Below are 227,185 nucleotides of genomic sequence, written 5' to 3'. Positions count from 1 at the left end.
AGGGGTGTCGGTCGCATCGACCGTCCCGGAGCGGTTGCCGCTCCGGAGGGGATAGGGCAGGCGGGCCCGGACGAGCCAGCCCCCGCGTGACTTCGGGCCGGCCTCGAGGGTGCCGCCGAGGGCGCTCATGCGTTCTCGCATCCCGATGATGCCGAGCCCTGTGCCGACCGAGGCGGCAGAGCCCGTCTCCTGGCCGGGAGCGTGGTGGGAGACGGTGGCGTCGGCATCGGTCTCCGGGAGGTGGCCGGTGGACGCGGTGCGCCGACGTGCATCGCTGACCTCGACCTCGAGTTCCGCATCGCAGTAGCGCAGGCGCACCTCCACTTCGGCGTCGGCCCCCGCGTAGCGATGACAGTTCGTCAGGGACTCCTGGATCACGCGATAGACGGAGAGCTCCATGATCGGGGTGAGTGGACGGGGCTCGCCGAGGGTCCGGAACTCGAGGCGCTGCCCGTTCCGACGCGCGTTGTCGAAGAGCTCAGGAAGGTCGCCGAGACCGGGATTGCCTGCGCCGTCGGTTGTCGGGGCTGTCGGGCTGCCGGAGTCGCGGAGGGTGTGGACGAGGGTGCGCAGCTCCTCGACGGTCTCCCGTGTCGAGGATTCGATGATCCCCAGCGACTCGCGTGCCCGGTCGGGGTTGCGCTCCATGCTGCGCCGCGCTGCGGCCGCGTGGATGCTCACCCCGGCGATGTGGTGGGCGACGCCGTCGTGGAGTTCGCGGGCGATGCGGACGCGCTCGAGGTCGAGCGCCTGATCGGCGAGCTGTCGGCCCTGGCGGCGGACCTCGTTGTTGGCGCGTCTGAGCTCGGCGAGGAGGAGACGCTGATTCCACGCCCGGTCGCCGAACAGCCAGGCGCCGCCGAAGAAGATGATGTTGATGAGGACGGTGATGCCGGAGTTCGCGGCATACTGGAGGACGGTGAGGCTGCCGAGGTTCGAGAGCTCGATGACCGCACCGACGATGAGGGAGGCGAAGATCGCCACGCAGAGCAGGAGGCGGGAGAGGAACGCCGAGCGGCGGTCGCTCTGCCACGCTCCGATCGCATACGTGCCCATGAAGAGGGCGATCTGGGAGACACCGGGCTCCATCGCCCCGAGGAATTGGGCGGTGACGTAGATCGCCGAGATCAGCCACGCGGTGACACTCGGGTGGAGTCGGCGCCACGGCAGGGGCAGGGCGACGGCGACCGATGCCGTGCAGGCCATCCAGAGTGGGACCTCGAAGGGCCAGAAGCCGCCGGCATCGTAGAGTGCGGCGAAGACCGCTGAGCCGATGGCGAGCGCCGCGACGAGGTACCAGTCCCCGACGCGCGGTCGCCGCTCCTCGATGGTGATCGGATCTGCCATGCCTCCAGCTTAGGCAGTGCCGACCCCGGAGACATCCGCCTCTGTGCGGAAACGCCTCCGCCGAGAGGTGGACGCGAGCGGCGCTGCCGGCTGACTACAGCTCGACGGCGACGATGGGATCGCTCGTCGGCTGCGGCGACCCGCCGGAGGGCTCGACGGTGATGCCGAACTGGCTGCCGGCGGTGAACGTGCGATCGTCGATCTGCGCGCCGGCACCGGACATCAGGCCCGCGCTCTCTGGGCCGTCGGCGTCGATGACCCACATCTGCAGGTCCGAACCGCTCGGGACGTCGACATTGCTCGCGGACACGCGGATGACCTGCTCGGCCTCCGAGGAGACCACGGTGACCGAGCCGCCGTCGGGCAGCTCGGCCGTCGACGTCTTGAGGTCGGGTGCCGTCATCAGCCGCGTCGTCTCATCGAGCTGCTTCTGCGTGTGCTCGAGGCGCTCCTGGAGCGCGTACTGACGCTGCTGGGTCTGCCACGAGTTGATGCCGAAGCCCGCGATGACAAGGGCCACCGCGGCCGCTGCCGCCGCCCACGGCAGCCATGCCCGTCGGCGGCGTCGCTCGGCGAGGTCGACGGGCTGGTCGTCTCGGGGCGAGGCGGGTGACCCCGCGGATGCAGCGTCGGTGGACGCAGCGCCTGTGGATCCGGTTCGGGCCGAGGGCGGGGCCGCGGTCCCGTTGCCCGCCGCGACGGGCCCGGTCGGTGCGGATTCCATCTGACCCGTCTCGTTTGGTCGGGTGACCTCGCGCAACGGTGCCGGCGAACGGTCGGCCGCCTCGGCGGGACCGGCATCGGCGGCATCGGCAGCACTGTCCTCCTGTGCCACCGTCTCGGGCAGAGCGAGGATCGCGGTTCGGGTCTCTTCGCTCACGCTCTGGGGCTCGTCGGACATCGCCATGAGGGCGGCGGTGTCGGCGTAGGCATCGACTTCGGCGCGGAAGTCGGCGTCGGTGTCGGCCAGGGCGCGCGCCTCGGCGAGTTCGCTCTCGCTCAGCCCACCCAGGGCCAATCCGGCGGCCAGATAGTCACGATCTGCGTTCATCGGCTCGCCTCCAAGTCTCTTCGCAGCTTCTTCATTCCGTCTCTGATCCTCGATTTGATCGTGCCCAGGGGGACTCCGAGCTCCTCTGAGATCTGAGCGTGGGTCTTCCCCTGATAGAACGCCATGACGATCGGCGTCGATTGGTCGTCGGGCAGAAGCTTGAGGGCTGAGACTGTGCGATCCGACTCTGCTTTGCTGATGACTGTCTGTTCTACCTCCTCATCGACGGTGGCGGCCTGGCGCAGGCCGTCGGCGACGTCCCGGTCACGGGAGGCCTGCACGCTGCGCACGCAGTCGATCGCGCGGCGGCGGCACATCGTCACGAGCCACGCCCGGCCGGTGCCGCGGCCGGGATCGAAGCTGCGGGCCCTTGCCCACACCTCGGCGAAGCACTCCTGGAGGACCTCCTCGGCGAGCGAGCGGCTCATCACGATCCTCACGATCACGGCCATGAGGACGGGGGACTGGGAGACGAAGAGCTCCTCGAAGGCTCCGCGGTCGCCCGCGGCCACCTCGACGAGGAGCCGACCGCAGGGATCGGCCGCCGGCGGCGAGCCGATGCTCTGACCGGGCGGTGCCTCTCCCTGCGCGCCAGGATCGTGGGAAGTCATGTTCCCATCATGTCATCTCCGCCTGAGGTGATGGGGCGACATTCCGGGAGCGCGGGGTGCGAGGGACCGGTGAATGTCGCCGGAGACCGGACCACTGGGGTCGCGGCCCCCGGCGACTCCTCCCATCCCTCAATTGGGAGGCCTGTGCGCGCCTTGCGGGGAAGGCGCAGGCGTGTCTCACTTCGGAGGCATGAGCACGCTGTCGACCATGTAGACGGTCGCGTTCGCCGTCTTCACACCGCCGCAGACGAGCTTGGCGTCATCGAACGTGAGGTCGTCGCCGCTGCCGCCGATCTTGACCTTCGAACCCTCGACGGTCTCCTGCTCACCGACGACCTCGTCCGGCGAGAGCTGGCCGGGGATGACGTGGTAGGTGAGCACCTTCGTCAGTTCGTCGGCGTTGCCGGCGAGCGCATCGAGGTCGTCCTTGGGGATCTTCTCGAAGGCGTCGTTGACCGGGGCGATGACGGTGAATTCGTCGCCGTTGAGCGTGTCGACGAGGTTGACGTCCGGGTTGAGCTTGCCCGAGACGGCGTCGGTGAGCGTCGAGAGCATCGGGTTGTTCGACGCGGCGGTGGCCACCGGGTCCTGAGCCATGCCCTCGACGGAGCCGGCCCCATCGGGGTTCTGCTCGGCGTAGGCGGCGCAGCCGGATCCGACGAGCTCGGAGTCGGCCATCGCCTCCTCCGAGGCCGGCGCGGAGGTCTCCGCGGACTCGCTCGACTCGGTCTCCGAGCCGCCGCCCTCCGAGCCGCTGCCGGTGCCCGAGCAGCCCGAAAGTGCGAGGATACCGATCGCGCCGGCCGAGAGGAGTGTGGCAGTGCGGGTGCGAAGTGTCTTCATCGTTCTTCTCCTTGTTTCACTGTGGTGCGGTTCTCTGGTCGACACAGCGCCTGTGTGTCCTGCTGTGTACCCGGGGTTCGCAGCCGGGCGGGTTCTGGATGGGTGGTTGAGGAAGAAATCTCTTTCGCTGATCTCAGTTCTCATTCGACGGTGAACTGGATGCCGGTGATGACCGGTCGCGGAGTTCGGGATCGACTCCCGCCGCTCGGCCGTCTGCACCGTGCCCTCACCGTCGACGGCGCGGACCGTGATCGCGTGCGTGCCCGCACCGACGTCGGGGAACTCCGCCCGCCACTGCCGCCACGTGTCGTCGCTGACGTCGGCGCCGAGTTCGGCCCGCGTCCAGTCGCCGTCGTCGAGGCGGACCTCGACCCGCTCGATCCCGCGCGTCTGCGCCCAAGCCGAACCGCCGGCGACGACGGTGCCTGCGGCGACCCGGGCGAGGGGGCGGGGGACGTCGATGCGCGAGGCGACGAGGATCGGTGCCTTCGCGTCCCACCCTCTCTGCGTCCAGTACGCCTCCGCCCGATCGAAGCGGGTGACCTCGAGTTCGGTCACCCACTTCGTCGCTGAGACGAAGCCGTAGAGTCCGGCGACGACGAGCCGGGCGGGGAAGCCGTGCACGGGTGTGAGTGGCTGCCCGTTCATTCCGACTGCGAGGAGGGCGTCGCGATCATCGAGCATCGCCTCGAGCGGGGTCGAGGCCGAGAAGCCGTCGTCGGACTTCGAGAGGACCATGTCCGCTCCCGGCTGCGGCCGTGCCCGGCGGAGGAGTTCGCGAACGGGGTAGCCGAGCCACGTCGCCGTCCCGACGAGATCCCCTCCCACCGGGTTAGAGACGCAGGTGAGCGTCGTGTGCTGCTCTTCGAGCGGAAGCGCGAGGAGCTCGTCCATCGTGAGCGTCACCTCGTTCTCGACCATTCCGTGGATCCGCAGGGACCAGGTGCGAGGATCGATCGTCGGCGGGGCGAGCACGGTGTCGATGCGGTAGAAGTCCTTCTGGTCGGTGATGAATGGTTCGATCCCCTCGACGCCGAGGCTGGCCTCGGGTGGGATCGGCCGTGCCCTCCGCGCGGCGCGGGGGAGGACGAAGTTCGCCGCGGCGGCACCGGCCTCCCGCGTCAGGGTGACAAGCGACTGCCCTGCGGCGACGCCGATCGCGCCGATCACCGCCGCCGTGCCGGTGAGGGCGAGGAAGCGGCGGCGGGAGGTCGGCCGCTGCCGTGATGGGCTGCGGGTGAGGAGCCGGGTGACGGGTGGGGGAGCGCTCGGGGCGGTGTCGTCGGTGACCCGGGGCGGGGCGACCGCCTCGGCGGGGGTCGGGGCAGCGTCACCGGCGGCGGGGGACCGATCCTCCATCCGCAGTCCGAGTCCGAGGACGACGAGCCCGACCACGAGCCCGAGGAGAGTGGGCACGAGGTCGAGGAGGCGCGCACCGGGTGCGGAGAGCACGACGACCGCGGGGACGAGCCCGGCGAGGGTGAAGGCGGCGAGGGCCGCCCGCGGTCGCACTGACCCGAACCAGCCGATGAGGCCGCCGAGCACGAGTGCGCCGAGGCCGACCGTGGCGACGAGGACGAGTTTGTCGTTGTCGCCGAAGATCGCGATGACCGGTTTGATGATGCTCGTCGGGGTGAGCGGGATGATCGCCTGACCGAGAGCGAGCAGCGGCGCGGAGTTCGGGCCGATGAGCCGGGCGATGAGGTCGGCGAGGCCGAAGAGGACGAGGGTCGCGGCGGCGCCGAGGAGGATGGGCAGCCAGCGGACCGAGCGCAGAAGTGGTCTCATGCGAGGAGTTCGGAGCCGGGCGGGCTGCGGATGAGCCGGGCGGGCTGCGGATGAGCCGGACGGGCGTCGGATCAGCCGAGCGGGCGTCGGATCAGCCGGGCGGGCTGCGGATGAGCCGGACGGGCGTCTCCATTTCACGAAACGTTCAGCCGCGTGTCTCTTCGCCGTCGTAACATGGATCAATGACTGAGAACCCCGGATACGCCGAGCCGCAGGCACGCCGCGAAGACTCGGACGATGCACCCAAAGGCGCCAACGCTCCCATCTACACCGCGAAGGTGGAGAACCTCGGCGGCACCTCGGGAGAGGTGAGGGTCGAGGACGGCCCGACCCTGGCCACAGCGCCCACCTCCCACACGGAGCTCGGCAGCAATCCGGAGCAGTTCCTCGCGATGGCGTGGAGCACCTGCCTCGGCGAGACCCTCAAAGTGGTCCTCGCCGTCAACGACCTCGAGGCCCTCTCCCGGGTCCGCTGCGAGGTCGACCTCCACCGGGACAAGTCCGGTGGCTACTACTTCGTCCCCCGCGCGTACGTCTCGATCGATGGGGTCTCGGATGCGGACGCGGAGAAGTACGCGGCCCGCGCCCACGCCCGCTGCCCGATCTCGAAGCTGCTCAAGGGGATGGGCTCCCCGAGCGTCGAGATCGAGGCCTACAAGAACCCCGACAACTTCCTGCTCAGCTGAGCACTCTCGCCGCCTCGGCTCGGGTCGGCTGCGCTGAGCGCGCTCACCCGGCCGGTGTCGACGTGATCACCCGGTCCGCACCTCGGCGACGATGTCCGCGATCTGCGCTGCCGCTTCGGCGGGGTCGATGAGCCATCCCAGATGCGAGGTCGGCAGCGTCCGCACCCGGTAGGGGTTGTCGGGGGTGAGCGCGTCGCCCTCGGCGATGAGGCGGTCCTGCATCGCCGGAGGGATCGACCGATCCTCGTCGAGGCGGACGTACGTCCGTGGGATCGTCCCCCACGTGCCCGCGTGCGCCCGATCGTCGGCACCGCCCGCGTCGAGTCCCTCATCGGTCTGGAAGGTGCTGAGGAAGGTGAGGAACTCGTCGTCGCTGCGGTCGGCGGCGAAGAGGTTCTTGAGCGCGGCCAGTTGCTCGCCGGCGGCGGCGCGGAAGTTGCAGCGCAGCGCCCCGAGCTCGGCCGGATTCCCGACGAGCAGGGATGCGAGGACCGTGGAGTCGACCCCCGCCATCTCCGGCTCCCCGTTGTACGCGGCGGCCTCGAGGTCGACGGGAGCCCACGCCGAGACATAGACGAGATGGTCGACAAGCTCCGGGTGGGCGTTGGCGAGCGCGGTGAGGGCGACACCGCCGCGGCTGTGGGCGAGGACGATGACGGGTCCGAACCTCCGGAAGCTCACCAGCGCCTCGGCGAGGCTGTCGACGGCATCGTCCAGACTCACTCCGGCCATCGCACTCGGTGAGGTGGCGAGGGTGGAGAGATCCTGCGGTGAATGGTAGCCGGCGGGAACGGACGCGGCGAAGCCGTGACCCGGCAGGTCGAGCGCCGCCGAGCGGACGCCGTGGCCGGCCAGCGCCGCCTGGAGCGGGGCGAAGGTCAGCGAGTTCGCGAACGCTCCGTGGATGAGGACGACGGTGGGCTCACCGGACGGCGTTGTGTGCTCGGTCATGGGGCCAGCCTAGCGGCGCCGCCGAGGATGTGAGGGTCACCGTGGGCATGTGGGTCACGCCGCCGGGTTCTCATCAGCCGCACTACAGTGGTGGCGGGAGCGCCGCGAGTGGCTGCGGCCCGGATCAAGGAGTCGGTGTGTCATTCGTCGCGATCGTCCTGCTCGTGCTCGACCTCATGGGCACGTTCGTGTTCGCGATCTCCGGTGTGCTGCTTGCCGCCCGGCGCGGATTCGACATCACCGGCGGGCTCGTCCTCGGGATGCTCGCCGGCATCGGCGGCGGCATCATCCGCGACATCCTCCTCGACCGTGTGCCCAACGCGATCGCCCACCCCGTCTACTTCGCGCCGCCGCTGCTCGCGACGCTCATCGTCTACCTGCTCGGGCGGCACACCCTGCGGGCGCGGATCTGGATCATCGTCTTCGATGCCATGGGGATGGGCCTCTTCAGCCTCACCGGCACCGCGATCGCGCTCGACGCTGGGTCAGCGGCACCGGTGGCTCTGCTCATGGGGGCGCTCACCGCGTGCGGCGGCGGACTGCTGCGTGACGTCGTCGCGAACGAGGACCCGGCGATCTTCAGCGGCACCGACCTCTACCTCATCCCCGCTCTCTTCGGGTCGGGTCTGACGATCATCGCCGACCGCACGGGCGTCCTCGGCGGCGTCACCGCGGTGCTCATCGCCGCGCTCGCCTTCGGGTTCCGGATGCTCGCGTGGAAGCTGCAGTGGCGGGTGCCGCAGCCGATGCGGCAGTGGTCGTTCCGCGCGAAGGAGGGGCGGTCCCGACGGAAACGGCTGCCCTCGGTGTTCCGTCGCCCGGACTGAGGGGGTACCTCAGTCAGAGGATCGGCGCCGAGGTGGCCGAGGAGGTCAGGGCGCGCACGGCCTTCGCGAGCTCCTCGGTGATCTCCCTCGACTCCTGTGTCGTGCCGGGGGCGGTGACCTCTCCCGTTTCGATCGCACGCAGACGCTTCGCCACCCCCGCAGTCCACGGCATCCGCGGCTGCAGCTGGACGTAGACCTGGGAGGCGGAGACGAGCGCGATGATCCCCGCCGTTCGCGCGTCGGGGTCGGCATCACCGTCGAGGACGGCGGTGACGCGATCGCGCAGCGGCGCCTCGGCGCGGGAGTCGGCGGCAGGCCATCGGGTCACCGGCAGCACGCCGAGGATCTTCCTCGTCTCCCGGATGATGAGTCCGCGGCGGGCGAGGCGGTCGAGGACGGGCTGTCGGACGTCGATCCCGAGGGCGGAGACGAGCCCGTACGCCGAATGCTCCCGCGTGCCCATCGCCCGCAGCGCCTCGGCGAGCAGCGGATCGATCGCCGGATCCGGGCTTGTGCGCCGGGCATGGATGAGGGTGCCGGCGGAACGGCGGTGGGAGTGGACGTCGAGGCGCGCGGTGAGGGCGAGTTCGACGAAGATCGCAGCAGGCAGAAGGCAGTGGAGGACATTGGCTCCGGCGATCGCGGTGCCGTCGTCGGCGAGCAGGAGGAGCATGAGCTCTTCGACGATGAGCAGATCGTCGTCCATGGGCACACTCCTCCCGCCGCTGTGAAGGTTGGTTCAAGGGTAGGGCATGGGAAGGCGCCTTGCCCAGAGTCGCGGCGGGCAGGGCGGTCACTGCGGGGTGCTCGATGTCGGTGTGGACGCTGGGTCACCCACCTGCGAAGATGTTCGCATGAGCAGCCATTGGACGCAGGACCCCGGCCCACTGTTGCACGTCGGAGAGGGATTCCGCCTCGGCGATGTCGATCCGGAGTCGACACCCGGCTACGAGGGTGAGAAGAAGAGCGGTCAGCGGGATCTCGCCGCGGCCGCCCCGAACCTCGACGATCTGCAGGAGCGTCTCTTCGCGGCGCACCATGACAAGGACTCAGGGCCTGCCGTCCTCCTCGTCCTTCAGGCGATGGACACGGCGGGCAAGGGCGGGATCGTCCGCCACGTCGTCGGATCCGTCGACCCGCAGGGTGTCGAACTCGCCGCGTTCAAGAAGCCCACCGAGGAGGAGCTCGCCCACGACTTCCTCTGGCGGATCCGCAAGCGGGTGCCCCGTCCGGGGATGATCGGCGTCTTCGACCGCTCCCACTACGAGGACGTGCTCATCGGCAAGGTTCGCAGCCTCGCCGATCCGGCGGAGATCGAACGCCGCTACGACGCGATCAACGCCTTCGAGGCCGAACTCGCCGAGGCGGGCGTCGTCATCATCAAGGTCATGCTCCACATCTCGCCCGAGGAGCAGCGCGACCGCCTCCTCGAACGCCTCGACCGGCCGGACAAGCACTGGAAGTACAACCCCGGCGATGTCGACGAGCGCCTGCTCTGGCCTGCGTACATGGAGGCCTACCAGGACGTCTTCGAACGGACCTCGACGGCCATCGCTCCCTGGTATGTCGTACCTGCGAACCGGAAGTGGTACGCGCGCCTCGCCGTCCAGCGCCTCCTCATCGATGCCCTCTCAGCGATCGATCCGCAGTGGCCGCCGGCCGACTATGACATCGAGGTGGAGAAGAAGCGGCTGCTCGCGAGCTGAGCCTGCCCGTCCGGGCGGCGAACCAGTGCGGAACCTCAGCGGAAGCGGCGGGCCTCGCGTGTGAGCAACCCCGCGGGGCCGATCGGCCATCGGCGGTGTCAGTCGCGGTGGATCCTCACATCGACGGGCGTCGGATGCTCGATGGTGCGCGAGACCGTGCAGTACTTGTCGTGGGAGAGGGCGACGAGCTTCTCGATCTGGGTATCGGCCCTGCGGCCGGCCTCGTCGTCGGGGAACGCGAGGTCGAAGTCGAGGTGGACGTTCTCGAGCCGGTTCGCGCCGTCCTCGACGACCTTGTCCGCGCTCGCTCGCACGTCGAAGCGCGTCGGCTCCGTCCGCCGGCTCGTCACTGTGTCGACGTCGATCGACGAACACCCGGCGACGGCGGCGAGCAGGAGTTCGACGGGCGTCATCAGACCCTCGCCACGGCCGAATTCGATGCTCGCGCCGTTCGGAGCGGTCGCACGGTAGTGGTTCTCTGCGATGCGGGTCAGTTCGATGCTGCGCGGGTCTTCGCTCATGGATCCATGATCGCAGAAGGGCCGACTGCGCTACCGTTCTGTGACTGACGCGGTGCTGGCGGAGCCAGGCCCGTGCCTGGACGCTGCAACGGCGCTGAGGCGCACGCGCCGATGGACCGGTTCAGTCAGATCCAGCTCAGTCTGATCCGGTTCAGTCACCGAACCCCGAAGTCGACCTCCGCGGACTCCTGCACCCGCGCCTGTCGTCCGGGACCGGATTCGAAGGTCCAGAAGAGGTTGGTGTGAGAGACGACGTCCTGGGGCGGCGGTGCGCCCCACTCGGTGAGATCCTCGGTCGTGTGGGCGTCGGAGACGAGGGTGACGTCATAGCCGCGGGCGAATCCGCCGTGGATCGTCGAGCGCACGCAGCAGTCCGATTGGGCCCCGGTGACGACGAGGTGGCCGATGCCCCGGCCTGCGAGCACCTCGTCGAAGTCGGTGTCCTCGAAGCTGCTTGCATGGGTCTTCTCGACGATCGCCTCTCCCTCTGCCGGGATGAGCTCCTCGACGATCTGCCATTGGTCGGAGCCCGGCGGAAGCCCGGCGGAGCTGTGGCGGACCCACACGACCTCGGTCCCGGACTGTCGGGCACGCTCGACGAGGTCGGCGATCGTCGCGACCACCTCGGCGGCGTTCCAGGCTGCGGCCAACGCAGCATACTGGGCGTCGAAGACGACGAGCGCGGAATTCGGTCTCTCGGCGGGCAGAGCGGCGGACGGGGCAGCGGTGTTCGGTGCGGCGGCGGGGGTGTTGTTCGACATGCGATCCTCCTTGATCGTCGTGCACATGCACGGTCACTGACAGGCTAGCGTCCGCCCGTGACACGACGATAGGCCGTGCCGGGGCACGACGGACGGGCGGATCGCACCGGAACGCAGACGACCGCCTCGGCGCGGGGATGCGGCGAGGCGGTCGGGATGCAAAGATGCCGGACGACCTGCTGGCGTCCGGTTGACCGGACGGTCGGGACTCAGGCGGCGGTCGGGTTCCTGCGAGCGGCGATGAACGAGCGGATGCCGAGGATGATGTAGATGATGAGCAGGACGAACGTCACCGTACTGATGATGACGGCGGCCGGACGCTCGGCGGTGCCGGCGAAGAGATCGCCGAGCTTGAGGACGTTCATGAACGTGCCGAAGACGCCGAGGAGGGCGACGACGAGGGCGATGTGGATGCCGATCTTCGGGCGGCGGATCCCGATCCACCCGCAGATCGCGATGATGAGACCGAGGATCGCGGGGATGAGCGCGGTCCAGCTCGCCATACCGGTGGCGAGCCATCCGATGACGCCCAAAAGGATGAGGATGATTCCGAGGCCGATGGTGATCTTCGGCATGTGCAAGCTCCTTGGTGGTCGGTGCACGGCTGCTCATCAGCCTAGTGGCGGCGAGGTGCGGGCGCGGATCATCACCTAGTGTGGGACGCAGATGTTCGAAGGGTGGAATGGGAGGGGGGCGCCGAGGTGGACGACGACGTTCTCGACGTTCGTGCCGTCGGCTTCTCGCCGATCAAGGGCACGCGGCACCTCGTGCAGCCGCAGGCCCGGTTCGATGCGGCGGGTCCGCTCGGTGATCGGCGCTTCTGCCTCGTCGACATGCGCACCCGGCGCGTGCTGCGGACCGTGCAGAATCCTTCCCTGCTCGTCGTCGTCGCGCGGATGCAGGGTGAGGCGCTGGAGACGGTGCTCCCCGACGGAACCGCGGTCACGGCGGTTCCTGAGCCCACCGGTGAGACGCTCACCTGCGACTACTGGGGTCGGGCGGTCGACCTGACGTTCACCGACGGCGACCACGATGAACTGTTCTCGACGCATCTGGGGCGGCCGGTGCGCCTGGCCGAGGCCCCGCGCGGCGGCGTCGTCTTCGGCCAGCCGCTGACGATCGTCGCCACCGCCTCCCTCGCCGAGGTGGCAGGGGGTGCGGCGGTGACCGATCTCTTCCACCGCTTCCGGGCGACACTGCTCGTCGACACGAACGAGCCGTTCGCCGAGGAGACGTGGCTGGGACGGGTGATGACCGTGCGCGGGACCGGAGCGGTGGGCGGGCTGCGGGTGCGCATCGGGGGACCGGTGCCGCGCTGCGCGGTCATCGACCTCAATCCGACCACCGGCGAGCGCACCGGCAGTCTGCTCACGACGCTCGCCGCGACAAGGGCGACGAACCGGGCGGGTGAGCCCTTCTTCGGCGTCTACGCCGAGGTGGTCTGAATCTCAGCGCCCTTCGGCGTTCGGCACCCCGGCGCCAGATTGCTCAGTGCCCGGGGGTGCTGAGATTCGACGCTCGCGCCCCCGAGGGTTGCTCAGCGTCCGGAGGTTTGCCGAGACTCGACGCTCGCGCCCCCGAGGGTTGCTCGCGGCCTACGTGACGGCGCCGCGGACCTTGAACTCGGGGGTGTCCCAGAGGCGATTGTCGAGGATGTCGCGCAACGCCTCGACGGTGTCCCATACGTCGGCGAACCCGAGGTAGAGCGGCGTGAGGCCGAAGCGCAGGATCGAGGGCTCCCGGTAGTCGCCGATGATGCCGCGGGCGATGAGGGCGCTCATGATCGCGAACCCCTCCTCGTGGGCGATCGAGACCTGTGAGCCGCGGTGCTCATGCTCGCGCGGGGTGACGATCTCGACCGGGTGGTGGGACAGGCGCGTCTCGACGAGTTCGATGAAGAGGTCGCTGAGTTCGAGCGACTTCGCCCGCACCGCACCCATGTCCGCGCGCGCGGCGACGTCGAGCCCCACCTCGGCGACGGACATCGAGACGATGCCCTGCGTGCCGGTGAGGAAGCGGCGGATGCCCTCGGCGGGAGCGTATCCGGGGCTCATCTCGAACGGCTTCGCATGGGACCACCATCCCGACAGAGGCTGGGCGAAGCGGTTGCGATGCTCCTCGGCCACCCAGATGAACGCCGGGGATCCCGGCCCGCCGTTGAGGAACTTGTACGTGCAGCCGACCGCCATGTCCGCACCGCCCCCGGCGAGGTCGATGGGCAGGGCGCCCGCGGAATGGCAGAGGTCCCAGATCGCCAGCGCCCCGCCGGCGTGGATCGCCTCGGTCGTCGAGCGCATGTCGAAGAGGCGGCCGGTGCGGTAGTTGACATGGGTGAGGACGACGAGGGCGACCTCGTCGGTCATCGTCGTCGGGAAGCCAGCGGTCACCTCGGCGTCGTCGACGAGGCGGACCTCGTACCCGTCGTCGAGCTGCTCGGCCAGGCCCTGGAGCATGTAGATGTCGGAGGGGAAGTTCTCCCGCTGGGTGAGGATGACGCGGCGCTCGGGCCTGTCCTCGGCCTGGATCCGCAGCGCCGCCGAAGCGGCCTTGAAGAGGTTGATCGACGTCGTGTCCGTGACGACGGTGCTTCCGTCGCCGCCGCCGACGAGGCCGGAGACCTTCTCACCGAGCGCGGCGGGAAGCTCGAACCACCCGGCGGTGTTCCACGAGCGGATGAGGCCCTCGCCCCACTCGTCCTCGATGACCGCGGCGGCGCGTTCGGCCGCACCCTTGGGGCGGGCGCCGAGCGAGTTCCCGTCGAGGTAGATCGTGTCCGTGGGGATGATGAAGTCGTCGCGGAATCCGCGCAGAGGATCGTCGGCATCGCGGCGCTGACAGGCGGCCCGGTCGAGAACGGTGAGTTCGGTCATGTTCCCATCGTGCCGGAAGTGCGGGATGATCGGAGTGAAAGTGAACGATCCACGGAAATGGAGTGAGAGAATGGGTAATCGTTCGGGTCTGATCGTCGATCATCGCACACCGGAGTCCGATTCCCTCGCCGAGGTGGACCTCGCGATCCTCCGTGAGCTCAGTGCCGATGCCCGGATCTCGAACCGGGAGCTCGCCGAGCGTGTCGGCATCGCCCCGTCGACATGCTCGGGGCGGGTGAGTGCGCTGCGTCGGCGCGGGGTGATCAGGGGCTTCCATGCCGATATCGACCTCGAGGCGCTCGGACTCCACGTCTTCGGCATGATCTCGGTGCGGATGACGCCCGTGGGGCGCGCTTCGATGGCCGCGGTCATCGATCGGCTCCTCGCGGTGCCCGAGACGCTCGAGGTCTTCCAGGTCTCGGGCGAGCGTGACCTCCTCGTCCACATCGCCACGACCCACCCCCTCGGCCTCCATGCCTTCATCGATGAGCACCTCGCCGATCAGGCGATCGCCCACACGCAGACGAGCCTCGTCTTCGGCCACCACCGCGGGTGAGTGCGCTTCCGCGGGGAAGTGCGGTTTCGACGGCAGGCGCCGATGGTGAGGGCGGGTTTGACGGCAGGCGCCGAGGCATTGACGGTCTGACCAGGGCAGGCGAGGATGAGCAGGGGAATCCTCGGAGGACCCAGACTCAATGAAGACCCGCGCCCCAGCGAAGACCCAGCCCACCGCGGGTGACCCGCACCCTCTGCGAAGGAGCAGACATGACCGAGATCTTCGTCAACCTCCCCACTCTCGACCTCGAACGCTCGAAGGCGTTCTACTCAGCGCTCGGCGCGACGATCGTCCCCGAATTCACCGACGCGAACGCCGCGTGCGTGAAGTGGGAGGACTCGATCTTCTTCATGATCCTCACGAAGGACTATCTGCAGTCCTTCACCGACAAGCCGATCATCGACCCGCATGCGAGCGCGCAGGCGATGACGGCGCTCAGCCGCCCCTCCCGCGAGGACGTCGACGCGATGCGCACAGCGGTCCTCGAATCCGGGGGAGGCGAGAACCGCCCACCGCAGGACCACGGGTTCATGTACGCGATCAGCATGACCGATCCCGACGGGAACATCATCGAGTTCATGTGGATGGACCCAGCCGCCGCCGAGGCGGGACCCGAGGCCTTCACCGAGACCGAAGGATAGGCGGCAGGCCAGTCCGACGGCGGGCGCTCGCCCGGGCGGAGGCGCTCGGGCGACGCGTCAGCCGAGGTGGGCGGCGATGACCTCGAGCACGGCCGGACCGTAGCGGTCGAGCTTCTTCAGCCCGACGCCGCTGACCTGGCCGAGCTCGGCGACGGTCCGTGGCTTCGCCTCGACGATGCCGTAGATCGTCGCGTCGGGGAAGACGACGTACGCGGGCACCGACTGCTCCTTGGCCTGCTCGGCCCGCCATGCGCGCAGGGCTTCGAACAGTGCGGAGTCGGCGGTATCGAGCGTGATGTCCCCGCCTCGGCGCTTCGCCCCTGCGCGCGAACCGCCGGATCGCTTGACGGGGTCGATGCGCATCGACACCTCGGCCTCCCCACGCAGCGCAGGGTCGGCGGCGGGACCGAGGACGAGCACGCCGTAGTCGCCGTGGGATTCGAGGAGTCCACGGGCGAGACTCTGACGGACGACGGCCTTCCACTCGGTCTCCGAGAGGTCGGCGCCGACGCCCCACACGCTGAGCTGGTCATGGTTCGACGCGCGGGAGCGGTCGTTGTCGTTGCCGCGCAGGACGTCGATGACCTGGCCGGAGCCGAAGCGCTGTCCGCGTTCGCGGTCGAGGCGGATGACGGTCGAGAGCAGCTTCTGCACGGCCACCGTCGCATCCCAGGTCGCCGGCGGGGTGAGGCAAGTGTCGCAGTTGCCGCACGGGGCGGAGTCCTCGTCGAAGTAGCGCAGAAGCTGGACTCGACGGCAGTCGACGGTTTCGCACAGGGCGAGCATCGAGTCGAGGTGGGACATCACCCGGCGTTTGTGCGCCTGGTCGCCTTCGCCGGATTCGATGAGGCGGCGTTGGGAGACGACGTCGCCGAGGCCGTAGACCATCCACGCGTCCGCGGGCAGTCCGTCGCGGCCGGCGCGACCGGTCTCCTGATAGTAGCCTTCGACGCTGCGGGGCAGGTCGAGGTGGGCGACGAAGCGGACGTCGGGTTTGTCGATGCCCATGCCGAACGCGATCGTCGCGACCATGACGATGCCGTCCTCGCGGAGGAAGCGGGCCTGGTACTCGGCGCGCACCTCGGCGGGGAGGCCGGCGTGGTACGGCAGGGCGGGGATGCCGCGGGCCACGAGCGCCTCGGCGAGCTGTTCGACGCTGCGCCGGGAGAGGCAGTAGACGATTCCGGAGTCACCGGGGTGTTCGGTGGTGATGAAGTTCAGCAGTTGCGACCGGGCGGAGGCCTTCGGTTCGATCCGGTACGTGATGTTGGGGCGGTCGAAGCTTGCGACGAAGTGCTCGGCGCTCTGGAGGTGGAGGCGCTCGGTGAGCTCGGCATGCGTGGCGGGGGTCGCGGTCGCGGTCAGGGCGATGCGGGGGACCGTGGGGAACCGTTCGGCGAGCACCCCGAGGCCGAGGTAGTCGCTGCGGAAGTCATGACCCCACTGGGAGACGCAGTGGGCTTCGTCGATCGCGAAGAGCGAGATGTCGGCGCGCTCGAGCAGCTGCATGGTCCGGGGGAGGACGAGCCGTTCGGGGGCGAGGTAGAGGAGGTCGAGTTCGCCGTCGAGGAGCCGACGTTCGACCTCCTGGGCTTCGTCGAGGTCGAGGGTCGAGTTGAGGTAGGCGGCCGACACGCCGAGGTTGTCCAACGCGGCCACCTGATCGGCCATGAGCGCGATGAGCGGGGAGATGACGACGCCGGTGCCGTTCCGGACGAGACTGGGGATCTGGTAGCACAGCGATTTGCCGCCGCCGGTGGGCATGAGGACGACGGCGTCCCCACCGGAGATCAGCCGGTCGACGATCGCTGCCTGCTGGCCGCGGAACTCCTCGTATCCGAAGACATCGTGGAGGACGTCGAGGGCGGAGGTCGTGGCTGCGGCGGTCATGCCGACCAGCCTAGTGGAGGGGACTGACACGATCGCACAGGTGCTGGTGAGGTGCCGCTACTGGCGGGGCTTCGTGTTGTGAACTTGAGACCCTAGGGAGGGCAGATATCCTCCACCTATGACTTCATTTTCGGAACGAATGGGTCATCGCGCGAGACGGACTATTGTTCAAACCGATGGCCTCGACACTGAAACTCGAACAGCATTTTGGAATGTAATCGTTATATTTCGCGAAATTGTTGGAGGCAAGCAAAGGCACCCGCGCTACGCAAGGTCAACAATTGAAGAACTCCTTTTGCGATTATGGGCTCGATACTTCAAGAGTCCAATTGATGACAAGCCGAGCAGCTTTGACGTCTGGCAAGATATTAAGGAGGTGATTCTACGTTCGAGCTGGGTTGATGCGTTTGATCTCGTCGAATTATTGGCGAAAATACTCGCAGAACTTGACCGGAAGCGAGGAGAAGAATATAGCGCACTATTTGCCGACACGCTCAACGATCGTTTCGAGCAATACTTGGTGGGTTATCGATTTATTAACAACGAAATAGTTCCGATTGATTCCAATATTGACATTGACTCGATAGATGGCGCGTTGTCGGCTTCGGGTGTAATTCCCGGGGCTCATCGTGCGCTCGAGCGAGCAGTGGAACTCCTGGCCGATAGGGAGAGCCCGGATTACGCCAACTCTGTCAAAGAGGCGATTTCGGCGGTCGAGGCAGTCATCAATAAAATCACCGGGCAAAGCACGTTGGGAGGTGGTTTGAAACAGCTCTCCGCGTCGGGCGTCGTATTGCATCCAGCGTTGGTAACTGGTTGGTCGAATATCTATGGATGGGCGTCGGATGAGAACGGCGTGCGGCATGGTGGTGTGGACGCTGCGTCCATAGATCAGGCAATGGCCAAGTATATGCTCGTCACATGTTCTGCGTTCGTCGCTTATCTCATTGAAGAGGGTCGGAAAGCCGGACGGATCTCGGAGATTTCTGTTCCGTAGCCTCAAATGCCGCAGCTGAACTTGCGCTGGAGCGCTGGTGGGGTTGCCAAAATGAGGCGGTAGGGTGCATTAATTCTCTCTATTTGCGGTCATCGACAAAGTTGGACTCGCCCGTTGACAGCCGGGACGCGTGGAACCCGCGCCATCGTGTCTCGTGAAGGTGCCCAGGTGCCGCGCTAAGCTGGACGCGCATCCGGGAACCGAGACGAGGAGAGCACAGTGGAAGCGAGCAGGCGCACGATCATCACCTCGGCGGGAGCCGTCGGCACCGTCGGACTCATCTCAGCGTGCGGCACCGACGATGCGGGCTCCAGATCATCGGAGTCGGGTAACGGCTCCTCCGAATCCACCGCTGGCGGGGCGACGATCCCGGCGAGTGACGTTCCCGTCGGATCGGGCACGGTCATCGACGAGACCTATGTCGTCACCCAGCCGAAAGAGGGCGAGTTCTACGCCTTCTCCTCGGTGTGCACGCATCAGGGCTGCCAGGTGCGCACGGTGACCGAGGACAAGATCACGTGTCCATGCCACTCGTCCCAGTTCTCGACGACGACCGGCGAGGTCCTCGGCGGTCCCGCCACCGAGCCGCTGCCGAAGTACGAAGTCTCCGAGTCCGGCGGCGATCTCACGATCTCCGGGAAGTAGACCTCACGATCTCAGGAAGGTGAGAGCCTCACCCTCGGGGTGGTGAGGGATCTCTCCGAGGTGGGGGCTCGAGCGGTCAGCTTGGGTGGTCAGCTTGGGCCGTCGCCGGGCTTCGTCGGCCCGCCGTCCGACCCGCCATTCGACCCCGGGTGCCCGCCACCTGACCCGGTCGAGCGGGGCAGCATCCAGGCGATCGCCAGCCCGAGGGCGAAGCCGATCATCGCGAAGGGGATCATCTGGAGCGGGCCCCAGATGAGCAGGCCCACGACACCCCCGATGACCATGCCGATGACGGCGATGGTCCAGACCCGGGCGTCCAGGCGGAACTGTTCTCTGTCTGACATCATCTCTCCTCAACTCGGTCCGCTGGGCGGTCGCCCCGCGGATTCCGTCTCCATTGACTGGGTGAGCATGGTGGGTGAGCGGCCGCGTGTACGGCTGCGTGTGCGGATCGTTACCCGAGGAGGATCCCCGGGACGACGAGGGCGCCGGTGACGGCGAGGAGGATCGCCGCGGCGACCCCGAGGCGGACACCGCCACCGCGCGGCACTCCGGGTCCAGAGGCACGCCACGGCAGTCCCGGCCACGCCGCTGCGGCACGGTATCCGGTCCAGGCGTAGACGGCCACGGCTGCGAACCACACCCAGACGAACCAGTCTCCCCAGCCGCCGAAGGGGCCGATGAGGCGGACGAGGAGGAGGATCGCGAGCGCCCCGGCGAGCCCTGCGAGGAGCAGCACGCGCGACTGGGGGCGACGGGTCGCGCTCACCGCGGTCCACGCTCCGAAGGCGAGGGCGAACGTCGCGGTCAGCGCGGCGACGAGGGTCGGTGTCATCGGCTCTGTCCCTTCTCTGCAGCGCTCCGGCTCCCCGGCATCGCCTGGCCGGCCGCCCGCTCAGCGGCCCGTCCGGCAGCCTTCTCCGAGATGAGGTCGATCGCCTTGTCGACGGAGTTCGCGGAGTCGCTGAGCACGATGATCCCGGTCCCCGACCCGCGGTCGAAGCCGAGGAACGACCGATATCCGCCGGTCCCGCCGTTGTGCCACGTGATGTTCGGGGTGCGGTTCGTCGTCGTCATCCACGCCCAGCCGATCCGATCGGTCTCGTCGAAGTCCTCCCGGGGTTCGCTCGCGGCGGCCCCCGGCGCGGTGCCGGCCATCGTCGCCTGCAGCCAGATCGCCATGTCCCGGGGCGTCGACCGGATCGCTCCCGCCGGAGCCGATGCCCCGAGCGTCCATGGTGCCGCAGGCAGTCCCGACGACGTCAGACCGTGGGAGAGCCCCTTCGCCGAGGAGGGCACGAACGTGTCGTCCATCCCCAGTGGCTGCGTGATCCGCTCCCGGATGAGGTCGGCGTAGCTTCGTCCCGCCACCTCGGCGAGCGCCTGCCCGAGGACGGCGAACCCGAAGTTCGAGTACTCAGGCTCCGTGTCGCTGACGTCGACCTTGTCGAGCGCGCGGACGAGGTCGGTGACGTCGCCGCGGTAGGGATCGGTGTGGAGATAGCCTGCGAGGACCGTTGCGAGACCATCACCGACACTCGGCGCCGGCTCCTGCCGGGGCAGTCCCGACCGCTGCGTCGCGATCGCTCCGAGCGTCACCTCGGCGACGTCGCCGTCGAGTTCGGGCCAGACCTCGCCGAGGCGGGTCGACTCCTCCACCTCGCCCCGCTCAATGGCATCGGCGAAGAGCGCTGCCGTGAACGTCTTCGTGATCGACCCGATCTCGAACTGCGTCCTGCCGTCCGCGCCGGTCCCGGCCTCGGTGACGGTGTCGCCGTTGACCCTGACGACGGCGAGGTGGTTCCAATGCCCGCTCCCGAGCGCCTCGGCGGCGGCATCCATGAGGGCCGGATCCCCGGTCACCTCACCCTGGAATCCGCGTGGGAACGGGGTGATGAGGAGGAGTGCGAGGGCGACGGAGGCGGCGATGACGACGGGAAGGATCCTCCGCCGAGGCGGGTGCCCGGTCTGTGTGTGCGGTCCGGTATCGGTGGGTGCGGTCATGTCGGGTCTCCTCGGGTGGGTGCTCCTCGGATGGGGTGAGCGTCGTCCTCGGGTCAGCTCGTGCCGATGAGGATGAGGGTGAGCAAGGGGATGACCTTCTGCGCGGGAACCCGCCAGTGTCCACGCGGGATGTTCTCGAGCCAACCCGCCGAGGCGAGCGCCTTGAGATGGTGATAGATCTGCCCGGTGGTGCCGAAGCGGTCGTCGGCGCTGAGTTCGGCGACGGTCGTCGTCCCCTCGTAGACGGCCTGGAGGAGGGCGAGGCGCACGGGGTGGCTGAACGCGGTGAGCGCCGGGGCCGCCTCGGCGAAGTCGATGTCGGCGAACGCCTCAGCGGTCAGGCCCATCTGCCACGACACGGGGGACTCGGTGCCGGGCGGCGTGACATGGCCGGTGTAGACGACCCCGCCTGCGGCGCCGAGACGCTCGACGAGGCCGTTGAGCGCCCAGAACGTTTCCGCGTCGGGGACACTGGCCGAGGAGCGGCCCGGGGCGGTGCCCGCTGTCGACTCCCGTCCAACCGAGGGCGGGGTCGCCGCGGATCCGGCACCCGCCTCGGCGGGAGTGCTTGCGGTCACCGAGCCGGCGGCGTCCTCGAGCTCGGCGACCCGATCCTCGAGCCGGGCAAGGCGCTCCTCGAGCGGGTCCTCCGGTCCCGCGTCACGCGCGACAGCGGTGCCGTCTGCTCTCACATCCATGCTTCGACCATACACGTATTACGTAATTACGTAAAGAGAAGAATGATGGAGGACTGGGACTCGGCCGGAGGTCGGTCCTAGACTGGTGCAGTGATGAGTACTGAAGAATCGCGCACCGAACCCACGCTGTCGGCGGACGAGAACCTCACCGACGCGGGAGTCATGGGCGCGCCGATGATCGTCCGGGGAATCCTCGGCGTCCTCTTCGGCTTCGCCACGGTGTTCTGGCCGCGCGATGCCGAGAATCCGATGCAGCTGTCCCTCGGCGTCGGCATCGTCGACCTGCTCTGCATGGTCGACCTCGGACTTCTCGCCCTCGTGCTCGTCTACCAGGCGCTGCGCTCGCCCCTGTCGGTGCGCACCGCCGTCTTCGGCCAGGCCATCGTCACGGTGCCGGCCATCGTCTTCCTCGCCATCGCCGACACCCCCGCCGAGCTGCGCGCGGCCCTGAGCATCTGGGCGATCCTCCACGGACTCATCGAGCTGTGGAACTACCGCAAGCTCGTCCACCACCCGATGGCCACCGACTTCCTCATCTCCGCCGCCGTCCACATCCTCCTCGGCATCATCCTCCTCGCCGGGGACACGCTTGCCGCGCTCGACATCGTCGGCTTCACCGGTGCCGCGGCGCTCATCGCCGGCGTGATCTTCATCATCGGCGGGTACTCGCGCATGAGCAGAGTCAGACAGGTCCGCCGGGCTGAGAGCTCCGGCGAGACGCCCGAGACGCCCGGCGAGACCGCAGCCGACGACGTGTGAGGCTCACGCACCGACACTCCGGCACCACCGACCGCCACCCGACCTCCGACCGATACCCGAGGTGAGATGAGCACCGTCGAACACGATTACAACGATGTGTCCCCGCTGACTCCGATCTCCGCGTCCGTCTCCTCGTCGGGCCTCCTCGGCGATCTCGCGGAAGCCAGCCGCGCACTGCCCGACGCCCTCTTCCGGCGCCTCTTCGAGGTCTCGCGTTCGCCGTCGCTGCTCATCGCCACCGACTACGACGGGACGATCGCCCCGATCGTCGACAACCCCGCCGAGGCGTATCCGCTCGAGAGCTCGGTCGACTCCCTGCGCGCGCTCGCCCTGCTGCCGTCCACCTCGGCGGGGGTGATCTCCGGGCGCAGCCTGCGCGACCTCGCGGCGATGTCGCGGCTGCCGCGGGAGGTCCACCTCTTCGGCTCCCATGGCGGGGAGACCGACACCGACGTCCACCGTGCGCTCGACCCGAGCCAGCGGACGACGCTCGAGGCGTTCCGCCGTGACCTCGTCGACGCTCTGCCCCCCGAGGTGATCGAGCACAAGACCGCGGGAGCGGCCGTCCACCTGCGCGGGCTCGACGAGGTCACCCGGCGGCGGGTCGAGGACGGGATCGCCGCCCTCGTCGAGGACCACGCGATCTTCCCGACCCGCGGCAAGCAGGTCGTCGACCTCTCCGTGGTGCCCTCCTCGAAGGCCGAGGCACTCGCGAACCTGCGGGCGCGCACCGGCGCCGACGTCGTCGTCTTCATCGGCGACGACCGCTCCGACGAGGGTGCGATGGAGACGCTCGGCGACCTCGATCTCGGGATCAAGGTCGGTGACGACGAGACGCATGCGGACTTCCGCCTCCCCGACCCGAATGCGGTCTCGGTCGTCCTCGCTGCGATCTACGAACTGCGCAAGTCCTGGCTCTTCGGCCGTGAGGCCACCCCCATCGACCGCCACAGCCTGCTCGGCAACGGACAGTCGACGGCGCTCGTCGACCCGCACGGAAGCATCTGCTGGATGCCGCACCCGCTGCCGCATTCGGCCTCGATGTTCTCCGAGATCCTCGGCACCGCTGCTGCCGGCTACTTCGCCGTCGACGCCGCCTCCGGCGTCGCCCCGCTCACCCAGCGCTACCTCACGCATTCGACCCTGCTCGAGACCCGGTGGCCGGGCCTGAGCTGCATCGACTACCTCGCTCCCGTCGACGGGGCCAGCGACGACACCATCGTCGTCCGCGTCCTCACCGGCGACGCCCCCGCCCGCATCCGCTTCGCCCCGCGCCTCGACTATGCGACCGTGCCCACTCGACTCGCCCCGGTTCGTGACGGCGTCCGGGTGCTCGGCACCGCCGAGCCGATCATGCTCATCGCCCCCGGTGTCGACTTCGACATCGTCGAGTCCGGACAGTCCCAGACTGCCGAGGCGACGGTGGTGCCCTCGGAGTTCCCCGGCGGAACCGTCGTCCTCGTCCTCGCATGCGGCAGCGGCACCGGCGATGCCCGCTACATCGCCGAGGGCGGTGAGGAGCGGGTGCGCGATCAGGCGCTGCGGTTCTGGACGAACTGGACGTCGACGCTGTCGATCCCGAGCCACCACCGGGAAGAGGTCATCCGTTCGGCGATCACCCTGCGCGCGCTCTGCCACGAACCCACCGGCGGCATCCTCGCCGCCCCGACGACCTCCCTGCCCGAAGGCATCGGCGGTGTGAGGAACTGGGACTACCGCTACACGTGGCTGCGCGACGGGTCGATGACGGCCCGTGCCCTGCTCGCGCTCGGCTCCCCCGCCGAGGCGGAGGGCTTCCTCTCCTGGCTGACCGGGATCCTCGACCACACCGTCGCCCCGGAACAGCTCCACCCGCTCTACGCCGTCGACGGATCCGCGCTGACCACCGAGGCGGTGCTCGCGCACCTGCCCGGGTACGCCGGCTCCCGGCCGGTACGGGTGGGCAACGCCGCCGAGCATCAGGTCCAGCTCGACGTCTTCGGACCGATCACCGAGCTCCTCGACGAACTCACCGAGCACCTCGGCGAGCTGCCGGAGGCGTACTGGAAGCTGACGACCCAGATGGTCGAAGCAGTGAGCAAGCGGTGGTTCGAAGCCGACCACGGCATCTGGGAGGCCAGGCGGCCGCCGAAGCACAACGTCTACACGCGGGTGATGTGCTGGGTCACCGTCGATCGGGCGCTGCGGATCGCCGAGCGCTTCGACAGGCAGCCCCCCGGCGCGTGGCGCCAGCTGCGGGAGGAGATCAAGAGCGACATCCTCACGCACGGCTACAACGAGGAGATCGGTGCGTTCACCGTCGCCTACGGTGAGACCGATCTCGACTCCGCGTGCCTGTTCGTCGGGCTCAGCGGTCTGCTCGAACCCGACGACCCGCGGTTCATCGCGACCGTCGACGCCATCGAACGGGAGCTGCGGGTGGGCCCGACGGTCTTCCGCTACCGCTACGAGGACGGTCTGCCGGGACTCGAGGGCGGGTTCCACATCTGCACGACGTGGCTCATCGAGGCGTTCATCAAGGTCGGGCGCATCGACGACGCGTGGGATCTGTTCCGCCAGCTCGACAATCTCCTCGGACCCACGGGGCTGCTGCCCGAGGAGTACGACCCCGTCGCGGAGATGCATCTGGGCAACCACCCGCAGGCGTACTCCCACCTCGGCTACATCCGGGTCGCGCAGATGCTCGACGCCCACCGCCAGAGCTGAGGGGGTCGTCGCTCAGACGAGGTCGGCGAGCGCCGCGGCGTCCGGGGTGCCCGCCTCGGCGGACCAGAGGATGAGCTGCTGCCCGGTCGACCCGGCGTAGGTGAACGAGTCCCACTGGAGGCGGATCCGCCCTGCGCGGGGGTGGTTGAGCACCTTGTCCCCGAAATCCTGCTCGGCCACGCGATGCTCGGCCCACCAGCGGCGGAAGTCCGCATCGGCGATCGAGAGCCGACCGACGAGCGAGGCGAGTTCGGGGTCGTCGGGGTTGTCCGCGGCCTCACGGCGGAGGATGCCCACGCACGTGCGCGCCACCGTGTCCCAGTCCTCGTAGAGGTCTCGGATCTGCGGGACCGTGAACGTCATCGAGACGTAGTTGCGCTCGTGCGGCGGCAGTTGGGAGAAGTCCATGAGCAGAGCCGCTGCCGCCGGGTTCCAGGCGAGGATGTCCATCCGTGCGCCGAGGACGATCGCGGGCAGGTCTCTCAGCTGGTCGAGGAGCAGCTGGAGGCGGCCGTTCGCGGCTTCGCGACCCGGTGCGGGGGAGTGGTGCCCGCGAGCATGAGCGAGGAGGTCCTCGGCGTAGGCGGTCTGCTCGGACGTCAGGGACAGCACTCGGCAGAGGGCGGCGAAGACCTGGTCGGACGGGGCGAGTCGGCCCTGTTCGACCCGGGTGTAGTAGTCGGGGCTGACCGCGACGAGCTGGGCGACCTCCTCGCGGCGCAGACCGGGCACCCGCCTGATGCCCGTCGATCCGACGACGTGGCTGGGCACCGACCCTGGCGAGACTTCGCCTCGGCGGACGCGGAAGAACTCGCCGAGCGCGGCGAGCTGGGGTGAGGAGGCCATGCCCTCACGATAGCCCGGTGCGCGGGCGGTGTTCCTGGGAGGGATCCTTCCCAGGAACAGTCCTGTTCTGGTTGGGGCGCGGGAACCCGCGAAGGATGGAAGCACGAGGACGACGCACAGGATCGTCCCACCGACCACGAGGAGGACCCGTGTCCACAGGCACCATCAAGCGCACCGAACTCACGAACGTCGAGCACGTGACGTTCCGCAATCCCGACATGTACTGGGACATCGCCGCCGACATCCACTTCCCGACCGACTTCGACGAGACGCGCACCTATCCGACGATCGTCGCCGCTCACCCCATCGGCAGCTGCAAGGAGCAGACGTCGGGCAACGTCTATGCTCCGGCCCTCGCCGATGCCGGATACGTCGTCATCGCCTTCGACGCGAGCTTTCAAGGGGCCAGCGGCGGGCTGCCGCGCTTCCTCGAGGATCCCGCTCAGCGCGTCGAGGACTTCAGCCGCGTCGTCGACTACGCCGTCACCCTTCCCTACGTCGACGCCGAACGGATCGGCGTCCTCGGGATCTGCGGCGGAGGCGGCTACACATGGGCGGCGGCGAAGACCGAGAAGCGGTTCAAGGCCGCCGTGTCGATCACCGGAGCGAACTTCGGCCGTCTCCAGCGGGAGATGTCCGAACTCAGCGGTGGCCCGCTCGCGGCACTGCGCGGCATCGGAGATCAGCGCACCGCGGAGGCCCGAGGCGCCGAGAGCCTCGTCAACGGGTTCCTCCCCGAGACCGCCGAGGCGGCACAGGAGACCGGAGACATCGACATCATCGAAGCCTTCGACTACTACCGCACCAACCGGGGCCGGGCCGAGGGCGGTGCCGTGAGCTTCGAAGGCGCGCACGGATCGTCGGCGCTCGGCTGGGATGCCTTCGACCTCGCCGAAGTGCTCCTCGACCAGCCGCTCCTCGTCGTCATCGGCGACGAGGGCAAGCAGGGGGCCTTCGGCGCGTGGCGCGACGGCCACACGATCATCGAGAAGGCCGCATCGGAGGACAAGGAACTCGTCGAAATCCCCGGTGCCTCCCACTACGACCTCTACGACCAGGGCGACGGGGCCGGGAAGGCGCTCGAGTCGGTCATCCCGTTCTTCGCTCGGACGCTCTGAGGCCTCACTCGACGAGGAGGCTGACCATCTCGGCGATGCACGCCGGGCGGTCCTCTCCCTCGATCTCGATGACGTGACTGATGATCACCTGCGTGCCCTTGGGCCCGCGGGTGACATCGGTGAGCGTGGCGGTGTCGCGCAGGCGCGAGCCGACGCGGACCGGCTGCGGGAAGCGGACCCTGTTGAGCCCGTAGTTGATCTTCATCGACACCCCGTCGATGGCGAAGATCTCCGAGGAGAACTTCGGCAGCAGCGAGAGCGTGTAGAACCCGTGGGCGATCGTCGCCCCGAACGGACCCGCCGCGGCCCGCTCCTCATCGAGGTGGATCCACTGATGGTCGTCGGTGGCGTCGGCGAACGCGGTGATCGCCGCCTGGTCGACGGTCAGCCACTGCGAGGAGCCGAGCTCCGTGCCGACGGCTGATTCGATCTCGTCGATGCCGGTGAGGGTGCGCATGGGTTCTCCTTCGATCCTGTGGGTGCGCGGGCTGTTCTCTGCGGGGCGTGTCATCGTGCGCGGGCTGTCGGAGTGTCTGGGCAGCCGCGTGATGTCCTTATCGGACATTCGATCGTCGAATGCCGTCACTGTGCACTCTACTGCCGAATCGGAGGCGTTGGCTACGGTGTTCCTATGACCCCGGTTCCTCTGACCTGTCCGCAGAATCCGCTCCTCACCCGTCCCCATTCGCCGAGGTGGCTCGACCGTCCCGACGGCTACCGCTGCTTCGAGGCCGCGTACTTCGTCGGGCGGGGTCGGACGACGTTCGAGGCCTGCGCCGAGGACCTCCTCCAGTGGAAGGTGAAGACCCGCAGCGGCTTCGACATCGAGCCGGCCGGGCGCCGGGTCGAGGCCGGCCAGGAGCCGACGATCCGCGTGCGGCTCGGCCCGTTCCGACTGCCCGAACCCTCCCGGGTGCTCGAGGTCGTCGAGACCGAGGATCTCCGCGGGTTCACCTACGGCACGAAGCCGGGGCATCCGATCACCGGGGAGGAGTCGTTCCTCCTCGTCCACCGTCCCGACGACCGCGTGTTCCTCGTCCTCCGCTCCGTGTCGCGGGCGGGGCTGGGCATCTGGCGCCTCGGCGAGCCGGTCGTCCGCCTCGCGCAGAGGGTCTACCGGCGACGGTACTCGCGCGCCCTGCGGGGTAACGCGAACGGGCTCGCGAGGCGACCACTCCCCCGAGGAGGATCCGAGTCGAAAGTGAGCCGGATTTCGCACCGGATCCGCCTCCTGGGCACCGACGGCAGGGTGCCGCGCGGAGGCTCATCTCAGACCGGGGTCACTTGCCCTTGATCTGGTCCCGGGCGGGGACGTACTCCCAGTGCCAGGGCTCGTACTTCGACGACTTCGCCCAGTCCGGGTTCTCCCAGCCGAACTTCCCGGCGTTCTTCACCAGCCAGTCCCATGGGCCGGTCTTCGATTCGGTGCCGCCGCCGAGGTCGAGGGCGATCCCCCAGCCGTGCATCGACGTGCCGGGACGGGCGGAGAGGCCGGGCTTGCGGCCGGCGACCGAGACCTGGCCTTCGAGGCTGCGGTAGGAGTCCGTGATCGGAATCTCCTTGCCCGTCTCCTTCTTGTACGCGGCATTCATCTCCGCGAACGACACCGCGGCGTCGGCGCGGAGCTTGTGACCGCCCTTGCCGAGGTCGCACAGCCACTCATCGGGCAGCTGACCGTTGCTCGCACCCGAACCGAACTCGGTCTCTGCATCGCAGCCGGGCAGGGCGCTCTTCGCGATCGAGCGGCTGGCGGCCTTGGCCCCCTGCTGCTTCGCACTCGGGGCACCGACTTCGATCGACGAGTTCTCGTCGGCGGCGGGGATGTCGGCGTTGACGGATTCGGCGTTGATCTGACGAGGTTCGGATCCGGCGCTGGTGTCGACTGTGACTTCGCTGCCGTTTCCGGCGGTCGCGAACATCACCGTGGCGACGGCGGCGCCGGCGACCGAGAGGCCGGAGAGGGTGGTGACCGTCGTCGCGCGCTTGCGGCGCACCGAGCGGAGCAGAGCGCCGTCGGATCCGCGACGGCCGGACTGTGCCGTGAACGCCGAGCCGGACTCGCGGGCCTCCTTGGCCATCGCTGCGCGCCGCGGTGATCCGGCGGCTGCGCGGGCCTCTGCCGCCATGGCGGCGCGGCGGGGGGAGAGCGGTGCGGTCGACGCGGATGCGGCGGTCACTGCCGAGGTGGAGATCGGTGCGGTGTCGAGGTCACTGGGGTGGGGTGCGACTGTCGGGGTGTGTGCCTGCTGCCTGCGAAGATCTCGCCGCCGCACCTGTCCCGCGGTCGTTGCCTCACCCGTCATACTGCTCCACGTTGCTCTCACGATTCGACCGCCGGATCTCCCCGACGGCCGCGACACTCAATATCACAAGAGTGTAACGGTCGAGTAACGCTCTGTCACATCGGTGAAGGGACCTACTCCACTCCGAGCTGCTGGCGCAGGGCGATGTCCTGGGCCTCCTCGTCGGGGAAGATCACCTCGGTGCGCGCACCCCCGGCTGGCGCGTTGCTGAAGATCAGACGGATGCCGAGGAGGCGTGCCTGACCTTGGGCGATGACGAGACCGAGCCCCATCCCGCCGCCGCCGGCGGAGACGAAACGGGTCGGGCCGGTCTCGACGATGTCGGCGGGGTATCCGCTGCCGGAGTCGGTGACGACGATCGAGGTGGGGCTCGTCGTCAGGTGGATGGGGTCGGCGCCGTGCTTGATCGCGTTGACGAGGAGATTGGAGATGATGCGCTCGAAGCGGCGGACGTCGGTGACGAGTTTGGCGCCCTGCGCACCAAAGTCGGTGCCGACCTCATGTCCGGCGAGCGCTCCCGACGCGGTCATCGTCCCGAGCAGGGACCGGATCGCCTGGTCGATGTCGACGCGGGTGAACTCCGGGTTCGCCCGGCCGGCGTCGAGGCGGGAGACCTCGAGGAGGTCCTCGACGAGGACCTGCATCCGCTGCACCCGGTCCTTGACGAGTTCGGCGGGACGCGAATCCTCAGTGAGCAGGCTCGCCGCGTTGACGAGGCCGGTGAGCGGGGTGCGCATCTCGTGGGCGAGGTCGGCGGTGAACCGCTGCTCGGAGTCGATGCGCTCGCTCAGCCTCGTCACCGCAGTGTCGACCGCCGAGGCGAATGCCCACACCTCCTGATCCGATTCGTCGACGACGTCGGCGATGCGGATCGACGTGTCCCCGGCGGCGATCTTCCGCGCCGCCTGTGCGCCCAGGGTGAGTCGGCGAGAGATCCGTCCGGCGACGATCGACCCGACGCCGCCGACGACGAGGGCCGATCCGATCATCCCGACGAGCAGGGCCTGGTCGATGCGGCCGATGAGCTCACGGCTGTCGGCGGTCGAGGCGCGCACGGAGATCACCTCGGTGTACGTGCCGACCTCGATCGGTGCGGCCGCCCAGACGATCTCCTCCCCGTCGACCTCGGAGCGGATCGTCACGCTCTGGCCCTTGAGCGCCTGCGCGCGGGCCTCGTCGGGCAGCTGCGGGTCGTCGATGCGCGCATTGAGGGTGAGCACCCCGGTCTCGGAGAAGATGTTGACAGCGTTGGCGAGCTGGTCGGTCACCGTCGAGCGCATCCGGTCGTCCTCGGCCCGGGCTGCGGACTGCCGGAGGATGATGCTGCACGAGAGCACCGCGATGATCACGGACGCGACGATGAGAAGGGAGATCTTCCAGCGCAGGGACATGGCTCAGCCGGCGAAGCGGTACCCGAAGCCGCGAACGGTCTCGATCATGTTCGCCCCGATCTTCTTCCGCAGGCGCTGGATGTGGACGTCGACGACGCGCGAGTCGCCGGCCCATTCGTAGCCCCACACGGTGAACGCGATCTTCTCCCGCGAGTAGACGTGTTCGGGCTGCTCGGTGAGCAGGAGGAGGACGCGCAGCTCGGTCGGGGTGAGGTGGACCTCCTCACCGTCGACCTCGACAGTCAGTCGTCCGGTGTCGAGGACGAGGGACCCCAGCCGCGTGCGGAAGGGTCCGAGCTCATTGGTCGACTGCCCCGCCTCGGCGGCCGAGGGCGGAGACGATGCGGGCCGCGGAGGGACGGTGACATCCGTGCCCGCCGCCGACGTGAACTTCCCGCCGGCACCGAGGTAGGTGTCGTCGTCGGCTAGGGCGCTGCGGGTGCGGTCACGGGAGTCCATGCCGGGGCTGGGACCGAGCACTTCGGGGATCCCGTCGCCGGTGATGACTCCGCCGGGGCCGATGACGGTCTCGTGTTCGTCGACGATGTCGGTGGTCGGCGAGTAGCCGAGGCGGTCGGTGCCGGTGGTGATGAAGCGGCGGACGACGGCGCGGATGCGGGCGTTGAGGACCTGCATGTCGAAGGGCTTGGTGAGGTAGTCGTCGGCGCCGGCCTCGAGGGCCTGGACGATGTCGATGGCCTCCGAGCGGGCGGAGATGATGATGATCGGGATCGACGAGCGCTCCCGGATGGCCCGGCAGATCGAGGCCCCGTTCATCGTCGGGAGCATGAGGTCGAGGAGGAGCACGTCGGCGCCGTGCGCGGCGACGAACTCGTAGCCTTCGCGGCCGTCGGCGAAGGCGGAGACGGTGTAGTCGAACTGCTCGAGTCCGATCTGCGTCGTCTCCCGGATGACCTCGTCATCCTCGACCAGCACGATATGCATTACGACTCTCCATTCAGTCGCGTGAAGCGTTGACCCGGTTCAAACCTACCGTCATGGAGACGGAATACCTGCACCGACCAGCCAGAAGGGCAGCAGTCTTCGTCGCCGTCGGCATACATCGCCTCCTGGACGACGAGGGTCCCGTTCTTCCCGGGGCTGAGCGTGAGCTGGTTGCCGGTGGCGATGAGCTCGAGGCGGGGGGCACCGTCCTTCTCGCTGACGACGACACCGGCGATGTCCTCACTGCGCTGCTGCGGGTTGGCGACGGTGACGACCTGGAACTTCTCCTCGCCACGGGTGAATGGGGCACCGAACTTCAGGCAGTCCTTGCATTCGCCGACGACCTCGGCGGTCTCCGCCGCGCGACCGGTCACGGCGACACCGGAAGCGTCCTCGATCGCTGTGCGGATCGTCTCGAGCGAGAAGGGCTTGTCCGGAGGGCCGGCGTCCTCGTTGGACTGGTTGAGCAGTGTCGGGGAGGCTGTGCTCGCGGGCTCGATCCGCAGTCCCCGGTCCGGGCCGCAACCGGCGACCGTGAGGAGGACGAGGGCGCACACGCACGCAAGCAGCGTCCTCGGACCGACTCTGGTCAGGACGCCTGCTGCCGACGTGGCAGCCCGCGAGCGCACAGGTGTGGGGATGGGCACGATGACATTTTCGCGTGTTCGGGCGTGCGCGTCCACCTGGGGTGATTCGCCGGGGTCAAGGAGTCTTGGCCGATCGGGCGGATGCCGGGAGAGGCGGGGGAGAGGTGCGGATGCGACGACTCCCAGCTCGAGTCGGTACCCTGGGGGTATGGCAGCGTCGAAATCCGCGAAGAAGTCCTCCAGCACCGTGTCCTACAAGGACGCGCTCAAAGTCGGGCTGGTCTGCGGCGTCGCCGTCCTCATCCTCTCGATGATCGTCACCCGCGCGTGGCAGGACTCCGGTGCCTTCGGCTTCTCGTTCATCTACGCTGGTGTCGCGTTCGTCCTCGTCACTGCCCTCGCGTCGGTGCTCAACTGGGTGATGCGCAACGACACTCAGAACGACGACCAGTCCTACCCTGTCCTCAAGTAGGCACCCTGGCCTCAGGTAGGCGGGCGCTGCCTCGAGCAGGGCCCTGCGTATCACGTCGAGGTGCCCTGCCTGGTCCGGGCGAGAACGGCCCATGAGCCGAGGCCCGCGGCCACGACGAGCACGGCGACGACTCCGAGGGTCCGGAGGTCCGTCTCGAGGATCGACTGACCGCTGATCGCCTGGGCCGCGGTGACGGCGACGATGCCGAAGTAGAAGAGTGCGAAGATCCTCACGAGCCCCACCCGGGTGCTCTCGGGGTGCAGCCTGGGCCACTTCCGCCCGAGGAGCACGAGGCCGAGGGCGAAGGCGGGGATGATCTGCAGGGCGTGGAGACCGACGAAGTGGGGGACGCGGATGTCGCCGGCTTGAGTGTTCCAGCCGGTGATCGGCATCGTCGGACCCCCGTCGACGGCGCCGACGCTGTGCGCACCGGCGAGCCCCTGCGCCTCGGCGGCGTCCATGTCGACGATCTCGAACTCGCCGATGGTCATGAGGAAGGCGATGGCCATTCCGATGAGCCCGATGGCCGTCCCCCAGCGGATCCCGGCGGCGATGCCGCGGTCGGGGAGGCGGCGGACGGCGAGCACGATGCCGAGGATGAGGTTCGCGATCCACACTGCGACGATGAAACCGCCCATGCCGTAGTAGACGGCGGCGTCGAAGACGGTGCCGACATTGAAGTGGCTCATCTGACCACGGATGATCTGGAGGACGATGAGGACGAGTTCGACGGTGATGCCGAACGCGATGATCGTGCCGATCACGCGAGCGAAGCGGCTGCGCGAGGGCAGGAAGGTGAGCATCCACGCGATCGTCAGGGTGTAGATGGTGATCGAGACGCCGAACTTCGCCGCTTTGTGCCAGATCGGAACGCCGACAAGCGTGCGGTCATCGACGAAATAGCCGATCGTCGCGACGACCGCGACGACCGCGGAGAACGCCGCCGCGACGAGCAGGGGCCGGTGGAGGCGCAGAAGTGCGGTGACGAGGGTTCCTCGCCGTGGTTCGCCGAGGTGGTCCCCGCGCCGGTGCTCCGGCGACGTCCCGGTCGACGTCCGCTCCGGTGACCTCTTGCCGCCATTGGCAGATAGTCCGCTATCCATACATGGATAGTAGGCTATCTGCGAGGCCTGCGCAAGAGGTCAGTGACCAGGGGCCTGCGACGAGGGCGGCAAAGGCCGCGACGAGGTGAAGGCCGCGACGACGGTGACAGGTGCTGCGCCTTCGACGACGGCTGCGGCACCGGCGACGACGAGGAGGCGATGGACGGCGATGCGGATCTCCGAGCTCAGTGCTCGCAGCGGCGTGCCCATTCCGCGGATCAAGTACTACATCCGCGAAGGGCTCGTGCCGCGCGCGCAGCCGACCGCTGATGACCCGGGCGGCTACGGGGACGACCACCTCCATCGCGTGCGCCTCATCCGAGCCATGGTGACCATAGGCGGGATGTCGATCGCCACGGCGCGCACGGTTCTCACGGAACTCGACTCCCCGACCCCGGAGGTGCCCGTCGTGCTCGGCCAGGCGATGCTCGGGATCAACGCCCGATCCGACGATGCGCCGAGCGAGAACCGCGCGCGGGCCGCGAGGGTCGTCGACGACCTCGTCGCCGCGCGCGGCTGGAACCTCGCCGAGGACGAACCGGCCAGGGACGCCCTCATCACGGCCGTGGAGACCATGCTCGACACCGGTCACGCCGACCTCCTCGGTCATCTCGACGTCTACGCCGAGGCGGCCGACCGGATCGCCGATGCCGATATGGCCAGCGTGGCAACCACCGATTCCGCAGCGGCGATCGTCGAGAAGGCGGTTCTCGGCACCGTGCTCGGCGAGATCTTCATCGGCAGCCTCCGCAGGCTCGCCCACTCCGACCGGGCGCGGCGGAGGTTCTGGCCCGGCGAGGGCGACGACGCTGAGCAGTGAGGGCGGGGGTGCGCGCTCAGACTGAGCACGGGCTCCGCCGGCGGCGCGGTCGCACCGCCGGCAGCGCTCACGAACCGCCTGCGCCCGCGGACACAGACGCGAGCGGCGCCCACGGACCGTGCCGTGAGCGCCGTTCGCGCAGTCGCCGTGGCCGGGGAGCGCCGGTCACAGCGACTGCGGCCGTGCTGCCTGAACCGGAGGCGCCGCCGTGCGGCCTGAACCGCAGCAGCCGCCGGGCTACCTGAACCGCAACAGCCGGAGGCTGTTGAGGACGACGAAGACCGAGGAGAACGCCATCGCAGCACCCGCGATCATCGGGCTGAGCAGCCCTGCCGCGGCCACCGGGATCGCCGCGGTGTTGTAGGCGAAGGCCCAGAACAGGTTGCCCTTGATGAGCCCGAGCGTCTTCCGCGAGAGGCGGATCGCCTGCGGGATCTGCCGCGGGTCCGAGCGCACCATCGTGATGTCCGAGGCCGCCATCGCCGCATCCGTGCCCGAGCCCATCGCGATGCCGAGGTCGGCCCCGGCCAGCGCCGCGGCATCGTTGATGCCGTCGCCGACCATCGCGACCGACCGGCCCTTCTCCTGGAGCTCGTTGACGACGGCGATCTTGCCCTCGGGACGGACGTCGGCGCGGACCTCGGTGATCCCCACGGCCTGCGCGACCGCCTCGGCGGCCGAGGCGTTGTCCCCGGTGAGCAGCACCGTGGAGAGTCCGAGGTCATGGAGTTCGGCGATCGCCGAGGCGGCCCCGTCCCTGATCTCGTCCGCGACGAAGGTGAGCCCGCGGAACTGCCCGTCGACGGCCAGGGCGACGACCGTCGCTCCGGCCGGCACCTCGGCGGGGTCGATGTCGACGGTGATCCCGCGGTCGCGGAGCAGATCGGGTCGACCCGCGAGGACCGCGGAGCCGTCGATGCGAGCTTCGAGCCCACCGCCGGGGATGGCGGCGAAGTCCTCGACCCCTTCCCTCGACCGTTCCACCCCCGCCGAGGCGGTCCCCGCGTCCGTGGTCCGCAGTGCGGTGCGTTCACCCGCGCCGTTGGTATCGGGCGAGCCGCCGGCGGTGCCGCCGGTGACAGAGCCTCCGACCGTGCTCCCCGCATTGCGCGCGGCTTCGGCGTCGACGATCGCCCGGGCCACGGGGTGCTCGCTGCCGTGCTCGAGGCGCGCAAGGAGCGCGAAGTCGTCCGGGCTCAGCTGCGTTCCGGTCAGCGACATCACGCCCGTGGTCAGGGTGCCCGTCTTGTCGAGGACGACCGTGTCGATCGACCTCGTCGACTCGAGCGCCTCGGGCCCCGAAACGAGGATGCCCAGCTGGGAGCCGCGACCTGAGGACACGGCGAGAGCCGTCGGAGTCGCGAGTCCGAGCGCACACGGGCACGCGATGATGAGCACAGTGAGCGCGGCGTGCAGGCCCATCGCCCAGTCACCGGTGACCACACCCCACGTGAGCAGGGTGAGGGCGCTGATGACGAAGACGATCGGAACGAACACCGCGGAGATCCGGTCGGCCAGGCGCTGCACGGCGGGTTTGCCCAGCTGCGCGCGGCTGACGAGATCGGCCATCGCTGCCAAGGTCGTGTCGGCCCCGACGCGTTCGGCGCGGACCTCGAGGACGCCCGCGGTGTTGATCGTCGCCCCGGTGACGGTGTCGCCGACGCCGACCTCGACGGGCGCGGATTCGCCCGTGAGCATCGCCTCGTCGACGGCCGAATGACCGGCGACGATGACTCCGTCGGTGGCGATCTTCTCACCCGGCCGGACGAGGAAGACGTCGCCGACCGCCAGCTCGTCGATCGGCACCTCGACCTCGACCCGCGAGCCGGAGAGCGCACCGGTCCCGACCGGCGACCCGGACACCGAACCGCCGGCCCCAGCCCCAGTCTCCCAGAGCACGGTCGCCGACTTCGCCCCGAGGTCGAGCAGCTCGCGCAGAGCCGCCGTCGCCCGGTTCTTCGCCCGGTCCTCGGTGAGCTTGCCGATGAGGAGGAAGACGGTGATCGCCGCAGCCGCCTCGAACCACACGTGGTAGTCGCCGGGGATCTGCCAGCCGTAGCCGTCGACGACGGCGCGGATGAGTGTGGCGTAGGAGTAGCCGCTGGCGACGATGATGCCGACGCTCACCAGCGTGTCCATCGTCGTCGAGCGTCCCCTGGCGGCTTTGAACGCCGCCGAGTGGAAGGGCCAGGCGCCCCACGTGACGACGGGCAGGGCGAGAGCGCCCACGACCCACTGCCAGCCGGGGAAGTGCCAGCTCATCACCATCGAGATGGCGATGATCGGCACGGACAGGACGAGCGAACCGATGAAGCGCGGGCGCAGGTGCCGGGGATCGTAGTCGACGATCTCCGGCCCCGCCGAGGCGGCCTGCCGCACCGTCGCCCCGTACCCGGCCTTCGCGACGGCCGCGGTGATGTCATCATCACTGAGACCTGAGTCGATGACGACATGGGCCGTATTCAGCGGCAGGTTCACCTCGGCGCTCACCCCGTCGAGACGCGAGAGCTTCTTCTCGATCCGAGCCGAGCACGATGCGCAGGTCATTCCCGTGATGTCGAGATCAACCTCGCGCGACATCACTTGACCTCGTAGCCCGCTTCGTCGACGGCGGCGCGCAGGTCCGCATCGTCGAGGTCGTTCGCCGAGGTGATCGTCACCGGGGAGTCCCCGCCGGCGTTGAGATCGACCGCGACGTCGGAGACTCCGGGCAGCGCCCCGATCTCCTCCTTGACGGACGCGACGCAGTGGCCGCACGTCATGCCTGACACGGTGATGGTGGTGGTGGTCATGTCTCCTGCTTTCCTCGCACGTGCTCGCCGACCGGTCGGTCGGCGAGGTCGCGATGACTCGTCAGAGATGCGCGATCGTCGGGGGCATCGGTCCGGGAAGGGGGCCGGCGCCCTGGAGATCAGGTCAGCTCTTGATGAGCCTGGCGATGGCGGCTGAAGCCTCCTCGATCTTCTTGCGCGCTTCGTCCTCGCCGGCGGCGGAGGCGTCGACGACGCAGTGAGCGATGTGCTCCTCGAGGAGATTGATGGAGACCGCATGCAGCGCAGCCGTGGCGGCCGAGACCTGGGTGAGGATGTCGATGCAGTACTTGTCGTCATCGATCATCTTCGCGATCCCGCGGACCTGTCCTTCGATCCGCTTCATCCGGCGAGCCAGAGCGTCTTTCTGCGGGGTGTATCCATGTTGCTCAGTCATGACAGGACTATATACCCCCATAGGGTATCTGGCAACCCCGGTGGCCCGTGTGCCGTTGGTCTCATTCTCGCATCCCCGCGGCGGCGGTGCTCGTAGAATCGGGGCATGCGTGCATCCAGACTGTTCCGCTTCCCCGTCAAGGGGTTCCCTGCAGAGGAGATCGCCGAGGCGGTCGTCGACTCAGGTCGCGGCATCCGCGGTGACCGCGTCGCCGCCTTCACGAACGGAAGCCTCAACGTCCCCGCCGACCAGTGGCAGCGCTATTCCGCTTTCACCGTCCTCAAGAACTACCCTGACCTGCAGAAATGGCAAGTGAGCACGGCTCCCGATTCTGCGATCACGCTGACCGCGCCGGCGGGAGGGTCGACGACCTTCTGCGCGGACGATGACGAGTCACGGGCCGCCTCGGCGGAGTTCCTCTCCTCGCATATACCCCCGCAGGGTTCTCATCCGCGCGGGATCGTCGTCGCCGGGCAGGGGATGTTCGACTCCCGCGAATCGGGGATCTCCCTCATCAACCCCGCCACCGTTGAGGCCCTCGGCGCCACCGAGGAAGGACGGGCCGCGCTCGGCACTGGCGACCTCGACCCGCTGCGGTTCCGCGGCAACATCTTCGTCGAGGGGCTTGATCCCTTCGCCGAGTTCGGGCTCATCGGTCGGATCGTGCGCATCGGCGGCGTCCGGCTGGCGATCAGCCAGGCGATCGAGCGCTGCCCGGCGACGACCGTCAACCCCGTGACCACCGAGGTCGACGTCAACGTCCCCCGCATCCTCGCCTCGGCGTGCGGGCACCTCCACTGCGGGGTCTACGGACGGATCCTCGAGTCAGGGACGATCACTGCCGGCGATGAGATCGTCGTCGAAGGCGAGGCCCCGCGCGATCTCGTCCCCACCGCGCGGACCCCGCGCTTCCTCACGGTCGTCAGTTCCCGGCAGATCTGCAACGACACGGTGGAGATCTCCCTGCGCGACGAACTCGGGTGGATCCGCGACTTCGACGAACCGGGGACGAACCTGCGCGTCCACCTCGAGCTCGGGGCGCCGTTCTGGCGGACGTACACGATCACCGACGTGACCGACGACGTCGTCTCCATCGCCGTGCGCACCCAGGGGAAGGGATCGCGTGCGGTCGCGAGCCTGCCGCCCGGCGAGCGCGTGCTCGCGTCAGGACCGCATGGGACGATGACAGCGGATCGGGTCTTCGGCGGCACGACCGCGCTCGTCACCGCGGGCATCGGGATCACCCCGAGCCTCGGGCTGCTCCGCGAGGTCGCCCGTGAACCCATGACCGTCGGCGCTGCGCTCGGTGTCGGCGGCGACTCCGCGGCCGGGGTCGGGCCGGGGTCTGCGGACGGGGCTGCCGCACAGGAGACGCTCGGCAGAGCCGTGCCGGCAGCCGAGCGGCTCAGGCTGCTCCACATCGACCGGGATCAGCGCACGGCGTGCCTGTGGAACCGGCTCGTCGACCGAGCCGAGGGCACGGGCCTGCCCGTCGAGGCCGAGCACCGCGACACCGCCGTCGACGGCAGGCCGGGCCACGACGATCTCGTCGCGACCCTGAGCGGCTGCGACAACGTCATGGTGTGCGGGCCCGCCGACTTCACCCGGGCCGTGCTCGCCGCGGCCGAGGAAGCCGGGGTTCCCGGCGTCCACCAGGAGACCTTCGCCTCCCCGCACACGGGGATGAGCGAGGCGATCGCCGACTGCGAACCCGCCGAGGTCACGCTCGCCGAATCCGGCACGAGCTTCCTCTGGGAGCCCGCGCAGGGCACCCTCCTCGACGCGCTCGAGTCGCGCGGGGTCCACGCGGAGAGCTCGTGCCGCGGCGGATCGTGCGGAACGTGTTCGATCGCGCTCGCCTCCGGCACCGTCCTCTACCCCGTCGAACCGGCAGCGCGCGTTCCTGCCGATCACGTCCTCGCATGCTCGGCGGTGCCCGCCGGACCGATCAGCCTCGCCCTCTGAGGCTTAGCCTCGGGCCGGCCCGCAGTCGCGCCCGCTGAGTCGCGGTCTCGTCCCGCGCCCGCCGCGCCCCTGCCTGATCGGCTGAGGCGGGACGACGACGGCCCGCGCCCGACCGCCTCGGCGGGTCCGGGTGACACAATGGGGCCATGACCGAGGCTGCGACGACCCCCCGCCCGGCGCTCTCCCGCGCGCTCGTCGGGCCCGTCGTCCGGCTGAGCCGCCGGGTCCGCTACGGCGTGGCCGGGCGGATCATGTTCGCGAACTCGGTCATGCTCATCGGCATCATGGTGCTCACGACGAGCCTGCTCTACCTCCAGCTCTCGCAGCTCAACACCAAGCGCGAACAGGACCTGCTGCGGTCCGCCGCGGACACCATCTCGCTGTCCCTCGGCGTCGTCGAGGCCGACGAGACGAACGCGCGCGACGAATTCCTCGCCCCCTCCTCGCACGAGAAGCTGCAGACGATGCTGCGCACTGTCGTCAGCGAATACGACTTCGACATCGCCGCCGTCGTGCCCATCGACTATCTGCGCACTCCGCCCTCGCTCGGGTCCGCGAACCGGCGGGCGGGCCTTGCGGAGAACCTCGTCACCGCCTCCTCCGGCGACATCCCCGTCGACTCGCTCGACCAGCTCGCCGCCTCGGTGAATACGACCCGGGTGCTCAGCGGCCGGTCGGATGTCCGCTTCGTCGACGACGGGGGTGAGGGCGGAGGCACGATGTACGTCGTCACCCCGGTCTTCGCCCAGCAGCTCGGCCTCGACGAGGTCGGCCCGGGCACAGTCGTCGGGGCGGTCGTCGTCGGCAACTCCGCTGACTCCGTGCGTGCGGGCTTCCTCGCGCAGAGCAAATGGCTCATCGGCATCGCCATCGCCACGCTTCTCCTCGGCATCGGCGCCTCATGGGTGACGTCCCGCGGTCTGCGCAGGGTCACCGGGGACTACGGTGCGAACGAGCTGCGGAGCATGATCGAGTTCTACTCCTCCGTGCTCAAAGCCGTCTCCGAAGGACTCATCCTCATCGACCGGTCGATGGGCATCGTCCTCATCAACGCCCAGGCCAGGGAGCTGCTCGGTCTCCCGAGCACGGGGTCGAAGCGGGAGCCGGCGCCGGCGGCGGTCGGTGCCGGAGGCGACGAGCAGATCCGTGGTGGGGACGAGCAGAGCGTCGGCAGTGCCGAGCAGCGCCTCGGCGAGGACGCGCACGTCGGCGCCGGGGACGGAGAGAAGTCCCCGCACCTCGGCGGCGATTCCGCCCCGCCCGATGCGGTGGCGGCGACGACCCCGGAGGGCGGGATCCCGCTCGCCGAGCTCGCCCTGCCCGAAGCCCTCTCCGAACTCCTCTCCTCGGGCCGGTGGGCGCGCGACGAGATCCACTACACCGACGAGCGTGTCCTCGTCGTCAACCAGCAGCCCACCGAGGAGGGTGCGGACACGTGGGTCGTGACGATGCGCGACCACACCGAGCTTGCGGAGCTCACCGGCGAACTCGTCTCCGTCCGCTCGTTCTCCGATTCGCTGCGCGCTCAGACCCATGAGTACGCCAACCGCCTCCACATGGTCATCTCCCTCCTCGAGACCGGTCACGTCGACGAGGCCATCGACTTCGCGGCCAAGGACCTCGACGACCTCAGCTGGGTCACCGGCGATGGTCACATGAGCTTCGACCATCCCGTGCTCTCGGCCCTGCTCCTGTCCAAGGTCGCCCAGGCCGCCGAGGCGGGCATCGAGATGACGGTCGACACCGCGGGACTCACGAGCCGCCTCGGCGGGGACGACCGGGATCTCGCGACGATCCTCGGCAACCTCGTCGACAACGCCTTCGACGCGCTGAGCAGGCAGGACGTCCTCCCGGAGAACAAGCGGGTCCACGTCCACCTCAGCGGCGCGGGGGGAGCGGCAGGATTCACGATCGAGGTCAGCGACGACGGTCCCGGCATCGCCGAGGAGGACCTCGACGCGATCTTCGAACGCGGCTGGTCGACGAAGCACGACGGGGTGACCACCGACAGCGGGCACGGACGCAGGCAGACGGGCACCCGAGGGGTCGGACTCTCGCTCGTCATCCAGGCCATCCGCCGCCTCGGCGGGGCCATCGACGTCCAGGGCCGCGGTGAGGACGGCGACGACTTCACCGGTGCCGTCCTCACCGTGTGGCTGCCCGACCGCGGCTGAGGCAGGACCCGGCGGCTCACGGCATGTGTCGAGCCTGGAACACGTGCCCAGCCCGCAGGCGCGGTGCGGAGATTAGACTGACGGCATGCCCGAGACCACCCAGCCTGATGCGAGCATCGGTGTGCTCGTCGTCGAGGACGAGGCCGTCGCCGCCCGTGCTCACGCAAAGTACATCGAGCGCCTCGAGGGCTACCACGTCGCCGGGGTCGCGAAGAACGCCACCCAGGCGATGGCGGCGCTCACGGGCAAGATCCTCGGCCTCGACCCCGACGGGATCGACCTCGTCCTCCTCGACATGAACCTCCCCGACGGCCACGGACTCCAGGTCTGCCGTGCCATCCGCGGTCAGCGGGTCGATGTCGACATCATCGCCGTGACCGCGGCCCGGGACATGCAGATCGTCCAGGAGGCCCTCTCCTACGGCGTCGCGCAGTACATCATCAAGCCCTTCACGTTCCCCGTCTTCAAGTCGAAGCTCGAAGCGTACTCGTCGTACCGGTTCCGCCTCGGGGCCGACTGCCCGGAGGGCGAGGTGACCCAGAACGAGGTCGACACCGCGATCGCCGCCCTGCGCACGCACACCGTCACCGCGACTCCGAAGGGAGTCCCTGACGGTGTCCAGGACGAGGTGAGAGGGGTGCTCACGCAGACCCCCGGTCAGTCCGCCGCCGAGGTGGCCGAGAGTCTCGGTGTCTCGCGGGTGACCGCCCGCCGCTACCTCGAGGCCATGGCCGACGCCGGCCTCCTCGATCGCCGTCCCCGCTATGGGTCCGCGGGGCGTCCCGTCCTCGAATACACCGTCGTCGACGAGGAGTGAGGGGCCCTGGCTCCCGGGCTCCGGAGATTAGTTTCGCTCACCGGAGCGAGCGCAGGTGCTCGATCGCGAGCCGGGCGCAGTAGCCGATCGAGGCGTCGAGTTCGGGCTGGGAGAACGTCGCGATCGTCGAGCGGGTGAAGATCGCGATCGAATACGCCGTGCCGTCGCTGTCGACGATGACCCCTGCCTCGTGCCGGAAGTTGAGGAACGTCCCGGTCTTCCCGTAGTAGCTGACCGCATCCATGGGGAAGCCCGCGGCAATCCGGTGCCGGAAGATCTGCCTGCGCAGGAGGTCGCGCAGCACCGCGGAGTCCTCGGCCCCGAGCAGACGGCCTGTGTGGATGAGCTCGAAGAGGCGCGCGGTGGCACGCACGGTGCCGGTGTTGAACGCCGAATCCGGCAGCTGGGGCACGCGACCCGAGCGGGCATCGGCGACGGCGACGGCCAGGGCACGGGCCTCGTCGCCGCCGGCCACCTCGGCGAGGACATCGTAGAGGTGGGACATCGGGGCGACGACGTCGAACGAGCGGATACCGAAGCGGTGGAGCAGAGCGGTGATCCTCTCGGGCCCGACGAGGGCGAAGAGCGTGTCCGCGGCGGCATTGTCGCTGACCGACAATGCCATCGCGGCGAGGTCGCGCAGGCTCATCTCGACGGGATCGTGCAGTCCGGAGATCCCCGTCCCGCCCGGAGTCGCGGTCGTCGGGTCGACGACGACGCGCCGCGTGAGGTCGAGGACGCCGTCGGCGGCGGCATCGAGGAGGCCTGCGACGATCGCGACCTTGCCGACCGAGGCGAGCGGGATGCGCGCGGACTCCCGGATGCCGACCGAACGGTGGGTCTCGAGGTCCTCGGCGAAGAGGAACCCCTGCGCGCCGAGGCTCGTCCACACCCCGTTGATCTCGTCGATGACGGTTTCGCTCATGACGGTCCGAACAGCCTTTCATCCGCATAGCGGCCCTGGTGAGCGACGCTGCGGGTCTCATGGGAGCGGGCCCCGAGGATCCGGGCGATCGCCGTGAGGATGAGCGGCGACTCCATCGCGTCGAGGAGATCGAGGCTGCCGGAGCCGACGACCTCGACCCGGCGGGCGAGGTCGACGTCGCGCAGACCGCGGTAGGGCAGGGAGTGGGTGCGCGCGGTCATCGCCGGGCACAGGAGCACCGAGCCGTGGGCGAAGACATGGGTGACGGCGTCGAATTCGGTGTCGGCGACGACGAACTGGCCGAGGTGGATGCCGCGAGCGACGAGCGGGGTGAGCAGACCCGAATCGTGGAGGAGGCCGGCATCCTCGGGGAGGATCATGATCGTCTCCCGCTCCGAGGCCCGTCCGAAACCCATGCCAGGCGGCATCCCGCGCAGGTCGGCGGCGCTCATCGCTCCCTCGGACCCTGTGAATCGGGTCGAGGCGGCGACGAGGTCGACGACGAGGTCACTGGACTGCCGTCGACGCTGCGTCGGCAGGGGAGAGCCGAGCCCGCGGACGTCGAGTCCCGCGTCGATCTCCCCGGACTCGATGAGATCGTCGAGGGCCGCCGATTCGGCGGGGACGAACCGCGGCACGGCCCCGCCGAGGCGCAGCTCCTTCGTCGCCGAGACGAGGACCGCGGGGTCGAGGCGCCCGTGGACGCCGATGAGGGTGCCCTCCTCGCGACGACCCGCCACCTCGGCGAGGCCGTCGATGCGGCGCAGTATCTCGAGGATGTCGGGCAGCACCGCCCTGCCGGCGGCGGTGAGTCGGATGCGGCGACGGCTGCGGTCGAAGAGGCGCACCCCGAGGTGCCTCTCGAGGTCGGCGACCCCACGGGAGATCGGCGGCTGTGCGAGCGAGAGTTCGTCGGCAGCCCGCGTGAAGCTCTCGTGCTCGGCGACGGCACGGAACATCTCGAGGCTCTTGAGGAGGTTCACCGACCGGTCTCCACCTGGGTGTATATCAGAATCAGCATGATGCGAACTCCATGTGATATTGGACATGCTCAGGATGGGTGCCAACGATAGCACCATGAAGCCCCTGACACGAAGGATCATCGGTGTCGTCGTCGTGCTCGTGCTCGTCGGAGTCGGCGTTCTCGCGCTGCGCACCCTCCCCGTCCTCCCCTCGATCGCCGCGAGGCAGATCGCCGCCGACCTCACCTCCGGTCAGCTGCGCTCACAGGCATGGACGAACCCGGACGACGGGGACGACCTCGCCGGGATCGTCACGGACCTCGCCGAGGCGGGACAGGGCACACGCCGTGTCACCGTCGACGGCGTCGACTCGGCCGGCGGCACCGCGACGGCGACGCTGCGCTGGGACTGGGAGTTCGCCTCGGCGGCGGGTGACTGGTCCTACTCCGTCGACGTCTCCCTCCGGCGGTCCGGGGCACTGTGGACGGCCGAGTTCGAGCCCCGCCTCGTCCACCCCGACCTCGGTGACGGTGAGATCCTCACGGCCGAACGCACGGCCGGTGAGCGCGGGCGGATCCTCGGTGCTGACGACGCCGTCCTCGTGGCCGAGGGCGAGGTCATCGACGTCGGCCTCCAGCCGAGCAGGCTCACGGATGAGAAGGCGACACTCGCGCAGCTGGAGAAGTCGCTCGACATCGATCCGAAGGAGCTCGCCGAACGCGTCGAGAAGGCCGACCCGGACGCGTTCGTCCCCGTCATCACCCTGCGCAAGGACGACTACGAGCTCGTCAAGGGCGCGATCCTTAAGCTGCCGGGCACCGTCTTCCGCTCCCGCACGCAGCCGCTCGCGCGGACGAAGGGATTCGCCGCGGCGACGCTCGGCTCGGCCGGACGCGCCGAACCCGACGAGATCGCCGCCGAACCCGAGAGCCTCACCTCTGACTCCTACGTCGGGCGCAGCGGAATCCAGATGCTCTACGACGGCACGCTGCGGCCGGGCCCCGGGCTGCGGATCCTTGCCGAGGATGCTGCTTCGGGTGCTGCGGGCGGCGGATCCGGTGAGGGTCCGGGATCCGGTGAGGGTCCGGCGACGCTGTACACGGTCGACGGGACTTCCGGGGAGGACGTGACGACGACGCTCGACGTCGCCGTCCAGACCGCCGCCGAGGAAGCGGCGGCCACGGCGACGAAGCCGAGCGCGATCGTCGCGATCCGCCCGAGCGACGGCCATGTCCTCGCCGTGGCGAACTTCGACCCCACCGGGGCCGCGTGGGACCGGGCCCTGACCGGCCAGTACCCGCCCGGGTCCGTGTTCAAGATCGTCTCCGGGGCGGCGATGGTCGACTCCGGGATCACCCCCGGCACCGCCCTCGACTGCCCGAAGACGACGAGCGTCAACGGCAAGCGGTTCAAGAACGCCGAGGACCACGTGCTCGGCGAAGTCGACTTCTCAGAGAGCTTCGCCCAATCGTGCAACACGGCCTTCGTCAACTCGGCCCCCGACGTCACCGCGGCAGCCCTGAGTGAGACCGCGTTGAGCATGGGCATGGGCCAGATCGACATCGGCACAGACTCCTACATGGCCTCGGTGCCCGAGGCCGACGACCCCGTCGAGCACGCGGCGGCGATGATCGGCCAGGGCAAGGTGCTCGCCACACCATTGGCCGTCGCGACGATGACCGCGACCGTGGCCAAGGGGTCCACGGTCCGACCCCTCCTCGTCCTCCCCGACCGCCGGGACCGCACCGGCGAGGTGCCCGCCCCCGATCCGAAGGGGCTGGCCGAGGTCAAGGAGATGATGCGGGCGACGGTGACCGACGGCACCGCCTCGGCGCTCGCCGACGTCCCCGGTGACCCGGTCTACGGGAAGACGGGGACCGCCGAATACGGCACCGCGGTGCCCCCGCGCACCCATTCGTGGTTCGCCGGGTTCCAGGGGGACCTCGCCGTCGCCGTCCTCGTCGAGGACGGGGGATTCGGCGCCGAGGCGGCCGTGCCCGTCGCCGACCGATTCTTCACGGAGCTGAACTCATGAGACATCTGCTGAGATTCCTCGCCCTGTCCGTGTGCGCCGGGATCGTCGCCGCCGGACTCGCCAGCCCCGTCGCCGGATCCTCCGCCGCCGCCCTCGGTGCGGGAATGGACCTCTTCGACTCCCTGCCCGCCGAGCTCGACGACCGCCCACTCGCCCAACCGTCGACGCTGCTGACGAAGAATGGGACGACGATCGCGACCTTCTCGTGGCAGAACCGGGACGAGGTGCCGCTCGAGAGGATCTCGCAGCCGATGCGGGATGCGACGCTCGCGATCGAGGACCGCCGCTTCTACGAGCACGGTCCTGTCGACGTCGAAGGTGTGGCCCGGGCCGTCGCGAAGAACCTCCTCACCGGGTCCCTCCACGGCGGATCGACGCTCACCCAGCAGTACGTGAAGAACGTCCTCATCAATGCCAGCCAGGCCGATGGGGACGAGCAGGGCATCGACCGGGCCAGGGACCGCTCCGGGGTGAGCGGCATGGCGCGCAAGCTGCGGGAGATGCGGCTCGCGATCACAGTGGAGAAGACGTTCACGAAGGACGAGATCCTGAACCGCTACCTCAACATCGCCAGCTACTCGGGATCGCCCAACGTCTACGGCGTCCAGGCCGCCGCCCGGCAGTACTGGGGCGTCGACGCCGCCGAGCTGTCGATCGCGCAGGCGGCGACGCTCGCCGGGATCGTGCGCAACCCGTATGAGTACAACCCGCAGAAGAACCCCGAGGCGGTCATCGAACGCCGCAACCTCGTGCTTGAGAAGATGGCCGAATACGGGTACATCACCGCCGACGAGCAGAAGGAGGCGGCGGAGTCCGGACTCGACCTCAAGCCGAACGTCACTCCCAACGGCTGCGCCTCCGCCGGTGACCTCGCCTACTTCTGCACCTACGTCGAGAGCGGCGTCCTCACCGACGAACGCTTCGGTGCCACCCCCGAAGAGCGGAAGGAGACCCTGCGCCGAGGCGGTCTGACGATCCGCACCTCCATCGACTCGGCCCTGCAGAAGAAGGCCGTGGAAGCGGTGCGGGACCGGCTTCCCGTCGGGGACTCCTCCGGGGCGGTGCAGGCTCTCGTCAGCGTCGATGTCGCCACCGGAGAGATCCGGGCGATGACCCAGAACACGGAGTACAGCCTCGGCGAGGAGGAGAAGCGGGGACGCACCTCGGTCAACTACGCCGTCGACAGTCCCTTCGGCGGGGGCACGGGCTTCCAGCCGGGTTCGACGTGGAAGCCGTTCGTGCTCGCAGCCTGGCTGGCCGACGGCCGCAGCCTCGGCGACACCGTCAACGGGTCGGGGACCGACTACACGGGGTTCTCGACGCAGGGATGCGACGGTCGCAACTATGCCGCCGGCGGCTACAACCCGCGCAACGCCGGGGACTCCGGCGGCGCGGACGGCAGGATGACCGTGCTCGAGGCGACGAAGAAGTCGGTGAACAAGGCGTACGCGGACATGGCCTCGCAGCTGAACATGTGTGAGATCCGGGATACGGCGACGAGCCTCGGCGTGCGTCTGGGAACCGGGGAGAAGCTCTCTGCGGCGACATTGGAGAACGGGACCGAACAGGTCCTCTACCCGTCGTCGATCCTCGGGACGGTCTCCGTCTCACCGCTGACGATGGCCTCGGCGTACACGGCGTTCGCCAACCACGGGACGCGGTGCGCACCGCAGGCGATCGTCACCGTCACCGACTCCGAGGGCGAGGAGATCCGCGGTGCCGGTGGTGATGGGAACGCGGGGTGCGCCGAGGTGATCGACCCGACGATCGCCGACACCGTCGCGTACGCGCTCAGTCAGACCTTCGAGGGCGGGACGACGACGAGGCTGCGCATCGGCACACCGGCTGCGGCGAAGACGGGGACGACGAACTTCGAGGTCGGAGCGAGCTGGCTCGTCGGGTTCACCCGCGGCCTGTCGACGGCTGTGTGGACGGGCGACCCCGAGGGCATGCGCGACTGGCGGCGGAACTCACGCGGGTCGATGCCGCGCATCGTCTATGGTCAGACTGTATCGGGGCCGACATGGCAGGAGTTCATGCGCTACGCGGGTCCGCGCGCGGAGACCGGCGGCTTCCCGCGGCCCGACGGCGGAGGCGAGAGCGCGGGTCGGAATGCTCGGGGACCCGACGGCGGTAGCGAGGTCTCCCGCGGTGCCGACGGCGGGAGCGAGCCCGGCCGGTCGGGCGACGGACCGTCGGAGGCGGACGATGCTGGGAAGCCGGATGATCCGGCGAAACGCGACGGTGCCGAGGCGGGGCTGGGAGGGAGATGACTGTCGATGCCAAGGGTCGTCCGCGCTCGGTCGGTGGGGCTGTCGGGTTCGGGATCGCTGCCCTCGCCGTGTTCGCGTTCCCCATCGCGATGCTCGCCTTCCTCGGTCTCATCGCCTACTCGGGCTGCATCGTCCACTGCTCGGGGGAGCCGCAGACGGACTGGGTGACCACGCTGTCCTACCTCGGCGTCGCAGGCCTCCTCATCGTCGACATCGGACTGTGGGCGTGGGCAGGGTATCGATGGGGCCGGCCCGTGCCGCTCATCATCGCGGCGGTCCCCGTCGTTCTCACCTACATCGTTGTCGGCATCGGCGTCCTCGCCGGCGCGTTCTGAGAACCGGGGGAGAAGTCGACAGGGGTGGCCCAATCACGTGCCTGCCCCGAGTGCTCGGCCGAGGCGCGCACAGGCTCGGGAAGCGTACGCAGAGGGGACTTACTCGGATAGGAGAGAGATGACGAAATCACTGACACCGCGAACCCGGATGCTGCGGGCTGCGGCCGCGCTGGCCTGCACGAGCGGCCTCATCCTCGTCGCCGGCTGCCAGGAGGGCGGGGCGGCCACCTCGGCGGACGGGGCCGATCCGACTGCATCCTCCACATCGGTGACGCCCACGGATACAGGGGATCCGACTGCGGCGGACCCAGCCGAAGCCGACTCCGCCTTCACCCAGCTCGAAGACGACTTCGATGCCAGGGTCGGCGTCTACGCCGTCGACCTCGACACGGGTCGAGAGCTCGCCTGGCGCGGCGATGAGAGGTTCGCGTACGCGTCGACGATCAAGGCCATGGCCTCGGCGGCGCTGCTCGATGAGGTGGGGACTGACGGACTGTCGAAGAGGGTGTCGATCTCCGAGGACGACATCGTCAGCCACTCGCCGGTGACCGAGACGAAGGTCGGAGGCACGATGACGCTCGCCGAGCTCTGCGAGGCCGCGATGACCCAGAGCGACAACGGTGCTGCGAACCTCATCTTCGCCGAACTCGGCGGGCCCGCAGCCCTCGACGAACGCCTGAACGATCTCGGCGACACCGGAACCACGGTCTCGCGCACCGAACCGGGACTCAACGAGGCGAAGCCCGGGGATCCCCGCGACACCACCACACCGCGCGCCTCGGCGGGCAACCTCCGCGAATACGTCTTCGGCGGAGCGCTCGAGGACGACGAGGCGACGACCCTGACCGACTGGATGAAGGCCACGCAGACCGGGGACACGCTGATCCGAGCGGAGCTGCCCGAGGAATGGACGGTCGGGGACAAATCGGGCACCGGATACTACGGTTCGCGCGCCGACCTCGGGATCGTCTGGCCCGGCGACGGCGGTCCCATCATCATCTCCGTCCTCTCATCGAAGGACGAGAAGGACGCCGAGGCCGACGACCGTCTGATCTCCGGCGCAGCGGCCATCGCGGTCGAGCAGATCCGCTGAGTCGGCGGGCAGTGCGGCGCCGGCCTCCGCCGCGGGCTGCGGATCTCGTTCCCCATCGAGGTGAGAGCCGCGGCCGCCGACGATGAGCCGCTGTCGACGGCGGACGCCCTCGTCTCAGGTGCGGGGTCGCAGGGATTCGTCCGCCGTCGGCTCCCTTCCCGGGGCGATGGGAGGCGAGTCAAGGCGGCCGGACAGGGAGACTTGATAGCGTGCGTCTGTCTGTACTCGTGTGACCAGGGAGGACACGATGAATTTCGGCTGAAGCCTCCCGTGTGTCCGGGTCAGCTGATAGTCTCAAGCGCGGATCACCTGAGAGGCCCCTGACGGCCCCCTTCACTGCGAGCGAACGGAACCGACGATGTCCGAGTTCGAACCCGAATCACGCCCCCGCACCCAGGCAGGGGCAGGCTCTGCCGAGAAGGAGAGGGGACGCCGCCGCTCGATGCTCGTCGCCGCCTTCGGCACCGTCGTCGAATGGTATGACTTCTCGATCTTCTTCTACGTCGCGACGACGCTGACGAAGGAGTTCTTCGGCGGGCAGGCCGATTCGCTGCTGCTCACCCTCGGCGTCGGCGCCGCCGGATTCCTCTTCCGGCCGCTCGGGGCCATGGTCTTCGGCCACCTCGGCGATCGGGTCGGACGCAAGCACGCACTCGTCGTCTCCGCGGTGCTCATGGCCGTGTCCATGCTCGGCATCGCGATCATGCCCGACTACAACACGATCGGGATCTGGGCCGGGGTCGGCCTCGTCTTCTTCCGCTGCCTCTCCGGGTTCTCCGTCGGTGCCGAGTACACGGGGATCATGGTCTTCCTCATGGAGTCGGCGAAGCCGGGCAAGCGCGGACTCGCTGCGAGCTGGGCTGCGGCGAACAGCGAGGTCGGCGCCCTGCTCGCCGTCGGTTCGGGCGCCCTGCTGGCCAATACGCTCTCGACCGAGGCGATGGAGTCGTGGGGGTGGAGGGTGCTCTTCGTCCTCGGTGCCGTCCTCGCCGCGCTCATGGTTCCGCTGCGTCGGATGATGGTCGAGACCGACACGTTCAAGCGCCTGCAGAAGGCGGAGAAGACCGATGTCGTCCTCAAGCGCTCGCCGCTCATCACCGCGATCCTCGAACAGCCCCGGGCGATCATCGTCGCCTTCCTCATCTCCTCGATCGGGTCGGTGAGCTACTTCCTCAACATCACCTATGTGCCCACCTACGTCGAAGAGGTCGCCCAGGTCCCGAACTCGGGTTCGCTGGCGCTGGGCACCGTGGCCGCAGTCGTCGCCATCGTCGTCACGCCGTTCTTCGGGCTCGCCTCTGACCGGTTCGGGCGGAAGGCCTCCCTCGCCGGCCTCATGGTCGTCTTCATCTTCACGACGATCCCCGCCTATGTGCTCCTGAGCAACGACTCGGCGTCGATCGCGATCGGCGGCGCCGCATTCCTCGCGATCCCCGCCGCCGGGTGGAGCGCTGTGGCCGCGGCGATGATCCCCGAGCAGTTCACCGGCACGAGCCGCTTCTCGGGCATGGCCATCGGCTACAACGTCGCCACCGTCCTCTTCGGCGGACTCTCACCGCTTGTCGCCACGTGGCTGATGTCCTCGACCGGTCTCACCCTGGCACCGGCGATCTATGCGACGGTCATCGTCGTCGTCGCCGGCGTCCCTGTGCTCTTCCTCGCTCGCAGCATGGCGAAGAAGTCGCTCGCAGAGATCGATGAGGACCGCCACCTCGTGCCCGCGTAGAGGCCTCTGGGGCGGCCTCCGGCAGGAGGATCCGGTTCGACATCGAGCCCCATGTCGAACCGGATCCTCCTCGCGAAGGCGGTCCGCGCGAGGTGTGGTGCGTACTCTCAGGGCGCGACCGGTTCCGTGGCGGCCTGTTCGCCGTCGACGGCCCGCCGCCGGCGGCGACTGAGAACCGTGAGGGTGGCGAGGACAAGGGCCGAGGCCAGTGCCGCCCCTCCGAAGAGGAGGAAGCTCATCGACGGGTCGACCCCGTTGATTCCGAGGAGGATGCCCGAGACCTGCGGAGCGAGCACCGCACCGATGCGCCCGACGCCGAGTGCCCAGCCCAGGGCTGTGCCGCGCAGGTGTGCCGGGTAGTGCGAGGCGATGGCGCCGACGATGAGCGACTGCGTGCCGTGGGTGCCGATGCCCGCGAGGACGAGGGCGACGTAGATCGCGAGCGTCGCGGTCGTCCCGCTCATGAGCGCGACGAGGGCGATGCCGGCGACCGCCGCGGCGACCGTCGCCGTCGGCAGGATTCCGAACCGGTCGCCCGCCCATGCCGTGAGCACCGAGCCGACGACCGCGCCGAGGTTGAGGGCGATCGTGAAGGCCAGGGCGGGTCCGAGATCGGCGCCGGAGTCGCGCATGATCTTCGGCAGCTGCGTGCCGAGGCCGTACCACGCGAAGAGGGTGAAGAGGGTCGTGAGTGCGAAGAGGATCGAGAAGCTCAGCCACGGCGTGGACAGGATCGTGGAGAAGCCGGTCCGCGGCGCTGCGCGGTCTCCGGCCTCAACGTCCGCCTGCCCCGGGTCGCTGCCGGACGCGGCACGGGGCGCACCCGTCTCCGGCAGCACCTTCCAGGCGACGGCGAGAAGGATGAAGGAGACCGCGGTGATCCAGAACATCGCCGGCCACCCGAAGGCGGGGATGAGCCAGAGTCCGGTGAGCGCGGCGATCGTTCCGCCGATCGGCACCCCGGACATCATCAGGGTCGCCATCGAGCCGCGCCAGCGTGGGGGAACGAGCTCGGCGGTGAGCGCGTTCGCCGAGGGCACGAGTCCGCCGAGGCCGAGGCCGGCGATGAGGCGCAGCGCCCCGAAGACGCCGGGGTTCGGTGCCAGGGCGCAGGCGACCGTGGCCACGCCGAAGACGATGACGCAGAGCAGGATGGTCCGGCGGCGCCCGATCGCATCGGCGAGACGGCCGGCGACGACGGCGCCGATCATCATCCCGAGGAACGCGAGCGAGCCGAGGGTGCCCGCCGAGGCGGGGGTGAGTCCCCAGTCGGTGGTCTCGATGAGGGAGTTCTGGACGGCACCGTAGACGATGAGGTCGTAGCCGTCCATGACGATGAGCAGCCAGCAGATGACGACTGCCGCCCAGCGGCGCGCTTCGCTGCGCGCCGGGGCCTGTGAGGAGGTGGTCTCGGTCATGGGGGACACCGTAGGGAGGGTGTGAAGCCGATCACGAGTATATTCTGCTCTGCGGAATCCGGAGGACAGGCTACCGTGGGGGTCATGCCGCAGCATTTCAGCATCGTCAAACGTCCTGACCATGCCATCGAGTCCGTCGACAATGCCCTGCTGCTCATCGACCTCCTCCGCCGCCACCCGCAGGAGGGCGTGCGCGTCCAGGACGTCGCCGCGTACCTCGGGGTGGCGCCTTCGAGTGCGCACCGCCTGCTCTCAACGCTGCTCTACCGGGGATTCGTCACCCGCGGGCCCGCCAGGCAGTACCGGCCCGGACCCGCCCTCGGCGTCGCGGAGACCCAGGGCACACAGTCGGTGCCCGGCCCGGTCCTCGAGATCCTCGCCCAGCTCAGCGCCGACACCGGAGAGACCGTCTCCCTCCTGCGCCGTCGCGGAGTGAGCGTCGTCTTCCTCACGACCGTCGAATCCCGCCAGCGTCTGCGGGTGGGGGAGCGCACCGGCACCGTCCTCCCGGCGCGGCTGACCTCAGGGGGCAAAGCTCTGCTCGCCGCTCTCGACGACGTGTCGATCCGCGCCCTCTATGCCGGCGGGCGCTCGCCCGGTGAGCGCCTCGCCGGCAGCGACCTCGAGCGCCTCCTGGCCGAGATGGACGAGGTGCGAGCTCAGGGCTTCGCGCTCAATCTGCGGCAGACGGAGTCCGACATCAGCGCTGTCGGCATCGCGGTTCCGCACAGCAGCGGACTGCCTCCGCGCGACGCTGTGGCTCTGAGCGCGCCGGCGGTGCGCACGACGGCGCTGACCTCGGAGCGCTCGATCGACCTCGTGCGGCGCGCCTGCGCGGACCTCGCCGGACTCGAGCTCGTGCCGGAGAGCCCACCCCCGGCCGACTGAGCCGCCCGCGCCGTGCCCGCCCCCACCTCGGCGGAGCGATCGTTCCTGGTCACCATGGACAGCTTCCGACGCCGTCAACCTGTCCGGAACGACCAGCAGTCGGCGAGGGCACGTGCCTGCGCCATCGACCGATTCCGTCCAGCGGAATTCATGCTGTGACCTCGCCCACCGAGGAGTAGCCTCGGCGCAGATTCAACGCACTGGTCCGAGGAGGCCCCGATGACGCGCCCTGCACCGACGATGGTCAACCCCGACCCGACTCCCGAGGAGGAGCGAGAGCTCGAGGCGATGTATACGACCATGGCGGAGGAGAACATGATCCCGCTGTGGACCCAGCTCGACGAGCTCATGCCACAGGTCCCCGCCTCGGCGGCGGTCGCCCACCAGTGGCAGTGGTCGACCCTGCTCCCCCTGGCCGAACGTGCCGGCGACCTCGTGCCCGTCGGTCGCGGCGGGGAACGGCGGGCGATCGCCCTGGCCAACCCCGGCCTCGGCGGGGCACCGTTCGCGACCCCGACGCTGTGGGCGGCGATCCAATACCTCGGCGGCCATGAGGTCGCTCCCGAGCACCGGCACTCGCAGAACGCCTTCCGCTTCGTCGTCGAAGGCGAGGGCGTGTGGACGGTCGTCAACGGCGATCCGGTGCGGATGTCGCGCGGGGACTTCCTGCTCACCCCGGGCTGGAACTTCCACGGTCACCACAACGAGACCGACCAGCCGATGGCGTGGATCGACGGCCTCGACATCCCCTTCGTCCACTACGCCGACACCTCGTTCTTCGAGTTCGGCATCGACCGCGTCACCGACGAGTCGACCCCGGACATCTCCCGCTCGGAGAGGCTCTGGGGGCACCCCGGGCTCCGTCCGCTCTCGGGCCTGTCGAACACCGTGAGCTCCCCGATCGGGGCCTACCGCTGGGAGCACACGGACCGCGCCCTCACCGAGCAGCTGCGCCTCGAGGACGAAGGCTTCCCCGCCACCGTCGGTCAGGGGCATGCGGCGATCCGCTACGTCAACCCGACCACCGGTGGAGACGTCATGCCGACGATCCGCGCCGAATTCCATCGTCTTCGCGCAGGCACGACGACACCGGTGACCAGGCGCGTCGGCTCCGAGGTCATGCAGGTCTTCGAAGGCTCCGGGCGCATCCTCGTCGACGACCGCGTCTTCGACGTCGTCACAGGCGATCTCGTCGTCATGCCCTCGTGGTCGGCGGTGAGCATCGAGACCGAGACCGGCCTCGACCTCTTCGCATTCAACGACCGCCCGATCATCGAAACCCTGAATTTCGCCCGCACCCACGTCGAAGGAGAACAGCAGTGAGACTTGCCACCATCGCCACCCCGTCCGGATCCCGAGCCGCAGTGGAGGACGGCGACGACTATGTCATCGTCGAGGACTTCTCCGACGTCGGAGCCCTGCTCGCCGACGAGTACTGGCAGCGCACCGTCGCCGAGGCGATCGTCTCCCCGTCGGCGACCGTGCCCGTGAGCGAGGCCGAGGAGCTTCAGCTCATCACCCGCCCCGGCAAGATCGTGTGCGTGGGGCTCAACTACCGCAGCCACATCCTCGAGATGGGCCGTGACCTGCCCGCGTACCCGACCCTCTTCGCGAAGTTCGCCGAGACGCTGACCGGCCCGCACGACGACGTGCCGTTCGCGCCCGAGGATCCGGAGCTCGACTGGGAGGGTGAACTCGTCGTCGTCATCGGCAGGCAGGTCCGCCGGGCCGATGAGGCCGAAGCCGCCGAGGCGATCGCCGGGTACACGATCGCCAACGACATCTCGATGCGCGGCTGGCAGTTCCGGACGAAGGAATGGCTTCAGGGCAAGATGTGGGAGGACTCGACCCCGCTCGGACCCGTACTCGCGACCGGTGATGACTTCGACCCCGCCGAGGCGGTGCTCACCACCACGGTCAACGGCGAGGTGATGCAGCAGCATGCCATCGTCGACCTCCTCTTCACCCCGGCCCACCTCGTCTCCTACATCTCGACGATGATCACCCTCGACCCCGGAGACATCATCCTCACCGGCACCCCCGGCGGCGTCGGCCGTGCCCGCGACCCGCAGGTCTACCTGCAGCCGGGCGACGAGGTGAGCGTGTCGATCGACGGGATCGGGACGATCTCCAACCGCATCGTCGACGCCGGGTGAGCCATGGTCGCCCGGCACGATCTCACCACCGACCCCGCACTCCTGGCCGAACTGCTCACGGTGCGGCGGGGGACGGCGTTCTTCGCCCGCAAGCTCGGTGAGCTCTCCGACGCCGAGTTCGACGAACCGAGTCTTCTGCCCGGCTGGTCCAGGCGCCACCTCATCGCCCACGTCGGGTACAACGCTCGGGCGCTCACCCGCCTCGTGCAGTGGGCGAACACCGGCGTCGAGACGCCGATGTACGAGTCGCCTACGGCCCGTGACGCCGAGATCGACTTCGGGTCGACCCTGCCGGTGCGCGCCCTGCGCCACCTCATCGAGCACGCGGCGATCAGCCTCGACGTCGAATGGCGCGACAGCCCCGACGAGGCGTGGGAGGCGATCGTGCGCACCGCGCAGGGCCGGGAGGTGCCCGCACGGGAGACCGTGTGGATGCGCACCCGCGAGGTGTGGCTCCACGCGATCGATCTGGACAACGGGGCACGGATGAGCGACATCCCCGCACCCGTCCTCACCCGGTTGCTCTCCGACATCACCGGGGCGTGGCGGGCGCGGGGAACCGATGCGGGGATCGTCGTCGCCGTCGAGGGGACGGACGACCGCCTCGGCGGGGCCGGCGTTGCGGACGGGGACCCGGCGGACGCGGGTGACCGGGCCGGAACGGTCGTCAGCGGATCGCTGCCCGACCTGGTCCGCTGGGCCTCGGGCCGGGGCGATGCAGGCGTGCGGACCTCGACGGGTGAGCCGGTGACCGCGCCGAGGTGGATCTAGCCGACCCGGGGCACTCCCGGAGCCGAGCGGTCCCGGGACTGCTCGGCTCCGGGACCGCTCATGGTCGAAGGGCTCAGCCCTTCGCGGCTGCGTTCCAGGCGGCGACCTCGTCGCGGGCGAGCTGCTCGGCCAGCCCGATGTAGCTCGCCGGGGTGAGGGCCCTCAGGCGCCGGGTCTCCTCCTCGGGCAGGCCGAGGCCTGCGACGAACTCCTGGAGGTCGGCCTGGTGGATGCGCTTGCCGCGGGTGAGCTCCTTGAGCTTCTCGTACGGATTCTCCATCCCGGCCACGCCCTGCAGACCGGCCGCGCGCATGACCGACTGGATCGCCTCGCCGAGGACCTCCCAGTTCCCATCGAGGTCGGCGGCCAGCGCGTCCTCGTTGATCGCGAGCTGCCCGAGTCCCTTGACGAGGTTGCCCAGCGCGAGCACCGAATGCCCGTAGGCGACGCCGATGTTGCGCTGGGACGTCGAATCGGTGAGGTCCCGCTGCATCCGGGAGGTCACCAGCGTCGAGGCGAGCGAATCGAGGAGGGCGGAGGAGAGCTCGAGGTTCGCCTCGGCGTTCTCGAAGCGGATCGGGTTGACCTTGTGGGGCATCGTCGATGATCCCGTGGCGCCCGCGACGGGGATCTGCTTGAAGTAGTTCATCGAGATGTAGGTCCACATGTCGGTCGCGAGGTTGTGGGCGATCCGATTGAACCGGGAGATGTCGGCGAAGAGCTCGGCATCCCAGTCGTGCGACTCGATCTGCGTGGTCAGCGGGTTGAACGTCAGGCCCAGGCTGCCCTCGACGAAGGTGCGGGCGATCTGCGGCCAGTCCGCGCCGGGCACCGCGGCCATGTGCGCGGAGTACGTGCCGGTCGCACCGTTGATCTTGCCGAGGAATTCGGTCGCGGCGATCCGCTCGTACTGGCGGCGCAGGCGGTGGACGAAGACCGCGAGCTCCTTGCCCATCGTCGTCGGCGTCGCCGGCTGCCCGTGGGTGTGGGCGAGCATGGGGACGTCGGCGAGGTCGGCGGCGGTGTCGGCGAGGGCGTCGATGAGGGCCTTCGCGCGCGGCAGCCACACCTGTTCGGTGGCCTCCTTGATGCCGAGCGCCCACGAGAGGTTGTTGATGTCCTCGGACGTGCAGCAGAAGTGGACGAGCTCGCTGAGGTCGTCGGCGCCGATCTCGACTAGTGCGTCCTTGATTGTGTATTCGACGGCCTTGACGTCGTGGACCGTGACCGCTTCGTGAGCGGCGAGCGTCGCAATCGTCTCAGCGTCGAAGCCCGCGGCGAACTCCCGCAGCGCCGTGACCTCTGAATCGGTGAGAGTGCGGACGCCCGGGATCACCGAGTTCTGCGCGAGGTGGATGAACCATTCGACCTCGACGCGGATGCGGTTGCGGTTGAGCGCGGCCTCCGAGAGGTGATCGACGAGGTCAGCGGTGTCCTTGCGGTAGCGACCGTCGAGCGGTCCGAGGGCGATGGCGGGTGAGACTTCAGCAAGCGAAACGGTCGGCATGCCCTCATTTTCTCACGACCCGCCGCCGCAGGCGGACTCGCGCTCACCCGCCTGTGGACGGGCAGGGGACTCGCGTGCCAGGCGGCTGTGGACGCTCAGGCCGTGTCCACAGGCCGATTCGCCCCCCTTGGTCTCGGACGGCCGGATTCCTAGCCTGGGGGCGATGACGAGAGGAGACCGGGATGATCACCGACGAACTCGCCGCCAGCCGCGACGGCTGGCGGCAGCGGGCGAACGAGCTGCGGGCGCTCGCGAACGCGGCCCGGCGGATCGACGGGTGGGACTCACCGGCCGGCCGTCTCCTCGTCGAGCGTCTCGGTTCGTGTGCGGAGGCGATCGGTCTCCTCGCCGATCGGGCCGACGACCTCTCCGAAGCCTACGATCTCCACCTCCAGGTCGTCTCCGTGGGCGGGAGGATCCAGCTGTGAACGGCCACGGCGTGCTCGACTCCCGGTGGATCACCGTCGACCTCGGACGCATCCTCCGCCTGCCTGACCGGCTGCGCCGCCTGTGGCCGAGCGATCTCCTGCCCCAGACCGACAATGACGGTTCCGTCGGGCCGACCCCTTCGGGACGGTGTGCGACCCGGCCGCCGGGGTCTGCCGTCCCGGACGGGGATGGCCACCCGCCGGAGCTCGGCGGGCACCCGCCGTCACGGGCCGCCGTCGCCCGGGCGGCCGCCTCGGCGGGGATCACCCTGACCGCACCGTCGGCCGCTGTCCGCGAGGAACTCCCCGCCGAGGTCGTGCGCCCGCGCGACCTCGACGTCCTCTCGGCGTGGCTGGCAGGGTTCGCCGCCGAACTCGACCTCGCCCGCACCCGGATGGCGCTCGTCGTCGGTGCCGAGAACAGCGCCGTCCACCTCGAGATCGCCATCGCCGCCGACTCCTGCCTCGCGATGCTCGCCCTGCGCGGAGCAGACAACGCCGACTTCGCCGGGTACGAGTTCCTCCGCCGCCTCGTACCGGGTGAGGTGGCGTCCGTGTGCGAGGACCTCTCCGACCTCGTGGCCGGCGACTGCGTCCTCACCCTCACCTGCCTCGGCAGCAGTGCCGACGGGCAGCCTGCCCGCGCAGGGATGGAGTTCCTCCACCGACAGGCGGGGAGATGGTCGCGACCGCTCCTCGAGCGAGGGGAGAACGGGATGACGGTCGCGCGCACGGAGGAGATGCCCGATGGTGCGGTGCGGATGGTCGTCGCCTCGATGCTCACGCGTCTGCGCTTCGCCGAGGTGGGCTCCCCATGATCGGAACGACGACCCGTGGCGGAGGCGGGATCACGGTCGGCGATCGGATCGAGATCAGCGGCACCGACCTCGACCGCCTCGGCGCGCGGGTCGGGGAGCTCTCGGCCGATGGCACGGTCGGCGACTTCGACCTCGGCACCCTGCTCACGCAGGTGCCGGCGCCGCTCACCGCCCTCAACCTCGACGCCGCCCGGGTCCGCTATCACCAGCAGCTCGCGCTCGTGCTCGCCGAACTCGAAGCGACGGTGCTCGCGATCCGCACCGCAGCGCTCGCCTACCGCGAGGCAGAGAAAGGAGTGAGCGAGGTCTTCGGGGGACTCCTCGACGGCCTCGGATATGCCACCGGCAGGCTCATCGCCATCAGCCTGCCCGTCATCATCCCCGCCGCCATCGCCGTCGGCGTCCCCGCCGTCGCAGGATGGCAGATCATCGACGCCACGGGACTCGACGACGTGGTCGAGCGGCACTTCGGCATCGACCTCGGCCAGGCCAAAGCCGACATCACCGAGGACTTCGTCGCCCTCGTGTTCGAGAACTCCGACGCCACCGGTGCCGTCATCGAGCACGTGCTGCCGGGGATGGTCGTAGGCTTCCTCGGGCTGCCGCCGGGACTGCTCGCCGTCGACTCGGACACGACGCTGTGGCCCCACGACTCGGGGTCGATGACCGCGTGGGTGCTTGCGGCCGCGAACCTCGTCGGTCTGCTCACCCCGTCCGAGGTCGAGGTGTGGAAGGCGCAGGGACTGACGCAACCCCACACCAGACCCCCGGCCGACGTCGCCGAGCTCTACGACCGCGAAGCCGCCCAGCATCGCGGAGTCGACTCGGGCCAGGTGCGCATCGAAGAGGTGCGCTCTCCCGACGGAACCACGCGCTACATCGTCTACGTTCCGGCGACCACGGACTGGTCACCGGTCCCGGGGGAGAACACGACCGACCTGACGACGAACGTCGAGGGCATGGCCGGCAACGACACGGTGATGCGCGAGATGGTCCGGCGGGCGATCGCCGACGCCGGGATCCCAGACGACGCCGAGGTGATGCTCGTCGGGTACTCCCAGGGCGGCATCACGGCCGGGTCGCTGGCCGCCGATCCCGCGTTCCTCGCCGACGTCAACGTCACCGCGCTCGTCACCGTCGGGGCGCCCGTGTCCGACTTCCCCATCGATGAGGGCATCGACGTCCTCTCGATCGAACACGAACAGGACCTCGTTCCCGATCTCGACGGCAACGAGAACCCGGTCCGGGACCGCTGGTCGACCATCACCGTCGACTACGATCCCGACGCGCTGCGGCAGGCACCGAACCTCGCCGACCGCAGCGACAAGGAGCTCGACGACATGTTCGACTCCGCGGGCGCCGCACACTCCTCGGCCGCCTACTCCGCCTCGATCGGTCTCATGGTCGCCGCCGGTCACCCGGCACTCAGGGGATTCACGGCGAGGAACGCGCAGTTCTTCTCCGGCCGCATCACCGAGACCCGGGACTACCAGGGACGACGCAGGCGCAGCTGAACGGATCGGGGTGCTCGGACATACGGTGGTCGGACTCCCAACCACCTCGGCGAGGATCGACAAACGGCACCGCGAACCTTTGGCGAGTGACGCACAGCACGAGGTCACACCCCTAGGCTGACCACGACCGATGATCTTCGGAGTCGGTGCGGACGCCGCTTCCGCACAGCGCGCTCGACACACCGGTCCAGTGGCACCGGCTGAGGCGATTCGGTATCGTTGACATACCTGTGAATCGCATCACTCGAGGGTGAGTCCTCCCACCAGAGGCCCCGCCCGCAGCACCCGGTCCGCCACTGGTCACCTCCGGTGGGTCGGACCACGAACAAAGGAGTACTGGAATGACCTCGAACATTTCAGTGGGATCCGGGACTGCCCACAGTCAGCCCACGGAGCCTCGCATGATTCAGATGCTCACGGAGGACGGCAACCGCGTCCAGTCCGGAGAGTACGACGCGTTCGCCGCAGAGCTCACCGATGAGGATCTGCGCGGGTTCTATCGGGACATGGTCCTCGTCCGCCGCGTCGATGCGGAGGGAGCCGCACTGCAGCGGCAGGGACAGCTCGGCCTCTGGGCGCCGATGTTCGGCCAGGAGGCCGCTCAGATCGGCATGGGGCGCGCAGCGCGTCCGCAGGACTTCGTCTTCCCCACCTACCGCGAACACGGCCTCGCCTACACCCGCGGCGTCGAACCGGAGACCCTCCTCGGCATCTTCCGAGGTCAGAACCACGGCGGTTGGGATCCGCAGGAGCACCGCTTCCACACGTACACGATCATCATCGGCTCCCAGACTCTTCATGCCGCCGGGTATGCGATGGGTGTGAACATGGACGGCGACGTCGGCACCGGCGACCTCGAGCGCGACACCGTCGCCATCGCCTGCTTCGGTGACGGCGCGACCTCCGAGGGCGACGTGTCCGAGGCGCTCAACTTCGCCGGGGCCTTCCACGCCCCTGTGCTCTTCTTCTGCCAGAACAACCAGTGGGCGATCTCCGAGCCCACCCGTGTCCAGAGCGCGGCCCCGCTGTACAAGCGCGGCGAGGGCTTCGGGGTGCCCGGCATCCGCGTCGACGGCAACGACATCATCGCGATGTACTCCGTGGCCCGTGCGAGCCTCGACTCCGTGCGCGCCGGCAACGGTCCGATGCTCATCGAGGCCTTCACCTACCGTCGTGGTGCCCACACCACGGCTGACGATCCGACGAAGTACCGTGACCGCGCCGAAGAGGAGATCTGGGAGGACCGCGACCCGATCACGCGTCTGCGCGCCTACCTCGAGAACCACACGGACACGGGTGAGGACTTCTTCGCCGAGGTCGACGCCGAAGCCGACACCCTGGCCGCGCGCATCCGCCACAACTGCGTGACCATGGAGGACCCGGATCCGGTCGAGATGTTCGCCAATGTCACCTCCGAGCCTCACTCGCTGGTCGATGAGGAGCGTGCGGAATTCCTCGCATACCAGTCCTCATTCGCCGATGCAGGTGAGGCCTGATGGAGAAACTTCCCCTTTCCAAGGCGATCACAGCCGGTCTGCGGAAGGCCATGGAGGACGACCCGAAGGTCGTCCTCATTGGTGAGGACATCGGAAAGCTCGGCGGCGTCTTCCGCGTCACCGAGGGCCTGCAGAAGGATTTCGGTCCGCAGCGGGTCATCGATGCGCCGCTGGCCGAATCCGGGATCGTCGGCACGTCGATCGGCATGGCGATCCGCGGCTACCGGCCCGTCGTCGAGATCCAGTTCGACGCGTTCATCTTCCCCGCCTACGACCAGATCGTCACGCAGGTCGCCAAGCTCTACAACCGCACGCTCGGCAACGAGCGCATCCCGATGGTCATCCGCGTGCCCTACGGCGGTGGGATCGGCTCTCCCGAGCACCACTCGGAGAGCCCGGAGGCCGTCTTCGCCCACCACGCCGGCCTCAAGCTCATCAGCCCGTCGACGGCCAATGACGCGTACTGGATGATCCAGGAGGCGATCAAGAGCGACGATCCGGTGATGTTCTTCGAGCCCAAGCGCCGCTACTGGCAGCGCGGGGACGTCGACACCACTCGTCATGATCTCGGGATGCTCGAGGCGCGGGTGCTCAGCGAGGGCACCGACGTCACGCTGGTGACCTACGGCCCGCTCGTGCCCACGGCCCTCGACGTCGTCGCGGCGGCCGCGGAAGAGGGCAAGAGCGTCGAACTCATCGACCTGCGCAGCCTCAACCCGCTCGACCTCTCGACGATCGAGCGCTCCGTGGTCAAGACCGGTCGCCTCGTCGTCACCCATGAGGCGCCGACGTTCCTCGGTCTGGGATCGGAGATCGCCGCCCGCATCTCGGAACGCTGCTTCTTCAACCTCGAGGCCCCGGTCATCCGGGTCGGCGGGTACCACACCCCCTATCCGGGCTCGCGGATGGAAGAGCACTACCTGCCCGACCTCGATCGCATCTTCGACGGTGTCGACCGGGCCCTGGCCTACTGACGAGAAGGAGAGCAAGAATGGCATTCGAATTCCCCCTTCCCGACGTCGGCGAAGGCCTCACCGAGGCGGACATCGTCTCCTGGAAGGTGTCCCCGGGCGATGAGGTGACGGTCAATCAGATCCTCGTCGAGATCGAGACCGCGAAGTCACTCGTCGAGCTGCCCAGCCCTCAGGCCGGGACCGTCGGCGCCCTCCTCGTCGAGGAGGGTCAGACCGTCGAGGTCGGCACCCCGATCATCCGCTTCGGAGGTGCCGATGACTCCGGCGCCGAGGCGGCCGAGACGATGTCCGCGCCCCACGCCGAGACGCAGGCGCCTGCCTCCGAAGGCGCGGTGACGACCGACGACGAAGGCGGTGCCACGCTCGTCGGCTACGGCGCGAAGGCTGCCTCGTCGAAGCGTCGCCCCCGCAAGGGTGCGCCGGCGACCGGCGGCTCCGGTGCGTCGGCGACCGGCGGCACTGCCGCCGGTTCGGCTGCGGAGGCTCCGGCAGCGCAGTCGGGTGCGGGAGCGCAGTCGGGTGCGGAAGCGCAGCCGGCCGCGGAGGCGCCGACCGCCTCGGCGGGTGTGGCCCCCACGGGAGCAAAGCCCCTGGCCAAGCCGCCGGTGCGCAAACTCGCGAAGGACTTGGGCATCGATCTCGCCACGGTCACTGCGACCGGCTCCCGCGGCGAGGTCACTCGCGCCGACGTCCAGGCGGCCGCCGACGGCTCGGCCGCACCTGCAGTCTCAGGGGCGACCGCCTCGGCGAGTGTCGATACCGGCGAACTCGAGGAGCGGATCCCGTTCAAGGGCGTGACGAAGATGATGGCCAAGGCCATGGTCGACTCCGCGTTCACGATGCCCCATGTCACGGAGTTCCTCGACGTCGACGTCACCGAGACGATGGCGTTCGTCCGTCGGCTCAAGGCGTCGAAGGTGCTCGGCGAGGATGTGCGTGTTTCTCCGCTGCTCATCGTCGCGAAGGCCGTCGCGTGGGCGGTGGGACGCAACCCGCGGATCAACTCGGCCCTCGAGGGCGATGACATCGTCGTCAAGAAGTACGTCAACCTCGGGATCGCCGCTGCGACTCCGCGCGGACTCATCGTGCCGAACATCAAGAATGCGCACGCGATGGGTCTGACGCAGCTCGCACAGGGCATCCAGGACCTCACGGCCCTGGCCCGGTCGGGCAAGACGCCTCCGGCGGACCAGACGGGTGGGACGATCACCATCACCAACGTCGGCGTGTTCGGCGTCGACGCCGGCACCCCGATCATCAACCCTGGTGAGGCCGCGATCCTCGCCTTCGGGCAGGTGCGGAAGAAGCCGTGGGTGGTCGACGACGAGATCGTTCCGCGCGAGATCACGACCCTGTCGGTGAGCGCCGACCATCGCGTCGTCGACGGCGAGATCATCTCGAAGTTCCTCGCCGACGTCGGCCGCGGCCTCGAGGATCCGAGCGTCCTCCTCGCGTGAGGTCGCGCGCCTCGTTCGGTAGGTGTGTCCCGCTCGGTAGGGGTGTCCCGCTCGGGTGAGAAGTCGTCGGGTGACCGGTACGCAAGCTCCGACGCCACAACGCCCCAGCAGCGATAACGCCCCCGCAGCCTCTTGTCCTACCCTTGCACGCGTAGGACAAGAGGCTGCGAGGGCGTTGCGCGAAGCTGCCGGGAGGACGTATCGCTCAAGGGGAGATGCGGCGCCCCGGGTGGGAATTGCTTCGAGAGCCGTCTCGGGACACAACAGGACTCACGCTCTGCTGGTCTGTGGAACAAGCTGGCAGCACTGTTCACCCGGCGGCGCGCTCAAACTCAGACTGTCGTGGCCACGCCACAGCGGATGCGGCCGCCACCTGCACACCGGCTGCCAGCGTCACGCCCAGAATCCACCAGAGTCCTGCGTCGAGCAGCACTGACCATGCGGTGACGACGAGGCCGGCGCAGAATGCCATGAGGACGAGACGCGGTTTCGGAACGAGTCGTCGTGCCCGAAGAAGCGGGACGAGCAGGCACAGCCAACCGACGAGCAGGACGATGACCCCGATCGAGTCCGACGCTGATGGCCCGTGGTCGTTGCTCAGCGACAGCACTCGCGCACCTTGGTCAGGCAGTATCACCACGACAGTGCCGATCAGCGACAGGGCGAACCAACCGCAGAGGCCGAATCTCATGTGCCTCCGCGCCGGGGCGGAGCTCCGTGTACGCCGCATTCTCAACTCCACGTCCGCGTGATCGAGATGCCCCCAGCATAGACGCAGCCGGGGCATAGCGCGTGTCGACGAGTTCCGTCGAAAAGTATGACGCCCCCGCAGCCTCTTGTCCTACCCTTGCACGCGTAGGACAAGAGGCTGCGGCGGCGTTGCGCGAAGCTGCCGGGAGGACGTATCGCTCAAGGGGCGATTCGGCGCCTCGGGTGCTGTGGGCACCCTACTTGTCGAGGTAGGCGCTGTTCTTCTCGGAGTACTTGCCGTCCTTGACGAGCCGCTTGGCGAGGCAGTGGTCGCGGTCGAGACCCCATGAGCGGCACTGCTCGAGCGCCGGGCCGGAGTCCTTGTACGGCGTATCGATGACGGTGACCCAGTAGCCGCCGGTCTTGTACGCCTTCCACTCACTGCTGTCGAGGAGGATCGCGCCCGGGTACTTGACCTGGTTCGCCTTGAATTCGTCGAGGATGTCCTGCGCCGACCACGTCTTCCCGTCGGCTTCGGTGCCGACCTGCTTCGCGCTCACCTGCGTCACCCACTGACCTTCGAGTGCGGCGGCCTTCTCGGCACCCGACTCGACGAAGCCGTCGAGCTCCTCCTCGGGCGAAGCAGAGGGCTGGACGAGTTCGTCGCTCGGCGACGGTGCCTGCGAGGTCGGCTCGCCGCTGACATCGGCGGGCACGGTCCCGGTCTCCGGAGCGAGCCACCGGATGCCGAAGAAGCCGACGAGCGCGAGGACCATGACGATGGCGAGGATGACGACGACGACCTTGAGGCCGGTGCTTCTGCGCGGGCGCACGGACTGCGTCTGACCGGAGTCGGGACCGCCGTAGCCGGGCACCGCTGCGAAGCCGCCCGAATCCGTGCCGCGCCAGGAGGAGCCGCCGGCATGACCGGGCTGGGCGGGGAACCCGCCGCTGTTCGGGTTGCGGGCCTCACCGGTGCGGCGAGGTCCTCCGCGACCGCCTCCGCGGGCGGGTTCGGGCGCGCGCGCGTTGATATGGTCCTGGAACGGTGAGCTGCCGGCCGGAGCGAAGACGTTGCTGCGGCGGGTCTGCGAGACGGGGAAGTCGCCGGTGTGGCGTTCGATGTACTCGTAGTACGTCGAACGGTCGAACTCGGCCTCGGCCGGGTTCGGGTCCTGATCCTGTCCCTGCGGCCGGGCCTGGGCGCCCCGGCCGGATCGATCGGTCGGAACCCAGTCATCGCTGGTCGCGGGACGGATGCGCGGCCTCGGTGGAACGTCGCTCATCTGTCCTCCAGAGTGCCAGATGTGGTGGCAATCATCTTCTTACCTTGACACGAGTTCCATGGGTCTTCAACACGGCCCCGAAGTCCCCGTACCCCTTACATCTGCAGTGATCGCCGAGGCGGCCCGACCCTGAGCGCGGCCGTGCAGAGGGGCGTCTGGCAAGGGGAGTGGGTGTCCGACCCGCCGAGATCCGCGAAGATCTGGGCCACACCCCTACCGGAAGGTAGTTGAAATGCAGACTTTTCGGGCGAGCGGCGGCTCGCGCGGTGGCCCGGGTGACTTCGGAGGGTGTGAATTTGCCCAGAAGGCTTGGGTCTCTCTAAACTGGTTGTCTGTTGTGTCGTGACGGCCCGGTCCCCGACTGATCCGCCGCGACCGACATGGTGCTCACCCACCGCTGCACTCCAGCTTCGGCCATCTCTCACAGGCTACGGCTTCAGCGCTGGTGAGACATCTCGCCCGAACGGGCATGCCTGTTTCGGCGTACACAATTTCCATTGCGAACGCCGCGTGCACGGGTGCACATCCGCCTTTCGACCGGACGCAGGTCCGCGCCTGGGTCGGATCGTGCCCGCCGCAGCAGCATCGCGTGAATTTGTTGATGTCTTCCGACATCGGCGCAAGCGAATGAGCTTGTCTCGAGAGTCGGTAACTTGTGAACTGGAGGAGAGTCATGGCAGCAACCTGCCAAGTCACCGGGGCCGTTCCCGGTTTCGGACACAATGTGTCCCACTCGAAGCGCCGCACGAAGCGCCGCTTCAACCCGAACATTCAGACGAAGCGCTACTACGTCCCGTCGCTGCGCCGCAACGTCACCCTCAATGTGTCCGCCAAGGGCATCAAGGTCATCGACGTCCGCGGGATCGACGCCGTCGTCGCCGAACTCATTGCCAAGGGAGTGAAGCTCTGATGGCGAAGACCCAAGACGTTCGTCCGATCATCAAGCTCAAGTCGACTGCCGGCACCGGGTACACCTACGTGACCCGCAAGAACCGCCGCAACAACCCGGATCGCATCGTGCTCAAGAAGTACGATCCCGTCATCCGCAAGCACGTCGATTTCCGAGAGGAGCGCTGAGCGCACATGGCCAAGAAGTCCAAGATCGCCCGCGACAAGCAGCGTCGCGTCATCGTTGAACGCTATGCGGAGCGCCGCGCCGCCCTCAAGCGTCAGCTCACCCACCCCGACAGCACGGACGAGCAGCGTGAGGAAGCACGCCTCGGCCTGCAGAAGCTTCCTCGCGATGCCTCGCCGGTGCGTGTGCGCAATCGCGACCAGGTCGACGGCCGCCCCCGCGGCTACCTGCGCAAGTTCGGACTCTCGCGCGTCCGCTTCCGCGAAATGGCGCACGACGGCGAGTTGCCCGGCATCACGAAGTCGAGCTGGTAATCTCGAGGGAGTTCGTTATCGGAAAACGGACCGGTAACTGACCGACTTGTCCTAAGGAGGACACTTTTATGGCTAAGAACCGCAGTGAGCTCGTTGCAGAAGTTGCCGAGAAGTCCGGCCTGACCCAGAAGCAGGTCTCGGATGTTCTCGATGGTGTCTTCGATGTCTTCTCCGACGTCGTCGGCAAGGGCGAGAAGCTCACCATCCCCGGCTGGCTCTCCGTCGAGCGCACCGAGCGTGCCGCTCGCAAGGGTCGCAACCCGCAGACCGGTGAAGAGATCGAGATCAAGGCCGGCTACTCCGTGAAGCTGTCCGCTGGTTCGAAGCTCAAGGCTGCCGCTGGCACCCCGAAGTGACCTTCGCGCTCAAGCGCAGGATGGCCCGGACCGATCGGTCCGGGCCATCTGCTTTCCCCGGGCGATTCCCACGCCGAGGCGGCTGACCGGAATCGTGTCCGCCCCGCACAGCGGGGTGATCCTCAGGAGATCTGCACCACCTCGGCGGTCGTGAGTTCGCCGCCGCAGACCCCGGGACGATATCCTTGTTCCATGCACGAATCGGCAGGCGGACCTCTGTGACCTCTCACGACAACGAGCCGATCATCCGATTCACCGCTCGCGCAGCGATCCCGCTCGTCGCACTCCTCGGCGCAGCCGTCGGACTCGTCGCGATGCTCTACACGGGAGCCGCCGAGCCGACCGTCATCAACGACCCGGGAGCCGTCGTCCGCTTCGGACTGCCGGCCGCGAAGTTCGTCTTCAACCTCGCGATGAGCCTCACCGTCGGCGCACTCCTCTTCGCGCTCCTCATCCTGCCCCGCACGCAGGGGCGGATCCGGGGCAGGAAGGCGCAGCAGGACGAGCAGCCGCCGCTCGACGCGCTCTGGGAGAAGTCTCTCAAAGTCGCCGAGGTCGCCTCTGTGGCGTGGACGATCTCCGCTGTCGCCGTCCTCCTCTTCACCTTCGTCTCCACCGTCGGTGCGCAGGCCTACCTCAACTTCTCGAACCAGCTCGGCGTCTTCCTCACCCAGATCGCCTTCGGCCAGTACTGGGCCCTCATCGTCGTCCTCATCGCCGTCGCCTCGACGCTGTGCTTCGGCTCCCGGTCCTACCTCGGCCTCGCCTTCGCCGGCGTCCTCTCGCTCGGCGTGATGATCCCCCTCGCCCTCATGGGCCACTCCGCCCAGGCGTCGGGCCACACGCAGGCCGTCAACAGCATCGGACTCCACCTCTTCGGCGTCGCCCTGTGGCTCGGCGGTCTCTTCGTCATCGCCCTGCTCGGCTCCCGCCTCGCCAAGTCGCCCGAGCTGGGGACGTTCATCGCCCGCTACTCGTCGATCGCGCTCTTCGCGTTCGTCGTCGTCGCCTTCTCCGGCGTCGTCAACTCGATGCTGCGCGTCGAGGACCTCGCGGATCTCATGACCCCATACGGCCAGGTCATCATCGCGAAGACCTTCGCGACGATCCTCCTCGGGCTCGTCGGCTTCTGGCACCGCCGGTTCGTCATCGCCCGGCTCGGCAAGGTCGCCTCCGTGACGGGCGAGTTCTGGCGCCTCATCCTCGTCGAGTTCGTCATCTTCGGAGCGACGATGGGCCTGGCCGTCGCCCTCTCCCGCTCCCAACCGCCCGTCCCGCAGGAGCCGGTGGGCAACCCGACGCCCTCGGAGATCCTCACCGGAGAGCCTCTGCCCCCCGCACCGAACTTCGCCCGCTTCTTCTCCGAGTGGTCGGTCGACCCGCTGTGGGTCGTCGTCGCCGTGGGGCTGACGATCGCCTACGTCGCCGGGTACCTCCAGCTCCGTCGCCGAGGCGACACCTGGTCGGTCTTCCGCCTCGTCAGCTGGGTGCTCGGAATGATCGGCCTCGTCTACGTCACTTCGGGCGGCGTCCAGGTCTACGGCGAGGTGTCGTTCTCGGCGCACATGATCCAGCACATGCTCCTCGTCATGGTCGTGCCCATCCCGATGGTCCTCGGCGCCCCGATCACCCTGCTCATGCGGGCGACGACCGCGCGCACCGATGGCTCCCGCGGCATCCGCGAATGGGTGCTCTGGCTCGTCCACACCCCCTACATGCGCTTCTTCGCCAATCCGGTCGTCGCCTCGGTCAACTTCGCCGGTTCCCTCGTCGTCTTCTACTACGCGGGGCTGATGAAGTACGCCCTCGAGTGGCATCTCGGCCACGAGCTCATGATCGTCCACTTCCTCGCCGCCGGCTACCTCTTCACCCAGGCCCTCATCGGCATCGACCCCGGCGTCAAGCGGTTCCCCTACCCGCTGCGCCTGCTCATGCTCCTCATCACGATGGCCTTCCACGCCTTCTTCGGCATCTCCCTGCTCAGCTCCGAGGTGCTCATCGAAGGCGACTGGTTCGGCAACATGGGCACCGACTGGGGATACTCCGCGATCGAGGACCAGCAGCGGGGCGGCGCGATCGCCTGGGGCATCGGCGAGATCCCGACGCTGTTCCTTGCGATCATGGTCGCCTTCCAGTGGTCGAAGTCGTCCGACCGGGAGGCCAAGCGGGTCGACCGCCGGGAGGCCCGCACCGGCGACGCCGAGCTGCGCGCCTACAACGACATGCTCACGCAGATCGCCGAACGCGACGCGAACGCCGGTCCCCGCCGAGGCTGACTCCGGTCCCCGCCGAGGCTGACCCCGGTCCCCGCCGAGGCTGACCCACCCGACCGCCTCGGCGAACCCGTCTCACGCACACCTGATGTGCGGGAATGTGCACGTCGAATTCCCGAATTCCCGCCCTCACGTATCCCATTCGCCGATGTGATGGCGCACACTGTTTCTTGAGCACCATTCACCAATCGGGTGGATGTGGGCGCGTTCAGCCGCGGGAGGGGCCTCATCGCCGAGTCCCCTGACATCGCGGGATCGCCGCCTACGCTGCCCCAGCGGAACGATCCGACCTGTCAACGATGAAGCGGATCGTGGAAATCAAGGAGAGTCATGAGTGCACAGAGCAATGCCGAGAGGAAGACGATCCGAACGCAGCTGCGCAAGGTCGTCGCCGCCTCGATGGCGGGCACCGTCGTCGAATGGTACGAGTTCTTCCTCTACGGGTCAGCGGCGACGCTGGTGTTCAACCACATCCTGTTCCCGCCGTCGGACAACCCGCTGACGCCGATCCTCCTCGGTTTCGCGACCTACGCTGTCGGCTTCATCGCCCGCCCCATCGGCGGCATCGTCTTCGGCCACTACGGTGACAAGTTCGGACGCAAGAAGCTCCTCCAGCTCTCCATCATCCTCGTCGGGGCGGCGACGTTCCTCATGGGCTGCCTGCCGACGTTCGGTCAGATCGGCTACCTCGCTCCGATCCTCCTCGTCCTCCTCCGCATCGTCCAGGGCTTCGCCGTCGGCGGCGAATGGGGCGGCGCGGTGCTCCTCGTCGCCGAGCACTCCCCGGACAAGGAACGCGGTTTCTGGTCCTCGTGGCCGCAGTCGGGCGTGCCGCTGGGCAACCTGCTCGCCACCGGCGTCCTCTTCGTCCTCACTGCCACCCTGTCCGAGGAGGCGTTCCTCTCGTGGGGCTGGAGGATCGCGTTCTGGCTCTCGGCGGTCATCGTCCTCATCGGCTACTACATCCGCACCCGAGTCTCCGACGCCCCGATCTTCGAGAAGATCCAGGCCGAGGAGATCGAGGAGGGCGTCGACTACGGCGTCAAGGCCGTCTTCAAGCGCTACCCGCGTGAGGTCTTCACCGCCATGGGTCTGCGGCTGGTCGAGAACATCCACTACTACCTCGTCGTCACCTTCTCGATCACCTACCTCGCGGTCGCCGTCGGCATCGAGGCGAGCGAGATCCTCGGCCTCCTGCTCGGCGCGCACGCCATCCATGCGCTGCTCGTGCCGATGATCGGTGCCCTCGGGGACCGGATCGGACGCAAGCCGCCCTACGCGATCGGCATCATCCTCACCGCCTCGTGGGGCTTCTTCGCCTTCCCGATGTACGACACGGGCAACCCCGGACTGATCTTCCTCGCCCTCCTCCTCGGACTCGTCTTCCACGGCTTCATGTACGCGGGGCAGCCGGCGATCATGGCGGAGATGTTCCCGACCCGGATGCGCAACTCGGGTGTGTCCACGGGATACCAGGTCACGGCGATCGTCGCCGGATCGTTCGCGCCGATCATCGCGACCGCGCTGCTCGACGAGTTCGGCTCCTCGGTGCCGATCGCGATCTACCTCGCCGTGGCCGCTCTCATCTCGCTCGTCGCGCTCATCTTCACCCGCGAGACGAAGGGCATCGACCTCCACTCCCTCGACCACGCCGACAAGGTGCGCCGCGGGGTCGTCACGCACTGATCGGGTCGTCGCCGCATCGCCGTGGCTCATCCGCCGCGGTGGTGCGGCGTCCGTGGACAGGCACAGCAGAGAAGGGACGGGAAATGGCAGTTGATCTCACCGGCAGGAGGGCCCTCGTCACCGGCGGGGCCTCGGGCCTGGGCAAGGCGATGTGCGAGTCCTTCGCCGAGGCGGGTGCGACCGTCGTCGTCGCCGACGTCGACGCGGAGGCGGCGGGGGCAGTCGCCGAGGCGATCGGCGGGGAGGCGTGGGCCGTCAACCTCGCCGACACCTCGGCGCTCGACGGCATCGACCTCGAGGTCGACATCCTCGTCAACAATGCCGGGATCCAACGGATCCACCCGATCCCGGAGTTCCCGCTGGAGGAATGGCGGCTGATCATGACGATCATGCTCGAGGCGCCGTTCGTGCTCACGAAGGCTGCGCTGCCGGGGATGTACGAGAGGGGCTGGGGGAGGGTCATCAACGTCTCCTCGGTCCACGGGCTGCGCGCCTCGGCGAACAAGTCCGCGTACGTCGCGGCCAAGCACGGACTCATGGGTCTGACGAAGACGACGGCGCTCGAGGCCGGTCCGCGCGGGGTGACGTGCAATGCGATCAACCCGGGCTATGTGCTCACGCCCCTGGTCAAGGGGCAGATCGCGGATCAGGCGGTGACGAACGGGATCAGTGAGGACGAGGTGCTCGAGAAGGTCTTCCTCGGCCACTCGGCCGTGCCCCGCCTCGCGGAGCCCGAGGACATCGCCGCGCTCGCGCTCTTCCTCGCCTCCGACGCCGCCGCGGTCGTCACGGGCACCGCGCACAGCATCGACGGAGGCTGGACCGCCGCCTGAGCAGGGATAGCGGGGAGAGCGCCGCGCGGGTCAGAGCACCTCGAGGATGCTGCGGACGGCGGCATTGCGCAGGGACTCGTGCCGAACCGAGGCCCAATAGGACACGCGCTTGGAGAAGAGCTCGGGCAGCACCTGGACCAGGCGGCTGCTGTCCCGGGCGAGGAAGTCGGGCAGGATGCCGATGCCCACCCCGTTCGCTGTGGCGAGGACGTGGGCGTGGACCGAGGTCGAGCGGAAGAAGCCCCTGCCGGCCGGGATCTCGCTCGAGGCGTCGTCGAGGTCGTCGACCTGGAGTGCGTTCTCGATGTAGTAGACGATCCTGTGCTCGGCGAGGTCGTCGAGCGTGACCGGAACCGGGTGCGTGCGCAGGTACTCCTGCGACGCATAGAGCTGGAGCCGGTAGTCGCGGATGCGCTTGGCGACGCTGCGCGGGGCGTCGGGTCGACCGACGACGACCTCGATGTCGACGCCGGAGCGGTATTGGCGGGCCCGCTGGGTCGCGGTGATGAGCTCGATCTGCAGGCCCGGATGGCCGATCTGCAGCTCCGTCAGCGCCGGCACCGCGTACTCGAGAGCGAAGGCCTGCGGGCAGGCGATGCGGATCGTGCCCGAGAGCGCCGAGGACTCGCGTGCGTCGATCCTCCCGAGCGCCGCCTCGATGTCCTCGGCGATCGGCAGCAGCTGCCGACCCGCGGTGCTCAGCTCCCATCCGTCCGGGGAGGCGACGAGAACGCGCTGACCGTAGGCCTTCTCCAAGGCAGCGATGCGCCGCGACACGGTCGTGTGATTGAGTCCGAGACTGTGCGCGGCGGCCGTGAACTTCCCCAGACGCGCCACGGCGAGGAGGGTGAGGAGATCCTCCGGCGAGATCTGCTGGGGTGCATGAGCGGCCATAGTCCGCCCAGTCTATCTGCGTGCACGCACACAACCGGTGCGGAAGAGGTGATCGTCGCCGGCGGCCGGCACGGGCAGGGCTGGCGTAATGTGAAGGGGAACACACGAGATTTCGATGCGAGGAGGCATGCGATGGCGACGATTGGATGGATCGGCCTGGGGAACATGGGCCGACCGATGACGGCGAACCTGGTCAAGGCCGGCCGCACGGTCAAGGGCTTCGACGTGGTCCCGGAGGCCGTGACCGCGGCGGCGGAGGATGGTGTCACCCCGGTGGGTTCGATCGCCGAGGCGGTCGCCGGTGCCGATATCGTCTTCACGATGCTGCCCAAGGGCGAGCATGCCCGCGCCGTCTACCTCACCCCCGACGGTGTCCTCGCCACCGCCGACCCCGCGACCCTCCTCGTCGACTCCTCGACGATCGACTTCGACTCCGCCCGGGCCCTGCACGCCGAGGCGAAGGCCGCCGGCTTCCGCTTCGTCGACGGTCCCGTCTCCGGCGGTGTCACCGGTGCACAGGCCGGCACGCTCACCTTCATGCTCGGCGGGTCCGATGCGGACGTCGCCGAGGCGAAGCCCTTCATCGAGCCGATGGCCGGCAACATCTTCCACGCCGGCGGCGACGCCGCGGGTCAGGCCGCGAAGATCGTCAACAACATGATGCTCGCGATCAGCCTCGAAGGCGTCGTCGAAGGCGCGGTGCTCGCGCAGCGCTTCGGTCTCGACCCTAAGGCGTTCTACGACATCGCGAAGGTCTCCTCCGGCGACTCGTGGCCCCTGCGCACCTGGTATCCGGTGCCCGGGGTGACCGAGACCTCGGCGTCGAACAACGACTTCAAGCCCGGCTTCGCCACGGCTCTCATGCACAAGGACGTCGGGCTCGCGCTCGCCGGTGCCGAGACCCAGGGCGTCGACCTGCCCGCGGCCACCCTCGTCTACGCGCAGCTGCAGAAGCTCGTCGACGACGGCCTCGAGGGACTCGACACGACGGCGATCATCAAGAACATCGACCCCGAGGCGCAGGGCCTGCCGACAAAGCCCTGAGCGACCGGCGCCGTGATCCGACGATTCTGCGCCCACTGACCGGGGCCATGCTGCGCCCGCTCTCCGGTGAGCGGGCGCAGATGCCTCTCCCGAGGAGCGCAGAGATCCGGTCCGGCAGCGGCGCATGCGAGACTGGGAGCATGAGTTCGACCGAGCCCCTCACCGCAGAAGAGTCCGCCGCGATCCGCACCCGCCTCGACGAGGTGGCCGAACGCACGGCAGCCGCCGCCGAGGCGAGCGGACGGTCCGCGGACGCGGTGCGGATCCTGCTTGCGACGAAGACGCAGCCGGCCGAGCGGATCCGGGTGGCGATCGAGCACGGCTTCTCACTCATCGGCGAGAACAAGGTGCAGGAGCTCGTCGGGAAGGCCGACGACCTCGCCGACCTTCCGCACGAATCGCACCTCATCGGGCCCCTGCAGAAGAACAAGGTCAACCACTCGCTGCGCCACGCCCAGTGCATCGAGTCCGTCGACAGCCTCGCGCTCGCGGAGAAGATCGACAACCGCCTCGGCGTCCTCGACTCCACCGTCGACGTCTTCGTCCAGGTCAACACGTCCCGCGAGGACTCGAAGTCCGGGGTCGCACCCGAGGACGCCGAGGCGCTCGTGGCAGCAGTGCGCGACCTCGATCGCCTGCGCCTGCGTGGCCTGATGACCATCGGCCTGCCCGGCCAGACGCCCGAGGAGATCCGCCCGAGCTACTCAGACCTCCGCGAGCTCCGCGACCGGCTCATCGCGACGGGCGCCCTTCCCGCCGAAGCCTCCGAGCTGTCGATGGGGATGAGCAACGACTTCGAGCTCGCGATCGCCGAGGGGGCGACGATGGTGCGCATCGGTTCGAGCGTCTTCGGCGCCCGCCCCGCCCCGTGAGCATGTGTCCCCCGATGACAGCCGCCCTGCCGCCACGCCTGCGGATCTGGGACGATGGAGAGATGAACGCCAGTCCGCAGAGTTCCGCGGCCGCCGCCGCAGACGACACCACCGCCGAGGCGACCGCCCCGACCCGCACGCGCGAACCCAAGGTCCGCGCCCCCGAGCTCATCGGCCGCCGGTGGATGAACTCCGGCGGCACGGAGCTCACCCTCGCCGACCTCCGCGGCAAGGTCGTCCTCCTCGACTTCTGGACGTTCTGCTGCATCAACTGCCTCCACGTCCTCGACGAGCTGCGGCCGCTCGAGGAGAAGTACGCAGGCGAACTCGTCATCATCGGCGTCCACTCGCCGAAGTTCGAGTTCGAACGCACCGTCGAGGCCGTCGACCAGGCCGTTGAGCGCTACCAGGTCGAACACCTCGTCCTCGACGACCCCGACCTCGTCACGTGGCAGGCGTACACGGCCCGGGCATGGCCGACGCTCGCCGTCATCGACCCCGAGGGCTACCTCGTCGCGACCCTGTCCGGGGAAGGCCACGGCGCCGGCCTCGGGGAGATCATCGAAGGCCTCATCGCTGAACACTCGGCGAAGGGCACCCTCCATTCCGGAGACGGCCCCTACGTTCCCCCGCCGGCACCGGAGACCGAACTCTTCTACCCCGGCAAGGTGACGGTCCTGCCCTCGGGCAGCCTCCTCGTCGCCGACTCCGGCCACCACAGCCTCGTCGAGTACTCTGCCGACGGACAGACCGTGCTCCGACGCATCGGCACGGGGGAGCGGGGACTCACCGACGGCGACTTCGCCACCGCACAGTTCAGCGAACCCGGCGGCATCACCGTCCTCCCCGAGGACATCGCCGCCCGTGCCGGCTACCAGCTCATCGTCGCCGACACCGTCAACCACGTCCTGCGCGGCATCGACCTCGAGACGGAGACCGTGAGAACGATCGCCGGCACCGGCGAGCAGCACATGGTCGGGGCCATCGACAACGTCCGCGGCACCCACGGCGCGCTCGGCCGCTATGCGGGCCCCGCCCTCGACGTCAAGCTCTCCTCCCCGTGGGACGTCCTCTTCGTCCCCGCCACCGGCGAGGTGGTCGTGGCGATGGCCGGCAACCACACGATCTGGTCGTTCGACCCCGTCACCGGCGACATCCGCCTGCTGTCCGGCACGATGAACGAAGGGCTCGTCAACGGCGACGCGGAGTCCGCGTGGTTCGCACAGTCCTCTGGCCTCGACCTCCACCCCGACGGCAGCGTCATCGTCGCCGACTCCGAGACCTCGGCGATCCGCCGCCTCGACCCGGCTTCGGGCGAGACGACGACCCTCGTGGGCACGGGCCTGTTCGACTTCGGCTTCCGCGACGGGCCCGCCGCCGATGCGAGGCTCCAGCACCCGCTCGGAGTGCGCACCCTGCCCGACGGGTCGCTCGCGATCGCCGACACGTACAACGGTGCGATCCGCCGGTACGACTTCACGACGAACGAGGTCTCGACGCTCGCCCGCGGACTGCGCGAACCCTCGGACATCCTCGTCGTCGAAGCGGGTGCTGCGGGCGGAGACACGGCCGGCGGGACGGGAGCGGGCAGCGGCATCGCCGAACTCCTCGTCGTCGAATCGGCGAACCATTCGCTCACCCGGGTGACCCTGCCGAAGGACGCCCAACGCGTCGACGAGGGTGCGCAGACGAGCCACCGCCCGTCGACGGAGCTCGCCGCCGGACCTGTGTCCATCAGCGTGAGCTTCACCGTTCCCGCAGGTCAGAAGCTCGACGATCGGTGGGGTGACCCGACCTACCTGCAGGTGTCCTCGACTCCGCCCGAACTCATCGTCTCCGGTGGCGGCGGGGCCGAGGGGCTGAGCCGCGACATCGTCATCGACCCCGAGGCGACCTCGGGAGTCCTCCACGTCACCGCGCGCGCCGCCGCGTGCGACGGCGAACCGGGAGGAGAGATCCCGCTCCACGCCGCCTGTCACCTCTACCAGCAGGACTGGGGCATTCCGATCGAACTCACCGAGGCGGGTCCCTCAGCGCTCGACCTCGATCTCCGCGGCGCCTGAGACCCGGCCAGTGCTCCCGCGGCCCTGAGCCGGCGGTTCGGTGCTCGCACTGCGCCGGAGACCGCCGTCCTGGCACCGCCACCGCTAGTTGCGGTCGAAAACCGGTGGAAAATGGGCCCGATCGCTCGATTTTCCTCGGGTTCTCGACCACAAACGGGTGGGAAGCGTCGCAAGGTCGCGCACTGTCGCGGCGCTTGAGACCCGGCGTCCGGCGCCCTTCCTCGCTCCGCCACCGCCGGTTGCGGTCGAAAACCGGTGGAAAATGGGCCCGATCGCTCGATTTCCCTCGGTTTGTCGACCACAAACGGGTGGGCACACCCACAAACGGCTGGGCAGGGCCACTCGGCCCGCACCGGGCTGCTCACATGATCGAGACTTCGCCGAGGCGACGCGGTTCGACGCGCACCTGCGAGGAGCGGACGACGACGGATCCGCCGAGGACGAACGAGAGCGTCTCGTCGAGGTCCCGTTCGTCGGCGGTGACGATGTCACGATAGCGGCCCTTGATCCGCACCTCGGCGGTGGCAGGGGTGAGCTCGAGGTCGCCGCCCGAGGAAGTGAGACTGACCTTGGGCTCACGCACGATCGACCATTCGACATCCCCGAGGATCTCGTTGTCGGTCTCGTAGCCGAATACGCACCCCGAGGGCATGAGGGTCTTCGCCTTGACACAGTTGCGCAGGTGCTCGTCGACCTGCTCGGCGACGGCCTGCTCGAGCTTGGCGGTCGGCTGCGGTGCCAGGGAGATCTTCGGCGAGTCCCCGGGGGCGGTGACCTCGGCGCGCTCGGACTTCGACTTGAGGAAGGTCGCGTCGAAGCCGACGAGGTAGGTCGCCGGGAACAGCACCGGAACCTCCCCGGCGGAGACGCTGAATCCATTGACCGTCGCCGTCGAGGACCCGGAGACGTCGAGGTCGAGGGTCGGCCAGGCCTTCTGCTCGATCGCCCAGCGGTCGAAGAGCCCCGCGGCGGCCGGCAGCCGGACGAGGTCGAGGTCGACACTGTGGGTCTGTGAGGAGAGGACGTAGGAGAGGCGGACCTTCGCCCGGTCGCCGTCGGTCGAGACGGTCTCAGCGGAGGCTTCCCGGGGCAGGTCGGGGGCCGCGGAGAGCACGTCCTGGCTCAGCGCCAGCGTCGAGCCGGGAGTGGGGGAGGAGAGGTAGGAGAAGGCGCGCTCGGCGTTGCCCTGCTCGATCGCTGACATGTACGCCTCGACGGTGCGCGCCGGGGTGTAGACGGTGACGTTGAGCAGAGGCACCGAGGCGACGGTGAGCACGATGACGACGAGGGCGGAGATGAGAAGGGTGCGCGACGTTCGCATGGCCTCTCCTCATCGGCTCGGGGGATGTCCCGGTCGGCGGGCGGCTCCGCTGTCTCCGGGTGGGGATGTCGAATCCAGTTTAGTGGACAGCGAGCCTGCCGCCGTCACGTACCGGGCCCGGCCCCCTTCATCGCGCAGGAGCGGGTCTGCTCATCTCGCGGATGCGGGTCCGGTCCGCCTCATTCGACGGAGTAGGCCCGCAGCTGTGAGGTGTCGACGTCGACGAAGACGTGGGTGCCCACCCTGACGTTGGCGCGCAGTTCGGTGAGGGACTCGCCGAGGCCGGGGTGGAGGACCCCGTAGGCCGTGTCATCCGTGCCCTCGAGATCGGTGAGATCGGCGAGGTCGACATCGAGGGCGAGCCCCATCTCCGTATCGACGGGAGAGAGCTTCGCCTGGATCGCCGACCCGCGGTCCCGAAGTCCGACGACGATCGCTTCGAAGACCGCCGCCGAGGTGAAGGCAGGGTCGTGTTCGTCGAGTGAGACGAGGGCTGCCCGCCACGGCAGGGTGACGAAGACCTTGCCGTCGAGCTCGGTCCGGGCGCGGACGGCCGAGTGGCCGATCGACAGCCACCCCTTGCGGGCGAGGCCCGACCAGATGTTCACTCCGGTGAGTTCGGCGGGCAGGGAGCCGCGCGGTTCGGAGACGACGGTCGCGAGCGGACCGAGGGCGACGAGTTCGCCCTTCTCGATGTTCGCGACGCCCGCCTCGGCGATGATGAAGTCCGTCAGCGTCGTCGAGGAGAGCACGATTCCGCGTCCCTGCGCGGCGGCGAGGTCGGCGAGGCGGGCGCGCAGACCGGTGCGGATGTGGCCGGGCACCTCGGCGAAGGGGTCGATGAAGGTCAGCCATTCGCGGTCGGTCGACCAGGCGAGGGCGAGGACGAGCTTGGCGCGGGTCGCGGCATCGAGGTCGCCGATGCGGGTCCGCAGCACCGAGGTCTCGAGTCCGAATTCGCTCAGCGCCGCCGCTGATGCCGCCTCCCCGGGATCGGCATCGGCGGCGCGCAGATACGACGTCACCCACCTGCGCACACGCAGACGTCCCGACCGGAATCCGGTCGGGAGCTGTGGGGGTGGTGCGACACCGGGCTGGGCGGCCGCGGACAGCACCACCTCAGTGGTGCTGTCCGGGCTGCCCATGAGTCCGAGAACCGTCCCCGCTCGGAGACGACCGAGGTCGATCGGGCGCCCTCCGAGGTGCAGCCCCGCCAGGGACAGTTCGCGGCTCAACGGATCGTCAGAACTCCGCAGGATCGTCGGCGGCCGCGTCGGCGCGTCGACGGGTGATGACGACGGCTGCCGCGCCGACGACGAGGAGTCCCGCGCCGAGCGCGAGTCCGGTCATCTCGGCACCGGTGCGGGGCAGGTCGTTCGAGGCGCCGCTGCCGGAACCGCTGCCAGAGCCGTTTCCGCTGCCGCTGCCGGAGCCGCTGCCGTTCTCGGACACATCGGTGCCGTTGGTGACGACGGTGAAGCTTCCGCCCTGCGGCTTGTCGAAGCTCTCGGCCTGGACGCGGACGTTGTACGTGCCGAGCACGGCCTTGACCTTGGCCTGGACGCCGAAGGTCGCCTTGCCCTCGGAGTCGGCCTCCTTCGACATCGTGTAGCGGTCGACCTTGCCCTGGGCATGCTCGACGACGATCGTGATCTTCTCACCGGGCTGAGCGCCGGTGACGCCGAGCGTGACGCCCTTGTTGAGGAAGTCCTCGGAGGTGATCTCCGTGGGGTCGATGATGAGGGCCTGCGGTGCCGCGGCCGGCTGCTTGTCGTCCTTCGCCCCCTCGTCGGTCGAGTCCGTCGACTTCTCCGAGGGCGTGCCGGTCTCCGACGGCTCAGCCGTCTTGGACGGCTCTCCGGTCTCGGACGGCGTGTCGGTGGGAGCGGGGCCCGTCTGCGTCGGCGAGGGCTGACCGGTCTCTGACGGCGTCGGATCCGCAGTCTTGCTCGGCGTCTGCGTCGGGGTCTCCGTCTTCGTCTCAGACGGGGTGGGCTTCGGCGAGGGCTTCGCGGTCTCCGTCGGCTTCGCCGTCTCGGTCGGAGCCGGCGCGGTCGTCGACGGGGACTCCGTCTTCGTCTCCGACGGGGTGGGCTTCGCCGTCTCGGTCGGCTTCGCGGTCTCCGTCGGAGTTCCGGTCTCGGACGGGTCCGGCGAGGCGGTGTCCGTGGGAGCCGGGGCGGTCGGACGCTCGCAGGTGTTGCCGGCGCCCGAATCGTCCTTGTCCGAGTCCTTCGCGACGACCTCGAAGGTCACCTTCGAGGAGTCCTTCTCGGACTTGAGGTCGGTGAGGTAGAGCGTGTACGTCCCGAGCGGCACCTGAGCGCCTTCGGTGGTCGAGAAGAAGTAGGTCCCGTTGACCTTCCCGTTCTCGTCGACGGTGAGCTTCGTCTCCGGGGTGTACTTCGTGCCGTCGGTGCCGACGACCGTCACGGTCGCCTTCTCATCGGCGGTGAATCCGGTGCCGGAGAACCCGATGCCCTCCTTCTTGTCCACGATCTCTTCCCGACTGACCTGCGCCGCGGACACAGTGGCCTGCGGGGTGTCGCTGTCGGGGACGGTGGAGTCGCTCTGGGACCCGGCGCCGTCATAGGCGCAGAGCGGGCCCTGGGGCACCGTAGGAGACGCGGTCGACGCGAACGCGGGAGCGCCGGCGAGACCGGTCAGTGCAACGGCTACTGCGGGGGCAAGCACAAGACGCGAGGTCTTCACAGTAATGCCTTTCGGTTGATGTCAACCCACAAAAGGCGATGGAACTCCCGGCATTCCCTGGCTGAGAAGAGGAAGGCACCATCGTGCGCGGGTTCGTACAGCACCCCACTCTAAAGCATTCACTCAGGCGCATGGCGAGACACACGGAGGCAATTCAAGGATTTATCGCAGGATCGTTATCAATTCGTGACAAAGTAACGGCGTGTCGCACCCGACTCCTGCATCGCCGAGGTGGTTCCCCGCCTCGCTGCCCCCGTCGTGACTGCGCGCCGGGGTCCGATCCGACTACCATCAGGGGTGTGACTCTCCTTTCCGACCGCGACATCCGCGCCGAACTCGAATCCGGTCGCATCGCGCTGGACCCCTGTGACCTCTCGCTCATCCAGCCTGCGAGCGTCGACGTCTGCCTCGACCGCTACTTCCGGCTCTTCGACAACCACAAGTACGCGGTCATCGATCCCTCGCTCGAACAGCCCGAGCTCACCCGCTTCGTCGAGGTCGACCCGGAAGAGCCCTTCGTCCTCCACCCCGGGGAGTTCGTCCTCGCCTCGACCCATGAGCTCGTCATCCTGCCCGACGACGTCGCGGCCAGGCTCGAGGGGAAGTCCTCGCTCGGCCGCCTCGGTCTGCTCACGCATTCGACGGCAGGGTTCATCGACCCGGGATTCACCGGTCATGTCACCCTCGAGCTCTCGAACGTCGCCACGCTGCCGATCACGCTGTGGCCGGGGATGAAGATCGGCCAGCTCTGCTTCTTCCGGCTCAGCTCCGCCGCCGAGGTTCCCTACGGCTCCGAGGCCACAGGCAGCCGGTATCAGGGTCAGCGCGGCCCCACGGCCTCACGGTCGCATGCGAACTTCTTCCGGAGGGTCATGTGATCACCCGGCGGGAGCTGAGGAGGCAGCGGGAGCAGTCCGGCGGCGGTGCCCCCGCCGTCGAGGGACTCGCCGCGGACCTGCGCGGACGCCACCTCCTCCTCCTCGACGCCGAGATCGAGGTCTCCGACGTCCTCGCCCTCGTCCACAACAGGCTCCCCGACGTGACGCCGCGCCTGAACGAGAACGATCAGGTCCGCCTCTCCCGCCATTCGCGGCTCAGTGCCGGGGTCGACCTCGACGAGGCGACGGTCGCCGCGCTCGAGATCCCCGAGTGGTCCCGTCGCGCCGTCGTCCTCGACACTCCGCGCGACCGGGAGCCCGCGCCGCCGCCGGAATGGTTCGAGGACGCGGACGGACTCCATGAGGCGTTTCCCGCGGGCCTTCCCGACCGTGAGGAGGAGCGCGCGCTCAGCCTCCTCATCTCCATCGCCTCGCGCCTGCATCTGGCCATCCGCCTCGCCGACGAGGACGGGATGGGCACCCGCGTGCTCGTGCCCGACCCCGAGGCGAAGGTCGATCTCTACCTCTACTCCCCGTACTGGCTCGACCCCGATGTCGCCCTCTCGCTCGTGCGCACCCATGCCCCGCATGCCTTCCAGCAGGAGCTGCCGACCCCCGATGCCGCGGTCCTCGCGCAGACCTCGCTCGACGATCCTCTCTTCGACTCCTCCGCACCCGTCGTCCTCGACGGCTACTCCCTCCTCATCCCGCTCGGCGAGATCGACGAGGCGGCCGGGGCGATCGAGATCCGCGTGACCGAGGCCGAATGGGTGCCCCCGATTGTGCGGGCGAGCACCGAGCTGCCGCAGATCGAGTACCACGTCCACTGGATGGACGCGGAAGAGGTCCGCTACCGCCCCGGCCATGATCGCCGCTTCCGGCAGATGCGCGCCGAGGTGGCCGCCCTCGTCGATCGGATCGGCGCCGAGCTGCTCTCCCGGAGCGACGGCATCGGCCTCGATGAGAACGGGTTCCTTGTCACATCGGCGCAGCTGCGGGCCTGATCGGGCACGGCAGGCGGCATCGTCGTGTGACGGTCCGTCGCGGGTGCTCCGCGCTGGTCCGTTGATTGGGAGAACGACCACTTTCCATGCGAAAATACTGTTGAGCAGGTCTCGATCGCCACACAACGGAAAATGACGGAGGTGTCCGCCGGTGATAGCCATGACAGGAGCCTTTTTCGGGGCTGCTGTCATTGCCTACCCGCTCGTCCGACTGCTCGGCCGCAACGCCTTCCTGCTGCTGGCCCTCGTCCCGCTCGCCGGCCTCGTCTACACCCTGACGACCGCCTCGGCGATCTTCGGGCCCGGGGGAGCCCCGCTCACCGAGACGCTCGACTGGTTGCCCGCGCTCGACCTCGAGGGCGTCTTCCGCCTCGACGTCCTCTCGTGGATCATGAGCCTCATCGTCACCGGGGTCGGCACGCTCGTCCTCGTCTACTGCTCGCGCTACTTCCCCGCCGACGAACCCGGCCTCGCCCGCTTCGCCGCCGTCTTCATGGCGTTCGCGGGGATGATGTACGGACTCGTCGTCGCCGACGAGCTCCTCATGCTCTTCGTCTTCTGGGAGGGCACGACGATCTTCTCGTACCTCCTCATCGGCCACAGCCAGTCCCGCCGCCGCTCCCGGCAGGCGGCGCTGCAGGCGCTCATCGTCACCACCGCCGGCGGTCTGGCGATGTTCGTCGGGATGGTCCTCCTCATCGTCACCACCGGCACCGGACGCATCTCCGTCCTCGTCGAGCGCGCCGAACTCGGCCTCGACACCGGACCCCTCGTCGTCACCGCCGTCGTCCTCCTCCTCGTCGGAGCGATCTCGAAGTCGGCCCTGCTGCCGTTCCACTTCTGGCTGCCCGGTGCCATGGCCGCTCCGACCCCGGTGAGCGCCTACCTCCATGCCGCGGCGATGGTCAAAGCCGGCATCTACCTCGTCCTCCGGCTCGCACCCGGCTTCCACACGCTTCCCGGCTGGACGGAGATCCTCCTCACCGCGGGCCTGCTGACGATGTTCATCGGCGCGTGGCAGGCCCTGCGCCAGACCGACCTCAAGCTCCTCCTCGCCTTCGGCACCGTCTCCCAGCTCGGCTTCCTCACGGTGGTCTCCTCGTTCGGCACGCCGGACATCACCAAGGCCGCGCTCGCCCTCCTCGTCTCCCACGCGCTCTTCAAGGCCTGCCTCTTCCTCTGTGTGGGCATCATCGACCACCGAGCCGGCACCCGTGACCTCACGAAGCTCTCCGGCGGCTGGCGCGCCTTCCCCGTCGTCGCCGTGTGTGCGACGATCTCGGCGGCATCGATGGCGGGTCTGCCCCCGACCTTCGGCTTCGTCGCGAAGGAGGCGGTGTACTCGACCCTGCTCGACGCCGGCACGAAGACCTCGATCATCGCCCTCGTCGGGATCATGATCGGCTCAGTGCTCACCGTCGCCTACTCGGCCCGGTTCGTCTGGGGCGCGTTCGGGACGAAGCCCGGCGTCGACGACATCGCCCGCCGGGAGGAGAACGTCACGCTCGTCGTGTCTCCGATCATCCTCACGATCCTCACGCTCGCCCTCGGCCCCTTCGCGATGATCGTCGACACCTACGTCGAAGCCTGGAGTGCCTCCCTGCCGGCGACCGACCCGGCCGACGGCGAGTACTACCTGGCGATGTGGCACGGCTTCGAACCCGCGCTCGGGCTCTCCGCGGTCACCATCGCCGCAGGTCTCCTCCTCTTCGTGTTCCGCGACCGCTTCGCCCGGGTCCAGGCGACCCTGCCGGCCGGCTTCGACTTCCACGACCTCTACCGGCGCCTCATCAGCGGCATGGAGATCCTCGCCCTCTGGGTGACCTCCCGCACCCAGCGCGGATCGCTGCCCTTCTATCAGAGCGTCATCTACCTCGTCCTCGTCGCCGGGGTCGGCCTCGCCGTCATCTCCAACGACACATGGCAGATCCGGTTCACGCTCTTCGACACTCCGCTCGACTTCATCGTCGCCGGCGTCCTCATCGTCGTCGCGATCGCCGCCACCCGAGCGAAGAAGCGCTTCACCGCCGTCGTCGTCACCGGCATCTCCGGCTACGCGATGGTCGCGTTCTTCGCGTTCATGGGCGCCCCCGACCTCGCGCTCACCCAGGTGCTCGTCGAGACTATCACGATCGTCGTCTTCGTCCTCGTCCTCCGCCGCCTGCCCGCCCGGATCGGTCAGAGCACCGGCCGGTTCACCCCCGCATGGCGCGCGATCATCGGCGCAGCCGTGGGCGTGACGATGATGATCGTCGTCCTCATCGCCGCAGGGGTGCGGATGACCGAACCGGCCTCCGTCGACTTCGCACAGCTCGCCTACGAGATCGGGCACGGCCAGAACGTCGTCAACGTCACCCTCGTCGACATCCGCGTCTGGGACACCTTCGGTGAGATCTCCGTCCTCGTCGCCGCCGGCACCGGAGTCGCCGGACTCATCTTCGTCCGCGGCCGCGAGGGCCACCTCGGCCGCTTCTCCGCGGGTCGCGAGGGCATGGACCGGCGCGGCCGGCTCCGCTTCCAGCCCGTGCCCGACGAGGTGGCGCCGCGCCCCGGCAGCGTCATCGACGGCACCGAGCACGAGGACCTCGAGACGCGGCGCGCCTCGTGGCTCATCGCCGGACGCACGCTGGCCCCGCGCAACCGCTCGATCATCCTCGAGGTCACCGCCCGCCTCATCTTCCATGCCGTCCTCGTCTTCTCCGTCTACCTCCTCTTCACCGGGCACAACACCCCCGGCGGCGGTTTCGCCGGCGGTCTCGTCGCCGGTCTCGCCCTCGTCGTCCGCTACCTCGCGGGAGGCAAGTTCGAACTCGCCGAGGCGGCGCGGTTCACGCCCTCGGGTCTGCTCGGCACCGGACTCATCCTCTCCGTGCTCACCGCGGTCGGCGGATGGTTCTGGGGCGACACCGTCTTCAAGTCCGTCTTCGTCGAAGCGAACCTGCCGCTCCTCGGGGAGCTCAAGTTCGGCACCCCGACGTTCTTCGACATCGGCGTCTACCTCATCGTCGTCGGCCTCATGCTCGACATCCTCCGCTCACTCGGCGCCGAGGTGGACCTCCACCAGGAGCGCGACGAACTGCTCCTCACCGACCGGCTCAACACCTCGCTCGGGCTGGCGGAGAACTTCGGTGCGGAGGCCGAACACAAGGCCGTGTCGAAGATCCTCAACCGCGTCAACCACCTCGAGGTCGACAACGGAGCGGAAGGGGGACGGCTGTGAGTCTGCCCTTCATCATGGTGCTCGCGATGGGCGTCCTCTTCGCATGCGGCGTCTACCTCATGCTCGAGCGCTCGCTCACCCGCGTCCTCCTCGGCTTCATCCTGCTCGGCAACGCCGTCAACCTCCTCATCGTCCTCACCGCTGGTCGCGGCCGCCCGCCGCTGACCGACGGGAAGAACCTCTCGACGGAGGGCATGTCGGACCCGCTGCCGCAGGCGCTCGTCCTCACGGCCATCGTCATCACCTTCGCCGTCACCGCGTTCCTGCTCGCGATGATCTACCGGTCGTGGCGTCTCGTGCGCGCCGACTCCCTCCAGGACGACGCCGCCGACCTCCAGGTCGCGATCACGAAGATGATCGACTCGGAAGCCGAGGCGAGCACCGACTACGACGACACGGAGTTCGGCGACGAGGCCGAGAGCCCGATCCGCGGGGCCGTCGACCTCGACGACGATGGGACTCCCGCCCAACGCGAAGCCGAGGCCGAAGCCGCGGACGCCGAGGCCGCGGAGACCGACCGGCCCGCTGCGGAGACCGACGGGCACGGCACCGATGACGAGGACAGCGACGACGACGGGAAGGGGGAGCGACGATGACCGAACTCCTCGCCGTCCTCATCCCGATGCCGGTGCTGCTGCCGCTCATCGGCGCCGGCCTCGCCCTGGTGCTGTCGAAGCATTCGCGTTCGCAGAACCTCGTCTCCCTGCTCACGCTCTCAGCGGTCATGGTCATCGCCGTCGTCCTCCTCGTCGGCGTCGACCAGGAGGGTCCGCAGGTCGTCGCGATCGCCGGATGGGAGGCGCCGGCGGGCATCGTCCTCGTCGCCGACCGGCTCTCGACGCTCATGCTCGTCGTGTCCTGTCTCGTCACCCTGGCCGTGCTCATCTACGCGCTCAGCCAGGACGCCTCCGACTATTCGGACGAGACCCCGATCTCCGTGTTCAACCCGAGCTACCTCATCCTCTGCGCAGGTGTCGCGAACGCGTTCCTCGCCGGCGACCTCTTCAACCTCTACGTCGGCTTCGAGATGCTCCTCCTCGCCTCGTACGTCCTCCTCACCCTGGGAGCGACGGCCGAGCGGATCCGCGCGGGAGTCACCTACGTCGTCGTCTCACTCGTGTCCTCGGTCATCTTCCTCACCGCGATCGGCGTCATCTACGCCGCGACGGGCACGGTGAACATGGCCCAGCTGGCCGAGCGACTCGACCAGCTGCCGCCCGATGTGCAGATGATCCTCCACGTCCTCCTCCTCATCGGCTTCGGCATCAAGGCCGCGATCTTCCCGCTCTCGTTCTGGCTGCCCGACTCCTATCCGACGGCCCCCGCCCCGGTCACCGCTGTGTTCGCGGGCCTGCTGACGAAGGTCGGCATCTACGCGATCATCCGCACCGAGACCCTGCTCTTCTCGGATTCGTCCCTGCGGGTGCCCCTGCTCGTCGCGGCGGGCCTGACGATGATCGTCGGCATCCTCGGCGCGATCGCACAGTCGGAGATCAAGCGCATCGTCTCCTTCACGCTCGTCTCCCACATCGGCTACATGCTCTTCGGCGTCGCCCTCGGCACGGCGTTCGGGCTCGCGGCCGGCATCTACTACACGGTCCACCACATCATCGTCCAGACCGCGCTGTTCCTCGCCATCGGCCTCGTCGAGATGCGCGGCGGATCGACGTCGACACGGTCGCTGGGCGGACTCATGGTGCTCTCGCCGGCGCTGACGATCGTCTTCTTCATCCCGGCTCTCAACCTCTCCGGGATCCCGCCGTTCTCCGGCTTCATCGGCAAGGTCGCGCTCTTCGAGGCCGGGTTCGAGGATCACAGCTGGCTTGCCACCGTCCTCATCATCGCCGGCACCCTCACGAGCCTGCTCACCCTCTACGTCATCGGCCGCACCTTCAACCTGGCGTTCTGGCGCGACCCCGCGGACGCGGAGGACCCCAACGAGGAGCTCGTCGAGGAGTTCGCCGAACGCAAGCGCACCCTGCTGGAGGGACGGACCTGGCGCTCGCGCATCGGCGTGCCGGGACCGATGTTCGCCGCCACCTCGGCGATCGTCGTCGTCTCCCTCATCCTCACGATCGCCGCCGGACCCCTGTGGGACCTCTCGGAGCGGGCGGCGGAGAACCTGCAGAACCCGATCAACTACGTCAACGAGGTCCTCGGAGGTGAGGGCTGATGAGTCCGCGCACGTCCCCACCCAAGGGCCGCCGGGTCATCCAGCAGCTCGTCCTCGTCTTCTTCCTCGTTCTCCTCTGGGTGATGCTGTGGGACTCGCTCACCGTCCTCAGCGTGGTCACCGGCATCATCCTCGCCTTCCTCGTCACGCGGGTGTTCTACCTGCCCCCGGTCGTCCTCTCGGGTCGCTTCAACGTCGTCCATGCCCTCGTCTTCGCCGGCTGGTTCGTCGTCTCGATGGTCATCGCCTCGATCGAAGTCGCGTGGTTCTCCTTCCGGCCCAAGGCCGTCGGCGCGGGCTCGGTCATCGCGTGCGATCTGCGGACCCGGTCGGACCTGATGATGACGCTCGTCGCCGACACCGCGAGCCTCATCCCCGGTTCGATCATCGTCGACAGCGACCGGGCCCGCGGTCGCCTCTACCTCCACGTCCTCGACGCCGACACCGAGGAGAAGATCCGCGCCGCGAAGCGCCAGGTCTACCACATCGAGGAGCTGCTCATCCGGGCGCTGGGCTCGACCCGTGACCTCGCAGCCCTCAAGGTCGATCCGGATCCGCTCGACCACCCGACGCCCACCGACGACCGGGGAGGCCGGCGATGACCGAGACGATCCTCCACATCATCGTCGTCGCCGCCGCGGTCCTCTTCGCCGCCTCGGTGTTCCTCGCCCTCTACCGCGTCATCCGGGGACCGTCGATCCTCGACCGCATGATCGCCACCGACGTCATCCTCGCCTCGCTCATGTGCGGCCTCGGCGGCTTCATGGCCCTGACCGGTCGCACCGACCTCCTGCCCGTGCTCATCGTCTTGGCGATGCTCGGCTTCGTCGGCTCCGTGAGCGTGTCCCGATACGTCTCGAAGTCCGATTCGATGACCCCCGGCGCCGAGGTGGGGGCCCTGAGCGACTTCTCCGCCTCCGACTGGCACGTCGGTCGCGAGGAGGCCCCGCAGGCCGACTCGTCGACCTGGCCCGACGATGTCGCCCGCGGCATCTCAAACGTCCCCGACGGCCCCGTCGAGGTCACCGTGCGCGACGAACCCGTCGTCCCGCTCGCCGAGAACGAGATGGGCGCCGACGCGGCCGCGAACTCTCCCGGTTCGGCCGAGGAGGGACTGGGGTCCGGGCCCGATCCCGGCCCCGACGACGCCGATGACGGACCGAAGGGGGGCCACGATGGTCCTTGACATCATCTCCGCGGTCCTCGTCCTCGCCAGCGGCGTGCTCTCCCTGGCCGCTGCCGTCGGTCTGCTCCGGTTCGGCGATCTGCTCTCGCGCATGCACGCGAGCGCGAAGCCCCAGGTGCTCGGCCTCATCCTCGTGGCGATCGCCATCGCCATCCACTTCCCGACGTGGGCGACGGTGACGACACTGGCGATCATCGTCTCCTTCCAGCTCGTGACGATTCCCGTTGCCACGCACATGGTCGGCCGTGCGGGATATCGCACCAAGCACCTGCGTCGATCTATGCTGTATCGAGACGAGCTGGCCGAGGCAGTGGATCGGGCAGAAGCGCGGGAGGTCGCCAGAGAACGGCGACGCGAGTTCGGAACGGACGAGAATGACGGCTGACAGTCAGCGTGAACACCAACCACTGGTCCTCGTGGCCGATGACGAACCCGATGTCCTCGGTGCAGTGGTCCCGTTCCTCCAGCGCTCGGGGTTCCGGGTGCTCGCAGCCGGTGACGGTCTCCTCGCCCTCGATGAGATCCGCCGGCACAGTCCCGATGTCTGCGTCCTCGACGTGCTCATGCCCGGTGCCGACGGGCGACAGGTGCTGCGGCAGCTGCGCCAGGACGAGAACTGGGTGCCCGTGCTCCTGCTCACCCAGGTCGGTGAGGCGGTGGAGCGGGCGATGGCGCTCGAGGAGGGCGCCGACGACTACCTCAACAAGCCCTTCGATCCGCATGAGCTCGTCGCCCGGATCCGGGCGGTGCTGCGGCGCACCCGCACCGAGGGTCCGCCGCTCGCGACGGCGCCCGTGCTCGTCTCGAGCTTCGGTCTGCGCGTCGACCGCGTGGGCAGGCGCGCGTGGCTGGGCCAGCGCGAACTCGTCATCACCCCGAAGGGCTTCACCCTGCTCGAATACCTCATGGTCCACCAGGACGAGCTCATCGATCGGGCGCGCCTGCTCGAGGTCCTCTGGGGATTCGAGGAGGCCGTGGGCACCCGTGCCGTCGACTCGCGGGTGGCCGAACTGCGCCGGGTGCTCGGCGAGGATGCCGCGGAGCCGCGGTGGATCGCGACGGTGCAGGGACGCGGCTATCGGTTCGTCGGAGAGGTCCACGGTGAAGAGGGGATGCGACGGGTATGACGAACTTCCTGGTCATCGAGGTCCAGATCTGGCTGTTCCTCCTCCTGCTCCTCCTCGTCCTCACAGGCATCGCCGCGCTCGTCTTCTTCGGGTGGCGGCGACTGCGCAAGCGTGAGGCGCAGCTGCGCGAATCGATCGAGACGGCCGCGGCCGAGGATTCGATGGCCAAGCGCAACCGCATGCTCATCCGCCTCGACCACGAGCTGAAGAACCCGCTCACGGCCCTGCGGACCTCGGCAGCGACGATCCGCGAGGTCGCCAGGCAGGGCGGGTCGATCGCCGAGGTCGAACCCGCGGCCAAGCAGGTCGACCTCTCCTCCCGCCGAGTCGCCCGACTCCTCGCCGATCTGCGCAAGCTCGCCGACGTCGAGACCCGGATCATCGAGTACTCCCGTGTCGACCTCGACCGGCTCATCCACCAGGCTGTCGAGGATGCCTCGACCGCGCCCGGGGCCGAGGACCGGATGATCGTCGCGACCGTCGCCCGGGCCCCGTGGCGACTGCCCGACGTCGCCGGTGAGGAGGACCTCCTCCTTACGGCGATCCTCAACCTTCTCGGCAACGCTCTCAAGTACTCCTCGCAGGCCGAGGTCGTCGAACTCCGGGCGAACGAGCAGATCATCGACAACCACCGCTGGGTCGTCGTCGAGGTCGCCGACACCGGCAGCGGCATCCCGATCTCCGAGCAGGACCAGGTGTGGGACGAGCTCTCCCGCGGCTCCCGGGTGCGTGCGGTCGCCGGATCCGGCATGGGTCTCTCGCTCGTCCGCTCGATCGTCGCCCGGCACGGCGGTTCCGTGCAGCTCTTCAGCCAGGAGGGCGTGGGCACGTCCGTGCGCATGGTCCTGCCCGTCCTTGCCGACGCCGCGCCCGTCGGTGCGCCGCCGATGGCCGAGGGCGGAGAGCGCGCAGCCGCGGGATCGCATCCCGTGCAGCCCGTGCAGAATCCGGATATGCGCCATGCCCCCGGGTTCCTTCCACCGCGACAGCCGAGCGAGGACGAACTCAAGGGCCGGATCCTCGGCACGCCGAGGCGGACGTCGAAACGCCGCCTCGAACGCGTCGACGGGACGCTCATCGACCGGTCGACCGGCGAGTCCGTCGGTGCCGGCTTCCCGACCGATTCGGGTCAGCATTCGCAGTTCAAACCGGTGCGCGGCCCGCGGCCCGACCAGCAGGGCGGGTCGCAGCAGCCGAACTCGGGCTCCCAGCACATCGGCCAGCCGAACTCGGGCCCGCAGCACATCGGTCAGCCGAACTCTGGACCCCAGCCTGTCGGGCACCCCGGATCGGGGCCTCAGCCTGTCGGCTATGCGAACCCCGGCCCCGATAATCGCGGTGTCGGCCAGGCCGGGCCTCAGCAGTCGTTCGGCAGTCAGCCCGGTGGCCGACCCTACCCGGGCAGCGCTCCGCAGCAGTTCCCCGGTCCCCAGCAGAGTGCGGGCGCGCGGCCTGCCGGTCCGGTTTACGGCGCCCCGCAGGGGCAGGCGCCCGTCGGCAGTCAGCCGGGCCGGCAGCCGGGTGACCCGGGAGACCGTCACGGCTCTCCCGCGCACCAGGGCCAGCCAGGTCAGTTCGGCCAGCCCAACCGACCCGCCCAGTACCGTCAGTCCGGTGCGCCGCAGGGGCAGGCGGGCAACCCCGACCCGGTGGGAAGCAGGCCGACTCCACAGGGCGGCACCGGGCATCCGCCCCGGACCGCAGACGAATCCGGCGCGCAGGGCGAGGACGGCCGGCGCACCGGTGAGGAGCGGGAGTTCCCGACCCGGCGTGAGCTGAGGGCGCGAGGCGATTCGCAGTGACTCGGGTGTCGTGGCCACGGGCGGTCGTCGCCGGCAGCACGGCCGCGACCCTGCTGCTCAGCGGCTGCTCGGTTCTCCAGATCCGCACGGCAGAGCGCGAATCGGGTCCGATCCGCGTCGCCGTCGAACGGGAGGCCGGCGAGGATCCGACGACAGTGCCGACGGGGCCGACGATTCCCGAGGGGATGGAGACCAAGCGGCTCAACCTCGGCGCGGACTGTCCCGTCGATGTCAGCTTCGCCCTCGGTTCCGACTGGTACGAAGGCAGCAGCACTCCGGCCTTCGTCGTCTTCAGCCGGGGCACCTCGCTCACCGACAGCGACACGATCATCGTCTCGTGCAACGAGGCCTTCGACGATTCGCCCAAGGCCGTCATCGACGCGAAGAAGCAGTACTCGTTCTCCGAGCAGGGCTCGACGGTGACCGCCGAGCGCACCGGCAGCATCGCCTCCGGTTACTACTGGACGTTCCAGGGCGTGCTCGGAGAGAGCGAGATCTTCGCGATCAACCAGCAGCCCACCGCCATGTACGGGGCGCGGATCGGCTACCAGACCAACGGCCGCCTCGTCGACGTCGCCGTCGAGATGCGCGCCCTCCAGAGCAACGAGGCCGCGGCCGAGGACTTCAAGCAGATGATGCCGACGATCCAGATCGACGGAGTTCCGGTGCCCTCCCCGACTTTCAAGTGACCCGCCAGTGAGTCGCCTCGCGGGCGGGAGCCTCGCTGCGGTCCGCACGCCGGCTCTGGCCACCATACCCACGCGCGCTGGCCACTTCACCCACCCCGGTTGTAGTCGATGAACCGAGGCATTTGGGCCGAATTCGGCCGTTTCGCCTCAATCTGCGACCGCAACCCGGGTGAGCAGCGACTGCGACCGCAACCCGGGTGAGCAGCGACTGCGACCGCAACCAGGTGGCTCGGCACCGAGCTGAGTCCGTGACGGCAGCCTGGGTGGCTGAGCCCTACTTCGTCGCGGTCCGCATCTCCGTCGGCCACTTCGCGCCGTTGGCCCAGTAGGCAGAGATCTCCGAGAGGTCGCGGCCCTTGGTCTCGGGAGCGAAGCGGAGGACGAAGAGGAACGCGAGCACCGCGAGACCGCCGAAGACGAGGAAGACGCCCGCGCCGCCGATGAGCTCGAGGAGGCCGGGGAAGAACTGGGCGACGATCGCATTGGCCACGAGGTCAGCGGTGAGCATGAGCGAGGCGCCGAGCGCCCGGTACTTCGCCGGGAACGTCTCACCTGCGTAGACCCAGACGAGGGAACCGAAGCCGAAGGTGTAGCCCATTGTGAAGGCGATGATGCCGATGACGCCGAAGACCGTGCCCCCGGTCGTGCTGCCGGCCTCGCCGCCGAGGCTGAAGACGAGGACGAGGACGAGGGTCGAGACGATCATGATCCCGATGCCCGTGAGGAGGACGGGACGCCGCCCGAGGCGGTCGACGATGAACATCGAGACGATGACGGCGATGAGCGCGAAGGTCTGGACGACGGCCGGCAGGCCGAGGAGCGCACCGTAGCCGCTGAAACCCATCGACTCGAAGATCGAGGGGGCGTAGTAGATCGTCGCGTTGATGCCGGTGATCTGGATGAAGAAGCCGAGCCCGATGACGAAGAGCGTCGCCCTGAGCAGGTGGCCGCGGAACATGTCGACGAGCCGACCGCTCTCCTGGTTGAGCTCGTCGCGGATGAGGCCGAGGTCCCGGTCGACATCGCGATCGGGGTCGAATTCGCGGAGGGCGGCGGCCGCCTCGGCGTCGCGTCCCTTGAGCATGAGCCAGTGCGGCGTCTCACGGACGCGGAAGAGGAGGATGAGGACGATTGCGGCGGGCACGGCCGCGAGGCCGAGCATGAGCCGCCACGACTCGATGAGCGCGAGGCCCCAGCACACGAGGTAGCCGGCGATGATGCCGATGACCGTCGTCACCTGGTAGGCGACGAGGAGGCCGCCGCGGACCTTCGTCGGGGAGGACTCGGCGATGAAGACGGGGACGACGGCCAGGGCGATGCCGATGGCCACGCCGAGGAAGAGCCGGGCGATGAGCAGCGAGAGGTAGCCGGGGGCGATGCCGGAGATGATCGAGAAGACGATGTAGCCGCCGGCGATGAGGAACATCGACTTCTTGCGCCCGATCGCGTTCGACAGCGGACCGCCGATGATCGCGCCGACGATCTGCCCGATGACGACCGCGGTGGCGAGACCGCCGAGCTCGGCCGTATTCAGCCCGAGGTCGCCTTCGATGAAGAGGAGGGCGCCGGCGATGTTCGAAATGTCGTACCCGTACGTGATGCCGAGGGCGACGGCGGCGAATGCGACGATGGTGACGAGCCGCGGTGCCTGCCGCAGGTCGGTGAGAAATGCCACGTGACTGCTCCTTTGCGAGTTTTCCTTCTCTGACGGTACACGAAAACTACCCCGATGTCGCGTAATGTGTCATGATAGTGATTGATTGAATCAGAAAACGATCAATGGAGTGCGCAATGTCGATTGCCGGAGAATTCATGGCGGAGGAGCTCCGCAGTCAGCCGGAGACGTGGGAGCGCACGCTCTCCCTCTCCGTCCCCGAGGCCGCGGTGCCGGCGGACGGTGAGCGGGTCGCTGTCATCGGATGCGGATCGTCGTGGTTCGCCTCGCAGATCTACGCGAACCTCCGCGAGACCGCGGGGCAGGGTGAGACCGACGCCTTCACCGCGAGCGAGTACCCGTTCGATCGCAGCTACGACCGCGTCGTCGCGATCTCCCGCTCGGGGACGACGACCGAGGTCGTCGATGCGCTCGAGCGCCTCCGCGGATCGGTTCCCGTCACCGCGATCGTCGGCGGCGCAGACTCCCCGATCGGTGAGCGCTCGAACGACGTCATCGCCCTCGACTTCGCCGATGAGCGCTCCGTCGTCCAGACCCGGTTCTGCACGTCGACGATCGCCCTCCTGCGCTCGTGGGCGGGCGGCGCCGAGGCGCTCGGCACCGCGGTCTCCGATGCGCGGGCCGTGCTCGAGGGGATCTCGGAGGACTTCACGGAGTTCGATCCCGCGATCCTCGACGACGCGCTCATCGATGCCGAGCAGTACAGCTTCCTCGGCATGGGCTGGACCTGGGGCCTGGCCAATGAGGCCGCGCTCAAGCTGCGCGAGTCCGCGCAGACCTGGACCGAGTCGTACTCGTCGATGGAGTACCGCCACGGACCCATCGCGATCGCCGCACCGGGCCGCGTGACCTGGCAGTACGGCGAGGCACCGGACGGTCTCAAGGACCAGGTCGAGGCGACGGGCGCCCGCTTCGTCTCCTCCGACCGCGACCCGCTGGCCGAGCTCGTCCGCCTCCACGCGCTCGCCCTGACCAAGGCCAGGCGCCTCGGCGTCGACCCCGACCACCCGCGCTCGCTCACCCGCTCGGTCATCCTCGACTCATGACCACGCGGGCCGAGATCCTCCGCGTCGCCGACGGCCGCAGCCTCGGACCCGGTCCGATCGCGCTCGCCGTCGACGTCGGCGGGACGGGGATGAAGGCGGCGCTCTTCGATGCCGACGGCCGCCTCGTCGAGGCGATGACCGCCCCGACCCCGGAGTGCACGGATTCCGCCGCCCGCGAGATCGTCGACCTCGTCGCCGACCTCCACGCCGAGTTCGCACGCACGCAGCCGGAGCATCGGGTCGCCGAGGCGGCGGTGGTCCTGCCCGGCATCGTCGACGAGGCGACGGGGACCGGGGTGTTCTCGGCGAACCTCGGATGGCGCAACGTCGCGTTCTCTCAGGTCCTCACCGACCGCCTCGGCGTGCCGGTCGCGGTCTCCCACGACGTCCGCTCGGCCGGGCGGGCCGAGTTCGCGCTCGCCGAGGGGATGCCCGAGAACGCCGCGATGGTGACGATCGGGACCGGCATCGCCGCCGCGGTCATGGTCGAGGGCCGCCTCATCTCCGCCGGCGGCTATGCGGGAGAGGTCGGCTTCTCCGAGGTGAGCGTGGATACGGCCGAGGGTCCGTTCCGCGGGCCCATCGAGCACATCGCCTCGGCCGCCGCGATCGCCCGCCGGTACTCGACCCGCAGCGGAACCGCCGTGTCCGGCTCGCTCGATGTGCTCGCCGCCATGCATGAGGGCGACCGGATCGCCGCCGCCGTGTTCGCCGAGGCGGTCGACGCCCTCGGAGCGATGTGCGCCCAGCTCGTCGCCGTCGTCGCCCCCGAGGCGATCGTCTTCGGGGGAGGGCTGAGCAGCGCCGACGAACTCCTCGACGGGGTCGACTCCGCCCTGCGCTCCCGACTCGACTTCGACCGGGCCCCGCGCATCCGCCGCGCGAGCCTCGGTCCCGTCGCCGGGCTCATCGGCGCCGGACTGCTCACGAGGCACCGATGACGGTCGGCACCGCCCGTGCGGACACCGACGCGCCCGTCGTCGCCGCCCTCACCCTCAGCCCCGCCCTCGACCTCACCGTCGACGTCGGCGAACTCACGCTGGGGCGGTCCCACCGGGTCGCTCCCGCCGCCGAGGTGCTCGGAGGCAAGGGCGTCAACGTCGCCCGGGTGCTCGCCGCCCTCGGCGTCCCCGTCGTCGCCCTCGGTCCGGTCGCGGGCGAGCACTGGCCGGAGGAGGCGACCGGCGAGGCGGGTCACTCGAGCGTTCTCACCTGGGACCTCACCCCCACCTCGGCGCCCCTGCGGCGCAGCATCGCCGTCGTCGAGGATTCGGGTCGGGCGACCCTGGTCAACGAGTCGGGGCACCCGCACACCGGTGAGGTGTGGGAGGCGGTGCGGGCTGGCGTCCGCGCGCGCCTCGCCGATCCTGCACTCCGCGTCCTCGTCATCTCCGGGTCGACGCCGCCGGACTGCCCGGACGATCTCGTGCCCGGGCTCATCGCCTCAGCCCATGCCGCCGGCGTCGAGGTCGTCGTCGACACCTCGGGTCCCGCACTGCTCGCCGCCGTGCGGGCCGGGGCCGACTGGGTCAAACCGAACGACGACGAGATCGCGGCGCTGTTCGCCCGCGACGGCAGGCCCGACGGTGCATGTGCGCCCGGGGACCTCCTCGCGGATGCCGGACGCCTCGTCGACGCCGGGGCAGGACACGTCCTCCTCTCGCTCGGCGAAGCGGGCATCGTCCTCATCGACGACCAGGGTCCGCGGCTGCGCGCCCGCCTCGATGAGACCCTCCACGGCAATCCGACCGGTGCCGGCGACGCCGCAGTCGCCGCCCTCGCGTGGGCCCGCAGTGAGCGTCCGCCGACCGAGCCGGTCGAGGGTCCGACCGGGCAGGCGCCCGAGGCGATCCCGGCAGACCCGGCCGCCGGGTCCGCCCCGCGCTCGCGCACCGGAACGGCCGGCCGCCTCGGCGAGGGTGAGGTCAGGGACATCCTCACCCGCGCGGTCGCGGTCTCAGCGGCAGCCGTGCTCATGCCCCAAGCCGGGCAGATCCCCGAGAACTGGCGCGACCTGCGCGCCCGCGTCCTCACCGAGGACGCCACGACGAAGCGAAGCGGAGACAGACCATGACGACGGCATCGATGAACGCCCTGCTCGCCGAGGCGGCCGAGGCGGGCACCGCGGTGGGGGCATTCAACGTCATCCACCTCGAGTCCGCGGAGGCGATCGCGACCGGCGCCGAGGCGGCCGGGCGTCCCGTGATCATGCAGATCTCCGAGAACTGCGTGCGCTACCACGGTGGACTCGCCCCGATCGCGCGGGCCACGCAGGCGATCGCCGCGTCCGCGACCGTGCCCGTCGCCGTCCACCTCGATCATGCGACGGACGTCGGACTCGTCACGGAGGCGATCGAGCTCGGCTTCGACTCCGTGATGTACGACGGCGCCCACCTCGCCTACGACGTCAACTGCCAGACGACCGCCGAGGTGGTCCGCAGCGCCCACGACCGCGGCATCGCTGTCGAAGCCGAGCTCGGGGAGATCGGCGGCAAGGACGGGGCGCACGCTCCCGGCGTCCGCACCGACCCCGCCGAAGCCGTCGAGTTCGCGGCTCTCACCGGCGTCGATGCACTCGCCGTCGCCGTCGGCAGCTCGCACGCGATGCGCGAGCGCACGAGCCGTCTCGACCTCGACCTCATCGTCCGCCTCGCCGGCGTCGTGCCCGTCCCGCTCGTCCTTCACGGCTCCTCGGGCGTCGCCGACGCCGAGATCCGCCGCGGCATCGCCGCCGGGATGCGCAAGATCAACGTCTCCACCCACCTCAACGCCGTCTTCACCGCCGCGGTGCGCGAGACCCTCGTTGAGCACCCCGACCTCGTCGATTCGCGGAAGTACCTCGCCCCGGCCCGGGAAGCGTTCGCCGCCGAGGTGGCCCGTCTCCTCGCCCTCTTCGCCGAGGAGACCGACGCGCCCGCCGCGCGGGAGTCTGACGCGCCTGCCGCCGGGGAGACTGACGCGCCCGCCGCGCGGGAGTCTGCCTCGCCCGCAGACGGCGCACGCACCGCCGCTCGCACGCAGGAGTCCGAGGCGTGAGCACCGAGGTTTGCCAAACCCGTGCACGAGGCCCGAGAGTGGCACTATGAGCCCGCGTGAAGACCGCCTCGACCGCATCCTCGCGCGCCTCGACCGGGACAGCACCGTCGGAGTCGAAGCGCTGAGCGAGGAGCTCGGGGTGTCACTGGCCACCGTGCGCCGCGACCTCGACCTCCTCGAGCAGCGGCGCCTCCTTGAGCGCACCCACGGCGGTGCGAGCAGGCGGAACGTCGACTACGACCTCTCCCTGCGCTACAAGGAGGCCGCTGCGACCGAGGCGAAGGCCGCGATCGCCCGGGCCGCGGTCTCCCGGATCACTCCCGGATCGGTCATCGGACTCTCCGGCGGGACGACGACGTTCATGGTCGCCGACGCCCTCAGCCAGCGCGACGACCTCCTCCACGACCTCACGATCGTCACCAACGCCGTCGACATCGCCCACAAGCTCGCCGTCCATCCGGGGATCAAGGTCATCGTCTGCGGTGGGGTCATCAACGCCTCGAGCTTCGAACTCGTCGGCTCATTCGTCGACGCGGTGCTCCGCGGCATCTGGATCGACCTCGCGTTCATCGGCGTCCACGCGTTCTCGGCGACCGCCGGGGGGACGACGGCGAACGAGGACGAAGCGTACGTCAACCGGCTCATGGCGCAGCGCGCGGAGCGGGCCATCGTCGTCGCGGACTCCTCGAAGTGCGGCCGCCGGTCCTTCGCCTCGGTGGGCGGGACCGAGGTGTTCGAGGAGATCATCACCGACGACAGCCTCGGCGAGGATGAGCTGCGGGAGCTCACGGCTGCCGGCTACGCCGTCGATCTCGCCCCCACCCGGCCGGACGGAGAGCGGCGATGAGCGCGGTCCCCGAGACCATGCCGACCCCGGCCGAGGCGATCGTCCACGACGCCGTCATCCTCGACAGCGACCCGGCGACGTATTCGACGGACTTCGCCGACACGTGGCTCGCGGTCGCCGGCGGCACCGTCCTCGCCCGCGGGCGGGGAGCACACTGGCAGAGTCTCGCAGGCCCGGACACGGACGTCGTCGACGCCGCCGGCGCCCACCTCGCACCCGCGTTCGTCGACATGCACGTCCACGGCGCGGGGGGACACAACGTCGAGGACGGGCCGGACCACCTCGGCGAGATCCTCGCCGTCCACCGCGCCCACGGCACCCGGGCGCTCACCCTCTCCTTCGTCTCCGACAGGATCGACCCGCTGGCTGCGGCGCTCGCCGCCGGAGCCCGGGCCGCACGCGGCCGGCCCGACATCCTCGGCCTCCACGCAGAGGGTCCGTTCCTCTCCCCGGATTTCAAGGGCGCCCACGCACCCGAGGTGCTCACCCCTCCCACCGCCGAGGCGGTCGACCGGATCCTCGAGGCCGCCGACGGTGAGCTCCTCCAGGTCACCCTCGCCCCCGAACTGCCCGGCGCGCTCGACGCGATCGGTCGGTTCGCCTCGGCGGGGGTGAAGGTCGCCGTCGGACACACGGCCGCCGGATACGACGAGACGGCACGCGCCTTCGACGCCGGGGCGAGCATCCTCACGCACGTCTTCAACGGGATGCCCGGCATCCACCACCGGGCGCCGGGCCCGATCCTCGCCGCCCTCGACGCCCCGCACGTCACGCTCGAACTCATCAACGACGGCACCCATGTCCAGGCACCGGCGGCGCGGATGATCACCGAGCTTCGCCCCCGGCCGGGTCGCGCTCATCACCGATGCGATGGCGGCGACCGGCATGGGCGACGGCGACTACCTCCTCGGGTCGCTGCCGGTGCGGGTGAGGGACTCGGTCGCGCGGGTTCGGCACGCCGACGGGTCGGTCGGGTCGATCGCCGGGTCGACGCTGACCATGGACGATGCACTGCGCCGGGCCGTCGCCGAGGTGGAGATGAGTCCCATCGCCGCCGTCCAGGCCGCGAGCCTCGTGCCGCTGCGGGCGCTCGGCCTCGTCGATCCCGAGGTCCACAGCCTGCTCCGGGTCGGCCAGCCTGCCGACTGCGTCCTCCTCGACGCCGACATGCGACTGCAGAGGGTGTGGCTCGGGGACTGAGCGAGGCGGCCCCGATGCTCCCGCGTGGGCATCTCGTGGGAGGATGGTGCGCATGGATGCTCTGCTCCTCATCGACACGGACGACACCGGCTTCACCTCGGACCAGGCGATCGAGACCCTCGGCGGCATCGTCGGGCGCACGCGCGCGGTCGGCGGGGTGCTCATCTTCGCCTCGACGAAGGACGAGCTCACCGACCGCGAGGATGCGGAGATCAGCGTCTTCGGGCCCGACGAGGAGGACCTCGTGCTCCGCTCGGACAACCCCGACATCTTCGAAGGCGTCGACGACCTCGCCGCCGGCCTCCACGACATGGCCGTCGACCGCATCGTCATCGCCGGCGTCGACGACTCGCCCGGCGCGGTGTGGGCCTCGGCGATGGCGGCCCTGGTCTGCAACTTCGACGTCATCGTCCTCTCCGACTCCGTCGTCGACGCCGACGGCAACCCCGTGACCTGGGCGGCGGACGCCGAGGCGGCGGGCGCGATGGTCAAGCGCACCGAGGACACCTGGCTGCGCATGTGATCGCGCGACGGCTGGGATTCCCTGGTCGCTTCTTCCGAAAGTGGTCGAAGAACCGAGGGAAATCGGCCGAAATGCGCGATTCTCCACGGTTCTTCGACCGCAGCTGCGCCCTCAGCTCAGAGCACGCCCCTTGCGGCGAGATGTTCGCGGATGCTGCGCTCGAGGCGGGCACGATTCGTCCGCGAATTCACCCTGATGATCAACCAACCCTCCGCGGCCAGAGCGTTGACCCGTTGGATGTCGTCGTCCCACTGGTGCTTATCGGTGCGATGGTGGTCTCCCTCGTACTCGAGGCCGAGGCGCGCCCGTTCGTACCCGAGGTCGGGATGGATATCCCTCCCCAGCTCGCGGCACCACACAGCAGGGTGTATCTCCGGCTCGGGCAGCCCGACCGAGATCGCCCACAGGCGCAGGTCGGTCTCCTGCGGAGAGTCCACGCCCGGCCGGATGAGCTCGAGCGCGGCAGAGGCGGTCCTCCCCGCGCGGACCACGCTGCGGGACGCGAAGTGCGCGGCGATGTCGTCTGCCGTGCACAGCGGCGGGCCGTGCCATGAGCCGATCATCGCGTCTCCGGCTTGGACGAGCTCATCCCGCGTGAGGATCGTCGCCAGCTGAAGGAACAGGACCGGTGGAGTGATGATCCGGTGTCCGAGGAGGGTCGCTGCGGCGAAGTCGTTCGTCCGGTGGAGGACGACGCCGGGGCGGCGGATCCGCTGGTCCCTGTCCGCGGTGGCGACGTGAAGCAACTGGTCTCCGAGTCGGCGGGGCAGCGGCAGACCGAAGAGGCGGGCAGCGGATGCGTGGCTGGCAGCGATCTCCGGGTGGATGAGCTGGAGGGCCCTGAGTGATTCGCTGGTGGTCTCCCATTCTGTATCAGCCCATTGAGGAACCCGGCGGACATCGAACTCGCCCGGGGCGACTCGGATCCCGTGGATGATCCGCGGCGCGATCTCGGTGTTCCGCAGGCCCCATTCCGTCACGCCGTTGTCCGCTGCGTCGCGACTGCGGTAGAGCCTCTGTGTCCTGCGTCTCTCGAAGTGTCCCTGCATGCCGCCGATGGTGACCGTCCGAGGCGAGGACGGAAAGGTCCGGAGACGCACCTGTGGACAGGAACCGTCGTCCACAGCGCCGGTGCGCCCGAGTCGAGCATCTGCGCAGACGAGTCGGCCGCCGACACAGGCCGACCACCGCAGCAGACCTCAGCAATGCCGGTTCACCTGCGTCGATGCCCGCCTCAGTTGTGGTCGAAGAACCGTGGATAATCGGGCATTTCGGCCGATTTCCCTCGGTTCTTCGACCACAAGCAGAAGACAGCCTGTGGAGGGGGTGCACACGAGTGGAGGCTGCCGTCCTGCCCGCCACCCGGTCGCGACCACCCCGCCACCTGCCCGCGCATTGTCCGCTGCGCGGTTCCCGGCGTTCACCTCCGGTCGGTACACTTCTTCGGGGCCGACGGTGCGCTGCCGCCGACTGGCACGCCGCACGCCCCGGTTCTACACTGAGTAGAAGGTCCGGAAAGCCTGAGCGAGTCCTGAAGTGAGGAGGTGGCATGACCGGCTGGCACAAGTCCGTTCGTGCTCTCTTCGCCGCACTCATCACCACGCTCCTCGCCCAGCTCATGCACGTCGGCGCGGGCGGAGACTTCTCCGTCCTCGGCACCGGCTTCGTCTTCGTCTTCGTCCTCTGGGCAGCGATGATCCTCGCCGGACGCCGTCTCGGCCACCTCTCGCTCATGGCGATCATCGGCCTCGGACAGATCCTCATGCACGTCTCGATGGGGTGGTTCGGGTCGATGAGCCACGCCGCTGGCCAGTCCGCGGGCTCGCCGCAGATGGCCGGGATGTCGGCGAGCGAGCACGCGATGATGAGCCAGCCGGCTGGGTCGCTCGACCTCAGCCAGGCCGCTGCGATGAGCCAGACGATGGATCACTCCAACGGCGCGGGCGTGCCCATGGTCATCGCCCACCTCGTCGCCATCGTCATCACCGCCTTCATCCTCAAGCGCGGCGAGGACCTCGTCTTCAGCATCCTCCAGCTCGCGGTCGGCCCCGTCCTACTCGCGATGCGCGCCCTCGTGCTCGCCCGCCGCACGCTCGCGGCCGCGGACACCCGCGTCGTCCTCGAGGTCTGCGCGCTTCCCGCCACGATCGCGACCGCGGTCATCGGCCCGAACTATCGCCGCGGACCTCCCGCACTCGTCTGACACCTCACCCACCGGCAGTCCGTCGCGGCCCCATGCCGTCGACGTCGTGCTGCCCGGCACCATCGGCATTCGCCGCCTGGTCCCTGCGGTCATCCACCCGTGCAGCCGTCCTCTGCCTCGCCGAGGCGGACGGCACCTGACCACGGACGGATGTGCCCGCGTCGGCCGCGCCGTTCCCGGCCCCGCCGTCGTCGGCCATGACCCTCCGGTGTGCGCACGAGCGCATCGGACGACCGCAGCAGACCGCGTCGAGTGCCACCGAAAGACAGACTCAGAAAGTGCAGACTCATGCGTAAGAACATCATCACCTCCGTCCTCCCCGCCGCGGCCATCTCCGCCGCCCTCGTCCTCGGTCTCAGCGCGTGCGGACAGAACGACACGAGCGAGCCGGAGGCCGCGAGCACCTCGCAGGCCGCCTCGGCGTCCCTGACCCTCGGCGATGCCTGGGTCAAGACCGCTGAGGAGGGCATGACCGGTGTCTTCGGAACCCTGGAGAACACCACCGACAAGGACATCAACCTCGTCGCCGCGAAGTACGACGGCGCCGGCATGGTCCAGCTCCACGAGACCGTCGACGACGGCACCGGCACGATGACCATGCGCGAGAAGAAGGGCGGATTCGTCATCCCCGCAGGCGGCTCCTTCGTCCTCGAGCCCGGCGGCAACCACATCATGGTCATGGATCTCAAGCAGCCGATCAAGGCCGGCGAGGAGATCGACGTCCAGCTCGTCACCGCCGATGACGAGACCATCCCCGTCAAGGCGATCGCCAAGGACTACTCGGGCGCGCAGGAGACCTATGCCCCCGGCGAGGCCGAGGCCGGCAAGGACGGCGAGAAGTCCGAGAAGGACGGCATGGGCGACATGAGCGGTATGGACATGTCCGGTGACAAGTGACCCCCGCTCGCCGGACCATGAACCAGAGGTGACTCCCAGCTCCGACCCGGCCTCCGAGCCGCGGTCGGGTGGGGACGCCGACGCCCAGGCGCCCACCGCCCGCTCCGGCTTCAGCCGCCGACGCCTCATCGCGTCGGCGGCCGTCGCCGGCGGCGCCGGGGCCGTCGGATCCCTCGCCGGCTTCGCGATCGGCCGTCAGGCCGATGCGAAGGAGGACGCTCAGCCGCAGCGCGACACCCAGGGTGCCAACGGGATCGTCACCGTGCCCTACTTCGGTGAGCACCAGGCCGGGGTCGAGACGATGCCGCAGGCCCACGGGGAGTTCCTCTCCTTCCAGCTCAAACCGGGGTCGACCGCCGCCGAGGTGGTCCGCTGGCTGCGTCTGCTCACCGCGGACGCCGCGGCGCTCACCCAGGGAACGGCGCCGTTGGCGGATTCGGAACCCGAACTCGCGAACGACCCTGCGGGCCTGACGGTGACCTTCGGCTTCGGTCGGGGAGTCGTCGCGACGAAGGGTGCCGGGGCCGTTCCCGAGTGGCTGGCTCCGCTCGAGAAGTTCTCGATCGACCGTCTCGACCCGCAGCGGTCGAAGGGCGATCTGCTCGTGCAGATCTGCGGTGACGACCCGATCACGGTCGCGCACGCCCGCCGCATGATCTGGAAGGACTCGCGTTCGTTCGCCGAGGTGGCGTGGCAGCGCACGGGATTCCGTCGGTCGTACGGGACCAAGGGCGAGGGGAAGACGCAGCGCAACCTCTTCGGCCAGCTCGACGGCACGGCGAGTCCGACCCCCGGCACCGAGGACTTCACCCGCCTCGTGTGGGGGAAGGCGAGCGGTCGGGAGAACCCGGTGTTCTCCTCCCGCGGTGAGCCGCCGAGCGATCTCGGCGCGCATCTGCCCGACTGGCTGCAGGGCGGCACGACCCTGGTGCTGCGGGACATCGCGATGAACCTCGAGACCTGGGACGAGGCCGACCGCCCGGGACGGGAGTTCGCGATCGGGCGCACGGTCGGCTCGGGGGCTCCGCTCTCGGGCGGGACCGAGTTCACCGATCCGGATTTCAAGGCCGTCGACAAGCGGGGTCTGACGAAGATCTCCTCGGCCTCGCACATCGCTCGCTCACGCGACGGGCTCGGTCCCGAGGTGCAGATCCACCGCCGCCCGTACAACTACGAGACCGGTGCCGGCGGGGAGACCGGCCTGATGTTCGCGTCCTTCCAGGCCGACATCGAGCGGCAGTTCCTGCCGATCCAGCGCCGCCTCGCCGAGGTGGACCTGCTCAACATCTGGACCGTGCCCATCGCGTCGACGGTGTGGGCGATCCCGCGCGGCGTCCGGGAAGGCGAGTACGTCGGCCAGGCGCTGTTCGAGGGGTGAGCGCGCCGCCGGCCCGCTCAGAAGAGCGGGTTCGGCAGCGCTCCCTCCATCTCGAGCAGCCGTCGCTTGGTCTCGAGGCCCTCGCCGCGGCGTCCGCCCGAATAGCCGCCGAGACCGTCGCCCGCGACGACCCGATGGCAGGGGATGAGCAGCGGCAGCGGGTTGAGGCCCATGATGGTGCCGATCGCCCGGGCCGGGATCGCGGTTCCGGTCCGGGCGGCGAGCTCACCGTAGGTGATCGTGTCCCCGAACGGCACCGTGTCCGTGAGGACGGTGAGGACCGTCGTCGCTGAGGCGGAGAGGCCGTCGAGTCCCAGCGGCAGATCGAACTCGCCGAGGCGGCCGTCGAAGTAGGCCCCCACCTGGCCGAGGGCTTCGGCAAGGAGCGGATCGCGGTCCGCTCCCGAGCCGCCGGACGTGTCGCCTGCTGCGGTCTGCGCGGCACCGAGGTCGCTGTCGTCGACCCATTCGACCCGGACGATCGCCGTGCCCGTGCTCGAGAGCAGCAGCGTGCCGACCGGGGAGGCGAGGGACGCGCGGTGGAGTCCGGTCTCCGGTCTGCTCTGTGTCATCGGTCCGCCTGAGTCTGAGTGAGGAGACGACTGGGCCCGTCGCCTCGCGGTGCGAGCCGACGGGCCCAGTCTATGACCGGTGGCTGACAGGTCAGCCGAGGATGGTCTCAGCGGTCATTCGCTGATCTCCGTGGAGTAGGCGTCCGGGTTGTCCTTGATCCACTGGGCCACGGCCTCGGCCTCCTTGCCCTCGCCGTACTTGTTGACGACCATGTCCTCGAGCGAACCGTACTGCTTGTCATCGAGCTTGATGCCCTTGATGTACTCGGCGGCCTCCGGGTTCTTCTCGGAGAAGCCCTTGGTGCCGAGGAAGTGGAGCGCTTCGGGCTCTCCCATCGCGCCCTTCGGGTCCTCGAGGTCCTTGACGTCGTAGGCGCTGTTCGCCCAGAACGGACGCCACAGGGTGACGACGACCTCTTCCTTCTTGTCGATCTTGTTCTTCAGCTCGGTGAGCATCGTCGCCGTCGACGAGGTGACGAGTTCGTACTCGCCGTCGAGACCGTACTCGGGCATCATCTTGTCCTTCGTCTGCGCGGTGAGACCCGCGCCGGGCTCGATGCCGATGATCTTGCCGTCGAATTCGCTCGCCTTGCCCTTGAGGTCCTCGATCGAGTTGATGTTCGAGTACGAGGGCACCGCAATGGTCAGCTTCGCGTTGTCGTAGTAGGCGCCGAGGTCCTCGAGCTTGTCGCCGTACTCGTCCATGTACTGCTTGTGGGTGACCTCCGGCCACGCCGAGGGGTAGATGTCGACGTCGCCGTTGGCGAGACCCGAGTAGAGGATCGCGGCCTCGGTGATCGTCTCCATCTTGACGTCGTAGCCGAGCTTGGTCAGCTGGTTCTCCAGCAGGTAGGCGGTGCTCAGGCCATCCGTCCAGGATGGGATGAATCCGAGGGTGATGGTGCCCTTGTCGCCTCCGCCGGAGGCGTTGTCCTTGCTGGCCTCCTGGGAGCAGCCGGACAGAGCCAGCGCCAGGGCAGCACCGACGGCGGCGATCTTCGTGACGAAACGCTTCTTCATCGTGGTTTCCTTACTTCTCAGGGTGATGGTCGGATGGTCTTCAGCTCTGGACTCGGTCGATCTCGACGACGTCGACCTCCCGCGGTTGTGCGATCTGCCGGTTCTCCGCCGAGGTGTTCCGGCGACGCTTGAGCATGCCGAGGAGGGAGTTCGGGTAGTCCTTCGCCGAGCCCAGCGCCGCCGTGACGCGGTCGAGGTAGATGGCGAGGATGACGACGCCGAGCCCGGCCTCGATGCCCAGCCGCAGGTTCTGTGTGGCGACGGCTTCGACGACGTTCTTGCCGAGCCCGTCGGCGCCGACGATGCCGGCGATGACGGCCATCGCCAGGGCGAGCATGATCACCTGGTTGATGCCGGCCATGATCGTCGGGGTGGCCAGGGGCAGCTGGACGCCGCGGAGGATCTGGCGAGGCGTGGCACCGAACGCGTATCCGGCTTCGACGGTCTCGGAGTCCACACCGCGGATGCCGAGCTCGGTGAAGCGGACGCCCGGGGGCAGGGCGAAGATCACCGTGGAGACGAGACCCGGGACGACTCCGATGCTGAAGAAGGTCACGGCCGGGATGAGGTAGACGAAGGCCGGCATCGTCTGCATGAAGTCGAGGATCGGTTTGACGATCGCAGAGACCGTGTCGTTGCGTGCGGCGAGGATGCCGACGGGGATCGCGATGATGATCGCGACGAGCGCGGCGAGGACGACGAGGGCGAGCGTCTGCATCGCGGAGACCCACTGGTCCATCGTCATGATGAAGAACAGCGTGATGAGGGTGCCGACGGCGAACTGCCACGACCTCACGAGCAGTCCGAAGAACGCGAGGATGAGGATGATGACGAGCGGATGGAGATCGACGAGCACCTCGGTGAGGGTGTCGACGAGGAAGCGGACGACAAGGGTGATGAAGTCGAAGAGCCAGGCGAGATTGTCCTTGAGCCAGTCGAAGGCGACATCTGCCCACGCACCGACCGGAATTCTGATGTCCTCCATCACAGGGCCTCTCTCTTCACGGCGTCCTCGGTGCCCACGGGGGCGGGTTCGTCGGCGAGCACCTCGTCGATCTCGCTCGCGGCCAGCGGTGGTGCCGGTGCTCGCACCTCTCCGTCCCCGGACTGGTGGCCGAGCGCGGCGAGGAGCGTGGCACGGGGGATCACGCCGACGAGGAGCCCCTGGTCGTCGACGACCGGCAGCGGCAGCGGCGACTCCGCCGACGGGATGAAGAGGTCGATGAGCACATCGTCCGGGGAAGCGACCTGCGCCGGAGGCGCGATGATGCCCTCGAGTGTCCTTGCCCCGGCGCGGATCCGGTCGACGGCGTCGCGGTCGGTGACGACGCCGAGGAAGCGGCGGTCGCGATCGGTGACGTAGACGGCCGAGGAGTACCCGTCGCGCATCGTCCGCAGCGCGACCCTCGGGCCGCTCTGATCGGAGATGACCTGACGCGGCTTCTCCATGACATTGCTCGCGGTGAGCACGCGGGCCCGGTCGACGTCCTGGACGAACTGGGCGACGTAGTCATTCGCCGGGTCGGTGAGGATGTCCTCGGGGGTGCCGATCTGCACGATCCGACCGTTGCGCATGACAGCGATGCGGTCGCCCATGAACATCGCCTCGTTGAGGTCGTGGGTGATGAAGATGATCGTCTTCTTGAACTTGGACTGGAGTTCGACGAGGAGCTCCTGCATCTCACGGCGGATGAGGGGATCGAGGGCGGAGAACGCCTCATCCATGAGGAGGATGTCCGTCTCCGCCGTGAACGCCCGGGCCAGACCGACGCGCTGCTGCATGCCGCCGGAGAGCTGACCGGGGAACTTGTCGCCCCAGCCCTTGAGGCCGACGGCGTTGAGCCAGTAGTCGGCCTTCTCCAGGCGTTGGGCCTTCGGCACCCCGCGGAGTTCGAGCGCATAGGCCGCGTTCTCGCGGACGGTGCGGTGGGGGAGGAGCGCGAAGTGCTGGAACACCATCGAGATGTGCTCGCTGCGGACTCTGCGCAGGGTTCCGGCGTCGGCCTTGGCGATGTCGGTGCCGAGGACCTCGACCGAACCCGACGTCGTCGACCAGAGACCGTTGAGAGTGCGGATGAGCGTCGACTTCCCTGACCCCGAGAGTCCCATGACGACGAAGATCTCACCCGGTTCGACTTCGAAGCTCGCGTCGATGACCGCGGCAGTGCCGAGCTTGGTCAGCTCATCCCGATCGGCGCCCTGTTCGAGGCGCTTGACGACTTCGTTCTGCCGTTTGCCGAAGACCTTGTAGACATGTGACGCTCTGACGACGCTCACGCGCTTCCTCCTTGCAGTCCAGATGCTCCGCAGCCACGAGAGGCGCCACCCTGTCGCGCGGTGAGGCGATGACCAGGTCGATCACGTGGGCCTCACCGCTCACGGAATTCTCTCGATCATTATAGAATTCTCCATGCATTTCAGCGGAAACTTTATTCCTGATATCCGGAGTGTTGTGTTTGACAGGCTATCTCACCAGGGACGATGCAAGTCGGTGTGTTATTTGATCGTTACATTCACAGCGTCGGTCGAGGTTTCCTGACACCTGTTCCGCGCATTTCCCCGCATTCACTGACTTGTGAGTTCGGTTATCGCGGACGTTGTGCGGAATGCTCAGCGGGCGAGCTCGTCGACCCTCTATGGTGGAGGCGTGAAGCCGCTGCCGTTCCTCTCCGCCGCCTCCTCCGGGCGCTTGCCGACCCCGGCACAGCGCGATCCGGGACGACCGGCGATCATCGTTCCCATCCAGCAGACTGATCCCAGTTCCCTGTCCGCCGCCTGTGCCGACATCGCCGCGAGCGGCATCGTCGACGTCATCGAATGGCGCATCGATCCGCTCGTCGTCGCGCTCGGGCAGGCCGCGGAGGCGACGGATGCGGGTCCTGCCCGGGTCGATGCGGATGCCGTCGCCGAGGCGGTCCGCGCCCTCGCCCCGCACGTCACCTCGGCGGGGCCGCCCGTGCTCGTCACCCTGCGCTCCGGTTTCGAGGGAGGGGAGGCCGACATCAGCGAAGCGGACTACGCCGAGGTGGTGCGCCGCCTCGGGGCTCTCGGGACGGCGGCGGTCGACGTCGAGATCGCCCGGTCGGGTGCGCCGGACCTCATCGACGCCGTCCATGCGCAGGGGGCCGCGGTCGTCGCCTCGCAGCACAACTTCACCGCCACGGACAGCGTCCCCGAGATGCGGACGACACTGGCGGCGATGCGCGAGGCCGGTGCCGACGTCGCGAAGATCGCGATGATGCCGCAGTCTCCGGCCGATGTCGCCGACCTCCTGCGGGCCACGGCCGAATCCGAGGCCCGGCTCGACTGCCCCGTCATCGGAATCTCCATGGGACGGCTGGGCCGGACCAGCCGCATCCTCGGTGGGGACTTCGGCAGCTGCGCGACCTTCGCCCAGATGGGGCAGGCCTCGGCACCCGGGCAGATCGATGCGGCGGAACTCGCAGCGATGCTCGACGCTCTCTGCGCCTGAAACCTCGTCAGAGCGGAGCAGGTCCGGTCGACATGCCTGCCGGCGATCGGGACGCCGATGCGAACGGCCCCGGATGCCGACTCACTGGTCGGCATCCGGGGCCGTTCGCACATCCGGTGTCGGTGAGGGTCAGTCGACGCCTTCGGCGATCTGCTTGCGGAACTTCTTCGGCAGCGCCTCGTCGCCGAAGTTGTTGCGCACGGTGTTCGCCGCCAGGCGCTGGACGATGAGCTGGGCGACGGCCACGCCGACACCGGAGACGACCGTCCAGGCGAGAGCCTCGGACATCGTGATCTCCTCATCGACCGGATTCGACGGTGCGGGGCGGTGCGTCGACTTCTCCCAGGCGAACGTGAGCACCTTGCGGGCTGCGAATGCCGCCGCGATGGGGGCTCCGACGCCGATGATCTGCCAAGCGAGCTTTCCCATGCCCGTGTCCTTTCGTCCGAAGTTCGGGGGTCGAGAGACCCTGCGCGGTGGCGAGGGATCCTCGGTGACCACACTATCGCAGGCGGGTCGATTTCATACTTTCGTGGGATGTGCCGGGCGTGCTCGCCCCCGTAGCGTGGAGGCACGGCAGTCGAGAGGTGGACACAGTGCTGAGCAGACGGAAGAACGTCGTCGTCACGAGCCTCTTCGTGCTCGGCGGAGCCGGATTCGTCCTCGGTCTCGTCCCCGACCTCGCTCCCGCCTTCTGGGTGCTCTGGCTCACCGGCTGCGGTGCCTCGATCCTCGGGCTCATCCTCGCCGCCACGGTCCCTCGCGTCGACGACGATCGTGAGCGTCCGCCCGGGACCCGCGGGTCGGTCCAGTCCGGGGGTCTCACCCGGCGGCGATGATCCTCTGGAACTCCCTGGTCAGAGCCTCGTCCCGGTTGAGCTCCCTGCCGTCGAGCTCACGCAGCGTCACCGCCGTGCGGACCGAGGACACGAGCCACGCGCCGTCGGCGGCGTGGACGTCGTCGAGGCTGAGATCGGCGAAGTCCGCCCGCAGCTCGAGCCGGCCGGCATGGTCGAAGAGCAGCCGCTGCGTCGTGCCGGCGAGCAGACCGGCGGTCGGGTCCGGGGTGAGGAGGTGGTCGCCTCGGCGGATGACGATGTTCGACGTCGGTCCCTCGAGGACGATGCCGTCGTGGGAGACGAAGACGACCTCGTCGACGCCCTGGGCCCGCGCATAGCGCAGCGCCGCCTGGTTGACGGCGTAGGACAGGGTCTTCGCGCCGAGGAGCAGCCACGGGGAGGTCCGCCCGAGATAGGCGGGGAAGCCTCGGTCGATGCTCACTGCGCGCACGCCCTCGGCGCGGGCGGTGACGATGCTGTCCTCGATGGGCAGGGAGAACGCCCAGCCGCGCGGGGTGTCGGTGCCCCGTGAGAGGGAGTAGCGCACGGCGAACTCGGTGACCCCGGGGTTCGCCTTGATCGTCTCGGCGACGACGGTGTCGACGGCCTGGCGCCACAGCCGGCGATCGGGTTCGGGAAGGTCGAGCGCCGAGGCGGAGGAGTGGAAGCGGGCGAAGTGCCGTTCGCGGGAGACGACGGTGGGCTCGCGCGTGGCCGGGTCGACGCGGACGAGGACGGTCTCGAAGATCCCATCCCCTCGGTGGGCCGCGAGATCCGTCACCGGCAGCTGGGGCGAGTTCAGCGGAGCCGACCTGATCGTCGACGCGCCGGGATCGATGAGGACGAGGACTTCGGTCATGCCCACAGTCTACGGTCGCCGCCCCGCCTGCGGGAGACCTTCCCGGCAGGTGAGGATGTTCTCAGGCAGTGCTGATGCCGAAGAGGAGACCGAGACCGTACGTGACGGCGGCCGCACCGAAGCCGATCGCCATCTGCCGCAGCGCGCGCGGACCGGGCGCTTTGCCGGAGAGCAGGCCGACTGTGCCGCCGGTGAAGAGGAGGGCGATGCCGACGAGGCCGGCGGAGAGGAATACGGCCGGCAGTCCGGACATGCCGAAGATGTAGGGAAGGATGGGGATGAGCGCGCCGGAGGAGAAGAAGCAGAAGCTCGAGATCGCCGCGCCGATGCCCGTGCCGAGCTCGTCGCGGTCGACTCCCGCGTCGAGGCTCGGCAGCTGCGGAGCCTGCGTCGACTTCGCCTCGGCGATCGTCCGGTGCGCCTGGGCCTCGGCCTCGGCGGGATCCATCCCGCGGGCACGGAAGACGAGAGCGAGTTCGTTCGCGTCGATGTTGAGGTCGGCCAGCGCATGCCGCGACTCGGGGTCCGGGGTCGAGGCGTCGAGGAGCTCGCGCTGGGAGCGGACGGAGATGTACTCGCCGGCCCCCATCGACAGGGCGCCGGCGAGGAGCCCGGAGATTCCGGTGAGGAGGATGACGGTGTTCGACACCCCTGCTGCTCCGACGCCGAGGACGAGGGCGAGGTTGGAGACGAGTCCGTCGTTGGCGCCGAACACGGCGGCGCGGAAGTTGCCGGACAGTCGGGCGCGGGATCGGGCGGCCAGGGCTCGGACCACCTCGGCGTGGATCCGCTCGTCGGCGGCCATCTCCGGGGAGGCGGCGACCTCGTTCTGATACGGCGAGCTCGTCTCCGACTGCTGGGCGAGGGCGAGGATGAAGACGGATCCGAAGAGGCGGCCGAAGAACGCGAGGCTGAGCGTGACGAGGTCGGGGGTGCGCTTCTTCTCGGCGTGCTCGCCGAGGAGGCTGATCCAATGCTGCTGATGCCGGGACTCGGCGGTGGCGAGGGCGAGGAGGATCTCGCGGTCCTCGCCGGTGCGTCGGGCAGCGAGGTCACGGTAGACGCGCTCTTCGAGGCGCTCGTTCGCGAGGTAGCGCTGCCACCGGCGGATGGTTCGGCGATCGGGTGACTCCGAGGGCGCTGGGGCCGAGGACTGCTGGTTACTCACTGGTCGGATTCTACGGGGGATGCGGTTATGATTTCAATACTTGCGCAATTGCTTAACTATTGTTTGTTACCTATTCGTGACCTCAGCGCGTCCCTGATCGGCTAAGTTGATGAACTATGTGAATTGTGTCACCGTTTCGTTATAGAAGTTTGTGATTCGTTACCAAGCGGCGGATCGCTCGGCGGAACGCAAGAGTCAGATCCTCCCAGCACCAAGCGCGCCGCGCCGCTGCGGACTCCGCAGTCGGGCGCAGGCCTGCGCACGGACCGGAGTGCAGGGTCGTGCACGATCGACGGCCCAATCGAGGGGACGGATTCGCGTGGCACCTGAGCAGCGAAAGGAACTCCATGAAGTTACGCATCAGAGCCTCTCTGGCCGTCACCGCAGCCGCGGGACTGGTCCTGGGAGGCATGGCGCCGGCGACGGCCGCCGGCACCGCGGGACCGACAGAGCACACCGACATGGGCGTCACCGGCGACGCCGTGATGGATCACCTCCAGAACATCTCTGACATCTCCGTGGCGAACAAGGACTCGGGCTTCGGCGCCCTGGGCACGCCCGGCTACGAGGAGGCGGTGGAGTACGTCGAGCAGACGCTCGGGGCCACCGGCGCCTACGACGTCACGCGCCAGGCCTTCGACATCGAGGATCAGACCTACGGTGAGGTCGCGGTCAGCGTCGACGGTGAGGACATCGCCGTCAACCCTGCCAGCTACACCGAGGGCACCGTGGCACCGCTGACCGACGTGCCGCTCGTGCTGCCCACCGACGACGACTACTCCGACCTGGCCGGGGGCCAGCTCGGCTGCGCGGCCACCGACTACGACGACACCGCCGAGGGTGCCGTCGTCCTCGTCGCCCGCGGTTCCTGCACCTTCGGGGAAAAGGCGCAGGCCGCGACCGACGCGGGGGCAGCCGCCGTCATCATCTACAACAACACCAAGGACGCACCCGACGAGGAGCTCAACGCCACCCTCGGCGCGCGCATCGAGAACGGTGCACCGACCGTGGGCACGACCTACAACCTCGGCAACGGACTGCTCGAGGCGATCCAGGCCGCCGGTGACGGGGAGGCCCCGTCGACGGACTTCACGCTCGAGACCGAGTACAAGACGGTGACGACGTGGAACGTCATCGCCGAGACGAAGGCGGGCGACAAGGACAACGTCCAGATGTTCGGCGCCCACCTCGACGGTGTGCCGGAGGGCCCCGCCGCGAACGACAACGGCTCGGGTTCCGCGGCCCTGCTCGCCAGCGCCGAAGCGCTCGCGAAGCAGCCGACCGAGGTCGACAACGCGGTGCGCTTCGCATGGTGGGGCGCTGAGGAGGTCGGTCTCGTCGGATCCGAGAGGTACGTCGAGAGCCTGAGCGCGAGCGAACTCGCCAAGGTCAAGGCGTACATGAACTTCGACATGATCGGCTCGGACAACTACATCGTCGGCACCCTCGACTCCGACGGGTCGGATGTTCCGATCCCCGACGACGTCAACGTGCCCGCAGGGTCCGCTGAGCTCGAGAAGGTCTTCACCGACTACTTCGAGACCGTCGACCAGCCCAACGTCGGCACGGACTTCTCCGGTCGCTCGGACTACCAGGCGTTCATCGACGCGGGGATTCCCGCCTCGGGTCTGTTCTCCGGAGCGGACGGAACGAAGACGGCCGAAGAGGCTGAGATGTTCGGCGGCACCGTCGGTGCCAAGCACGACACGAACTACCACCAGCCCAGTGACACGATCGAGAACATGAGCAAGGAGTCCATCGACATCTTCGCTCCTGCGATCGCGTACTCGGTGCACGCGCTCGCCTACGATCTCACCGACGCGCCCTCGCCGACGCCGACGGAGACCCCGACCGAGACGCCCACCGAGACCCCGACGCAGACGCCGACCGAGTCGCCCACGGACGATCCGGTCGAGCGGAAGCTGACGATCGACCCGACGACGATCGACGAGAACGACTTCGTCTCCGACAAGGGAGTCGCCGTCACCGCGGCCGGGTGCACGCCCGAGACCACGGCGACCATGACCGTGACCCCGAAGAACGGGAAGATCGAGAAGTTCGAGCAGACGGCGACCGTCAGTGCCGAGAGCATCGCGAACTTCGGCGTCCGCGGTCTCGACGCGTCGCAGTCGGCCCAGTACGTCGGCAGCTACGACGTCTCGGTCGAGTGTGAGGGCGGAGACGCGCTCACCGGCTCGTTCGAGGTCGTCGCCGCCGGAGCGGACGATCCGGGTGCCGGAGGCGGGGGAGACCTGCCGCGGACCGGTTCCGAAGCCCTCCCGCTCGTCGCCTCTGCCGCAGCGCTCATCGTGCTCGGTGTGGTCATGACCATGGGAGCCCGCCGCCGCAGGGCCGGCAGCCTGCAGTAACAACCCCGAAGCCACGCGGGCCGGTGACTGGACAAGTTCGCCGGCCCGCGTGTTCGTGTCTGCGGCGCTGACCGAGGTGTTCATGCCCACAGAATCGCCTCTCCTGCAGGACGCATTCAGCTTCGCCCGGCACAATGGGTTCCCGTGACTCCCAAGAAGCTCTTCAATTTCTTCGCCGTGGCCGAAGCCATCACGTGGGCACTCCTCCTCTTCGGCATGTTCCTCAAATACGTCACGAAGACCACCGAGGTCGGTGTGCGCATCGGAGGCGGGATCCACGGGTTCGTCTTCCTCTGCTTCGTCGTCGTCGTCATCCTCGTCGGCGTCTCGCAGAAGTGGGGCATCGGCCGTCTCCTCATGGGGCTCGTCTCGGCCGTCATCCCGTTCGCGACGATCCCGTTCGAGATCGCCTCGAACCGGGCGGGCGCGCTCGACGGCGGGTGGGGTCTCGGACGTGAGGGGCGCGCCCCCCGCGGACCACTGGAGAAGCTGTGCGCGTGGGCGATCCGCTCCCCGGGGCTGGCAGCGGGCATCGGCCTCGTCGTCGTCATCGTCGTCTTCGCCGGTCTCCTCGTCGTCGGACCTCCCGGGAAGTGAGCCGGACCGAGCCCCGCGCTCACTGAGCATCGCGGACACTCAGCCCCGCCTCGGCGAGGCTCTCACCTGGGATCATCGGAAGGATGACCCTGGGCAACACTGAGCCCCTCCGATAGGGTGGTGAGCATGGGGCGGCCGACCGGGCCGCCCTCATCGCATCCCTTACGAGGAACGGAAGGCCCGCTCATGGACCTCATGCTCGGCGTCGTCGGCATCGGCGCCATCATCGTCATCGTGCTCATCGCACTCGTCGTCATCCTCCGGTCGTACAAGATCGCCTCCCCGTCCGAGGCGCTCATCATCACCGGTCGCAACGCCTCGGGAGCGTCGGGGTCGGGGCGGATCATCATCGGCGGGCGCGCTGTCGTCTATCCGATCGTGCAGAAGGCGTTCATCCTCTCCCTGTCCTCGCGGCAGATCTCCGTCGAGATCGACGGCATCTCGAAGAACGGCATCGCCCTCAAGCTGCGCGGTGTCGCTCAGGTCAAGGTCGGGGGCACCGACGATGACGTGCGCAAGGCCGCGCAGCGCTTCCTCGACCAGCAGGATCAGATCGACCACTACTCGAAGGAGATCCTCTCGGGTACCCTGCGCGCGGTCGTCGGCACGCTCACCGTCGAGCAGATCATCCAGGACCGCGCCTCCTTCGCCGCGCAGGTGCAGGAGGAGTCCGCGCACTCGATGAACAACCAGGGTCTCGTCATCGACACCTTCCAGATCTCCGCGGTCGAGGACGAGGGCAGCTACCTGCGCGACTGGGGTCGTCCGCAGGCCGCCGAGGTCGCGAAGAACGCCGCCATCGCCGAGGCGAACGCCTCCCGTGCCGCCGCCGTCGAGGAGGCGCAGCAGAACGAGGAGACGCAGAAGCAGCAGGCGCTGACCGACCAGGCGATCGCCGAACAGCAGCAGCAGCTCGCGCTGCGCCGTGCCGCCCTGAAGGAAGAGGCCGATCAGCGGCAGGCGACGGCCGACAACGCCGGCCCGCTCGCGGCCGCGGCCGAGAAGCAGAAGCTGCTCGAACGCGACCGCGTCGTCGCGAAGGAAGCCGCGGAGCTGCGTGCCGAGCAGCTCGACGCCGAGGTCCGCAGGCCCGCCGACGCCGAACGCTACCGGCAGCAGGCCGCGGCCGACGCCCGGGCCTACGAGATCGAAGCCCAGGGCCGCGCCGAGGCGGCGGCCGAACTCCACCGCCGGTCGAAGGAGGCTGAGGCGATCCGCCTCGAAGGCCAGGCCGAGGCCGATGCGATCAAGGCGCGCGGTGAGGCCGAGGCGCGGGCACTCGAAGCCCAGGCCGAGGCGTACAAGAAGTTCAACGACGCGGCCGTGCTCTCGAAGGTCCTCGAGGTGCTTCCCGACATCGCCGGCGAGCTCGTCGCTCCGTACTCGAACATCAAGGACCTCTCGATCGTCTCGACGGACGGCGAGTCGAAGCTCGCGAACTCCGTGTCGAACAACCTCGCGCAGGTCCTCGAGGTCGTGCGCGGCACGACCGGCATCGACCTCACCGACCTCGTCGATCGGGCGCAGAACCCCGACGGGGGCGACGGGGATGACGGAGCCGGTTCGGGCCCAGGTGCGGGGTCCGACGGCGGGTCCGGTTCGGGGCCCGGCGGAGGATCCGGTTCGGGTTCAGGGTCCGGCGGTCAGGTGATCGAGGGTCGGCTGGCTGACGTCGATGGTGCAGCCGGCCCCCGCCGAGGTGGGGGTGCCGATCGCAGCGGTCGCCGCGGAGGTGCGCCCGGTGGCCGTCGTCCGCGCGGCGGCCGGCGCGACGCTGGTCAGCGCGACGGCGGTCAGTGGGCGGGCTTCGACCCGGCTGACTTCCTCGACGCGGACGGCGGAATCGACATCCAGCACATCGGCGACGAGGTCAAGCGTGCCACCGGCATCGACGTCCAGGCCTACATCGACGAGGCGCTGCGCCGCCGCGACGGCAGAGGTGCCGGAGGAGCCGGAGGGGCGGGCGCCGGAGGCCCTGGCACTGGCACGAGCGGCCCGGGCACCGGCACGGGCAGCGCGGATTCGACCGGCGGGACCGGTGCTGGCGGCACCGACCGTTCGGAGTCCGGCCCTTCGGGGACGGACGATGACTCCGACGACGAGCCCGGCGGCGAGTAGCTGGCGGCCTGCCGCAGTCCGGCCGATTCGGCCCCAGCCATGCGCCCCCGAGGAGCATCCGGTTCGACGATCACGCGATTATCGAACCGGATCCGCCTCGGGGGCGCTCTGTGCTTCGGGCATGGCGTGGGGCAGGAGGCGAACTGGCCTCCCGGACGCGGTCGGGGCCGTGAGCCCAGGGTGATGAGCGGCACACAGCGGACAGCGCTTCGCAATTTATAAATACATACGCATATGTTAATGTGACTTCGAAAGGAGTCCTCATGTCACACGACCACTCACACGAGACCGGGTCGCGCAAGCGCCTGGCCGTCGTGTTCTGCATCGTCCTGGTGATCTTCGCCTTCCAGGTCTTCGGCTCGATCTGGACGGGGTCGCTCGCGCTCCTCGTCGACACCGGGCACAACTCCGTCGACCTCATCGGGCTCGGCATCGCGCTCTTCGCGGCGACGCTGGTGGCCCGGCCGCCGAAGGGGCAGAAGACCTGGGGCTTCAAGCGCGCCGAGGTGCTCGCCGCCGGAGCGCAGGCGACGCTGCTCCTCGGCCTCGGCATCTACAGCCTCATCGAGGGTGTGCGCCGGTTCTTCGCGCCGCCGGAGGTGCCGGGACCCGAACTGCTCATCTTCGGTGTCGTCGGTCTGGCCGGCAACGTCGTCTCGATCCTCATCCTCACCTCCTCGAAGAACTCCTCGCTCAACCTCAGGGCGGCGTTCCTCGAGGTCATCGCCGATGCGCTCGGCTCGGTCGGCGTCATCGTCGCCGCGGTCTCGATCTGGCTCTTCGACTGGACGCGGGCCGATGCCGTCGCGGCCCTCTTCATCGCCGCGATCATCGTTCCGCGCGCCTTCGCGATCCTCCGTGAGACCGGGTCGATCCTGCTCGAGTCCGCCCCCAAGCAGCTCGATCTCGACGATGTCAGGAAGCACATCGAGGACGTCGACCACGTCGAAGAGGTCCACGACCTCCACGTCACGCGGATCGACTCGAACCTTCCGGTGCTCACTGCGCACGTCGTGCTCGCCGACGAGTGCTTCTACGACGGGCACGCTCCGAAGATCCTCGCCGACCTCCAGGACTGCGTGGCGAAGCACTTCAACATCTCCATCGAGCACTCGACGTTCCAGTTCGATCGCGCGAAGGACGCCGCCGTGGAGAAGCAGACCCACAGCTGAGGGGTGCCGCCGGGGTCCGAAGACGACGCCCGCCGCCGCGAAATGTAACGCGACGGCGGGCGTCATCTCTCCCTCACCCCTCCGGGCGGACTCTCAGTGTGAGGGTTCGGGCACGGCCGCCTCGGCGTGGAGGGCTTCGAGCTGGGCGACGATCGCCTCCGTCATCTCGATCGTGTTCGACTCGCCCCCGAGGTCGCGGGGAAGGATGCCCGCGCCAGTGACGTTCTCGATGGCGCACCGGACCTCGTCGGCCTCCTGATGCAGGCCGAAGTCGTCGAGCATGAGCGCTGCCGACGAGATCGCGCCGATCGGATTGGACACCCCCAGGCCGGCGATGTCGGGGGCCGACCCGTGCACGGGTTCGAACATCGATGGGAAGCGCTTCTCGGGGTTGAGGTTCGCGCTCGCGGCCAGGCCGAGGCTGCCGGCGAGGGCGGAGCCGAGATCGGAGAGGATGTCGGCATGGAGGTTGGAGGCGACGACGACGGAGAGCTGCTCGGGGTGGAGGACGAACTTCGCGCTCATCGCGTCGACGAGGACGCTCTCGGTCTCGACATCGGGATAGTCGGCGGCGACGCGCGCGAAGACCTCGTCCCAGAGGACCATGCCGTACTGCTGGGCGTTCGACTTCGTCACCGACGAGACCTTCTTCACTGCTCGCGTGCGGGCGAGGTCGAAGGCGAAGCGGATGATCCGCTCGGTGCCCTTCTCGGTATGGAGGCTCGTCTGCAGCGCGACCTCGTTGCCGGGGCCGCGGCCGCTGAGGTTGCGTCCGCCCATGCCCGCGTATTCGCCTTCGCTGTTCTCGCGCACGACGATCCAGTCGAGGTCGGCGTCGTCGGCCTTGCGCAACGGCGACTCGACGCCCGGGAGGAAGGTGACCGGGCGGATGTTCGCCCACTGGTCGAAGGGCTGCGTGATGGCCAGGCGCAGTCCCCACAGGCTCGTGTGGTCGGGGACATCAGCCGAGCCGACCGCCCCGAAGTAGATCGCATCGTGCTTCCGCAGATCCTCGAGCCCGCCCTCGGGGATGTAGGTGCCGTGCTCGAGGTAGTAGGCCGAACTCCACGGGTACTCGGTGACATCGAAGGCGATGTCCCCATCGGAGAGCTTCGCGACGGTGTCGAGGACGCGCAGTCCCGCGGCGACGACCTCGCCGCCGATGCCGTCACCGGGGATGGAGGCGATGGAGAATGTCTGGGTGTCGGTCATGGCTGTCCTCGTTCGGGTGCGGTCGGGCTCCTTCCATTGAGCGCGGAGACGGCGCATAAGTCCAAGACCCGTTCGCGATCGTATCCATTGGCTCTGCCTATGAGTCGACCGTCTGCCTTCGACCCCGCCGAGGCGGTCCGACGTCAGCGCCGACCGTCAGGGGCGGGTCCGGGCCCGCGGGGCGCGGACCGGGCCAACGGTGTGCGCACCGTCCGGCCGCGATTCACGTCGGCTGCGTCGTCCCGGCGGAGGCGGCGACCTTCGCGGTCGCTGTGAGGAACGCGGCCGCGGCCGGGGTGAGGCCCTCGGGGCGGGAGATCGCGGAGACGTGCAGCGACGGTGCGCCGAGGAGGGGGACGAGTTCGACGTCGGCCCCGGCGAACGCCTGCCAGGCGGAGGGGAGGACGGCTGTGCCGATGCAGGCTCGGACGAGCGGGATGATCGAGGTGCGGTGGGCCACCTCGGCGGTGATCTCGATGCCGACGCCGTCGGCGATGAGTTCATCGACGTAGGCGCGCATGAGCGACCCGGAGTGGGAGACGACGAAGCGGGTCCCTGTCAGGGTCCGCGGATCGACCGGGGTGTCCCGGGGTGCGCCGGGCTCACGTCTGCGGGCGAGCCTGAGGGGTTGGGCGGAGACCGGGAGGACGTCGAGGTCGGTGAGACGCAGCGGACCGCGACTGCCGGGGAAGCCGATCTCCACGCGGCCGTGGCGGACGGCATCGATCGTCTCATCGACGGTGAAGGTGCCGTCGACTGCGAAGGCGATCTGCGGGTGAGAGGTGGCGAATGACGCCATGAGCGCGGTGAGCGGTTCGATGCTCGGCGACGGCATCGCCGCGATCTCGATCCGGCCGGACTGGAGCCCGCGGAGACGGTCGATGTGTGCCTTCGCGGCGTCGAGGTCGCGGACGGCGAGCCGGGCGGGACCTTCGAACTCGCGTCCGGCTTCACTCAGACTCACCGTGCGTCCGATGCGGTTGAAGAGCGAGACGCCGAGCTCGCGTTCGAGCCCCCTGATCGTCTGGGACAGGGAGGGCTGGGCGACGAGCATCGCTTCCGCGGCCTTCGTGAAGCTTCCGGTGTCGACGACGGCGAGGAACTGGCGCAGCTGGCGGATATCCATAGGCATATGCTATTGGTCTCATCGCAAACAGGCCTTGGACTAATCCGCGGGGCTCGGTCACGCTGGTTCGAAAGCGATGAAAGGACCGATGACGGTGGATATCTCGCAGGCACGGGGCGATGGCGGCCCGTCGACTCCCATGACCGATGTGCGCGACGCGCTGCTGGGCGGCAAGACCTTCCGCAGCCTCAGTGAGCAGAAGCTCTCTCCCCGGGAGGAGAGGTTCGAGCGGGCCCGGATGACGTCAGGTTTCATCCTCGCTCCGGCGATCGCCATCGTCTTCGCGCTCCTTCCCCTCGACCTCACGTATCAGCAGCACATGCTCGCCGCCGTCCTTCTCGGCGTCATCGTCCTCTGGATCACCGAACCGGTGCCGATTCCCATCGGTGGTCTGCTCGGCGTCGGGGTCGTCGTCGTGCTCGGGATCGTTCCCGCCGCCGATGCGGTCGGTCCCTTCGGCTCGTCGACGATCTTCACGTTCATCGGCGCCTTCATCCTCGCCCAGGCGATGCTCCAACACGGCATCGCGCAGCGTCTCGCGCTCAGTGTCCTCTCGCTGCCGGGCGTCGGGAAGTCCGTGTACCGGGTGATCATCGCCTTCGGCCTCATCACCTGTGTGCTCTCCGCGTTCGTGTCGAACACGGCGACGGTCGCGATGCTCATGCCCACAGCACTCGGCATCCTCGCTGTCATCGCCGAACTCCTCCAGTCCCGCGGCATCGTCAAGCCCGACTTCGATCCGCTGCGGCTGCGCGTGGGGGCCGCCCTGCTGCTCATGCTCGCCTACGGCGCGAGCGTCGGCGGTCTGCTCACCCCAGTCGGGTCGCCTCCGAACCTCATCGGCCGCGGCCTCATCGAGGAGGCCACGGGGGAGAAGATCTCCTTCGGGCAGTGGATGGCGGTCGCCCTGCCGATCTGCGTGGCGATGTTCATCGTCCTCGCCATCGTCCTCCTCCTTCTCAACAAGCCGGAGATCCGGAAGATCGAAGGCGTCGAGGAGTACGTGAAGAAGGAGCTGGCCGAGCTCGGTCCGGTCTCCCGGGCGGAGAAGAACACCCTCTTCGCCTTCGGCCTCACGGTCCTGCTCTGGCTGCTGCCCGCGTTCGCCGCACTCTTCGCCGGCACCGACTCAGCGGTCTACGAATTCCTCGACTCCCGCCTCGACGAGGGCATCGTCGCGGTCATCGGAGCCTCCCTGCTCTTCATCCTCCCCGTCGACTGGAAGCGGCGCGAACCGACCCTGAAGTGGAGTCAGGCGGCGAAGATCGACTGGGGCACGATCATCCTCTTCGGCTGCGGCATCATCTTCGGTTCGCTCCTCGCCGACACGGGACTGGCCGAGACCATCGGCACCGGCTTCGCGGACACTCTGGGGGTGACGAGCATGCTCACCATCACCATCGTCTCCGTCATCCTCGCGATCCTCATCTCGGAGACGACCTCGAACACCGCAGCCGCCGCCGTCATCGTGCCGATCGTCATCCCGCTGTGCCAGGCCGCGGGCATCGACCCGTTCGTGCCGGCGATGGCCGCGACCTTCGCCGCCTCGTTCGGGTTCATGCTTCCGGTCTCGACACCGCAGAACGCGATCGTCTACGGCACCGGGGCCGTGCCGATCACGACGATGATCAGGACCGGCTTCACCTTCGACATCGCCGGTGCGATCCTCATCATCGTCCTTGCCCCGATCATGATCAGCGTCGTCGGGCTCGGACAGTAGGCGCCCCAGCGGCGGGCGTGCCCGTCCCTCACCCCTCCGGGCGGATGTCGATCGATTCGGTGCGGAACTTCTCGAGCTTCGCCGGGTCGATCGTCACACCGAAGCCGACCGTGTCGGGGACGTCGACGCGACCGTCGTGCATGACGATCTCCTCGGTGATGTCCTCGTGGAAGAAGCGGTTCGACCCGGAGATGTCGCCAGGGAGGGTGAAGCCGGGGAGGGAGGCCAGGGCGGCGTTGGCCGCGCGGCCGAGACCGGTCTCGACCATTCCACCGTGCCAGACGGCCACGCCGTTGGCCGCGGAGAGGTCGTGGATCCGCTTCGCCTCGATGTAGCCGCCCACCCGGCCGGGCTTGATGTTGATGACGGCCGCGGCGCCGAGGGCGATCGCGTCGGCGGCCGCCTCGGCGGAGACGATCGACTCATCCAAGCACATCGGGGTCTCCATGAGCTTCGCGAGCTCCGCGTGCTGACGGATGTCGGCTTCACCGAGGGGCTGTTCGATGAGGAGGAGACCGTAGTCGTCGAGCCGGCGCAGGTGGGAGGCGTCGACGAGGGTGTAGGCGGCGTTCGCGTCGACCTGGAAGCCGAAGTCGTCCCCGAAGGCCTCACGCACGGCGGCGACCGGGGCGATGTCCTTGCCCGGCTTGATCTTCAGCTTGATCCGGGCATACCCCTCTTCGAGGTAGTCCCCGATGACCCTGACGGTCTCCTCGACGGTGTCCTGGATGCCCACGGACACACCCGAGGGCACGGAATCGACGACCCCGCCGAGATAGGACTTGAATGACTGGCCGTTGAGCTGGAGCTGCGCGTCGATGACGGCCATCTCGAGCGCGGACTTCGCCATCGGGTGGCCGACGACATGGCGCAGATGCCAGCCGACGGTCTCGGCGGTGAGATCGTCGACGCCGAAGAGGATCGGAGCGAGCCAGCGGCGGGTGACGTCGATGCCGGCGGCCACATACTCGGAGGAGTAGAGCGGGGAGATCATCGCCACCGATTCGCCCCACCCGGTGACCTCTCCTCGATCCGTGTCGAACGTCGCCTCGACGAGGTAGCAGTCCTTCTCGGTCTCCCGCATGAACGAGGTCTCGAACGGGGTGACGAGGGGAATGGACACCTGGTGGAGGGTGATCGAGACGAGCTTCATCGGCCGAGCTCCTGTTTCGCAGTGGGGACGGTTGAACCTGATCACCAGCTTAGGGCCCCGCACGTGATCGGTAGTCAGCGGTCCCGGTCATTGGTACGGTGGGCCGAAGAGGCCACGCGACCGAAGGGGCCCACGATGAACGACTACCTGCGAAGCCTCACCGCCCGCAAGCAGAAGTGGTTCGGGCTCAAACTCCCCATCAAGGCCGCGCTCGCGCAGCCCTTCCTCCACCCGCTCATGCGCGCCGTCGCGCCCCGCGTCCGGGGCATCAAGGTCGGTCGTCTGCCCGCCCCGATCGGCCTCACCGAGGTGGCCGGTCGTGCCGGGGGAGGCGACTTCGTCCTCGTCGATCCCTTCCGCTGCGAGATCGCCAAGGAGTTCTACTGGGGCAAGGGTCGGCGCACCGAACCTGAGGACGCGTTCGCCCTCGACCTCATGGTTGAGCTGAGCAGGGACGCCGAGGTGTTCGTCGACATCGGCGCCTACACCGGGGTGTTCACGATGGCGGTCCTCGCCGCCAACCCGACCACGGTCGCGCACTCCTTCGAGATCATTCCCGCTGTCGTCGCAGGCCTCGAGAAGAACGTCGCGCGCAACCGCCTGCGGAACCGGGTGACGGTCCACCCCACCGGCGTCGGCCGGCCGGGGACGACGATGCAGGTGCCCACGGGCGACGGCGGTTCGGCGCTGCCGTCGTTCTACGCCGCGAGCATGGACTTCGCCGACGGCGTCGACGTGCGCTTCACCTCTCTCGACGAACTCCTGCCGCAGCTGCCCGAGGGGACGACCCGGGTGACGATGAAGATCGACGTCGAAGGCGCGGAGAACGACGTCCTCAGATACGGCCGTGACTTCCTCGCGGTGCTGCACCCGGACATCCTCTGCGAGGTCCTCGAGGACCGGGCGAAGCCGGCCGAACTCATGGCCGTCCTCGACGAGTTCGGCTACCGCTTCTATCTCGTCGGCAGCGACCGTCTCATCCACCGGCGACGCATCGTGCCCGATTCCCTCCTCCGCGACTGGCTGCTGACGACGAAGTCGCCCGCCGACCTGCGGGCCGAGGGATTCCCGGTGGAGTGAGATCCCGCCGGCGCACACGAGCGACCAGCGGCGCTCATGAGGCGCGCGGGTCGCCTACTTCGCCAGCTGATCGGCGATGAGTGCTGCGAGCAGAGCGGTGCGCGGAGCGATCTCGGCGATGACCGCGTGCTCGTGTTCGGCGTGCGCACCGTCACCGACCGCGCCGAGGCCGTCGAGTGTGGGGATCCCGTCGCCGGCAGTGAAGTTCCCGTCCGAGGCGCCGCCCACCGCGACCCCGAGCGGGGCGGCGATTCCGAGCTCGGAGGCGAGCACGGTTGCTCGGTCGAAGAGTGCCGCCGACGCCTCGGGTTCGAACGGCGGGCGGTTGATGCCGCCGATGACCTCGGTCGTCGACCCCTCGAGCGTCGGTTCGGCGGCGAGGGCGCGGATCGCCGAGTCGACGCGCTCGAGTTCGGCCGCGGTCCGGGCACGGACATCGACACTTACGCGCGCCTCGGCGGGGACGGTGTTCGAGGTCGTGCCGGCGGTGATCGTCGTCGGCACGACCGTCGTTCCGGCTTCGGCGTCGGAGAGGCCGGCAACGAGCGGCAGGGTGAGCGCGAGCGCCATGCCCGCGTTGACGCCCTTCTCGGGTTCGAGCCCGGCATGGGATGCCCGGCCCCGGAAGACGAGGGTGTAGATCCCGGTTCCCTTGCGTTCGAGTTTGAGCGCACCGTCGGCGCTCGCCTCCATGACGAAGACGGCATTCGCCTCGGCCGCCTCGGCGCGGATGAGATCGGAGGAGCTCACGGACCCGACCTCCTCATCACCGGTGATGAGGATCGACAGTCCTTCCAGCCCGCCCTCGCCGAGGCGGTCGGCGAGGATTGCGACCGCGTGGACGCTCATGATCGCCCCGGTGAGCATGTCGAAGCTGCCGGGACCGCGGACCACCCCGTTCTCGGTCGAGAAGGGGAGGCGTTCGATCGTCCCGTGGGGCCACACCGTGTCCTGATGATTGAGGAGGACGACGCGCGGCGGCCCGTCTCCGAAGCGCAGGCGCACATGGGTGACGCCGTCGACGGTGAGCAGCTCCGCCTCGGCGCCGAGGCGCTCACGGAGGAGGTCGGCGAAGTCGCTCGCCCCGCGGGCGACGGCGGCCTTGTCCGAGGACGGCGTCTCGACGCCGATGACGCGAGCGAGGTCGGCGAGCATCGCCGGGAGGCGCTCCTCGGAGTCGCGGACGAGGTCAGAGGGCTGAGTGGGCGAATTCACAGAGGTCGACATGTCGCCGATTCTACGGCTCGCGCGTGCGGGGCACCGCTTGCGTCCGCATCGCCATGGACGCGTGGGGGAAAGGTCGGCTGTGAGAAAGTCGGGACCTGGCCCCTCATAACTCCCGTCGTGTGTGGTTTGCTTGAGGCATGGGTGAGGCAGTGAGTTCGAAACGGTACACACCGGAAGAGCGGACCTTGTACCGCGAGAAGCTCGCGGAGAATCTCGAGCTCTTCGACACCTACCTCCGGCATGCCGAGTTCAAGTCGGCCGGCACGATCGGGCTCGAGCTCGAACTCAACCTCATCGACGAGGACAACCAGCCGAGCCTGCGCAACAAGGACGTCCTCGGCGACCTCGACGACGAGTACCAGTCCGAGATCGGCGGGTTCAATCTCGAACTCAACCATCCCGTCCTCCAGGTCGCCGGCCGCGGACTCAAGACCCTCGAAGCCGGGGTCGCCGATCGGCTCGCGAAGGCTCAGAGGGCCGCTGCCGACAAGGGGCTCAGAGTCGCCTCGATCGGCACTCTTCCGACGCTGACGACGCAGTTCCTCAAAGAGGACCCGTGGATGACGGAGGAGAACCGCTACGAGGCTCTGTCCAATTCGGTCATCGACGCCCGCGGTGAGTTCGTCAAGATCGAACTCGACGGTCGCGAGACCTACCGGCAGGAATTCGCCGACATCGCCCCCGAGTCCTCGTGCACGTCGATGCAGCTTCACCTCCAGGTCGCGCCGAACAAGTTCGCCGAGGCGTGGAACGCCTCCCAGGCGATCGCCGCCGCCCAGGTCGCGGTGAGCGCGAACTCGCCGCTCTTCGTCGGCCACAAGCTCTGGCACGAGTCGCGGATCCCGGTCTTCACCCAGTCGATCGACACCCGCACACCCGAACTCGTCACGCAGGGCGTGCGCCCGCGCGTGTGGTTCGGGGAGCGGTGGATCACGAGCGTCTTCGACCTCTTCGAGGAGAACGTCCGCTACTTCCCGCCCCTGCTGCCCGAGATCAAGGACTTCGTCGAGTTCAGCGACGCCGACGCCCCGAAGCTCTTCGAGCTCAATCTCCACAACGGCACCGTGTGGCGCTGGAACCGGCCGATCTACGATGCCGGTGACAACGGCGCGCACATCCGGGTCGAGAACCGGCTGCTGCCGGCGGGCCCAACGCCCGTCGACATGGTCGCCGACGCCGCCTTCTACTACGGGCTCGCCGAGTTCCTCGTCGGCGAGAACCGTCCCGTGTGGTCCCGGATGTCCTTCGCCGAGGCGGAGGAGAACTTCTTCGCGTGTGCGAAGGACGGGATCAGGGCCCGGGTGACGTGGCCGAAGATCGGGCACATCGCCGTCTCCGACCTCGTCATCGACGTCCTCATCCCGCAGGCCCGGCGCGGACTGCGACGGCTCAACATCGACAAGGACGTCATCGAGGAGTACATGTCGATCATCGAGGGCCGGGCCTCGGGCAGGGCGAACGGTGCGACGTGGCAGCTGCGCATGCTCGACCACCTCGCCCCGGGAAGCCGACCGGACTCGCCGGAGCGCCGTGAGGGGCTCAAAGCAATGATGGATGCCTACCTCGAGAACCAGGCGAGCGGCCGCCCTGTCCACACGTGGGACGTCCCTGCCTGAGTGGGCGGATGGCGTGCGCGGGCTGGCACGCGCCGCCGGTGCCCAACCGACTTGAGGACGCGCAGTGTCGATTTCCGCGTGCCGAATCGACACTGCGCGTCCTCGACACGCGCGTCAGCGCCGGTCGATGACCGCACACCCCTGCGCCGTAAGCCCCTACAGCCGCTCGACCTCGACGAAGATGACGGCATCCTCGCCGTCGGGGTTCGAGACCTCGTGCTCCGACCCGGCGGGACGGGTGTAGGAGACCCCTGCCTGGAGTTCGGCGGTGAGTTCTGTGCCGTCGGAGTTCCGCACGTGCATGGTGTCGGTGACCATAGGGACGACGACGTACTCGTGCTTGTGCCGGTGCATGGGGATGACACCGCCGGGTTCGATCGTCCACCGCGTCACTCGGAAGATCCCGTTGTCGAGCTGCACCTCGCCGGTCGCCCCGGTGTCGCCGGCACCACTACCAGCCCCGGTGTCGCCCGCGCCACTGCCAGCCCCGGTGTCGCCGGCGCCAACACCCGCATCACCGCCCGCGCCGCCGACGCCCCCGACCGCACGGCTCGTCTCCGCTCCTGTGCTCTCCGTGCTCATCGTCCCTGCTCCTTCGCCGTCGAAGTCGTGTCGTCGTGTGCGGAGGGTCGTGCCCATCCGCCCTCACCCTAAGCCCCTCCGGCACACGACAGCTAGCATGTGCACTATGCGAAACCCGCTGACTACGACTGCGGGCACGCCGAGAGCTCAACCGCCACTCGAGGAAGGGAGCCGACGATGACCGTCGACGACACCCGCAGCCTGCACGTCTCCGACCGGGCGGGTCTCGTCCGCCCGTTCGCGGCGATGAACATCGTCGGCAAGGTCCAGGCGATGCAGCGGGCCGGTCGGGACGCGATCGCGATGTGCCTGGGCGAACCGACCCAGGGTGCGCCGTCTCCGGTCAAGCGTCGCGCCGCCGAGATCCTCACCGACGGGACCAATCTCGGCTACTCCGCGGTCTTCGGCATCCCCGAACTCCGTGAGGCGATCGCCTCCCACTACCGCGACTGGTACGGCGTCGACATCCCCATCGACCGCATCCAGGTCACCACCGGTTCCTCGGGTGCCTTCCAGACGGTGTTCCTCACCTGCTTCGACGTCGGCGACCGAGTGGCCGTCGCCCGACCCGGGTACGGCGCGTACAAGAACATCCTCGCCGCCCTCGGCGCCGACATCGTCGAACTCGACTGCGGGGCCGAGCACGGCTTCCAACCGACGATCGACCTCCTCGAGCAGGCGCACGCCGAGGCCCCGCTCAAGGGCCTCATGCTCGCATCCCCGGCGAATCCGACGGGGACGATGATCGGGGCCGACCACCTCGGCGAGCTCATCTCCTGGTGCCGCGACCACGGGGTGCAGGTCATCTCGGACGAGATCTACCACGGCATCAGCTACATCGGCACCCGCGGGGAGACAGCGCTCGCCCACGACGACGAAGCCATCGTCATCTCGTCGTTCTCGAAGTACTGGGCGATGACGGGGTGGCGGCTGGGGTGGGCGATCCTGCCCGAGCGGCTGACGACGGCCGCCCGCAACGTCACCGGCAACCTCGCCCTCTGCGCGCCCGTGCCCGCCCAGTACGCCGCGGTCGCCGCGTTCGACCCGGAGTCCTACGCCGAATGCGAGGCGAACGTCGCGTCCTTCGCCCACGCCCGTGACCACGTCCTCGACGCGACCGCGGAGCTCGGGTTCACCGACATGGCCCCGCCCGACGGTGCGTTCTACATGTATGCGCGCATCGATGACATCCTCGAGCGCTCGGGCGGCCGGTTCGCCACGGCCACGCAGTGGTGCGAGGACCTCCTCGAGGCGACCGGAGTCGCCTTCGCCCCCGGTGACGACTTCGATTCCGTGGACGGCTGGCGCTCGGTGCGACTGTCCCTGGCCGTGGGAGCGGATCGCACCGCCGAGGCGCTCGACCGGGTGCTCGAGTACATGAAGTGACGTCTCCGCCGCCGCGGGAAATTCGGGAAGGCGGGCGTGCGCGCGGCGCTCGCCCCAGGTGGGATCACTGGTTCGCCGGGTCAGCGCCCCGGGTGGGATCACTGGTGCGCCGGGTCAGCGCGTCAGTGCTCGTGTCCCTCGACGGTGTGCGCGAGCGCGTCGAGGATGATGTGGGCGACGTGGTCGTCCTTGAGCGAGTAGTACGCTTCCCGGCCGATCCGGTTGACCCCGACGAGGTGGAGACCGCGGAGGAACTTCAGATGCTGGGACACGAGCGGCTGGGACAGCCCGGTCGAATCGACGATGTGCGTGACCGTCGCCTCGCCGTGGGCGAGGACGAGGAGCATCTTCAGCCGCGACGGGGTCGCGAGGGCCTTGAAGAGGTCGGCTGTCTCGGAGATGGCGTCGAGATTGTCCTCGGGATTGCGCAGCAGCTGTTCGACGGCGGCGTTGACCGGGACGGATTCTGGAGAGTCAGCCATGGATAGAGATTACCGGAACAGGCTTCGCGCTCGGCAAATCGTCCGGACCGACACGTCGGGCTCAGGCCTCGCCCTGCTCGGCCTTGCCGATGGCGTCGGGGAGCTCGTCGAGCAGCCACGGATAGCTCAGCGGTGAGAGGTTCGTCAGGGCCGCGAACTCGTCGTCGCTGAGGACGGCGTAGTGCTTGCCGCGGATGACCTTGACCTCGCGGTAGAACGGGTCGGCGAGGTCGGACTCGTCGAGCAGCCCCTTGCCCGTGTCCGGGAAGTGGATGAGGAGGACATCGGCGTCGAGGTCGTCGACCTTCGCCTTCTTCACCGAGTGCTCCTCCGCCGAGTACGACGATGCCGCCGAGGCGGGCAGGAGACCGAGTCCGCTGAAGAAGCTGTCGTCGCTGCCGTCATAGGAGAGGTAGTCGATCGACGATTTCTGCACATCGGCGACCGTGTACGTCGTGTCCTCGAACTCGAGATGCCGACCGGCGATGTCCTCGGCCTCGGTGGTGATGTCGCCGACGACCTGCTTGGCCTTGTCGGCTGTGTCGAGGGCGGTGGCCACCGCTGCCGTCCGGTCCGTCCAGGTCGCGTCGGGTGCCGCGGCGACGACGGGCGCGATCTCGGAGAGGTCGTCGAAGTGGTCGCCCGCGTCCTCGAGGCCGGTGGCGAGGATGACATCGGGCTCGGCCTGCGTGATCGCGGCGATGTCAGGGCCGTCGGTGCCGTCGTAGGTCTGCGGCGCCTCGGCGCCTGAGTCCTCGAGCGCGGACTGCACCCACGGGCTGAACTCGTCATCGCCGCCGGTTGCCGGGGCGATGACCGGTTCGGCACCGAGCGCGAGCGCGATGTCGAGGTCGGTCGGACTGGCCACCGCGATCTTCGTCGGTGCGTCCTCGATCGTCGTCGTCCCGTAGGGCGAGTCGATCGTCTGCGGGAAGGGACCGTCGGGCGCTCCGGCGGAGGACGGGAGCACGGAGCAGCCGCCGAGTCCGATGATCGCGGCGGCTGAAAGGGCAGTGATGGGGAGGGGGCTGGTGAACTTCACCAGGGAAGTGTAGCGCCTGTCAGTGGAGCGCTTCCACGTCGTCCTGACTGCCGATGAGATCGTCGGCGAGCGACTCCCACTGCCCGTACGCGTTCGGATACGCCGAACGCTGCACGGCCTGAGCGGCTTCCGTCGGAGTCATCGAATCCCAGTTCTCGATCTGGTTGAGCCCGGGATTCTCGATCTCGGGATTGATGCCGTAGAAGGACTTCGTCGCGAACACCGGGTCGGTGAGTTCGGACGGATCGCCCCATCCCTGCGAGGGGCGCTGCTGGAACAGGCCGACGGAATCCCGGTCGCCGTGGGAGATGTTGCGCAGCGAGGACTCCTGGAGCGCGGTCATGAGCGCGATCCGGATCGCTTCGTCGTCGAATCCGCCGCCGCGTCCGACGGCGATGATGAGGCGGGCGTTGTCGATCTGCTGCTGGTTGAGCTGGTTCACCGAGGCCATCTGCATCTGCCTGATCGTCGTCGAGCCGAAGGACACGGGCGAATTGAGGATGACGACCGCACCGATCGCCAGTGCTGCGACCGCTGCCCCGAGACCGATCAGGGCACCGACGAGCACGGACCGGGGTCCCCTGCGGTGTCGTGTCTGTCGAGGCATGAATATAACGATAATGCAACAAACTTAAGGGTCAATGTGACCACGCCATGCTTTTTGTCACAGAACGATCACGGCGCGGTGGGAGCCGGGCTGACCGGGCACCCGGTGTTGCCGAACTGCCACGCGGCAGCGGCGCCGGAGTCGGAGTTCTCGCCGTAGGCTCTGGACATGCCCTACGGTCGTCGTCTCACTCCGCTTGCCCGCCTCCTCGTCGCTGGGGTCGCGTTCCTCGTCATGCTCATCGTCGTCGCCGTCGTGTTCTTTGTCGTCGTCGTGTCCACGGGGGTGAACTCCGGCGCCGAGGTGAGCAACCCTCCGGCATCGGTGCAGACGGTGCAGCCTTCGCCGAGCGCGGTGACCGGAGGATGGACGTACGGAGACTGAGCCCGCGCCTCACCGAGGCTGTACCGGCTCCACCGGCTGCCGGAGGATCGTCCGCATCCTCTCCGGTGCCGTCCGGCGGGAGTCGCTGAGGTAGATCTCGTGGTGGCGCCCCGTCCAGACGTATCCCGATTCGGGGATGACGGACTCGTGCATGTGCGCGAGCACCTCGGCCTCGGCGTCGAAGGGTCCGATGTGGAGGGTCTGGATGACGGTTCCCTCGACCAGGGTCTCGAACCGGACGTCACCGAGACGCGGGGGATCGGCTTTGGCGGCGACCGCCTCGGCGGCCCGGGTGACGTGGGTTCCGTCGAGCCACTCGGGGACGGCGAGCATGAGGGTGAAGTCCCAGTCGGCCTTGTTCCGGGCCGTCGTGAAGGAGCTCATGTCCTCGGCCCACCACAGGCCTTCGAGGGGCGGGACGACGTAGTCGCGCTCGATTTCCCGTTTGCTGAGGAACTTCAGCGTGAAGGCGAGCGGATAGAGCGATGCGACCGCCGAGGTGAACTCCGGCGAGGTGTTGGGATCGCCATGGCCGTCGATCATGAGGTAGTTCATCGGTGGAACGTCGACCGTCGCGAACGTCCCCCGTTTCGCTCGGTAGCCGGGCAGGGTCTTCTTGAGATCGATCTTGTCCACGGGTTCTCTCCTCAGCCGTGTCCTGCTCGATTCGGGGGAGCGGGTCGCCTGTTCTGTGTCCCCGCGGGTTCACGGTGTCCGCGGGGGTCCACGGTGTCCGCTCGGGCGACGGGGTGCCGCTGAGTCCGAGTGTAGACCGACTCGGAGCCGAGTTCCCCCGCCGTCCTTGACCTTGACACGCTGTCAAGGTCTTCACTGGGAGGTGAAGGAGGCGGACACCATGACAGAGAACCATCCGCAGGACGGACGTGCAGGAGCATCCCTTGAGACAGGAGTGCAGGATGTGGCCCGCGCTCTGCGGCTGGGCAGTGCGCAGCAGCGACTGCAGGCCGCGATGACGATCGGAACGCACGCCGACCCCGACCACCTCGACGTCCTCATCGAACGCAGCCGGACGGAACCGGACTTCTTCGTCCGCGACATGCTCACCTGGGCGCTCACCCGATTGCCTGCCGACCTCGTCGTGCCCCGCCTCCTCGCCGAGCTCGAGTCCGATTCCGTTCAGGCCCAGAGCCAGGCCCTGCATTCGCTGTCGAAGATCGGGGATCCGCGTGGCTGGGTCGCCCTCGACCCGTCCGTGTCGGGTCTGCGGTTCATCGCCCATGCCGACGCCGAGGCGGCCCGCAGTGCGTGGAGGGCCGCGGTTCGTCTGGTGCCGGGAGACCGACACCGAGATCTTGCATCGTCCCTGGTCACGCAGCTGGGGCGAGGTGACGTCGAGATGCAGAAGAGCCTCAGCCGGGCACTCGTCGCCCTCGGCGACGAAGTCGTGTCAGTGGTCGATGGCAGGGTGGGGGCAGAGGAAGAAACAGTGCGGACACACGCTCTGGCGACAGTGGCGATGTTCCATGACCCCGACGCCGGCTTCGCCCACGCCATGGACGAGGCCAAGCGGGTGGTCGCACTGGGGTCCGAGGCATCGGCCTGAACCGGTTTTGGGAAGGGTCGGTCGGATGCGTGTGGTGGTCGAGAGGGGCAAGCTCGACCACCGTGGCGCATGGCCGATGCCTCGGACTCCTTCCTCCGAACCGTCGGGCACAGGACTCTGACCGTCGTGGCCCAGCGAGTAGAGTGCTGTGTGCTCTCGCGAGACCATAGCGCGACGACCGAGAGAGTGGCGACGTCCGCGTGAGCCGGGGCGGACACCGGAGCCGCGGACCGGGATTCTGCGCGGAGAGCGAGGTGGCGATGCGCATCGGAGAGGTCTCCCGCAGATCGGGTGTGAGCGCGCGCATGCTGCGCCACTATGAGACTCTGGGCCTCGTCACCCCGAGTGCCCGGGGGTCGAACGGGTACCGCGAGTACTCGCCGAGCGACATCGGCCGGATCTTCCACATCGAGGGTCTGCGCAGGTTGGGCCTGTCTCTGCCCGAGGTCGGCCGCCTCCTCGCCGAACCGGGATTCGACGCCTCGGCGCTCGTCACCGACCTCATCGCGGCCGCACACGAGAGGATCGAGACCGAGCGGAGACTGCTCGAACGCCTCGAGGAGATCCGGGGGCTGGGCCGCTCCGACGGCGAGAGCCTGCTCGGAACCATCGATCTCATGCGCTCCCTCGAGTCGCGTGACGTCATCCAGCGCCACAAGGCCGCTCTCGGCAGCGGCGTCGACCTCGGCGTGCCCGTCGAGTCGCTCTCCCGCGCCGTGCTCGACGAAGCCGTGCCGAATGCGGCCGGCGCGATGCGGTGGGCGCTCGCCCAGGTCGGCACCGACGCCGTCGAGCCGCTCTCCACGGGACTCCGCTCCGCCGAACCCGCTGTCAGGCGCAACGCGATCCGCGCGCTCGACGAGATCCGCAGGACCGCCTCGGCGGATGACGTCGCGGTCGCGACTGCGGTGGCGGTTCCCATGCGGGAGGCGCTGGACGACGATGACCTAGAGGTGATGACGGTCGCCGCACTCGCCCTCGGGGACATGCGCGATCCCGTCGCCGTGCCGATCCTCCTCGAGGTCGCGATGAGCGATGAGAAGGACATCGACGCAGCCGAGGCGCTCGCCGGCTACTTCGCAGAGGTGCCCCCGGCAGGAGGTGCGAATGCGCCGTCCCGCGACGAGGTGGAGGTTCCGGTCGACGGCGTGGAGGTTCCGGTCGTCGACGGGGCAGGGGCGGCGACCGGCGAGGACACTGGCGAACCGACCGGCGATTCCGTCGGCGCCTCGATCATGGCTGCGCTGCGGGAGCGCCTGCGTTCGTCCGATGCCCATGTGCGCTTCCGGGTCCTCCAGGTGCTCATCGAGATCCCGGACCCTCAGGCCGAGGCCCTGCTCACCGGACTCACCCATGATGCGGAGCAGGAGACCGCGGAGACCGCGAAGGCGGCCCTGCTGCGACGCAGAAGCACCAGTACCCGGACCGGCCGACATCGCTAGACTTGACCCATGAATCCCCAGGCCCACTCCGCGGATCCCCCTCCCGAGCAGGCCCCCGAGCGCGGACCCAACCGCCGCCGGCAGTCCTTCGTGTTCCGCCGACACCACTTCACCGTCACCGGCATCCTCGACTACTTCTTCTTCCTCTTCGGCGGCGTCGCCTCCCTCTTCCTCGCCCTCCTCATCCTCCTCAAGGGCTTCTCGCTGGGATGGTGGCAGGTCCTCACCCTGCTCGTGCTCTGGGCGGTCGTCTCCTACCTCGCGCTGCCGCGCCTGCACCGCATCCTCTCCCAGATCTACGTCCCCAACTACTTCATCGGCCGGACCCGGACCTCAGACGGACTCCTCGGCGATCCGGTCAACCTCGCGTGGCGGGGCGAGGAGGCGCAGATCCATCACGCGATGAAGGCGGCAGGGTGGACGCTCGCCGACGACATCACGGCGGCATCGACGTGGGGGATCATCCGGTCGACCGTGGCGAGGTCGAGCTACCCCGAGGCGCCGGTCTCCCCGCTCATGCTCTTCGGTCGGCGGCAGGACTTCGCCTACCAGCAGGAAGTCGACGGCGATCCGGGGCAGCGCCATCACGTCCGCTTCTGGAAGTGCCCGTCGGGTTGGCTGCTGCCGGGCGGACTGCAGGCCGACTGGCTCGCCGCAGGAACCTACGACAAGAGCGTCGGACTCTCCCTCTTCACCCTCCAGGTCACCCACAAGATCGAGGAGAACACCGACATCGAACGCGACTACATCGTCAGGACCGTCACCGAGGCGGACCCTGAGATCAGCGTCGACGTCGTCAGGGACTTCTCGACCGGCTACCACTCGCGCAACGGCGGCGGCGACGCGATCATCACCGACGGTGACCTGCCGATCGTCGACGTCGGCAGGGTGACCACCGATGCCGAGGACTACCCCGAACGGCTCGACCTCGCCCTCGACGCCACGCAGATCGACCAGGACGCCCACTCGGTCTCGGCCCTTGCCCGCACCCTGTGGAGCAGGCGACCCCTGCAGACGCTCATCGGCGCGGGCCTAGTGCTCGTCCTCCTCATCTTCCAGGCCACCGACGTGCTCAGCATCCTCCTCGACTGGGATCGCCTGCGGGCGGATGTCGCCGGAGTCGGCGTCGAGGTGACAGCGTCCGAGACCGAGGTCGTCACCCGGATCGTCGCCGGCGTCCTCGTCGGACTGAGCCTCATCATCGGCGTCATCCAGGTGATCGCCTCCATCTCGGTCTTCCGCGGCAGCAACCGGGCCAGACTGTGGATCCTCACCCTCTCGACGATCTCCGTCGTCATCTCGTTCACGAACTACCTCACAGGCGATCGGAGCATCGCGACGAACATGTACTCGCTCATCACCGTCGCCCTTCAGGTCGGCGTGCTCCTCTCGCTCTCGAGCGACTCCTCGAGGCTCTTCACCCGATTCAGCACCGCGGCCGCCCGCGCCGATCGCCAGGACCGAGCCATCGAGGACTGAGCGCTCTGGAGTCGACGCTCGGACCGCCTCGGCCGGGGTCGGGGTAGTCTGACGGCAGGGCGCAGATTCCGCGCCGCCGGCCGAAAGGAACCGAGATGACCGACCCCAACCGATCCGACGATGCAGCGGTCTTCGATGCGATCGACCCCGCACTCAAGGTCGTCAGCGCCGAGATCACCGTCGACGCCCCTGCTGCCGAGGTCTTCGAACTCATCGCCGACCCGGCCAGGCAGCCGGAGTGGGACGGAAACGACAACCTCGGATCGGCTGCCTCGGGCCAACGGGTCACCGAAACGGGCGGATCGTTCGTGACGACGCTGACGAAGGGCGTCGAGCGCGAGAACCACGTCGTCGACTTCGTCGAGGGCCGCCGCATCGCGTGGATGCCCTCGGAGGTCGGTGAGCCTCCGCTCGGGCACACGTGGATCTGGGAGATCGAGGCCGCCGGGGACGAGTCTGTGCTCGTGCGCCAGACCTACGATTGGACGCGGCTGCGCGATCCCAAACGCCTTCCGCGGGCCCAGTCGACGACCGTGGAGACGCTGCTCGCATCGATGGAGCGTCTCAAGGCTCTCGCCGAAGGCTGAACCCGAGCGCTCAACGCCCCGTCGGGGTCTCTCACCTCGGCCAGGCGTCGGCGAGGCGGGTGAGGAGGTCGGCGAGCATCTCGCGCTCCTTGTCGGTGAACGAGTCGAGCGCGACATCGACGCTCTCCCTCTGCGCGCCGAGGAAGCGGTCGGCGATCGCCCGCCCCTTCTCGGTGAGGGCGATGAGCGTGCGCCGCGCATCATCGGGATCGGCTTCGCGCCGCACGAGGTCGAGCTCCACGCCCTGGGAGACGAGACGCGACGCGCGCGGCTGATCGACGCCGATCGCCTCCCCGAGGGCGCTCACCCCGATCGCGTGCCCGACCTGGGCGAGGGCGATGAGGAGGCGCAGCTGTGCGCGTCCCCCGAGGCGACCGCCGAGGCGGCGCGACCATTCCCGCCACTCGTCGCGGCCTGGGTGGCCGTGGTCTCCGTCGCGGCCGGAGGCGCGGTCCCCGCCGAAGGGGCCGTCCTTGCCGAACGGGCCTCCTTCGCCGAAGAGACCTCCGAAGGGGCCGTCCCCGCCGAAGGGATTGGGGCCGCCGAACGGATTCGGGCCCCCGCCGTGGTCGCCGTGTCGTCCGTGGCCGGAGAGACCGCGGAAGCCCCGTCGCCATTGGAGGCGGGTGAGCGCCTCGGCGATCTTCTCCGTGGAGCTGTCTGTCGTCATGCCTCGATTTTACATGTCTGTTGACATGTTTCACGGTGCATGTCATTATGCATATACATGTCAGATGACAACTAAAGGAGATGACATGACCACCCACGACCACAACGAGAATGACCATGACGACCGCCGCGACGACCTCCATGACGACACGAGTGACAGCTCGTCGTCCGCGACACCCGAGGGCTCGTCATCGGCGACCGCCGGTGACGGCGGACGCGAGGGGGCCGACGACGGAGCAGAGGCGACCGATGGATCCGTCCGATTCGGCCGCTCGTCCGCGCCGGAGGACGGTGCGGATCCGATTCCCTCCGACGGGGAGGCGACGTCAGAGGACCGGCCGCTCGACCACGAGGACCGGCCGCTCGACCATGAAGTCAGCGACGATGCCCCGCACCTCGCCCACCTGCTCAGGCAGGCCGGTCGGTCGCTGCGCAGGGAGTTCTTCGGAGCTCTCGACGACGCGGGCATCGACCCGCGTGATCTGCGCGGGTACGGCCGTCGCAATGATGACGAGGTCGTCGACGACGGCGCGTGGACCGATGAGGACCCCACCGACCGGGCGTCCGACGAGGAGCTGCGCAACCGCATGCGGGAGCTGCGGGAGCGAGTGAGCGCGAAGATCGACGACATCCTCACCGAGGAGGAGATCGAATCCGTCAACGCCACGCTGACGAAGCTCATCGACGCCCTCGGAGGCGACGAGGAGAGCCGCCGCGCGTTCAAGGAGCGGATGCGCCGATTCGGGCGTGACCGCGGCTTCGGTCCTGGCCGCTTCGGTCCCCACGGGTCCGAACCGCGCGCATACCCGGGAGACCGTGACGGCGAGCACCGCGATCACGTCTCAGCCGACGATGACGACTTCGATCCGCGCACCGCGTTCGGGCACGGGCGCGGCTGGTCCCGCCGAGGCGGGGAGCGCGACACGGACGGCCGTTTCGGCCGCCGCGGTGACCGGGAGTCGCGCGAAGGCTACGGGTCGCGCGACGGCTTCGGGCCTCGGGGCCGCGGCCGGCGCGGCCGGTGGGGATTCGATCCGCGCAGCGGTTTCGACCCCGACCCGCGTGAGTTCTTCGCCCAATGGATGCGCGGCTCCGACTCCGGCGCTCGGGGACGCGAGGAGGCCTACGAGCGCGGTTTCGCCGCCGGGTTCGAGCAGGGCAGGAAGTCCCGGGACTGACGGCGATCACGCGGCGGTGGGAGATCGACGGAGGCCTGCCGCCGCGCCCGGCCCGACGAGCGTCCGCCCAGGAGCTCGCTGGGAGTCACCCGCGCCGGAGCACGTCCTTAAGGGCGTCGAGCACAGACCGGTCCTCGATCGTCGAGGGCACGGCCGGGTTCTCGGCGCCGTCGGCGATCTCGCGCATCGTCTTGCGCAGGATCTTCCCCGAACGCGTCTTCGGCAGCGCCGAGACGATGTCGACCTGTCTGAACGCGGCGACCGGACCGATCTCCTTCCGCACCATCGCCACGAGCTCTGCGGCGATCTCGTCGGGATCGACCGCCTCGGCGGAGTCGCCGAGCACGACGAGGGCACGCGGGCTCTGACCCTTCGTCTCGTCGTGGACGCCGATGACGGCCGCCTCGGTGACGGCCGGATGGGAGGCGATGACGGCCTCCATCACCCCGGTTGAGAGCCGGTGGCCGGCGACATTGATGACGTCGTCGGTGCGTCCCATGACGTAGACGTAGCCGTCCTCGTCGAGGTAGCCGGAGTCGCCGGTGAGGTAGTAGCCGTCGAAGGCCGAGAGATACGAGGAGACGAAGCGGGAGTCATCGCCCCACACGGTCGCCATCGTCCCCGGCGGCAGCGGCAGCTTCATGACGATGAGACCCTCCTGGCCGGCGGGAACCGGGGCGCCGCCGGGGTCGACGATTTCGATGTCGTAGCCGGGCACCGGCTTCGTCGGGGATCCCGCCTTGAGGGGGAAGCGCGTGAGGCCGAGCGGGTTGGCCGCGATCGGCCAGCCGGTCTCGGTCTGCCACCAGTTGTCGACGACGGGGATGTCGCGGCCGGTCGCCTCGGCGAGTATCCGGGTCGTCCACTCGTACGTATCGGGGTCGAGGCGCTCCCCGGCGAGGAACGAGGCCCGCAGCGAGGACAGGTCGTACTGGCCGATGAGCCTGCCGTCGGGATCCTCCTTGCGGATGACGCGCATCGCGGTCGGCGCGGTGAAGTGGACGTTGACCCCGTGGTCGGCGATGATCCGGAAGAACGTGCCCGCATCCGGGGTGCCGATCGGCTTGCCCTCGAAGAACACCGAGGTGACGCCGGCGAGCAGCGGCCCGTAGACGATGTAGGAGTGCCCGACGACCCAGCCGACGTCGGAGGCCGTGAACATCGTGTCCCCGGGTTCGAGGCCGAAGATGTGCGGCATCGAGTAGGCCAGGGCCACGGCGTATCCGCCGGAGTCGCGGACGATGCCCTTCGGCTTTCCCGTCGTGCCCGAGGTGTAGAGGACGTAGAGTTCGTCGGTCGACTTCACCGTCACCGGGTCGATGCCCTCGGAGGTGGCGGCGAGGAGCTCGGCGTAGTCGAGGTCGGTTTCGCCGAGCTCGCACCTATGCTCGTCGCGTTGGACGATGACGGTGAACTCGGGCTTCGACTCCGCCAGGTCGATCGCCTCGTCGAGCATCGGCTTGTACTCGAGGATCCGTCCGCGTTCGACCCCCGCCGAGGTGGAGATCACGGCCTTCGGGGCGGTGTCGTCGATGCGCACGGCGAGTTCGGCTGGGGCGAAGCCGCCGAAGACGACGGAGTGGATCGCCCCGATCCGCGCGCACGCGAGCATCGCGACGGCAGCCTCGGGGATCATCGGCAGGTAGATGACGACGCGGTCGCCCTTGCCCACGCCGCGGTCGGACAGGGCGCGGGCGAAGCGCGAGACCTCGTCGAGGAGTTCCGCATAGGTGATCGTGCGGACGGTGTCCGTGACGGGGGAGTCGTAGATGAGGGCGGCCTGGTCGCCGCGGCCGGCCGCGACGTGACGGTCGAGGGCGTTGAAGCAGACGTTGAGTTCGCCGTCGGGGAACCACCGGTAGATCGGTGCGGCGGAGTCGTCGACGGCCTTCGTCGGCTCCTTCACCCAGTCGATGAGCGTCCTGGCCTGCTCGAGCCAGTACTCGCCGGGGTCGGCGGAGATCTCTGCGATGACATCGTCGTAGGTGGGGCGGGAGATCGCATTCATTGTCCCATTGTGACCCATGGCACAGTCCCTCGCCGAGGTGGGGGTGCCCAACCGTTACCTCCGGCTCCCGGTATTCGCTCCCATCGACGGGCACAATGGGAGGATGCGCTATCTGATCGCTCTCATCGTCGGTATCGTCGCCCTGTTCGTCGTCAACGCCTTCACCGGCATCTTCTCACTGCCGAGACCGTGGAACTCGCTGTCCATGGGTGGCATCGTCGGCATCACGATGGTCATCATCCTCCTCATCTGGGAGACCGTGCGTCCCAGCCAGCGCGAAGGCATCCCGGGAGCACCGAGGATGAGCGACGAGGAACGCGCACAGGCCCGTGCGGATCGACGCGCCCGCCTCGCCGCCGAGGCGGGAGTCAGGGACGACAGCTCGTCCGAGTCCGCGGGGGCCCCGTCCTCGAGCGGGGCCTCCGATACCTCTGCCGCCGGGGCTTCGGACGCCGCGGAGACCTCTTCCGCTGCCGGGGCTTCGGACGCACCGCCCGCCGGGGCCGAGGAGTCGAACGCGGAGAGCGTGACCTCCGGTGACGACGAGAAGCCGAGCGCCGGGCCTGATCGATCAAGCACAGCATCGGATCCGAGCAGAACGGCTTCCGAGACCCCGGGCACCGCAGCGCCACCGGTGCCGGAAGCACGGCTCGGTGAGGTCGGCGATGACGCTGGTCCCGCTGATTTGTCCGGCACCGAGCAGGCCCCGGACACCGCGGTGAAGCGGGCGGCCGAGGCGAAAGAGGCGGAGCGCGCCGAGGCCGACGCCGAGACGGTCGACGACATCGAACCCGATCACGCGCGGGAGGCCGCCGAGCGCGAACGCGAGCGGGAGGACAGCGCCGTCACCGACGACAACAGGGACGATTCGGCGCAGGGCTCCTCCCTCGAGTCTCCGCCGGTCGGTCAGCCCGGCATGTCTGTCGACGTGCTCGACGATGAGAGGAATGCTTCGTCCGCCTCGGAGGCAGCCTCCGACGGAGGCACCGATGGAGATACGCGCTCGTCACGGTGAGGTGCGCTCGCTGCGGTGAGGACCGTGGTCGTCCCAGCCTGATTCCCTGGTCACCGCACCGGGTCTCCTACTGATTGACTGGTCACTCCGCCGAGGCGGCTGAGCCGATTCGGGCACCCGCACCACGGTGGAGCGACCAGAGAATCGCGGGGCTCAGTGCGGGGCGTGGTCGATGAGGGCGAGCACATCGTCGACGGCCCGGTCGCGGGTGGTGAGGACGATCCGGGCCCACCTCTCGCCCGGTCCCGGCTGCTCACCGGCGACCATCCGTGAGCGCAGCTGAGTCCACCGCCGCCAGTGCCGGTCGAAGGCCGGTCCGCGCACGATCCGCCCGCGACGCTCCTGACCGGCCAGAGCGTCATCGCGGTCGACGTCGATGAAGACCGCCTCGGCGGGGTGCCCGCGCAGATGCGCGAGCCACAGCAGCAGCCGCCGACTCCACCGGCGGGTCCCCGGGTCGTGGACGATGAGGGGGCGGTCACCTCGGCGGAGGAGACGGAACAGGGCCGCGAAGTGAGCGATGGTGTGGACGAAGGGCCGCGCCACCGGGTACGGCAGCCACGGCAGCACCCGGCGCAGGACATCACGGACCGACTCCGGGTCCGAGATCCGCAGCCACGGGGCGTGACTCCGGATCTCCTTGAGGGTTTCGGTCTTGCCGGCCCCGGGGACGCCTGCGAGCAGGACGACCGGAGACGACCGTGTCGCGGTCATGGGCCCATTGTGCGGCAACAACCTGAGCAACTGCCGCACTGTGCGGGAGGGCTCGGCCGCCGCGCCGGACCGCAGCGTGCGCGAGAGCGGAGCTCAGCCCGCGTAGTGCTCCGCGAGGATGGTCAGCCCCTCTTCGATGCTGATGCGCGGGCGCCATGAGAGCACCTCCTGCGTCCTGCGCTGGTCGAACCAGTGCGCGGTCGAGAGCTGCTCGGCGAGGAAGCGCGTCAGCGGCGGCTCGTCGTCGTGCTCCCCGAGGGCCCACACCCGCTCGACGACGGACCCTGCGGCCAGGGCCGGTCCGACCGGGATCCGCAGCCTCGGCTCCGCGGCCCCACCGGCCATCGCGATCCGCGACATGAGCTCGCCGATCGGACGCGGCTGGCCGTTCGTGACGACGAGTGCCTCCCCGTGGTGCTCATCGACGGCGGCGACGGCCGCGACGATCGCCTCGACGGCGTTGTCGACGAAGAGTGTGTCGATGAGTGCTGCCCCCGACCCGAGAACAGGCATCCGGCCCGCTCTCGCGCGGTCGATGACCCGCTCCGTCAGCTGTGTGTCGCCCGGTCCCCACATGAGGTGGGGGCGGAGGACGAGGACGCGGAAAGCGGGGGAGTCGGCGGACAGCGCGATGAGTTCGCCTGCGGCCTTCGTCCGCGCGTACTCACCGCGAGCGTGCTCCGGCGATGCCGGACCCGCACCGTCGCCGACGATCGAGTCACCCGTGTGGGCGACCGACGGTGAGGAGATGTGGACGAGCCGAGGGACCCCGGCGGCGCGGGCGGCTTCGACGAGTGTGGCCGTGCCCCCGATGTTGACGGCCTCGAACTCGGAGGCATCGCCCATCATCGACACCTTCGCCGCGAGGTGGACGATCGCCTCGGCGCCCGCGACCGCCTCGGCGACGGCCGCCGGATCGGTCACCGACCCGAGGACGTCCCGGGCGTCGTCGACTCCGGACGGACGCCGCTGCAGGGTGGTCACGGCATGACCGTCGGCGACGAGCGCGCGGGCGACGGAGGACCCGAGGAGGCCCGAGGCGCCGGTGACGGTGATCTGCATGGTGGTCTCCTCAGTCGGTTCGGGAGGACGGTTCGGGATCGGGTGTCGGGCGACGGCCGGCGGCTGAGCCTCAGACGCGCCGGGGCACGCCCTCACCTGCGAGCACCCGCTCCGCCCACTGCGCGAGCCGGGTCCGGTCGATCTTCGAGTTGTGGCGGATGTCGGTCGGGAAGCTCGGAGCGACGAGCACGGCGGCGAGATCGGCCCCCGTCCCAGCGACGAGCTCGCGCAGCCGTGCGGTGAGCTCGAGCGGAGCGAGCCCGGGACGCAGGTCCGTGCCCTCGGCGTCGAGGACGGCGACGAGCGCCTCAGTCCCGATCGGACCGACACCGACGACGGCACTGCGGGTGACCTGACCGTCCGTGTCGATGAGGGCCTCGAGTCCGCCAGGACCGACCGGTCCCTGCGGTGTCGTGATGACGTGCTGGAGGCGGCCCTCGAGCCAGATCCGGCCCGCATCGTCGATGTGCCCGATGTCGTTCGTCCGGTGCCAGTCCTTCCCGCCGAGGCGGTCCCGCCCCGCGTGCGCGGTCGTGCGCCAGAGATTGTCGTACCCCGAGCGCAGATGCGCGGCACTGACGACGAACTCGCCGAGGCGACCCTGCGCCTGTGCGCCCGTGAGCAGATCGTCGGAGGCGAACCCCGACTCGTCGATCGGCGCGAGCGCCAGCGTCACTCCGTCGATCGGGGTGCCGACACAGACGCCGAGGTCGGATCCGGCCTCGGCCGCAGCCACCCCGGCCGCGTCGATGTCGGTGAGGAGCAGACCCTCAGTCATCCCGTACGGCGAGTGGATCGACGCATTCGGGAACACCTCGGCGATCGACTCCATGAGCTCAAGCGGCACCGGCGCCCCGGCGGAGAGGACGAGGTCGACGCCCGCGCACGCCGCCCGCTGGGCATCGTCGAGCTCACCGGCGGTTCGGGCGACATTCCGGTACGCGGCGGGTGAGGCGAAGACCATCGTCGCGTTCCCGGCGATGATCGCGTCGGCGATGGCCGTGGCCGTGAGCGTCTTCGGCTTCGTCACGGACATGTCCGGGGTCACCGAGGTGGCCCCGATGGCGGGTCCGAGCAGGGCGAAGGGCGGGAAGCCGGCGACGAGCCCGGTGCCCTCGCGGACGTCGAAGACCCGGGTGAGCACCTCGGCGAGGGCTGCGATGTCCCCGTGCGTGTACCGCACGCCCTTCGCCGGACCCGTCGACCCGGAGGTGAAGAGGACCGCGGCATCGGCGTCGGGCCCGGGGGTGGGCAGGTCCCCGAAGATCGGGGTGCGGGAGAGTTCGGTGAGGCTCGTCTCGGTGCCGAAGACCCTCCGCTGGACCTTCCCGAGCGGGGAGACCGAGATCCGGCGTCCCGGCCAGCCGAACGCGCGGGCGAGCCCGAGACCGGGCAGCTCGCCGATGATCCACTGCGGGTCCGCCGAGGTGACCGCCCGGGTCATCCCCGCCGGACCGAGGCCGGCATCGGCGACGACGGCGACCGCGCCGATCTTCAGGCACGCGTAGAGGGCGGCGGTGAGGTTGTTGCCGGGCGGGACGAGCATCGAGACCCGGTCGCCGGGCTGCACGCCGAGGTCGCGCAGGCCGTGGGCGATCGCGGTGGTGACGTGCCAGAGGTGGCGCCAGGAGATCTGCTGGGCAGGGTCCTTCGAGAAGTCGACCGAGGCGATCGCCTCGTCGTCGCGGCGGGCGTCGAGGATCGCGGTGACCGGGCGGGTTGTGGCTGAGGATGTGCCGACCGGCGCCGAGGCGGTCGACCCGGGGGCGGCGCTCGCCCCATTGTCCGCGACGCTCGACCCATTGTCCGCGGCGCTCGCCTCATTGTCCGCGACGGCAGTGGTCGTCGGGAACTCCGCGTCGAGCCATTCGAGGACGGTGCCCGGCACGTCCCAGTCCTCGCCGACGAGATGGGAGCCGAGTTCGAAGCGGTGGATATCAGCGTGCGGCAGGCGCCCGCGCAGATCCCGCAGATAGCGTTCGAGGAAGACCGGGTCCTTCGGCCCCCAGACGAGCAGCGCCGGACGGTCGAAGGCGGCGATGTCGGCACCGATGCGCTGGAGCTCATCGTAGGAGGGGTGCCGTTCGTCGACGGGGATGTCGGCGACGAAGCCGCCGATCCCATGCCGCTGGGCCGCGGACTCGTACGGGGCGCGGAAGCCGGCGCGGACCTCGGGGGAGAGGTCGCCGAGGCGCAGCGTCACCCGGAGGAACCCATCGGTGAGCACGGTCGCCGTCGGCAGCATCGGACCTGCCAAGGTCGCACGCAGGGGTGCGGGGATCGGTGCGTCCTCCGGCTGGTGGACGGCGGTGTTGAGGCTGATCGCGGCGTCGACCCGGTCGCGGTTCCGCGCCGCCCAGCCGAGCGAGAGGACCCCGCCCCAGTCATGGCCGAGGGTGACGACGGGATGGCCTGTCCCCGCCTCGGCGAGGAGAGGAGTGACGACGGCGTCGAAGTCGGCGATGCGCTGGGAGATCCGACGCACCTCGGCGCCGTGAGGGGTCGGCAGACCATCGTGCGGCAGCCGTTCGGAGAAGCCCATGTCGAGCTGGTCGGGGGCGATGATCCGCCACGCACGTCCCCCGTCGGCGGCGGAGGCGAGGCTGACCGCGGCGAGCCGACGCCACAGGTATGACCATGTCGGATTGCCGTGGAGGGCGAGGATCGTGCCCTCGGGTTCGATGCCCTCGGCCTGCAGGGACGCAAGCGTGTCGAGGACGTGGAAGTCGTGGGGGCCGTCAGCGGTCTGCGCCGTGACGATCCGGGACCACGCGGGATCCCACTCGGGCAGCGTCGGGGGAGTCGTTGCCGGCCGTGCAGGGTGCCTCATGGATTCCTCTACCACTCGATCTCGGTCATGGCGGTGTTGAGCCCCGATCCCACGCCCATGCAGAGGATCCGGTCTCCGCGCTGGAGCGTCTCGACCTCCCGGCTGAGCGTGATCGGCAGGGACGCAGGGCCGACATTGCCGAGCTCCGGGTAGGTCACGGGGATCCGTTCCGGGTCGAGGCCGGCGGCTCGGGTGATCGAGTTCGTGTGGACGTCGGAGACCTGGTGCATGACGTAGCGGTCCATGTTCCGCCAGTCCCAGCCGTTCTCGTGCGCCTCCTCCCATGCGGCGACGACGAGCTCCATCCCTCCGGCCAGCAGGCCCTTCGTGTCGGTGAACATCCCGTTGTGGTCACCGACGCACAGCTCATGGTGCTGCGTGGCCGCCCGGGTGATCCCGCCGAGGATGCGGTGGCCCTCCGGGTGCCTGTCCGCGGGTCCGAGGACGGCGGCGGAGGCTCCGGAGCCGAGGGTGAGGGAGGCGAACTCGTTGAGGTACTCCTCCCGGGTGATGCCCGAGCGGGTGAGGCGGCGCAGGGTCGCCTCCTGCACGCGGGAGGCGTCCTCGCCGGCGACGACGAGAGCGTAGTCGATCTGGCCGGCGTCGATCATGTTCGCGGCCAGGGTCATGCCGTTGACGAACCCGAGGCACGCGTTGGCGATGTCGAAGTTCATCGCGTGCGGGCCCAGCCCGATCCCGGCGTGGACGCCGACGGCCACGGACGGCTCGAGGTGCTCGCGGGTCACCGAGGTGTTGACCATGAGGCCGATCGCCGACGGTTCGACTCCAGCCTCGGCCAGCGCCTTGCCGCCGGCGGCGACGGCACCGGCGACGAAGTCGCTCGGCTGGTCCCAGTTGCGGCGGGCCTCGACACCGGCCACGCGCTGGAGGAGACCCGTGGGCAGGCCGAGGGTTGTGAGGGTATCGGCGAGGCGCTCGTCGAATTCGTGGGAGGTCACTTCATTCGGGGCGACGATCTCGGCCAGACCGAGAAGCGCCACGTTCGAGTGCCGGAAAGTTGCGTTGCCGTTCGCCAATTGAGGTTCTCATCCCTTTTCGGGTCGTTCGTCGACGTCTGCCTTGGCCGCCTTCCCGCGCGGGGTGGGCGCTGTCGGGCGGAGGAAGTCCGGGGACTATCCTAGCGCGCGGTTGCTGAGATCGTTCTCAGCGCCGGGAACCCGGGGGACCGAGATCGCGGGAGCAGGTGCGGCCGACCTCGCCACCGGGTGCCTGTGCCGGGACCCCGGGCGCGTGTGCTGGGACCCCGGACGCCTGTGCCGGGACCTCGGGCGCGTGTGCCGGGGTCAGCGGGTGAACCATGTGAATCCGTCGTAGGCGAGCCCGGTCGCGCAGAGCACGGCGATGCCGGCGAGGACGATCGAGGTCACGGTGTGCGAGACCTTCGAGGCCTGGAACCGTTCGGCCCGCGAATACGCCATCGGACGGTCGGTGACGTTGCGGCCGAACTGGGCGAAGATCCGCCAGTCCATGACGTCGATGAGGGACTTCGCGGCGAGGGTGACGACGATGATGCAGCCGACGGCCATGAAGAGGAGGAAGACGAAGCCGAGGAAGCCGTAGTCGGTGAAGAACCTCACGACGCGGTCGCCGACGGCCGCGGCGAATCCCGAGAACCCTTCGCTCATCGGCAGCGGGTCGAAGGAGTCCATGATCGAGTTGAGCGTCATCCGGTCGCGTTCGGTCCGGGAGGCGCCGATGTACATGACGAGGGCGGCAGCAAGGGCCACGCCGAGGTTGATGATCGTGATCGTCGAATTGTCCGGCCAGAAGTCCAGGGACTTGATCGTGTACGTCGCCGCCAGCGCGACGCAGACGATCGCCCCGACGAGGGCACCGACGGTGGCCGGCAGGAGCAGGTTGTTGAAGAAGACGAAGGCGATCGCGGCGAGGAGCGCGGCACCGAGGATGTAGGTGAACACCGCGAGCGTGTCGCCCGACGAGGAGGTGGCCGCGCGCCGGTTCTGGGCGATCATCTGCCCCGAGTAGGCGATGTTCTGGGCGAGTTCGGCCGTCGTGGCCTTCTCGTCGGCGTCTGCGGTCGGCATCACCCGGGTCTCGGCTTCGTCGGCGCTGTAGCCGCGGACGTCCCGACGGCGCGGCGGCTGGCCGTAGCCTCGCGGGCTGCCCTGCTCGGGGTAGCCCGGCTGTCCGTATCCCTGGCCTCCTGGTCCGCGGTGTTCCGGGGCGGGCTGCCACTTCCCGACCTTGGCCGCCAGCAGGTAGATGAGGATGACGACGATGGCCGCGAGGACTCCGATGGAGAAGTTGGCGCCGATCTCGCTCATAGGGACTTCCTTGCCGAATGGACAACAGTGATCTTGTCTATTCTATTGGCTCCCTCACCGGCCCGCCGACCATCGCCGCTCGACCCCGTCGGCATGGGTAAGCTGAGAGGGATCCCAGCGCCCGGCATTCGAAGGAGAATCCCGATGAGCAACGCCCAAGCCTTCACCACCGCGGCCATGCCGCTCGACCAGCAGCTCGTCCTCGTCACGGGCGCCGGCCGCGGGCTCGGCGCGGCGATCGCCAAGGCCTTCGCCCACGCCGGATCAGGACTCGTCATCAACTACCGGTACTCGGCCGACGCGGCAGAGGAGCTCGCCGAGGCGATCCGGGCCCGTGGTGGTCGCGCGGCGGCAGTCGAGGCCGACGTCACCGATGATCGAGCGGTCGACGCGATGTTCGAGACGGCGCAGGAGGAGTTCGGCATGCCCGTCTCGACAGTCGTCAACAGTGCGCTGCTCGACTACTCCTTCAACGGCGAGGAGCGTCAGCCCGCCGATGAGATCGACTACGACGACCTCTCGGAACAGTTCCGGGGGACCGTCGGGGCGGCGATGAACACGATTCAGGCGGCTATGCACGGCTTCCGGGAGATCGGGTCCGGGCGCGTGATCAACATCGGCACCAACCTCGTCCAGCATCCCGTCGTCCCCTATCACGACTACACCGCCGCCAAGGCCGCTCTGCTCTCGCTGACCCGGACCTTCGCCCGTGACCTCGGGCCCGCAGGTGTGCGCGTCAACATGCTCTCCGGCGGCCTTCTGCGCACGACCGACGCATCGGCGGCCACCCCTGAGGGCGTCTTCGATGAGGTCGCTGCGGCCTCGGCGCTCGGGCATGTGACGACCCCGGAGGAGTTCGCCTCGGCGGTGATCTTCTTCGCCTCCCCGGACTCGCGCGCGGTGACCGGACAGAACCTCATCGTCGACAACGGCTACGTCATGCGGTGAGCGGCGGCGGTGCCCGCGACGGCGGGAATCGCTATGCTGGAGCGATATCATTCGCGGTGACCTGGGCAGATCGTGTCATTGCGGCGACAGGACCAGACCCAATGGCGGCACCCGGGAGGCGGAGCGATGGTGGACGGGCGCGGACAGGCCTCCGACGGGGGAGGCGCCGCGGACCGGAGAGCCCCGACACGCGAGTCGACCGGCACGTCGAGTCTCGCGGTCACGCTGCGCACGGTGATGCCTGAGCTCACCCCCGCAGAGAAGAAGATCGCCCGCGCGCTGCTCGCCTCCTATCCGCTTGCCGGGCTCGAACCGATCGCCGACCTCGCGTACTCGGCCGGCGTGAGTGCGCCCTCGGTGGTGCGCTTCGCCCGGACGTTGGGCTTCGACGGGTATCGGGGGCTCCAGGACGCGCTCAAGGTCGAGATGCGCGAACGCGAGGAGTCGAACCTCTCCCAGGCCGAGGTCAGCAGGGCGGATGACGAACCTGTCTTCGAGGCCGCCAGGCGCGGGTATCACGCGGGGATCGATGAGACCTTCGACTCCGTCATCGGCGACGAATTCGATCGCGCCGTCACACTCTTCGCTCAGCCGAAGCGGACCATGGCCCTCGTCGGCGCGTCCTACACAGGGTACGTCGCCGACATCTTCCACGCGCAGCTCGCGCCCTTGAGGCCCGGTGTCACCAGGCTGTCGTCGAGTCCGCTGCTGGCCGCGACCGAACTCGTCGACCTCCGACGAGGAGACCTCCTCGTCGTCTTCGATGTCCGCCGCTATGAGCCGATGATCGCCGAGGTGGTGAGGATCGGAAAGGAGATGGGACTGACGACGGTGGTCTTCACCGACCTCTGGCTCTCACCTGCGGCGGCGCTCGCCGATCACGTGCTCACCGCCGATGTCAGAGCGTCAGGGCCCGCCGACACGCTCGCGCCGATGCTCGCCCTCGTCGAAGCGGTGTGCGAACTCGTCGCCGCTGAGCTCGGGCAGGAGAGTGTGGACCGGCTTGCTCGCATCGACCCGGTGCGACTGCGGCTGCGGGGCAACATCGACCGCCTGTGATCAGGCGGCGGCCTGCAGGCGGCTCAGCGCCGCGGACCGGGGTGGTGCCGGTGCCGGAACGGCACGGTGGGGAATCCGGTGGCTGCGACGACCCAACTCGGAGGGCCGTCACCGGAGCCATCGGAGCCGCCGGTCGGATGTCGCGGCGGCGAGGTCTGGGGGAGGAACGGCGATGTTCCGTCCTGGGCGGAACGGATGCCGGTGTGCGGACCTGCGGGCCCGGAGGCTCCCGCGCCGGTCGCATCGATGGGGGACACGATTCGTTTTCCCTTCTCATCCATCGGTGACTCCGACGGTGAGCCGGGGATCGCGATACTGAGTCTGGTGAGTGAGGGCGGGGACGGTTGACATCGTCGTCCGTCGGCGGCTCTCGACACTTGTTCGGAGAGCGTCGTTTCCGGGATGGGTGCGGTGCATGGGGATCCGTTCTCGGGAATGCTGCCACAAGACGAACTGTCGGGCAGGGGAGCGCTCCCTGTCGAGGGAACGCTCCGCCTGTCGGGGGATTCCGGCAACGCGAGGGTCAACGCTGCGGGCAACGGCGATCGGACTGGCCGGCGATGGGAGTCTCGCAGGACTCCGGAGCCGATCCCGGCAGTGAGGGGCAACCAGGGGTCAGCGCATCGACGACGGTGGCACAGGCCTGCGATCACGAAGGTGACCGCGTCCGAGACGTCGGCGACAGTCGCTTGTGAGTATGGAATTTTCATTCCAGACTATGGCATGGACGACCGAATGTAACCCCAGTTTTGGGATTTTTTCGGGGCTTACCGGATGAATTCTCATCACCGCAGGTGAGCGGCGAGGAACAAAGGGCGATTGTCAGGCGCCGTTGCCGTTTCAGCCCGCGTCGGTCGAGGCGAGGAAGCGCTCCGCCCGCGCCGAAGAGACGGGCACCGAGTGCGCCATGGTCAGCGACTGTGTCCGCGCGAGATGCGGAACGTGTCGGCGCGTGCGGCGGCCCAGTCCGCCGCCCAGTCCTCGGGCGGCGTATCGCGGAGGAGTTCGCCGGGTTCGAGCCAGTCGTAGAGGCGCGCGTACGACCACGATTCGGATGGGGAGAGGTTGCGGCGCAGCATCGTCGGTTCGAGTTCGCTGGGATGGGCGGCCCCCATCGACGCCATGAGGCGGGTCGCCTCGGCGACCGTGCCGTCATGGTAGTTGCGCACGCGCTCGGCCTTGTCCGGGACGTAGATCGCCCGCGCCCGCCGGGCGTCCTGCGTCGCAACGCCGACCGGGCACTTGCCGGTGTGGCACGTCTGCGCCTGGATGCATCCGACTGCCATCATCATCGCCCGCGCTGAGTTCGTGAAGTCCGCGCCCTGGATGAGGCGCTTGACGATGTCGGAGCCGCTCGCGATCTTCCCCGAGGCGCCCACCTTGATCTCGCTGCGCAGCCCCGCACCGACGAGCGCGTTGTGGACGATCATCAGCCCCTGCGTGAGCGGAAGGCCGACATGGTCCTCGAACTCGAGCGGAGCCGCTCCCGTGCCGCCCTCGGAGCCGTCGACGATGATGAAGTCCGGGGTGATCCCGGTTTCGATCATCGCTTTGCAGATCCCGAGGAATTCGGTGCGCGAGCCGACGCAGAGCTTGAAGCCGGCAGGCTTGCCGCCCGAGAGATCGCGCATCTTCGCGATGAATTCGAGGAGCTCGATCGGGGTGGAGAAGACGCGATGATTCGGGGGACTGATGCAGTCCTGACCCACGGGCACGTCGCGGATCGTCGCGATCTCCTCGGTCACCTTCGCCCCCGGGAGCACGCCGCCGATGCCGGGCTTCGCCCCCTGGGAGAGCTTGAGCGAGACCATCTTCACCTGCGGGTCCTGCGCCTTGGCCGCGAACTTGTCGGGGTCGAAGTCGCCGTCGGGGGTGCGGGCACCGAAGTACCCGGTGCCGAGCTCCCAGATGAGGTCGCCGCCGAACTCGCGGTGGTACGGAGAGATCGACCCCTCGCCCGTGTCCTGCGCGAAGCCGCCCATCGCCGCGCCCTTGTTGAGCGCACGCACGGCGTTGTCGCTGAGCGATCCGAAGCTCATCGCCGAGACGTTGAGCAGGGAGATCTCATACGGCTGGGTGCAGTCCTTTCCGCCCACCCGGATCCGCGGCGGTGCCGGGGAGTTGGGGATCGGCGCGTTCGTGTGCATGAGCGCTTCGTACCCGGTGCGGGCGACGTCGCGCTCGGTGCCGAAGGCGTGCTCGGAGTGGATGCCCTTCGACCGCTCGTAGATCGTCGTCCGGGTGTCGCGGTTGAAGGGGCGGCCGTCCCAGTTCCGTTCGATGAAGTACTGCTGGATCTCGGGACGGATGGATTCGAGGAGGAAGCGTGCGTGTCCGGCGATCGGGTAGTTGCGCAGGATCGCGTGCTTCTTCTGCGTCAGGTCCCATGCTGCGAGGGCACCGAGCCCGATCGCCGAGGCGGCAGCGGCGACGCGGGCCACCCGCTGTCCTGTCGTCTCTCCGGTGACCAGGCGGACTATGGGAAGCTGACCTGCCATTGCGTCTCCTTCGGCTGTGCTTCGAAACTTGTCGGTCCCGCGGACCGCTCGGTTCGTCGTCGGTGACGACGGCCGTCCGACCGGGTGCCGCTGATGTGTCCGCATCCGAGCCTAGACCGCCGAGGCGGTGATTTCAGGAAAGGTCGTCCTGAGTTCCTGTGGACTCGGGGAATTCACGGCCCCCGACGGGCCGGCGGTGAGGCGAGGAAGGGGAAGAGTGTCAGCGGGGCCGGCCCTGCGGCAGTCGGGGCGCCGTCGAACGGATGAGGGACGGTCGGCCGTGTGGCCGGTAGGGGCTGTGACCGGGGGAGACGCCGAGGCAAGCGACCGTGATCAGGAATCGCTGAGTGAATGAATTCATCAGCCAAAAAATATCGAATAAATTGGGAACAGACTATTGTCTGATTCACATTCAAGGAGTAGACTCGGAGGCAACAACACAGACGTTGGCAGGCGGATCAGGAGTCATGACGCTCACCCCGGACAGGCAGCACCCCGGCGACGACAGTCGTTCCGCCGGATCGCGCCGCGGCGGGAAGCCGGCGAAGGGTGTGGGCGGAAATTCGGCGAAGAATGCGCATCGCGGCAGCGCGAGCGGTCAGTCGTCGCTGTTCGACCAGCTCCGCGATGCCGGGTTCGATCTCACCGGCCACAGCCTCGCCGACCGATTCGACGAGATCCCCGGCGTGCCCGGTGTATCGGATTGTGATGAGCCGGAACGTGATGGCGATGTGCCGTTCGATCCCCATGCGGACGAGAGTGTCGGGCAGGCGGGGTCTGCCGAGGAGGCTCCCGGCCACCGCCCGCACGACGGAGACGTGACGTCAGCGCTGGCTGCGGACACACCTTCGCCGGAGGCGATGATGCCGGACACTCGTCGACTGAGCCGACATTCGATGCTCAGCGACGAGGAATGGTCGGCGCTCTCGCGGTTCGCGCCAGAGGTGCTCGACGGGATCACGGGTCTGACCACGCTCAACGATGAGCTGCGGTCCTTCGAACGGCCCATGGGTCCGGAGGAGGCCGTGATGCTCACCGACGCCCTCGAAGCCCTCGACCGTGTCAACAGGTCGCTGTTCGCAGTGACCCTGGCCGTCTTCGAACGCGTCGGAACGCCCACCGACTTCGGAGTGAAGACGACGAAGTCCCTCATCCAGAACCGGCTCGGTCTGACAGGGGCGGAAGCGAACCGTCGCACCGAACTCGCACGGAACTTCGGCGGCCGTGTCGACATCACCGGCCAGGCGATGCCGCCCCTCAACCCGGCGACCGCGAGCGGACTGCACGACGGCACCCTCTCCGAAGGACAGGCCTCGGTCATCGCCGAGTGCATGAAGCGTCTGCCGACATGGGTGAGTGCCGAACTGCGCGAGGAGACCGAGGCGAAACTCGTCAGCGAGGCGAGAAGGGTCCGCGTCTCGGACATCAGGGAGATCTTCCAGCGGATGCTCGACATCATCGACCCCGACGGACAGGAGCCGTCGCAGTCGCGGGACCGAGCGGACTATTCGGTCCACCTCAGGGCCCGACGCAACGGTGACTGGGATCTGACCGGCCGTCTCGACCCGATCACCGGAGGACTCCTCAACGGTCTTCTCACCTCGAGGATCGAATCGTGCCGCAGAGGCGGCGCTGCCGCATCGGCCTCAGTCGGGTCAGGTTCATCGAGCCTTGGCAGGCCAGGCTCATCGAGCGCTGGCAGGCCAGACTCATCGAGTCCTGGCAATGCCGACAGTGCTGGACTTGGAGGCGGGGTCGCTGGCGACTGCGGTACGGGCAGCGGCGCCGACGACGACGCCTTCGCGGTACTCGACGCGGTGCTCTCGGGGCAGCGCCATGATGCCCCGATGTTCGCGCAGGACGGCAGCGATGCCGCATTGGACGGAAGCGGACAGCCCTGTGAGGGCGAGACGTCCGGTGCCTACGGAGTCCGTGAGGACGGCACCCAGATCAGCACCCTTGACGCCCAGCCGACCGTGCGCCGGTGGATCTACGAACGCTTCGCCACTCTGATCGGCAAGATCGAAATGACCCGACCCACGTCGGGCGCTCGGTACTCCCTCGTCGTGACGGCTAAGGCCGAAGACCTCGCCGCGAACACCGGTTCGGGTCGGACGGGAACCGAGAACCCCGTGCCCATCGAGGAACTCACCGCGTCGGGGCTCAATGGACGAGTCTTCTTCCACCTCATGAGTGATCAGGCGACGACCGTGCAGGTCGCCACCGAGAAGCGCTTCGCCGACGAGAAGCAGACGGCGATCATCACCGCCCGTGATCAGGGGTGTTCGTTCCCCGGATGCGACTCCCCACCGGGGTGGTGCGAAGTGCACCACATCGTCCCGTGGGCGGAGGAGGGTCGCACAGACATCAACAACCTCACGCTCGCTTGCGGCGCGCACCACCACCTCATCGACAAATCCGACTGGCACGCGATCATGCTCACCGATGGACGACCGGCGTGGGTGCCACCTGCGTCGATCGACCCGGCGCGACAACCCATCCTTCACGCGAGATTCATCGCCAGGCAGATCATCGACACGCTCTTCGACACGTGAACCCGACTCGGTCTTCGCCCCCTGAACGTGACGAGCGCCGACTGCTGGGGCCGACTGTCTGCGGGGCCGACCACTGGGGCAGACCACCACGGCCGGGTGTCCCCAACACCATGACCGAGCATCCCCACTGCCGGCCGCCACGACAGAGCAAGGAGCGCTGTTCGAGGCACGGAACGGTTTGAGCTCGGCACCGGTGCGGGCATAGCGTGACGAGCATGAGCACTGGGGAGCCGAATCCGACGAGCGACCGGCGCACGGTCGTCGCCGTCTTCCTCGCCGGTGTCGCGGTGTTCCTCGTCCTCTACGAGACGCAGGGGCTCATCCCCGCGATCCGCGAGGCCTACGGGATCGACGCCCCCACCGCAAGCCTCACCGTCTCAGCGACGAACGTCGCCATGGCCTGCTTCCTCATCCCGTTCTCCCTGCTCGCATCCCGCATCGGGCATGCGCGGCAGATCGCCGGCGGCGTCATCCTCGCCGCCGCGCTCGCCCTCGTCCTGCCGTTCATGCCGAATCCCGAGCTCCTCATCGCCGTCCGCTTCCTCCAGGGGGTGGCGATCGCCTCGGTCCCGGCCACCGCGATGGCCTACCTCTCGCTGCGCCTACCTCCGGCCGTGCTGCCCGGGGCGATCGGGGTCTACATCGCCGGCAACACGATCGGCGGTCTGAGCTCCCGCCTCCTCACTGGACTCGCCGCCGAAGTCCTCGGCTGGCACGGCGGGCTCGCCTTCACCGCCGCCGTCTCGCTCGTCCTCGGCCTCATCGTCGTGTGGCTGCTGCGCCGCGACCTCACAGCGCCTGTGCGCCAGCACGCCGTCCCCGACCCGGCAGCCGCGACCGTTCCCGGCGCCGATGATGGGGCCCGGCCTCCTCGGCGCTCCCCGATCCCGCTCGGGAACGGACTCTGGCGGATCTACCTCACCGGCTTCCTCTGCATGATCGTCTTCGGGGGATCGTTCACCATGCTCGGCTCCCGCCTGCAGCGTGAGCCCTGGCACCTGAGCGAGGGCGCGGTCGCCCTCTTCTTCCTCATCTACCTCGTCGGCACCGTCGTCACGACGTACTACGGTCGTCTCGCTCAGCGCTTCACCCGCACCCGGCTCACCCTCGTCGGCATGGTCACTGCGATCGTCGGCGCAGGCCTGACCCTCGTCGACTCCCTGCCCGTCATCATCCTGGGCATGTCGCTGCTCACCGGCGGATTCTTCCTCGGCCACACCGGCGCCTCGGCGGCAGCCAGCGCCGCCCGACCCGGGGTCGATACGACGCGCTCGGCGGCCATCTACCTCACCGTCTACTACCTCGGCACGAGCCTCGGAGCATGGCTGTCGGCCGTCCTCTTCACCGACTTCGCGTGGCCGGGTGTCGTCGGCATGTGCGTGACCTCGCTCGTGGCAGTCATCGTCGTTATAGGGTTCAGGAAACGCCACTGAACGCGAGGAGCACCGATGCCCCAGACCGCCCACGGCACCGTCGTCTGCACGAGCAGGGACGGCGTCGCCCACGTCGAGATCGACCGTGCCGAGAAGCTCAATTCGCTCACCCGGGAGGTGTTCGAGGACCTCGTCGAGGTCGGTCTCGGGCTCTCTGCGGATCCCGAGGTCAGGGCTGTCGTCCTCTCCGGTCGGGGGCGGGCCTTCAGCGCGGGCCTCGATCTCACCGAGATGGCCCGGATCGCCGAGGCGGGTGCCGGCGTCGTCGACGTCGGGGACCGGCTCGGCGCGGCCCGCGCGCTCGCCCAGAAGGCCGTGCACGTGTGGTCGCTCGTCGAGGTCCCCGTCATCGCCGCGGTCCTCGGTCCCGCCCTCGGCGGCGGCATGCAGATCGCGCTCGGAGCCGACATTCGGGTGGCGAGCCCCGACTCGCAGTTCTCGCTCATGGAGATCAAGTGGGGCATCATCCCCGACATGGGCGGCACCCAGCTGCTGCCGCGCTTCGTCGGACCGGGCATGGCGAAGAAGCTCATCGTCACCGGTGAGGCGATCGGCGGAGTCGAAGCGCAGCGGATCGGACTCGTCGAGGAGCTCGCCGACGACCCCGTCGCCCGCGCTCTCGACCTCGCCGCCGACATCGCCGGGAAGTCCCGCGCCTCGCTCGTGTGGTCGAAGCGCCTCGTCGACCTCTCCTACGCAGCACCGCTGGAGGTCGGACTCGACGCCGAGCAGGAGGCGCTCTCCGAACTCCTCGGCTCCGACGAGCAGCGCCAGGTCGTCGAGGCCCGACTCGCCCAGCTGCGCGCCTCACGAGGCTGAGCGCCGGTCTCAGTCGTCGCTGTGCCCCGGATGCTCGGGGCGGACGACCTCGATGCTCCGAGGCCCTGCGGTCACTGCCTCGACGGAACCGAGCTGGGCGAGCTCGCGGAGCAGTACGAAGGTGGGGCGCATGAGCTCGAGCTCTCCCGCCTCCGCTGAGGCGAGGATCGCCGCGACGGGCAGCCACTCGCTCCGATGCGCCTCCGTTGTGAGGTGGCGCGGAGCGGCGTCGGCGGAGACGACGTAGAAGTAGGTGTCGAAGCGCTTGGGCTGCCCGAGCGGGGTCACCCAGTTCGCCCATGGCCGCAGCAGTGCCGGGTCGAGCACGGCGCCGGTCTCCTCGGCGACCTCGCGCACAGCGGTGGCGAGGAGGACCCGCCAGCCGTCGGCCGCCTCGGCGATCGTCGAATCACTCCACGCCTCGAGGTGGAGGTCGGGATCGTCGACCTCGATGCTCTCAGCCCCCTGCCGGTCGACGGGGTCGACGCGCCCGCCGGGGAAGACGACGACGCCGGCGGCGAAGTCCATCGTCGTCACCCGGTGCTGGACGAAGGCCTCGAGCCCGGAGTCGCCGTCGCGGACCATGATCACGCTCACGGCGGGGCGGATGGGGACGGCGGTCGGATCGAAGCTCATGAGGACACCTTCGCACAGCGGTCGGACGGGTTCCCCCATTATCGCGGAACCGCCTCGGCGAGGGTGCGAGGGGCACCGCCACGGCGAAGGAGCAAGGCGGACATGTTGGGCATCGCCTCGGCGGCTGATCCTCCCGCGCCGACGGACCCGGCGGGGCCCGACACCGGGTGTGGCCGGGCGCGATACGATGAGGACGAACAGCGGTATCCCGGCTCCGACACCCGCGGAGGGCCGGAGGGACGAAAGCGAGCGGCGTGGAGATCTATCCCCTCTTCGCGATCGATCAGGGCTGGCCGGGCTGGCTGATCATCACCCTGATCCTGGTCGATCTGGTCATCCGCCTCGTCGCGCTCGGGTGGCTGCCGCACAACCGCCGACCGTCTGTGGCTCTGGGCTGGCTGCTCGCGATCTTCTTCATCCCCTACATCGGTCTCCTCGTCTTCCTCCTCCTCGGCTCGTCGAAGCTGCCCAAGCGCAGGCGGGACAAGCAGGCGCTCGTCAACGACATCATCCGCGAGGAGACGAACGACCAGGCGATCATCGGCGACCACGGCCACCTCTCCGAACCCCTCCTCACCTCCGCCCTGCTCAACTTCGACCTCGGCGCGCTGCCGATGACGCACGGGAACGCGTTCGAACTCCACACGGACAACCACGAGTGCATGGATGCGATGGCCGATGCTGTCGATGCCGCGCGCTCGTTCGTCCACTTCGAGTTCTACATCGTCGCCATCGACGACACGACGAGGCGGCTCTTCGAATCGCTGCTCGCCGCCCACGCGCGCGGGGTGCGGGTGCGGATCCTCATCGACCACCTCGGGTCGATCGGCTATCCCGGGTACTCGGAACTCGTCAAACGTCTCGACTCCTCGGGGATCCCGTGGCGCCGCGCCCTGCCCATCCGCCCGTGGAGGGGCGAATACCAGCGCCCTGACCTGCGCAACCACCGCAAGATCCTCGTCGTCGACGGCACCGTCGCCTTCACCGGGTCGCAGAACATCATCGACCGCTCGTACAACAAGGCCCGCAACCTGCGCAAGGGCTTCCAGTGGAAGGACCTCATGCTCGAGTGCACGGGTCCCGTCGTCGACGAACTCGATGCGGTGTTCACCACCGACTGGTACTCGGAGACGGACGAACTCTTCGAGGAGGCGGCCCGGCTCGAGCTGCGGGCGCCTCAGCGCGGGGGAGCGCTCGCCCAGGTGGTGCCGTCGGGGCCGGGCTTCGACGACGAGAACAACCTGCGGCTGTTCAACCACCTCATCTACAACGCCAACCGCACCGTCGTCGTCTGCTCCCCGTATTTCGTGCCCGACGAATCGCTCCTCCATGCGCTGACCACCGAGTCGCGCTCAGGCGTCGACGTCCGCCTCTACGTCGGGGAGACGAGCGACCACTGGCTCACGCACCGCGCACAGCAGTCGTACTACGAGGAACTCGTGCGCGCGGGGGTGCGGATCTTCATGTACCACGCCCCGACGGTGCTCCATTCGAAGTTCCTCCTCATCGACGACGACGTCTCGATCGTCGGGTCCTCGAACATGGACGAGCGGTCGTTCGCGATGAACCTCGAGGTGACGATGTTCATCGTCGATCGGGAGTTCACATCCCGGATGTACGCGCTCGAGGCCGAGGAGTACGCCCCGAACTCCGTCGAGCTCGATGCCGAGGAATGGAGCAGGCGGCCCCTGCGACGAAAGTACGCGGAGAACGTCGCGCGGCTGACGAGCTCCCTGCTCTGAGGGTCGGCGGACACTCACCGACGGGCGTGTCCTCACCGAATGCGGTGCGGTCGGTCCTGCGGCCGGCACTGCCCTGGACGACGACAGCGCCCGCCCCGTTCGGGGGCGGGCGCTGTCAGCGGCGGTGGGGACTCAGCGATTCGCCGAGGCGGCCGGCCCTTCGTCCTCGATCGACCGTGAGGGGTCGGTGATGACGTCCTCGGCCCGCTTCGGCGTCGGAGTCGGCTTGGGGCCCGGGGTGGGCGTGGGTGTCCCTGCCCGCGATGCGCCGGTCGCCGGTCCCGAGCCCGCGGTCGATCCGGTCGAACCGGGACCCGTCGTGGAACCGGTCGAACCGGGACCCGTCGTCGAACTGGTCGAACCGGGACCGGTCGTCGAACGCGACGGTGCCGCACCGGTCGAGCCCGCTGCTGACCGGTTCGGTCCCGCGCTCGTCGCAGAACCGGTCGAACCGGAACCCGTCGCGGACCCGGTCGACCGCGGCCCGGTGCCCTGCGTGGCGTTCGCATCCTCGTCGCCGTCGAGCTCCTGCGCGGCGGCGGTGACCTTGTCGGTGGCCGTCTGGACGGCATCGGCGACAGCGGGAGCCTTCTCGCGGATCGACTGGTTGGCCTTCTCCACGGTCTCCTGGACCTTCGGGTCGGTCCACAGCTCCTGCAGCTGTGCCTTGAGCTTCTCGTAGCTCTGACGGCCGGTGCGCGAGCCGAGGATGTACCCGACTCCCAATCCGGCCAGGAGAATCAATCGCTTCTTCATGGTCGTGCTCTCCTCTGCTGCGTCGACTGCTGTGAGGGACGGAATGTGTCCTGGGACACCACCCTATACCGAGATTCTGGGCGAACGGTGATGTTCGACGACACCTCCCGACGAATTCGCCGTCGGCAAGTCACCTGATCGGAATCTCGGTGCCGCACAGACGTGTCTGGCCCGCCTCAGACCCGGCACCGAACGCCCGGGCGGCGCGAACGACCGGGTCCTCAGCCCTCCGGCTTCTCAGAGGCTCGGCTGCTGCTGAGTGATGCAGTGGATCCCACCGCCGCGCGCGTAGAGCTCGCGGGCGTCGACGCCGACGACGGTGCGACCGGGGTAGACGGTCTCGAGGATCGCCTTCGCCTCAGCGTCCATCGGGTCGTCGAACGTGCACGCGATGACCCCGCCGTTCGTGACGAGGTGGTTGACGTAGGAGTAGTCGACCCAGCCCTCGTCGTCCTTGAGGATCTCCGGCGCCGGGATCGGGACGACTTCGAAGGGCTGCCCATCGGCGGTCGTCTCGTTCGCGAACAGGGTCTTGACCTCTTCGCTGAGCGCATGGTCGGGATGCTCGGGATTGCGCTGGTCGTGGACGAGGACGACGCCGGGGCTCGGCATCGTCGCGACGATGTCGACATGCCCGCGGGTTCCGAAGGTCTGATTGTCCCGGTGGAGGCCGCGCTCGAGCCAGATGACCTTCTTCGCACCGATCGTGCGAGCGAACTCGGCTTCGACGTCGGCCTCGGTGAGGCCGGGGTTGCGGCCCGGATCGAGCTGGACGCTGCGGGTGGCGAGCACCGTGCCCTGCCCGTCGACGTGGATCCCGCCGCCCTCGTTGCGCAGCGTCGAGGAGACGACGGGAACGTCGACCTGCTCGGCGACGAAGCGGCCGATGTGCTCATCGTTGTCCCACTTCGCCCAGTCCTGTCCGCCCCAGCCGTTGAACACCCAGTCGACGGCGGCGAGCCGGCCCTCGTCGTCGACGACGAAGGTCGGACCGATGTCGCGCATCCACGCATCGTCGAGTTCGGCGGTGACGATGTCGATGCCCTCGCCGAGGTGGCGGCGGGCGTGATCGACCTGGTCCGGGGAGACGACGACGGTGACCGGGGTGAACTCGCTGGCCGCCTTCGCCACGGCCGCCCACGTGCTCCGTGCCGCCTCGGCGTCCTCCTCCGAGGCGCCCAAGGCGTAGCCGGAGGACGGGAACGCCATCCAGATGCGGTCGTGGGCGGCGGTCTCCGCCGGCATGTGGAACGTCATCGTCTGCCCCTTCGGTGGTGCTGGGATCCCCGCAGAGCGTCGGGGACCGGTGCTGGTCGTGCTCCTGAGTGTAACGAGCCGCGGGCGCGCCGGGGCAACGGATTCCGCACCGCAGGAAGGCTGCGACCTTCCGTATAGTCGGGGGAGGCAGGACGTCAGAGAGATCACACGATGGACGTGCGGGCCGCAGCGGGCAGCGAGGTCCGCTGCCTCCCGCACCGAAGGGAGTCACAGGTGGACGCCGAGGATCACGGGAGCACAGAGGGCGCCGAGGAGCTCTTCGCGCGGAGCGGGACTGGACCTCTGTCCGGGGTCCTCGTCGCCGACTTCTCCCGCGTGCTGGCCGGACCGTACGCGACGATGATGCTCGCCGACCTCGGCGCCACGGTCGTCAAGGTCGAGGGCAGGACTGGCGACGACACCCGGCACTGGGCACCGCCTCGGCGAGGGGAGGATGCGACGTACTTCCTCACGGCGAACCGGAACAAGCACTCCGTCGTCCTCGACTTCAAGGACCCCGAGGACCTCGCGCTCGCCCAGGAGCTCGCTCGGCGGGCCGACGTCCTCGTCGAGAACTTCAAGGCCGGAGGGCTGGCGAAGTACGGCCTCGACTACGAGACGGTGAGCGCGGAGAACCCGGGCGTCGTCTACGCCTCGGTCACCGGCTTCGGCCGGGACAACCCGCAGCCCGGCTACGACCTGCTCATCCAAGGGCTCTCAGGCTTCATGAGTGTCACCGGCACCGAGGAATCGGGCCCGGTCAAGGCCGGTGTCGCGATCGTCGACGTGTTCACCGGACTGCACACGACCGTCGGGATCCTCGCCGCCCTCGTCCACCGGCAGAACACGGGGCAGGGCCAGCTCGTCGAGACGAACCTGCTCTCCTCGGCGCTCTCGGGTCTGGCGAACCAGACCTCGGCCTACGTCGCCGGCGGGGTCACCCCGCGGGCGATGGGCAACGCCCACCCGAGCCTCTACCCGTACCAGCCGATGCCGACGAAGCAGGGCCAGATCATCATCGCGATCGGCAACGACGCCCAGTTCGACCGCCTCGCCGAGGTGCTCGGCCACCCCGAATGGGCCGCCGACGACCGCTTCGCCCGGGCCGCGAACCGCAACGAGAACCGCAGCGAACTCGAGCCCTTCCTCGTCTCAGCACTCGCGGAGCGCACGAACCAAGAGTGGTTCGAGACGCTCACGGCGGCTGGGCTGCCGTGCGCGCCGATCAACACGATCACTCAGGGCGTCGAGTTGGCCGCCCGGCTCGGCCTCGACCCCGTCGCCGAGGCGGGGGCGGGGGAGCGGGTCATCCCCACCGTGGCCAACCCGATCCGGCTCTCGCAGACCCCGCCGAGCTACGATCTCGCCCCGCCGACGCTGGGGCAGAGCACCGATCTCGTCAAGGAGTGGCTGCGCGGCTGAGCGGTCCTTCCTCGGCGATCGGCCCGTGCGTATCGGGCGAACTCGAGTAGCCTGGAGTCTGTGCGATTCCTGAATCGGAGGGCGCAGAGTCGCGTCCCGACGGCGATCGCACAACCGAACCTGTTGCCGACGACCCGGAACTGAGATGGACGAGAAGAAGACTCATCCCGCGCTCAAGCGGACGATCATGGTCATCGCCATGGCGCTGACCGGATTCCACCTGTTCGCCACCTTCCTCTGGATCGCTCCGTCCTCGGCCCTGCGCGAGGTCATCCCCGGGGACCTTCTCTCGAAGTACATGATCCCGATGTGGGGGCAGTCGTGGAGCGTCTTCGCCCCCGAGCCGATCAACGGCGACTACTACTTCGATGTCCGTGCCGTCGTCTCCACCCCCGACGGCGGCGAGGAGACGACCGACTGGGTCCGCGCCACCGATGTCGAACTCGACCATTCGACGTACAAGCTCTTCCCTCCGCGCTCGGCCGGGTTGGCGATCGGGGTGGCCTCGGACCTCAAGGGGTCGTGGGAGGAGCTCAGCGACGACCACAAGTCGATCGTCGCACTCGACTACTTCAAGGGCGACGACTCCGTCGATCGTCTCGAGGCCAAGCTGTCGGAGTACGACGACCCCGACGGTGCGGTCTCGAGCTACCTCGAGGACGAAGAGGTCGCCACCCGGTATGCGACACAGGTCGCGCTCGCCGTCTGGGGAGAGGACGTCCAGCGGGTGCAGTACCAGGCTGCCCGGCAGAACGTCGTGCCCTTCGCCAAACGCAACGACAAGGACGCAGAGCGGCCCGCGATCCAGCCGGTGCCCGTCGGCTGGAGGGCCCTGTCGTTCGCCGAGAACCAGTCGAACGAGGAGTTCGCGCAGTACTTCTGCGCCTCGGACACAGTGAGGTGCGTCAGTGAGCAGTGAGAAGGACATGACGGTCTCCGCGCGGGTCGTCGCGGCACTCGGTCGGGGCTGGAACCGCCTCGAGGAGCTGCTCACCGGCCGCTACCACGCGACCTACGGGCTCGCGGTCACCCGCATCCTCATGGGGATCACGGGGCTCGGGCTGCTGCTGACGAACTTCGCGGCCCGCAACTACGCCTTCGGAGTCGGAGCGGCGTGGAACGGGGAGATCGCCCAGCCGAAGAGCGACTTCCCGAACATCTGGCTCTTCTCCCTCTTCCACCGGGCGGTGACGAACCCGCCGCTCTACACGGCGATGATCATCGGGCTGGCGATCCTCGCCGTCACCGTCATCCTCGGGTGGCGCACGCGCATCATCCTGCCGTTCTACCTCATCCTCTGGGTGAGCTTCATCGAACTCAACGACAGCGCCGGCGACCAGGGCGACAACGCGTACCGGATGTTCCTCATCGCCCTCCTCTTCGCCGACACGACCAGGCGCTGGTCGCTCGATGCGCGCAGGCGCCGGAGGCACGGGACCGACCTCGGACCCGAGGACGGACCGTGGTACCTCATCATGGCCAACAACCTCGCGATCGTCGTCCTCGCCTTCCAGGTGTGCGCGATCTACATGTCCGGTGCCCTCTACAAGGCGGGCGGCACCGCATGGCAGCACGGCTTCGCCGTCTACAATCCGCTCCAGACCCAGCAGTTCGGCACCTGGCCCGTGCTCTCCGACCTCGTCACCGCATGGGGGCCGGGAGTCGTCGTCATCTCGTGGGGGTCGATCCTCTTCCAGAGCGCGTTCCCGTTCATGCTCTTCAACCGGTGGACGCGGGCGATCGCGCTCGTCGGCATCCTCTCCTTCCACCTCGGCATCGCGCTGCTCATGGGCCTGCCGTGGTTCTCGCTGACGATGATCGCTGTCGACGCGATCTTCATCAAGGACCGCAGCTTCGAACGATTCAGCGCATTCCTCCGCCGCTGGTGGTCCTCGACCCGCGGAGGTGCCGCGCAAGCCGACGGTGCCGCACGCGAGACCGCTCCTGCCGGGGTCGGTGCTGGGGCTGGTGCTCGTGCTGGGGCCGGCAGCGGGGTCGCCGACGGTGCGGGCGGTGCCGGAAGCGCCGGCAGCGTCGGGACGAGCGGTGCAGGGGGTGCCGGGACGAGCCACGACCAGGCGCCCGAGGCGCAGCGGCCTGACGCCACTCCGAGGGCCGACCACGCCACCGACTGACCCACCACGGCGGTCCCCGAGGAGGATCCGGTGCGAATAGGGGCAGGATTTCGAACCGGATCCTCCTCGGGGAGGCATTTGCCTCGACGAGGCACGCACTCACCCCAGCCGCCGGCCCTTCGACACGCGCTCACCCGAGCAGCCTCGGCGACGGCCCTCAGCGCGCGGACGCCACCGACTCAGCCGCCACTGCACTCCCCGAGGAGGATCCGGTTCGGATGCAGGCCGGATTTCGAACCGGATCCGCCTCGGGGAGGCACCCGTCTCGGAGGGGCACCCGCCTCACGCCACCCGCCGGCCCTTCGACACGCGCTCACCCGAGCAGCCTACGTCCCCGGACACACTGAAGGAGGGGCGACCATGATGGTCGCCCCTCCTTCGGATGAGCAGTCTGCCGGATGAGCAGTCGGCTTGATGAGCAGTCGGCCGCTCAGCCCGGATGCCTCACTGCTTGGCCTGGAGCTCCAGACCCGTCGTGTCGGCGTGCTCGGGCATCGTGACGAGGACCGTGTCCCCGTCCTGGATGTCGCCGGCGAGCATCTTCCGCGCCAGCTTGTCCCCGATCTCGCGCTGGACGAGACGGCGCAGAGGCCTCGCACCGTAGGCCGGATCGTAGCCTTCGAGCGCGAGCCAGTCCTTGGCCTCCTGGGTCACGTCGAGGGTGATCCGACGATCCGCGAGGCGCTTGTCCATGCTCTTGATCTGCAGGTCGACGATCGAGGTGAGCTCGTCGTTGCTCAGCGCGTCGAAGAGCACGATGTCGTCGAGCCGGTTGAGGAACTCGGGCTTGAACGCCGAGGCGACGACGTCCATGACCGCATCCTTCTGCTCCTGCGCCGTCATCGCCTGATCGACGAGGAACTGGGAACCGAGGTTCGAGGTGAGGATGAGGATCGTGTTCCGGAAGTCGACCGTGCGGCCCTGACCATCCGTGAGACGACCGTCGTCGAGGACCTGGAGGAGGATGTCGAAGACGCTCGGATGCGCCTTCTCCACCTCGTCGAGGAGGACGACGGAGTACGGACGCCGACGCACCGCCTCGGTGAGCTGACCGCCCTCGTCGTAGCCGACGTATCCCGGGGGAGCACCGACGAGGCGGGAGACCGTGTGCTTCTCCCCGTACTCGCTCATGTCGATGCGGATGAGGGCCTTCTCGTCGTCGAAGAGGAAGTCCGCGAGTGACTTCGCAAGCTCCGTCTTGCCGACGCCGGTCGGTCCGAGGAAGAGGAACGACCCGGTCGGCCGGTCGGGATCGGAGACCCCGGCCCGGGAGCGGCGGATCGCATCGGAGACCGCGGCAACGGCATCCTTCTGCCCGATGAGGCGCTTGCCGAGCTCGTTCTCCGCCCCGAGCAGCTTCTCGACCTCGCCCTGCATGAGGCGTCCGGCGGGGATGCCCGTCCACGACGCCACCACCTCGGCGATGTCGTTGGCCGTGACCTTGTCGCTGACCATCGGATCGCTGGTCTGGCCTGCGTCGGCCTCTGCCTCCTCGGCCTCGGCCTCGGCGATCTCCTTCTGCACCGCGGGGATCTCCCCGTAGAGCAGACGCGACGCCGTTTCGAGGTCCGTGTCGCGCTGGGCCTTCTCTGCCTGCGAGCGCAGTTCGTCGAGCTTCGTCTTCAGCTCGCCGACCCGGTTGAGGCCGGCCCGCTGGGACTCCCACGTCGCCTCGAGGCCGCGGAGGTTCTCCTCCTTGTCCGCGAGGTCGGCGCGCAGGTTGCTCAGCCGCTCCTGGGAGGCGGAGTCGGTCTCCTTCGACAGGGCCATCTCCTCCATCTTCAGGCGGTCGACGGCACGGCGCAGCTCGTCGATCTCGGCCGGAGCCGAGTCGATCTCCATGCGCAGCCGTGATGCCGCTTCGTCGACGAGGTCGATCGCCTTGTCCGGCAGCTGCCTGCCGGTGATGTACCGGTTCGACAGGCCGGCTGCGGCGACGAGGGCGCCGTCGTTGATCGAGACCTTGTGGTGCGCTTCGTAGCGCTCCTTGAGTCCGCGGAGGATCGCGATGGTGTCCTCGACGCTCGGTTCGCCGACGAACACCTGCTGGAAGCGGCGTTCGAGCGCCGGGTCCTTCTCGATGTTCTCGCGGTACTCATCGAGCGTGGTCGCGCCGATGAGCCGCAGCTCGCCGCGGGCGAGCATCGGCTTGAGCATGTTGCCGGCATCCATCGAGGAGTCCCCGCCGGCTCCGGCCCCGACGATCGTGTGGAGCTCGTCGATGAACGTGATGATCTGGCCGTCGGCGTTCTTGATCTCCTCGAGGACCGCCTTGAGGCGCTCCTCGAACTCACCGCGGTACTTTGCTCCGGCCACCATGGCCGAGAGGTCGAGGCTGATGAGCGTCTTGTCCCGCAGGGACTCGGGCACGTCGCCGGCGACGATGCGCTGGGCGAGGCCCTCGACGACGGCGGTCTTGCCGACGCCGGGCTCGCCGATGAGGACGGGGTTGTTCTTCGTCCGGCGCGAGAGCACCTGGATGACCCGGCGCACCTCCTTGTCACGGCCGATGACCGGGTCGAGCTTGCCTTCGCGGGCGGCTGCGGTGAGGTCGATGCCGAACTTCTCGAGCGACTGCATCGTGTCCTCGGGGTTCTCCGAGGTGACCTTCTTGCCGCCGCGCAGCTCCGGCAGGGCGGCGAGCAGCGCGTCGCGGCTCGCGCCGTTGCTGCGCAGGGCATCGCCCGAGCCGTCGTGCATCGCGGCTGCCGCGAGCAGGAGGTGCTCGGTGGAGACGTACTGGTCGCCGAGCGCCGTCATCTCCTCCTGGGCGAGGTTCATCATCTCGAGGCCGGCGCGCGAGAGGCTCGGCTGAGAGACGGACTGACCGCTGACTGTGGGGAATCCGCCGATCACGGCGTCGACGGCGGTGAGAACGGACTGGCGGTCGGCACCGACCTTGGCCAGCAGGTTCGAGGCGAGGGAATCCGGCTGCTCGAGCAGCGCCGCGACGAGGTGGGCCGGTTCGATCTGGTTGTTGTGGCGCGCGACGACGTCGTTGACTGCCGCCTGCAGCGCCTCTCGTGACTTGGTCGTCATCTGTGCGTCCATGCGCATCTCCTTCAACTGGTGTGTGTGACTTCTCTTCGTTCCAACACCTCAAAAGTTGAGTCTATTCCACTCAACTTTGGTTTTCGAGGGGGAATTGTCGCCGAGATCAGGGTTGCACCACCGCCTCGACGCCGGGGCGGTGGATGGTCGCGGGGTCCGCCCGGGCGGCGAGGGCGGAGGGGGAGAGAGGACGCCGGCGCGGTGGTCCGGGCCGCGCGTGGATCCCGGCGGCCTTCGTCGCAGCCCCGTGGCCGATGGTCGTGTGCGGCGGCGTCATCGGCGGCTCCTGATTCCAGGCGACTGGGGACAAGGGCGGTTACAGCTGAGGCAATTGTATTCTCACGATGAGGTCTTGTGGGGAACGATTTCTGCGGGCCCGACGCGGCCGAGTCCGTGTGGTCGGTTACAGTTGCCTTAGGCAAGGCAGTGTTCCGTGTGCAGCGGACTCCCCCTGACCGATGCCGATCCGGCCATGCTCGACATGCCGCAGGGGGATGCGCGCACCCGGGACCGGTGAGAGCGGGAAAGAGCGAGGAGCGGCCGTGGCGATAGTGGTGACCGGGGCGAGCGGCTTCATCGGCGGTGCCATCGCCCGTGCCCTGGCGACCCGTGACGAACCGGTCTACGCCCTGTGCCGACGGGATCCGCAGATCCCGGGCGTGAACTTCCACGAATGGGACATCCGACAGGAGGCGCCGGCCCCGATCCGCTCTCTGGCGAAGAAAGTCACCGCTGTCTTCCACTGTGCCGGTATCCACGACGTCACCGCAGCCTACGACGACTTCTACGACGTGCGTGTCACCGGCACCCGCAACGTCCTCGACGCCTTCGAGGACGCGAGGATCGTCCATCTGTCCTCGACGACCGTCTACTCACCGACGGCCCCGCACACCGACCTCTGGGAGGAGGCGGGCCCGAAGGACCCGAGCGAGTACCACGACGACTACGCGAAGACCCATGTGCTCGCCGAGCAGCTGGTCACCCGCATCCGTCCCGACGCCGCGATCCTCCGCCCTGCCGCCGTCTACGGCCCGGGCGAGACGATGTTCATGCCCAGCCTGCGCTGCTTCGCACGCAAAGGGGTCCTCACCCTGCCCGGCGGCGGTCGGCAGAAGATGACCCTGACGGCGATCGACAATCTCGTCCGGGCGGCACTCGCGTGTCTCGACGTGCCCAAGGCCTCGGGGCCGTTCAACATCGGCGACCCGATCCCCTACCGCCTCAAGGATGCGGTGGCCACGCATTTCGCCCGGATGGGCTATGACCCCGTCGTCATCGAGGCGATCGCCAAGGACAAGGCGCTCGTCGCAGCGAAGGTGGGGCTCAAGGTGAAGTCGCTGTTCCGGCGCGGGGACAGCGCCCGGCTGTTCCTCGTCGAATACCTCCAGCACGACCGCACGTACAACCTCTCCCGCCAGCAGCGGGTGCTCGGGATCTCGACGACCCAGTACCTCACCCCGTCGCGCCTCCAGCGCCCCGCCGGCCCCGTCTCGGGCGCCGAGGCGACCGCCCCCGACGCGGAGAACCCCGGCCCCGCCGCCTGAACCGACGCCCCCGGCCCCGCCGCCTGAACCGCACACTGTCAGTTCAGCCTGAGGCCGCCGACGCCCTACCTCGGCCGTGCGGCCACGGCGCGACCGGCGCGCAGTCCCGAGAAGATGCACCCGCCGAGGAACGTCCCCTCGAGCGCGTTGTACCCGTGCATTCCGCCGCCGCCGAACCCGGCGACCTCACCGGCGGCGAAGAGACCCGGGATCGGCTCACCGCCGGAGTCGAGGACCTGGGCGTCGAGGTTCGTCTCGAGCCCGCCGAGGGTCTTGCGCGAGAGGATTCCCAACCGGACGGCGATGAGCGGTCCGTGCGCGGGGTCGAGGATCGCATGCGGGCGCTGGACCCGCACGATCCGATCGCCGAGGTAGCGCCGGGCCCGGTGGATCGCCTGCACCTGCGGATCCCGGGGGTCGGCGTCCCCGATCTCCCGGTCCCGGGCTGCGATCTGCGCGACGAGGTCATCGTGGTCGATGACCGGGCCCCGGGAGCGGGCATTCATCCCCGCGACGAGCTCCTCGGTGGTCTCGGCGACGACGAAGTCGGACCCGAACCGGGTGAACGCCTCGACGGGGGCGGGCGCGCCGGAGGAGCGCACGCGGTCGAGGGTGACCCGGATGTCCTTGAGCGTGAGGTCGGGGTTCTGCTCGGAGCCCGAGAGCGCGAACTCCTTGCGGATGATCGAGGCGTTGAGGACGAACCACGAGTAGTCGTGCCCGGTGCTCAGGATCGCGGCCATCGTCCGGTTCGTGTCGAATCCCGGGTAGTTCGGGGCGGGCAGACGCTGCCCGGCGGCGTCGAACCACAGCGAGGAGGGGCCGGGGATGATGCGGATCCCGTGGCCCGGCCAGATCGGGTTCCAGTTCTCGATGCCCTCGGTGTACGCCCAGATCCGGTCCCGGTTGATCAGACTCGCCCCCGCCGCCTCGGCGATGCCGAGCATCCGCCCGTCGACATGGGCGGGCACGCCCGCGAGCATCCGCTCGGGGAACGGGCCGAGGCGCTCGGTCGGCCAGAACCTGCGCATCGTCTCGAAGCTGTGCCCGATCCCGCCGCTGGTGACGATGACGGCCGGGGCGCGGAACTCGAAGTCGTCGACCTCCTCCCGGTTCGAGGCGATCCCGCGCGCCGTCGGGCTCGATGCGAGCACCCGTCCGCGCACGCCGACGACACCGCGGTCGTCGGTGAGCAGCTCATCGACCCGGTGACGGAAGCGGAAGTCGACCCGGCCGGCCGCCTCGGCGGCTTCGACGGGCTCCCGGAAGATCCGCACGACCTCGGGACCGGTGCCCCACGTGAGGTGGAAGCGGGGCACGGAGTTCCCGTGGTCGGTGGGGTCTGTGCCGCCGCGTTCGGCCCACCCGACGATCGGGGTCAGCCGCAGCCCGAGGCCGTGGAGGTAGTCCCGCTTCTCCCCGGCGGCGAAGTCGAGGTAGGCATCGGCCCACTTCCGCGGCCAGCGGTCCTCCTCCCGGTCGAACCCCGCCGAGGCGGCCCAGTCGGAGCGGGCGAGGTCGAGGGAGTCCCGCACTCCCAGGCGACGCTGTTCGGGGGAGTCGACGAGGAAGAGCCCGCCGAGGGACCAGAACGCCTGCCCGCCGAGGGAGGCCCGGTTCTCCTGGTCGACGATGAGGACGCTCCGGCCCGCACGGGTGAGCTCAAAGGCGGCGACGAGGCCGGCCAGTCCCGCCCCGACGATGATCGCGTCGGGGGCAGGGGGCGTGCCGGTGCCGGCAGGGGCGGTGTCCATCGTCGACTCCTTCGTCGCGGGGGTGGGATCAGTCGTCGCGGTCGAGGACTCCGGTCAGCCACGCGGTCGCCTCGGCGAACGCGGAGTCCGTCGTCGTCGGATCGATGATCGGACGGGTGGCGTCGGCGCTCGGGTAGCTGCCGAGGAACTTCACGCTCATCGCGACCCGGTGGACCCCGACGAGGGCGTCGGAGACCCTGGCCTCCCTGATGTGGCCGAGGAGGTCGATGGAGAACTGGTAGAGGCCGAGCCGGTCACCGGTGGGGCGTGACTCGATCCGCGACATCGTGATCCCGCGGGTCGAGAACTGCTCGAGGAGTTCGAGGAGGGCACCGGGCCGGTCGGAGCGCAGGGCCGCCACCAGTGTCGTCTTGTCCGCCCCTGTCTGGGTGGGGATCGGGCCGGGCAGGGTGACGACGACGAAGCGGGTGACCGCGTCCTGGCGGTCCCCGATGTCGGTGGCGATGACCTCGAGGCCGTAGCGTTCGGCAGCGAGCGCCGGACACACCGCGGCGACGTGGTCGGCGGCGTCGCCCGCGAGGTCGCGGGCGGCGGCGGCCGTCGACGACGTCGGGATGTAGACGGCGTCGGGGTAGTGCTCGGCCATGTAGCCGCGCACCTGGGCCTCCCCGTGCGGGTGGGTGCCGAACGAGGTGATCGCCGAGGCGGCGGTGCCCGGACGCACGGCGAGGACGAAGCGGACGGGCACGACGACCTCGGCGATGATCTGGAGGTCGCCGTGCTCGGTGAGCGCATCGATCGTCGCCGGCACCCCGCCCTCGACGGAGTTCTCGATCGGGACGACCGCGGCGAGGCAGTCGCCGTCGAGGACGGCGTCGAGGGCGGCCGCGGCACCGCGCATCGGCTGGGTCGTCGCCTGCTCCCGCAGGTCGTGGGCGTCGAGGTAGCGCAGCAGCGCCGCCTCGGTGAACGTCGCTTCGGGGCCGAGGTACGCGTACCTCACTTCCGGCCCTTCAGTCGACGCGCCAGCAGGGCCCGGGCGACGTCGCGGTACTGGGCTGCGCGGTGGAGCTGAGCCTTGAGGTCGCGGCCGGTGACCCGGTGGTGGAGGTCGCATTCGACCTCCTCGACGCGCAGGCCCGCGTTGACGACGTCGATCGTCATCGCCGTCTCCACCCCCCAACCGGCGGCGAACGGCAGGGCCGCATCGAAGGCCTCCCGGCTCAGGCACCGCATGCCCGAGAGCGGCTGGGTCGCCTCGAATCCTGAGAGTTCGGCGATGCCCTTCTTCGCGAGCCCGACGACGAAGCCGAAGCCCCCGCCCTTGCGCTTCTGGGCGGGGAGGATCGCGATCGTCATATCGGCCTCGCCGGCGAGCACGGGGGCCGCGAGCGGTGCGGTGTTGACCGCCGAGTCCTCGAGGTCGCCGTCGATGAAGAGCAGAGCGCGGTGCTGCGGGGGCTGCCCGGGAGCGGCCTCGGAGATCTCGCGATTGCGGATCGCGAACGCCCCGGTCATCATCGCCGCGGCCTTGCCCTTGTTCTTCCGGTGGGTGACGACTTCGGCGCCGGCCCGCCGGGCGACGGTGCCGGTGTCATCGCTCGATCCGTCGTCGACGACCATGACGATGTCGACGCCGGGGATGAGCTTCGTGCTCGCGACGGTCGCTGCGATCCGCTCCGCCTCGTCCATGGCGGGGATGACGGCGGCGATTCCGCTCGGTGTCTGGTGCTCGGGCAAGGACGGTTCCTCTCCTTCATCCCCTCGCCGAGGCGGTGGCCCCGGGCTGCAGGCGGGCGGCGGTCAGTGGATGGTGAGCTGGCGGGCGACGATGCCCGAGCGGAGCCGGCGGGCCTCCGTGCTCAGCGGCTCCTCGGAGCTCAGCGCTGCGTCGAGGCGGGCGGCGAATTCCGCGATCGGCTCCTCGACGTCATCGGCCTGCGTGCCGAACTCGAGCTCCCAGACGGGGATGATGATCCCGTGCGCGCGGAAGTAGCCGAGGAAGGTGCCGGGACCGCCGAGGTCGTTGCCGCCCTCGGCAGCGAGCCTGGCGAGAGCGTCGACGACGGCGTCCTCACCTTCGCTGCGGGCCCAGCGCACGTAGGTGCGGCCCGACATCTCCGTCCAGTACGCGGAGTCAACGGAGGCGAGCTTCTCGGTCGGGGTGATCGAATCGTTCGCCTGTTCGAGGGCGGCGGCCACCTCGTCGTCGTCGCCGGGCAGGTCCCAGTACTCGAAGGTCTCGAGGACGCGGACGGAGAACGGGTGGTCGGTGTCGAGGATGTCCTGGAGCTTCGGACCCTCACCGGGTTCGGTCGTCGCCTCGATCGTCGTGCCGGGGGCCGCCTCGGCGGCGGCGAGGATGCCGCGGGCCACGTCGCGGGAGGCATCGGTCGAGGACACGGGGACCTGCATGCCGGCGTAGAGCGCGCCGTCCTCCCGGTGCCAGGCCTGCCATGCGGCAGGCAGCAGGGAGGCGATCGTCACTTCGTGGCCGCCGTACTCCTCGCTCAGGCGCACCTGCGCGGTGGCGGCGGGGACGAGCTCGCGGAGGCAGATGAGGTCGGCTTCGAACGGCAGCCCCTCGAAGGGGCGGGCGACGAACGCCGTGGCCTGAGCGCGGGCCAGCCGCTTGGCGATGAGGTCTTCCTTGGAGCGCTTCGACTTCTTTCCCATGGGACGCAAGTCTAGTCGGTGCCCACGACCGCACCGTGCACGCCGATCCGGACCTCGCCGAGGCGGTGGCTCAGCCCTCGCCGAGGTGGCGGCTCAGCCCTCCCCGGAGACGGGGATGAAGTACCGGGTCGAGTGGGACTCGTCCATCCGCACCCGCAGGGTGTCCCCAGGCGAGGGCAGTCCCGCGCGGTCGGGGTTGTCGGGGGTGAGGCCGAGCGTCTCGAAGCGGATGATGCCGTGGCGGCCCACCTCGTCGGCGGCGAGGACGTAGGAGTGGTTGAGCTCGCGGATCGTCACCTCGATCGAGGGATCCTCCTCGGCGGGGTCGGTCATCGTCCGCGGCGGTGCGGAGTTGCCGAGACCGAGGGAGGCCCCGACGTCGTCGGCGATGAATCCGGCCACGGAGTCCGCCTGAGCGAAGAGGCCGGCGAGGACGAGGGAGAGCCGCTCCTGCTGCGAGTCCGAAGTGAGAACCTGGCCGGGTTTGAACAGGTGCTCCTCGGAGAGCACGCACCACGCGTCCTGGAGGATCGTGCGGATCTGGAGTTCGACGAGGACGGAGGGTTCGGAGTCGAAGGGGACTTCGACGATGAGGTGGCGGCCGCGGTAGCCGGACGGCTTCGGGTGCGCGGAGTAGTCGCGCACCTCGGCGATGGTGAGCGCGGAATCGTCGTTCGGGTCGGTGAGGATGTCCCAGAGGACCGACTGCTCGCGTTCCGTGCGGCACACGGCGCGGGCCCCGACGACGTCGATGACCTGGTTCTCGACCTCGACGGCCTCATGGATCTCATCGTTGGCATCGGCGAGCTTGCGCCGCAGCTTCTCGCCCGTGCGCAGGGGGTCCTTGATCCGGCCCGGAACCACCTGCATCCGGTCCTCGGTGAGCTGGGGTGATCTCGCCCGTGCCGCGTCGACCCAATCCTCGACCGTCTCGAGCGCTGCCCTCCACGTGGACTCACGCCGCTCGTAGGCCTCTCCGACAAGCTCACGGACTGTTGCTGACATCGTCGTCACCTTCCTCCTGCTCCAACTTCACCAGATGAGAGGGGCGATGTCCATGCTTTCGTCGGCTTTGGTCCGAAGCTGTGCCCGGTCGCTCAGAGGTCGAAGTCGACGATGACCGGGGCGTGGTCGGAGGCTCCCTTGCCCTTGCGCTCCTCGCGGTCGATCATCGCCGCCGAGGCTGTGGCGGCGAGCGCCTGCGAGGCGAGTTCGAAGTCGATGCGCATGCCCTGCTTCTTCGGGAAGCGCAGCTGCTGGTAGTCCCAGTACGTGTAGACGCCGGGGCCGGGGGTGAATTGGCGGGTGACCTCGGTCAGGCCGGCGCCGAGGAGGTCGGAGAAGGCCTGCCGCTCCGGTGGGGAGACGTGGGTGGCGCCTTCGAAGGCGGCCATGTCCCAGACGTCCTCGTCGAGCGGGGCGACGTTGAAGTCACCGCAGAGGACGAGCTTCTCCTCCGGGTCCGCGGCGAGTCGATCGGCGACGACCGAGGTCAGCGCCCGGTACCACTCGAGCTTGTAGTCGAGGTGGGGATGGCCGAGCTCACGGCCGTTGGGGACGTAGAGGGAATGGACCCGGACCCCTCCACACGTGGCAGAGATCGCCCGCGCCTCGTCGGCGTCGTTGTAGGCGGGCATGCCGGCGAAGCCGATCTGCGGGTCCTCGAGGCCGACTCGGGAGGCGATCGCGACCCCGTTCCACTGGTTGAGTCCATGGAAGGCGACCTCGTAGCCGCGGGAGTCGAAGACCTCCCGGGGGAACTGGTCGTCCCGGCACTTGAGCTCCTGGATCGCGAGCACATCGGCGTCGGAGCGGTCGAGCCACGCGCCGATCCGCTCGGCACGGGCACGGATCGAGTTGACGTTCCACGTTGCGATTCTCACCCCTCCACCCTAGACGGTGTTCGCTCGTCAGGCACCCGATAGTCTGACGGCATGCCTGATGCCTCCAACCAGCACCTCGGCCACGACGGTGCGACCGTGCCCGACTCCTACTACGTCCGCCTCGGGGAGGACCGGTTCGCCTCGACCCTGCACAGTCAGGGTGCCTGGCAGCCGGGCGAGCAGCATCTCGCTCCCGCCTCCGGGCTCGTCCTCGCCGAGGTGGAACGCCGCCTGCCGAGTGACAAAATCGTCTCGCGGGTGAGCTTCGACGTCCTCGGCGTCATCCACTCCGGAGAGTTCACCGTCGACGTCGACGTCGTCCGCCCCGGGCGGACCATCGAACTCGTCGAGGCGACGATGCGCCACGGTGAGAGGGTGAGCATCCGGGCGCGGGTGTGGCGGCTGCTCGGAAGCGACACCTCGGCGGTGGCAGGCGACGAATGGACCCCGCTGCCCGCTCCGGAGGACATGCCCGAGCAGGGGCTGAGCGAGCGGTGGGGCGGCGGCTACATCGCCTCTCTGCGGGGACGGCAGGCCGATGACGCGCGTCCCGGGCGCGCCCGCAGCTGGATCACCTCCGACCTCCCGCTCGTCGACGGTGAGGTCGACCCGCCGGCCGCGGCGCTCGTCAAGTACGTCGACACCGCCAACGGGCTCGCCGTGCGCGTCGACCCGCGCACGACCTTCTTCCCCAACGTCGACCTCACCATCCACCTCATCCGCACTCCGACACCCGGCTGGGTCGGCCTCGAGACCCGGGTCGCCTTCGGGCCGACCGGGGTGGGGGAGACGGCGAGCGTGCTCAGCGACGTCGACGGGCCGATCGGCACCGCCGCCCAGTCGCTGACCGTGCGGATGGGCCAGGGCGCGCGATGACCACGGCGCTCGTCACCGGGGCGAGCCGATCCCGACCCCGGGCGCTCGTCACCGGGGCGAGCGCCGGCCTCGGCCGCGGCTACGCCCGTGCGCTCGCCGCCGACGGCTTCGATCTCGTCCTCGTCGCCCGCAGTGCTGAGCGTCTGCGGCAGGTCGCCGGGGAGGCGGAGTCCGAGTTCGGCATCCGCGCCGAGGTGGTCCCCGCCGACCTCTCGAATCCTGAGGACATCGGCCGCCTCGTCGACCTCATCGGGACCCGGCGCATCGATGTGCTGATCAACAACGCGGGCTACGGACTGCTTGAGGGACTCCTCGACTCGGATCCCGCAGACGTCGCGGCCCTCGACACCGTGCTCCAGGCAGCCGTGCGCGACCTCTCCCTGGCCGCAGCGGCCGGGATGCGCGAACGCGGACGCGGAGGCATCATCACCGTCTCCTCCCTTGCCGCGCTGACGACGATGGGCCAGTACGCCGCGTCGAAGGCGTCGAGTCTCGTCTTCACCGAGGCGCTCGCCGGGGAGCTGCGTGACACCCCGGTGACGGTCACTGCGGTGCTGCCCGGATTCGTCCACACGGAGTTCCACGAACGCCTCGGCGCACGCCGACCGGGACCGGGGTGGATCTGGCTGAGCGTCGATGACGTCGTGCGCACATCCCTGCGCGATGCCCGACGCGGCAGGGTCGTCTCGGTCCCTGGGGCGCAGTACCGGCTGGCAGCGGGGCTCGCCCGCTTCCTTCCGCGGGGGCTCATCCGCCGCGGCTCTGCGGGCTTCGCCTTCGACCGGCAGCACGGACGCGACAGGGGAGGGGAGAGCGAAGACGGGCAGGGCCTGACGGTATCGACATCCGAGAAGTTTTTCGGCCCTGAATAACGAGGGAAGTTGAGGCTTGAATGATCTCGACCAGCCCTCTCATCTGCGGGTTCTCGCTGACGAAACACTGATTCTCTCATTCAATGAGAGCAAATAAGTGTGAGATCAACCTTTACAACTGTGCGGAAGGTGTGGTGGAATTGTGATGTCCGCCCGGTGGGGATCGGGTGGACATAACGGACGTATGGGGATGCGTCCGGGTACTCGAGGGGAGTGCTGCGAGGACCCCGGGATGACGCGATTACGCGCCCCGGGGTCTTTGTCATTCACCATCATTCGCTCATTCTGGTGACATGCGGTGCCGAACACTGTTCAGTCGGAGGCCCTTCTGATCAGTATTGATCAGGGATTGCGCGCTTTCCGATCGATGCCGGCAGTCATTCCCCGGTCATCATCTCCGTCATCCGAAGTCACCACGACAGTCATTGACGCGCCGGATCGGTAGACCGTCGAGACGGTCGCCGATCCGACCGCAGGAGGGTGGTCGAGAGGTCTTCGATGCCACCTCGGCGGTGCGGGTCCGGCACTCGCGAAAAGTGCCGTCGAAGCACCCGATCTGCGCAATCTCGCCGGTAGGCTGGTGTGAGTTTGATCACGCATCCGCATCGCGCCGACTGAGAGGCACCCCTATGGCCGTCTTCGATCTCACGTTCCCCTCGAGCAACGGCCGCGACGACGTGCGCGCCTGGGTGCACACGCCGGTGGCGGAGAGGCCGCGGGGACTCGTCCAGATCGTCCACGGGTTCGGCGAACATGCGCGTCGTTACCTGCCGCTCGTCTCGGCGCTCCTCGACGCCGGCTACGCGGTCGCGCTCGACGACCATCTCGGGCACGGCACCACAGCGGTGGCCAATGACTCCTGGGGTGACTCCGGTGGTGCCGACCCCGGGGTCTTCGTCTCCGACGAGGCCGAACTCGCCCTCCGGGCGCGGGCCATCGTCCCCGACGTGCCCTTCCTCGTCTTCGGCCACAGCTGGGGGTCGATGATCATGCGGGCCTACCTCGCCGAGTGCTGCGGCGACGTGGCCGGGGCGGTGCTCTGCGGCACCCCGGCCGGGATGCTCGGAATCGCAGAGGGCCGCGATCACGCTCTCGCACAGATCCACGACGAGGGCGCCGGCGCCGTCGACTCGGGCGCGCTCGCGCTCATGCTCGGTCCCCTCAACCGACGGTACGGCTCCGACGCGACGCCGATCGACTGGGTCTCGGGATCGCCCGCCGTCCTCGCCGACTACGTCTCCGATCCGCTCAACCTCGGGCAGCGTCCCGTCACCGCGGGCTTCGCCGCCTCCTTCGCCGCACTCTACGAGCGGGTCGACGGAGCCGGCTGGGCCTCCCGCGTCCCCCACGAGGTGCCGGTGCTCCTCATCGCCGGGGAGGAGGATCCCGTCGGCGACTGGGGAGAGGGTGTCCGCAGCGTCGCCGACGATCTCGTCGCGGCGGGCCATCCGGCCGTGACGACTCGGCTGTGGGCAGGGGTCCGGCACGAAGTCCACAACGAACCCGACGTCCGCGACGAGGTCTTCGCCGTCGTCATCGAGTTCTTCGACGAGGTCACCGCGGCGCGGCCGCTGCCCTGAGGTTCAGCCGTCCACGCGCGTGTTCGAGCGCAGCCCGGCGCCGAGGCGTGGGGACTCGACCGCGCGGCCGTGGGCTGAGTGCCCCGGACGGTGCCGGGCGGAGCCGGATCGGACCGTCCTCGCGGCAGTGACGCACGACGACGGAGCGGCGCCCCCTCCGCTGAGGGGGCGCCGCTCCGTCATGTCATCGTTCGGCGGCCTATGCGAGGGTGACCTCGCGCTGCTTCCGATTCGACGACCGGGCGATGCCGATCTCGAGTCCCATCGCCGCGATCGGCACTCCGAGCGCTCGGCTGGCATTGCCGGCGACCCGGTGGGCGATGTCGGCGACGACGGCATCGATGTCCGCGCGTTCGTCGACGTCGACGTGCACGATGAGCTCCGGTCGCTTCGCGGTGCCGCGGAGGATGACCTGGGAGTCCTCGACGCCGTCGGTGGCCTCGAGGTCGTCGGAGACCGCCTCGGCGACGACTGCCGCTGTCACCGAGGTGATGCCGGTGCGAGCGTCCTGCTGGAGGCGCAGCGGCTTCGCCGCGTCCTTGCGCGGGATCTGCAACGACAGCCACCAGATTCCGATGATCGCGAGCACCACCGCGATGACGACGGCGACGATCGCTGAGAACGGGAGCGCGAACTTGTCCGCGATCGGGGCGAGACTCGCCGAAGGATCGAGGCCGGGCAGGATGCCGGCCAGGAGCCCGAGCCCGAAGAGGGCGACGAACGCTCCGCCGAGGAGGAGGATGAGTCCGATGATGAACAGACCGGTCCGGTTCGCGCCTGCTGCCATGCGTCGCATCACTGCCTCCTGACCGCGTGCACGCGCACGCTCGGTTGCCGGACGAAATCGATCGAGCTCAGCCGACGCGAGACCGAATCGGCGACCTCGCTGCGGATCTCGGCGGTGTCACGCACCGGGGTGGTGAACGTGACGATCGACGAGCGGGTGTTCGATGAGGCGCGCACCCGGGCGACCCCGTCGACGGCATCCGCAGCCGAGGCGGCGAGGTCGGAGAGCGCCGACGTCGGCATGGCGACCTCGAGGCGCTCGACGTGCTCGGCTGCAGGGGCCTGCAGGCCGAGGATGCGGCGGGCTCCCGGCGAGATCGCGAGGATGACGAGCACCAGGCCGATGAGGCCGAGCACGATGCCCGCAGCGATCACCGCGGGGGTGGCCCACTGGAGAGATTCGGCGCCGGCGATGCCGGGCAGAACCGTCTCCAGAGAGGCGTCCGCGGAGTTCGCCTGCGCGATCGCGGCGATGCCCGCCCACCCCAGGGCCACTGCGATGAGCAGAAGGACCACGGCGACGATGACGGATGGCACGACCCGCGCGGGGCGGGCGCGCAGAAGCTGTGCACTCATGCCAGACTCCTCACTTCGGCTGAGCGGCCCGTACCTTCGGGCCGGAGCCAGGTCACGTCGATGTCGACCTGGCGGACAGCGACCCCCGTGAGCGATTCGACTTCGGTGCGCAGGGTCTCACGCACCGATTCGGTCGTCTGGGAGATCGGGAGCGGATAGCGGAGGCCGAGCCGGACGTCGAGGACGCAGCTGCGGCCGGAGAGGGTCACCGACACGCTCGGACGGGCGTCGAGGCTGTCATTGCCGCCGATGCCGAGGAAGCCCGAGGTGGTGCCGCCGACTCCGGGGATGCCCTTGAGGATCTCGGAGGCCGTCTTCTCGACGACTCTGTCCGCGATCGTGAGGCTACCGCGTGATGCAGCCACGCCGATCACCTCCGCGTCGTCGAACGCGAGCTCAGGGCTCCGAGGTCGAGTCGACCGTCGAGGACGAGACCGATGGTGAGGCCGAGCCCACCGCAGATCGCGACGACGAGGAATGCGACGAATCCTCCGAAGTACGCGACGATGCCGAGGGTGAGTCCGACAAGCAGTCCTACGTAAGTTTTCGACATGGCTGTCCTTCCGGGGCTGTCGCTGCGCTCCCCGAGGCGAGTGCTCGCCTCGGGGGCGTCAGCGAGGGGTGGGTGTGTCAGGAGAGGTTGTTCTGATCGTCCGACTTCTTCTGATCGTCGTTGTCCTCGTCGGGGAGGTGGACGTCGGTGACGTCGATGTTGACCTCGACGACCTGGAGTCCGGTGCCCTGCTCGACGGCGCGGATGACGTTGCGACGGATCGCCTCGGCGACGTCGACGATCGAGGTGCCGTACTCGACGACGATCGTGAGATCGATCGCGGTCTGCTTCTCGCCCTTCTCCACGGAGACTCCGCCCGAGACGTTCGTCTGCGAGCCGGGGATCCGGTCGGTGAGGGTGTCGAAGGCGCGACGAGCGGCGTTGCCCATACCGAAGACGCCGGGGACCTCGCGCGCCGCGATGCCGGCGAGCTTGGCGACGACGTTCTCAGCGATGGTCGTGTTGCCCTTGTCGGTGACCAGGGGGCTGTTGACGTCGGCGCCGGCCGAAGCGGTCGAACCAGCGGTCTTGGTGGTGGAGGGAGCGTTGGTCTCAGGCATGATTGTTCATTCCTTTTCGTGTCGGAGGTGCTGACATAGGTACAGACGCAGCCGGTGGCGAATCCTCACGCACGAATCGCAAGAATTTCTCCGCATCGCCCGAAACCTGTGCGCGCACCGGCGGCCGCGGAGTCTCGATTCGGTGAACTTTCCTCCGAATATCCGGCAAGGCATGTTCCCAGGTCGGAGGCTCGCCTATGATCTGAGACATGGCAAGAGGTGATGATCGATTCGACGTCGTGACCCTCGTCGTGCGGGCCCGTGAAGGCGATGTCGACGCCTTCGCCGCCCTCGTCGACCGGTACGAGGTCAGACTGCTGCGCTTCGCGATGCGCACACTCGGGGACAGGCAGGACGCCGAGGACGTCGTCCAGGACACGCTCGTGCAGGCGTGGAAGTCCCTCAATGCGCTCGCTTCCCCCGAGGCATTCGGCACGTGGGTCTATCGGATGGCGTCGAACCGGTGCACCGACGTCCTGCGCAAGCGGGTCTCCCGGCCCGCCGATCCGGTCGACCCCGAGGACATGGGCGTCCACGCCGACGATCGGGCCTCGGTGGAGAAGCGGGTCGAGGCCCGCAGCGCGCTCGAGCGCTTCGCCGAGGTGTTCTCGACGCTGTCCACCGAGCAGCGCATCACGTGGGTCCTCCATCAGATGGAAGGGCTCAGCTACGCTGAGGTGGCCGACACCTTGGGCATCACCGAAGGCAGTGTGCGCGGCCGGATCCATCGGGCCCGAGCCGCCATCGTCGAAGGGATGAAGGGATGGACATGAGTGATGATCGCAGGCGGGCCGAGGACGAGCGCGCCGCTCCCGACCTCGACGCCGAGCTGCGCGACGTCATCGACGACTACATGGGCCACTACGTCCCCGACTCCGAGCAGACCGCCGGGATCCGCGAACGGATCCTCCAGCTCGTCCGCAACGACCTCTACCGGGGTCCGTCGACGAAGCTGCGCACGGATGCGGGGCACGAGTACTCGATCGCCTCGGCGGCGGTGCGGACGATCGTCCGCGATGCCGTCGACTCGGTCGACGGGATCCGCTCCCGCAGCGTCGGCATCGCCCCGTCCGGGGAACCGGCAGGCAGCGCCGCCGAGGTGCGACTGACCGTGACCATGCGCGCGGACGTCCGCTTCGTCGCCGCCGCGGATCTCATCAGGACGGCCGTCTCCGAGGCGCTCGTACGCGAGCTCGGAGTGCCGGCAGCACGGATCGATATCGAAGTCGAGGATGCCTATGTCGAATGACCCGCATGAGACGCCGACTCCGCTCGAGGTTCGGCACGAGGACCCCATCGTTGCCCCGCACCCGCCCGAGTCGCATCCGGACACGCCCTCAGCGCCGTTGCCGGGTCACGCACCGACCGCGGCCGGGCGCACCGGCGACACCAGCCCGGTTGACGTGCCGAGGACTGCGACCTCGCCCAAACCCGGCGGGGACGACCGCCGGGTCGGCACCGGCAGCAGCGCCGGACGCACCGGCGCGGAGCCGGCGCTTCCCGCCGGGGCCGACGCGGCACCTGAGCCGGAGCTTCCCGCCGGGACCGACCCTGCTGGCGAACCCGAGCTGCCTGCCGGCACCGACTCTTCCACCGACGTCGCAGCGGCCGGGAGCGACGGCGACGCGGATCCAACGGAGGGCGGCCCGCTCACGCGCACTGCGCAGCAACTCGCGAACGAGATCGCCGGCATCGGGGGAGTGGCCTCACTCGCACCGGGCATGAAGGATCTCGTCGCCAGCGCCACTGCGCGGGTGCTGCGGCGCACCGGCGGTGAACCCATGGGCATCGACCTCACCGAGTCCTCCGACGGCTACCGAGTGCGCATCGACGCCCACTTCGACGATTCGCGCTCGGTCGCCGCGATCGTCGACGAGATCTTCTCGGTCGTCGACCGCGAGGTCGGCGAGCCCGTCGAGGTCGACCTCAGGGTGATCAGCCGCGACGACTCGCACTGAGTCGCGCGCCGAGGCGGATGTCGCCGCGGCAGGGTCGACCCGCCTCGGCGGGGTCAGGGCCGGACCGGAGGGCCACGTAGACTGGGGTCATGACCGACCCCGCAGACACCCGCCGACAGCTGCTCGACCTCATCGACGAACTCGCCGTGGTCCGCGGCCGAGTCACCCTCTCCTCCGGCCGGGAGGCCGACTACTACCTCGACCTGCGCCGGGTCACGCTCGACCACCGGTCGGCTCCGCTCATCGGCGACGTCCTCCTCGACCTCCTCGAGGCCGAAGGGCTGCTCGAGGGCATCGATGCGATCGGCGGTCTGACGATGGGCGCCGATCCCGTCGGCACCGCGGTCATGCACCGCTCGGTGCTGCGCGGCACTCCCGTCGACGCGTTCGTCGTCCGCAAAGAGGCGAAGAAGCACGGCATGTCCCGCCGCGTCGAAGGTCCCGATGTCGCCGGCAGGCGCGTCATCGCCGTCGAGGACACCTCGACGACGGGCGGTTCCGTCCTCACCGCCGTCGAGGCGCTGCGGGAAGCCGGCGCCGAGGTGGTCGCCGTGGCCGTGGTCATGGACCGTGACACGGGCGCGAAGGAGAAGGTCGAAGCCGAAGCGGGGATCCCCTACCTCACGGCGCTGTCGACGAAGGACCTCGGCCTCGAGTGACGAGGGCGATCATGAGCTGGGACTCGACTGTCAATTCCGTCGAAATCCCTGCCCCGGTTTGAATCGCCCTGGGCGATTCACCACGATAGATGAGAAACTCTCACGGGGCCGCGGTTCCGCGCGGCCGCCTACGGACGAACGTAAGGATGACGTGTGCTCACACTCAACGAGGTCTCCCTCCGCAAGGGGAAGCGAACATATCTGGACGAGGTGAGCTTCACCGCCGAGGCAGGTCGGATCACCGCCGTCGTCGGCACCCGATCGGCGGGACGCACCGAACTCGTGCGTGTGATCATGGGTCTCATTAGCCCCGATGAGGGAACCGTCGAACTCGAGGGCCACGAACTCGAATACGGCGACCGACAGAACTTCGGCTACCTGCCCGGTGAGCGCGGCGGCTACCCGAACATGCGGGTCATCGACCAGATCGTCTACCTCGCCCGCCTCCACGGGATCACCCTGGGCGCGGCCGAGCGCAACGCACTCACCCTGCTCTCCCGCCTCGAACTCGCCGACCGCGGCTACGCGCCGCTGAAGAACCTCAGCGGCGCGGAGATCGCCCGCGTCGACATCGCCGCCACACTCGCCGCCGATCCCGACGTCGTCGTCATCGACGACGCGTTCGCCGGCCTCGACGCGAAGTCGACCGAACTCGTCATGTCCCTGCTGCGGGCCCACGCGTCCTCGGGAGTCCCCGTCATCCTCGCCACCGACGACTGGGAGGCGGCGGAGAGGCACGCCGATGACATCGTCGCGCTCAGCCAGGGCAAGGTCACCGCGTCAGGCAGCGTCGACGACCTCCTCGGCGAACACCGCTACCGTGTCGCCCTCGCCGACGCCGAAGCGGCGGCGAAGTCCCTGTCAGGACGGTCGGGGATCACCGAGATCGAGGTCATCGACACCGTCATCACCTTCCGCGCGAACGATCCCGGCTCGGCCGCCGCGACCGTGGCGAGGCTCGAGCGAGTCGAGAGCTTCGAACGCATCCGCCCGACGTTGGCCGAGCAGTACAAGGAGGCCCTGTGATGGCACGCAAGGACGACGCGCAGGACGCGGAGAACAGCAAGGACAAGGCGAAGGCCTCCTCGACGGAGGGGAACTCCGCGGGCGCTGCGCCGACGACGTCGAAGGGAACGGCTCCCAAGAGCCTCGACGATCTCGACATGGGCGCGACCGGCACCGAGGCGGCTGACTCCGAGTCGACGACCTCGACGTCGAAGTCGGCTGCCTCCAAGTCGTCGGCTGCCAAGTCGGGCGCCTCCACCTCGGCGGCCTCGACGTCGGCTGCCTCCAAGAAGACGGCCGACACCGAGGCGGATCCGACAGCCGGCCTCGATGAGGTGCCCTTCGAACTCGCGGAGGACCGGCCGAACCCGGAGGACCTGCCCGAGACCGGGCTTGTCTCCGAGTTCGTCGACGTCGGCCGGCGTCAGGCATCGTGGCTGGTGTCCAACCGCGAGAGCTCGACCGTCATGCGCTCGCCGTTCTTCCTCGTCCCCGTCGCCGTCGTCATCCTCGGCATCCTCGCCGTGATCGTCTCCGGCATCGTCCGTGAGGCCCAGGTCGGGTCGGGCACGCCGAGCATGGCCATGGTCGGCGTCGGCGAGCAGGCGGCGATGTACGAACAGCAGCTCGGGGTGAAGATCACCGATGCTCCCGACGCGCAGGCGGCGGAGAAGCTCGTCCGCGACGGGAAGGTCGACGCGGCGTTCATCCAGGATCCGACGGGTCAGGCGCAGCCGACGATCATCGCCCTCGACAGGCAGCCGACCGCGCTGCTCGAGAAGCTCGCTCCGCAGACCGAGGCGACCCTCCTGCAGACCCCGGCCGTCGCCGAGGACATCGCCACTCCGCTGCTGTGGGGCATGGTCGTCTTCTCCCTCCTCGTCATCGGCACGCTCGGCACTGCGCTCTATCAGAACCTGCGTCTGGAGAAGCGGAACCGGATCACCGAGATCATCGCGGCGACGATTCCGCCGCGCGCAGCCGCCTCGGGCCGGATCACGGGCATGCTCACGCTCGTCGTCATCCACCTCCTCGTTGCGGCCGTCGTCCTCGAGCTCGGACTCTCGATCTCGGGCAAGACGTCGATCGCCTTCGCGATGCTGCCCGGACTCGGCTGGTTCGCCCTGACTCTGTTCTTCACCGCGTGGGCGGTCTTCGCCCTCCTCGTGTGGGCCTCGACCCTCACCGGTGAACGGGCACGGAGGATCGCCGTGACGATCATCGGCGTCCTCGTCGTCGCCGGCGCGATGGCACCGGTCATCGTCGGCGCGAGCGGAACGGTCGGCCGGGTGCTCGCCTGGACCCCGTTCACCTCACCGCTGGGCATCGCGGGCCGCTTCCTCTCCGCCCAGCCCGAGTGGTGGGAGGGCCTCGTCGCCGCCGCCATCGCCGCGGTCCTCGCTCTCATCGTCCACGCGGTCGCCGGCGGAGCCTACGTCCGTTCGGTCCTCTCCGGCGGAGGCCGCGGAGGCAAGACGGTGACGATGAGCAAGCGCGCGAAGAAGGTCGCCGCCGCTGACTCCGAGGCGGACACGGACGAGAAGGCGTCGACCTCCTCGGCGAAGGCGGCCTCGGAGACGACAGACGACGAACCCGTCGACGAGGACTCCGACGACGCGGTCTCCGACGACGCCGACGAGACGGTGACCGTATCGGAGACCGAGGAGGTCACGACGACGGAGACGGCCACCGCGAAGTCCGCGAAGGGCACGACCGCCTCGGCGAAGGGTGCCCGCGCGACGAAGACCACGGGTGTCACGAAGGATTCCGGGAAGGACTCCGACGCGAGGTGACCGAGGGTCCGGATGCGCAGCAGCAGGTGGGGGTCGGTCCGTGGACCGGCCCCTGGCCTGTCGGTGAGGAGTACGATCCGGAGCTGCTGCGCGACGGGGATCGGCGAAACGTCGTCGACAGGTACCGCTACTGGCGCCACGATGCGATCGTCGCCGATCTCGACACGGTGCGGCACGGGTTCCACGTCGGGGTCGAGAACTGGCAGCACGACCTCAACATCGGTTCGGTCGTGCGCACGGCGAACGCGTTCAACGCCGCCGCCGTGCACATCGTCGGGCGGCGGCGCTGGAACCGGCGCGGGGCGATGGTCACGGACAGGTACCAGCACGTCATCCACCACCCGCGCGTCGACGACCTGCTCGTGTGGTGTGCCGACAACGACATGCCGCTCATCGGCATCGACAACTTCCCGGACTCGGTGCCGCTCGAGACCTTCGAACTGCCCCAGCGGTGCCTGCTGCTCTTCGGCCAGGAGGGGCCGGGTCTGAGCGAGGAGGCGCACCGCGCGAGTTCGGCGGTGCTCTCGATCGCCCAGTACGGCTCGACGCGGTCGATGAATGCCGCAGCGGCCGCGGCGATCACGATGCACGCGTGGATCCGCCGCCACGTCTTCGACCAGCCGGTCGGGTAGCGCGGCGGGGACTGGTGCACCCCCGCGAGATGGGGGTGCTGGCGGCGCGCGGTGCTGGTGCGTTGGCGGCGCGGTGCCGGTGCGCCGGCGGCACGCCCCTGGTGACGCGGTGCCGGTGCGCTGGCGGCACGCAGTGCTGGCGACGCGGTGCTGGTGCGCTGGTGGCGCGGTGCTGGCGGCGACGTGCTGGAGGCACGCAGTGCTGGCACGCGGACCTTGCCGCCCGCCTGACCTCAGCACGCAGTAAAGGACGCTCAGTGTCGATTCGCAAGCTCAGAATCGACACTGAGCGTCCACTGCTCGCTCGTACTCACCGAGTGCGCCGGCTCAGCGGGCGGCCGCGTCCCTCAGGTGCGGCCCCACACCTTAGGACAGGTCGGCGGCGTGGGGTTCAATGAGGCCGCCGATCGATGCGAGCTCGGCGGTGAGCGAGTCCGCGTCGTCGAAGGTCTTCGAGATCACGGTGAGGCGCTTCGCGTAGTGCCCGATCGGGTACTCCATCGTCATGCCGATGCCGCCGTGCATCTGGATCGACTCCTGGCTGATGTGGCGCGCGGTCGAGTCGATGATGATCTTCGCGGCGATGACGTCGCGGTGGCGGTCCTTCTCCGCGCCCTCCGCCTCAGCGGTGACGGCGAGACGGGCGAAGAGCGCCATGCTGCGGGCGTACTCGAGGTCCGCGTAGAGGTCCGCGGCGCGATGCTGGAGCGCCTGGTTGGCGCCGATCGGCGCGCCGAACTGCTCGCGGGTCTTGAGGTACTCGGCCGTCATCGTCAGCGACGCCTCCATCGCGCCGACGGCCTCGGCCATGAGCGCGGCGTTGGCGATGTCGAAGACCTCCGAGAGCACGGCATGGGCGTCGCCGGCGTCGAGGCGCTGGGCGGGAGTGCCGTCGAAGCGCACGCTCGCGCTGCCGAGCCCGTCGGCCTGGCGATGGGCCACACGTGTGAGCCCCTGCGCGTCGGCGGCGACGAGGAAGAGGCCGAGCTCGCCGTTCTCGACCGCGGTGACGACGAAGTGGTCGGCGACATCGCCGCCGAGCACACCGTTCTTCTCCCCGGTCAGGCGCACTCCGTCACCGTCGGCGGTCGCCGTCGTCGTCGGCTGGGCGAGAGCGTAGCGCTGCCCCGGCTCGAGGGCGGCGACGGCGAGGAAGGTCTCGCCCTCGCACACGCCGGGCAGGATCGCCTGCTTCTGCTCCTCGCTGCCGGCGAGCAGCAGCGCATTGGTGCCGAGGACCGCGGTCGCGACGAAGGGCTCGAGCACGAGCGAACGGCCGAAGGCCTCGAGGACCACAGCCACCTCGGCGAAGGTCATCTCCGCACCGCCGAAGCTCTCGGGCACGGTGAGGCCGAGCAGGCCCATCTCCGCGAACTGCTGCCACTTCTCGCGCGAGATGCCCTCGTCGCTCTTGAGGATCGCCTCGCGGGCGGCCGCATCGTATTCGGTGCGCAGGTACTTGCCCAGGGTGCTCGCGAGCTCCTGCTGGATGTCGTTGAGTTCAAGATCCATGGATGTCCACTTCCTTCGCCGGGCTCAGAGCCCGAGCAGAGCCTTCGAGATGATTCCGCGCTGCACCTCGGACGAACCGCCGTAGATGGTGACCTTGCGGGTGTTGAAGTATGCGGGCAGGGCGTCGACGGCGCCGAGCGGCAGGTCGGTCAGCCCCTCGCCCTGGACCCGGTCGGTGACGAAGTCGAGACCCTGCGGTCCGAGCACGTCGACGAGGATCTCGCTGATGTCCTCCTGCAGCTGCGAGCCCTTGAGCTTGAGCACCGAGGACCGCGGATCCGGCTTGTCCGAGCCGGCGGCCTGCGTCGAGAGGATCCGCAGCTGGGTCATCTCGAGCGCGGTGAGCTCGGCTTCGAGCCGGGTCAGACGCGCCGAGAACAGCGGGTCGTCGAGGAGGGTGCCGGTGGCCGTCTTCGTCACCGCCGCGTACGCCTTGGCACGGGCGAGGTTGACCTTCGAGGCGCCGATCCGGGCGATCCCTGTGCGTTCGTTGCCGAGGAGGAACTTCGCGTACGTCCACCCCTTGTTCTCCTCGCCGACGAGGTTGTCCACCGGCACCTCGACGTTGTCGAAGAAGACCTCGTTGACCTCATGGCCGCCGTCGATGAGCTGGATCGGACGCACGGTGACGCCGGGGGACTTCATGTCGATGAGGAGGAACGAGATCCCCGCCTGCTTCTTCACGTTCGCATCCGTGCGCACGAGCATGAAGACCCAGTCCCCGTACTGGCCCAGCGTCGTCCACGTCTTCTGTCCGTTGACGATGTACTTGTCCCCGGACCTCACCGCCGAGGTGGCCAGGGAGGCGAGGTCGGATCCGGCGTTGGGTTCGGAGAACCCCTGCGACCACCAGATGTCGATGTTCGCCGTGGCCGGGAGGAACCGCTCCTTGAGCTCCTGCGAGCCGAATGTCGCGATGACCGGCCCGACCATGGAGACGTTGAAGGGCAGCGGCGAGGGCACGCAGGCGAGCTGCATCTCCTCGAGCCAGATGTGGCGCTGGACGGGGGTCCAGTCCTGACCGCCCCATTCGAGCGGCCAGTGGGGCACGGCGTACCCGTTGGCGTTGAGGATCCGCTGCGAGGTCACCATGTCCTCTTTGGACAGCTCCTGGCCGGTGGCGACCTTGAAGCGGAGCTCCTCAGGGATCTCCGTGCGATAGAACTGACGCATCTGCTGCGCGAACTCGCGCTCCTCTGCGCTCAGAAGGGTGTCCATGAGTGCTCCTGATAGATCGTTCAGTAAGTTTCTGTCCATACTACGTTCGCGTGAAGTGACCCACAAGTAGCTCACCGAGGTGGTCGACAGGCGGACGGGTCAATTGCGGGGAGCGGGATATGCGGTTACAGTGTCCCCACATCCCCAGCTTCGCGGTGGTCAGTGGTCCCCTCCCGACGGCCTGCGAGTCCGAACCTCCGAGCGCCGTACCCGGAGGATCCGCTCGAGCATCCGCGAGGCAGACAGCCGTGTGCTGTCCGCGCGATCCGCGGGCAGGACTGCGGCGACACCGAAAGAAGCGCACATGTCGGTTACGGTCCCATCCCCGCAGGGTCGCGCTTTCGGCTACGCAGACGAGGTCTCGGCGGTGCGGCACGCGCTCGTCGACCCCGACCGCTGCGGGTGTCTCGTCGTCGGCGCCGCGGGCATCGGACGCACCACCGTGATGAATCGGGCACTCGACCATCTCGAGTCCGACACCACGGTGCATCGCCTGCGCGGTTCCGAGCTGCTGCGCGACCGCGAGCTCGGCGTCCTCGAGATCCTCCTCTCCCAGGCCGGCGCCCACCGCGAGATCGCACCCGGGGCGGCGCTGTCGACCCTCGCCCGCGCCTTCGCGGCGGCGAGCGAGGACACAGTGCCCATCGTCCAGCTCGACAACAGCAACCTCATCGACACCACCTCGCTGGCCGTCCTCTGCCGCCTCGCCGATGCCCGTCGCATCCGCCTCGTCGTCGGCGCCGAATCCATCCGGCCGCCGGTCGATCTCCTCGCGAAGCTGTGGCTGGGCGGATCGCTTGTGCGCATCGACCTCACCGGACTCGACGAGAGCGCGATCGCCGCGCTCGTCGAATCGGCCGGAGCCCCGACCCGCTCGGCGGCCGAGCTCCTGCGCGACACCGGCGGCAACCCGCGCCTGCTCAACCAGGTGATCTTCGGCGCCGATCAGTCGAGCGCGCACGAGCGCATCCTGTGGAACGTCCCCAGCGGTCTCCGGCCGGTCCTCGAGGTCGTCGCCATGGTCGGTGAGGTCCCCTACGACAGCCTCGCCCTCCTCTGCTCGCCGGGGGAGATCGACGCCCTGGCCGACATCGGCCTCGTCGTCATGGAGCGCGGCCCGGGGGCGGGTGTCCACCTCGCCGAGCCGGTCATCGCCGAGACCCTCAAAGCCCATGTCATGCCCTCCCACAGCCTCAGACTGTTCCGGCTCCTCGCCGATGTCGTCGACCTCGACGACCTCGAGGGCCGCGCCCTCTTCGGGTACCTGCGCTGGGGTCTGTCCCTCGGCGTCGGACAGCCGGAGGACCGGATCTTCGCCGCCGTCGGCGATGCCAACGCCGAGGGGCGGTACTCCGACGCGGCCGACCTCATCGTCGCCTCCGGGTGGGAGACCGACCGTGTGCTCCTCGAACTCGTGCGCGCGGACAAGGGCAGAGGGGAGATCGCCGAGGCGGAGCAGACCTTCGCCCGTCTGCTCGCCGACGCCGATGAGGACGCCGACCCCCAGTACCTCTCCCGGCTCCTGTGCATGGACTATCGCCTCACCGATCCCAACGCCCCGGAGGATCTGCGCGTCGAATGGGTGCGCGACCTCCTGAGCACCCCGGCCGACACGGGCCGCGTCGACGTCACCCGCGCCCGCTTCGCCCTGCGGGGAGGCCGCCTCGACGAGGCCCGCTGCCTCGCCTCCGAGGTCTTCCACGACCACGAGTGCCTCAACCGGCATCGGCTGCGGGCCTGCGCGATCCTCGGTCTCGTCCTCGTCCTGCAGGGCCGGGTGGTCGACGGGATCCGCTGCATCGACCAGGCCGAGCTGATGTTCTCCCTGCCCGGCCTGACCAGCTACGAGCTCGAGGACGCGGCACCGCAGATCTTCGTCTCCCGCTACCTGTCCGGGGACTGGGCCGGGGCGCGGCGATCGGTGCGCGAGGCCCGCTCGGGGGACCGGATGTTCGAGCTCGCCGGGGCGCTGGTCGACCTGCGCACCGGCCATCCCGCGCGCGCCCAGTCGACCCTGCAGGCCGTGCTCGAACCGGCCCAGGAGACCGATCTCATCGATCTCACCGGGGTGGGACGCGCGGCCAAGCGCTACGCGGATGCCTTGCTCGGCCGGCCCTCGGATCCGCAGCGGCTGCGGGAGGCGACGTGGGACGAGGAGCGGGCGGACCGCTATTCGTGGTGGGCGGAGGCCGAAGCGCGCCTCTTCGACCTGCAGGCGCTCGCCCTCGCCCATCCCGCCGAGGCGGCCGACCGCCTCCATGCCCTCGGCACCTCGATCGCCGAGCACGGTGCGGCGACGATGGCCGCGTTCGCCTTCATCGAGGCCGCTCGCCTCGGTCAGGGCTCCGCCGGCCACAGCCTCGCCGCTTTGGGAGGTGAGATCGACGGTGCCATCGGGCGGCTCGCCCGGACCGTGGCCGAGGGCGTCCTCGTCGGAGACGCCGATGCGCTCATCGAGGCCGCACGCGCGTCCCTCGAATTCGGTTCGTACCTCACCTCCTCGGACTTCGCGAAGCTCGCGCAGAAGCGGGCCGTCGAGGTCGGCGACCGCTCGGCGGTCAAGGAGGCGCGGATCCTCATCGGCAACAGCACGCGCACGGTGCGCTCGGGTGCCACGGGATCGCGGTTCCACACCGTCCTCTCCGACTTCGAGCGCAAACTCGTCGACGGGGTCATGGCGGGGGCGAGCAGCCACGAGCTCGGGGAGCTCCACCATCTCTCGGCGCGCACCATCGAATGGCACCTGAGCCGGATCTACCGCCGTCTGCAGGTGGCCAACCGACGCGAGCTGCGCGAACTCGTCTCCACGTGGGGCAGGGTCCATGTCTGAGGCGCGGGATCGCCGGGACTGCTTCGGTCGCGACGGCGAACTCGCCGAGATCGCCGCAGCCCTGGTCGGAACGGGAGCCGCCGGAGTCGTCATCGAAGGCGACACCGGGGCGGGGAAGACGAGCCTCATCGAGCTCGTCCACGCCGAACGCGGCGGCCGCGAGCTCTGGGTGCGCGGGGACCGCGTGCTCGCCGAGAGCCCGTTCGGCGCCTTCGGCCTCGCCGTCGACCTCGCCGACGACGAGGGGACGCTGCTCAACCGCGTCGTCACCATGCTCACGGCCGGCGACGAGCCGCCCGTCGTCTTCGTCGACGACGCCCACCACCTCGACGACGCGAGCGTGAGCGTGCTCAGCCAGCTCGCCACCGACGGGGAGATCCGCATCGCCGTGACCGTCCAGCCTGCGGTCGACGGCCGCTCCCCGCACTTCCGGGAGCTCGTCGCCGACGGCCTCCTCCACCACGTCCTCCTCGACCCGCTCCACGAGGACGATGTCACGGCGATGCTCGAGCACCACCTCGGCGGGGTGGTGTCACGGGGAGTCATCGACGCGACGATGTTCCTCACCATGGGGGTCCCGGTCTGGGTCCTCGAACTGCTCAGGTACGCCCGGCAGTGGAACCGGTTCCGCCTCCGGCACGGGGTGTGGCTGCTCGACGGACTCGACATCGCCTACGACGAGCGGGTCCGCGACGTCATCTCCTACCACCTCGCCCGCTACAGCGATGAGCAGCGGGGCGCGCTCGAACTCGTCGTCCTCGCCGGCGAGGTCGAGGTCGAGCTCATGCTCAGCGCCGGCTACGGGGAGGCCGCCGACGACCTCGTCGCCGCCGGGGTCATCGGGCTCGAGTCGCGGGGCTCGCCCGTCTACGTCGCCCTCGAATCCCATTCGACGGAGACGATCCGGGTGACCGTTCCCGTCGGACGCAGCCGCCGGATGTTCGAACTCGTCGAATCCGCCCCCGGCACGCCCTCCCAGCGCTCGCGGATGCTCCGCGCCGACTGGGGCCTGAGCTGCGGGGCGAGGATCTCCCTGCGGGATTCGATCGACGCGGCCCGGATAGCGATCGCCCTCGGCGAATGGCATCGGGCGCTGCGGATCCTCCGCGGGGTGCCGTTCGAGGCGATGGACCCGCAGGAGCTCTTCGACCTCGGTCGCCTCTACTGCGACGTCAACCTCGTCCCCGTCGGCCTCGACATCCTCGCCAGGACGGTGCGTCGGGCGCAGACCCCGTTCCTCGTCCTCGAGGCCTTCATCGTGTGGATCTTCCGGGATGTCGGACGCGAATCCCCCTCGCTGTCCGTCGACGACTTCCTCACCGCGCTCGACCGGATCGCGGCCGCCGCGGACGGGGACGCCGAGGTCCTCGCGCAGATCGACCTCACCCGCGTCACCCTCGACCGGGTCAGCCGGCTCACGTGGGCGCGCCTGTCCGGTGACGACGTCGTCGACGCCCGGTGGATGACGACCGAGGAGGTGCCGGAGACCCTGCGGGTGAGCATCGCGATCGCCTTCGCCTCGAAGGAGCTCGAACGCGGCCGCGGAGAGGATGTGCTCGACCTCCTCGAGGAGACCGAGGCGAAGATGACGACCATCGGCACGCCGCTGATCATGCTCGACTGCTTCCGCACGTGGGCGATGCTCCAGGCCGGCAGGCGGAACGAGGTGAGGGACGGGCTGAGCGAGGTGCGCAGCCAGGACCTCGCGTTCCTCGCCGCCTCGAGCGGGCCGCGCGACCTCGTGCTCGCCCGCATCCTCGGCCAGGAGGGGCGGTGGGCCGAGTCCGCCCGACGTGCGGCTGCCGCGGTCGAGGCCTTCGAGTACTGGAACCAGCAGCAGTTCATGGCCTTCGCCCTCGCCCAGGCCGAGTATTCGGCGATGATGAGCGGCAACGCCGAGGCGGCCGACGACTTCGATGCGCGCTTCGTCCGCCTGCCCGTGGCCAACGTCTACCTCGAAGGCGCCCGGGCGCGGGGTCTGCGGCTCGTCGCGCGCGCCGTGCTCACGGGAGAGCGGTCCTACCTCGACGCCCTCGCCGAGGTGCTCGCGGAGGCCGAGGCCGAAGAGGAGTTCGCGCTCGCGATGCGGCTGCGGCTCGAGCTGCTGCGCCACTTCGGGCTCTACGACGCCGAGGCGATCCTCGCGCTCGCCGCCGCTGCCGGCGAGAGGGACCGGTGGCGGTTCGGATCGCTCGGCACGGCCCTGCGGGATGAGGACCCGGAGGCGCTCACGGCACTCGCCGACGACCTCGGCGGGATCGGACCCGACCTCGCGGAGCGCTGCCGCGAGATCGCCGAATCCTGGCGTGAGGAGCCCCCGACGCACCCCCACCATGTCCAGGAGGAGGCCGTCGAGCTGACGAATCGGGAGCGGCAGATCTCCCGGCTCATCGTCGCGGGCCTGTCGAACGCGGAGATCGCCGAGGAGCTCGGCGTCGCGGTGCGCACCGTCGAGGGCCACACCTACCGGATGTACCGCAAGCTCGACATCACCTCCCGGTCGGAGGTGGCCGAGGCGCTCAGCCGCCTGCGGACCGACCGGCCGGGATGAGGGAGGGGCGGGCCGACGCGAAATCGCAGATCAACGGGCCGGCCGCCACCGCACGATCGAGTAGCGAAGAACGACACGCAGGGAATTCGAGTAGTCACCGGCTGTCACGCAATCGTCATCGGCGAGTGATCGAGTAGTGACATTCCGGGAACCTGCGGGCACATTCGAGTATCCGCCGAGAATTATCCCGTAATGACCACCTGGTGACCGGTGGGGCGGCTCACGAAGATGGGGTGCATGCACATCCCCGCATATCCCCAGAATCCCCAGTCATCCCATCCCCACGCGTCGGCCCCGCCGCAGCGGAGCCGACCCGACGAGGCCGATCCGCGCACATCGCGATCGAGCAGGCCGGGCGAACTCGCACGGCTGCGGACGCTCCTCGAGCGTCATCGCGCCGCTGCCGTCGTCGGCCGCACCGGCCTCGGCAAGGCCTCTCTCCTCCGAGAGGTGGAGGCCGAATGGTCGGGACCGGTCCTGCGCGTCCACTTCAGCCACTCCGAGCCGGGCAGCGACTGCTCCGGAATCGACATCCTCCTCACCTCGCTCGGGGCGATCGACAGCCGCACCTCTGTCGCCGACCTCGCGCACGACCGCGGCGAGGACATCGCCGATGCCGCCCAGTCGGCGCTGCGCGGAGCCGGAATCGCCGACGACGCGCTCATCGTCGTCGCCGGGGCCGACCGGATGGACGGACCGTCCCAGGCGGTCCTCGGCCAGATGCTCAGGCGCGCGCAGTCCGGGTGCGCGAACTTCGCCGTCTCCGCGACCTCCCTGCCCGATGACGGACCCCTCTCGCTCATCCCCACCGTCGAACTCCGGGAGTTCACCCGCGACGAGCTCGTCGTCGCGGCCCAGGACCTCTGCGAGGGCCGGCTCGCCCCCGAGGCGGCGCACCTCGCCGCAGCCACCGCGTGCGGACGTCCGCTCGCGCTCGAGAGCATCGTCACGGAGATGAACCGACGGGAGCGGCTCGGTGACGGCCCGCTGACCATTCCCGTGCGCCTGGGCGACACCGGGGCATCGATCCTCCGCGACGTCCTCGGGAGCCCCGGCCCGCAGACGATCACCCTGCTCCGACAGCTGTCCCTGGCACCGTCAGCGCTGTGGGGACCCCTCGCCGCTCGGATCCCCGGTCTGTGGGAGATCGTCGACGACCTCGAGACCCGCGACATCATCGAAAGGCGCGGCCCGCACCTGCGCATCACCAACCACCTCGTCCGCGCCTGGGCCCACCAGTCGATGGGGTCGAGCGAGCGCATCGCCGGCCACGAGCAGCTCGCGGAGGACTCCGCAGGCGTCGACCCGCGCCTCGAGCACTGGCATGCGTCCTTCGCGCGGCCGACCGAGCAGACGGCGCCGACGCTCATCGACGACGGCAGGACGCTCATCACCGAGGGGACCGGCCCGGCCGGAATCGAGTTCGTCGAGCGGGCGATGCGGGTGAGCACCGACGACGAGTCCCTGGCACCGGCCCTCATCGACATCGCATGGCAGCTCTACGAGCGCGGCGAGTTCGTCTTCGCGAGCCGCTATGTGCGCATCGCCGGCCAGTCGGATTCGCCCGCGCTCGCGGTCCGCGCACGGACGCTGGGCATCAGGATCGCCTTCGCCCAGCGCCAGACGCTGCCCTCCCACCTCATCAACAGCTGGTCGAAGAGGGAACGCTCCGAGGCGCCCGCCGAGGTCGCTCGCCTCCAGCTCACCCTGAGCATGTGCCGCTGCGAACGCGGCGAATACGCGGAGGCCGAAGAGCTGCTGCGCGAGGCGCGCGAGGCCGTCGACCACCTCGGCGAGGACGGGCACCGGCTGCTCGAGGCGGCGACGATCCGGCTCGAGAGCGCCCGCGGCATGGACCGGTCGGCGGTGCGGAGCTTCACGGCCCTGCGCGACCACGACGGCGACGACCTCGACCCTGAGTTCGTCCTCGCGGTCGCCTCGGGGCTCATGCTCACCGAGCACTTCGACTCGGCCCAGGCCGCGCTCTCCCTCCTCCGTCGCAGCAGCGGGGACGGAACGATCTGGCGTCTGCAGGCGCGCTGCCTGCAGGCCGAGACCGCCGTGCGTGCGGGTCGCCTGCGGCTGGCCGACGAACTCATCCGCGCCGTCGTCGCAGACAGCGTCACCCTGCCCGACGTGCGGCCTGACCGGGTCCTCGTCCTCCGGGCATGGGCGCTGCTCATGCACGGTGCCGCATGCGACGCCGAACCCGTCGAGGAGCAGCTCGCCGCCCTGGCGACGACGTCGGAGAACCGCCGCCTGCTCGCCGAGCTCAACGCCCTGCAGGGAAGCTGCCTGCTGCGGATGGGGTACCCCGCTGAGGCCGTGCGCCATCTGCGGCGATGCGACGAACTCTCCGCGAACGAGGTCAATCCCAACGTCCGCCGCCACGAAGCCGACCTCATCGAGGCCCTCGTCGAGATCGGACGCAGAGAGCACGCGGCACTCCTCGTCCAGCAGCTGCGCAAGCGGGTCGAACGCTGTCCCTCGCGGTGGGCGGAACTCGCCCTGCGCCGGGGCGAGGCCCTCCTCGCCTCCGGGGACAAGGGCAATGAGCTCTTCAACCTCGCGCTGCGGTCGTGGGGCGCCCAGGACTCCCTCTACGAGAAGGCGCTCACCCACACCGCCTTCGGCAGGCGCCTGCAGCAGCTCGGGTCCGATTCCCGTGCCCGGGAGCAGTTCCTCGCCGCCGAGGCGATCCTCACCGAGCTCGGGGTCGAGGGCTCCGCGCAGTCTCCCGGTCCGCCCGCGCCGGCTCCCTCCGAACCCCCGGTCCACCCGCAGCTCGCCGAGCTCAGCGAGGAGGAGCTCAAGGTCGTCGAACTCGTCAGGGCGGGACTGAAGAACAAGGACATCGCCGGCCGGGTCTTCGTCTCCCTGCGCACCGTCGAGCTCCGTCTCACGGCCGCCTACCGGAAGCTCGGAGTGGGGTCGCGGACCGAACTCGTCTCCCTCCTCGCCGGCAATCCCAGGCTCGCCGCCGTCTGAGCACCCGACTGGCGGCAGTCCGCACAGCCCGCGCGGATGCCCGCAGAACCGCTCCCGCATCGGGTTCGCGGCGCGGACTCCGCCATAGCGTGGAGGCGATCGCGAATCCCCCGAGAGGCACGGTTCCGCTGCGGCCGACTTCAGCCGGCCGCAGCGGGAACGCCGCCCGAGGGCGAGAGCGCACCGCAAGTCCCATAGTGCATTGGAGTTCGCAATGACAGCATCCGAACACCCCGATCCGGCGCCTGGAGCGCCCTCGGGAAGTCGGTCGTCACGACTGGCGATGGTGATCTGGGAGAACAAGACCTGGCTGCAGATCGTCTTCGACGCCTCCGCCTGGGTCCTCGCCGGAGGACTGGCCTGGCTGGTCCTCGGCTTCGAGTGGATCAGCGGGCCGACCGTCGGGATGGTCCTCGCCGTGGCCCTGGCCCTGCAGCTGCTCGTCGGACTCAGCCTCGGCCTCTACCGGCGCCGCTACCACTACGGCAGCTTCTCCGAGTTCGGCGGGCTCGTCCTCGTCTGCCTCGCGGTCGCGTGCGCCCTCATGGTCGTCACCGCCGGTGACGCGCCGTTCGTCCTCCTCTTCGTCTTCGCCGCCCTCATCCTCATGTCGGGCACCCGCTACGTCATCCGCTGGGTGCACCAGTTCGCGACGCGGCCCCGGCAGGGGGAGCGGGTGCTCGTCGTCGGTGCCGGCGACGCCGCGGAATCCCTCATCCGGCAGATGCTCTCGGATCCGCAGGGCGCGTACCTGCCCGTCGGCCTCATCGACGACGATCCGCGCAAGCGGCACCTGAGCATCCACGGGGTGCGGGTGCGGGGCACGAGCGACGACATCGCCGAGGTGGTCGACTGGCTCAACGTCTCGGGCGTCATCGTCGCGATCGCCGATTCCGATGCGCGCTTCCTCCACGCGTGCCGCAACAGCCTGCAGATGACCGGTCGCTGGCTGCGCACCATCCCGCCGCTGGCCGAACTCGTCGACCGTCGGGTGCAGATCGCCGACATCCGCGACCTCAGGGTCGAGGACCTCATCGGCCGCAGTCCCATCCACACCGATCTCACCGAGATCGCGGAGACGATCGCCGGACGGCGCGTCCTCGTCACCGGTGCGGGCGGTTCGATCGGCAGCGAACTGTGCCGGCAGCTGTCCTCGCTGGGACCCGAATCCCTCATTCTCCTCGATCGCGATGAGTCCGCCCTCCACGGAGTCGAGCTCACCCTCTTCGGCTCTGCGCTCCTCACCTCCCCGAACACCGTACTCGCCGATATCCGGGACCGGGAGGCCCTCGACCGGATCTTCGCCGCGACGAGACCGCAGATCGTCTTCCACGCCGCGGCCCTCAAGCACCTGCCGATGCTCCAGCGGTTCCCGCAGGAGGCGTGGAAGACCAACGTCCACGGGACGCTCAACGTCCTCGAGGCCGCAGCGGCGGCCGAGGTCGAGACCTTCGTCAACATCTCCACGGACAAGGCGGCGGCGCCGACGAGCGAGCTCGGACGCAGCAAGCGGGTGGCCGAGCAGCTGGTCAGCGGCTTCGCAGCGCGATCGGCCGGAACGTACCTGTCCGTGCGGTTCGGCAATGTGCTCGGCTCCCGCGGGTCCGTGCTCCACTCGTTCCAGGAGCAGATCCGCCGAGGCGGCCCCGTGACAGTGACCGATCCCGAGGTCCGGCGGTTCTTCATGACCATCCCCGAAGCCTGCCAGCTCGTTCTCCAAGCCGCTGCGATCGGGGAGGACGGCACCATCATGGTCCTCGACATGGGCGAACCCGTGCGCATCGACGACATCGCCCGCAGCCTCGTCGCTATGTCAGACCGCTCTGCCGACATCATCTACACCGGACTGCGTGAGGGCGAGAAGCTCGACGAGGAGCTCTTCGGCGACTACGAGGGTGCGGTGGTGCGGGTCCACGAGCGGATCAGCCGCGTCGAGGCTCCCGCGCTCGACCACCGGATCCTGCCGGGGCACTCGGCGTCGCGACAGGTCATCGACCTCTTCTGCGCCCAGACCTGCACCACCGGACTCGAACGGCCGACCGAGGCGGAGCTGATGCAGTCCCCGGCGCTTGCGTCCGTGAGCGTGCGCCCTGAGAGCGGAGATGCGGGCGTTGTCGCTGAGGAGAGTCTGCCCGAAGCGAACGATGACACCCGAGAACTCCTCGAAGCTGTCCGCCGACGCTTCGTGGGTGAACCCAATGCCGTCTGACCCGAGTGAGGACACCATGCACATCGACGACGACCTCGCCGACACCGCCTTCCACATCGTCGGCACCGATCCGACCCACGGCTACGAGACGTGGCTGGACGCCTGGCACCGCTGTGCCGCCGGCGACGCCTTCTCCCACCCCGACTACCTGGCGACCCTCGCCGCTGAGGGGGAGACGCCGTTGGCCGCCGTCTTCGACGACCGCTCCGGCTCGCATGTCCTCTATGCCTTCCTCCTGCGCGAGGTCACCCACGATGCCTGCGGGCGTCCGGTGACGAGCGAGTGCTACGACGTCGCCGCGCCCCTGCTCTACGGGGGGCCGCTGCTGAGCTTGGGCCACCGGGCGGACATCGTCGAGGTCAGTGATCGGTTCTGGCGGCGGTTCCGCCACTGGGCCCTCGACGAGGGAGTCGTCACCGAGTTCCATCGGGAGAATCCGCTCGCGGACTCCTCACTCGGCTACCCGGGAGACCACATCGAGCAGGCCCCGCACGTAGTGAAGAGGCTCGAGGGCCGCACCATCGACGAGCTTCTCGCCGACGCCTCGAAGAGCTATCGGAGAACCCTGCGGAAGGCGGAGTCCTCCGGAATCCAGGTGGTCGTCGACGAGAGCGGAGAGCGGCTCGAGGACTTCCTCCGGCTGCACCGCGAGACCCTGGACCGCAACGGCGCCGATGAGCGGTTCTACCTCGACCGTGACTACTTCGCGATGCTCCATCGTGAGTTCGCCGGCAGCTTCGCCTACGTCTACGCGCTCGAGGACGGCAGAGCGACCTCGGTCGAATTCATCCTCTTCTGCAACGACATCGCCTACGCGCTCCTCGGCGCCTCCGATGCGCAGGGCCTGCGGTCGGGAGCGAACAGCTTCCTCGTCATGCAGGCGTTCCTCTACGCCCAGTCCCGTGGAGTCGCCGACTACGTGCTCACCGGCGGAGTGACGAACACCGAGGACGACAGCCTCCTGCGCTACAAGCTGTCGATGGCCAAATCCGGGCGCCGACGCTATCGCACGGCGCAGCAGATCATCGATCCGAAGCGCTACTCGGAGCTGAGCTGCCCGCACACCACGGACAGCTTCTTCCCCGTCTATCGATCCGCGCAGCACAGCTGCACGCATCTGGGAGAGACCGAGAGCCGGACGTCGGAGGTGTCGGCATGACTGCGCAGTGGAAGGTCCTCTGGGCCGAGGCGGCAACGGACCGGGAGGAGTGGATCGGACTCTGGTCCACCTCGGCGGAGCGACATCCCTTCGCCCACCCGGACGTCTGCTCACTGCTGCGCGCCGGGGACGGACAGCTCGCCGCCGCGGTCATGACCGCCGGCGACGGACACGTCCTCTACCCCTTCTTCCTCCGCGAGATCGACGCGGAGCTCACGGCAGAGGCGGGCGGCGACCGGATGTTCGACATCATCTCGCCCTACGGCTACGGGGGACCGCTGCACTGGGGCATCAGCGACATCGACGCGGCCTCCGCGCAGTTCTGGCGCATGTTCGATCTCTGGGCGGACGAGAACTCCGTCGTCAGCGAGTTCTCACGGCTCACCCTCTTCACCGAGACGATGCTGCCCTACCAGGGCACGACGCGCAGGCGCCAGACGAACTACGTCCGCGACCTCAGCGTCCCTGCCGACGACCTCGGTCAGAAGGTCGCCCCGAAGGTCCGCAGCAACGTCCGCCGCGCCCTGCGCGAGGGCGTCACCACGGTCATCGACACCGAGGGCGAGTTCGTCGACGACTTCGTGCGGATCTACACCGAGACCATGGAGATGCGCGAGAGCGCGGACTGGTACCGCTTCGAGCGCCCGTTCTTCGAGGGGATCCACGCAGCGCTGCCGGGCCAGTTCGCCTACGTCTACGCCCAGCACGAGGGTCGCCTCGTCTCAGTCGACCTCCTGCTCTTCGGCAGGGAGGACGGCTACTACTTCCTCGGCGGCACCGAGGCGGCGGCGTTCGGCGTGCGGCCCAACGACCTCGTGAAGATGGAGTCGATGAAGTGGCTCCAGGCGCAGGGTCGACGTCGGTACGTCCTCGGCGGCGGCGTCACCGCCGAGGACAGCCTCGAACGCTATAAGCGCGGCTTCGCCCTCGAGGGGCAGTACGACTACTTCACGGGCGAACGCATCCTCTCACCGGGCCGCTACGAGGAGCTGCTGGAGGCCCACCGGCACCGCCTGGCGGCGAACGGACTCGACTTCGACGAGGCGAGCGATTTCTTCCCCGCCTACCGGCGCGGTGCCGAGGCGCTGAGCCCGAGGGAACCGGTGGTCAGGCAGACCGCTGAGGCGAGGTCCTGAGATGGCCTATCCTCATCTCAAACGCGCCATCGACGTCACCGGAGCGGCCTTCGGGCTACTCGTCCTCGCTCCCGTCATCGCCGTCGTCGCCGGTCTCGTCCTCGTCGCCCACGGTGCCCCGGTGATCTTCACCCAGGAGCGGGTCACCGAGGGCAACCGGATCTTCCGCCTGAAGAAGTTCCGCAGCATGCGACCGCTCGACCCGGGACGCGGATGGACGGACGACTCGGCTCGACTCACCGCTCTCGGTCGCTTCATCCGGGCGACGAGCCTCGACGAGCTGCCGAGCCTGTGGAACATCCTCGTCGGGGACATGAGCCTCATCGGACCCCGACCCCTGACGACCGAGTACCTCCCCCTCTACACGCCCGAACAGTCCCGACGGCACGCCGTCCGCGGCGGACTGAGCGGACTCGCCCAGGTCAGCGGCCGCAACGCACTGTCCTGGGACGAGCGGTTCGACCTCGACGTCGAGTACGTCGAGACGATGAGCCTGCGCACCGATCTGCGGATCCTCGTGCGCACCGTGCTCACGGTCTTCCGCCGCGACGGCGTCAGCCATCCCGGGAGTGCGACGATGATCAGCTTCGGAGGCAGCATGCGCTCGGACCTCATCGAGTTCGAGCAGATCGCCCGCACCCGGGAGCTCACCCAGTGGATGGCGCGGACCCGAAGCGGCGAACGCGTCGGCCTGTGCGAGATGGTCGGCACCGGCGACGCGGCTCGGATCATCCGCTTCCTCCCCGATCCGACCCATTCCGCGCTCGAGGACGATGAGCACGAGTCGCTGTGCCGCGAAGTGCTGCGTCTGCTGCTCAACCGGGTCCGGGCGACCGACGCCGACTATGCCTTCTGCCCCGCTTCGACGGCCGCCGGCGCGCCCCACCTCTACCTCGCCTCCGGCTTCCGGCCCATCACCGACCCGCGCGGGACCGTGCCGCTTCCGCACCCCGCGTCGCCCGCACGCGCGGGCGAGGAATACCTCTGCTGCGCACTGCGGACCGAAACCCACCCGACCACCGAACTGAGGATGGCGTCATGACGATCTCCGATGCCGAATCGACCACCGAGACCCGGACACCCGAGATCGGGCGGATCCCGCTGTCCACCCCCGACGTGGGAGCACTCGAGGAGGAGTACCTGCTCAGCGCCTTCCGCAGTGGGTGGATCGCTCCCACAGGCCCCGATCTCACGGCCTTCGAAGCGGAGCTCGCCGCCACCGTCGGCGTCCGGCACGCGGTGGGACTGTCGTCGGGAACCGCTGCCCTCCACCTCGGACTCCTCGGTCTCGGGGTCCGACCGGGCGACCGGGTGCTGACCTCGACGATGACGTTCGCCGCGACGGCGAACGCGATCACCTACTGCGGGGCGGAACCGGAGTTCATCGACTGCCGATCCGACGGGAACATGGACCCGGCGCTGCTCCACGACGCCCTCCGCACAGCCGCCAGCCGGGGACGCCTGCCCGCCGCCGTCGTCCCCGTCGACCTGCTCGGACGGCCCGCCGACTACGACCGGATCCTGCCGATCGCCGCGGAGTTCGGCGTCCCCGTCCTCGTCGACGCCGCCGAATCGCTGGGCTCGCTCCACTCCGGTCGGGCGACGGCGAGCATGGGACAGGCGGCAGCGGTGTCCTTCAACGGCAACAAGATCATGACGACCTCAGGTGGAGGAGCGCTGCTCACCGACGACGGCGACCTCGCCGCGTACGCGTCCTACCTCTCCGCCCAGGCGCGGCAGCCGGTGGCCCACTACGAGCACACCGAGGTCGGGTTCAACTACCGTCTGAGCAACCTCCTCGCCGCCATCGGCAGGGCCCAGCTCACCCGTCTCGAATCGATGATCGTCCGCAGGCAGGCGAACCGGGCCGCCTACCTCGAGCTCTTCGCAGGGACCGAGGGCATCGCGCTCTTCGGTGCGGACAATCCGCACCCGGACAACGCGTGGCTGACCGCCGTGCTCATCGACGACGAGGTCACCGGCTTCAGCGCCGAGGAGCTGGGCAAGCGGCTGGCCGACCATGACATCGAGACCCGCCCGCTGTGGAAGCCGATGCACCTCCAGCCGGTGTTCACAGGCTGCGTCATGCACGGCGGAGAGACCGCGGAGGCCCTCTACGCGACCGGCCTCACCCTGCCCAGCGGCTCCGCGCTGAGCCCGAGCCAACTCGATCGGGTCCTCTCCGTCATCGCCGAGGTCCTCTGCGGAGGGCCGCACCGGTGATGCGGCAGCCCGTACCCTCAGGACCGGTCGGCGGTGCCGACCGGGTCCGCGTGCCTAGCCTGGAACGAAGGCAGTCACCACGCCCCACCCGCGCTGCGATCCCGATCCGCAGTCGCCGACCCGAGTGGAACGAGACATGAGACTCAAGGAATTCCTTCGCATCATGAGGCGCAACGTCGCCCTCATCATCATCGCGACCCTCCTCGGAGGAGCAGTCGGCCTCGCCTACGCCCTGCTCAGACCGACGACCTACACCTCGCAGACCGAGATGTTCGCGTCGGTCTCGACGTCCGGCGACCCGTATCAGATGCAGATGGCGTCGAACTTCATCCTCGAGCGGATCCAGACCTATGTCGACATGGCGGGGTCCCGCCCCGTCCTCGAACCGGTCATCGACCGACTCGACCTCGACGTCACCCCCGAGGAGCTCGACTCCCAGGTGACGGCGTTCAGCGACCCGCGCACGGTGCTCATCACCGTCGAGGCGACAGCGGCCACGCCGCAGGACGCCGCCGAACTCTCCGATGCCGTGGCCGAGAGCCTCGTCACGGTCATCGACGACGTCGAGAACCAGGGCGATGACGGGACGGGTCAGATCCAGCTGCGGGTCTCCAACCCTGCGGTGCCGGCAGCGCAGGCGGACGGCCTGCCGCTGTGGATGTGCGTCGGACTCGGACTGCCCGTCGGTCTCGCCGTCGGGCTCGGCATCGCGCTGCTGCGGACGAACCTCGACGGCCGCCTGCGGGCCAAGGAGGACCTCGAACCGATCACCTCGGCGCCGGTGCTCGCCGCGATCCCCGCAGACGCACGGATCGCCGAGGAGCCCCTCATCAGCGACATGGGCCTCGACAACGCTCGCGGGGAGGCGTTCCGGCGGCTGCGGACCAACCTCGGATTCGCCCAGGTCGACGACACGAACCCGGCGGTGCTCATCACCTCGGCCAAGGCCCAGGAGGGCAAGTCGTCGACGAGCATCAACCTCGCCATCTCCCTCGCCCAGGCGGGCAGTCGGGTCGCCCTCGTCGACGTCGACCTCCGACAGCCCACGGTGGCCGACAAGCTCGGACTCGAGAACTCCGCGGGCCTGACCACCGCCCTGCTCGGATCCGCCGACGTCTCCGAACTCCTCCAGCCCTGGGGACAGGACGAGCTCTACGTCCTCACCGCCGGCATGATGCCGCCGAATCCCGCAGAACTCCTTGACTCGCGTGCGATGGGCACGCTCATCACCCGCCTGAGCGGCGAATTCGACTTCGTCATCCTCGACGGCCCGCCGCTCCTTCCCGTGGCCGACTCCCTCACACTGTCCAAGTACGTCGGCAGGGTGCTCCTCGTCGCCAGCGTCGGCGAGGTCAGGATCAGCGAACTGCAGGAGGCGCTGCGGAGTCTCGATGTGCTCGACGTTCCGGTCAACCTCGTCCTCAACCGGGTGCCGAGGTCGTCGGCGGAGACGAGCGGCTACTACCAGGTGTACTCGAGCAGGTCCCAGGATGTGCCGCCGCGGCACCGCCGCGGCTCCGGCTCACCGCTGTCCGACGACGCCGGCGCCGGAGGCTCCGACCTCTCCGACGACGGTTCGGAGGCGACCGCCGATCGGCTCCGGCCCCGGCGGGGTTCGGGACCCACGGTCCCGACCGTGTGGCCGCTTCCCGAGGACGCGACCGAACCCGGGCGGTTCGGCCACTCCGACGCCCTGACGAGGCGTGAGAGCCTCGCGCAGGGAAGAAGGCTGTCGTGAGGATCGGCCTGCTCGCCAGCGTCGGGCACATGGTCGATTCGTTCTTCCCCGAGATCATCGAGACGTGGACGGCCGCAGGGCATTCGGTGTCCGTCGCCGCTGGGACGCCGACCGCGGACGGGGACAGCGTCGTCATCTCCGGTCTCGGCAGGCGCCCCGGCCCGGGCGCCGTGACCGCGTGGGCGGGACTGCGCAGATGGGTTCGCAGCGAACGCCTCGACGTCGTCGTGACCAACTCGGCGACCGCCTCGGCGCTGGTGCGCACCGCACGACTCGAGGTCCCCGTCGTCTACTTCTGCCACGGTCTGCACTGGAACACCGGCACCGAACTCGGCGACCGGGTGTGGCAGCAGGTCGAGCACGCCCTGCTGCGCCGCACCGCCGGGGTCATCGCCATCAACTCCGACGACCATGCCTGGTTCGGGCAGCGGTTCGACCCCCAGCGGCTGCTGCGCCTGCGCTCGGGTGTCGGCCTCGACCTCGAGAGGTACCGCTACGGTGAGCCGCTGCCGCAGTCCGCGGACGACCGACTCGAACTCGTGTGGATCGGGGAGTTCAGTGCCCGGAAGCGACCGAACCTCGCCCTCGACGTCGTGCTCGGGCTGGAGTCCCGGGGAGTCGACGTGCATCTGCGGATGATCGGAGACGGCGACCTTCGGTCGGCGACCCGCGAACGCATCCGGCGGCTCGGACTCAGCGGACGCGTCACCGCGGACGGGCCCGGCTCCGTGGTCGATGCGCTCACCCACAGCCACGGCCTCCTCCACACCTCCGCATGGGAGGGTCTGCCGCGGGTCATGCTCGAGGCCGTCGCCGTGGGGCGGCGCGCGTACGCCTTCGACGTCAAAGGCGTCCGGGACGTCCCCGAGGCGGTGCTCGCCGCCGACGGCGACGCCGGTGCGCTCGCCGCGGCCGTCCACGCCGACTGGGCCTCGGGCCGGATGACTGCCCCGCTCGACTTCGATCGGGCCGACCTCGACTACCGTCTCACCGGCGACGCCGTGCGCTCCTTCCTCGAAGGGCTCACCGACCGGCGCACCGCAGGTCAGGGTGTGCGATGACGGGCAGGGAGGCCATGGTCTCGGTCATCGTCCCCGTCTACAACGGGGCGTCGAATCTGCGGTCGACGGTCGCATCGGTGCTCGCCCAGCGCTACTGCAGCTTCGAGCTCATCCTCGTCGACGACGGATCGACTGACTCCTCGGGAGCGCTCATCGACGGCCTCGCCGAGGCGGATGCCCGGATCCGTGCCCTGCACCAGCCCAACCAGGGGGTCTCCGCAGCCCGCAACCGTGGAATCGAGGAGGCGACGGGCGACTGGGTCGTCTTCCTCGACGCCGACGATCAGCTCGTCGACCCGCTGCTCTTCGACGCCGTCGTCCGCGCCGGTGCCGACGACGCCGACATCGTCTGCTTCGCCTCGAGTGACGACCCGGCGCTCGGCACGGCAGCGGGGTCGCGGACCACCGACCTCCGCCTCCGGGCGAGTCTGTCCGAGAGCAGCGACGTGCGCCTCGACGAGCACACCGTGGCGCGGATGATCGCCGATGAGTCGGCGAACGCCGTCTGGGACAAGGCCTACCGCCGCACGGTCATCGAGGCCGGAGCTGTGCGCTTCGTCGACGGCATCAGGATGGGCGAGGACCTCCTCTTCAACCTCGCGTGCATCGACCGCGCCGAGGTGGTGCGCACGGTGCCGATCCTCGGGCACTGGTACCGCCGGAACAGCGCCGGTTCGGCCACCGCGCGGTATCTGCCCGACAAGTTCGCCGACCTCACCGAGGTCGGTCGTCGCCTCGAGGAGTGGGCGCAGAGCACGACCTCGCCCGACATCATCGCGGCGGTCGAGTTCATCAGGGCTAAGAACGTCTTCTCGTGCATGTGCGACCTCCATCGCCCCGACTGCGAGATCCCCCGTGACCAGAGACTGGCGGTCGCGAAGAGGTATCGGGTGCAGGTGCCCTCGGTCAGGGTGCGCGGCCTGGGCGCGGGCAGGCGTCTGCTCAGCTCCGCCTACAACCTCCTCGGCTACCGGACGATGTACCGCGTCACCGGGCTCGTGGGCGGCCTGCGATGACGGGCAGCTGGGAGATCGACGTCGCACCGTTCCGCATCCTCGCCGTGTGCACGGGCAACATCTGCCGATCGCCGTTGGTCGAGCAGCTCCTCCAGCGCGGCCTCGACCAGATCGCGCCGATGCAGTTCGCGGTCTCGAGCGCCGGCACGAACGCGATGGCCGATGACACCGTGCCCCCGGAGATCGCGCGGATCGCCGATCGGCACGGGTTCACCCTCGAGGGGTTCCGGGCCGAACGACTCGACCCGCGGCACATCCGCGACGCCGACCTCGTCCTCACGATGGAGCGGGCCCAGCGGTCGATGGTCGTCCAGATGGCGCCCGGTGCGCTCAAGCGCACGTTCACCCTCAGGGAGTTCGCCCGCATCCTTCCCCTCGTGCCACCCGAGGACAGCTCCTCGCCGATCGAGCGATGGCAGTCCGTCGCCGCCCTCGCCCAGCGCTACCGTCGGCGGGCTCCCGGGGACGGGGGAGACGACGACGTCGTCGATCCCATCGGCCGGTCCGAGGCCGTCCACCAGACCATGCTCGACGAGATGCTGCCGGCGATCACCACTCTCATCGAGTGGGAACGCCGCCTGGGCCGGATCGGAGCGTAAGCGATGTTCCTCGTCTCGTGGTTCGGGCTCGTGACCCTGTGGATCGTCGGCTTCTGTCTCGTCGGGGAGGCCTCGAAGTTCCGGCATTGGAGCAATGCCGTGTTTCCGGTGGCCTCGCTGGCGACGATCATCGTTCTCGCTGCGGCCCCGGCGAACTACGACGTCGTCGACAAGACCCGCTACGCCGTCGAGTTCGAGACGATGAGCTTCGCCGAACCCGGAGAGGTCTTCGACACCACGGTGACCGACGGGAGGGAGCCGGCGTTTCTGCTCGTGAACTGGCTCATCGGCTCCTTCACCCATGACGCGGACGTGTACTTCCTCATCGTCGCCGCCTTCTGTGCGATCATGCTCACGATCGCCCTGTGGATGATCCTCGGGTCCGGGTGGCAGACGGCCGTCGTCCTCTACGTGACCGTGTGCTTCGGATTCTTCCTCGACTATTCGAGCTTCCTCGTCCGTCAGGGCCTGTCGATCTCGTTCCTCTTCCTCGGTCTGGCGCTCGTCCTCCGCAATGCCAGGGTCGTCTGGATCCTCGTCGTCCTCGGACTCGGTCTCCTCTTCCACTGGTCGGCCATCGCGCCTGCGATCGTCATCCTCGTGGTCAGGCTGGTGCGCCTGCGCACGGACATCCTCCTCGGGGCGTGGGTGATCTTCAGCATCGCCTACTTCACGGGCCTCAACGCCCGCCTGGCCGGTCCTCTGGGCTCGGGCATCGAACAGATCGAGGTCTACTCCGACTCCGAGCTCGCGCGGTCGTATTCCGGCGGCACGAACCGGCCCATCTTCTGGCTCCTGAGCGCAGGGCCGCTGTTCGTTGCCTACGCCGCCGTGAAGAGGCGCCTGGCCCATCTTCCGGAGTGGTATCCGAAGCTGCTCAACGCCTTCATCCTCCTCAACTGCTACTTCCTCGCGCTGGGTTTCGTCTACTTCAGCGACCGGCTGGCGGCGTTCTCGTGGTCGCTCATCCCCGTCCTCGTATCGGTGCCCGTCCTCAGGTACACGGGGCGGTTCCACACGGTGCTCAGCCTCGCACTCCTCGTCGCCTTCGGAGCCTGGGCACTCTACTTCGGATCGTTCGGGACCCTGCTCAACCGCTGATCGCCTCCGCGACCTCTCACCCGTCGGCGCGTGTGTAGGTGCGCAGCGCGCGCTCGCGGTACTCGGCCGGCGTCCGACTCCACACCGCTGCGCGGCCTTGTTCGGGACCGTGGTCGGCGACGGCGAGGGTCGGCGAGAGCTCGGCGAAGCCCGAGACGAGGAAGCCGTCGCTGAGCCCGATGTCGCGGGCGAACGCACCGCACTTCTCGTGGTGGTCGACGATCGCGAAGGGGACGCCGAGGAGGTACGCGGCGATCGCTCCGTGCAGGCGCTGAGTCCAGACCAGGGCGGATGACCTGAGCACGGCGATGACCCCTTCGATCCCGATGTCGCCGTAGTCGAGGACGCGGACCTGCGCTCCCTTGGCGTGCAGGCGCGCGGCGACGGCATTCGCGGCGTCGAGATCGCCGAGGCGGGGGTGGGAGTTGAGCGCGAGCACGGTGATCTCGCCGTCGTGCGCGCCGAGCGCTGTGGCCACGTCCTCAGCGAGGTCGGCAGCCGGCACGTTCGCGGCTCTGGAGGGACAGATCGTGATGCGCCCCTCCTGGGTTCGACCGGTCCGTCCCCGTCCGGGAGCGAACCGGCGGTTGAGGGCTGCGAGGTCGCCGCCGAACTCCGCGCGGCCGTCGAGTCGCTGCAGCGATTCCTCGTCGCGAACGACGACCCTGTCGAATCCGCGCAGGGCGCGAACCACGTCTCGGCCGTCGACGGGCGAGGAGAACGGACCGACCGACACCCCCAGCGCCTCGAAGGAATGGCGGGGGAAGAAGCGGGAGCGCAGTGCTGCGGTGCCCGAGAGGTCGGAGAAGACGGATCCTCCGCAGTAGGCGAAGGCATCGGACCACACAGCCCCGTGCACGGCGGTGCGCAGTCGGCGGACGCGGGAGGCCGGCGAGGGCTCCGACAGGTTCGCCCGCCGGCCCTCGAACACTCGCACTCTGCTGTCGGGCCACATCAGTGAGGCCCGATCCACGCAGGTCTCCCGGAAGAGGTCATCGCCGAAGTTCCCCCACCCGAAGTAGCCGAGGAGCTGAACCCTGGCCGGCGCATCGACGCGTGTCATGACATCCCCGCTCTCTGTCTGAGCGTCGGCGCCTGAGCGAACGGCTCGGGGCGCGAGAGGGCGTCGGCGCCGACGTACCTGGCGGTCGCACCGACGAGCACTGCCAGGCATCCGGCTTCGACGGGACCGAGCCCGAGGGCCCCTCCGGCGGCACCAGCCGCCGCGACGACGACGATCGACCCCGCCCCGACGATCGTCATCACCCAGTACCGGTTGAGCACGAGGTGGAGCGAGGAGAGGAGATAGGTCGGCAGTACGATCACTGCGGCGAGTGAGAGGAAGAGCACCGAGAGGCGGCTGATGTCGAAGGTGGGCCCGTAGACGAGGGCGAGGAGCTGCGGCCCGATGACGACGGCGAGGCCGACCAGGGGTGCGAGGACGGCCATCGACACGACGCTGTTCCGGCGGATCGACTGACGGAGCAGGGCAGGGCCCGATGCCTCGAACCGACGGCGGAAGTCCGCGAGGAGGGTGATCTGCACCGAGGCGCCGAGGAGGTTGGCGAAGGTGACGAGGTACGCCGCGCTCGAGTAGACGCCGATGTCCGCGGTGGTGCCGAGCCAGCCGACGATGGCGATCGGCAGATACGTGAGGATCGATTGGATTCCCTGGGACAGCGCCAGCGGCGATCCGTGTCGGAGCAGGCAGCGGAACTCGTCGCTCAACGGCGTCCCTCCGGTGTCGTCGACGGCAGCGGTCAGCCGGCGCCCGAGCAGGACCGTCGCCGCCGCACCGGCAAGGGCGACCACAGCCGCCGCGGCGACGGCGACTTCGACCGAACTCCCCAGAGCCATGATCACCGTCGTCACGGCGACGGTGGCGAGAGCATCGACGATGAGGAGGACACCGAAGGTCCGGAGGCGTTCGGCGCGCTGGAGTCGAGCGAAATACAGGTCGGCGATCGAGTTCGCGATCTTGATGACGAGAACCGCCGTGCCGATCACCCACGCGGTCTCGGGTACGACTGCGAAGAGGACGACTGCGGCGAGGCCGCTCGCGATGACCATCCCCGCGGTGCGCACTGCGAGGTAGACAGGCCATCGCACGCTCGTCTGCAGGGTGATGTAGAGATTCCGCAGACCCAGTTGGGCGATGACGAACAGAGGAGTCATGAAGGCGACGAGCGACGAGTACACGCCGACGGCCTGGGGGCCCGCGTGCCTGGCGAAGAGCCAGATGAGGTACCACTGCGCCGTGGCGACCATGATGTTGCCCACGGTCACGAGGAGCATGGATCCGCGCCTACCGGCCATGTCCCTCCCCTCCGAAGTCGCTCGTCGCCGGGCACGGCGATGACCCGGTTGCGGAAACCCGCACCCTGCCTGCGGATACGCTCGTCGGATCGGCTGTCATCCGGCCGACCTCCGACCGCCCGCGGCGGCACCTGTGCGGATCGGAGTCGGAATCGACCACGTCCATGGGCGCGCCTGCAGGCGGGCGCGCAGAGGCAGCAGCCGGGCGAAGGCGGCGTAGACGAGCGGCTGCAGCGGACGGTCCCAGACGCCGAGGCATTCGTGGGCGTCGGCGCCCATGCCGGCTTTGAAGCGGATGAGGCCGGTGGCGTGAACGTCCTCGTCGAGGGTGTCCTCGACCCCGCCGAGGTCGAGGATCTCCGCCCCGTCGGCGATGGCGCGGCGGATGATCGTCCAGTAGGCGGCGTTCGACGCACGCGTCTCCGGCTTCGCCGCGCTCGTCGCCGCGAGCACCCCCTGCACCCGCCGCCCGATGCGCGCCGTGGCGTTCGCGGCGATCGCGGTGCCCTCGTGGCGGGCGATGTCGAGGGCGAAGCCGCCGGGGAAGTCCCGGCTCATCGCCTCCCAGATCGCATCGATGTGGCTGCGCGGCTGCGGGGCGAACCCGTTCCGCTCGGCCGTTTCGACGAAGAGACGGTGGACGTCGCCGAGGTCGTCGCGCCCTCCCGGGGTCACCTCGACCCCCTCCCGCGCCGACCGGCGGATGTTCTTCCGCCAGGCCTTCGTCATCCTTGCCTGCACGGCCTCCTCGGTGAGCCCGTCGAGGCGGAGGTGGAAGTTCAGGTGCGGCTGGCTGGCGTCCGCCTCGGCGTCGTCGATGACCTCACGCCATCCGGCCTCCCGCAGCGCGGCCGCGAGATCGAGCGCGCTCCGGGAGACGTCGTCGGGCGGCAGCTGGGAGAACCGGGTGATCCCCGGGTCGGCGGCGCCGGCCCGCACGGTCTCGGCGTCCCACCGCCGCAGGGTCAGGGCGGGGGAGATGCGCAGGCCGAAGACGCGCCGGGTGCGCAGATGGGCCTCGAGAGCGGTGAGGAGGTCGAGAGCCTCCGGTGCAGACCAGTCGATGAGCGGTCCCTGCGGGATGTAGGCGAAGCGCAGATCGACCCCGGGCAGGCGACGGTACCGGATGACGGCGGCGGCGACCGGCTGGTTCCCGGAGTCGAACCAGCCGACGAGTTCGTGGTCCCAGTCGGCGCTGCGGACCCGGCTCCATTCCGAGGTCTGCTGGTAGCTGGCGCCGTCGGTGCGGTCGAGGAATCCGCGGAACTCGTCAGGGCGGATCGTGCGAACGGTGTGCATGGTCTTCAGCGTACGGCCGGCTGAGAGGCCGCTTCTACGCTCGGATGGCCGCCTTTCGCCGACCCGCACAACCCTGACGGCTTCCCGCAGGCTGTCGCGGATGCGCCGTCCGCGCAAGTCTGCCTGCCCGAGAATGATTCCACTGCTCCGGGTCGGTAAGCGATCGGTCCGGAGCCGCGACGGGGACGCATGCCCTCGTCCGTGCTGTGGATCGGAGAGAGGGACCGTGATGTACGTCGATGTGCGCGACACTGGTTCGCCCCGCCGAGGTGGAGGTCTGGAGAAGATGGTCTCGATTGCCGACTCCGGTCAGGACGAAGGGTCCGACCGGACGACTGCGGACTTCGCCGACGCCCTCGGCGTCGCCGACCAGGAGTTCGCTGCCGAGCTCCTCTCCGCCAGCGGCGGCGACCTCGTCCTCGGACGCACCGCCGTCGAAGCGGCTGCGAGCGCGGACTTCGCCGTCGACCTCAGCTCCCGCAGCTTCGCCGACTACGTCGCCTCGCTCGCTCCCGCCCCGGCGCTCGACCTGAGCACGGCCGATGTCTGGGTCGCCAGAGTGCTCGCGCACCTGAGCTCGTTCACGGAGCAGACCGCGCTGCTCGCGCTCACCTCCGTCCCCGCCGGCGTCGAGACGGAGCTCTGGGACGCCGAGGGGGTGCTCATGCGCCTGCGCATGGCCGGCGTCATCGTCGCCGACGGGGAATCAGGCGGCCGACGGTACCTGCGCGTGCCGCCGCTGCTCGCCGCCGCCTTCCGCCGCGACGTCGCTCCCACGGAGGAGGAAGGCCTCATCAGCCGGCTCGTCGCCGTGCTCAACGACCACCTCGAAAGCGCCGAGGCGGTCGAACCGGCCATCCTCTCCGACGTCCTCACCCTCGCCCGCCGGGCCGGACTCTGGCACGACCTCGTCCGCCTCTCGGAGTCGATCGGTCTGCCGATGTTCCTCCTCACCCCCGCCTCGGCGTGCATGGCCTTCGCCGGACTGCCCGCCGAGGCGCTGCGTGCGGAACCCGAGCTCGGACTCCTCTCACGGCTGGCCGAGGACGTCCTCGGCCGCCTCGGCGGGGGAGTCGGCGAAGGGACGATCAGGGAGGAGGAGCTGCGCGAGGCCGTCGCCGCCGAGACCCGGCAGGGGCGGATGCGGGAGCTCTTCGTCTCGTCCGGGACGGCGGCGGGTGTGCGCCCCGACGGTGAGTCGGAGAGCGGGGAGGCGCCGGCGGACGGCCGCCTGGTGCCGGAGAGCGATGCGGCGACGCCGCTCGAGACGATCCGGGCGATCGCCGAGCTCGCGGCGGCCGGGCGGCATGCCGAGGCCGTCGAGCTCGGGCTCTCCGCCAGGGTGCGCCCGGGCGCGCGGCGCGCCCAGCTGACCATCCGTCTGCTCACGGCGATCAGCGCCGTCCACGACAGTCGGCTCTCGAAGGCGCTGTCGATCCTCCACGACGTCGAGGGCCAGGCGAGCGTCCGCCACGTCGACGGGGACTTCCTCCTCCCCGCGGCCCTCGCATGGTCGGCGCTCGCCGCGGCCACGGGCGCCGACCACGAACGCGCCGACCGTCTCCTCGCCCGCCTCGCGGGACAGCCTCCGACGCTCGTCGACGACATGGTCCATCCCGCGTGGAGCGCGGCCGCCGCGGTGCGCGCCCTCGACCGCCTCAACCTCGAGGGGGCGCGGAGGAGGATCGACGACCTCGCCGCCGCCCCACAGGGCTGGGGCCTGCAGGCCATCGTCCCCGTGCTCGGGCGGATCCTCGCCGTGCTCTCGGCGACGACGGAGTCGGCGCTGCTCTTCGCCAACGACGAGGTCGAGACCCACGGTGAGTTCCCGATCCCCTCGGAGACGGAGAGGGACCTGCTCTGCGCGAGCCGCAGCCTCATCTTCATCGCCCTCGGCCAGCTGCGATGGGCGGAGGTCGAACTCGACCAGATGTCGGCGGACTCCGCGATCCGCGTGGTCCAGAGCGTGCGGGTCGAACTCGTCGCCGGCCGCGTCGAAAGCGCGATCGCGCTCGCCGACACGTGGTTCTACCATCGGATGCTCACGCCGTCGGGCCGCGCCGACCTCGCCGCGCTCAAGGCGGCTGCCCTGAGCCGACTGGGACGCGACGCCGAGGCGGTGGCCGAGCTGCGCACGGCGATCGGGCTCTCGGCCTGGGTGAGCTCCCTGCTGCCCCTGGCCCTGCTCCCGTGGCACGACCGGATCCGGCTCCTCGACCTCAGCGCCGACGACCCCGCGTGGGACGGGGCGCTCGAGACCTTCTCCGGCGACTTCGCGACCCGCGACGCCCTCTTCGCACGGCTGCGGGACGTCGGGACGATCACCGTGAGCGAGACGTCGATGCCGCAGCTGAGCGACCCCGAGACGCGGCTGCTCACGCTGCTCGCGTCCGGGCTGACGATCGCGGAGATCTCGACCGAGCTCCATCAGGTGCCCGGAACGGTGAAGAACCGGCTCTCGGCCCTCTACCGCAAGTTCGGGGTCTCGAGTCGCGCCGAGGTCGTCGCCCGCGCGAGCTCGCTCGGATTCGTCACCCCGAGTTGAGCCGCGCCAGACCGACCGGTCGCAGCGGCCGCGGCGGTCCCGCCGAGCTGAGCCGCGGGTGCCCGCAGGAACGGAGACGGCCGCGGCGCGGGAGTGACTCCCGCACCGCGGCCGGTCGTGCGCTGACGTGGCGCAGTCCTACGCCGTGATGAGGTTGCGGCGGCGGAAGCCCGCGGCCCCGATCACCGTGAGGAGGACGGCGGCCCCGGTGAGCCAGGCCATCGCGAGCGGTTCGAGATCGACCGAGGGGTACTGGCCGATGTGGACGAACAGCGAGAGGTCGAGGATCGCTTCGTCGAGGTCGAGCATCCCGCCGAAGAGCGCGAGCACGGCACCGAGGGCGAAGACGACCCACACCACGCCCTGCAGTCGCGGTGCGAGACCGTAGAGGGCGTAGACGATCCCGAGCAGCACCCACACGGCTGGCGTCTGTGCGACGTGGCCGACGAACGACGGCCAGAGGAGGTCCCAGTCGCCGGTCGAGGCCGTAGCCCCGACACCCTCACCGAGGCCGGCGAGGCCCATGAGCAGCAGCGAGCCGAGGAAGGTCACCGCCGCCCACGCAAGCATCCAACCGGGACGGCTGACGCCGGTCGCGAGCACGGGCTCGGTGCGGTAGGCCTGCTCCTCGCTGCGCAGCCCGGAGGCGGAGAGGATCGCGAAGACGGCGACGATGATCGTGAAGTAGAGCGCCATGTACCCGAGGTAGCCGTCGACGATGCCGTCGGCCCCGCCCATGATCGCGAGGATCTCCGGCGGCATGCCCTCGGCGCCCTCGGCCATCGGCGAGGTGAACGAGCCGAAGATGACGCCCATGGCGAGGATGCCGACCGACCACCAGATGAGGCTCGAGCGCTGCAGGCGCAGGGCGAGGGCGAACGGCGAGCTCAGCGCCTTCGAGGCCTCCGGCCGCCCGAGGCGATCGGGAAGGATGCCCGCGGCGAGGTCGCGCCGCGACTGGAGGGTGAGCGCGAGGGCGACGAGGAGGACGAAGAATCCTGCGCTCAGCCACAGCGGCCACCACCGGTCGAGGGTGAATGGCGCGGTCTGCTGCGCCCAGCCGAGCGGGGACAGCCACGACAGCCAGTCGAGGTCCCCGTCCTGGACGGCGGACATGTCGCCGAGGCCGCGGACGATGAAGAACGCGGCGAGGACGGCCCCGGCGATACCCGAGCAGGCCCGGGCGAACGCGGAGAGCTGCGCGGTCACGGCCGCGACCCCGGCGAAGACGACGCCGACGGAGCCGACGCTGACGCCGAAGAGCAGCGCCGAGGAGAACGGGCGCGGCTCGGCCTGCGAGAAGTAGAACGCCGCGGCCATGCCGAGGCTCGTCAGAGCGCTCATGAGCACGGCGAGGACGAGGGCGGCGATGAGCTGCGTGTGCCGGCCGGTGACGTTGGCGCGGATGAGCTCGGCACGCCCCGTCTGCTCTTCGCTGCGGGTGTGGCGGGAGATCGTGAGGATCCCCATGAGGGCCGCGCCGAGCATGAGGAAGACGCCGTACATGCCGACGACGAACCGCGGCACCGTGATGTCGTCGAAGCCGTAGCCGGGGCCGGTGATGATGCCCATGACCGGGTTCTGCGCGAAGACCATCATCGACTCGAGGGACGACCCCTCGAGGACGACGGCGATGGCGTTGGCGAAGTACGCGGTCATCACGGTGAGACCGAGCACCCACAGGGGAAGCCGGAGGCGGTCACGACGGAGCATGAAGCGCAGCATCGTGCCCAGGCCCGAGAGGTTCGACCCCGATTCGGCCCGGTGGGCCGGATGGTCGCGGTGCGCGGGCGTGCGCTTGTCCGCACGAGGGTCGTCGGCGGCGAGCAGACGGGTGGTGGTCATGACTCCTCCGTTCCGTAGTGGCGCAGCAGCAGCTGCTCGAGCGTCGGCGGGGTGGCCGTGAGCGACTCGATGTCGTGTTCGCCGAGTGCCCGCATGATGCCGGGCAGCTGCGCGGTGTCGGCGCTGAAGTGCAGCTGGCGTCCCTCGCGGACGAGGTCGTGGACGCCGGACATCCTCGTCAGCTCGGGGATGTCCTTGACGACCTGCACGGTCACCGTCGTGCGCGAGAGGTGCCGGAGATCGGCGAGCGCACCGCTCTCGACGATCCTGCCCGCCCGGATGATCGAGACCCGGTCCGCGAGCGCCTCGACCTGGGCGAGGATGTGGCTCGAGAGGAGCACGGTGCGCCCCTGCTCCTTCGCCTCCCGGATGCACTCCTGGAAGACGGCCTCCATGAGCGGGTCGAGACCCGCCGTGGGCTCGTCGAGGAGGAGGAGCTCGACGTTCGAGGCGAGCGCGGAGATGAGCGCGACCTTCTGCCGGTTGCCCTTCGAATACGTCCGCCCCTTCTTCCTGGGATCGAGGTCGAAGCGCTCGATGAGCTCGTCGCGCCTGCGCTCGTCGACCCCGCCGCGCAGCCGCGAGAAGAGGTCGATCGCCTCCCCGCCGGTCAGACCCGGCCAGAGTTCGACATCGCCGGGAACGTAGGCGAGGCGCCGGTGCAGCGACACGGCCTGCGACCACGGATCCTCGCCGAGGAGGCGGACCCGGCCGCGGTCGTGGCGGAGGATCCCGAGGAGGATCCGGATCGTCGTCGACTTCCCGGCGCCGTTGGGGCCGAGGAAGCCGTGGACCTCGCCTCGGTCGACGGTGAGGTCGAGGCCGTCGAGGGCGCGCACGCGTCCGTAGCTCTTGACCACGTGGTCGAGTTCGATGGCCGCCGAGGAGGTGCCCGGTGAGCGGTCGCGCGCGGTCGTCGTCGTCATCGTCATGGTGTGTCATCTCCCTTGGTCGGAGTGTCGGGGGTCTGGTCGGGAACGGAGTCGAGGACGCCGTTCTGGTAGAGGTCGAGCAGGTGCGGGGCGATGCGGGTCATCGTCTCGGCGATGTCGCCGGTGCCGAGGTTGGACTCGAGGCGCTGTGCGAGCATCGCCGGGGCGAGCGCCATGACGGCGAGGGTGGCCGCCTGGCCGTGCGGGTCGTCGCTGCGTCGGAAGCTGTAGCCGGCGAAGCCGTCGGCGAGATAGGACTCGACGAGGTCGACGTAGTGGTCGAAGTAGCGCTGGCCGTGGGGGCTGGGGTCGAGGAGAGATTTGAGGAGGTATTCGACGGCAGTCGTCATCACCGGGTCGTCGAACATCATCTGCATGGCCATCACCGCGTACTGGGCGTTCTCGGCCTTCTTCTCGGTGATGAGCGCGAAGACGTGGTCGTCGCACGCGGTGCGCAGCCCCTCCTTCGACCCGAAGTGGTGGATGACGAGTCCGGGGGAGACGCCGGCGGCCGCGGCGATCGCGCGCACCGTCGTCTTCGCGAACCCGTGGGCGGCGAACTCTCTGACGGCCGCGTCGAGGATCCTCTGCGCGGTCTCGGGAGACGAATTGGGGGAGCGGCCGGGCTCCTTCTGCGGGCTGGTTGAACGCATGTTTAATATTAAACGCATGTTCAATCGTGCTGTCAACAGGGTCGCGGTGAATTCTTCACAGGCGAATTTCTCGCGCACCTCGTCGGAGGTCTTGACGTACAACCAATCGGTTGTAGGATGAGGCCATGACAGCCTCCGCCGACGCCCTCATCGACGATCGCACCGATGCGGTCTTCCAGGCGCTGGCGGACCGGACCAGGCGCGACATCGTGCGCCGGGTCGCGGTCGAGGGGCTGTCGGTGTCCGAGCTCGCGTCGTCCTACGACATGAGCTTCGCCGCGGTCCAGAAGCACGTCGCCGTGCTCGAACGCGCGGGACTGGTGACCAAGGAACGCGTGGGCAGGTCGCAGGTGACCCATGCCGACGTCGGTGCGATCCGGACCGTGCGCGACCTCCTCGGCGAACTCGAGGTCCAATGGCGGGGCCGCGTCGAGCGCATCGACGCCCTCCTCGCCGAGGATGCGTGAGCCCCGGACAGGCCGACCCGACCGGGTCGGTGTCGAGGCGACCGAGACGGTCGCAGGAGTGAGGAGACGCCATGCCCGTGACAGAGACCAGCCACGACGAGGACACGAAGACCCTGACGATGGTCGCCCGCTTCGCCGCCCCGCCCGAGAGGGTCTGGGACGTCTACGCCGACCCCCGTCAGCTCGAGCGGGTGTGGGGACCGCCGACCTATCCCGCCACCGTCGTCGACCACGCGCTTGAACCCGGTGGCCGGGTCACCTACTTCATGACGAGTCCCGAGGGGGAGAGGTACTACGGGCTGTGGGAGGTCACGGCCGTCGACGCGCCCCACAGCTTCGAGTTCACGGACTGGTTCGCCGACGAGTCCTTCACGATCGACGAGAACCTGCCCGGCAGCACGAACACCTACACGTTCACCCCGGACGGCGACGGTACGAAGGCCGTCTGCACTTCGGTCTTCGACAGCGTCGACGGCCTGCGCACGGTCCTCGAGATGGGTGTGGTCGAAGGCGCCACGGAGGCGATCGGCCAGATCGACGACCTCCTCGCCCGCGGCTGATCAGCCGGTCCCCGGCCGTTCAGCCGATTCCGACGCCCGGTCAGCGGACCACGGGCACGGAGACCCGCCTCGACGGGGTCAGTCCTCCCTCATCGCCGCCATCGACATCTGCGGTGCCTCCGGTCTCACGGGGATGATGAGGAGGAGGCCTGCGATGAGGACGACGATGATGCCGAGCGTGCCGGCGCGCTGGAAGCCGAAGATCGAGATCGAGAGGGCGAACATGGCCGGGCCGAGGAAGCTCACGGCCCGGCCGGTCGTCGCGTACAGGCCGAAGTTCTCTCCGGCGCGTTCGGGCGGGGTGATGCGGGCGAGGAACGACCGCGACGAGGACTGCACCGGTCCGACGCAGAAGCTGAGGACGAGGGCGCAGACCCAGAACACGGCCGCCTCGGCGGAGAAGAGGATGGGGACGCCGCCGAGGATGATGACGATGAGGCCTGCGATGATGACGGGTTTGGGGCCGAACCGGTCGTCGAAGAACCCGGCGATCATCGCGCCGGCCCCGGCGGCGACGTTCGCGGCGACTCCGAGGATGATGATCTCGGAGGCGGAGAAGCCGTAGCTGCCGGCCGCGAGCACCCCGGCGAAGGCGAAGATCGCGGCGAGCCCGTCGCGGAAGACCGCGGAGGCGATGAAGAACCGCAGCGTCTGATGCTCGGTCCGCCACATCCGCACGAGACGGCGGACGAGGGAGGCGTAGTCGGAGAGGAAGGCGCGGATCGGATGCCCCGCCGAGGTGCCCGTGGCCTTCGCGCCGGGTGCGGTGATGAGGACGGGGATCGCGAAGATCGCGAACCAGGCCGCCGAGAGTGCGGCGACGATGCGGAAGCGCAGCCCGCCCTCGTCGGTGGCGCCGAAGAGGCCGACCTCGGGTTGGATGACGAGGACGAGGAGGAGGACGAG

Annotated in this window: 202 protein-coding genes and 1 pseudogene (2 of these 203 cut by a window edge); 117 read left to right on the top strand and 86 right to left on the bottom strand. The window is 69.1% G+C overall.

The window, feature by feature from the left end:
• The 4 genes from AC0VYB_RS17355 to AC0VYB_RS17340 form a co-directional block, all read right to left on the bottom strand.
• On the bottom strand, positions 1–1,347 hold the 5' portion of the coding sequence (locus tag AC0VYB_RS17355) for a sensor histidine kinase (protein WP_009376665.1). Its footprint begins 81 nt before the window's first position; 1,347 of the gene's 1,428 nt are visible here — the first part of the coding sequence; its start codon is at positions 1,345–1,347; the stop codon falls past the left edge of the window.
• A gap of 94 nt (positions 1,348–1,441) precedes the next feature.
• The gene (locus tag AC0VYB_RS17350) at positions 1,442–2,398 is read right to left on the bottom strand and encodes an anti-sigma factor (RefSeq protein WP_009376664.1); all 957 of its coding nucleotides are present in this window, start codon (positions 2,396–2,398) and stop codon (positions 1,442–1,444) included.
• Positions 2,395–3,009 (bottom strand): sigma-70 family RNA polymerase sigma factor, encoded by a 615-nt coding sequence (locus AC0VYB_RS17345; RefSeq protein ID WP_009376663.1) that lies wholly within the window; start codon positions 3,007–3,009, stop codon positions 2,395–2,397. The genes AC0VYB_RS17350 and AC0VYB_RS17345 overlap by 4 nt, the downstream gene beginning before the upstream one ends.
• Positions 3,010–3,186: 177 nt before the next feature.
• Complete coding sequence (locus AC0VYB_RS17340) at positions 3,187–5,640, bottom strand: molybdopterin-dependent oxidoreductase (protein WP_009376662.1); 2,454 nt, start codon at positions 5,638–5,640, stop codon at positions 3,187–3,189.
• Positions 5,641–5,822: 182 nt separating this feature from the next.
• On the opposite strand from AC0VYB_RS17340, the gene AC0VYB_RS17335 reads away from it, so the two are divergent.
• Positions 5,823–6,326, top strand: coding sequence for an OsmC family protein (locus AC0VYB_RS17335; RefSeq protein WP_009376661.1), 504 nt, complete (start codon positions 5,823–5,825; stop codon positions 6,324–6,326).
• A 66-nt stretch (positions 6,327–6,392) separates the two neighbouring features.
• Here the strand turns inward: AC0VYB_RS17335 and AC0VYB_RS17330 are convergent, their stop codons facing one another.
• Positions 6,393–7,277, bottom strand: coding sequence for an alpha/beta hydrolase (locus tag AC0VYB_RS17330; protein WP_009376660.1), 885 nt, complete (start codon positions 7,275–7,277; stop codon positions 6,393–6,395).
• 137 nt (positions 7,278–7,414) lie between these two features.
• Between AC0VYB_RS17330 and AC0VYB_RS17325 the strand changes: the two genes are divergently transcribed.
• Complete coding sequence (locus tag AC0VYB_RS17325; RefSeq protein ID WP_009376659.1) at positions 7,415–8,104, top strand: trimeric intracellular cation channel family protein; 690 nt, start codon at positions 7,415–7,417, stop codon at positions 8,102–8,104.
• Between the two features lie 13 nt (positions 8,105–8,117).
• Here AC0VYB_RS17325 and AC0VYB_RS17320 read toward each other — a convergent pair whose 3' ends face one another.
• Positions 8,118–8,810, bottom strand: a complete 693-nt coding sequence (locus AC0VYB_RS17320) for a GOLPH3/VPS74 family protein (protein ID WP_009376658.1) — start codon at positions 8,808–8,810, stop codon at positions 8,118–8,120.
• A 148-nt stretch (positions 8,811–8,958) separates the two neighbouring features.
• Between AC0VYB_RS17320 and AC0VYB_RS17315 the strand changes: the two genes are divergently transcribed.
• Entirely contained in the window at positions 8,959–9,810 is an 852-nt protein-coding gene (locus AC0VYB_RS17315; protein WP_040341354.1) for a polyphosphate kinase 2 family protein, read from the top strand.
• 98 nt (positions 9,811–9,908) lie between these two features.
• Here AC0VYB_RS17315 and AC0VYB_RS17310 read toward each other — a convergent pair whose 3' ends face one another.
• The 3 genes from AC0VYB_RS17310 to AC0VYB_RS17300 form a co-directional block, all read right to left on the bottom strand.
• On the bottom strand, positions 9,909–10,331 hold the full coding sequence (locus tag AC0VYB_RS17310; protein ID WP_009376656.1) for an OsmC family protein: 423 nt from the start codon (positions 10,329–10,331) through the stop codon (positions 9,909–9,911).
• Positions 10,332–10,486: 155 nt separating this feature from the next.
• A complete protein-coding gene (locus tag AC0VYB_RS17305) occupies positions 10,487–11,092 on the bottom strand; it encodes an isochorismatase family protein (RefSeq protein ID WP_009376655.1) in 606 nt (201 codons plus the stop codon).
• A gap of 209 nt (positions 11,093–11,301) precedes the next feature.
• Positions 11,302–11,667, bottom strand: coding sequence for a hypothetical protein (locus AC0VYB_RS17300; RefSeq protein ID WP_009376654.1), 366 nt, complete (start codon positions 11,665–11,667; stop codon positions 11,302–11,304).
• A gap of 102 nt (positions 11,668–11,769) precedes the next feature.
• Here AC0VYB_RS17300 and AC0VYB_RS17295 point away from each other — a divergent pair, with 102 nt between their 5' ends.
• Positions 11,770–12,537 carry an MOSC N-terminal beta barrel domain-containing protein gene (locus tag AC0VYB_RS17295; RefSeq protein ID WP_475384870.1) on the top strand — a complete coding sequence of 256 codons (768 nt, stop codon included), beginning with the start codon at positions 11,770–11,772 and terminating at the stop codon, positions 12,535–12,537.
• A gap of 150 nt (positions 12,538–12,687) precedes the next feature.
• On the opposite strand, the gene kynU is transcribed toward AC0VYB_RS17295, so the two are convergent.
• Positions 12,688–13,962 (bottom strand): kynureninase, encoded by a 1,275-nt coding sequence (gene kynU / locus AC0VYB_RS17290; RefSeq protein ID WP_009376652.1) that lies wholly within the window; start codon positions 13,960–13,962, stop codon positions 12,688–12,690.
• A gap of 70 nt (positions 13,963–14,032) precedes the next feature.
• On the opposite strand from kynU, the gene AC0VYB_RS17285 reads away from it, so the two are divergent.
• Together AC0VYB_RS17285 and AC0VYB_RS17280 are read left to right on the top strand one after the other, a co-directional pair.
• On the top strand, positions 14,033–14,518 hold the full coding sequence (locus tag AC0VYB_RS17285) for an Lrp/AsnC family transcriptional regulator (protein WP_009376651.1): 486 nt from the start codon (positions 14,033–14,035) through the stop codon (positions 14,516–14,518).
• Positions 14,519–14,727: 209 nt separating this feature from the next.
• Positions 14,728–15,159: a VOC family protein gene (locus AC0VYB_RS17280; RefSeq protein WP_009376650.1), complete on the top strand. Its 432-nt coding sequence runs from the start codon at positions 14,728–14,730 to the stop codon at positions 15,157–15,159.
• A gap of 57 nt (positions 15,160–15,216) precedes the next feature.
• Here AC0VYB_RS17280 and recQ read toward each other — a convergent pair whose 3' ends face one another.
• Positions 15,217–17,049: a DNA helicase RecQ gene (gene recQ / locus AC0VYB_RS17275; protein WP_475384869.1), complete on the bottom strand. Its 1,833-nt coding sequence runs from the start codon at positions 17,047–17,049 to the stop codon at positions 15,217–15,219.
• A 118-nt stretch (positions 17,050–17,167) separates the two neighbouring features.
• Here recQ and AC0VYB_RS17270 point away from each other — a divergent pair, with 118 nt between their 5' ends.
• Positions 17,168–18,046, top strand: coding sequence for an AbiJ-NTD4 domain-containing protein (locus AC0VYB_RS17270; protein ID WP_475384868.1), 879 nt, complete (start codon positions 17,168–17,170; stop codon positions 18,044–18,046).
• A gap of 219 nt (positions 18,047–18,265) precedes the next feature.
• Complete coding sequence (locus tag AC0VYB_RS17265) at positions 18,266–18,691, top strand: Rieske (2Fe-2S) protein (protein ID WP_009376647.1); 426 nt, start codon at positions 18,266–18,268, stop codon at positions 18,689–18,691.
• 89 nt (positions 18,692–18,780) lie between these two features.
• Here the strand turns inward: AC0VYB_RS17265 and AC0VYB_RS17260 are convergent, their stop codons facing one another.
• The 4 genes from AC0VYB_RS17260 to AC0VYB_RS17245 form a co-directional block, all read right to left on the bottom strand.
• Positions 18,781–19,035, bottom strand: a complete 255-nt coding sequence (locus AC0VYB_RS17260) for a hypothetical protein (RefSeq protein ID WP_063249485.1) — start codon at positions 19,033–19,035, stop codon at positions 18,781–18,783.
• Between the two features lie 110 nt (positions 19,036–19,145).
• Positions 19,146–19,526, bottom strand: a complete 381-nt coding sequence (locus AC0VYB_RS17255; RefSeq protein ID WP_009376645.1) for a hypothetical protein — start codon at positions 19,524–19,526, stop codon at positions 19,146–19,148.
• Positions 19,523–20,695: a serine hydrolase domain-containing protein gene (locus AC0VYB_RS17250; protein ID WP_009376644.1), complete on the bottom strand. Its 1,173-nt coding sequence runs from the start codon at positions 20,693–20,695 to the stop codon at positions 19,523–19,525. The genes AC0VYB_RS17255 and AC0VYB_RS17250 overlap by 4 nt, the downstream gene beginning before the upstream one ends.
• A 53-nt stretch (positions 20,696–20,748) precedes the next feature.
• Positions 20,749–21,393 carry an ArsR/SmtB family transcription factor gene (locus AC0VYB_RS17245; RefSeq protein WP_475384867.1) on the bottom strand — a complete coding sequence of 215 codons (645 nt, stop codon included), beginning with the start codon at positions 21,391–21,393 and terminating at the stop codon, positions 20,749–20,751.
• 93 nt (positions 21,394–21,486) lie between these two features.
• Here AC0VYB_RS17245 and AC0VYB_RS17240 point away from each other — a divergent pair, with 93 nt between their 5' ends.
• Both AC0VYB_RS17240 and otsB read left to right on the top strand, forming a co-directional pair.
• Positions 21,487–22,152 carry an HdeD family acid-resistance protein gene (locus AC0VYB_RS17240; protein ID WP_009376642.1) on the top strand — a complete coding sequence of 222 codons (666 nt, stop codon included), beginning with the start codon at positions 21,487–21,489 and terminating at the stop codon, positions 22,150–22,152.
• 66 nt (positions 22,153–22,218) lie between these two features.
• Complete coding sequence (gene otsB, locus AC0VYB_RS17235; protein ID WP_009376641.1) at positions 22,219–24,858, top strand: trehalose-phosphatase; 2,640 nt, start codon at positions 22,219–22,221, stop codon at positions 24,856–24,858.
• A gap of 12 nt (positions 24,859–24,870) precedes the next feature.
• On the opposite strand, the gene AC0VYB_RS17230 is transcribed toward otsB, so the two are convergent.
• A complete protein-coding gene (locus tag AC0VYB_RS17230; protein WP_009376640.1) occupies positions 24,871–25,704 on the bottom strand; it encodes a helix-turn-helix domain-containing protein in 834 nt (277 codons plus the stop codon).
• 149 nt (positions 25,705–25,853) lie between these two features.
• On the opposite strand from AC0VYB_RS17230, the gene AC0VYB_RS17225 reads away from it, so the two are divergent.
• On the top strand, positions 25,854–26,822 hold the full coding sequence (locus AC0VYB_RS17225; protein ID WP_009376639.1) for an alpha/beta hydrolase: 969 nt from the start codon (positions 25,854–25,856) through the stop codon (positions 26,820–26,822).
• 4 nt (positions 26,823–26,826) lie between these two features.
• Here the strand turns inward: AC0VYB_RS17225 and AC0VYB_RS17220 are convergent, their stop codons facing one another.
• The gene (locus AC0VYB_RS17220; protein ID WP_009376638.1) at positions 26,827–27,279 is read right to left on the bottom strand and encodes a MaoC family dehydratase; all 453 of its coding nucleotides are present in this window, start codon (positions 27,277–27,279) and stop codon (positions 26,827–26,829) included.
• A 174-nt stretch (positions 27,280–27,453) separates the two neighbouring features.
• Here AC0VYB_RS17220 and AC0VYB_RS17215 point away from each other — a divergent pair, with 174 nt between their 5' ends.
• Positions 27,454–28,116 carry a DUF1990 family protein gene (locus tag AC0VYB_RS17215; protein ID WP_009376637.1) on the top strand — a complete coding sequence of 221 codons (663 nt, stop codon included), beginning with the start codon at positions 27,454–27,456 and terminating at the stop codon, positions 28,114–28,116.
• Here the strand turns inward: AC0VYB_RS17215 and AC0VYB_RS17210 are convergent.
• The 4 genes from AC0VYB_RS17210 to AC0VYB_RS17195 all read right to left on the bottom strand — a co-directional run bounded on the left by AC0VYB_RS17210 (position 28,103) and on the right by AC0VYB_RS17195 (position 32,108).
• A complete protein-coding gene (locus AC0VYB_RS17210) occupies positions 28,103–29,125 on the bottom strand; it encodes a M15 family metallopeptidase (protein WP_009376636.1) in 1,023 nt (340 codons plus the stop codon). The genes AC0VYB_RS17215 and AC0VYB_RS17210 overlap by 14 nt on opposite strands.
• A gap of 113 nt (positions 29,126–29,238) precedes the next feature.
• Positions 29,239–30,516 carry a sensor histidine kinase gene (locus AC0VYB_RS17205; RefSeq protein WP_009376635.1) on the bottom strand — a complete coding sequence of 426 codons (1,278 nt, stop codon included), beginning with the start codon at positions 30,514–30,516 and terminating at the stop codon, positions 29,239–29,241.
• 3 nt (positions 30,517–30,519) lie between these two features.
• Positions 30,520–31,461 carry a response regulator transcription factor gene (locus AC0VYB_RS17200; protein WP_009376634.1) on the bottom strand — a complete coding sequence of 314 codons (942 nt, stop codon included), beginning with the start codon at positions 31,459–31,461 and terminating at the stop codon, positions 30,520–30,522.
• A complete protein-coding gene (locus AC0VYB_RS17195) occupies positions 31,461–32,108 on the bottom strand; it encodes a hypothetical protein (RefSeq protein WP_223290002.1) in 648 nt (215 codons plus the stop codon). Before AC0VYB_RS17195 ends, AC0VYB_RS17200 begins: the two co-directional genes overlap by 1 nt.
• A gap of 148 nt (positions 32,109–32,256) precedes the next feature.
• Between AC0VYB_RS17195 and AC0VYB_RS17190 the strand changes: the two genes are divergently transcribed.
• On the top strand, positions 32,257–32,520 hold the full coding sequence (locus AC0VYB_RS17190) for a hypothetical protein (protein WP_009376632.1): 264 nt from the start codon (positions 32,257–32,259) through the stop codon (positions 32,518–32,520).
• A gap of 50 nt (positions 32,521–32,570) precedes the next feature.
• Here the strand turns inward: AC0VYB_RS17190 and AC0VYB_RS17185 are convergent, their stop codons facing one another.
• Positions 32,571–33,623 carry a hypothetical protein gene (locus AC0VYB_RS17185; RefSeq protein ID WP_009376631.1) on the bottom strand — a complete coding sequence of 351 codons (1,053 nt, stop codon included), beginning with the start codon at positions 33,621–33,623 and terminating at the stop codon, positions 32,571–32,573.
• 103 nt (positions 33,624–33,726) lie between these two features.
• On the opposite strand from AC0VYB_RS17185, the gene AC0VYB_RS17180 reads away from it, so the two are divergent.
• Entirely contained in the window at positions 33,727–34,443 is a 717-nt protein-coding gene (locus AC0VYB_RS17180; protein WP_434964981.1) for a MerR family transcriptional regulator, read from the top strand.
• A 237-nt stretch (positions 34,444–34,680) separates the two neighbouring features.
• On the opposite strand, the gene AC0VYB_RS17175 is transcribed toward AC0VYB_RS17180, so the two are convergent.
• From AC0VYB_RS17175 to AC0VYB_RS17165, 3 genes are all read right to left on the bottom strand, one after another.
• Entirely contained in the window at positions 34,681–37,023 is a 2,343-nt protein-coding gene (locus AC0VYB_RS17175; protein ID WP_009376629.1) for a heavy metal translocating P-type ATPase, read from the bottom strand.
• Positions 37,023–37,235, bottom strand: coding sequence for a heavy-metal-associated domain-containing protein (locus AC0VYB_RS17170; protein WP_009376628.1), 213 nt, complete (start codon positions 37,233–37,235; stop codon positions 37,023–37,025). The genes AC0VYB_RS17175 and AC0VYB_RS17170 overlap by 1 nt, the downstream gene beginning before the upstream one ends.
• Positions 37,236–37,359: 124 nt before the next feature.
• Complete coding sequence (locus tag AC0VYB_RS17165) at positions 37,360–37,650, bottom strand: metal-sensitive transcriptional regulator (protein ID WP_009376627.1); 291 nt, start codon at positions 37,648–37,650, stop codon at positions 37,360–37,362.
• A gap of 105 nt (positions 37,651–37,755) precedes the next feature.
• On the opposite strand from AC0VYB_RS17165, the gene AC0VYB_RS17160 reads away from it, so the two are divergent.
• From AC0VYB_RS17160 to AC0VYB_RS17150, 3 genes are all read left to right on the top strand, one after another.
• On the top strand, positions 37,756–39,615 hold the full coding sequence (locus tag AC0VYB_RS17160; protein ID WP_009376626.1) for an MOSC domain-containing protein: 1,860 nt from the start codon (positions 37,756–37,758) through the stop codon (positions 39,613–39,615).
• Positions 39,616–39,761: 146 nt separating this feature from the next.
• A complete protein-coding gene (locus AC0VYB_RS17155; protein ID WP_009376625.1) occupies positions 39,762–41,789 on the top strand; it encodes a sensor histidine kinase in 2,028 nt (675 codons plus the stop codon).
• A gap of 85 nt (positions 41,790–41,874) precedes the next feature.
• A complete protein-coding gene (locus tag AC0VYB_RS17150) occupies positions 41,875–42,606 on the top strand; it encodes a response regulator (protein ID WP_009376624.1) in 732 nt (243 codons plus the stop codon).
• A gap of 37 nt (positions 42,607–42,643) precedes the next feature.
• On the opposite strand, the gene AC0VYB_RS17145 is transcribed toward AC0VYB_RS17150, so the two are convergent.
• On the bottom strand, positions 42,644–43,531 hold the full coding sequence (locus AC0VYB_RS17145; RefSeq protein WP_009376623.1) for a serine hydrolase: 888 nt from the start codon (positions 43,529–43,531) through the stop codon (positions 42,644–42,646).
• Positions 43,528–44,514 (bottom strand): LysR family transcriptional regulator, encoded by a 987-nt coding sequence (locus tag AC0VYB_RS17140; protein ID WP_009376622.1) that lies wholly within the window; start codon positions 44,512–44,514, stop codon positions 43,528–43,530. Before AC0VYB_RS17140 ends, AC0VYB_RS17145 begins: the two co-directional genes overlap by 4 nt.
• A 94-nt stretch (positions 44,515–44,608) precedes the next feature.
• Between AC0VYB_RS17140 and AC0VYB_RS17135 the strand changes: the two genes are divergently transcribed.
• From AC0VYB_RS17135 to AC0VYB_RS17115, 5 genes are all read left to right on the top strand, one after another.
• Positions 44,609–46,528, top strand: coding sequence for a penicillin-binding transpeptidase domain-containing protein (locus AC0VYB_RS17135; RefSeq protein ID WP_063249507.1), 1,920 nt, complete (start codon positions 44,609–44,611; stop codon positions 46,526–46,528).
• Positions 46,525–48,801: a transglycosylase domain-containing protein gene (locus tag AC0VYB_RS17130; protein WP_009376620.1), complete on the top strand. Its 2,277-nt coding sequence runs from the start codon at positions 46,525–46,527 to the stop codon at positions 48,799–48,801. Before AC0VYB_RS17135 ends, AC0VYB_RS17130 begins: the two co-directional genes overlap by 4 nt.
• Complete coding sequence (locus AC0VYB_RS17125) at positions 48,798–49,136, top strand: hypothetical protein (RefSeq protein WP_009376619.1); 339 nt, start codon at positions 48,798–48,800, stop codon at positions 49,134–49,136. The genes AC0VYB_RS17130 and AC0VYB_RS17125 overlap by 4 nt, the downstream gene beginning before the upstream one ends.
• A gap of 118 nt (positions 49,137–49,254) precedes the next feature.
• The gene (bla, locus tag AC0VYB_RS17120) at positions 49,255–50,229 is read left to right on the top strand and encodes a class A beta-lactamase (protein ID WP_009376618.1); all 975 of its coding nucleotides are present in this window, start codon (positions 49,255–49,257) and stop codon (positions 50,227–50,229) included.
• A gap of 358 nt (positions 50,230–50,587) precedes the next feature.
• Positions 50,588–51,955 (top strand): MFS transporter, encoded by a 1,368-nt coding sequence (locus tag AC0VYB_RS17115; protein WP_009376617.1) that lies wholly within the window; start codon positions 50,588–50,590, stop codon positions 51,953–51,955.
• Positions 51,956–52,062: 107 nt separating this feature from the next.
• Here the strand turns inward: AC0VYB_RS17115 and AC0VYB_RS17110 are convergent, their stop codons facing one another.
• Positions 52,063–53,373, bottom strand: a complete 1,311-nt coding sequence (locus tag AC0VYB_RS17110; protein WP_009376616.1) for an MFS transporter — start codon at positions 53,371–53,373, stop codon at positions 52,063–52,065.
• Positions 53,374–53,457: 84 nt separating this feature from the next.
• Between AC0VYB_RS17110 and AC0VYB_RS17105 the strand changes: the two genes are divergently transcribed.
• The 4 genes from AC0VYB_RS17105 to AC0VYB_RS17090 all read left to right on the top strand — a co-directional run bounded on the left by AC0VYB_RS17105 (position 53,458) and on the right by AC0VYB_RS17090 (position 57,188).
• A complete protein-coding gene (locus tag AC0VYB_RS17105) occupies positions 53,458–54,261 on the top strand; it encodes an IclR family transcriptional regulator (RefSeq protein ID WP_063249511.1) in 804 nt (267 codons plus the stop codon).
• 219 nt (positions 54,262–54,480) lie between these two features.
• A complete protein-coding gene (locus tag AC0VYB_RS17100) occupies positions 54,481–55,584 on the top strand; it encodes a cupin domain-containing protein (protein ID WP_009376614.1) in 1,104 nt (367 codons plus the stop codon).
• A complete protein-coding gene (locus AC0VYB_RS17095) occupies positions 55,581–56,417 on the top strand; it encodes a fumarylacetoacetate hydrolase family protein (protein WP_095375328.1) in 837 nt (278 codons plus the stop codon). The genes AC0VYB_RS17100 and AC0VYB_RS17095 overlap by 4 nt, the downstream gene beginning before the upstream one ends.
• A gap of 3 nt (positions 56,418–56,420) precedes the next feature.
• Positions 56,421–57,188, top strand: a complete 768-nt coding sequence (locus AC0VYB_RS17090) for a maleylpyruvate isomerase family mycothiol-dependent enzyme (protein ID WP_095375329.1) — start codon at positions 56,421–56,423, stop codon at positions 57,186–57,188.
• A 73-nt stretch (positions 57,189–57,261) separates the two neighbouring features.
• Here the strand turns inward: AC0VYB_RS17090 and purB are convergent, their stop codons facing one another.
• Entirely contained in the window at positions 57,262–58,695 is a 1,434-nt protein-coding gene (gene purB, locus AC0VYB_RS17085; RefSeq protein ID WP_095375330.1) for an adenylosuccinate lyase, read from the bottom strand.
• 182 nt (positions 58,696–58,877) lie between these two features.
• Here purB and AC0VYB_RS17080 point away from each other — a divergent pair, with 182 nt between their 5' ends.
• From AC0VYB_RS17080 to AC0VYB_RS17055, 6 genes are all read left to right on the top strand, one after another.
• A complete protein-coding gene (locus tag AC0VYB_RS17080) occupies positions 58,878–59,123 on the top strand; it encodes a hypothetical protein (RefSeq protein WP_095375331.1) in 246 nt (81 codons plus the stop codon).
• Positions 59,120–59,941 carry a hypothetical protein gene (locus AC0VYB_RS17075; protein ID WP_095375332.1) on the top strand — a complete coding sequence of 274 codons (822 nt, stop codon included), beginning with the start codon at positions 59,120–59,122 and terminating at the stop codon, positions 59,939–59,941. Before AC0VYB_RS17080 ends, AC0VYB_RS17075 begins: the two co-directional genes overlap by 4 nt.
• Complete coding sequence (locus AC0VYB_RS17070; protein WP_095375333.1) at positions 59,938–61,455, top strand: alpha/beta hydrolase; 1,518 nt, start codon at positions 59,938–59,940, stop codon at positions 61,453–61,455. The genes AC0VYB_RS17075 and AC0VYB_RS17070 overlap by 4 nt, the downstream gene beginning before the upstream one ends.
• A 401-nt stretch (positions 61,456–61,856) precedes the next feature.
• The gene (gene pdhA / locus AC0VYB_RS17065) at positions 61,857–62,951 is read left to right on the top strand and encodes a pyruvate dehydrogenase (acetyl-transferring) E1 component subunit alpha (RefSeq protein WP_009376604.1); all 1,095 of its coding nucleotides are present in this window, start codon (positions 61,857–61,859) and stop codon (positions 62,949–62,951) included.
• A complete protein-coding gene (locus AC0VYB_RS17060; protein WP_009376603.1) occupies positions 62,951–63,925 on the top strand; it encodes an alpha-ketoacid dehydrogenase subunit beta in 975 nt (324 codons plus the stop codon). Before pdhA ends, AC0VYB_RS17060 begins: the two co-directional genes overlap by 1 nt.
• A gap of 17 nt (positions 63,926–63,942) precedes the next feature.
• Positions 63,943–65,382, top strand: coding sequence for a dihydrolipoamide acetyltransferase family protein (locus AC0VYB_RS17055; RefSeq protein ID WP_095375334.1), 1,440 nt, complete (start codon positions 63,943–63,945; stop codon positions 65,380–65,382).
• Positions 65,383–65,692: 310 nt separating this feature from the next.
• On the opposite strand, the gene AC0VYB_RS17050 is transcribed toward AC0VYB_RS17055, so the two are convergent.
• Positions 65,693–66,073: a hypothetical protein gene (locus tag AC0VYB_RS17050; protein WP_063249527.1), complete on the bottom strand. Its 381-nt coding sequence runs from the start codon at positions 66,071–66,073 to the stop codon at positions 65,693–65,695.
• A 256-nt stretch (positions 66,074–66,329) separates the two neighbouring features.
• Positions 66,330–67,358, bottom strand: a complete 1,029-nt coding sequence (locus AC0VYB_RS17045; RefSeq protein WP_063249529.1) for a hypothetical protein — start codon at positions 67,356–67,358, stop codon at positions 66,330–66,332.
• Between the two features lie 673 nt (positions 67,359–68,031).
• Between AC0VYB_RS17045 and rpmB the strand changes: the two genes are divergently transcribed.
• The 7 genes from rpmB (at position 68,032) to AC0VYB_RS17010 (ending at position 73,895) form a co-directional block, all read left to right on the top strand.
• Positions 68,032–68,268, top strand: a complete 237-nt coding sequence (gene rpmB, locus AC0VYB_RS17040; RefSeq protein ID WP_063249531.1) for a 50S ribosomal protein L28 — start codon at positions 68,032–68,034, stop codon at positions 68,266–68,268.
• Positions 68,268–68,435, top strand: coding sequence for a 50S ribosomal protein L33 (rpmG, locus tag AC0VYB_RS17035; protein ID WP_009376595.1), 168 nt, complete (start codon positions 68,268–68,270; stop codon positions 68,433–68,435). The genes rpmB and rpmG overlap by 1 nt, the downstream gene beginning before the upstream one ends.
• Positions 68,436–68,441: 6 nt before the next feature.
• Positions 68,442–68,747 carry a 30S ribosomal protein S14 gene (rpsN, locus tag AC0VYB_RS17030; protein ID WP_009376593.1) on the top strand — a complete coding sequence of 102 codons (306 nt, stop codon included), beginning with the start codon at positions 68,442–68,444 and terminating at the stop codon, positions 68,745–68,747.
• Positions 68,748–68,815: 68 nt separating this feature from the next.
• A complete protein-coding gene (locus tag AC0VYB_RS17025; protein WP_009376591.1) occupies positions 68,816–69,103 on the top strand; it encodes an HU family DNA-binding protein in 288 nt (95 codons plus the stop codon).
• Between the two features lie 218 nt (positions 69,104–69,321).
• Positions 69,322–71,379 carry a bifunctional copper resistance protein CopD/cytochrome c oxidase assembly protein gene (locus AC0VYB_RS17020; protein WP_063249533.1) on the top strand — a complete coding sequence of 686 codons (2,058 nt, stop codon included), beginning with the start codon at positions 69,322–69,324 and terminating at the stop codon, positions 71,377–71,379.
• A 327-nt stretch (positions 71,380–71,706) separates the two neighbouring features.
• Entirely contained in the window at positions 71,707–73,062 is a 1,356-nt protein-coding gene (locus AC0VYB_RS17015) for an MFS transporter (RefSeq protein ID WP_009376586.1), read from the top strand.
• Between the two features lie 83 nt (positions 73,063–73,145).
• A complete protein-coding gene (locus AC0VYB_RS17010; protein WP_009376584.1) occupies positions 73,146–73,895 on the top strand; it encodes a 3-hydroxybutyrate dehydrogenase in 750 nt (249 codons plus the stop codon).
• A 30-nt stretch (positions 73,896–73,925) separates the two neighbouring features.
• Here the strand turns inward: AC0VYB_RS17010 and AC0VYB_RS17005 are convergent, their stop codons facing one another.
• Positions 73,926–74,789 (bottom strand): LysR family transcriptional regulator, encoded by an 864-nt coding sequence (locus AC0VYB_RS17005; RefSeq protein ID WP_095375335.1) that lies wholly within the window; start codon positions 74,787–74,789, stop codon positions 73,926–73,928.
• Positions 74,790–74,921: 132 nt separating this feature from the next.
• Here AC0VYB_RS17005 and mmsB point away from each other — a divergent pair, with 132 nt between their 5' ends.
• The 3 genes from mmsB to AC0VYB_RS16990 all read left to right on the top strand — a co-directional run bounded on the left by mmsB (position 74,922) and on the right by AC0VYB_RS16990 (position 78,768).
• The gene (mmsB, locus tag AC0VYB_RS17000) at positions 74,922–75,833 is read left to right on the top strand and encodes a 3-hydroxyisobutyrate dehydrogenase (protein ID WP_095375336.1); all 912 of its coding nucleotides are present in this window, start codon (positions 74,922–74,924) and stop codon (positions 75,831–75,833) included.
• 140 nt (positions 75,834–75,973) lie between these two features.
• Entirely contained in the window at positions 75,974–76,705 is a 732-nt protein-coding gene (locus tag AC0VYB_RS16995) for a YggS family pyridoxal phosphate-dependent enzyme (RefSeq protein ID WP_131248265.1), read from the top strand.
• 62 nt (positions 76,706–76,767) lie between these two features.
• Positions 76,768–78,768: an NHL domain-containing thioredoxin family protein gene (locus AC0VYB_RS16990; protein ID WP_313419507.1), complete on the top strand. Its 2,001-nt coding sequence runs from the start codon at positions 76,768–76,770 to the stop codon at positions 78,766–78,768.
• Positions 78,769–79,129: 361 nt separating this feature from the next.
• On the opposite strand, the gene AC0VYB_RS16985 is transcribed toward AC0VYB_RS16990, so the two are convergent.
• The 3 genes from AC0VYB_RS16985 to AC0VYB_RS16975 form a co-directional block, all read right to left on the bottom strand.
• A complete protein-coding gene (locus tag AC0VYB_RS16985) occupies positions 79,130–80,089 on the bottom strand; it encodes a hypothetical protein (RefSeq protein ID WP_063249537.1) in 960 nt (319 codons plus the stop codon).
• 179 nt (positions 80,090–80,268) lie between these two features.
• Positions 80,269–81,324 carry a hypothetical protein gene (locus tag AC0VYB_RS16980; RefSeq protein WP_063249538.1) on the bottom strand — a complete coding sequence of 352 codons (1,056 nt, stop codon included), beginning with the start codon at positions 81,322–81,324 and terminating at the stop codon, positions 80,269–80,271.
• 7 nt (positions 81,325–81,331) lie between these two features.
• Complete coding sequence (locus AC0VYB_RS16975) at positions 81,332–82,801, bottom strand: LPXTG cell wall anchor domain-containing protein (RefSeq protein ID WP_131248268.1); 1,470 nt, start codon at positions 82,799–82,801, stop codon at positions 81,332–81,334.
• Positions 82,802–83,100: 299 nt separating this feature from the next.
• Here AC0VYB_RS16975 and dcd point away from each other — a divergent pair, with 299 nt between their 5' ends.
• The 11 genes from dcd to AC0VYB_RS16920 all read left to right on the top strand — a co-directional run bounded on the left by dcd (position 83,101) and on the right by AC0VYB_RS16920 (position 94,880).
• The gene (dcd, locus tag AC0VYB_RS16970; protein WP_063249541.1) at positions 83,101–83,679 is read left to right on the top strand and encodes a dCTP deaminase; all 579 of its coding nucleotides are present in this window, start codon (positions 83,101–83,103) and stop codon (positions 83,677–83,679) included.
• Positions 83,676–84,683, top strand: a complete 1,008-nt coding sequence (locus AC0VYB_RS16965; protein ID WP_063249542.1) for a hypothetical protein — start codon at positions 83,676–83,678, stop codon at positions 84,681–84,683. The genes dcd and AC0VYB_RS16965 overlap by 4 nt, the downstream gene beginning before the upstream one ends.
• 160 nt (positions 84,684–84,843) lie before the next feature.
• Positions 84,844–87,903, top strand: coding sequence for a Na+/H+ antiporter subunit A (locus AC0VYB_RS16960; RefSeq protein WP_063249543.1), 3,060 nt, complete (start codon positions 84,844–84,846; stop codon positions 87,901–87,903).
• Positions 87,900–88,499: a Na(+)/H(+) antiporter subunit C gene (locus tag AC0VYB_RS16955; RefSeq protein ID WP_009376556.1), complete on the top strand. Its 600-nt coding sequence runs from the start codon at positions 87,900–87,902 to the stop codon at positions 88,497–88,499. The genes AC0VYB_RS16960 and AC0VYB_RS16955 overlap by 4 nt, the downstream gene beginning before the upstream one ends.
• Positions 88,496–90,076 (top strand): Na+/H+ antiporter subunit D, encoded by a 1,581-nt coding sequence (locus AC0VYB_RS16950; protein ID WP_063249545.1) that lies wholly within the window; start codon positions 88,496–88,498, stop codon positions 90,074–90,076. The genes AC0VYB_RS16955 and AC0VYB_RS16950 overlap by 4 nt, the downstream gene beginning before the upstream one ends.
• A complete protein-coding gene (locus AC0VYB_RS16945) occupies positions 90,076–90,678 on the top strand; it encodes a Na+/H+ antiporter subunit E (protein WP_009376552.1) in 603 nt (200 codons plus the stop codon). The genes AC0VYB_RS16950 and AC0VYB_RS16945 overlap by 1 nt, the downstream gene beginning before the upstream one ends.
• Positions 90,675–91,262 (top strand): MrpF/PhaF family protein, encoded by a 588-nt coding sequence (locus tag AC0VYB_RS16940; protein ID WP_063249546.1) that lies wholly within the window; start codon positions 90,675–90,677, stop codon positions 91,260–91,262. Before AC0VYB_RS16945 ends, AC0VYB_RS16940 begins: the two co-directional genes overlap by 4 nt.
• Complete coding sequence (mnhG, locus tag AC0VYB_RS16935) at positions 91,252–91,647, top strand: monovalent cation/H(+) antiporter subunit G (protein WP_009376548.1); 396 nt, start codon at positions 91,252–91,254, stop codon at positions 91,645–91,647. Before AC0VYB_RS16940 ends, mnhG begins: the two co-directional genes overlap by 11 nt.
• A complete protein-coding gene (locus AC0VYB_RS16930; protein WP_009376546.1) occupies positions 91,637–92,389 on the top strand; it encodes a response regulator transcription factor in 753 nt (250 codons plus the stop codon). The genes mnhG and AC0VYB_RS16930 overlap by 11 nt, the downstream gene beginning before the upstream one ends.
• Complete coding sequence (locus tag AC0VYB_RS16925; RefSeq protein WP_063249547.1) at positions 92,386–94,191, top strand: ATP-binding protein; 1,806 nt, start codon at positions 92,386–92,388, stop codon at positions 94,189–94,191. The genes AC0VYB_RS16930 and AC0VYB_RS16925 overlap by 4 nt, the downstream gene beginning before the upstream one ends.
• Positions 94,192–94,196: 5 nt before the next feature.
• Entirely contained in the window at positions 94,197–94,880 is a 684-nt protein-coding gene (locus tag AC0VYB_RS16920) for a hypothetical protein (protein ID WP_009376542.1), read from the top strand.
• 274 nt (positions 94,881–95,154) lie between these two features.
• On the opposite strand, the gene AC0VYB_RS16915 is transcribed toward AC0VYB_RS16920, so the two are convergent.
• A complete protein-coding gene (locus tag AC0VYB_RS16915; protein WP_259863665.1) occupies positions 95,155–96,621 on the bottom strand; it encodes a sugar porter family MFS transporter in 1,467 nt (488 codons plus the stop codon).
• Between the two features lie 50 nt (positions 96,622–96,671).
• Here AC0VYB_RS16915 and AC0VYB_RS16910 point away from each other — a divergent pair, with 50 nt between their 5' ends.
• The 8 genes and pseudogenes from AC0VYB_RS16910 (at position 96,672) to AC0VYB_RS16875 (ending at position 103,207) form a co-directional block, all read left to right on the top strand.
• Positions 96,672–97,601: an SIS domain-containing protein gene (locus tag AC0VYB_RS16910; RefSeq protein WP_063249549.1), complete on the top strand. Its 930-nt coding sequence runs from the start codon at positions 96,672–96,674 to the stop codon at positions 97,599–97,601.
• Positions 97,598–98,542, top strand: a complete 945-nt coding sequence (locus tag AC0VYB_RS16905; RefSeq protein WP_475384866.1) for an ROK family protein — start codon at positions 97,598–97,600, stop codon at positions 98,540–98,542. Before AC0VYB_RS16910 ends, AC0VYB_RS16905 begins: the two co-directional genes overlap by 4 nt.
• Positions 98,539–99,675 carry a 1-phosphofructokinase family hexose kinase gene (locus AC0VYB_RS16900; RefSeq protein WP_063249551.1) on the top strand — a complete coding sequence of 379 codons (1,137 nt, stop codon included), beginning with the start codon at positions 98,539–98,541 and terminating at the stop codon, positions 99,673–99,675. The genes AC0VYB_RS16905 and AC0VYB_RS16900 overlap by 4 nt, the downstream gene beginning before the upstream one ends.
• Complete coding sequence (locus AC0VYB_RS16895; RefSeq protein WP_063249552.1) at positions 99,672–100,637, top strand: class II fructose-bisphosphate aldolase; 966 nt, start codon at positions 99,672–99,674, stop codon at positions 100,635–100,637. Before AC0VYB_RS16900 ends, AC0VYB_RS16895 begins: the two co-directional genes overlap by 4 nt.
• A 46-nt stretch (positions 100,638–100,683) precedes the next feature.
• Positions 100,684–101,484 carry a DeoR/GlpR family DNA-binding transcription regulator gene (locus tag AC0VYB_RS16890; RefSeq protein ID WP_063249554.1) on the top strand — a complete coding sequence of 267 codons (801 nt, stop codon included), beginning with the start codon at positions 100,684–100,686 and terminating at the stop codon, positions 101,482–101,484.
• A pseudogene (locus AC0VYB_RS16885) lies at positions 101,481–102,239 on the top strand (amidohydrolase family protein); the annotation flags it as partial. The gene AC0VYB_RS16890 and the pseudogene AC0VYB_RS16885, both read left to right, overlap by 4 nt.
• Positions 102,240–102,354: 115 nt before the next feature.
• Entirely contained in the window at positions 102,355–102,684 is a 330-nt protein-coding gene (locus AC0VYB_RS16880) for a hypothetical protein (protein ID WP_475384865.1), read from the top strand.
• 52 nt (positions 102,685–102,736) lie between these two features.
• A complete protein-coding gene (locus AC0VYB_RS16875) occupies positions 102,737–103,207 on the top strand; it encodes a cysteine hydrolase family protein (protein ID WP_063249556.1) in 471 nt (156 codons plus the stop codon).
• 116 nt (positions 103,208–103,323) lie between these two features.
• Here the strand turns inward: AC0VYB_RS16875 and AC0VYB_RS16870 are convergent, their stop codons facing one another.
• Positions 103,324–104,256, bottom strand: coding sequence for a hypothetical protein (locus tag AC0VYB_RS16870; protein ID WP_131248270.1), 933 nt, complete (start codon positions 104,254–104,256; stop codon positions 103,324–103,326).
• A 500-nt stretch (positions 104,257–104,756) separates the two neighbouring features.
• Here AC0VYB_RS16870 and AC0VYB_RS16865 point away from each other — a divergent pair, with 500 nt between their 5' ends.
• The 3 genes from AC0VYB_RS16865 (at position 104,757) to AC0VYB_RS16855 (ending at position 107,685) form a co-directional block, all read left to right on the top strand.
• Positions 104,757–105,410, top strand: coding sequence for a hypothetical protein (locus tag AC0VYB_RS16865; RefSeq protein ID WP_063249558.1), 654 nt, complete (start codon positions 104,757–104,759; stop codon positions 105,408–105,410).
• Positions 105,411–105,698: 288 nt separating this feature from the next.
• The gene (locus AC0VYB_RS16860; RefSeq protein ID WP_063249562.1) at positions 105,699–106,307 is read left to right on the top strand and encodes a copper chaperone PCu(A)C; all 609 of its coding nucleotides are present in this window, start codon (positions 105,699–105,701) and stop codon (positions 106,305–106,307) included.
• A gap of 28 nt (positions 106,308–106,335) precedes the next feature.
• A complete protein-coding gene (locus AC0VYB_RS16855) occupies positions 106,336–107,685 on the top strand; it encodes a Dyp-type peroxidase (protein ID WP_156491140.1) in 1,350 nt (449 codons plus the stop codon).
• A gap of 17 nt (positions 107,686–107,702) precedes the next feature.
• On the opposite strand, the gene AC0VYB_RS16850 is transcribed toward AC0VYB_RS16855, so the two are convergent.
• The 4 genes from AC0VYB_RS16850 to AC0VYB_RS16835 all read right to left on the bottom strand — a co-directional run bounded on the left by AC0VYB_RS16850 (position 107,703) and on the right by AC0VYB_RS16835 (position 111,554).
• A complete protein-coding gene (locus tag AC0VYB_RS16850; RefSeq protein WP_063249564.1) occupies positions 107,703–108,257 on the bottom strand; it encodes a methylated-DNA--[protein]-cysteine S-methyltransferase in 555 nt (184 codons plus the stop codon).
• A gap of 114 nt (positions 108,258–108,371) precedes the next feature.
• Positions 108,372–109,277 carry a glycine betaine ABC transporter substrate-binding protein gene (locus AC0VYB_RS16845; protein WP_009376515.1) on the bottom strand — a complete coding sequence of 302 codons (906 nt, stop codon included), beginning with the start codon at positions 109,275–109,277 and terminating at the stop codon, positions 108,372–108,374.
• A gap of 40 nt (positions 109,278–109,317) precedes the next feature.
• Positions 109,318–110,262, bottom strand: a complete 945-nt coding sequence (locus tag AC0VYB_RS16840; RefSeq protein ID WP_063249565.1) for an ABC transporter permease — start codon at positions 110,260–110,262, stop codon at positions 109,318–109,320.
• Positions 110,262–111,554 (bottom strand): quaternary amine ABC transporter ATP-binding protein, encoded by a 1,293-nt coding sequence (locus tag AC0VYB_RS16835; protein ID WP_063249566.1) that lies wholly within the window; start codon positions 111,552–111,554, stop codon positions 110,262–110,264. Before AC0VYB_RS16835 ends, AC0VYB_RS16840 begins: the two co-directional genes overlap by 1 nt.
• Positions 111,555–111,924: 370 nt before the next feature.
• Here AC0VYB_RS16835 and aroD point away from each other — a divergent pair, with 370 nt between their 5' ends.
• Positions 111,925–112,749 carry a type I 3-dehydroquinate dehydratase gene (gene aroD / locus AC0VYB_RS16830; RefSeq protein WP_475384864.1) on the top strand — a complete coding sequence of 275 codons (825 nt, stop codon included), beginning with the start codon at positions 111,925–111,927 and terminating at the stop codon, positions 112,747–112,749.
• Positions 112,750–112,878: 129 nt separating this feature from the next.
• Here the strand turns inward: aroD and AC0VYB_RS16825 are convergent, their stop codons facing one another.
• Positions 112,879–113,178: a DUF4235 domain-containing protein gene (locus AC0VYB_RS16825; RefSeq protein WP_009378635.1), complete on the bottom strand. Its 300-nt coding sequence runs from the start codon at positions 113,176–113,178 to the stop codon at positions 112,879–112,881.
• Positions 113,179–113,336: 158 nt separating this feature from the next.
• On the opposite strand from AC0VYB_RS16825, the gene AC0VYB_RS16820 reads away from it, so the two are divergent.
• Positions 113,337–113,588, top strand: coding sequence for a hypothetical protein (locus AC0VYB_RS16820; RefSeq protein ID WP_009378637.1), 252 nt, complete (start codon positions 113,337–113,339; stop codon positions 113,586–113,588).
• Here the strand turns inward: AC0VYB_RS16820 and AC0VYB_RS16815 are convergent.
• Both AC0VYB_RS16815 and AC0VYB_RS16810 read right to left on the bottom strand, forming a co-directional pair.
• Positions 113,572–114,447, bottom strand: a complete 876-nt coding sequence (locus AC0VYB_RS16815; protein WP_063249567.1) for an aminodeoxychorismate lyase — start codon at positions 114,445–114,447, stop codon at positions 113,572–113,574. The genes AC0VYB_RS16820 and AC0VYB_RS16815 overlap by 17 nt on opposite strands.
• 61 nt (positions 114,448–114,508) lie before the next feature.
• The gene (locus AC0VYB_RS16810) at positions 114,509–115,615 is read right to left on the bottom strand and encodes a VIT1/CCC1 transporter family protein (RefSeq protein ID WP_009378641.1); all 1,107 of its coding nucleotides are present in this window, start codon (positions 115,613–115,615) and stop codon (positions 114,509–114,511) included.
• Positions 115,616–115,962: 347 nt separating this feature from the next.
• On the opposite strand from AC0VYB_RS16810, the gene AC0VYB_RS16805 reads away from it, so the two are divergent.
• The 4 genes from AC0VYB_RS16805 (at position 115,963) to AC0VYB_RS16790 (ending at position 121,871) form a co-directional block, all read left to right on the top strand.
• Positions 115,963–117,984: a M28 family peptidase gene (locus AC0VYB_RS16805; RefSeq protein WP_475384863.1), complete on the top strand. Its 2,022-nt coding sequence runs from the start codon at positions 115,963–115,965 to the stop codon at positions 117,982–117,984.
• A gap of 144 nt (positions 117,985–118,128) precedes the next feature.
• Entirely contained in the window at positions 118,129–118,581 is a 453-nt protein-coding gene (locus AC0VYB_RS16800; protein WP_009378643.1) for a DUF3817 domain-containing protein, read from the top strand.
• Between the two features lie 186 nt (positions 118,582–118,767).
• Positions 118,768–120,699: a flotillin family protein gene (locus AC0VYB_RS16795; protein WP_475384862.1), complete on the top strand. Its 1,932-nt coding sequence runs from the start codon at positions 118,768–118,770 to the stop codon at positions 120,697–120,699.
• 263 nt (positions 120,700–120,962) lie between these two features.
• Positions 120,963–121,871 (top strand): cation diffusion facilitator family transporter, encoded by a 909-nt coding sequence (locus AC0VYB_RS16790; RefSeq protein ID WP_101623401.1) that lies wholly within the window; start codon positions 120,963–120,965, stop codon positions 121,869–121,871.
• Positions 121,872–121,964: 93 nt separating this feature from the next.
• Here the strand turns inward: AC0VYB_RS16790 and AC0VYB_RS16785 are convergent, their stop codons facing one another.
• Positions 121,965–123,083, bottom strand: coding sequence for a tartrate dehydrogenase (locus AC0VYB_RS16785; protein ID WP_101623402.1), 1,119 nt, complete (start codon positions 123,081–123,083; stop codon positions 121,965–121,967).
• A gap of 223 nt (positions 123,084–123,306) precedes the next feature.
• Positions 123,307–124,209, bottom strand: coding sequence for a LysR family transcriptional regulator (locus tag AC0VYB_RS16780; RefSeq protein ID WP_101623403.1), 903 nt, complete (start codon positions 124,207–124,209; stop codon positions 123,307–123,309).
• An 88-nt stretch (positions 124,210–124,297) separates the two neighbouring features.
• Here AC0VYB_RS16780 and AC0VYB_RS16775 point away from each other — a divergent pair, with 88 nt between their 5' ends.
• Complete coding sequence (locus tag AC0VYB_RS16775) at positions 124,298–125,929, top strand: SLC13 family permease (protein WP_475384861.1); 1,632 nt, start codon at positions 124,298–124,300, stop codon at positions 125,927–125,929.
• Between the two features lie 28 nt (positions 125,930–125,957).
• Here AC0VYB_RS16775 and menC read toward each other — a convergent pair whose 3' ends face one another.
• On the bottom strand, positions 125,958–127,082 hold the full coding sequence (menC, locus tag AC0VYB_RS16770; protein ID WP_101623404.1) for an o-succinylbenzoate synthase: 1,125 nt from the start codon (positions 127,080–127,082) through the stop codon (positions 125,958–125,960).
• Positions 127,083–127,217: 135 nt separating this feature from the next.
• Here menC and AC0VYB_RS16765 point away from each other — a divergent pair, with 135 nt between their 5' ends.
• The gene (locus AC0VYB_RS16765; protein ID WP_101623405.1) at positions 127,218–128,162 is read left to right on the top strand and encodes an FkbM family methyltransferase; all 945 of its coding nucleotides are present in this window, start codon (positions 127,218–127,220) and stop codon (positions 128,160–128,162) included.
• A gap of 54 nt (positions 128,163–128,216) precedes the next feature.
• Here AC0VYB_RS16765 and AC0VYB_RS16760 read toward each other — a convergent pair whose 3' ends face one another.
• Positions 128,217–129,389, bottom strand: a complete 1,173-nt coding sequence (locus AC0VYB_RS16760; RefSeq protein ID WP_179952592.1) for a M20 family metallopeptidase — start codon at positions 129,387–129,389, stop codon at positions 128,217–128,219.
• 137 nt (positions 129,390–129,526) lie between these two features.
• Between AC0VYB_RS16760 and AC0VYB_RS16755 the strand changes: the two genes are divergently transcribed.
• Positions 129,527–131,005, top strand: coding sequence for a glutamate-cysteine ligase family protein (locus AC0VYB_RS16755; protein ID WP_040341873.1), 1,479 nt, complete (start codon positions 129,527–129,529; stop codon positions 131,003–131,005).
• 156 nt (positions 131,006–131,161) lie between these two features.
• Here the strand turns inward: AC0VYB_RS16755 and AC0VYB_RS16750 are convergent, their stop codons facing one another.
• Positions 131,162–131,587: a cupin domain-containing protein gene (locus tag AC0VYB_RS16750; RefSeq protein WP_101623617.1), complete on the bottom strand. Its 426-nt coding sequence runs from the start codon at positions 131,585–131,587 to the stop codon at positions 131,162–131,164.
• A 177-nt stretch (positions 131,588–131,764) separates the two neighbouring features.
• On the opposite strand from AC0VYB_RS16750, the gene AC0VYB_RS16745 reads away from it, so the two are divergent.
• Positions 131,765–132,973 (top strand): pyridoxal phosphate-dependent aminotransferase, encoded by a 1,209-nt coding sequence (locus AC0VYB_RS16745; RefSeq protein ID WP_101623406.1) that lies wholly within the window; start codon positions 131,765–131,767, stop codon positions 132,971–132,973.
• A 122-nt stretch (positions 132,974–133,095) separates the two neighbouring features.
• Here AC0VYB_RS16745 and AC0VYB_RS16740 read toward each other — a convergent pair whose 3' ends face one another.
• From AC0VYB_RS16740 to AC0VYB_RS16730, 3 genes are all read right to left on the bottom strand, one after another.
• Positions 133,096–133,455 (bottom strand): ArsR/SmtB family transcription factor, encoded by a 360-nt coding sequence (locus tag AC0VYB_RS16740; RefSeq protein ID WP_009378672.1) that lies wholly within the window; start codon positions 133,453–133,455, stop codon positions 133,096–133,098.
• Positions 133,456–133,516: 61 nt separating this feature from the next.
• Positions 133,517–134,497: an ABC transporter substrate-binding protein gene (locus AC0VYB_RS16735; RefSeq protein ID WP_475384860.1), complete on the bottom strand. Its 981-nt coding sequence runs from the start codon at positions 134,495–134,497 to the stop codon at positions 133,517–133,519.
• A 19-nt stretch (positions 134,498–134,516) separates the two neighbouring features.
• Entirely contained in the window at positions 134,517–135,104 is a 588-nt protein-coding gene (locus AC0VYB_RS16730; RefSeq protein WP_205772259.1) for a transglycosylase SLT domain-containing protein, read from the bottom strand.
• A 168-nt stretch (positions 135,105–135,272) separates the two neighbouring features.
• Between AC0VYB_RS16730 and AC0VYB_RS16725 the strand changes: the two genes are divergently transcribed.
• Entirely contained in the window at positions 135,273–135,488 is a 216-nt protein-coding gene (locus tag AC0VYB_RS16725) for a hypothetical protein (protein WP_101623408.1), read from the top strand.
• Positions 135,489–135,497: 9 nt separating this feature from the next.
• On the opposite strand, the gene AC0VYB_RS16720 is transcribed toward AC0VYB_RS16725, so the two are convergent.
• Complete coding sequence (locus tag AC0VYB_RS16720) at positions 135,498–136,124, bottom strand: GyrI-like domain-containing protein (RefSeq protein ID WP_101623409.1); 627 nt, start codon at positions 136,122–136,124, stop codon at positions 135,498–135,500.
• Between the two features lie 220 nt (positions 136,125–136,344).
• Here AC0VYB_RS16720 and AC0VYB_RS16715 point away from each other — a divergent pair, with 220 nt between their 5' ends.
• From AC0VYB_RS16715 to AC0VYB_RS16700, 4 genes are all read left to right on the top strand, one after another.
• On the top strand, positions 136,345–137,052 hold the full coding sequence (locus AC0VYB_RS16715) for a HEAT repeat domain-containing protein (RefSeq protein ID WP_051995552.1): 708 nt from the start codon (positions 136,345–136,347) through the stop codon (positions 137,050–137,052).
• A 260-nt stretch (positions 137,053–137,312) separates the two neighbouring features.
• Positions 137,313–138,494 (top strand): MerR family transcriptional regulator, encoded by a 1,182-nt coding sequence (locus AC0VYB_RS16710; protein WP_475384859.1) that lies wholly within the window; start codon positions 137,313–137,315, stop codon positions 138,492–138,494.
• A 9-nt stretch (positions 138,495–138,503) separates the two neighbouring features.
• Complete coding sequence (locus tag AC0VYB_RS16705) at positions 138,504–139,973, top strand: LssY C-terminal domain-containing protein (RefSeq protein WP_009378689.1); 1,470 nt, start codon at positions 138,504–138,506, stop codon at positions 139,971–139,973.
• A gap of 95 nt (positions 139,974–140,068) precedes the next feature.
• Positions 140,069–140,560: an SRPBCC family protein gene (locus AC0VYB_RS16700; RefSeq protein ID WP_009378690.1), complete on the top strand. Its 492-nt coding sequence runs from the start codon at positions 140,069–140,071 to the stop codon at positions 140,558–140,560.
• Between the two features lie 31 nt (positions 140,561–140,591).
• On the opposite strand, the gene AC0VYB_RS16695 is transcribed toward AC0VYB_RS16700, so the two are convergent.
• A complete protein-coding gene (locus AC0VYB_RS16695) occupies positions 140,592–141,230 on the bottom strand; it encodes a MarR family winged helix-turn-helix transcriptional regulator (protein ID WP_009378692.1) in 639 nt (212 codons plus the stop codon).
• 85 nt (positions 141,231–141,315) lie between these two features.
• On the opposite strand from AC0VYB_RS16695, the gene AC0VYB_RS16690 reads away from it, so the two are divergent.
• Entirely contained in the window at positions 141,316–142,407 is a 1,092-nt protein-coding gene (locus AC0VYB_RS16690; protein ID WP_009378694.1) for a hypothetical protein, read from the top strand.
• Positions 142,408–142,492: 85 nt separating this feature from the next.
• Here the strand turns inward: AC0VYB_RS16690 and AC0VYB_RS16685 are convergent, their stop codons facing one another.
• Positions 142,493–144,415 carry an acetate--CoA ligase gene (locus tag AC0VYB_RS16685; protein WP_475384858.1) on the bottom strand — a complete coding sequence of 641 codons (1,923 nt, stop codon included), beginning with the start codon at positions 144,413–144,415 and terminating at the stop codon, positions 142,493–142,495.
• A gap of 16 nt (positions 144,416–144,431) precedes the next feature.
• Here AC0VYB_RS16685 and AC0VYB_RS16680 point away from each other — a divergent pair, with 16 nt between their 5' ends.
• Positions 144,432–145,430, top strand: coding sequence for a hypothetical protein (locus AC0VYB_RS16680; protein WP_415711605.1), 999 nt, complete (start codon positions 144,432–144,434; stop codon positions 145,428–145,430).
• 153 nt (positions 145,431–145,583) lie between these two features.
• Here the strand turns inward: AC0VYB_RS16680 and AC0VYB_RS16675 are convergent, their stop codons facing one another.
• The 5 genes from AC0VYB_RS16675 to AC0VYB_RS16655 all read right to left on the bottom strand — a co-directional run bounded on the left by AC0VYB_RS16675 (position 145,584) and on the right by AC0VYB_RS16655 (position 152,342).
• Positions 145,584–146,144 (bottom strand): P-loop nucleotide/nucleoside kinase family protein, encoded by a 561-nt coding sequence (locus AC0VYB_RS16675; RefSeq protein ID WP_009378699.1) that lies wholly within the window; start codon positions 146,142–146,144, stop codon positions 145,584–145,586.
• A 93-nt stretch (positions 146,145–146,237) separates the two neighbouring features.
• On the bottom strand, positions 146,238–147,206 hold the full coding sequence (locus tag AC0VYB_RS16670) for an NAD-dependent epimerase/dehydratase family protein (protein WP_009378701.1): 969 nt from the start codon (positions 147,204–147,206) through the stop codon (positions 146,238–146,240).
• A gap of 70 nt (positions 147,207–147,276) precedes the next feature.
• Positions 147,277–150,036, bottom strand: a complete 2,760-nt coding sequence (locus tag AC0VYB_RS16665; protein ID WP_475384857.1) for an alpha/beta fold hydrolase — start codon at positions 150,034–150,036, stop codon at positions 147,277–147,279.
• Positions 150,037–150,044: 8 nt separating this feature from the next.
• Positions 150,045–151,073: a 3-oxoacyl-ACP synthase III gene (locus AC0VYB_RS16660; protein ID WP_009378705.1), complete on the bottom strand. Its 1,029-nt coding sequence runs from the start codon at positions 151,071–151,073 to the stop codon at positions 150,045–150,047.
• Positions 151,074–151,340: 267 nt separating this feature from the next.
• Positions 151,341–152,342, bottom strand: coding sequence for a hypothetical protein (locus AC0VYB_RS16655; protein ID WP_475384856.1), 1,002 nt, complete (start codon positions 152,340–152,342; stop codon positions 151,341–151,343).
• Positions 152,343–152,486: 144 nt separating this feature from the next.
• Between AC0VYB_RS16655 and AC0VYB_RS16650 the strand changes: the two genes are divergently transcribed.
• The gene (locus AC0VYB_RS16650) at positions 152,487–153,290 is read left to right on the top strand and encodes a 3-oxoacyl-ACP reductase (RefSeq protein WP_009378707.1); all 804 of its coding nucleotides are present in this window, start codon (positions 152,487–152,489) and stop codon (positions 153,288–153,290) included.
• Positions 153,291–153,416: 126 nt separating this feature from the next.
• The gene (locus AC0VYB_RS16645) at positions 153,417–154,349 is read left to right on the top strand and encodes a MurR/RpiR family transcriptional regulator (protein WP_009378709.1); all 933 of its coding nucleotides are present in this window, start codon (positions 153,417–153,419) and stop codon (positions 154,347–154,349) included.
• Between the two features lie 911 nt (positions 154,350–155,260).
• On the opposite strand, the gene AC0VYB_RS16640 is transcribed toward AC0VYB_RS16645, so the two are convergent.
• Positions 155,261–156,847 carry an FMN-binding glutamate synthase family protein gene (locus AC0VYB_RS16640; protein WP_009378712.1) on the bottom strand — a complete coding sequence of 529 codons (1,587 nt, stop codon included), beginning with the start codon at positions 156,845–156,847 and terminating at the stop codon, positions 155,261–155,263.
• Positions 156,848–157,314: 467 nt separating this feature from the next.
• Here AC0VYB_RS16640 and AC0VYB_RS16635 point away from each other — a divergent pair, with 467 nt between their 5' ends.
• From AC0VYB_RS16635 to AC0VYB_RS16625, 3 genes are all read left to right on the top strand, one after another.
• Complete coding sequence (locus AC0VYB_RS16635; RefSeq protein WP_193338622.1) at positions 157,315–159,402, top strand: HNH endonuclease signature motif containing protein; 2,088 nt, start codon at positions 157,315–157,317, stop codon at positions 159,400–159,402.
• Between the two features lie 215 nt (positions 159,403–159,617).
• Positions 159,618–160,835 (top strand): MFS transporter, encoded by a 1,218-nt coding sequence (locus tag AC0VYB_RS16630; RefSeq protein WP_063249586.1) that lies wholly within the window; start codon positions 159,618–159,620, stop codon positions 160,833–160,835.
• A gap of 15 nt (positions 160,836–160,850) precedes the next feature.
• Positions 160,851–161,654, top strand: coding sequence for an enoyl-CoA hydratase-related protein (locus AC0VYB_RS16625; RefSeq protein WP_063249587.1), 804 nt, complete (start codon positions 160,851–160,853; stop codon positions 161,652–161,654).
• Between the two features lie 9 nt (positions 161,655–161,663).
• On the opposite strand, the gene AC0VYB_RS16620 is transcribed toward AC0VYB_RS16625, so the two are convergent.
• Positions 161,664–162,290, bottom strand: coding sequence for an NUDIX hydrolase (locus AC0VYB_RS16620; RefSeq protein WP_063249588.1), 627 nt, complete (start codon positions 162,288–162,290; stop codon positions 161,664–161,666).
• A gap of 254 nt (positions 162,291–162,544) precedes the next feature.
• On the opposite strand from AC0VYB_RS16620, the gene cls reads away from it, so the two are divergent.
• The gene (gene cls / locus AC0VYB_RS16615) at positions 162,545–164,032 is read left to right on the top strand and encodes a cardiolipin synthase (RefSeq protein WP_009378721.1); all 1,488 of its coding nucleotides are present in this window, start codon (positions 162,545–162,547) and stop codon (positions 164,030–164,032) included.
• A 132-nt stretch (positions 164,033–164,164) separates the two neighbouring features.
• Here the strand turns inward: cls and AC0VYB_RS16610 are convergent, their stop codons facing one another.
• Both AC0VYB_RS16610 and AC0VYB_RS16605 read right to left on the bottom strand, forming a co-directional pair.
• Positions 164,165–164,788: a hypothetical protein gene (locus AC0VYB_RS16610; RefSeq protein ID WP_475384855.1), complete on the bottom strand. Its 624-nt coding sequence runs from the start codon at positions 164,786–164,788 to the stop codon at positions 164,165–164,167.
• A 237-nt stretch (positions 164,789–165,025) separates the two neighbouring features.
• On the bottom strand, positions 165,026–166,045 hold the full coding sequence (locus AC0VYB_RS16605; protein ID WP_119296696.1) for an agmatine deiminase family protein: 1,020 nt from the start codon (positions 166,043–166,045) through the stop codon (positions 165,026–165,028).
• 234 nt (positions 166,046–166,279) lie between these two features.
• On the opposite strand from AC0VYB_RS16605, the gene AC0VYB_RS16600 reads away from it, so the two are divergent.
• From AC0VYB_RS16600 to AC0VYB_RS16590, 3 genes are all read left to right on the top strand, one after another.
• Positions 166,280–167,467 (top strand): CaiB/BaiF CoA transferase family protein, encoded by a 1,188-nt coding sequence (locus AC0VYB_RS16600; protein WP_475384854.1) that lies wholly within the window; start codon positions 166,280–166,282, stop codon positions 167,465–167,467.
• Positions 167,468–167,612: 145 nt separating this feature from the next.
• Positions 167,613–168,386 (top strand): DUF5819 family protein, encoded by a 774-nt coding sequence (locus AC0VYB_RS16595; RefSeq protein ID WP_063249591.1) that lies wholly within the window; start codon positions 167,613–167,615, stop codon positions 168,384–168,386.
• A complete protein-coding gene (locus AC0VYB_RS16590) occupies positions 168,376–169,602 on the top strand; it encodes an HTTM domain-containing protein (RefSeq protein ID WP_448803576.1) in 1,227 nt (408 codons plus the stop codon). Before AC0VYB_RS16595 ends, AC0VYB_RS16590 begins: the two co-directional genes overlap by 11 nt.
• A gap of 444 nt (positions 169,603–170,046) precedes the next feature.
• On the opposite strand, the gene clpB is transcribed toward AC0VYB_RS16590, so the two are convergent.
• Positions 170,047–172,653, bottom strand: a complete 2,607-nt coding sequence (gene clpB, locus AC0VYB_RS16585) for an ATP-dependent chaperone ClpB (protein WP_009378729.1) — start codon at positions 172,651–172,653, stop codon at positions 170,047–170,049.
• 106 nt (positions 172,654–172,759) lie between these two features.
• Positions 172,760–172,930, bottom strand: a complete 171-nt coding sequence (locus tag AC0VYB_RS16580) for a hypothetical protein (RefSeq protein WP_391532814.1) — start codon at positions 172,928–172,930, stop codon at positions 172,760–172,762.
• A gap of 265 nt (positions 172,931–173,195) precedes the next feature.
• Between AC0VYB_RS16580 and AC0VYB_RS16575 the strand changes: the two genes are divergently transcribed.
• Positions 173,196–174,197: an NAD-dependent epimerase/dehydratase family protein gene (locus AC0VYB_RS16575; RefSeq protein WP_100227470.1), complete on the top strand. Its 1,002-nt coding sequence runs from the start codon at positions 173,196–173,198 to the stop codon at positions 174,195–174,197.
• A gap of 65 nt (positions 174,198–174,262) precedes the next feature.
• Here the strand turns inward: AC0VYB_RS16575 and AC0VYB_RS16570 are convergent, their stop codons facing one another.
• The 6 genes from AC0VYB_RS16570 to AC0VYB_RS16545 all read right to left on the bottom strand — a co-directional run bounded on the left by AC0VYB_RS16570 (position 174,263) and on the right by AC0VYB_RS16545 (position 180,471).
• Complete coding sequence (locus AC0VYB_RS16570) at positions 174,263–175,951, bottom strand: FAD-binding dehydrogenase (RefSeq protein ID WP_475384853.1); 1,689 nt, start codon at positions 175,949–175,951, stop codon at positions 174,263–174,265.
• 28 nt (positions 175,952–175,979) lie between these two features.
• Positions 175,980–176,915: a prephenate dehydratase gene (gene pheA, locus AC0VYB_RS16565; RefSeq protein WP_475384852.1), complete on the bottom strand. Its 936-nt coding sequence runs from the start codon at positions 176,913–176,915 to the stop codon at positions 175,980–175,982.
• A complete protein-coding gene (locus tag AC0VYB_RS16560; RefSeq protein ID WP_063249599.1) occupies positions 176,912–177,652 on the bottom strand; it encodes a glycosyltransferase family 2 protein in 741 nt (246 codons plus the stop codon). Before AC0VYB_RS16560 ends, pheA begins: the two co-directional genes overlap by 4 nt.
• A gap of 63 nt (positions 177,653–177,715) precedes the next feature.
• On the bottom strand, positions 177,716–178,588 hold the full coding sequence (locus AC0VYB_RS16555) for a DUF5926 family protein (RefSeq protein WP_063249600.1): 873 nt from the start codon (positions 178,586–178,588) through the stop codon (positions 177,716–177,718).
• A 93-nt stretch (positions 178,589–178,681) separates the two neighbouring features.
• Positions 178,682–179,593, bottom strand: a complete 912-nt coding sequence (locus tag AC0VYB_RS16550; protein WP_063249692.1) for a GTP pyrophosphokinase — start codon at positions 179,591–179,593, stop codon at positions 178,682–178,684.
• A 92-nt stretch (positions 179,594–179,685) separates the two neighbouring features.
• On the bottom strand, positions 179,686–180,471 hold the full coding sequence (locus tag AC0VYB_RS16545) for an exodeoxyribonuclease III (RefSeq protein WP_009378748.1): 786 nt from the start codon (positions 180,469–180,471) through the stop codon (positions 179,686–179,688).
• 51 nt (positions 180,472–180,522) lie between these two features.
• Here AC0VYB_RS16545 and AC0VYB_RS16540 point away from each other — a divergent pair, with 51 nt between their 5' ends.
• The 3 genes from AC0VYB_RS16540 to AC0VYB_RS16530 all read left to right on the top strand — a co-directional run bounded on the left by AC0VYB_RS16540 (position 180,523) and on the right by AC0VYB_RS16530 (position 183,799).
• Positions 180,523–181,347 carry a thioesterase family protein gene (locus AC0VYB_RS16540; RefSeq protein ID WP_063249602.1) on the top strand — a complete coding sequence of 275 codons (825 nt, stop codon included), beginning with the start codon at positions 180,523–180,525 and terminating at the stop codon, positions 181,345–181,347.
• Positions 181,344–182,219, top strand: a complete 876-nt coding sequence (locus tag AC0VYB_RS16535; RefSeq protein ID WP_009378752.1) for an SDR family NAD(P)-dependent oxidoreductase — start codon at positions 181,344–181,346, stop codon at positions 182,217–182,219. Before AC0VYB_RS16540 ends, AC0VYB_RS16535 begins: the two co-directional genes overlap by 4 nt.
• Positions 182,220–182,848: 629 nt before the next feature.
• Complete coding sequence (locus AC0VYB_RS16530) at positions 182,849–183,799, top strand: alpha/beta fold hydrolase (protein ID WP_063249603.1); 951 nt, start codon at positions 182,849–182,851, stop codon at positions 183,797–183,799.
• 199 nt (positions 183,800–183,998) lie between these two features.
• Here AC0VYB_RS16530 and AC0VYB_RS16525 read toward each other — a convergent pair whose 3' ends face one another.
• From AC0VYB_RS16525 to AC0VYB_RS16505, 5 genes are all read right to left on the bottom strand, one after another.
• A complete protein-coding gene (locus AC0VYB_RS16525) occupies positions 183,999–184,595 on the bottom strand; it encodes an alkaline shock response membrane anchor protein AmaP (protein ID WP_009378756.1) in 597 nt (198 codons plus the stop codon).
• Positions 184,595–185,161 (bottom strand): DUF6286 domain-containing protein, encoded by a 567-nt coding sequence (locus AC0VYB_RS16520; protein ID WP_063249604.1) that lies wholly within the window; start codon positions 185,159–185,161, stop codon positions 184,595–184,597. The genes AC0VYB_RS16525 and AC0VYB_RS16520 overlap by 1 nt, the downstream gene beginning before the upstream one ends.
• Positions 185,158–185,526, bottom strand: coding sequence for an Asp23/Gls24 family envelope stress response protein (locus tag AC0VYB_RS16515; protein ID WP_100227478.1), 369 nt, complete (start codon positions 185,524–185,526; stop codon positions 185,158–185,160). Before AC0VYB_RS16515 ends, AC0VYB_RS16520 begins: the two co-directional genes overlap by 4 nt.
• Before the next feature lie 5 nt (positions 185,527–185,531).
• Positions 185,532–185,714 carry a DUF2273 domain-containing protein gene (locus AC0VYB_RS16510; RefSeq protein ID WP_009378762.1) on the bottom strand — a complete coding sequence of 61 codons (183 nt, stop codon included), beginning with the start codon at positions 185,712–185,714 and terminating at the stop codon, positions 185,532–185,534.
• A 77-nt stretch (positions 185,715–185,791) separates the two neighbouring features.
• Positions 185,792–186,274 carry an Asp23/Gls24 family envelope stress response protein gene (locus AC0VYB_RS16505; protein ID WP_009378764.1) on the bottom strand — a complete coding sequence of 161 codons (483 nt, stop codon included), beginning with the start codon at positions 186,272–186,274 and terminating at the stop codon, positions 185,792–185,794.
• Positions 186,275–186,483: 209 nt separating this feature from the next.
• On the opposite strand from AC0VYB_RS16505, the gene AC0VYB_RS16500 reads away from it, so the two are divergent.
• From AC0VYB_RS16500 to AC0VYB_RS16470, 7 genes are all read left to right on the top strand, one after another.
• Positions 186,484–187,047, top strand: coding sequence for an RNA polymerase sigma factor (locus AC0VYB_RS16500; RefSeq protein ID WP_009378766.1), 564 nt, complete (start codon positions 186,484–186,486; stop codon positions 187,045–187,047).
• Positions 187,044–187,523 (top strand): Asp23/Gls24 family envelope stress response protein, encoded by a 480-nt coding sequence (locus tag AC0VYB_RS16495; protein WP_131248283.1) that lies wholly within the window; start codon positions 187,044–187,046, stop codon positions 187,521–187,523. Before AC0VYB_RS16500 ends, AC0VYB_RS16495 begins: the two co-directional genes overlap by 4 nt.
• The gene (locus AC0VYB_RS16490) at positions 187,513–188,232 is read left to right on the top strand and encodes a hypothetical protein (protein WP_063249606.1); all 720 of its coding nucleotides are present in this window, start codon (positions 187,513–187,515) and stop codon (positions 188,230–188,232) included. The genes AC0VYB_RS16495 and AC0VYB_RS16490 overlap by 11 nt, the downstream gene beginning before the upstream one ends.
• Before the next feature lie 89 nt (positions 188,233–188,321).
• Positions 188,322–188,891: an orotate phosphoribosyltransferase gene (gene pyrE, locus AC0VYB_RS16485; RefSeq protein ID WP_095375400.1), complete on the top strand. Its 570-nt coding sequence runs from the start codon at positions 188,322–188,324 to the stop codon at positions 188,889–188,891.
• 153 nt (positions 188,892–189,044) lie between these two features.
• Positions 189,045–189,917: an ABC transporter ATP-binding protein gene (locus AC0VYB_RS16480; protein ID WP_101623423.1), complete on the top strand. Its 873-nt coding sequence runs from the start codon at positions 189,045–189,047 to the stop codon at positions 189,915–189,917.
• Positions 189,917–191,689 carry an ABC transporter permease gene (locus AC0VYB_RS16475; RefSeq protein ID WP_101623424.1) on the top strand — a complete coding sequence of 591 codons (1,773 nt, stop codon included), beginning with the start codon at positions 189,917–189,919 and terminating at the stop codon, positions 191,687–191,689. The genes AC0VYB_RS16480 and AC0VYB_RS16475 overlap by 1 nt, the downstream gene beginning before the upstream one ends.
• On the top strand, positions 191,686–192,321 hold the full coding sequence (locus AC0VYB_RS16470) for a TrmH family RNA methyltransferase (RefSeq protein ID WP_101623425.1): 636 nt from the start codon (positions 191,686–191,688) through the stop codon (positions 192,319–192,321). The genes AC0VYB_RS16475 and AC0VYB_RS16470 overlap by 4 nt, the downstream gene beginning before the upstream one ends.
• A 366-nt stretch (positions 192,322–192,687) precedes the next feature.
• Here AC0VYB_RS16470 and AC0VYB_RS16465 read toward each other — a convergent pair whose 3' ends face one another.
• Positions 192,688–193,833, bottom strand: coding sequence for an acyl-CoA dehydrogenase family protein (locus AC0VYB_RS16465; RefSeq protein ID WP_063249608.1), 1,146 nt, complete (start codon positions 193,831–193,833; stop codon positions 192,688–192,690).
• 24 nt (positions 193,834–193,857) lie between these two features.
• Positions 193,858–195,051, bottom strand: coding sequence for an acyl-CoA dehydrogenase family protein (locus AC0VYB_RS16460; protein ID WP_193338485.1), 1,194 nt, complete (start codon positions 195,049–195,051; stop codon positions 193,858–193,860).
• A gap of 304 nt (positions 195,052–195,355) precedes the next feature.
• Between AC0VYB_RS16460 and AC0VYB_RS16455 the strand changes: the two genes are divergently transcribed.
• From AC0VYB_RS16455 to AC0VYB_RS16395, 13 genes are all read left to right on the top strand, one after another.
• Positions 195,356–197,881: a helix-turn-helix transcriptional regulator gene (locus tag AC0VYB_RS16455; protein ID WP_193338484.1), complete on the top strand. Its 2,526-nt coding sequence runs from the start codon at positions 195,356–195,358 to the stop codon at positions 197,879–197,881.
• Positions 197,874–200,432, top strand: a complete 2,559-nt coding sequence (locus tag AC0VYB_RS16450; RefSeq protein WP_193338483.1) for a helix-turn-helix transcriptional regulator — start codon at positions 197,874–197,876, stop codon at positions 200,430–200,432. Before AC0VYB_RS16455 ends, AC0VYB_RS16450 begins: the two co-directional genes overlap by 8 nt.
• A gap of 237 nt (positions 200,433–200,669) precedes the next feature.
• Complete coding sequence (locus AC0VYB_RS16445; RefSeq protein ID WP_193338482.1) at positions 200,670–203,420, top strand: helix-turn-helix transcriptional regulator; 2,751 nt, start codon at positions 200,670–200,672, stop codon at positions 203,418–203,420.
• Positions 203,421–203,634: 214 nt separating this feature from the next.
• Positions 203,635–205,629, top strand: a complete 1,995-nt coding sequence (locus tag AC0VYB_RS16440) for a nucleoside-diphosphate sugar epimerase/dehydratase (protein ID WP_193338481.1) — start codon at positions 203,635–203,637, stop codon at positions 205,627–205,629.
• A gap of 16 nt (positions 205,630–205,645) precedes the next feature.
• Entirely contained in the window at positions 205,646–206,788 is a 1,143-nt protein-coding gene (locus tag AC0VYB_RS16435; protein ID WP_193338480.1) for a GNAT family N-acetyltransferase, read from the top strand.
• Positions 206,785–207,924 (top strand): GNAT family N-acetyltransferase, encoded by a 1,140-nt coding sequence (locus AC0VYB_RS16430; RefSeq protein WP_193338479.1) that lies wholly within the window; start codon positions 206,785–206,787, stop codon positions 207,922–207,924. The genes AC0VYB_RS16435 and AC0VYB_RS16430 overlap by 4 nt, the downstream gene beginning before the upstream one ends.
• Before the next feature lies 1 nt (position 207,925).
• Entirely contained in the window at positions 207,926–208,966 is a 1,041-nt protein-coding gene (locus AC0VYB_RS16425; protein ID WP_082834893.1) for a sugar transferase, read from the top strand.
• Positions 208,963–210,147: a DegT/DnrJ/EryC1/StrS family aminotransferase gene (locus tag AC0VYB_RS16420; RefSeq protein ID WP_193338478.1), complete on the top strand. Its 1,185-nt coding sequence runs from the start codon at positions 208,963–208,965 to the stop codon at positions 210,145–210,147. Before AC0VYB_RS16425 ends, AC0VYB_RS16420 begins: the two co-directional genes overlap by 4 nt.
• A 136-nt stretch (positions 210,148–210,283) precedes the next feature.
• A complete protein-coding gene (locus AC0VYB_RS16415; RefSeq protein ID WP_259801123.1) occupies positions 210,284–211,885 on the top strand; it encodes a tyrosine-protein kinase domain-containing protein in 1,602 nt (533 codons plus the stop codon).
• Positions 211,882–212,946: a glycosyltransferase gene (locus AC0VYB_RS16410; RefSeq protein WP_193338476.1), complete on the top strand. Its 1,065-nt coding sequence runs from the start codon at positions 211,882–211,884 to the stop codon at positions 212,944–212,946. The genes AC0VYB_RS16415 and AC0VYB_RS16410 overlap by 4 nt, the downstream gene beginning before the upstream one ends.
• Entirely contained in the window at positions 212,943–213,962 is a 1,020-nt protein-coding gene (locus AC0VYB_RS16405) for a glycosyltransferase family 2 protein (RefSeq protein WP_193338475.1), read from the top strand. Before AC0VYB_RS16410 ends, AC0VYB_RS16405 begins: the two co-directional genes overlap by 4 nt.
• Complete coding sequence (locus tag AC0VYB_RS16400) at positions 213,959–214,561, top strand: arsenate reductase/protein-tyrosine-phosphatase family protein (RefSeq protein WP_063249620.1); 603 nt, start codon at positions 213,959–213,961, stop codon at positions 214,559–214,561. The genes AC0VYB_RS16405 and AC0VYB_RS16400 overlap by 4 nt, the downstream gene beginning before the upstream one ends.
• A gap of 3 nt (positions 214,562–214,564) precedes the next feature.
• On the top strand, positions 214,565–215,662 hold the full coding sequence (locus AC0VYB_RS16395; RefSeq protein ID WP_119296677.1) for an EpsG family protein: 1,098 nt from the start codon (positions 214,565–214,567) through the stop codon (positions 215,660–215,662).
• A gap of 16 nt (positions 215,663–215,678) precedes the next feature.
• Here AC0VYB_RS16395 and AC0VYB_RS16390 read toward each other — a convergent pair whose 3' ends face one another.
• From AC0VYB_RS16390 to AC0VYB_RS16380, 3 genes are all read right to left on the bottom strand, one after another.
• The gene (locus tag AC0VYB_RS16390) at positions 215,679–216,725 is read right to left on the bottom strand and encodes a polysaccharide pyruvyl transferase family protein (protein ID WP_193338474.1); all 1,047 of its coding nucleotides are present in this window, start codon (positions 216,723–216,725) and stop codon (positions 215,679–215,681) included.
• Positions 216,722–217,957: a lipopolysaccharide biosynthesis protein gene (locus AC0VYB_RS16385; RefSeq protein WP_259801121.1), complete on the bottom strand. Its 1,236-nt coding sequence runs from the start codon at positions 217,955–217,957 to the stop codon at positions 216,722–216,724. The genes AC0VYB_RS16390 and AC0VYB_RS16385 overlap by 4 nt, the downstream gene beginning before the upstream one ends.
• Before the next feature lie 117 nt (positions 217,958–218,074).
• A complete protein-coding gene (locus AC0VYB_RS16380) occupies positions 218,075–219,277 on the bottom strand; it encodes a lipid II:glycine glycyltransferase FemX (RefSeq protein WP_193338472.1) in 1,203 nt (400 codons plus the stop codon).
• A 229-nt stretch (positions 219,278–219,506) separates the two neighbouring features.
• Between AC0VYB_RS16380 and AC0VYB_RS16375 the strand changes: the two genes are divergently transcribed.
• Positions 219,507–221,822, top strand: a complete 2,316-nt coding sequence (locus AC0VYB_RS16375; RefSeq protein WP_227007144.1) for a helix-turn-helix transcriptional regulator — start codon at positions 219,507–219,509, stop codon at positions 221,820–221,822.
• Between the two features lie 138 nt (positions 221,823–221,960).
• Here AC0VYB_RS16375 and AC0VYB_RS16370 read toward each other — a convergent pair whose 3' ends face one another.
• From AC0VYB_RS16370 to AC0VYB_RS16360, 3 genes are read right to left on the bottom strand one after another with little or no spacing between them, the layout of a single operon-like run.
• Positions 221,961–223,667, bottom strand: a complete 1,707-nt coding sequence (locus tag AC0VYB_RS16370; protein ID WP_193338470.1) for an ABC transporter permease — start codon at positions 223,665–223,667, stop codon at positions 221,961–221,963.
• Entirely contained in the window at positions 223,664–224,599 is a 936-nt protein-coding gene (locus tag AC0VYB_RS16365; protein WP_193338469.1) for an ABC transporter ATP-binding protein, read from the bottom strand. The genes AC0VYB_RS16370 and AC0VYB_RS16365 overlap by 4 nt, the downstream gene beginning before the upstream one ends.
• A complete protein-coding gene (locus AC0VYB_RS16360; RefSeq protein ID WP_009378802.1) occupies positions 224,596–225,252 on the bottom strand; it encodes a TetR/AcrR family transcriptional regulator in 657 nt (218 codons plus the stop codon). The genes AC0VYB_RS16365 and AC0VYB_RS16360 overlap by 4 nt, the downstream gene beginning before the upstream one ends.
• Before the next feature lie 125 nt (positions 225,253–225,377).
• Between AC0VYB_RS16360 and AC0VYB_RS16355 the strand changes: the two genes are divergently transcribed.
• Together AC0VYB_RS16355 and AC0VYB_RS16350 are read left to right on the top strand one after the other, a co-directional pair.
• Positions 225,378–225,719, top strand: a complete 342-nt coding sequence (locus AC0VYB_RS16355; RefSeq protein WP_009378806.1) for an ArsR/SmtB family transcription factor — start codon at positions 225,378–225,380, stop codon at positions 225,717–225,719.
• 71 nt (positions 225,720–225,790) lie between these two features.
• On the top strand, positions 225,791–226,279 hold the full coding sequence (locus tag AC0VYB_RS16350; protein WP_119296669.1) for an SRPBCC family protein: 489 nt from the start codon (positions 225,791–225,793) through the stop codon (positions 226,277–226,279).
• Between the two features lie 78 nt (positions 226,280–226,357).
• On the opposite strand, the gene AC0VYB_RS16345 is transcribed toward AC0VYB_RS16350, so the two are convergent.
• Positions 226,358–227,185 carry the 3' portion of an MFS transporter gene (locus AC0VYB_RS16345; protein ID WP_259863017.1) on the bottom strand. Its footprint extends 492 nt past the window's final position, so 828 of the gene's 1,320 nt are visible here — the last part of the coding sequence; its start codon lies off the right edge, out of view — the gene reads right to left on this strand; its stop codon occupies positions 226,358–226,360.

It is taken from the genome of Brevibacterium sp. Z349TD_9, assembly GCF_056173565.1.
This window is presented reverse-complemented; position numbering and strand designations above follow the sequence as displayed.

Coding starts and splice junctions, on each gene's coding strand:
- AC0VYB_RS16760 (WP_179952592.1), bottom strand. CDS start 129,389: ATGTCGACCTCTGTGAATTCGCCCACTCAGCCCTCTGACCTCGTCCGC.
- AC0VYB_RS17205 (WP_009376635.1), bottom strand. CDS start 30,516: ATGTCCCTGCGCTGGAAGATCTCCCTTCTCATCGTCGCGTCCGTGATC.
- AC0VYB_RS16925 (WP_063249547.1), top strand. CDS start 92,386: ATGACGAACTTCCTGGTCATCGAGGTCCAGATCTGGCTGTTCCTCCTC.
- AC0VYB_RS16350 (WP_119296669.1), top strand. CDS start 225,791: ATGCCCGTGACAGAGACCAGCCACGACGAGGACACGAAGACCCTGACG.
- AC0VYB_RS16555 (WP_063249600.1), bottom strand. CDS start 178,588: ATGGGAAAGAAGTCGAAGCGCTCCAAGGAAGACCTCATCGCCAAGCGG.
- AC0VYB_RS16685 (WP_475384858.1), bottom strand. CDS start 144,415: ATGAATGCGATCTCCCGCCCCACCTACGACGATGTCATCGCAGAGATC.
- AC0VYB_RS16715 (WP_051995552.1), top strand. CDS start 136,345: ATGACAGAGAACCATCCGCAGGACGGACGTGCAGGAGCATCCCTTGAG.
- AC0VYB_RS16775 (WP_475384861.1), top strand. CDS start 124,298: ATGACGGTGGATATCTCGCAGGCACGGGGCGATGGCGGCCCGTCGACT.
- AC0VYB_RS16990 (WP_313419507.1), top strand. CDS start 76,768: ATGAACGCCAGTCCGCAGAGTTCCGCGGCCGCCGCCGCAGACGACACC.
- AC0VYB_RS17135 (WP_063249507.1), top strand. CDS start 44,609: ATGAAGCCCCTGACACGAAGGATCATCGGTGTCGTCGTCGTGCTCGTG.
- AC0VYB_RS16535 (WP_009378752.1), top strand. CDS start 181,344: ATGACCACGGCGCTCGTCACCGGGGCGAGCCGATCCCGACCCCGGGCG.
- AC0VYB_RS16700 (WP_009378690.1), top strand. CDS start 140,069: ATGACCGACCCCAACCGATCCGACGATGCAGCGGTCTTCGATGCGATC.
- AC0VYB_RS16540 (WP_063249602.1), top strand. CDS start 180,523: ATGCCTGATGCCTCCAACCAGCACCTCGGCCACGACGGTGCGACCGTG.
- AC0VYB_RS16370 (WP_193338470.1), bottom strand. CDS start 223,667: ATGACCACCACCCGTCTGCTCGCCGCCGACGACCCTCGTGCGGACAAG.
- menC (WP_101623404.1), bottom strand. CDS start 127,082: ATGAAGCTCGTCTCGATCACCCTCCACCAGGTGTCCATTCCCCTCGTC.
- AC0VYB_RS16960 (WP_063249543.1), top strand. CDS start 84,844: ATGACAGGAGCCTTTTTCGGGGCTGCTGTCATTGCCTACCCGCTCGTC.
- AC0VYB_RS16580 (WP_391532814.1), bottom strand. CDS start 172,930: ATGACGCCGCCGCACACGACCATCGGCCACGGGGCTGCGACGAAGGCC.
- AC0VYB_RS16710 (WP_475384859.1), top strand. CDS start 137,313: ATGCGCATCGGAGAGGTCTCCCGCAGATCGGGTGTGAGCGCGCGCATG.
- AC0VYB_RS17210 (WP_009376636.1), bottom strand. CDS start 29,125: ATGACGGGTGAGGCAACGACCGCGGGACAGGTGCGGCGGCGAGATCTT.
- AC0VYB_RS16725 (WP_101623408.1), top strand. CDS start 135,273: ATGCCCTACGGTCGTCGTCTCACTCCGCTTGCCCGCCTCCTCGTCGCT.
- AC0VYB_RS16505 (WP_009378764.1), bottom strand. CDS start 186,274: ATGCCTGAGACCAACGCTCCCTCCACCACCAAGACCGCTGGTTCGACC.
- AC0VYB_RS16985 (WP_063249537.1), bottom strand. CDS start 80,089: ATGCGAACGTCGCGCACCCTTCTCATCTCCGCCCTCGTCGTCATCGTG.
- AC0VYB_RS16940 (WP_063249546.1), top strand. CDS start 90,675: ATGACCGAGACGATCCTCCACATCATCGTCGTCGCCGCCGCGGTCCTC.
- AC0VYB_RS16530 (WP_063249603.1), top strand. CDS start 182,849: ATGGCCGTCTTCGATCTCACGTTCCCCTCGAGCAACGGCCGCGACGAC.
- AC0VYB_RS16550 (WP_063249692.1), bottom strand. CDS start 179,593: ATGTCAGCAACAGTCCGTGAGCTTGTCGGAGAGGCCTACGAGCGGCGT.
- rpsN (WP_009376593.1), top strand. CDS start 68,442: ATGGCCAAGAAGTCCAAGATCGCCCGCGACAAGCAGCGTCGCGTCATC.
- AC0VYB_RS16435 (WP_193338480.1), top strand. CDS start 205,646: ATGCACATCGACGACGACCTCGCCGACACCGCCTTCCACATCGTCGGC.
- AC0VYB_RS17320 (WP_009376658.1), bottom strand. CDS start 8,810: ATGGACGACGATCTGCTCATCGTCGAAGAGCTCATGCTCCTCCTGCTC.
- AC0VYB_RS17025 (WP_009376591.1), top strand. CDS start 68,816: ATGGCTAAGAACCGCAGTGAGCTCGTTGCAGAAGTTGCCGAGAAGTCC.
- AC0VYB_RS16750 (WP_101623617.1), bottom strand. CDS start 131,587: ATGAGCACGGAGAGCACAGGAGCGGAGACGAGCCGTGCGGTCGGGGGC.
- AC0VYB_RS16930 (WP_009376546.1), top strand. CDS start 91,637: ATGACGGCTGACAGTCAGCGTGAACACCAACCACTGGTCCTCGTGGCC.
- AC0VYB_RS17070 (WP_095375333.1), top strand. CDS start 59,938: ATGATCGGAACGACGACCCGTGGCGGAGGCGGGATCACGGTCGGCGAT.
- AC0VYB_RS16765 (WP_101623405.1), top strand. CDS start 127,218: ATGAACGACTACCTGCGAAGCCTCACCGCCCGCAAGCAGAAGTGGTTC.
- AC0VYB_RS16655 (WP_475384856.1), bottom strand. CDS start 152,342: ATGAGCGAGATCGGCGCCAACTTCTCCATCGGAGTCCTCGCGGCCATC.
- rpmB (WP_063249531.1), top strand. CDS start 68,032: ATGGCAGCAACCTGCCAAGTCACCGGGGCCGTTCCCGGTTTCGGACAC.
- bla (WP_009376618.1), top strand. CDS start 49,255: ATGACGAAATCACTGACACCGCGAACCCGGATGCTGCGGGCTGCGGCC.
- AC0VYB_RS16740 (WP_009378672.1), bottom strand. CDS start 133,455: ATGGCTGACTCTCCAGAATCCGTCCCGGTCAACGCCGCCGTCGAACAG.
- AC0VYB_RS16795 (WP_475384862.1), top strand. CDS start 118,768: ATGGACCTCATGCTCGGCGTCGTCGGCATCGGCGCCATCATCGTCATC.
- pdhA (WP_009376604.1), top strand. CDS start 61,857: ATGATTCAGATGCTCACGGAGGACGGCAACCGCGTCCAGTCCGGAGAG.
- AC0VYB_RS17090 (WP_095375329.1), top strand. CDS start 56,421: ATGGTCGCCCGGCACGATCTCACCACCGACCCCGCACTCCTGGCCGAA.
- AC0VYB_RS16420 (WP_193338478.1), top strand. CDS start 208,963: ATGACGATCTCCGATGCCGAATCGACCACCGAGACCCGGACACCCGAG.
- AC0VYB_RS16895 (WP_063249552.1), top strand. CDS start 99,672: ATGACGACGGCATCGATGAACGCCCTGCTCGCCGAGGCGGCCGAGGCG.
- AC0VYB_RS16390 (WP_193338474.1), bottom strand. CDS start 216,725: ATGACACGCGTCGATGCGCCGGCCAGGGTTCAGCTCCTCGGCTACTTC.
- AC0VYB_RS17060 (WP_009376603.1), top strand. CDS start 62,951: ATGGAGAAACTTCCCCTTTCCAAGGCGATCACAGCCGGTCTGCGGAAG.
- kynU (WP_009376652.1), bottom strand. CDS start 13,962: ATGACCGAACTCACCGTTCTCGACCGGGCCGCCTGTCAGCGCCGCGAT.
- AC0VYB_RS17050 (WP_063249527.1), bottom strand. CDS start 66,073: ATGAGATTCGGCCTCTGCGGTTGGTTCGCCCTGTCGCTGATCGGCACT.
- AC0VYB_RS16385 (WP_259801121.1), bottom strand. CDS start 217,957: ATGCTCCTCGTGACCGTGGGCAACATCATGGTCGCCACGGCGCAGTGG.
- AC0VYB_RS17285 (WP_009376651.1), top strand. CDS start 14,033: ATGGGTAATCGTTCGGGTCTGATCGTCGATCATCGCACACCGGAGTCC.
- AC0VYB_RS17130 (WP_009376620.1), top strand. CDS start 46,525: ATGAGACATCTGCTGAGATTCCTCGCCCTGTCCGTGTGCGCCGGGATC.
- AC0VYB_RS17165 (WP_009376627.1), bottom strand. CDS start 37,650: ATGACTGAGCAACATGGATACACCCCGCAGAAAGACGCTCTGGCTCGC.
- AC0VYB_RS17335 (WP_009376661.1), top strand. CDS start 5,823: ATGACTGAGAACCCCGGATACGCCGAGCCGCAGGCACGCCGCGAAGAC.
- AC0VYB_RS17300 (WP_009376654.1), bottom strand. CDS start 11,667: ATGCCGAAGATCACCATCGGCCTCGGAATCATCCTCATCCTTTTGGGC.
- AC0VYB_RS17305 (WP_009376655.1), bottom strand. CDS start 11,092: ATGTCGAACAACACCCCCGCCGCCGCACCGAACACCGCTGCCCCGTCC.
- AC0VYB_RS17270 (WP_475384868.1), top strand. CDS start 17,168: ATGACTTCATTTTCGGAACGAATGGGTCATCGCGCGAGACGGACTATT.
- AC0VYB_RS17105 (WP_063249511.1), top strand. CDS start 53,458: ATGCCGCAGCATTTCAGCATCGTCAAACGTCCTGACCATGCCATCGAG.
- mmsB (WP_095375336.1), top strand. CDS start 74,922: ATGGCGACGATTGGATGGATCGGCCTGGGGAACATGGGCCGACCGATG.
- AC0VYB_RS17100 (WP_009376614.1), top strand. CDS start 54,481: ATGACGCGCCCTGCACCGACGATGGTCAACCCCGACCCGACTCCCGAG.
- AC0VYB_RS16380 (WP_193338472.1), bottom strand. CDS start 219,277: ATGCACACCGTTCGCACGATCCGCCCTGACGAGTTCCGCGGATTCCTC.
- rpmG (WP_009376595.1), top strand. CDS start 68,268: ATGGCGAAGACCCAAGACGTTCGTCCGATCATCAAGCTCAAGTCGACT.
- AC0VYB_RS16670 (WP_009378701.1), bottom strand. CDS start 147,206: ATGCAGATCACCGTCACCGGCGCCTCGGGCCTCCTCGGGTCCTCCGTC.
- AC0VYB_RS16745 (WP_101623406.1), top strand. CDS start 131,765: ATGACCGTCGACGACACCCGCAGCCTGCACGTCTCCGACCGGGCGGGT.
- AC0VYB_RS16625 (WP_063249587.1), top strand. CDS start 160,851: ATGCCCCAGACCGCCCACGGCACCGTCGTCTGCACGAGCAGGGACGGC.
- AC0VYB_RS16890 (WP_063249554.1), top strand. CDS start 100,684: ATGAGCCCGCGTGAAGACCGCCTCGACCGCATCCTCGCGCGCCTCGAC.
- AC0VYB_RS17345 (WP_009376663.1), bottom strand. CDS start 3,009: ATGACTTCCCACGATCCTGGCGCGCAGGGAGAGGCACCGCCCGGTCAG.
- AC0VYB_RS16665 (WP_475384857.1), bottom strand. CDS start 150,036: ATGAGGCACCCTGCACGGCCGGCAACGACTCCCCCGACGCTGCCCGAG.
- AC0VYB_RS16525 (WP_009378756.1), bottom strand. CDS start 184,595: ATGCGACGCATGGCAGCAGGCGCGAACCGGACCGGTCTGTTCATCATC.
- AC0VYB_RS17015 (WP_009376586.1), top strand. CDS start 71,707: ATGAGTGCACAGAGCAATGCCGAGAGGAAGACGATCCGAACGCAGCTG.
- AC0VYB_RS16465 (WP_063249608.1), bottom strand. CDS start 193,833: ATGGATCTTGAACTCAACGACATCCAGCAGGAGCTCGCGAGCACCCTG.
- AC0VYB_RS16695 (WP_009378692.1), bottom strand. CDS start 141,230: ATGACGACAGACAGCTCCACGGAGAAGATCGCCGAGGCGCTCACCCGC.
- AC0VYB_RS17125 (WP_009376619.1), top strand. CDS start 48,798: ATGACTGTCGATGCCAAGGGTCGTCCGCGCTCGGTCGGTGGGGCTGTC.
- AC0VYB_RS16905 (WP_475384866.1), top strand. CDS start 97,598: ATGACCACGCGGGCCGAGATCCTCCGCGTCGCCGACGGCCGCAGCCTC.
- AC0VYB_RS16815 (WP_063249567.1), bottom strand. CDS start 114,447: ATGACCGAAGTCCTCGTCCTCATCGATCCCGGCGCGTCGACGATCAGG.
- AC0VYB_RS16405 (WP_193338475.1), top strand. CDS start 212,943: ATGACGGGCAGGGAGGCCATGGTCTCGGTCATCGTCCCCGTCTACAAC.
- AC0VYB_RS16430 (WP_193338479.1), top strand. CDS start 206,785: ATGACTGCGCAGTGGAAGGTCCTCTGGGCCGAGGCGGCAACGGACCGG.
- AC0VYB_RS17310 (WP_009376656.1), bottom strand. CDS start 10,331: ATGAGCGAAGACCCGCGCAGCATCGAACTGACCCGCATCGCAGAGAAC.
- AC0VYB_RS16675 (WP_009378699.1), bottom strand. CDS start 146,144: ATGACCGCGACACGGTCGTCTCCGGTCGTCCTGCTCGCAGGCGTCCCC.
- AC0VYB_RS17005 (WP_095375335.1), bottom strand. CDS start 74,789: ATGGCCGCTCATGCACCCCAGCAGATCTCGCCGGAGGATCTCCTCACC.
- AC0VYB_RS16415 (WP_259801123.1), top strand. CDS start 210,284: ATGAGACTCAAGGAATTCCTTCGCATCATGAGGCGCAACGTCGCCCTC.
- AC0VYB_RS17245 (WP_475384867.1), bottom strand. CDS start 21,393: ATGGATGTGAGAGCAGACGGCACCGCTGTCGCGCGTGACGCGGGACCG.
- AC0VYB_RS17145 (WP_009376623.1), bottom strand. CDS start 43,531: ATGAGCGAAACCGTCATCGACGAGATCAACGGGGTGTGGACGAGCCTC.
- mnhG (WP_009376548.1), top strand. CDS start 91,252: ATGGTCCTTGACATCATCTCCGCGGTCCTCGTCCTCGCCAGCGGCGTG.
- AC0VYB_RS16445 (WP_193338482.1), top strand. CDS start 200,670: ATGCACATCCCCGCATATCCCCAGAATCCCCAGTCATCCCATCCCCAC.
- AC0VYB_RS16455 (WP_193338484.1), top strand. CDS start 195,356: ATGTCGGTTACGGTCCCATCCCCGCAGGGTCGCGCTTTCGGCTACGCA.
- AC0VYB_RS16785 (WP_101623402.1), bottom strand. CDS start 123,083: ATGACCGACACCCAGACATTCTCCATCGCCTCCATCCCCGGTGACGGC.
- AC0VYB_RS17200 (WP_009376634.1), bottom strand. CDS start 31,461: ATGCATATCGTGCTGGTCGAGGATGACGAGGTCATCCGGGAGACGACG.
- AC0VYB_RS16375 (WP_227007144.1), top strand. CDS start 219,507: ATGTACGTCGATGTGCGCGACACTGGTTCGCCCCGCCGAGGTGGAGGT.
- AC0VYB_RS16475 (WP_101623424.1), top strand. CDS start 189,917: ATGGCACGCAAGGACGACGCGCAGGACGCGGAGAACAGCAAGGACAAG.
- AC0VYB_RS16365 (WP_193338469.1), bottom strand. CDS start 224,599: ATGACGATGACGACGACGACCGCGCGCGACCGCTCACCGGGCACCTCC.
- AC0VYB_RS17080 (WP_095375331.1), top strand. CDS start 58,878: ATGATCACCGACGAACTCGCCGCCAGCCGCGACGGCTGGCGGCAGCGG.
- AC0VYB_RS17215 (WP_009376637.1), top strand. CDS start 27,454: ATGACCCCGGTTCCTCTGACCTGTCCGCAGAATCCGCTCCTCACCCGT.
- AC0VYB_RS16945 (WP_009376552.1), top strand. CDS start 90,076: ATGAGTCCGCGCACGTCCCCACCCAAGGGCCGCCGGGTCATCCAGCAG.
- AC0VYB_RS17155 (WP_009376625.1), top strand. CDS start 39,762: ATGACCGAGGCTGCGACGACCCCCCGCCCGGCGCTCTCCCGCGCGCTC.
- AC0VYB_RS16910 (WP_063249549.1), top strand. CDS start 96,672: ATGTCGATTGCCGGAGAATTCATGGCGGAGGAGCTCCGCAGTCAGCCG.
- AC0VYB_RS17115 (WP_009376617.1), top strand. CDS start 50,588: ATGTCCGAGTTCGAACCCGAATCACGCCCCCGCACCCAGGCAGGGGCA.
- AC0VYB_RS16790 (WP_101623401.1), top strand. CDS start 120,963: ATGTCACACGACCACTCACACGAGACCGGGTCGCGCAAGCGCCTGGCC.
- AC0VYB_RS17340 (WP_009376662.1), bottom strand. CDS start 5,640: ATGAGACCACTTCTGCGCTCGGTCCGCTGGCTGCCCATCCTCCTCGGC.
- AC0VYB_RS17255 (WP_009376645.1), bottom strand. CDS start 19,526: ATGACACCGACCCTCGTCGCCGCGCTGACCGCGACGTTCGCCCTCGCC.
- AC0VYB_RS16730 (WP_205772259.1), bottom strand. CDS start 135,104: ATGCCTCGACAGACACGACACCGCAGGGGACCCCGGTCCGTGCTCGTC.
- AC0VYB_RS16845 (WP_009376515.1), bottom strand. CDS start 109,277: ATGAAGAAGCGTTTCGTCACGAAGATCGCCGCCGTCGGTGCTGCCCTG.
- AC0VYB_RS16605 (WP_119296696.1), bottom strand. CDS start 166,045: ATGACGTTCCACATGCCGGCGGAGACCGCCGCCCACGACCGCATCTGG.
- AC0VYB_RS16400 (WP_063249620.1), top strand. CDS start 213,959: ATGACGGGCAGCTGGGAGATCGACGTCGCACCGTTCCGCATCCTCGCC.
- AC0VYB_RS16680 (WP_415711605.1), top strand. CDS start 144,432: ATGGCACAGTCCCTCGCCGAGGTGGGGGTGCCCAACCGTTACCTCCGG.
- AC0VYB_RS16865 (WP_063249558.1), top strand. CDS start 104,757: ATGACCGGCTGGCACAAGTCCGTTCGTGCTCTCTTCGCCGCACTCATC.
- AC0VYB_RS16460 (WP_193338485.1), bottom strand. CDS start 195,051: ATGGACACCCTTCTGAGCGCAGAGGAGCGCGAGTTCGCGCAGCAGATG.
- AC0VYB_RS16440 (WP_193338481.1), top strand. CDS start 203,635: ATGACAGCATCCGAACACCCCGATCCGGCGCCTGGAGCGCCCTCGGGA.
- AC0VYB_RS16635 (WP_193338622.1), top strand. CDS start 157,315: ATGACGCTCACCCCGGACAGGCAGCACCCCGGCGACGACAGTCGTTCC.
- AC0VYB_RS16610 (WP_475384855.1), bottom strand. CDS start 164,788: ATGAAGAAGCGATTGATTCTCCTGGCCGGATTGGGAGTCGGGTACATC.
- AC0VYB_RS16495 (WP_131248283.1), top strand. CDS start 187,044: ATGAGTGATGATCGCAGGCGGGCCGAGGACGAGCGCGCCGCTCCCGAC.
- AC0VYB_RS16595 (WP_063249591.1), top strand. CDS start 167,613: ATGGACGAGAAGAAGACTCATCCCGCGCTCAAGCGGACGATCATGGTC.
- AC0VYB_RS17260 (WP_063249485.1), bottom strand. CDS start 19,035: ATGTCAGACAGAGAACAGTTCCGCCTGGACGCCCGGGTCTGGACCATC.
- AC0VYB_RS17230 (WP_009376640.1), bottom strand. CDS start 25,704: ATGGCCTCCTCACCCCAGCTCGCCGCGCTCGGCGAGTTCTTCCGCGTC.
- purB (WP_095375330.1), bottom strand. CDS start 58,695: ATGCCGACCGTTTCGCTTGCTGAAGTCTCACCCGCCATCGCCCTCGGA.
- AC0VYB_RS16650 (WP_009378707.1), top strand. CDS start 152,487: ATGAGCAACGCCCAAGCCTTCACCACCGCGGCCATGCCGCTCGACCAG.
- AC0VYB_RS16995 (WP_131248265.1), top strand. CDS start 75,974: ATGAGTTCGACCGAGCCCCTCACCGCAGAAGAGTCCGCCGCGATCCGC.
- AC0VYB_RS16825 (WP_009378635.1), bottom strand. CDS start 113,178: ATGGGAAAGCTCGCTTGGCAGATCATCGGCGTCGGAGCCCCCATCGCG.
- otsB (WP_009376641.1), top strand. CDS start 22,219: ATGAGCACCGTCGAACACGATTACAACGATGTGTCCCCGCTGACTCCG.
- AC0VYB_RS16860 (WP_063249562.1), top strand. CDS start 105,699: ATGCGTAAGAACATCATCACCTCCGTCCTCCCCGCCGCGGCCATCTCC.
- AC0VYB_RS16900 (WP_063249551.1), top strand. CDS start 98,539: ATGACGGTCGGCACCGCCCGTGCGGACACCGACGCGCCCGTCGTCGCC.
- AC0VYB_RS17240 (WP_009376642.1), top strand. CDS start 21,487: ATGAGTACTGAAGAATCGCGCACCGAACCCACGCTGTCGGCGGACGAG.
- AC0VYB_RS16500 (WP_009378766.1), top strand. CDS start 186,484: ATGGCAAGAGGTGATGATCGATTCGACGTCGTGACCCTCGTCGTGCGG.
- AC0VYB_RS16520 (WP_063249604.1), bottom strand. CDS start 185,161: ATGAGTGCACAGCTTCTGCGCGCCCGCCCCGCGCGGGTCGTGCCATCC.
- AC0VYB_RS17350 (WP_009376664.1), bottom strand. CDS start 2,398: ATGAACGCAGATCGTGACTATCTGGCCGCCGGATTGGCCCTGGGTGGG.
- AC0VYB_RS16640 (WP_009378712.1), bottom strand. CDS start 156,847: ATGGCAGGTCAGCTTCCCATAGTCCGCCTGGTCACCGGAGAGACGACA.
- AC0VYB_RS17150 (WP_009376624.1), top strand. CDS start 41,875: ATGCCCGAGACCACCCAGCCTGATGCGAGCATCGGTGTGCTCGTCGTC.
- AC0VYB_RS17315 (WP_040341354.1), top strand. CDS start 8,959: ATGAGCAGCCATTGGACGCAGGACCCCGGCCCACTGTTGCACGTCGGA.
- AC0VYB_RS16780 (WP_101623403.1), bottom strand. CDS start 124,209: ATGGATATCCGCCAGCTGCGCCAGTTCCTCGCCGTCGTCGACACCGGA.
- AC0VYB_RS16840 (WP_063249565.1), bottom strand. CDS start 110,262: ATGGAGGACATCAGAATTCCGGTCGGTGCGTGGGCAGATGTCGCCTTC.
- AC0VYB_RS17110 (WP_009376616.1), bottom strand. CDS start 53,373: ATGACCGAGACCACCTCCTCACAGGCCCCGGCGCGCAGCGAAGCGCGC.
- AC0VYB_RS17170 (WP_009376628.1), bottom strand. CDS start 37,235: ATGACCACCACCACCATCACCGTGTCAGGCATGACGTGCGGCCACTGC.
- AC0VYB_RS16355 (WP_009378806.1), top strand. CDS start 225,378: ATGACAGCCTCCGCCGACGCCCTCATCGACGATCGCACCGATGCGGTC.
- AC0VYB_RS17220 (WP_009376638.1), bottom strand. CDS start 27,279: ATGCGCACCCTCACCGGCATCGACGAGATCGAATCAGCCGTCGGCACG.
- AC0VYB_RS16570 (WP_475384853.1), bottom strand. CDS start 175,951: ATGGACACCGCCCCTGCCGGCACCGGCACGCCCCCTGCCCCCGACGCG.
- AC0VYB_RS16450 (WP_193338483.1), top strand. CDS start 197,874: ATGTCTGAGGCGCGGGATCGCCGGGACTGCTTCGGTCGCGACGGCGAA.
- AC0VYB_RS17330 (WP_009376660.1), bottom strand. CDS start 7,277: ATGACCGAGCACACAACGCCGTCCGGTGAGCCCACCGTCGTCCTCATC.
- AC0VYB_RS16755 (WP_040341873.1), top strand. CDS start 129,527: ATGGGTGAGGCAGTGAGTTCGAAACGGTACACACCGGAAGAGCGGACC.
- AC0VYB_RS16360 (WP_009378802.1), bottom strand. CDS start 225,252: ATGCGTTCAACCAGCCCGCAGAAGGAGCCCGGCCGCTCCCCCAATTCG.
- AC0VYB_RS16645 (WP_009378709.1), top strand. CDS start 153,417: ATGGTGGACGGGCGCGGACAGGCCTCCGACGGGGGAGGCGCCGCGGAC.
- AC0VYB_RS16805 (WP_475384863.1), top strand. CDS start 115,963: ATGAAGTTACGCATCAGAGCCTCTCTGGCCGTCACCGCAGCCGCGGGA.
- AC0VYB_RS17190 (WP_009376632.1), top strand. CDS start 32,257: ATGGCAGCGTCGAAATCCGCGAAGAAGTCCTCCAGCACCGTGTCCTAC.
- AC0VYB_RS17175 (WP_009376629.1), bottom strand. CDS start 37,023: ATGTCGCGCGAGGTTGATCTCGACATCACGGGAATGACCTGCGCATCG.
- AC0VYB_RS17055 (WP_095375334.1), top strand. CDS start 63,943: ATGGCATTCGAATTCCCCCTTCCCGACGTCGGCGAAGGCCTCACCGAG.
- AC0VYB_RS16510 (WP_009378762.1), bottom strand. CDS start 185,714: ATGTCGAAAACTTACGTAGGACTGCTTGTCGGACTCACCCTCGGCATC.
- AC0VYB_RS17045 (WP_063249529.1), bottom strand. CDS start 67,358: ATGAGCGACGTTCCACCGAGGCCGCGCATCCGTCCCGCGACCAGCGAT.
- pyrE (WP_095375400.1), top strand. CDS start 188,322: ATGACCGACCCCGCAGACACCCGCCGACAGCTGCTCGACCTCATCGAC.
- AC0VYB_RS17160 (WP_009376626.1), top strand. CDS start 37,756: ATGCGTGCATCCAGACTGTTCCGCTTCCCCGTCAAGGGGTTCCCTGCA.
- AC0VYB_RS16630 (WP_063249586.1), top strand. CDS start 159,618: ATGAGCACTGGGGAGCCGAATCCGACGAGCGACCGGCGCACGGTCGTC.
- AC0VYB_RS16950 (WP_063249545.1), top strand. CDS start 88,496: ATGACCGAACTCCTCGCCGTCCTCATCCCGATGCCGGTGCTGCTGCCG.
- AC0VYB_RS16395 (WP_119296677.1), top strand. CDS start 214,565: ATGTTCCTCGTCTCGTGGTTCGGGCTCGTGACCCTGTGGATCGTCGGC.
- AC0VYB_RS16875 (WP_063249556.1), top strand. CDS start 102,737: ATGGATGCTCTGCTCCTCATCGACACGGACGACACCGGCTTCACCTCG.
- AC0VYB_RS16690 (WP_009378694.1), top strand. CDS start 141,316: ATGACCACCCACGACCACAACGAGAATGACCATGACGACCGCCGCGAC.
- AC0VYB_RS16880 (WP_475384865.1), top strand. CDS start 102,355: ATGGCGGCGACCGGCATGGGCGACGGCGACTACCTCCTCGGGTCGCTG.
- AC0VYB_RS16705 (WP_009378689.1), top strand. CDS start 138,504: ATGAATCCCCAGGCCCACTCCGCGGATCCCCCTCCCGAGCAGGCCCCC.
- AC0VYB_RS16490 (WP_063249606.1), top strand. CDS start 187,513: ATGTCGAATGACCCGCATGAGACGCCGACTCCGCTCGAGGTTCGGCAC.
- AC0VYB_RS16870 (WP_131248270.1), bottom strand. CDS start 104,256: ATGCAGGGACACTTCGAGAGACGCAGGACACAGAGGCTCTACCGCAGT.
- AC0VYB_RS16425 (WP_082834893.1), top strand. CDS start 207,926: ATGGCCTATCCTCATCTCAAACGCGCCATCGACGTCACCGGAGCGGCC.
- clpB (WP_009378729.1), bottom strand. CDS start 172,653: ATGGACGCACAGATGACGACCAAGTCACGAGAGGCGCTGCAGGCGGCA.
- AC0VYB_RS16850 (WP_063249564.1), bottom strand. CDS start 108,257: ATGACACAGAGCAGACCGGAGACCGGACTCCACCGCGCGTCCCTCGCC.
- AC0VYB_RS17010 (WP_009376584.1), top strand. CDS start 73,146: ATGGCAGTTGATCTCACCGGCAGGAGGGCCCTCGTCACCGGCGGGGCC.
- AC0VYB_RS17280 (WP_009376650.1), top strand. CDS start 14,728: ATGACCGAGATCTTCGTCAACCTCCCCACTCTCGACCTCGAACGCTCG.
- AC0VYB_RS16620 (WP_063249588.1), bottom strand. CDS start 162,290: ATGAGCTTCGATCCGACCGCCGTCCCCATCCGCCCCGCCGTGAGCGTG.
- AC0VYB_RS17250 (WP_009376644.1), bottom strand. CDS start 20,695: ATGACCGCACCCACCGATACCGGACCGCACACACAGACCGGGCACCCG.
- recQ (WP_475384869.1), bottom strand. CDS start 17,049: ATGACCGCCGCAGCCACGACCTCCGCCCTCGACGTCCTCCACGATGTC.
- AC0VYB_RS17185 (WP_009376631.1), bottom strand. CDS start 33,623: ATGGATAGCGGACTATCTGCCAATGGCGGCAAGAGGTCACCGGAGCGG.